This window comes from Bacillus sp. FSL M8-0277, assembly GCF_037975305.1.
Taxonomy (GTDB): domain Bacteria; phylum Bacillota; class Bacilli; order Bacillales; family Bacillaceae; genus Bacillus; species Bacillus pumilus.
In genome coordinates, this window is the sequence record NZ_CP150255.1 from 3220598 (window position 1) to 3451283 (window position 230686).

A 230686-nucleotide genomic window follows, 5' to 3' on the forward strand; every position below is an offset into this window, starting at 1 on the left:
TCATCATTGACGGGGTCAGATACGACCTTTTGTAATGGAAGGCGGTCACCCACTGGGGACACCGTACCGCTCATACCCGTCTCTTTTTTTAATGCAGCTGCACTTGCACTCGCTGCTGCTTGTGACTCATATCCTGAGGCAGTGAGCTGATAGGTCGACGTGTTTCCTGAGGTTTGATAAGTGGCTGTCCACTTTTTGTCCTTCTTCAATGTTTCCACTGCTTTTTTTACTTCTGATTCTGTTGTAAATACCTTTGAGGTGTTCATCGTATAAATGGATTGATCGACATAGGAGGCTGCTTGCACTTCTTTGCCCGTCTGTATTGTCATACCAAAGGCAGCTGCGAGTAACATAATCTTGATGGTTTTTTTCACGTTCACTGTCCCTCTCTTACTTTGCATAATAGTCTACTAATCTCTTTATCGACAAAAACAAGTACTCTTTCAAGTTATTTATGCAATAGAAAAATAGAGGACCCCTTCGAAGTCTTCTCAGCGTGTAGACAAACCCTCGCATTCGGTGTCAGGTCTGCGCTTCGGTGCTCACGAATGTCAAATTCGCTCCGCTCCGGTGCTCGTCCTTCCTAGACTTCAAAGGTTTTCTATCAAGCTGAAAAGAAGACAAAGGGCAAAAATAAAGGTCATTTTCGCCCTTTGTCAACAATCTGAGAGGACCCCTTCAAAGTCCTCTTTTTCTTTATATATGCGATACAATCAGCTCACAAGTTCCTTCAATTGAGAAGCTTCCTGTTTCAGCTGGCAGGATAAAATGAGCTCCTTTAGGCAGTGGATATGTATGTCCATCATGCGTTAGAGCCCCTTCCCCGCTAATTACACTGCACAGCAAAAATGAATAATCTTGCGAAAGCTCCACTGCTTGATCAATTTCCCATTTATACACAGAGAAATACTCTGCTTCAACAAACGTTCGAATGGTCAGCCCACGGCGTGTTTCAACTGATTCATCTGCATACCCGTCTACATGGGGAACCGTTGTGACATCAATGGCTTGCGCAAAATGAAGTTCACGTTCATTGCCATTCTGATCTTTTCGTTCATAATCATATACCCGATAGGTGGTATCTGAGCTTTGCTGCGTTTCGAGGACAAGCGTTCCTTCGCAAAGCGCATGAATGGTACCGCTTGGCACATAATAAAAATCACCAGGCTTAATCTTCACACGACGCAAAAGACCTTCCCAATCTCCACTGTTCATCATGGTCACAAGCTCAGTTCTTGTTCTTGCATTGTGCCCATAGATCATTTCTGCTCCTTCTTTGCAGTCAATGATATACCAGCACTCTGTCTTTCCAAGCTCGCCATTTTCATGTCTTTCCGCATAATCATCATCTGGATGAACTTGAACGGATAAGTCCTGGTTTGCATCTAATATTTTGGTTAACAGCGGGAATCGATCGCCTTCTATTCCCCCGAACAATTCTCTGTGATTGTCCCATAGTTCGATCAGCGTTTTCCCTTTATATGGACCGTCTTGCACGACACTTGGTCCGTTTGGATGAGCAGAAATTGCCCAGCATTCTCCCGTTTGATCAGAAGGAATATCATAGCCAAATTGATCTCTTAAGGCTGTACCTCCCCATATTCTCTCCTTCAATTCAGGCAGTAAAAAAATTGGTGACTGCTTCATTCAGGATGACTCCTCCCTTTGCTACCCTTTGATAATCCTTGCCAAGCTTGATGAAAACTAGCAAGTCTCAACTTTTATTATGACGCTATCTAAAGAGAAGTCAATCCTTTCAGTACACCAAATGAAAACGATAACACTAAAATGTTTCATCCTTTGACAGAGCCTGCGAGAAGCCCTTTGACAAAGTATTTTCCGAGCAGAATATAGACCAAGAGTGTCGGCAATGCGGCCAATATTGCCCCTGCCATTTGGACGTTCCATTGCACAATTTGACTGCCCGATAGATTTTGCAAGGCAACCATCACTGGCTGATGCTCCGCAGTGGTCATCGTGACTGCAAATAAGAACTCATTCCACACATTTGTGAACTGCCAAATGGCGACTACAACAAATCCTGTGATCGAAAGCGGAAGAATCATATGTCTGAAAATCCCGATAAACCCTGCACCGTCCATTTTTGCCGATTCAATCATTTCATCAGGAATGCTCACATAGAAGTTTCGAAACATGAGCGTTGTGATTGGGAGTCCATATACGACATGGACAAGCACCAAACCTGGAATCGAATTATACAATCCGACTTCACGTAAAAATTGAATGAGTGGAATGAGGATACTTTGATATGGAATAAACATTCCAAACAGCATCAGCGTAAAGACCACTTCTGATCCTTTGAAACGCCATTTTGATAGGACATAGCCATTCATCGCCCCTAAGACAGCTGACAATAAGGTAGCCGGAATGACTAGATAAAGAGAATTCATTAAATTGGGCGCTAGCTTTTCAAATGCGATTTGATAGCTTGAAAAATCGAGTGTTGACGGCAGCGCCCACATTTTCTCAAGGGTCACTTCACCTAATGGCTTCAAGCTTGTGACGAGCATGACATAGACTGGCATCAGAAAAAACAGACTGCACAAAATCAATAAAGCATAAAGGACTGGACGGACAAACCATCTAGCTGTCATGATGACGCCCCCTTCCGGCTCGACAGGAGATATGGCACGATAAAGACCGCAACAGAGACCAGCATCACAATCGCGATGGCGGCACCGCCTGCATAATGGTTTCCTCTAAAGGTCATTTCAAACATGTAAACGCCCGGAACATCTGTGACAAAGTTTGCACCCGGTCCTGTCATCGAGTAAATCAAATCGAAAATCTTTAATGAAATATGAGCCATGATGATAATGACACTTGCAGTTATCGGTTTTAATAAAGGAAAAATAATCTTTCGGTAAATCTGCCATTCGGTTGCGCCATCCATTCTTGCAGCCTCTCTTACTTCCTCTGGAATGCCTCTCAAACCCGCCAAATACATTGCTAGAGAAAATCCAGTCATCTGCCAAACAGCTGCAATTACGACTGCAATCATTGCCGCAGGGACACCAAACTCAATTTTCCCCCAGACAAATCCAGCTAAAATGTTCGTATCCGTGTACCACTTAGGCTGGATACCAAGCGTCTTTAAAAATAGATTCACCCCTGTGGACGGGTTTAAAATCCATTGCCAGACGACCCCTGTCACAACGAAGGAAAGGGCCATTGGAAAGAAAAATAAATTCCGAAATAGAGATTCACCCTTGATCTTCTGATCTAGTAAAATCGCAAGTGCGAGCCCAGAGGCAATAACGGCTCCAATAAAGAATAGAGTGAAAAAGACCGTGTTTCGAAGATCTGACTGAAAGCGGAAATCTTGAAACAGCATCATATAGTTTTGAAGACCTGCGAAAGAGAAATCAGGAACAAGCGAGGTCCAATTTGATAATGACACATACCCTGTCCAGCCAATAAAGCCGTAAACAAAGATGAATAATAAAACAGCCGACGGGGCTAAAAATAGAAGCGCAAGCAGCTGATCCCCACTCCATTTTTTCCGCACACGTTTGACTTTGGGTGTTGCTGCTTTTGTGATCGGCGATGTATCCATACGCATGAAGCTACACTCCTTTTTAAAAAAGAGGCGGTGCTTAGTCGCCGCCTCCTCGTCTTTATTTCATTGAATCTTTTAAAGATGAAACAAACTGGCTGCTGTCTTTTTGTGTGACGAAGATATTGACGGCTTGATTCGCTTTTGTCACAAACCCTTCTTCAGCAGCTGAACCATGTGCGAGAGACGGCGCCAGCTTTGATTCTTTAAATGCCTTCATCGCCGATTTTCCGTATTCATCATATTTAGAAACATCTGCATCCACACGTGCTGGAATCGATCCCTTCAGCGGATTAAATGCATCCTGTCCTTCCACAGATCCTAAGACAGATAAGAATTTTTTCACGTTTTCTGGCTGTTTCACGCCCTTCGGCAGTCCAAATGTATCGGTGATCACCATAAAGCTTCCCTCTGTGCCAGGAGTCGCCACGTATCCAAAGTCTTTATTCACCTTCAGATCCAGATCATTCACAAAGTACCCCTTCGCCCAGTCGCCCATGACATTCATTGCAGCTTCCCCTTTTGCTACGAGCTGCGAGGCATCCTGCCAGTTACGAGAGCTGTGATCATCATTGACGTATTCAAGCATACGCCCAAAAATATCTGCCGCTTCCTTCACTTTTGCGTCATCCATTTTCATGTCGCCAGCCCAAAGCTTTTGATATCCATCAGCGCCTAAAACGCCGAGCAGCACACTCTCAAACAAATGTGTTGCTGCCCAAGGCTCTTTATCCCCAAGTGCGAGCGGTGTAATGCCTTTTTTCTTTAATGCATCTGCTGTTTTGAAAAATTCATCAAAGGTCGTTGGTGGCTCTAAGCCTGCATCGTCAAATACCTTCTTGTTATACCAAAGCACATTGCCCCTGTGAATATTCACTGGTACTGAATAGATTTTCCCATCTTTGCTGACAAGGTCGATGAGTGATTCTGGAAATTTGTCCTTCCAGCCTTCTTTTTCATATAGATCATCCAGAGGCTCCATTTTGCCTGCTGTGACCCAGCTCTCATTCAGCTCCGCTCCGCCATGTACTTGGAATGTAGCTGGCGGGTCATTTCCTTGCATCCGGCTAGTCAGAACAGCCTTTGCATTTGTACCAGCACCACCTGCGACAGCTGCATTTTCAATTGGGATGTCTTTATTTTTCTCTTCAAACAATTGAATGAGTGCTTTCAGTCCGTCCTCCTCACCTGCTCCAGTCCACCAAGAGAAAATGTCGAGCTTCTCTGCTCCGCCCTCTTTTTTCGCATCTGAGCTCGTCGATGAACTACAGGCAGTGACGATAAGCATACAGAGTACTAACAGCGTAAAGCCTAATTTAACCTTCATGATTGATCCCCCATCCTCATTTTGTAAGCGTTATCATAATAAGTATAATGGCAGATCCTTTCTTTTTTTTAGGCAAACTTCTTCACTTTTTTATGAAATTCTTCATTTTTTTACGGTCTGTTTTCGATATTCCTTCGTTGAACAACCCACCATCTTCTTAAACACACGGCTGACGTAATTGGGGTCTGTATATCCTGCCTGATAGGTAATTTCTTTTAAACTAAGCGAGCTGTCTTTGAGAAGCTTTTTGATTTTATCCAGCCGGCAGGTCGTCACATACTCTTTAAATGTCAGCCCTGTCTCGTCTTTAAACCGTTTTGTGAAATAGGTTGGACTTAAATCAACATAGGCGGCAGTCTGCTCCAGCGTGATCTGTTCACAAAAATGCGTTTTGATGTAGCGCTTTGCCCGCTCGATATCATTCACAGTCTGGTTTCTTGCTTCGTACACGTCAAATAAATATTCACAGCACTGACGGCATTCAGCAGCGGTGCTGATCGTTAATATTGGCCAGTCTGTTCGGAGCCGTGATTTAAATAAAATCAGCAGCTCTTTTAGTTGTGACAGGGTCGCCCCCTCTAGCTCAAAGGCATCGAATAAAGCGAGCGCATCCTCTCTTCTCCCTTCTTCCATTGCCTGCATCATATCGTCTGCAAGCTCAGGCAGATGGATCAATGGATGAGACTGTTCTTCTGTTTGGTAAAAACCATAACGAACAACGCCGGGGCTCTTTTTCCGCTGATAATAGGCAAGCTTCGCCTCTGCTGCACTTTTCTGAAGATAAAGCGGATTTGAGACCGGGTGTCCTATGCCAACGATAGGTGAAGGCTGATCGCTTGTTGTGGCAGTTCGAATCGCCTGCAGGACATCTGCCTTTAACTGACCAGGCGCTTGGTGACGATAAATAAGACATGTAAACAGCTCACCACTCACCTGAATCGGCACTGTATGAAAAAGGGGAGATGTCTGTAAATCAATCAACAGCTGATCCCCGATTGTCCGCTGTACAGCGATGACAAGACCTGCTTCGAATTCATGAAACAGTTGTTGAAACTCCGTTGAGGTATAGGATTGACCGTTTATGACATGAGCTTCAAGCCAATTTGACTGCTGACCGGCCGCCATCGCCTGCCGCTGAGACGCCTCCTGCTGAATCTCTGCCGCAACCGTGCGAATGGCGGCGATGGTTTCATCTTTGTCAGCCGGTTTGACGAGGTATTGCTTCACCCCTTCCTGCATCGCTTGCTTGGCATAATCAAACGTATCGTAGGCTGTCAGCATAATAAATTTTGTATGAGGGCTGCTCGCTTTGATTTGCTTGATCGCTGTGAGTCCATCCATTCCCGGCATCTGAATATCCATGAGCACAAGATGAACGGGCTCAGTTCGCACGAATTCAACCGCTTTCTTTCCATTTTCAGCTTCTCCTGCGATATGACACTCTGGAAGCCAATCCGTCATGAACTTCCGCATCGCTAGCCGTTCTATTTTTTCATCATCCACAATCAGCACGTTCAGCATGATGGTCCCTCCTTCATCGGAATAGCCAATTGAATGGTGGTGCCTTCGTTTGGCTTTGAGTCAATTTGCAGGGCATCTTTTACCCCATAAAACAAATGCAGCCTTGACATCACATTGCGAAGACCGATCCCTGTCGAGTGCCCTTTACTCAAGATGTTTGGATCTTCCTCTTCTTTTTCTGATAGCAATCTCCTTTTCTCTTGTTCGTTGATTCCCATCCCATTGTCCCGAATCCGAATCATCACATAGCCGCCTTCTTGATAGATCGAGAGTTCGACAAGCCCGTTTTCCTCCTTTGGTTCGACGCCATGAATAAAGGCATTTTCAACAAGCGGCTGTAAGGTGAGACTTGGGATATGTACAGATAAACACGATTCATCTATGATCGTTTTGCATGTGATACGATCGGCAAATCTCGTTTCTTGTATATGAAAATATTCTTTGACCACTTTTACTTCTTGTTCGAGCGTAACGGATGCACTGAGAGCTGACAGCGAATAACGCATGAGAGTGGAAACAGATTGGATCAACCTCGATGTGGCATCCGCTGATTCTAAGTAAGCCATGCGTGAGACGATGTTTAAGGTATTAAATAAAAAATGTGGGTTCATTTGGTTTTGCAGCGTTTTCAGCTTCATGTCTTTGATTTTTTGATCTAAGGCTGCCTTTTGTTTCATCTCTTCAATCATCATTTTCATCTCTTGTCGCATTCGCTGAAAAGCCTCATTTAATACAGAAATTTCATCCTTTGAGGTGACATGCAAGTTCGCTCCATCAAAGTTTCCTTCTGATACTTCCTTTACGCTTCGAGAGAGATGGACGATCGGTCTTGATATCCCGCCAGCAATCATATACGCCATCCATAAGGCGACCCCAATGGACAGCGTAAACAAACATAAGGTAAAGAGCGCATAGGTTTGGTGTCTTTTTTGCAGAGATTGATAGAGTACTTGATACTCAGACAATTCATCATCAAGCAGGGTCATCGTTTGCTCTTGTATGTAGGAGGAGACGGTTCTTACTTCCTTCACACTTGCTGCATATTCTTTGATTTTCCCTTCTTTTACATGTGTCATGGTCGCATCACTTTCATTGATGAGCGTCCGCATCATATATTGGTATTTTTCGATAGAAGGAATGGCCGCATGAAGCCCGGCATCTTTTCGCAATGCCTGGTCGTAGGATTTCATTTTTTGTTTTGAAGCTAGATATTCTTTGGCAAACTGCTGATCCTTTTCAATCGCATACGCATTGACCTTTTCATACATCGTTTTTGCCTCTGTCGATATATCATTAAGCAGGAGAAAAGAACGAAAGCTTCTGCTATATTCTGATGTGATATTCGAGCTGCTCCAATAGACGAAAAAAGCGGCCACATTGCCAAGGAACACAAGGGTCAAAAATGCCAGTAGCAATTTACTTCGAATCCTTCTCACGGCTGCACCCCCTGCCTTCTGTCTGTTTGCTGCAGCGGCAGATCCTCGCGCCGAATCACACTCGTTCCTGTGTACTGAAGCGGTTCTTCTTTTTCACCTTTTTGCAAACGCACAAGCGATTCCACTGCTTGATAGCCCATTTCATAAGGGTGCTGAACAACGACGGCATCAATCTCTCCATCATCGAGCGCCTGAATCGTATCTGGCAACGTATCAAATGCGAGTACATAGATATCTGCGGACGATTGATATTGCGCTGTTGCTTGAATAATCCCTGCACCATCTAATGCACTCGTGCCGTAAAATGCGGTAAGCTTCGCATGATCGTTTAATAGTTTATACGCGGCACCGGAGGCCCCTGATTTGGTAATGGCTGATTCTTCTATTCCAGCAATATGAATGCGTTTTTCAGCGGCGACGGCATCTCGAAACCCTTTGACGCGCTGCTTTTGATGAACGGCATCAAGCCTGCCTGTGACAATTCCTACATACTGTTCGCCTTTTGTATCTGCGATGAGTGCCTGTCCTGCGATAAAGCCAGAATAATAATTGTCCGTGCCTACATACACTTGACGCTTACTCCCCTCTGCATCCGTATCAACGGTGACAACATCAATGCCCTTTTCCCTCGCCTTCTGAAAAAGCGGTTTGTATTTTTTCGCATCAAGTCCCTGTGTCATAATGCCATCGACATGCCCTGCGATTGCCATATCAATGGTTTTCAAATGGTCGTCTATATCGGCTTGCTTGGGACCCAAATATTCTAAATACACGTGATGAGCGGCTGCCGCATCAGCAGCTCCCTTTTGTACTAGCTGCCAATATTCGTTATCAAGCTCCTCCGGTACAAGGACAAAGTGATATTGATAAGTTGTTGACGCTTTTTCGGGAGCGCTCTCAATTTTAAATAAATCTTGACCTAATGATGTTAAAAAAATGACAGATACGACACAAAAAGTGAGAAAGGCGCCCACCACGATCCACTTTGAACCTTTCACCACATCCTCCCCCTTTCAAAATTGCGCATAAAAAAAGAGCTGCTTATAAGCATACTCTCTCAACCTCTATAATTCCTTTGTCATAAATAAACTGTTTGGATCTTCGTGATATGAACCGAAAGGCGGACAAATATAAAACCCAACACTCTCATATAGTTTTCTTGCTGGCTCGAAGAAAGACATCGCACCTGTCTCTAAGCTGATACGTGAATAGCCGCGCCTTTTTGCCTCTTGGAGAAGATGGTTCAGCATATACCTTGCTACACCTTTTCGCATATGGTGAGCTGCGGTCCTCATGGATTTGATTTCGCCGTGATCACTTGACAGCTCCTTTAACGCTCCGCAGCCAAGAAGCTTCTCTCCATCCCGCACACTCCACACTGTGACATCTTGCTTTTTCAAATCAGCTAACGGAAGGGCATGAATGCTTTCTGGCGGGGAATGCTCTTTCATTTCTTCTATATGAGCGGTAATCAGCTGCTCTATTTGTCCATCCGTGAGTGTATCTTGTTGAATGTACACATCTATCACTCCTTCACGATCATTGTACGTGAAGAGTCAGTATTCACCAGCAGTTATGTCAGATAAACGAACAAACAACCAGCATCCATCTGCCAGTTGTTCATTTGATAGCGCTTATTTATGAAGAAAGAACCGCTTGTAATTCTTCTGCTGTACTGCTCTCCAGCTGACTTCCGACCCCTACAGCCACTGCGCCTGCTTTCAGCCATTTTGGCACATCAGCTGGATGAATCCCACCCGTTGGAATAAATTCAATATCTGGAAATGGGCCTTGTAAGTTTTTCATATAGGATAAACCGAAGGAGCCGCTTGGAAAAAGCTTGAGCAAGCAGTATCCAGCTGCTTTTGCCTGCATGATTTCACTTGGGGTGAGGACACCTGGTACATAGAGTGTGTCGTGAAATGAGAGATGCTCTCCAATGACAGGAAGATATCCTGGACTGACAATAAATTGCGAGCCTGCGTCAATGGCTGATTGCGCCTGCTGAAGGGTGGTGATTGTGCCCGCTCCTACAATCAGATCTTGCTCATGCTGAAAGGATGCGATGATGCGTTCCGCATTGGGCGTGGTATACGTCACTTCAATGGCACGAACGCCCTTTTTCTTTAAACGCTCTATGATCTTAATGCCTTCTGCTTCGCTCCCCGCTCTCACCACTGCGATCAGCTTACAAGCCGCGAGACGTTCTTTAACGCTCAAACTTGCTGACTTTCCCATATCCTTCGTCCCCCTTCATATATTCCCGTCTCTGATATCGTTTGGCTTCTTTCATAAAGGCCTGAAGCTCTTCCCGAGTAGGCAGGCCGTCCTTATCGCCTGGAGACATCACCGCAAGAGCCCCTACAGCATTGGCTCTTATCACAGATTTTTCATATGATAAACCGTCCAGTAAACCGCTGATAACCCCCACGGCAAACCCATCACCGGCACCGACTGTATCCACGACATTTGGCACATAAAAGCCGCTCACAATCCCCTGACTGGCTGCACTTTTATAAAAGGCACCTTCTGCACCGAGCTTAATGACCACAAGCTTGACGCCTTTTTGCAAATAAACATCGGCAATCTCTTCCGGCTCATGACAGCCTGTGAGCCTTTGCCCTTCTGCAAGCCCCGGAAAAAACCAATCTACTTGAAAAGCGATCTGATTCACTGTATGGATCATATCTTCCTCCTCTTCCCATAGCTGCAGCCGAAGGTTTGGATCAAATGAAATGGTTTTGCCTGCTTCTTTCATCTTTTGAAGAGCATGAAAAGAAAACGCTCTCATTTCATTGGATAATGCAGGTGGAATACCTGTCATATGGAGATGTCCTGCCTGTTTGAAATAATTCGCGGGAAAGTCGCTAGGACTCATTGTGCTCGCAGCAGAGCCTTTGCGATAATACGTGACGTCAGGATCTCCATCCATCACTTTGGATTTAAGTAATATCCCTGTTTGAGCCCCATCATTTGATCGGATCACTGCACTTGTATCGACTCCTTCTTTTTGAAGCTCTTCTAAAATAAATGTGCCAAGTGAATCTGCTCCGACTTTGCTCATCCATCCCACATCAAAACCTAGCCTCGCCAAACCGACTGCCACGTTACTTTCGGCACCAGCAAGCGCCTTTTGAAATGTATGCACTTGATGAAGCTCTCCGGCTTCTTTTGCGTAAAACATCGCCATTGATTCCCCAAATGTGACCGCATCCAATGCTTTCACTCATTTCTCCCCTTTCTTGGTACCGGTTTCAAATTAGTTGAAAAAGAGAGAGCATTCACATATGTATACTCTTCTCTGTCTGTTTATAAGGATTTTCTTACGATGATTTCTCCATCAAGCTGAATGGTTTGGGGCGCACTTTCATCCCCTTCAAGCCGAGTCTTGATTTTTTGCATGGCGGCTTTCCCCATTTCATGAGATGGCTGGGCAACCGTTGTGATTCCAGGCCCAATCAGCTTATACCATTCTGTATCATCAAAGCCTGCGATGCCTATATCTTCTGGAATCTTTAACCCGAGTTCTACAAGCTCACTGATCAGCTTCAGCATAAGTAATCCATTGGCTGCTAAAATCGCTTTTTTCTGCTGGCTTGATTGTACAAAATGGACAAGCTCTTCTCGCAGTTGTTCCTTTTGTTTCAAATCAATTTCTGCAATGAGCGGCTTCTTATATTTACTCATGGCTGTCTGTTCATATGCTTCTTTTCGTTCTTCACGAGGACTGATTCCATCGACCGGTTCAGTAAAGAAGGCGATGTGCTCATAGCCTTTCTCATACATTTGTTGAAGCAACTGGATGGTGATATCACGGTTATTCGTTGTCACTGTGTCGACTTTTAGTTCAGGTAATTTCCGGTCAACAAGGACAATCGGCACACCGTTTTCCTTCAAATCCTGCAGAATGTCATTGTTCTGACCTGTCGTATTGATGATGAGCCCTTCAATATAATGTGCATTCAGCTTGAGGAGCATTTCTCGTTCTTTTTCTGGTCGGTTATCTGTGTTGCATACCATGATGCTGTATCCATATTCATCACAAATTTCTTCGACTCCGCGAAGTGTCGCTACAGAGAATGGGTTCGTAATGTCGGCTACAATGAACCCAATGACCTTGCTTTTTCTTACTTTCAAACCTTGTGCGAGCTGACTCGGACGATAATGCAGTTCCTCAATGGCTTTTTTAATTTTTTTGACCTTTTCAGTAGAAATTTCATTTGTTCTGCCATTGATATATCTGGATACAGTTGATTTTGAAACACCTGCATAAGCGGCCACTTCGTTGATGGTCACTTTCGTTTGCTTTTTCTCTTTCATTCAAAAAACTCCCACAATCAATGTCTTCTCATTTGTTTCGAAACCGATTTCAAATAACTTAAAAAGAGCATATCATAATTTCTTGAATTCCAGAAGATTTTTTTGCTTGGAGATGGCAAAAAAACATTTAAATAAACAAAAAGAAAGCGATTTCAAAATAACGGTTGACGGCATGCTCTTTTTCCTCTAAAATTTTCCTTGAAACCGATACCAAATAAAATACCCACACTTTGTTTCAGATGGAAAGGGAGGCTTATTTCAAATGGAAAATCGTTATGCTGTACATCCTGAGCAGGTCAAACGTTTTACAACAGAGGAACTTCGTCGTCATTTTCATATTCCTACACTATTCGTCAGCGGTGAATTAAAGCTCTACTATTCACATGAGGACCGCGTGGTGATTGGCGGAGTCATGCCATCTGCAGAGCCGCTCAAATTAGATGCCGGCGACTTTCTACGTACAGAATATTTCCTTGAAAGACGAGAAATCGGCATTGTAAATGTCGGCGGCCAAGGAACAGTCACTGTCGATGGTGAAGCCTTTGTACTGGAGCACAAAGATTTCTTATATATTGGGCTTGGACACGAAGATGTACAGTTTGCTAGTTCATCCGGCGAGGGAGCCAAGTTCTATCTTGTATCCGCCACGGCTCATCAAGCGTACCCTACGCAAAAAGCAGCCATCGCTGAATTAACACCGAATCACTTAGGGGAAGCGTCTGCTTCAAACGTACGAAACCTGTATCAAGTCATCCACGCAAACGGCATCCAAAGCTGTCAGCTCATGATGGGAATCACTCAGCTGGAAACCAATAACACGTGGAATACGATGCCCGCTCATATTCATGATCGGCGTATGGAAGTGTACTTATATCTTGATATCGAAGAAGATGCTCGTGTCTTTCATTTTATGGGGGAGCCATCTGAAACAAGACACCTCGTTGTGGCCAATGAGGAAGCGGTCATTTCTCCTGCCTGGTCTATTCATTCAGGCTCGGGTACAGCGAATTATTCATTTATTTGGGCGATGGCGGGCGAGAACTATACGTTTAAAGATATGGACTTTGTCCCAATGGACCAGCTGAGGTAATGTGATGACGACAGCATCCTATGTAGCGTCCCTCTTTTCTCTTGAAGGCAAAACAGCCCTTGTGACAGGCCCTGGAACCGGCATTGGGCAGGGCATTGCTGTGGCGCTTGCCAGGTCAGGCGCAAATATTATCGGCACATACCACCACACACCGCTTGAGGAAACGAAAGCGCTAGTCGAACAGGCGGGCCGCTCGTTTCATGCGGTTCAGGTTGACTTTTCCGACCCTCAAACTGCAAAGCAGGCTGTCGATGCCATGTTACAAAAGCATACGATCGATATTTTAATCAATAATGCTGGCACCATTAAAAGAGAGCAGGCCGCTCATTATTCAGAGGAAGATTGGCATACGGTCATGGATGTGAATATCAATAGTCTCTTTTTCCTCACCCAAAGGGTTGGGCGGCAGATGCTGAAAAATGGGCAAGGGAAAATCGTCAATATCGCCTCCCTTCTATCGTTTCAAGGCGGCGTCTTTGTCCCCGCTTATACAGCAAGTAAACACGCAGTCGCAGGGCTGACGAAGGCTTTTGCAAACGAATGGGCGAACCAGCATATACAAGTGAATGCGATCGCTCCTGGTTACATTTCGACCAATAACACGCAAGCCATTCGGGACGATGAGAATCGAAATGAAGAGATTCTCAAACGAATTCCTGCCGGGCGCTGGGGAAAGCCTGAGGATCTAGCCGGTGCGGCTGTTTTCCTTAGCTCACCAGCCTCTGATTATATGAATGGTCATATTTTAGCGGTTGATGGCGGCTGGCTTGCGAGATAACAGACGAGAGAATTCCTATTTGCAGGGATTCTCTTTTTTCTATTTGCATAATTCTCCACCATCCGAGTCACTATATAAAAAAACATGACATGAGGGTGAGGTATTATGAAAAGTCGTATTGAACAAGATATAGCGTCCGTCATCAAGCGCGTCAAAAGCTTTGCCGGGAAAAGTGATGATATCGTGTTCCACTCATTTTCATTTGGCCCTTCTGCTATCTCTGCATGTCTCATGTACGTTGAAGGACTCACAGAATTTGAGATGCTTTCCAAACAAATCATTTCACCCATGCAAAAGGAACTGGATATCACCGAGGTTGATTCTAGTACGCTTCCAGCCCTGTCTAAAACGTTCTTTGGCATCCAAAATGACGTGCTGGAGGATATGAACCTTGCCATCGAGCAGTTATATAACGGCAGGGCTATTTTATTTGTAGATGGCGCGGCTCAAGCACTTGCGCTCCAAACGAACCTTTTTCAATTTAGAGAAGTAGAAGAGCCGCAATCGGAAGTCCTTGTAAGAGGGCCTCGGATCGGCTTTATTGAAAATCTTGAAAAAAACACGGCTTTAATCCGTGAGCGGGCAAATGACCCAAACCTTGTCATTCAAAAGGTGAATGTAGGTACTCGCAATAAGAAGTCCGCAGCCCTTGTGTACGTTCGTGATATTGTTGACCCTAAATTAGTAGAAGATGTTTTATCACGCATGACCGAAATCAAAATGGATGACATCCCTGAAACCGGCTATATTGAACAACTGATTGAGGACAGCCACATCTCCATTTTCCCGCAGATTCAAAATACAGAACGTCCTGACCGGGTGATTGCATCTGTGCTTGAAGGAAAAGTGTCAATTTTACTCGATGGCACTCCTTTTGCGCTCATTTTACCGATGACCTTTACAGCCTTGATGCAATCACCTGAAGATTATTATCAGAGATGGACTAGCGCGACTCTTTTACGTTTACTCCGTTATATCGCCGTGTTGCTCACGATTTTTTTACCCGGGCTTTACATTGCACTTGTCTCTTATCATCCAGGCTTATTACCCACACGGATGGCACTCACCATCGCAGGCAGCCGACAGAATGTTCCGTTCCCTCCTGTTGTTGAGGCGATTCTTATGTCTTTTACGATAGAGCTGCTGCGGGAAGCTGGACTTCGGCTTCCTAGAGCCATCGGGCAGACAATTGGGCTCATTGGCGGCGTCATCATTGGTCAGGCGGCTGTCCAAGCCAATATTGTCAGTGCCTTAATGGTGATTATTGTGTCGCTGACTGCACTTGCTGACTTTACGGCACCATCCTATGACTTTAGTTTCCCGCTACGCATCTTGCGGTTTATGGCTATTTTCAGTTCAGCGATGTTTGGGTTATATGGCTTAATCATGTGTTATTTATTTGTGCTTTGTCACCTGATGCAATTAAAGACCTTTGGTTTTGACTATTTCACACCTGTTTTGTCTTCACCGTTTTCAGATTTAAAGGATACGTACGTACGTTTACCAATTGGGCTATTTAAATCGAGACCGAAAACAGCAAAAATAAAAAATCTCAAAAGACAAGGAGATTAAACGATGTACAGAGCTGAGAAGCTATCATTGTTACAAGTCACCATTCTGTGCAGCTCTACAATGATAGGCGCTGGAATTTTAACCATTCCTCGCAGTTCTGCCAATTCAGGATTCCCTGATGGCTGGATCATTGTATTAATACAGGGAGTCATCTTTGCTTTCGTTGCTTTTTTGTTAGGATGGATTGCTGAAAAAAATGCACCAGACACCATTTTTGAGTCAAATAGAAAAGGAGCAGGGGCAATCGTTGGCACGTTCTTTAATTTAATGCTGATTGCCTATTTACTAGGCATTGTCGGTTTTGAAGCGCGTGTACTCGGGGAAGTTGTCCAATTTTTCCTGCTGGAATCGACTCCCATGGCAGTGATTGTGATGATTTTTCTTCTCGTGGCGATCTATCATTTGAAAAGTGGTATCTTTCCAGTCGTCAAAATGGTCACGTACATTTATCCCATCGCCTTGATCATTTACATTGGGCTCATGCTGTTTTGTCTGAAAATATTTGATTTTGATTATTTACGTCCTGTCATGGCGCACGGGTTTAAAGATTTCAGTAATTTGTTCTCTCAAACATTTATTCAATTTACAGGCTTTGAGGTCATTTTGTTTGTTGTACCACTCATTTATAAAGACAAATGGTCGAAGGCGAAATGGGCCGCTGCCATTGGAGTTGGAATTACAACCCTCGTGTACTCGCTCACACTTTTTATTGTGATTGGCTCCATGACAGTGGGAGAAACGAAATCCCTCACCTGGCCCACTGTCTCACTCATTCAAGCACTAGAACTTGAAGGGGTCTTCATTGAAAGATTTGATATTTTTTTACTGACGATCTGGACGTGCCAGCAGTTTATTTGCATGCTTGGCTTTTTCCAATTTGCCATTAAAGGATGCCACACAGTCTTTAAGACGACCAATGTAACGAGACTGCTTTGGCTGCTGTTTTTGATTACCTCTGCCCTCTCTTTATTTCCGAAAAATATCAATGAAGTCTTTTACTACTCTACTTTACTCGGCTACGCATTGTTCGCGGTTTTAGCCATTCCTTTTATTACAGCTGTTCTGCTGATGATACGCAAAAAATGGGGAGGTCGTTCTGCATGAGAGGAAGGCGTGTACTGTTATTCTTTTTTTCCTGCTTCCTTTTTCTTCTATCAGCAGGATGCTGGGATTTAAAGGATATTGAAAAACTATCGTTTGTACGCGGTGTTGGTATTGATGAGGAAGACGAGGATGGCGTTAAGCTGACCTACCAAAACCTTGTACCGAAAACAGGCGGAACACAAGAAGCCGATTCTCCCAGCTATGTGAATGTTGTCTCGAAGGGAAAAAATGTGCTGGAGGCTGTCAGTAATGTCGCCTTGAAGGACCCGCCGATCTATAGTGATCACTTGAAAATCTTTTTGTTTGGTAAAACTCAGGCGGAGCATCACGATATTCAAGGAACACTCAATCATTTTATTCGAGATGATGAGGTTCGGCGCAGCAGCTATCTCCTCGTGACACGAGGAGATGCGTCAAAAGTCGTCAACCAAAAATTGAAATCACAGCAAAAGGTCCCAGTTGAGCATATCTTCGAAACATCTAAAAATCGAAGCTTTAACGGAAAGATCGTACCGCCAACACGTATTGGCCGGGCGTCTGATTACTTTCAGATGGGCGTTAGCTTCCTTGTGCAAAGTGTAGATGCGATAGACGGTGAACTTATTTATGATGGAGCAGGCATCATTCACGGAAAAACACGTAAGCTGATCGGTTTCATCCCTGCGAAGGATGTCCAATCTTTAAACTGGGTGATGGACCGAATTTCAGGCGGCGTTGTACCTGCCACCTACAAAGGTTATCCGATAACGTATGAAATCAAAAAAGCAAAAACGAAGGTCGAGCCCTATCTGAAAAATGGAAAGGTATCCTTTAAAATTAGCGTACAAACAAATGGAAAATTGTCTGAGGATCAATATCCTCCTGAAAACTCATTCGATGAGCAGTATATCGAACGATTTGAGCGGATTTTTGCTCATAAAATTAAAGAACGCATTCAAAAAGCGGTCCATCATGTGCAAAAAGAAGTGGGCGTTGATCCCATATTTTTTAACCAGCAGTTCCGTATGAAATATCCTGACTATTGGGATCAGCATGGTACCGAGTGGGATAGGCTCTTCCAAGAAGCAGCTATTGATTACGATGTCAAAGTCAGCATCTTGAACTTTGGTGCAGAAGGTGCAACAAAAAGCTTTAAATGGTAAAGCAAAAAGGCGGTTATCCCGAAGGGGAGCCGCCTTTTTTACGCACGACGATGAGAAGCTGATACAAGGTCACTTGATCAGTCAACGCTTTTGTTTGAAAGCCAAGTGACGCTCCTACTCTTGCCACCTCGTCAAAATACAATTGGACGTTTTGATCAATCGGAACATTGATCCTCTGCTCGATCACCCGTTCAAACAAATGATCTGGGAAAAGCGCACGCATTGTGTTTGGTGTGAAGAACCTCAGGTGACCTCGGTCTAAAATTCCTACATCTTGATACGTAAAATCCCCTGTCATTAACGGAAGAAGCACCTCCGCATGCATCATGTTGGGCAAGCAGCAAATGATCACACCGCCTGGCTTTAAAGATGCGTGCGCTTGTTCAATGATGTGCCAAGGATCTGACACATGCTCTAAAACATCCGAAAAAATGACCGCATCAAAAAAAGCCTCTTTCTCTAACCATGGGTACTCATCCGCTTTTGCCTCGATGACTTCTTTGTAATATGCCTTTGCGATGGCTGCTTTTAATGGATCAGCCTCTACTCCGTACATGTCAACAGACTGCCTATTCATTAGTTCAAGCCCTGTTGCTCCTGCGCCGCATCCCGCATCCAGTACACAAACAGCATCTTCAGGCAGCAGAGCCGCAAAGTACGGATGAGGGGTCATCAAATTAAGATCAATGCCCCATTTATCTAAAAACCGAAGCCTGTTCTCTGCAAACAATGTAGAGATGTTCGTTTCTTGATTCGCTCGAAAGGTTGCATGACCGTGATGATGCACAAATGAATCGTGAACGATTTGAAGCTGATATCCCTTCAGCAAGGATCTCAAACAAAGGTCGTCATCCTCAAAAGATCCATACACGAACCTCTCATCAAATAAACCCACCTCTTCAATGAGCTCTCTTTTCACAAGCAGACAAAATCCCACAAGCCGATGTACATAAGTTCTCTGACCTTTTTTTGCAGCCGTATAATTCTTCGCAAAGGCTGGCAGCTCTTTTACATCTGTATACGTTGGCTCGACCATTTGAGGACCGCTCACATAATTGGAGACTGGCCCTACCATCCCGATACGTTCTGATGCAAATAACGCCTCTTTTAATGGAGAAAGCCAGTTTTCCGTGACGATCGTGTCGTTATTTAAAAAGAGAATGCTATCCCCTGTCGCTTTTTTTGCCCCTTGATTACAGCCCTTTGCAAAGCCTCGATTTTCTGCATTTTCTATGAAAATCACATCTTTCAGCTCTCTCACATATTCCTTCGTCCCGTCGGTTGACGCATTATCAACGATGATGAGTTCATATTGGTCACTTCGGGTATGCTGCTTGATGCTGTCGATACATTTTTTCGTTAAATGCAGTTCATTGTATGTCAGGATGACAATGCTCGTTTTCCCTTTCATCTCATTTCCACCTTTCGCCCGTCTATTCCATATGTATGTCATATGCAGCACGTTCAGAAGATGAGAGATTGTCCTTTCTTGATTAAACGTTTGTTTAACAAAGAAAAACCAGCTGCATGCGGGCAGCCGGTCATTGTTCACACCGTTTTTCCTTCGTCACCTGTAACGGAACGGTTCCTCTTTTTTAAATCTTCTTCAATTTCTTCAAGACTTTTCCCTTTCGTTTCAGTCACCATATATTTCACAAACAAGAAGGCGCCTACGCCGATGACCGCGTAAATAAGGAAAAGATTACTGATACCCATCGCGCTTAGTAAAGTTGGGAATGTAAGCGAGATGATTAAATTCCCTGTATGAAGGAGGAAGGTAGAGACACCTGTACCAATTCCTCGGACATGTACCGGAAACAGCTCAGGAAGCATGACCCAAACGACAGGACCCCAGCTGACAGCAAAGATGACGATAAAGAGCCCTAAACAAATAATAGTCGTCCATCCCGCAGCTGTTGACCCCTCGAAAAATCGATTGACCACTGACAGGACTATCAAACTAAGGACCATGCCAGCATTCCCAAATAAGAGCAACGCTTTACGCCCTACACGGTCAATAATTTTAATCGCCACAAACGTCATGACAACATTCACTGCCCCAATTCCGACGGTTCCTAAAATGGCCGCTGAATTACCAAAACCAACGCTTGTGAATGTTTTTGGTGCATAGTAAATAATTGTATTGGTACCGATAAACTGCTGCAGAAAGGCAAGACCGACACCAGCGATTAATGCTGGGCGTACCCATGGCTCAAATAATTCCTTAAAACCGCCTTTTTCTTCACTTTCCGCCTGTTGAATGTCTGAAATTTCTTCTTCCACTTCTTGCTTACTTTTTCTGAGTTTAGATAATATCTCTTTCGCACGGTCTGCCTGTCCATGGACAAACAGCCAGCGGGGGCTTTCTGGCATAAACATAATCCCACATAATAAAAGCACAGAAGGCACGACCGCAATTCCAAGCATCAGGCGCCATGCCTCTGCATCCGCTAAAGAGTAATTCACAATATAGGCGAGAAGAATACCAAATGTGATCATGAGCTGGTTTAATGAGGACAGTGCACCTCTCGATTCCTTTGGAGCAAGTTCAGATAAATATAATGGAACAATCGTGGTCGAGCACCCGACAGCAAGTCCTAGCACAATTCGGAATAAGACCATCACTTCCGTATTCGGAGCAAGGGCTGTACCAAATCCGCCGATAATAAATAAAATCGCTGCGGCGATGATGGCTTTTTTCCGCCCAAATTGATCTGTCAGCTTTCCAGATAGAGAGGAACCGAGCATCGCTCCGATTAAAATCGAGCTGACAACAAGTCCCTCTGTAAATGCGTTTAACCCTAAATCCTCTTTCATAAATAAGATGGCGCCAGAAATGACACCTGTATCATAGCCATATAAGGCGCCGCCAAGTGCGCCGAAAAAATAAAGCCATCCATTCCGATTTTTCATGTTCATAACCCCTCTTTTGTTCTGTATGTACTGGATGTTTCTCTATGAAAAATCATTTTCCTCACTTTCTATCACTTCAAACATTTCGATGTTTTATGACAAATATATTTCATTTGCGTATCATTGAAACTTTTTACGATAAGGAAACGTCAATTAAGCGTTAGTGAAAAAAACGTCGCACTATATCCCGTTTTAAGGTATATTTGTTTTAGTTTGTAAGCAAAAAGAAGGACATCTTTACTATAAAAATCATAGCGAGGGTTTAAAATATATGGATCAATCAAGAAGCAAACGCAAAGGAAAAAAGCGTTTAAAACCATGGGTGAAAGTCACTCTATTTATAGTCGGTATCCTTTTACTGACAACCGCTTCTGTCACAGGCTATGCCTACTATAAAGTGACAAGCGCTGCAAAAAAAGCACAAGTATCTTTAGATCGCGGCGCACAATCTGTCAAACGGATTGAAGCATTCGATCCTGGGAAAGACAGCTTTTCTGTCTTGCTGCTTGGTATTGACAGCAGACCGGGCGAAACAGTGAAACAAGCACGAAGCGATGCGATGGTCTTAGCAACCGTCAATCGTACAAATAAAACCGTAAAATTATTAAGCATTCCAAGGGATTCATATGTGAATATTCCAGGGCATGGCTATGACAAAATTACACATGCACACGCATTTGGCGGTGCAGATTTAACCTTGAGTACAGTCGAAGATTTACTAGATATTCCGGTTGATTTTGTGATCCAAAGTAATTTCAAAGCATTTAAAGAGATCGTCAATGAACTAAACGGGGTCTCTATTAACGTCAAGGATGAATATGTGGTCAAACAGGTTCTAAAAGATACAAAGGGCAAGGTACAGCTTCAAACAGGAACCCATACACTAGACGGTGATCAAGCTCTCGCATATGTGAGAACAAGAAAAGCAGATAGTGATTTAATGCGCGGGCAGCGTCAAATGGAAGTATTAAAAGCCATTTTTGATAAATCAAAATCGTTAACATCTATTCCGTCATATGACAATATCATTGATACACTTGGTGATAATGTCGCGACCAACCTTTCAATGAAAGAGCTAGTCGGGCTTTTCCCGCTTCTGACGTCATTGAAATCGGTTGATACCATTCAGCTGAAAGGCTCTGATTACCAGCCAAACGGAGTTTATTATTACCAATTGGATCAAAACCAGCTAAACGAAGTGAAGACTGAATTGAAGAAGCAGCTTGAATTATCATAAACAGAAAGCGTCCCTAAGGGGCGCTTTTTTACTTGCTGACGATGATGCAGATTTTTCCCCTTTGGCTTATTTCCTTGATCATTCGATCATTTTTGTTTAGCCTTGATAGAGAGGACAAGCATCGTATTGCTCATGAGAATGAACGAAATCGTACATACTTTGAAGAGGCTATTGCATGCATGAAGGAGGATTTGACAGCGATGAAAAAAATGATTGCGATTGATTTAGACGGTACACTTTTAAATACAAAAAGTGAAATATCTGCTCAAAACAGGGAGGCATTGATCCGCGCGAAGGAAGCGGGATATATTGTCACCATCTGTACAGGGCGGGCGACTTTTGACGTGAAGGAACTGCTTGGCGATTTGGACATCCCTATTATTGCAGCAAACGGCGGAACCGTTCATACAGAAGGTTACGAACTTTTCAGCCGTATCACACTTGACCAAGAAGCAGGAAAACGAGCGGCTCAGGCATTAGTAGAACGAAACATTTACTTTGAGGTTTACACGGACGATGCGCTCCTCTCTCCTTTTGATGGAAAAGAGAAGCTGAAAGCAGAATTTGATGTGATCAAAAGCGCGAATCCAAATGAAGATATAGCTGATTTATGGGAAGGGGCAATGACTCAATTCAAACAATTCGGCATCAAACCAGTGGATGATATTCGTCAGATTTTTGGGTCGAATGAAGCGACCTATAAATTACTCTGCTTCTCATTTGATATGAACAAACTACAGGAAGCTCGCGATCTTCTCGCGGAAATGCCTGAGCTTTCATTGACCTCTTCTGGAAAACATATCATTGAGGTTCTTCCAAAAGAGTCTGGAAAAGGACATGCTCTCAAAAAGCTCGCAGCTCATTACGGCGTAGACCGCTCACATATTTATGCGATTGGCGACAGCCCCAACGATCTATCCATGTTTGAGGAAGCAGGCCACCGCATTGCAATGGGGAATGCCGTTGATGTCATTAAAGACAAGAGCACCTATATTACAAAAGGCAATCATGAAGACGGTGTTGCTTACTTTATTGATCTCCTTTTACAAAATCAATTCCACGAAAAAAAGACGCTTGTCTGATCAGCGCCTAAAGAGAAGTCTAAAAGTCCGATACGAGCGTGGATCGGGCTTTTTCTTTATTTTTTGATTCTAACAGCCGTCTCATACTTATCCTTCCAGTACGTACTTGTTTTCATATTCGTAAGCACGACACCATTTGAGACGGTCATGTGAATCACTTGATTTGATCCTGCATAAATGGCCGGTATCAATGACGTGCCACTAAAGAAAACGAGATCTCCCGGCTTCAGCTCCGACCGTTTCACAGGCGTACCTTCCTTGACTTGACCTGACGCATAACGAGGCAGCTCAATTCCAAGCACTTCACGATACACATACTGTGTGAACCCTGCTGTGTCAAAGCCTTGCTTTGGATTCGTCCCACCTTTGACATAAGGAACTTCACCAATATACGTAGCGGCTTTTGAGACAATCGGGTCTTCTTTTGCTAATTTCAGCTCTGTTAATCGTTTCGCACCTGTCCATTTTTCGCGCCAATACGATTCGGACAAATAAGAAATCGTGACACTTTCCGAACGGCTCGCATGAATAAAACGGTCGCCCCCAATATACATCCCTACATGAGAAATGCCTGGCTTATATGTGTTGCTAAAAAAGACAAAATCCCCAGGACGTATATCATCTAATGCCACTTTTTCTCCAACCATCCACTGCTGTTCAGCACTTCGAGGCAAATAAATCCCTAGTGATTTTTCAAATACATATTGTAAAAAGCCTGAACAATCAAAGCCAATCTTAGGGTCTGCTGCACCAAATACATAAGGAATACCTACATATTTCATCGCATCTTTCACAAGATGATTATCCGAGATTGACGGTGTGCCGGGAAGTCGTTTGACTGCATAAAATCGGTCCGTCCAGTATTTGCTTTTGCTGACGTTTGTTTTCACCACACCTTGACTAAGCGTGATGTGAATGACCTGATCGTTACCAGCGTAAAATCCTACATGTGTCGGGATATCCTTTGTTTCTTCAAGGCTTCGAAAATATACAAGATCACCTGGCTGGGCTTTGTCCCATGATACCTTTTTTCCAATCTGATACTGATCGATTACCTTCCGCGGCAAATCAAAAGCGCCTGATGTCTTGTACACATATTGCGTAAACCCTGATGCGTCAAAGCCCGTTTTTGGATCGGTTCCTCCTTTATGATAAGGTGCTCCAATCAACTTTTCCGCTTGCTGCAAAGGAGACGCTGTTTGAGCAACTGCTTCTGATTGAGTCATGAACATCAGCCCTACGAGCGCGCACCCACCAATCACTATTCCTTTCCACTTCATGACCTTTCCCCTCCTTTCTTCTATAGTTTCGGCATGACACCTAACCTTTTACACCTTTTTTCGACAAAAAAGAGCACGCAATGCGTGCCCTCTATGCTCGTTAGAGTTATTTACTTGCTTCCGTTTTTGACTGTTTTTGTTGTTCGATTTTCTGCATTTCAACCGAGATCTTTTGTTTTTCATGATCTGTGAGGCTGTCACTAAATTTAAAAGCAGACATAAAGACAAAGACTAAAATTAACGCAACAAACGGCCAGCTTGCTTTTAGAAATTTCATTTCTTCTCTTTCCCTCCGTTTTCTTTTAAGTGTTTAACTTTATCAGCGTGATCTACTTCAAAGAAAATGTGTCCGTCTTTTTCTTTCCAATCCGCATTCGTACCATTTGTCAGCATACGGATAATGGATTTTGATTCAAATGATCCTGCTTTAACCGGAGCAGGTGTTGCTTCTTTGATGTACATTGGGACCACTTCAAATGTCGCTTTTCCATCTCCATTCAGATGATACTGAACAAGTGCAGAATCACGTGTTCTTGACCAGCCTTGGTCAAAAATAAAGTTTCCTAAGCTATAGAAGATCGCCGTGCCGTTATAGACTTCCATTGGCTCAAGAACGTGCGGATGAGCACCGATAATGATATCAGCACCAGCCTTAGACATCGCTCTTGCCAATTCTCTTTGTCTATCGTTTACCTCATTGTTGTACTCCTGTCCCCAGTGAGCATGAACAACGACGACATCTGCCTTTTCAGCAGCCTGCGAAATCATCGGAATAAAGATAGATGGGTCGGCTGGCAAGATACCCGCCTGGCGATTCGTTGCTTTAAAATCTTTCCCATACACATCTGTAAAACCAAGTGTAGCGATTTTGACACCATTTACTTCTTTATACGAAATGTTCTGCTTCGCATCCTGAAGGTTAAGGCCTGCGCCTGTATAATCCATGTCAGCTTGTTTAAAGGCATCAATCGTTTTGTTCAGCCCTTTTTCACCATAGTCTGCCGCATGGTTATTCGCAAAGTTTAATACAGAGAAATTCAAATCCTTCAACGCTTTGACCGAATCCTCATCCGTTTTTAAATGAATATTCTTTTGCGCCGCTTGTTCCCGGTCTGATGCGACTGGATGCTCAAAGTTACCAGTCACATAATCTGACACATCGAAGTATGGCTTGGCATAGCGAAAGAGATGCTGTTTTCCATAGCGGTCGGTTACTTTCTCTACGTTTCTTCCAAACATAATGTCACCGACAAACGAAGCGGTCAGGATGTTTTCTGGATTCTTTTGTACAGTTGGCACTTTTGCTTGCCCGATAAACGTAAATAGAAATGTACAAGCAATGACGATCGGTAAAGCAATCAGCACGTGTTTATTCGTTTTTTTCTTTTGGTTCTTTGTGATTTTCAGCAGCTTTTCCTGAAAGCTCAATTTTTTATTCATCATTGGACACACCTTATCTTAAAATAGATAGTAAACATACATGATGGCAAATGTTGCACCACTTAGAAGTAACGTGCTTCCAAGGGTCATCGTAAGACCTTGCTTTTGAATCGTATTTGCAATCAATCCAGGAACGATAATACCGATTCCGCGGAATTCTGCTATTTCAAATGGGACCACTGGATAGAAGAAATCAAAGACTAGCTTTAAGGCAATCCCTGTAATCAGCATCGCAGCAAACTTTCTGCGTCCGTATAAAATCATAAATTTCGATAGACCAAAGCGAACGATGACATACGTAAGCAAGCTGACAGATAAGACAACTAAAATGAAGACTGGCTGGTTAAATACAAGCGCCAGATAACCTGGGACAACAAGTCCAGCTGGTACGATTCCTGTTTTTTCTGCAAAGATTAAACTAAGTAGAACACCTAAAATTAACGAGATATAAAGATCTGATCCGAACATTTTCTATATTTCCTCCTAGCTGACAAGCTGCTTAATTTTGTATTCTTGAATTTTTTCGATTAACGGTTCAGCGGCACCATGAATATTGCCGACTCCATAAACCACTCGATTATGAAGCTTTTTCTCAAGCATGTTCATAATTTCTTCTGTAGATTGATATTCAAGGTTGTGTAAGTGGTCAGCCGGAATTTTTCCATCCTCATATGCCTTTACAATTGGATCTGTTGTTTCACCAATTAAGACGAGATCACTTGCTTCAATATAAGGAAGTACATCCTCCGCAAACTGGATCGTTCGATCTACACGATCCGCACGGCAGTTCATGATAATAATCGGTTCATCTGTTGGATATCCAATTTCTTTCACACGCTTCCAAATGTTCAATGTAGATGATGCGTCATTTGCCGCAAAACCATTTACAAAGTGTCCAGGCGTTTTCGCATCCATTAATGGAAGAATTCTCATCGCTCCTGGATCAGGCGGCGCATTTAACATTCCTCGGAATGCCGTATCTTCATCAATTCCCAATGCCTGTGCAACACCAAGTGCAAGTGAGGCATTATCTGGGAAGACCATGTACTCAAATTTCCGTAAATACTCATCAGAAATCTTGGAATTATCTGCAACAATGACTTCTGTATTGCGTTTTTTCGCAATCTCTTTAAAGAAATCCGTATATTCACTATCCGTAATAACCAAGTGTCCATTGTAAGGAATTGTCGCTGTAAAGGCTTCTGCTATTTCATCAAGTGTCGGCCCCATAACGTCCATATGATCTTCAAGAACGTTTACGATCACGCCAATATTCGCTTGAAGCAGCTCTTCCTGAAAGATGATTTGGTAATCTGGATTTACCGCCATACATTCACTGACGATGGCATTTGCTCCTCTTTCAACGGTTTCTCTCATAACTTCCTTCTGCTCACCGATATTCGGTCCTTGCGGTTTCCTTTTAATCGGTTTCTCCTCTGGCGTATCCCAATAAATCATTCTTGCATCTGTTCCCGTTGTTTTGCCGACAGTTTTATAACCTGCCTCCATTAAGATACCGGTTGTCAATCTTGTAACGGTAGACTTTCCGCGAATACCATTAATATTGACGCGCACCGGTAGGGCATCGATATTTTTCTGGTGACGCTTCTTTTCAATAAAGCCAATCCCTAACATGATGACACAGGCTATAACGATTAACCACATCGCTTATCTACATCTCCTTTTTTTATGAGTGTGATATGTAAATTCAATCAACAGTATATAGGTTCAGCATAAAATCACAATCGGTATTATGTAACATAATCTTTCACTTCCTCGTATGCCAAATTCCTCTAATCAGAAGGTGTATTGACCTAGCTCCTCTTTAAATGAAAAGGTCAAAAGACGGACAAAAATCAGCCTGAATTTCGGCTTCAATCAAGAGTAAGCGTTACCATCAAGCATCGAAAAATCTTTTGTCCTTTTCTCCCTAAATTTTTTGACAATTGTTAAGATGTATTTTGAATCAATGTTTTAAAGCCCTTTAAACTCTATAACATCAGTCATATCAGCGCTTTAAATGAATAGTGCGTGTTTTGGAATGTTTTCGATTTTTGAAGGAACAGGTTAGAAAGTCATCCTCATCGGTTAGAACGCTACACGTTGACCTATGACAAAGGTCACCTCATAAAAAATCAAGTCATATGCTTATTTCAGGGTCACAAAAAATTGGGATAAGATGTAAATTATTGATCATTTCGAAATGCCTTCTCTTTACGATATTCGCTCCTTATGACCCACATAATGAAATATTATTCATTTGTTTTTATCAAGATTCATCATTTCTTAACATTTTTAATATGATTTTAGTTGAAAGTTGTCAATTCATGTCATGCTTTCCCCAAAGGCGACGAATAAAATCAGCTTCCCCGCTTACACTAAGGTTAAAAAATCTGTGAGAGGAGGCTAAAGATGCCAAACAGCAATGAGCAAACACGGTTGCATTTTTTATCAGGCAGCTTCGAGGAAAAAATCCGGATTCTGAAAAAAACATTTCAGCAAAGCGGCGATTTTGAATACCGAGAGTTAATGGTGAATGAAACGAAATCTGTCCTGTTTTTTATTAAAACAAGAATTGATGAAGGCAAACTGAACAACTTTATTATCGGTAACTTGTTAGGTCCTCCTGGAAAACAAGATTATACAAAGTCTCTTAGTACGCTTGAAACAGGCGACTTGACTCTGATCACTGACAGTATTATTGCAGGAAGCATTGCCTTTCTTGATGAAAATTCCTCGCAGATCAAATTATTTGCTGTCGGGCAGCCGCCGCTTCGCTCTATTTCTGAGCCTTCATCAGAAAGCATCATTGCGGGTGCTCATGATGGATTTGTGGAAAGTTTGGATACGAATATATATTTACTGCGTTCTCACTTAAATGATCGGAAGCTCGCCATTCAGTACCATAAGGTCGGTACAAAATCAGAAACAAAGCTTGCGATTGTTTATATTTCTGATGTAGCGAATCAGGAAAAGGTAGAAGAGGTAAACAGACGGATCTCTTCTATTAAAGTAGACACGCTGATTAGTCCTGGTTCTATTGTTGAGGCGATCGAAGATGATTCATTTTCTATTTTTCCGCAGCTGATTGATACAGAACGTCCTGATAAGGTGAGATCTGCCATTCTTGAAGGTCGTATTGTAGTGCTGATGGACGGGAGCCCTATGGCAATTATTCTTCCTGTCACCTTTTTTAGTTTCTTTCAATCACCAGATGATTATAATAGCCGCTGGATTCCAGCTACATTTATCCGTATTTTGCGTTATCTCGCCTGCATCATCGCAGTCATACTGCCATCTTTTTATATTGCGGTGATTGGATTTCATTATGAGGTGGTCCCTGATGAACTCGCCGTAACCATGAAGAATTCTATTATTGGGATTCCCTTCCCTCCTTTAATCGAAGCCATGCTGATGGAAATTACTATTGAACTCATACGGGAAGCCGGGGTGCGTCTGCCAAAACCAATTGGACAGACCATTGGGATCGTAGGCGGTTTGGTCATTGGGGATGCGGTAGTACAAGCAGGACTCATCTCGAATGTCCTTATCGTTGTCGTTGCCGTGACTGCCGTTGCTTCCTTTGTCCTTCCTTCATTTGAAATGACGTCTACCATCAGGATGCTGCGTTTTCCGCTCATGTTCATGGCGTCAATGTTTGGCTTTATCGGCATTTCATTTGGCCTGGCCATCGTCCTCATGAATTTATGCCGCCTAGAATCATTAGGTGTACCGTACTTATCACCTGTTACACCTTTTAACTGGCAGGATTTAAAGGACACCGTCATTCGACTACCTATGTGGATGTACAAACAGCGTCCTGTTTATTTAAATCCGCAAAGGAAAAAACAAATTGAAAATTTGAGAGGGTGGGAAAAGAAAAATGAAAAATAAAATATCTCCATCTCAAGCGATCTTTTTTCTCATCCAATCTCAAATTGGTGTTGGGATTTTAGCGCTTCCCCATTTGCTGATGAAAGACATGGGGCACGATGGCTGGATGGCGATTATCTTAGCCGGCGTATTTATTCAAATCATCAATACCATTTTCATTTATATCATTCAAAAATATCCTGACATATCGTTCTTCCAAGCATTAATCAAAGTCTATGGGAAATGGATAGGGCATATTTTAATCGGGCTTTATACAGTTTATTTTGCCTCGATCTGCATTGTTGTTCTCTCCATTTTCACCAGAATACTTGGTATATGGGTACTGCCGCTTACGCCAAACTGGGTCATTAATTTATTGCTGACGATCTCCATCATCTACATCGCAAAAGAAAAAATCACAGCGATCGTCAGGTTTAACTTTATCTTGACCCCCTTTTTGCTCATGTTGTCTTTACTCATGTTCTATTCGTTAAAAGGAACCAATATTGACTACCTCATGCCTTTCTTCCAGACGGATTTGTCTCAGTTCCAGCTTGGATTGAAAGATGTGGTGCTCTCGATGAACGGCTTTGAAATGATTCTCATCATCTCTCCATTCATGAAAGGTTCCATCAAAGAACGGTATAAGGTCATGACGATTTCAAATATATGCACGACGCTTTTCTACCTATTTATTACATTGATTTGTTTTATGTTCTTCAGCCCGATTGAGCTTGATATCATACCAAATCCTGTGCTTTATCTATTAAAGACCATTACATTCGGAATCATTGAACGAACAGATTTAATTTTTCTAAGTTTCTGGGTGTTTGTCATTCTTGCCACACTCAGCAATTACCTTCACTTCTGTGCCAATGGCCTAGCGAGCCTACTTAATAAAAAAGAGCATAAAAAATATGTCTATTATTTTGCCATTTTCATCTACGCGGCTTGCTGTTTTCTCGCAAACGATAACTTTAGAATACAGCGCTTTAACGACTTTACGACCATTGCTCAAATTTCAGTTATTTACACACTGCCGATCATTATGGCCATCATCATTTTTATCAAACATCTTAAAGGGAAGGTGAAATCGCATGCGTCATAAGTTTTCGCTGACGCTCCTCATGTGTATATCGCTTATCTTCATGCCTGGCTGCTGGGATCAAAACTTATTAAAAAATATCTCTCTTGTGTTAACGTCTACGGTTGATCAAGGAGAAGACGACAATGCGAAGTTCTCCATCACCTATCGTAAAGTACAGCAGTCTCAAAGCATGGCGCAAGGAAATACAGGCAGCTATTTAACCACTGTTCTTACAACTGAAGCTCCTACATTAAGAAAAGCAAGAACCAACTTCAGCCGAATTGTCGATCAAAAAATTGATATATCAAAAATGCGAGTCATGCTAATCGGTGATGAATTTGCTCAAAATAGCCTTCTCCCCTATTTAGATATGTTCTATCGAGATCCAAAAAGTCCTTTGCTCGCCAATCTTGCAGTGGTACAGGGGGGAACCTGTGTGGAATTAATCGACCAGCTCCTCAAGGAAAAGGTCATTGTGAGCGATTATTTAAATAACCTCATCACCACTGCATCTCAATCCTCCCAAGTAGCACCTAAAAACATGCAAAGCATTCGTTCCAAAATGCTGCAAACCGGAGAGGATTTCACACTGCCGTTACTCTACTATGATCAAGAGAAAAAACTAACGAGTGTAAAAGGCGTCGCCCTATTTGATAATGAGAAAAAGAAAGGTGAGCTGTACGGACAAGATGCCATTCTTCTCACTGTCATGGACGAGAATATGGGCAAATATGCGAACTTCACTAAAAAAGTAAGAAGTGATATGAAATCAAAGGAGAACAATTACATCACCATTCAAGTGACAGATTCAAAGAGAGACATCAACATTATCAATCCTGACCATCGAAACTTAACCTTTTCTCTTGAGTATGAATTCACGACCTCTGTCCTTGAATACCCGAAAGATAATCTAGACACAGATAAAAAAATTAAAATGCTCAACAAAAGGCTTTCCGCGATTTTGACAAAAGAAGCAGAAAAAGTCGTGGCCTCCCTGCAAGAAGCAAACTCTGACGTCCTTAGCCTAGGCAGAAAATATCGGGTAAGACACTATGATGAATTCATGAAGATGAACTGGGTTACGGATTATCCAAATGTAAAAATCATCCCAAAAATCAAAGTGAATATTACAGAAACAGGGATTATTAGTTAAGAAAAGGAAGAGTTCATCTTTCTTTTCTTTTTTTATTTTTTTAAGATTGTCATTTAAAAGCTTTCATGATAATCTATTTGTGTAAACGGTTACACATTCACGAAGGGAGGCACTCCATTGGCTACCATTAAAGATGTTGCAAAAGCTGCACAAGTGTCTGTTGCCACTGTGTCTCGCGTGCTTAACGATACTGGATATGTCCATACAGATACGAAAACCCGCGTGACACAAGCGATGCAGGAGCTGAACTACTTTCCCAATGAAGTGGCTAGATCCCTTTTCAAAAGAGAATCCCGCTTAATCGGTTTGATCTTGCCTGATATCACAAACCCCTTCTTTCCTCAGCTTGCTAGAGGCGTAGAGGATGAGATTCATGCGCAAGGTTTTCGGTTATTATTCGGAAACAGTGATGAAGATCGAGAAAAGGAATTGGCTTATTTACAAACCTTTAAACAAAATCAAGTGGTCGGTGTCATCGCTGTCACAAACGAACCTGAATCAGATATATACAATGATGATGAATTGCCGGTTGTGTTCTTAGATCGAACCGTCTCGCATGCACCTTCTGTATCTGCAGATACTGCAGCTGGCGGGAAAATGGCTGCAATGGAATTAATCAGGCGCGGCAGCCGGCAGATCACACTGCTGAAAGGACCTGCCCACCTTCAAACAGCGAGGCAGAGATTCAAGGGTGCACTCGATGTACTGACCGAAAAGGGTGTCGACTTCCATGTGATGTCTAATGCTTCATTTTCTTTTCAAGAAGCCCGTAAGAGTGCCAAGGCTCTTTTCCAGCTGTACCCTGAAACAGATGGCATCATTGCCAGTAATGACATTGTCGCAACAGCGGTCATACACGAAGCACTTCGGATCGGAAAAGCCGTTCCAGAGGATGTTCAAATCATTGGGTTTGACGATATTCCGCAAAGCGAGCTGCTCTTCCCTTCCCTATCGACAATTAGGCAGCCTGCCTATGAGATGGGAAAAGAAGCGGCGCAGCTGTTAATTAAAGCGATTCAGAAACAACCTATAGATCAACCAGTTATTCAAATGCCCGTCTCTTTTATTGAACGAGAGACCACAAGAAAGGTGGATTCACAATGAGTCATATTGTCGTAGTAGGAAGCTGTTCAATGGATTTAGTCGTCACTTCGGATAAACGGCCAAATGCCGGTGAAACAGTGTTAGGCGAATCATTTAAAACCGTCCCAGGCGGAAAAGGCGCCAATCAAGCAGTCGCCAGTGCCAGACTCGGTGCTGATGTATACATGGTCGGCCGGGTCGGTGATGACGCTTATGGTCAAGATATTCTCAGCAATCTACAAGACCAAGGGGTCCGCACCTCATATATGAAACCGGTTACCGAAATGGAAAGCGGCACGGCTCATATCATTTTAGCGGAAGGTGATAACAGCATTGTCGTGGTCAAAGGGGCAAATGACGAGGTCACTCCTGACTATGTAAGAGAAGCACTTTCTACAATAGATGATATTGGAATAGTGCTCATTCAGCAGGAGATACCTGAAGAAACGGTCGAAGCTGTCTGCGCCATTTGCAGCGGAAAAGAAATCCCTGTGATTTTAAACCCTGCACCTGCCCGCAAAGTGTCGCAGCAAGTTTTAGACCAGGCTGCCTACATTACACCGAATGAGCACGAGGCTGTTCTCATGTTTAACGGACTCCCAATTGAAGACGCCTTGCGTCAATATCCTAACAAATTACTGATTACAGAAGGGAAAAATGGGGTTCGATATTTTGACGGATTGAAAGAAGTGCTCGTCCCAGGATTTCCAGTCGAAGCAGTAGATACAACAGGAGCAGGCGATACCTTTAACGGAGCCTTGGCTGTTGCCTTAACAGAAGGCAAATCTCTCTATGACGCACTTGCATTCGCTAACCTTGCAGCATCAATGTCTGTCACCAAGTTCGGTGCACAAGGCGGCATGCCAACAAGAGAAGAACTGGAGAGAAAAAAATGAAAAAAAACGGCATCTTAAACAGTCATATCGCCAAGGTACTTGCTGACCTTGGTCATACAGATACAATCGTCATCGCAGACTGCGGCCTGCCGATTCCAGAAGGTCCAGTCAAAATCGACCTGGCACTATCAATCGGCACACCGTCCTTTCAGGAGGTCACCTCCCTCCTTCTTCAAGAAATGGCGGTTGAACACATTACTGTAGCTAGTGAAATCAAAGAAGCCAATGAGCGAGATCATCTATTTCTAAAGAAAGCGTTCTCACAGCCATTACATGATGTAGACCACGAGACGTTTAAAGATATGACCAAACAGGCAAAAGCAGTCATTCGCACGGGTGAAGCCACCCCATACGCAAACTGCATTCTTCATGCCGGTGTCATCTTTTAAAAGGAGGAGCCAGATATGAACATTGAGATGCATAACATCCATAAGGCCTTTGGAAAAAACACCGTTCTTTCCGGGGTCTCCTTTGACCTCGTCACAGGTGAGGTTCACGCGCTCATGGGTGAAAATGGCGCAGGAAAATCAACTTTAATGAACCTGCTCACAGGTCTTTATTCATTAGACCAGGGAACGATTCAAATCGACGGGAAAGAAACCGCTTTCAAAAATCCGAAGGAAGCGGAACAACACGGCATCGCCTTTATTCATCAAGAGCTCAACATATGGCCAGATATGACCGTCTTGGAAAACCTATTCATCGGGAAAGAAATCTATACGAAATTTGGATTGCTAGACACAAAGAAAATGAAGGTTCTTGCCCAAAGCCAGCTGGACCGATTGTCTGTGAACCTCTCGCTTGATCAAGAGGCAGGCAGCTGCTCTGTTGGACAAAAACAGATGATTGAGATTGCAAAGGCATTAATGACGGAAGCGAAGGTCATCATCATGGATGAGCCAACAGCAGCTCTTACAGACCGTGAGATTGAAAAGCTCTTTCAGGTCATTGAATCTCTCAAAAAGGAAGGCGTATCCATCGTCTATATTTCTCACCGTATGGAGGAAATTTTTGCGATCTGTGACCGGATTACCATCATGCGCGATGGGAAAACGGTCGATACGAAAGCCATACCTGAAACAAATTTCCATGAGGTCGTCAAAAAAATGGTCGGCCGCGAATTAACAGATCGATACCCTGAGAGAACGCCTTCTCTAGGAGATACTATCCTTGAGGTGAAGCAAGCGACAAGAAAAGGACAATTTCAAGATATCAATTTCTCCGTTAAAGCTGGAGAAATCGTCGGTGTTGCAGGCTTAATGGGCGCTGGCAGGACCGAAATGATGCGGTCACTGTTTGGTCTTGATCCTCTTGATCAAGGGGAAATCTGGGTTCATGGGAAAAAGGCTATCATTAAAAAACCAAGTGATGCCGTCAAGCTCGGCATCGGCTTTATCACAGAGGATCGCAAAGATGAAGGACTCATGCTGGATGCATCCATTCGAGAAAACATTGGTCTGCCAAACTTAGAAAGCTTCTCTCCAAAGGGACTGATCGATAAGAAAAACGAACAGGATTTTGTTGACCTGCTCATCAAAAGATTGACGATTAAAACGGCTTCCTCTGAAATCTCTGCTCGAAGTCTCTCTGGTGGAAATCAGCAAAAAGTCGTCATCGCCAAATGGATCGGCATCCAGCCGAAGGTCTTGATTTTAGATGAACCGACAAGAGGTGTCGACGTCGGAGCGAAACGAGAAATCTACCAGTTAATGAATGAACTGACTGATCGAGGTGTTGCCATTTTAATGGTCTCCTCTGAGCTCCCAGAAATTCTAGGGATGAGCGATCGAGTGCTTGTCATTCATGAAGGAACCATCAGCGGAGAATTAAATAAAGCAGACGCAACACAAGAACGAATTATGACACTAGCTACAGGAGGGAAGTAACATGAAACCACTTACTTCAAATGGACGATTTGACAACATCATGCAAAAGCTTGGGCCATTCTTAGGACTCATCATCCTTGTCGCCATTGTTTCTATTTTAAACCCGGCCTTTTTAGAGCCATTAAACATCTTAAACTTACTGAGACAAATCTCCATTAATGCCCTCATTGCCTTTGGAATGACGTTTGTTATTTTAACAGGAGGAATTGATTTGTCGGTCGGTGCCATTTTAGCACTTTCTAGTGCGCTGACTGCCGGATTTATCGTGTCTGGTATGGACCCGATTTTAGCTATTATCGTTGGCTGTATCATCGGCGCTATTCTTGGGATGGTCAACGGTCTTTTAATCACAAAAGGAAAAATGGCTCCTTTTATCGCAACACTTGCCACGATGACGATTTTCAGAGGATTAACACTTGTTTATACAGACGGAAACCCGATTACAGGACTCGGATCTAACTATGCCTTTCAGTTATTCGGACGCGGGTATTTCTTAGGCATTCCTGTTCCAGCGATCACGATGCTTCTCACCTTTATCGTGCTCTGGGTGCTGCTTCATAAAACGCCTTTCGGCAGAAGAACATATGCAATCGGTGGGAATGAAAAAGCTGCGCTCATTTCAGGAATCAAAGTACCGCGCGTAAAAATTATGATCTATTCATTAGCAGGGTTCATGTCTGCTCTAGCAGGTGCGATCTTAACATCTCGTCTAAACTCAGCCCAGCCAACAGCTGGTACGTCCTATGAGCTTGATGCAATTGCTGCCGTTGTACTTGGCGGGACAAGCCTTTCCGGCGGAAGAGGGCGAATTGTCGGCACACTGATCGGGGTGCTTATCATCGGTGTCCTGAACAACGGTATGAACTTACTTGGTGTATCATCATTCTATCAATCTGTTGTGAAAGGGATTGTCATCTTGATTGCAGTCCTACTAGACAGAAAGAAATCTGCTTAAGGAGGCAGCTGCTATGAAAAAATTTCTCATTCTCATTCTGACTCTCTCATTGTTCATGCTTTCTGCCTGCTCGCTAGAACCGCCAGAGTGGGCCAAATCAACAAAAGATGGGAAGAAAAAAGACATCAAAATCGGTCTCTCGATCTCGACCTTAAACAATCCATTCTTCGTTTCTCTTAAAAACGGGGTGACGAAAGAAGCGAAAAAGCTTGGCATCGAAGTTGTCATTGCAGATGCTCAAAATGATTCAGCAAAACAAACAAGTGACGTAGAAGATTTAATTCAGCAAGGGGTCGACGCATTGCTTATCAACCCAGCGGACTCGTCTGCCATCTCAACTGCTGTTGAATCAGCGAATGCTTCAGATATTCCTGTCATCACATTAGACCGTTCAGCTGAAAGCGGTAAAGTAGAAGCACTGGTTGCTTCAGATAACGTCAAAGGCGGCGAAATGGCAGCCAACTTTATTATCGACAAGGTTGGAAAAGGCGCTAAAGTCGCTGAATTAGAAGGTGTACCAGGCGCTTCCGCTACACGTGAACGCGGAAAAGGATTCCATCAAATAGCAGATAAAGATCTAAAAGTGACAGCAAAACAAGCAGCTGACTTCGACCGAACAAAAGGGTTGAACGTCATGGAAAACCTCCTTCAAGGAAACCCTGACATCAAAGCCGTTTTTGCCCACAATGATGAAATGGCGCTTGGCGCACTAGAGGCGATTCAAAGCTCTGGAAAAGACATTCTCGTCGTTGGCTTTGACGGAAACGAAGATGCACTCAACTCGATCAAAGCAGGAAAACTATCTGCCACAGTCGCCCAGCAGCCAGAGCTGATCGGAAAACTGGCAGTCGGTGCTGCAAGCGACGTCTTAAAAGGGAAAAAAGTACAAAAGAACATCGCAGCTCCACTGAAACTAGAACAGAAAAAATAAACACAAAACCCCCGACTTCCCTCGGGGGTACAGATGGTTGACAAAGGGCTTTAGTCCTTTGTCTTCTTTTCATTTCATTCTGGTCTTTTCAGCACATATGACGTCCCTAAATGGGCATAATCATTACCCGCTAAACGTGCGACTGGCTTCAATTCAGAAGTAGAAACATATCCTTTTTCCGCATCATACACAGCCTCATCTAAATGCGCACACACAACCCGGCCAATGATATGATCGACTGTGATCTCCCCTTCATCATTTTGAAAGGTAAGATGCTTTTCAAGCTTACATTCAAAGCGAATACGCGCTTCCTGAATGCCCGGCACTGACACGACATGACTCTTAACTTGATGAAGACCGGTTCGATCCAGCTCACTCTCATCCTGTGGCAGCGTAGCAGCTGTTTCATTAATATCTTCTATTATCGCTTCATCACTCACATGGACTACAAATTCTCCTCTGTCAATCATATGCTGCGCTGTGTCTTTCATCTGACCTTCGCGTCGTCCGATAGAAACTGCGAGGAGCGGCGGGTGTCCGCTGATGACATTAAAGAAACTAAATGGTGCGGCATTGACAACATCGTCTTTAGACAGACTTGTAATAAACGCAATCGGTCGTGGAACAATAGAGCCCGATAATAATTTATATGCTTCTTTTCTTGATAGCTGATCCATTTGCAACGTAATCAATTCAGACACGCCTCCTTTTGGTGTATCGACATCATACCATACCTCTTTTTCTATGCCTCTGATTCAGGCTCGGTGCGATGCAGGATATGGTGGACAAGATGAAATAAAGCAGGATTATGATTTTCTCGTCTATAGGAAATCGTCCATTCTGCCAGAAGCTGTTCACCTTCAATGGACCGATACACAACATCTAGATTAAATAAACGCCGGGCTGATTTCGGAATGACCGCAATGCCGATACCAGCTGTGACAAGGCCAATCACCATTTGATATTCAGCCGCTTCCTGCACAATATTCGGAGAAAACCCGTACTTTTCACATAGCAGGACAAAGTGTTGATAAAGGGACGGCCATGATTCCTGTGATAAAGAAATAATCGGCTCATGACGAATATCTTCGATCGTGACCGCCTCTTTTTTCGCCAGCGGATGATTTTTCGGAATCGCAAAAATACATTCACTTTGCTTCATCAAACGGCTGACCAGTTCTTCATGAGGAGATGTAGGATGTAAAAAACCGATATCAATCTCCCCATTTAAAAGCGCTCCTAGCTGCTGCGGAACAGAAAGCTGCTCCAGCTCAATACTGACAGAGGGATACAGCTCTCTGAATTCGCGTACAACTGGCGGCAGAATATCATACGTCGCTGTTCCAACAAACCCTATGATGATTTTTCCCAGCTCTCCTCTTGCTGTATGCCGGGCATGATCAACGGCTTTATCAAGCTGATGCAGCACACCACGCACCTCATGTAAAAAGACCTTTCCAGCAGCTGTTAGCTCCACCACTCGCTTCGACCGGTGAAACAAAGGAAACCCCAATTCTTCTTCAAACTGCTTAATTTGCTGACTAAGTGGCGGCTGTGTCATATTCAACCGTGCGGCTGCTCTGCCAAAATGCAGCTCCTCCGCTACTGTGACAAAGTACTGCAAATGTCTCAGTTCCATCCTTTCACTCCTCGCACACTTATTCGTGAAACATATTAAAACCACGTTAAACAGATATTGGAAATTTTCCATTTTGAAATGTATAGTAAATCATATCATGAAAATATATTTTCATAAAAAATTTTACTTGCCGAAAGGAGTGCGGGGTAAATGAATTCTCAAGCACAACCCCTAACAAGACGAGGAGCAGAATTGATTGTTGATACGCTGATTGCTCAAGGTGTGACCCATGTTTTTGCAATTCCAGGTGCCAAAATTGACGCCGTATTTGATGTATTAAAAGACAGAGGTCCAGAGCTTGTCCTATGCAGACACGAACAAAACGCCGCCTTTATGGCAGCTGCTGTCGGCCGCTTAACCGGCAAACCAGGTGTTTGTCTCGTCACATCAGGTCCTGGCGCATCTAATTTAGCAACAGGTCTATTAACAGCCAATACAGAAGGTGACCCTGTTGTCGCAATCGCGGGAAACGTCATTCGTGCAGATCGGCTAAAACGAACACATCAATCACTCGACAATGCGGCATTATTCAAACCAGTCACTAAATACAGTGTTGAAGTACAAGACGTTCATAATATACCCGAAGCCTTAACAAATGCTTTTCGCGCGGCACAAAAGGGGCAGGCTGGAGCAGCATTTATCAGCTTTCCACAAGATGTCGTGACAGAACACACCACACAAACACCAGTGTCTGCTCACCCTTCTCCAGAACTAGGTCCTGCACCGGATGCTCTCATCAGCTCGGCTATCGCCAAAATTCAAAACGCACACTTACCTGTTGCCATTGTGGGAATGAAAGCAAGTCGTCCAGCTGCTGCAAAGGCTACAAGAACATTATTGAAAACACTTGGAATTCCATTTGTCGAAACGTACCAAGGAGCCGGCGTTCTCTCAAGAGAGCTCGAGTCTCAATATGTAGGCAGAATCGGTTTATTCAGAAATCAGCCGGGGGATCTTCTCATTGAACAAGCAGATGTCCTTTTAACCATCGGCTTTGATCCAATTGAATATGATCCGAAGCATTGGAATATTCAGCCGAAGCAGCGACAGATCATCCATGTCGATGACATGCAGGCAGATATTGATCATTTTTATGAGCCAGCGCTTGAGCTTGTCGGCAATATAGCTGAAACCGTTAAACATCTAGCCCATGACAGTGTTCCACTTTCTCTATGCAAAGAACAAATTGAATTCGTCACTGAATTACAGGAGCTGTTAAGCGACATTGAAAAAGCACCAGAAAGAGAAAGTCATCTATCTCACCCGCTGGATGTCATTCATACATTAAGACGCCTGATTCCTGATAACACGAAGGTCACCTGTGATATCGGGTCTCACGCGATTTGGATGTCGCGTCACTTCCGCGTCTATGAGTCGAACACATTCCTTGTGAGCAACGGAATGCAAACATTAGGCGTCGCCTTACCATGGGCCATTGCGGCTTCCATATTGAATCCAGATGAAAAGATCATTTCGGTCTCTGGTGATGGCGGTTTTCTCTTCTCTGCAATGGAGCTAGAAACAGCCGTCCGCATGAAAACAAACCTCGTTCACCTTGTTTGGAATGACAGCACATACGACATGGTGGCATTTCAGCAGGAAATGAAATATGATCGCACATCCTGCGTTGAATTCGGACAGATCGACTTAGTGAAGTATGCGGAAAGCTTTGGAGCGACTGGATTACGGGTTAACTCACCTGAAGAGCTTTCAACTGTCCTTCAAAAGGGTATAAACATAGAAGGACCCGTTATTATTGATATTCCGATTGACTATCAAGACAACCCAGACCTCGCCAGTCAAAAATGGCCAGAAGTCTTTCGTGAAAATCGCACATTGAACGTCTGATACGATGTCCATACATTACACCAAAGGAGTGAGCGGATATGGGTATGATGCACCCAATGAATCAACACAGCGACACAAGACAACATGACAAACAGCAAGAGGTCTATCAAGTATCGACGATGACCTCTTTGCTGGAAGCCGTATATGATGGAGATTTCTCCCTTTCACAAATTCCCGAGCACGGTGATTTCGGTATTGGTACATTCAATCAATTAGATGGAGAGCTGATCGGCTTTGATGGCGCATTCTACCGACTGCGCTCGGATGGAACAGCGACACCGGTTACCAATCAAGACTATTCACCCTTCTGCTCTTTAGCATTCTTTGAAACAGATATCGTTCATCGAATTGATGCAGCCATGACGAGCAAAGAGCTAGAAGAAGAAATCGACCGCATTTTACCAAGTAAGAATGTGTTTTATGCAATCCGCATTGATGGATCATTCAAAAAGGTGCAAACACGTACGGTCGAAAAACAGGAAAAACCTTACGTTCCGATGGTGGAAGCAGTCAAGTCACAGCCCATCTTCGATTTCGAGGATATTCAAGGAACGATCGCCGGTTTCCGTACACCGCAGTACGCACATGGTATTGCAGTGAGTGGATATCATCTTCATTTCATTGATGACGATCGAAGTGTCGGCGGACACGTTTTTGATTACACTGTTGATCAAGTGACCATCCGAATTTCTCAAAAACGTCATATGAATTTACACTTGCCAAATACGCAGGAATTCTTCCAAGCAGACATTGATCGAGCTGACCTCGCACAACAAATTGCCAGTGCAGAAAGCAGTCCAGATCAATAAAATAAAGACATCCCGGTGATTCCGGGGTGTTTTTTTATGCAAAAAGAATACTTATCACTTCATTATATTTCATTTCGTTAGTAAATTTAAATTCACTCATTCTATTCGTAATGAAATATGCTAAAATATCAACAGAAGAAAGGTGGTCATACGGTGTCAAACGACTATAGCATTCCGAACTTAACATTAGATGAAAGAGATAAACAAATTTTATCCATATTACACGAGGACGGGCGTATGTCCTATACAGATCTCGGGAAACAAGTCGGTCTTTCACGTGTTGCTGTACAAGCCCGTATACAGCAGCTCATTGAAGCAGGCGTCATTGAACGATTCACAACGGTCATCAATCCTGCTAAGATCGGCATTCATGTTTCTGTCTTCTTTAATGTAGAAGTGGAGCCGAAATTTTTAGAAGCAGTCGCCCTTCAGCTTGAGCAGGAAACAGCTGTCACAAGCCTTTATCACATGACAGGGCCAAGCAAGCTGCATATGCATGGCATTTTTCAAAATGAACAGGAAATGGAGACATTCCTGACAAAAAAACTGTACCCGCTAGAAGGCGTCGTGAGTGTGGACTGCCAAATGCTCATTAAACGATACAAAAGCCGAATGGGCATGAAATTGTAGACAGGAGTTGAAGCACTTGCAATCATATATCGAACTCATCATCGCTATGGTGCGAACCGGTATTCTCGGTTTTGGCGGAGGTCCTTCCGTCATACCACTCATTCGCCATGAAGCGGTGGTGAAATATCAATGGGTCAATGATGACGAGTTTGGAGAAACACTCGCCATCGCCAACGCATTACCAGGTCCGATCGCGACCAAAATGTCAGCATATCTCGGCTATCGATTGAAGGGCGTATCCGGCGCAATTGTCGCAACAGCTGCCCATATTTTACCGACATGCCTCGCCATGGTGGCACTCGTCACACTTGTCAGCGTCTTAAGCTCCTCACAAATCATTCAAAATATGATTGGCGCCGTGACACCAGTTATTGCCGTCCTGCTCGGGATCATGGCATACGAGTTTGGACAAAAAACGCTGAAAGGCTTCGGAATGATCTTCGGGATCGCTCTGTTCCTTCTTGCCTTTATCGGGCTACAGGTGCTGTCCATTCATCCAGGAATCATTGTTATCACCTTTTTATGCTATGGCGCTTTTCATTTCAAACTGAAACAACGCTGGAATCGACCAAATAAAGAGAAAGGAGTGTCTTCATGATGCTGATTTTCTTTTTATTCTGGGCATTCTTCTTGTCCAATCTATTAGGATATGGCGGAGGACCTGCATCAATTCCGCTGAATTATGAAGAAATCGTCAACCATTTTCATTGGATGACGAACGAAGGATTTTCCAATATGCTTGCTTTAGCCAATGCACTGCCAGGACCAATTGCGACGAAAATCGCGGCATATGTCGGTTATGACGTCATGGGCTGGCCAGGCTTTATTGTGGCACTGCTTGCAACTGTACTGCCATCAGCCATTGGATTGATTTTATTGCTCAAGCTGATTGACCGTTTTCGCCAATCCCCTGTCGTCAAAGGCATGACCTTATCCGTCCAGCCTGTCATTGCGATGATGATGCTTTTATTAACATGGGAAATCGGCGGAGATGCAGTAAAAGCCATTGGCTGGGCGCAGTCGCTCGCCATTGCCGCGATCTCCTTTCTCTTTATGACTAAATTCAAAATGCACCCCGCCTTTCTCATTGTGGCTGCCTTTTTATATGGCGGATTCATCCTGCCGCATTAAAAAAACCGATAGCATGACCTGTTATCGGTTTTAGATTATTGACAAAGTGCTAAAATGATGTTTATTTTAGCACTTTGTCTTCTTTTCAGCGTGATAGAAAACCTTTGAAGTCTAGGAAGGGCAGCTACTTTTGCGGAGCGAATTTAATATTCGTGAGCACCAGCGCGCAGACCTGCGGGCGAATGCGAGGGTTTGTCTACACGCTGAAACCGATAACATGACCTGTTATCGGTTTTCTTTTACATATATATTGGAGAAACTGGTCTGCGCCCAATCGAATGATACTCGACTCCTGCTTGTTCTGCCGCTTCAAGCGTATGGCAGTTGCGTCCATCGAAAATAAGCGGCTGTCTCATCCATTCCTTATAGGACGTAAGCGGGAACGTCTGAATTTCTGTCCACTCTGTTAATATACAAGCTGCATGGACATCCTTTATCGCTTCTTCAATCGTATGAGCAAACACGACTTTTTCAGGTAGCTCACGAGCAGCATGGCGTGCGGCAACAGGATCATACGCCACAAGCTCCGCGCCTAATTGATGGAGTTCATGAGCAATTGGAACCGACGGCGCCTCCCTCATATCGTCTGTATTCGGTTTAAAAGCAAGGCCAAGAAGTGCAATTCGCTTTCCTTCAAGATTTGATCCCAGTCTCTCCTGAATACTTCGGATAAAACCGGCTCGCTGCTCATTGTTTACTTTGATAACAGCCTTTAGCAGCTCAAAATCATGCGACACATGCCCTGCGATTTGGACAAGTGCATTTGTATCCTTTGGAAAACAAGAACCTCCGTAGCCAATCCCCGCCTTGAGAAATGAAGAACCAATCCGCTGATCGAGCCCCATTCCCTGCGCCACCCATTCAACATCAGCACCTGTTTTTTCACAAATGGAGGCAATCTCATTCATAAAGCTGATTTTGGTCGCAAGGAAAGCATTTGATGCATACTTGATCATTTCTGCACTTTTTCGGTCTGTCTTAACCACTGGCAGGTGGAAATGAGCATACATCTCCTCGAGCCGGTCTAATACAGCTTTTGTTTCAGCCCCAATAACAAGCCGATCTGCCCTCAATGTATCTGAAATGGCAGAGCCTTCTCGTAAAAACTCTGGGTTAGATGCAATCGATAATGGCTCATTCCGTCCTAATTCTTGATGGATCATCTGTTCGATTTGATCCCCCGTTCCAACAGGCACCGTACTTTTCACCACAAGAACCGCACCTGATTTCGCTTTTGTACCGATCTCCTTTGCGGCTTGAAACACATATTGTAAATCAGCTTGGCCATCTGCCTGCTGCGGGGTGCCAACCGCAATCATTAACACATCTGCCCGCGAGTAGGCTGCCTCTCCATTTATGTGAAATTGAATTCGTCCTTGCTCAAGATTGCGTTTCAGCAGTTCTTTTAATCCTGGCTCATACATAGGTGGATGTCCCTGTTTCAGCTGCATGACTTTTCTCCGGTCAATATCAATACACGCCACATTGTGCCCTGCCTCCGCTAAACACACACCTGTGACCAGTCCCACATATCCACAGCCTGCAATTGCAATATTCATGACACCATCAGCTCCCCATACGCCTTATGCTTGTAATGACATCGTATGCCGGGAGCTTTCGTTCCATTCATAAAAGCATACAAAAACCCCCTGCCATCACCAGCAGGGGGTCACTTTTATGAAACAAGACCATTTCGAATATGAGCAATCAGATTTTCAAGCATTTCTTTTGTGGTGACATCATTTGAATTCTCACCAATATCATGAGCGTACATCAAAATTTTTAAAAACTCTTCTTGATTCAAACCCTTATTATCCATGTCTGTATCCTTTCGATTCCACTAATTTCATTATTATATGCTGTAAGGTTGGTTTATGCAATACTCTAATACATCATTCGACAGCTTTTGAAATTTATGACCATTTTCATGAAAAACTTTTTTATAAATCACCATTGAGCTATAATAAAAGAATTGGAATCTTTTACTTGGTTAGGAGCGGATCAAATGCTTCAGCACAACATCAACGAGGAAGAAATCAAACAAACAGCCGAACAGATCAAAGAACTTCTTCCTGCAACAGATGAAAACAAACAACTCATCAAAAAAGCATTGATTACTTATAGACAGGACAGTGTATATCGTCTCAAGCAAGAATCTGATACGGAATGGTCAGCTTATGTACATGATGTTGTGGCAGCAAGAGTCCATCTTCATGTGCTGTTTCCTGTGAGAAGCAGCTGCTCATGTCCGGCAGATGGACTTTGTAAACACATTCTCGCTGTCTTCTTTTCGCTATACGCTCAAGTGGAGAGTGTGACTGGATTTACAGAAAATTGGTCAGAAAAGGATGAATTACAGCGCAGCAAAGAATTGATTCGCCAGCACTTCCAAGTGAAGCGCCCAGACGAACAATCACTCCAAAGCTGGCTGAATTTTTTCCAAGAGGAATTTAACCTCTGGCTGAAACGGACACCAAAGCATCAGCAAACACCGCAGCATTTGTATTACGGCTATTTATCGATCCTAAAAAAACACGCACCTCATTCTCCTGAATTCAAGAGTTTGTATGCGATTCATACGTCAATCGATGTGTGGTTAAGGATTCATGAATTAATCGACCTTGGCCAGCTTGATGCCGAGAAGGACTTTTATTCCATGAATCCATATGTCGAACAGCTTATGAACACCATTTTCGATTCAGTGGATCACTTGAAGACATACGCCCTTTCCTTTTCCCTCGATCCGTTTCTTGAAAACACACCAACTGCCGTTCGGACACTTCTTCAAATAAACGGACCTTTCCAGCATGAACGAGTAGCGGTCTTTATGGAGATTTGGGGCACCATATTAAATAGAGGGAAATGGGTTAAAAAAGAAACAGAATTACTAAGAAACGCTCAGCAGCAAGAACAAACGGTTGAATGTACCATCGGATTGATGCACATGGATTATTTAATGAAAGAAGACGATAGCCTCTTTCAGCAATTAAAGCTGCTCAATGCAGATATGCTGCCAAATGTGCTCAATTGGCTGAAGGATCTGACAAACCGCAAGGACTGGAAGCGGCTCAAGCTCTGGTATCATGAGATCACCTATATTTTAGAGGAATATTGCCAGCTCGACCTTTCCTACAGAGAACTGCGAGGAGCCGTCAGTGATTTCTTCTTTTATTTAGACGCATATTTTAAGCAGACGAAGGATCATCATTTATATGAACGCTACCTCCAGATTTGCATGCCCTATGCGTTTACTGAATATAGTCAGCTATTATATGCACAACAGCGTTATGCAGAATGGATTGAGATTCACAGCCTTGTTGGTTTCTCCATCAGTGAACTGGAGAAGGATCTGATCAAACAAATTGCAAAAGAGGAGCCTGAAGCGCTCATTCCATCATATCACCGTGAAATCTCACAGCTTCTCGATCAAAAGAATCGAAGTGCTTACCGGGAATCTGTGAAAATGCTAAAAAAACTGCGCACGCTTTATCATAAAACGAAAAAAACTGCGATTTGGGAAAGATATGTAAAGCAGCTTCAGGATTCAACGAAACGGCTGCGTGCGTTCCAAGAGGAAATGAAGAAAGGAAAATTAATTGATGACACGCCATAAACAAATTGTCATTCATGCAGAACAAACAGAAGATTTCTCTTTCACCATTTCAGCGCAAGCAGAGGACGGACACCCTGTTCCGCTTAATGAAATGAAGAGGCAGCTTTTCCAATGGCACGAATCGTCTTTTTACGGAACATTTTTAGAAGATGTGAGCTTTATTGGCACACCTGCCTTCCTGCTAAGCCCTTGGATGACCGTCGAACTGCTAGGAAAAAATTCGTTTAATACCTTTAGTCATGTGACACTAACCGATGAAACGGAACCACTGATGAAGACCGCCTCCACCATTTATGAATTCATTGAGGATGAAGATTTCATTCCCGATTACGAGGCATGGACAAAAGGTGTGCTTCGTTTTAAAGACAAAGAAGGACTATTAGATGGCTATACGGCTGAGTGGTTCTCCTTTGCCGTACAGGATTATATTCAATTTGATAATGCCTTACAGCACAAATGGAACCGGATGACAGAACAATCGCCTGCGCTCTCATCCTTCCAAGGACATTTTTTAGATGAGCAGGATTTCTTGGAAACGATTGGCTGGATTGATGACGACACACCTTTCACTGTCGGCTTGCGTTTAAATGAACCGGATTTCGACGGAGATGATTGGAAAATCGAATTGTTTTTGCGTGATAAGAAAAACAGCGACCTTCACTTTTTTGAAGGCATCCGTTCATTGAAAAGGTCTTGGCATCCGTATCAAGATAAAATCTCAAGAGAGCTGGAGCGATTCGGTCAAATTGTCCCTTGGCTTTCTTTCACATCTGGCACCACGCTCATGTCAGAAGACGAAGCATGGCTTTTCCTATCTGAAGCAAGTGAAACACTTGTGAATATGGGCATTGAGATCCTGCTCCCATCGTGGTGGCAAATTGTCAAAGAAAGCACCATGATGCTAAAAGCAAGGATTTCCTCTACCCCGAGAGGCGAGTCGCATGTCGGAATGGATGCCTTGATGGACTTTAATTGGCGCTTCGCTACAAACGGCATCGAGCTGACAGAAGATGAGTTCAACGAGCTTGTCCAAAGTAAACGGCGCCTTGTCAATATTCGTGGACAATGGATCAAAATCGATCCAACCTTCATCCAGCAAATGAAAAAATGGATGGAGCGTGCCGAAAATGAAGGGCTGCACATGTCTGATATTTTGTCACGTGAACTGGCAGATCAAGAAGCATCCTCTGAATCGATTCCAGAGCTGCTAGACAGCTCAGCATTTGCACATATTCAATTTGAACTTTCGTCTCAATTAAGAGGGCTTGTTCATCAGTTAAATGATACGCATGAGCTGCCTTCCTACGAAATGAGTGAGTCCTTCAAAGGCACACTCAGGCCGTATCAGCAGCATGGTGTCAACTGGCTGTTATTCTTAAGATCTCATGGATTTGGGGCTTGTTTAGCAGATGATATGGGTCTTGGAAAAACGATTCAAATGATTGCGTATTTCACATATTTAAAGGAGCAGGAGCAAAATGCCGCTCCATCTCTTATCATTGCGCCGACCTCTGTTTTAGGAAACTGGCAGCGAGAGCTTGAAACCTTCGCACCACATTTGAATGTTGCCTTGCATTACGGGCCATCGCGTCCTCAAGGGGAACACTTTACAAAGGCATACGAGTCAACAGATATTGTCCTGACGTCTTATGGACTCTCACATTCTGATCGTGATGAATTAACGTCAGCAAAGTGGGATACGATTTGTTTAGACGAAGCCCAAAACATTAAGAATGCCCATACGAAACAATCGAGAGCGATCAGACAGCTCAAAGGGCAGCATCACATTGCCCTTAGCGGGACACCTATGGAAAACCGTTTGACAGAGCTTTGGTCCATTTTTGACTTCGTCAACAAAGGATATCTCGGCAGCCTGACGAGCTTTCATAAGAAATTCGTTCTGCCGATTGAAAAAGATCGTGATGAAAAAAGAATTGAACAGCTGCAGCAGCTGATTAAGCCTTTCCTATTAAGACGAACAAAGCAAGATGAAGAGGTTGCCCTGAACCTGCCTGAGAAACTCGAAGAAAAAGAATTCATTCCGCTATCTGCTGAGCAGGCTTCTTTATATGAACAGCTCGTGAAAGATACATTCGAACACATGGCTTCGTTAACAGGAATGCAGCGGAAAGCCATTATTTTAAGTATGCTCGGCAGACTCAAACAGATTTGCGATCACCCGGCTCTCTATTTAAAAGAGAGTGGAACCGATGTGAAACTGCTAAAACGTTCATTAAAAATGGATAAACTCGCAGAGCTGTTAAAAGCAATACATGAGCAAGGAGAAAGCTGCCTCATTTTTACGCAGTATATTGGAATGGGGAACATGATCAAGCAACTGGCGGAAAAAATGTTTGGAGAACCAGTTCAATTTTTAAATGGCAGTCTGTCCAAACAGGAACGGGATAAAATGGTGGACCGCTTCCAGAAGAAAGAATTCAACATCTTAATTCTCTCTTTAAAAGCAGGAGGAACAGGACTTAACCTAACCGCCGCAAACCATGTCATTCACTACGACAGATGGTGGAATCCTGCTGTGGAAAACCAAGCGACCGACCGTGCTTATCGGATCGGACAAAAACGATTTGTTCACGTCCATAAGATGATCACAACGGGCACGATTGAAGAAAAAATCGATCAAATGCTCGAAACAAAGCAAACGTTAAATGATCAAATTATCCAAAGTGAAAGCTGGATTACAGAGCTATCGACAAACGAACTAGAAGATTTATTCACATTAAGTGCCGCCGCTCAATCATCTTAATCCAAGCAAAAAGAGGACTTTTCTCAAACATGATGAAAAGTCCTCTTTTTTCATTTCATATGAACATAGGTTAAATGTGCAGTTTTTTCAATGCAGATTTCACGTTCATATACGTATTCAATTCACGGAAGTCTTCTCTCATTTCTCCCATTTTCATCGCAAGATTCGGTTTAATTCCTGTCACGATGAGTTCCGTACCTGTCATTAAAATCAAATCGTTCAGCTTAAAGATCGCATCTGCCACAAATGAATCGACTTCTAATAAACCAGACAGATCGACAATAAAATAATCGTCCTTGGATTGAGAGATATAGGTGGAGACTGTGGAGATAATCTTATCAAATCTTGGCGCTGTTAACGTACCAATGATCGGTAACACAGAAATACCATCTTTCACAGGAACAATGGGAACGGAAATGTTCAGCACTTCATCAATTGATTGCTCAAGAAGCTCCTGCTGTTCCTTCTCTTTCGTGACATCTTTTTGCAGACCAACGAAATAAAGACGTTTCCCTTCATTTTCGTCAATCCAAAGAGGAGCTACACTTAACTCATTCCAAAACATCTGTCCAGATTTTTTATAATTTTTCAGCTGAACAGTGACAGCCTCTTTGTTCTCAATAGCTGTTCTAATTTGTTGGAGAGCAATTTGCTCTGTTTCATTTCCTTGAAGGAAACGACAATTCTTCCCCAATACTTCGGGTTCTTGATAGCCTGTCATATCTAAAAAGCCCTTGTTCACATATATTAAAGGATTATCAGGTAAAGACGGGTCCGTCACCGTCAGGCCAACCTGAGTATAGTCTAAGGCTTCCTTGATTAAATGCAGATTTTCGGACTTATAAGATTCCAGCGCCATTCGTTTACTCTCCTTAATTTCCTTACAAGCGGGTTATGTTCATCATTAAATTATATGATGTTCCACATCATGTGTAAATAGAAGTAGTTCTGAATTACTCTTTTGTAGAATGCGCTTTATCCTATGTGATTTATACAACGACATCCGATGCATCTATTTCAACAGGTGTCGAATCATATACGCCACACCATGTTCATCATTTGTTAACGTGACATGATCAGCGATTTCTTTCATATCCTGTCTCGCATTGCCCATCGCAACCCCAACACCAGCTGCTCGAAGCATCGATTCGTCATTTAAACTGTCTCCTACAGCCGCTGTCTGGCTTAAAGGAACACCAAGTCGTTCTGCCAGCCTTGTTAATGCCTGGCCTTTAGATGCATCCTTTGAACCAATTTCAAAGTTATGATCGGCTGAACTGACCATTGTGACATCTGAATCATCACCAAACATATCCCATCCTGCCTTCAATCTGTCTTCAAAGAAAGAGAAACCTAAGATGTTGTAGAATGAAAGCTTTCGATCCTCACGAAACAACTCTTTATATGTATCAATATAAGAAAAACCTGACTGACTGTATTGCACTTCTGCCGCTTGTTTTAAAACACTCAGGTCCGCTTCTGGATTTGCACTTTTTAAGCGATCCATTTCAATCGCAAGAAGCTCTCTACCACGATTCGGTGTGAAAATGGCTTCGTTTGTAAAAACTTCATAATAATAATCACGTTCTTCAAGCCACGACAATATGCGTTTGGCCTTTTCTTCTTGTAAAGCAACTGAATGATATACTTGTCCAGCCGGATCATGAATCACAGCTCCATTGGCACTAATCACCCATGTATTCATCCCAAGCTCATCAAAAATAGACCTCACATCAAAATACGCTCTTCCTGTAGAAACGACAACTTCCAATCCATTCGCCGCTGCTTCCTTTAATGCCTGCTCATTTTCCTGACTCACTTTGTGTTCACTATTCAATAACGTTCCGTCTAAATCCGTTGCAATCAATTGAATGTTTGTCATCGTTCTCTCCTTTTTGTCTCCATTTTGGCTATCATACCGCTGATAAAATCCATCATCAAGAGGTGATCGGTTTATCATTGAATAAAAGGGTACCCGGCCACGCTACATGACCGGATACACACAAGGGGATTTAAGGGGACACATGACCTATACAAAGAAGCGATGGTTCTATTACGCAGTGTTCTTATGCTCAAGGCAGCGTCTATCAGCTTTAGCTAGAGGGGGCTGTCAGATGCTAGACGTTACCTTTTGATTCAGACCGTACCTCCTTTCCTTTCAACTGCCCTTAGTCTACCGAGAAAGGTTGTATATGACAAAACATGAAAATGACAAAATTCCCCCTCAAATTCTCTATTTCCTCTTTAATTTCTGCTTTTTACCGCTTGAGTATAAAACATCATCTTGTTTTGTTTGATGAAAAACTTATTTTTCATAAATTGATAAAAAACATCTGAATGAATCCAATTACTAGAAGGCATGTGAATATAATCAGATCCGTCCCACGCAAACCAATAAAAACAAAGCTGCCCGTCATGAATCGACAATTGAAATTCAAAGTAGTCCATTTGATCCTCGGTGACGTATTGAAACGTGAGTGACTCGCCTTCTTCCATGTACACATCACAAAATGAAAGAATGTCTCCCCACGAATAAACGCGCATTTTGCTCTTTGCCTTCTCCTCGCCAATATGTATGTTTCGCAATTGATAAGACTCCATAAAACATCTCCTTTCACTCATATGCAGCTCGCTTTAAGCAGGCAGCGGTTTCATTTATACAGATGTTGTATGCTATAATGTTACTTACGAATAATGAACGCTTGTGAGGTGCAAAAAATGAAAACCTTTAGGCTGATTGATTTAAAAATCGAACTTGATCCAAAGCAAGATAAAATGTCCAGCATTCCCCTTCGTGACGGTTTAATCATTAATAAAGAAGATGGTGAAAATCACTGGATGATCGAGGCACTCATTCCAAAGAAACATAGACAGGTGTTTGAGGTGCTCTTTCAGCAGCACACTGAAGTGAAGATTCTAGTAACGATCACAAAAGAAAACAACCGCCCTGTTCATCTATCTGTCCAAGTCAAAAACATTGTTGCTTTAGAAGAAAACATTTCTGTGCTGCTCGATGGTAAGATGATTACAAATCGTTACAGAACAGAAACCGAAGAAGTACTTAAAGACCTCGTCAAAGAGGGCCTTTCCGGAGAAAAACTGCTGGATGCATTTAAACAAAACACATAAAAAGAGCGGGATTAGCCGCTCTTAGATAGTTGACAAAGGGCTAAAATGAATCTTATTTTAGCCCTTTGTCTTCCTTTCAGCGTGATAGAAAACCTTTGCAGTCTAGAAAGGGCGAGCACCGGAGCACAGACCTGACAATGAATGCGAGGATTTGCCTACACGCTGAGAGCGGGGTTAGCCGCTCTTTTTCTATTGCACATCTTTCGATTGGCTTTGATGTTTCAAGAGATCTCTAATTTCAGTTAGTAAAACTTCCGTTTGATCCGGCGTTTCTACAACCTCTTCTTCCTCTACCTTTTTCCGTTTTAATTTATTCAAATAACGAATAAAGATAAAAATGGAAAACGAGATAATCAAGAAATCAATCACTGTTTGTATGAAGCTTCCATATAAAATTTGCGCAGATCCGATCTTAATAGATAGACCGCTAAAATCATGTCCGCCAATAATAATACCGACGAGCGGCATGATCAAATCATTCACAAGAGAAGTGACAATTTTGCCAAATGCTCCCCCAATGATGACACCTACAGCCAAGTCAATGACATTTCCCTTGACTGCAAATTCTCTAAATTCTTTCAGCATCTTTTATCACCTTCATCTTTTTTGTCTAATATGACGTTTTTTTGTCAAAAATGCAAGTCCTGATCCGTTCAGACTAGTTGTTTCCATATAAAAAGCGATTCATCCTTGATGAACCGCCAGGCAAATCATGATACTTTAGGACCGATAGAAAATGTAAGTTCTGCTTCACATGCCACTTCGCCGTCTACTGTGGCTACTGCTTTTCCTTTTGCAACTGGACCCTTGAGGCGCGTCACTTCTACCTCTAAACGAAGCTGATCGCCAGGCTTCACCTGTCTTTTGAAACGGCAGCCGTCAATTCCTGCAAATAAACCAATTTTCCCTTTGTTTTCTTCTTTGCCTAACATAATGACTCCAAACACCTGCGCAAGTGCTTCTACAATTAGCACACCCGGCATGACTGGGTATCCTGGGAAATGACCATTAAAAAATTCTTCGTTTACTGTGACATTTTTAATCCCAACTGCTCTTTTCTCTCCCTCAACCTCTAAAATACGGTCGACCAATAAGAATGGATAACGGTGTGGAATAATGTCTTGAATTTGCTGAGCATCAAGCATATCTTGATCTCTCCTTTTTTCTATATCGATGATCTTCATTTGATTCCTATAGAAGTATATTATGAATGCTCGTATTTTTCAACGTCCGCTCCACATATATGGTAAAAAATAGAATCTACTATTACCTATTGTCATCAAATATAATCCACACTACACTCATTGTTTTTTCACAAATATGGTAATATATATTACATCATTGATTGAATAAGAGGGTAAAAATGAATTTTATAAGTGATAAATCCATTAAAAAACTTCTCCATTCGTGGTATACAATGCTAAAGCATCGACATTTTTCGAAGGCTGAAGAAATCAAAACAACTCTATTAAAACATCAACGTAAAATATCAAAAAAACAGGAACTCTATTTACATTATCAGCTGATGCTTTTTCGCCAGCAGCTCTGGATGAATCAGACAGAGGACTTAGAAAAAATGAAACATGAATTGATGCAGCACAAAGATGATATGAACGAAGAACTGGCCTATTACTTTTACTTCTTTCTCGGACTTTACGAAGCTTTAAACAGCGATCAAAATGATGCGATCTACTATCTCGAAAAGGCGGAAGAACGACTGTCGTTCCTTAACGATGAGCTGGAGGAAGCAGAGTTCCATTTCCGTACAAGTGGTGTTTATTATAACAACCGCTATTCGTTGCTATCGATTCGTCATGTTCAAAAAGCCATGGATATCTTTGCAAAGCATGGGGATGACCACAGCCTCTATCGTTGTAAAATTGTGCTTGGTCTTAATTATAGCGATCAAAAAAAATATGAAGAAGCAGAAGCTCTTTTTATTGAGATCATCGAATACGTGAAAATCATTGATGATCAAGAACTGCTCGGTATCGTTTATTATGACGCTGGCTTTATTCAGTCGAGACAAAACCGTCACAAGAAAGCGCTGGAATACTTTAAAAAAGCACTTCGTCTCCCAGCATACCGGAAGTCCGCACACTCCTATGTATCGTGCCTCTACGAAACTGTGCGTTCCTGTTATAAAGAAAATTTAACCGATGAAGGTATGAAGTATATTCAAAAAGGATTAAAAGAAGCCGTTGCTTCACAATTTGATATATTAAGAATCAAGTTCCAAATCTTATTTCTTCTCTACAGCCAAACGCCAAAGGCAGATGAGCAGATTGCAAGGCTCGTCACATGCCTTGAACGAAAAGAAGCTTGGATTGATCTTGAGGATTTGCTTGCCGATGTCTCAGATTTTTATAAAAAAAAGGGCGACTTTGAGCGAGCCGCCTTTTTTATCATGAGAGGCTGATGTCAGCCTGCCCATTATCGAATTGTATTCACTAATCCAAGCATTTGATCACCCATCGTAATCGTTCTTGAGTTCATCTGATAGGAGCGCTGTGTTGTCATGAGATCTGTTAATTCTTTAGACATGTCCACATTCGACGTTTCAAGTGCACCTTGCTGAAGCTGAATCGCTTGGCGGTTTGCTCCATTCAGTGCTGTTAATGCACCTTGATAAGTACCGTCAACTGAGAACAAATTATCTCCTTCAGAGACAAGTGCTGAAGAGTTATTGACTTGTACAACACCTAGATTCACTTGCTGATTCGGTTGATTATCTCTTGAAATGGCTGTTAGACGTCCATTTTTATCAATTGAAATATCACGGAAATTCGCATTTAAGACGATTTCATTTCCGTTTTCATCAAGAATCGGATGGCCTTCGCTAGTGACAAGCTGCACTTGATTACGATTATTGCCTGGCTGTAAGTAAAGAGAACCGTCTCTTGTATAACGAATATTACCGCCGACATTGACCTGCATATACTGAGACGGCGCTCCAAATGCAACATCAAGATCACGACCTGTTTCTTTAATCGAGCCTTGCAGCGAGTTAATGGACGCATTCACCATCGTACCCGTACCAAGCCTTAGCCCATCAGGTGTCAGACGACTGTTTGCCACCTGCGCATTTTTTTCATCCACCTGGTTGAACTGTTGTCTGATCAGCTCTGAGAAACGGGTATTTTTCGCACGGTACCCTGTTGTTTCACTGTTCGCGATGTTATTACTGATAATATCAAGCTGCTTTTGTACTTCGTTCATTGATACAGCTGCATTGATCATTGTTCTAAGCATGAGAATCCTCCTTTCTTTTTCATTTCTTGATTAGTACACTCTGCCAATTTCATTCACTGCTTTTTCTAAGCTTTTATCATACGCCTGAACCACTTTTTGGTTTGTTTCAAATGCTCGATAGGCGGTTGTCATTTCTGTATATGATTTCGTCACATCCACGTTCGACAGCTCCGATACACCTTGACTTAACGTATAGGACATTTGACCGTTATTGACTGCGCTTGGCAGGGGCTGGTTATCAGTTGTACGGTATAAATCATTTCCTTCTCTCGCTAAGTTCCTTGTATCCATCGCAACACGCACATCAATTTGCCCGAGATTTTGTCCATTTTCACTCACAGTTCCATCTGCATTCACTTTGAAATTCTCACTCTGAACCGTAATTGGCTGACCTGTGACAGAAAGAAGGGCACGTCCATTGATAGTCAACTGATTTTGTGCGTTCATTGTAATTGAGCTGCTTTTCGTATAACGAACGCCTTCTGGTGTATTGACCGCATAAAAAAGCGCTGATTTCTGATTGGTCTCCGGGTTGATCGGCACATTATTTTCGACTAGTGCGACATCCGTTGTTTGATCTGTTGTTTTTAAAGTTCCTTGTGTAAATTGAGGAATCAGTTCCTGCATATATGTCCCCGTATTAATGCCGCCAATCGGCGTTTGCTGTGGAACACTAAAACCTTTGCCTGAGGAAGTTTGGAAACGTCCTGACTCCATTCGGCTTAGCAGCATTTCTGGAAATGCCCGCATGGTCCCCTCATCCGCTTTATATCCTGGCGTATTCGCATTTGCGATATTATTTGAAAGCATTTCTGTCCGCCGCTCTTGAGCGATCATGGCAGATGTTGCGGTATATAGTCCTTTTAACACGTGCTCACCTCATTAAAATTCTTTCACATGACCTAAACACAATCTTCTATGAAATATATCGGCATATTTGCAGGGTTCTTTAATAAAAATCCCCCATTCTTTCGAAAAAGAATGAGGGACATCATTAGCTGAGTTTACGCTTTGGCAGCTTGTCCATATTATCAAGCATGACGCCAGTACCAACAGCTACACAATCCATCGGATTCTCAGCCACGAAAACTGGTACTTTCAGCTCTTCTGCAAGCAATTGATCAAGCCCGTTTAGAAGAGCTCCGCCACCTGTAATGATGACGCCGCGATCAATAATATCAGCTGATAATTCAGGCGGTGTTCTCTCAAGAACTTGCTTCGCAGCCTGAACAATCGCAGATACAGATTCACGCAATGCTTCTTCTACTTCTTTGCTTGTGACGGTAATCGTTCTTGGTAATCCTGTCACCATGTCTCGTCCACGAATTGAAATCTCTTCATGACGTGCGTCTGGGAATACCGTTGCAACTTGGATCTTAATATCCTCAGCCGTGCGTTCACCGATCAACAGCTTGTACTCTTTTTTAATGTAGTTGAGAATTTCCAGATCAAATTTATCTCCAGCCATTTTAATAGAAGAGGCGGTTACAATGTCACCCATTGAGATGACAGCGATATCTGTCGTTCCGCCTCCAATATCTACGACCATGTTTCCACTTGGCTGAAAAATATCCATACCAGCACCAATAGCTGCTACTTTTGGCTCTTCTTCAAGAAATACATGCTTACCGCCGCTTTTTTCAGCAGCTTCTTTGATCGCCTTCTGCTCAACAGATGTAATGTTTGTTGGGCAGCAGATGAGCATACGCGGCTTAGAGAATAGCCCTTTCACATTTAATGAGTTAATAAAATGCTTGAGCATCGCTTCAGTTACTTCAAAATCAGCAATTACGCCATCTTTTAATGGACGAATCGCAACAATATTCCCAGGCGTACGTCCAACCATACGTCTAGCCTCTTCTCCAACAGCCAAAACTTTCCCGCTGTTTTTGTCAAGAGCTACAACAGATGGTTCATTTAACACAATTCCTTTTCCTTTGACATGAATCAGTACATTGGCAGTACCAAGATCAATTCCAATATCCCTAGCAAACATCTATATATATCCTCCTTGAAAATCTGTTTCCATAGCAAATACCACATTCTGCCCTAATTATATATTCTATCATAATTTGCAGAAAAAAAGATATTTCTTTACAAAAGTCTTTACAAAATTTGTGGTTAGAAACTACCGATATGAGGAAGATATATATATCATGTTTAAGAACAAAGAACTAATCTTATTGTTTCACAGGCTCGCCTTCTAAAATTTCTTCTTTTTTATACTTTAATTTAGTGGCTTCTCCCCCTCGCAAGTGGCGGATTGATTTATGATAATCCAGTATCTCCTTCACTTCATTAGCCAGATCTGGATTAATTTCTGGCAGTCTTTCTGTTAAATCCTTGTGTACAGTACTTTTAGAGACTCCAAATTCTTTCGCAATTACACGAACGGTTTTCTTTGTCTCCACGATATACTTTCCTATCTTGATTGTTCGCTCTTTGATGTAATCGTGCACACCACTCGACCTCCCTAAAATGGATGTGAGAAGTGTGAAATGAGATCCGTATCAATATTGTCCATTTTCAGCGGCGCTTGTTCGTCTTAATTCCTCATCCATTAGGTAGTAAATGCCAAACACGATCCCTCACCTCAAACACTCTCTTTGTCAGGTTTGTAACAGTGTATTAGCATTGCATAGGGAATATGCTAAAAATGAAGATGGGACAAGGGATTTATCAGAAAATGCAATCATTTCGAGTGGCGAAAATTTTCACTTTACAAGAATGGGTCGAGCACGTAAAATAGAAAAGGTGATTTTATTTACCTAGCTAAATATTGAATAAAGGTGATCATATGGATACGTTAAATAGAGAGTGTTTACATCAAATACACCAAAGCGCCAGGTTGCTGTCTAAAAAGGCGAACGAAGCGCTTGCTGCTTATGACTTGTACATGTCCCAATGGACTGTACTTTTTTGTTTGGATACATTCGGCCCGAAAACCCAAAAAGACATTTGGACATATTTGAACGTCGAAGCCCCAACCATTACCCGAACCGTAACCCGTCTAGAAGCAAATGGCTGGGTGAAACGTGTACAAGGAAAAGACAAACGTGAAAATCTGATCGTGATGACAGATGATGCTAAGGCCCGATTTGAAGAAATCAAACGTACGATGGAACAATTTGAAGAAGAATGTCTTTCAAATTTCACCCACGAAGAAAAACAACTCCTCCATACACTTTTACACAAATTATCAACTGAATAGGAAGTGACATACATCATGAACGAACGCATTTGGACGAGAGACTTTATCATGATTGTCCTGGTGAATTTATTTACGTTCACCTCTTTTTATGCCCTTTTAACCTTGCTACCTATTTACACAATGGATGAACTAAATGGAACAGAATCACAGGGCGGTCTCCTTGTGACGGTCTTCTTATTGTCTGCCATTGTGACAAGACCGTTTTCAGGAGCGATTATTGAGAAATTCGGTAAAAAACAGATGGCGATTTTCTCATCAACGGCTTTTGCCTTACTCACTTACTTATACATCCCAATTGATCAATTCCAAACGCTTCTCATGCTGCGTTTCGTGCAGGGCATCTTTTTTAGCATTTTGACGACAGTAACCAGTGCCATTGCGGCAGATATGATTCCAAAACATAAACGTGGGGAAGGACTAGGCTACTTTGTCATGTCCATGAACCTCGCTGTGGTCATCGGTCCATTTATCGCACTGAATCAAGTAGGAAAAGTAGGATTCCATTCCTTATTCCTTCTTTTTTCCATTATCGTTACCATTGGTGCCGCTTTTACGATGCTGATCAGACAGCCAGAGCTTGAAGATGGGGGTAGTGTCGTCTTCCGATTTACTTTTTCTCATCTGTTTGAAAAAGGTGCATTAAAAACAGCGGCAGTCGGCATCATTATTTCCTTCTGTTATTCGCCGATCATTTCATTTATTTCAGTCTATGCCAATTCCCTTGACTTGATGGGGGCAAGCAGTTATTTCTTTATTGTGTTTGCGGCAGCGATGCTTGGATCACGTCCATTTACAGGCAGACTTTTTGACCGAGTAGGACCTCACATTGTGATCTATCCTTCGATTGCTCTTTTTGCGATTGGTTTATGGATGCTGACAGCTACACATTCAGCTACAATGCTTCTTCTATCAGGTGGTGTCATTGGACTTGGCTATGGATCGCTAGTACCATGTTTACAAACACTTGCCATTCAGCACTCACCAGCTCACCGTACAGGCTATGCGACGGCTACTTTCTTTACCCTATATGATACGGGTATTGCTGCTGGCTCATTTGTATTTGGTCTTCTTGTCAGCTTCACAGACTTTTCAAACGTATATCTCATTGCAGGTATTGTTGTCTTGCTCAGTATGTTTGTTTTTTATTGGAGTGAACGAAAGCCCCAAGAAGCAAAAGCACAGAAGGTCTCCCTATCAGAATAGGATTCTATTTTAAACTTCAACGGAAACATGCTAAAATATAGGATGTTTCAAATAAACGATTATTTGAAAAATAGTTTGCATTAAGCGAAGGTATAGGTGATGTTTTGAATTACGAATTGTTTAAAGTGATACACGGGATGGCTCATCATTCTGAGTTTTTAGATCAGGCCATGATTTTTATTACGAAAAAGGCCATTCTTGTGTACGCCCTTGTCTTATTGATTTGCTGGTTTTTAGGTAATCACAAATTTAAGAAGCATGTCTTCTTTTCAGGTGTAACGGGCATCGCGGCACTTATCGTCAATTTTGCGATTACACTGGTTCATTATGAGGAGCGGCCGTTTGTGGCGCATAAAGTCGACACACTCATTCCGCACTCAGCAGATGCTTCCTTCCCAAGTGACCATACAACAGGTGCACTGGCTCTTTCACTTGCCATTCGATCTCGTAATAAAAAGCTCGGCAACATCTTGCTCGTCTTTGGATTACTCACAGGATTCTCCCGCATCTGGGTCGGTCACCATTATCCATTAGATGTTTTAGGCAGCTTGGTCGTATCGATTGTGGTCGTCTTTATCATGAATAAATTATGGAAATTCTTTGACTCTCCAATTGATCGCATCGTTACTTTCTATGAGACAATTGTAGGGAAAATATTTAGAAGGAAGCAAAAGGATCAGGGCTCTGACCTGTCTAACTCTTAAGCGGCTTGCGATAACGTGATGAAGAATCTTCTTCCACTTATCGCGCCGCTTTTTTTATTGTCTGTCCTCCTCTGACCTTGTTCGAAAAATAAAGACTGACACCGATGCCGATAAAGGAAATCATGATCAGCGTCCAGCCTAACTGCTCAAAATGAGGCCCAGCAATTTCATCACCAAACAGCATACCGAGAACAGCAGATGACAGAATGGAACCAAGGTAGCGACATGTTTGAAAAAGCCCAGAGGACGTGCCAATCATATGCCGAGGGCTTGCCTTGAGCATCGCAGCTTGCAGCGCAACATTTCCAATCCCGTAACTAAGTCCAAGCAGCGCTAGAACAAGCCCTTTTCCCCATAATGGTGCCGGAATAAAAAAGAAGGTCATCGCAGACGCCCCAGCCAGCATCAATACCGCACTGGCTAATACCGGATGGCGTTCATCCCCGCGGTCCACCCACTTACCCGTCAGTGGAGAGACAATGATGCTCACCCCAGACATGCAAAGCATAAAAAGACCCGTCATTTCCACACGCCAGCCTAATTCATCTTGGAAATAGCTCGGCAAACCAAAGAAAAGACAATAGAAAAAGATATTTAAAATGATAAATTGCACATACACGAGTGAAAGTCGCTGCTCCTGTCTGAACATCCGAATTTGAATAAACGGTTCATCCACCTGATACTCCCACCAAATAAAAGCGCCTGCACTCAAGAGACAAAGAATCCCCTGTACATATTGAATGCCATGACCTAGTGATAATAAAAACGAAAGCAGAAGGACAATACAAACTGTAAAAAGCAGCATCCCTGGCAGATCGAGCTTCCGTACCGTTTCACCTATACGCAGCTTTCTCTTTTTCTGCTCCTTTGGAAACAAAGATAGTCCAAGAAAGAAGCTGATTAAAATAAAAGGCAGATTCACTAAAAAGATAGCCGGCCAGCCGCCGATTGTCATTAAAAAGCCGCCAAGTGTCGGTCCAAGCGCCGTCATCGCTGAAGCAAAAATGGACAATACCGCTAACGCCGATGCCTGCTTGTCTTGAATATGATCCCGAATGAGTCCGACACCAGAAGGATAAATGGCACTGCTCCCAATTGCCTGCAATAGCCGGATCACAATCAGCACCGCAAACGTCGGGGCAAACGGCGCACAGATGGCTGAGACCGCGACAAGACCCAGTCCGAATAAAAATAATGTTCTCCGGCTCATCACATGATCCCCAATCCGGCCGCTCACCGGCTGCGTCACCGCACTAGCTAAATAAAAAGACGAAATAAGCCAAGATACAGTCGTAAATGACAAACCGAATTCATGCTGGATTTGATGCAAGGCCAAAGAAATCATTGAGGAATTTAACGGATTTAACATTGTCCCAAAGGCAATCGCAGTTAAAAAGACTTTTCGGTTGTCCCTCCACTTCTTCATACACCGACCCCCTCTTTGTGTTCTGACATGTTTCCTTCCGTTATTATGAGATTCATTTCCCTTTTTTACCCTGATCAATTCAAGTTCTCTCTTGGAAAAGCAAGACATACATTTTAAAAAGGGCGAGTGTTGGAAAAACACATATAAAATTGAGAATATGAGGAACAAATGGTAAGATGCTACACATATTTAAAAGCCTACTTTCTCCTTATATGGAGAAAGGCTGAAAAGGAGGAGAAGCTTATTATTAAGAAAAGACGGTTTTGGGTCCCAGCCCTTTTCTCGGTTGCAGTATTACTTCTGTCTTCGTGTGGTGCAAATGAAACAAATGGGAACGGAGATAAACGTAATTCTACAGCGAAAGGGTCGCCAATTTTGGAGGATGGAAAATTTATATTTGCAGCATCAGGTGAATTTCACCCGTTCAGTTACATGGATGGAAATCAGATGTCAGGCTTTGATATCGATGTAGGCAATGCGATTAGTGACAAACTAGGCCTCGAGCCTATACAGAAGAAATATAAATTCGCAGGCATCGTTGAAGGTGTGAAATCAGGAAAATTTGATGCGGCAGTTGCAAGTCATACCATCAATGAGGAACGAAAAAAACACGTCCTTCTTTCTAAGCCCTACTACTACTCTGGTCCGCAAATTTTCACAAGACCTGGAGCAGACATTCAACATGCTGATGATTTAAAAGGCAAAGAAATTGCTGTATCAAAAGGCTCGTCCTACGCTGATATTGCAAAGGAACATAGCGGGCAGGAACCAAAATATTACGACAGTGATGTCGTCGCTTTAGAAGCACTAGCCAACGGAAAACACGATGCAGTCGTGACGGATTTTGCGACAGGTGCAGAAGCCATGAAGAAAAAATTAAAGATCGAAGCGCAGGAAAGACTCGGACAAAGTGAGCAGGCAATTGCTGTATCTAAAGAAAATGAACAGCTCATAAAAGAGATCAACGATGCGATTGACGCATTAAAAAAGGATGGAACATTAAAACAAATTAGCGAGAAATACTTTGATGAAGACATCACAGTCAAACAAAATTAAAACCACGATTGTGCGCCTTTTTTAGGCGCACTTTCTTCAAATGGAGATGATTGTTTTGCCTACCCTATCACATTTTTTTCAGACGCTGATTGATTCAAGAGGTATTTTTTTAGAAGGAATGCTGCTCACCTTACAGCTCACTGTGATCAGCATCTTCATCGGCATGTTCATCGGGCTTTTCTTTGCTTTATTGAAAATATCACGCGTGGCTGTCTTTGGTTATATCGCCAACGCCTATATCTTCCTTGTACGCGGCACACCACTGATTGTTCAAATTTTCATCCTATATTTTGGACTGACAGAATTAAATATTCCCGACTTCTGGGCCGCTTCCATTGCGCTCGCCTTTCATAATGGAGCGTATATAGCAGAAATATTCAGAGGTGCCATCCAATCAATCGATCAAGGGCAAAAAGAGGCTGGACGCTCTCTTGGCATGGGGCGTTTTCTAACAATGAGACGTATTATTCTCCCGCAAGCGATGCGGCGTGCCCTCCCCCCTCTTGGCAACCAGTTCATTATTGGCTTAAAAGATTCATCACTCGCCGCCTTTATTAGCGTCAATGAACTATTTAACGTCGCCACCACCCAAGGCTCAAACAGCTTTGACAATATGACCTATTTACTTGTTGTAGCCGTCTATTACTTAGTTCTTGTCCTGCTGTTAACATTCGCTGTCCAAACCTTTGAGAAGAAACTATCAGTCAGTGACCATTAGGAGGAGAAACATGACAGAATCAAAGGAACTCATTCGTGTTGAAAAACTCAATAAACACTTCGGAGAACTGCATGTTTTAAAGGATATCGACCTCACTGTTTATGAAAATGATGTGGTCGTCTTAATTGGAGCCAGTGGCTCTGGAAAAAGCACCTTGCTCCGCTGTATGAACTTTTTAGAAATCAAAAATGATGGAGAAATCGTCATTGATGGCAGCCCTGTTCACCCAAAACGCGATCAATTAAACGAGATGCGGCAAAAAATAGGCATGGTGTTTCAGCATTTTAACCTCTTTCCGCATAAAACTGTGCTTGAAAACATCATCGAAGCGCCTGTTATGGTGAAAAAAACAAAAAAGGCTCAAGCTGTATCAGAAGCCAATGTCCTGTTAGAAAAGGTCGGACTTGCGGATAAAGCCAACGTATATCCTTCTAAGCTATCAGGCGGTCAAAAGCAGCGTGTGGCTATTGCAAGAGCTCTCGCCATGAAACCAGATGTCATGTTATTTGACGAACCTACGTCTGCCCTCGATCCAGAGCTTGTAGGCGAGGTACTGCAAACAATGAAAAGTCTCGCAAAAGAAGGCATGACGATGGTCATCGTCACACATGAAATGGGCTTTGCGAAAGAAGTCGCCGATCGTGTCGTCTATATGCACGAAGGCCGTATCGTCGAAGAAGGCACGCCATCAAAATTGTTCGATTCTCCTCAAGAGGAACGAACCAAGCTGTTTCTCAGCTCCATTTTATAGGTCAAACGCCCTTTATTTTTCGTGCTCAATGCACGTTTTTTCTCATATTTCACGAACTTTTCATCCATTTATATTGAATATAACCAAAAACCATGTAAGATTACCTTACATGAATATGTCATATATGACTTTTCTCTCTATAATGAAGAATTAAGAAATCAATTAATTCTGAATGATTCAGGGGGAATGCAGCATGCAAATGGGTGATACAGTATTTATGTTCTTCTGCGCACTACTCGTGTGGTTAATGACACCGGGTTTAGCCTTATTCTACGGAGGACTCGTGAGAAGTAAAAACGTCTTAAGTACAACCATGCACAGCTTAACTTCACTAGCGATCGTCTCTATCGTATGGATCATGTTTGGCTATTCCTTGGCTTTTGCGCCAGGCAATGCATGGATTGGAGGCTTAGACTGGATTGGATTAAAAGGCGTTGGCTTTGAACCCGGTCCCTACAGTGAGACCATCCCACATTCATTGTTCATGATGTTCCAAATGACCTTTGCCGTCTTAACAACAGCCATCATCTCAGGTGCCTTTGCTGAACGAATTCGCTACTCAGCGGTCGTTGTGTTTACACTCCTTTGGGTCACATTTGTATACGCGCCAGTCGCACACTGGGTATGGGGCGGCGGTTGGATTGGCGAAATGGGTGCGCTCGACTTCGCTGGAGGAAACGTGGTTCACATTTCATCAGGTGTTGCAGGTCTAGTCGTAGCGATTGTGCTCGGGAAGCGTAAAGAAGCAGCAAGCTCTTCTCCTCACAATTTGATTTATACTCTTCTTGGCGGAGCTGTCATTTGGTTTGGATGGTTTGGCTTTAACGTTGGAAGTGCCCTTACCTTAGACAGTGTCGCAATGTATGCCTTTATTAACACCAATACAGCTGCTGCTGCGGGAATCATCGGCTGGCTGTTAGTCGAGTGGATGATCAACAAAAAACCGACCATGCTCGGCGCGATTTCTGGAGCCATCGCAGGTCTTGTGGCAATTACACCTGCCGCCGGTTTTGTCACACCTTTTGCTTCTATCATCATCGGAATTATTGGCGGGATTGTGTGTTTCTGGGGAGTCTTCTCACTCAAAGCCAAATTTGGCTATGATGATGCACTAGATGCATTCGGTCTTCACGGAATTGGCGGGACTTGGGGAGGAATTGCAACCGGGCTTTTCGCAACAACCTCTGTCAATGACGGCGGAGCCAATGGATTATTCTACGGAGATCCCAGCTTACTTTGGAAGCAAGTCGTCGCTATTGTGGCCACTTATGCCTTTGTAGCTGTTGTGACATACGTAATCATCAAAGTGGTCAATCTCTTCTTTAAGATTCGCGCAACCGAAGAAGAAGAATCAGTGGGTCTTGATTTAACCATGCATGGGGAAAAAGCTTATCAAGATTAAAGAAAAAGGGGTGTCTCTATGAGCAAAATGTATAAAGTGGAGATTGTCACACGTCCAGCCAATTTTGAAACATTAAAGGTGGAGCTTGGAAAGATTGGCGTCACTTCCATTACCTTTTCGAATGTACACGGCTGCGGTTTACAAAAGGGACATACAGAGCTATACCGTGGCGTCAAAAAGGAAAGTAATGTGTACGAACGATTAAAGATTGAAATCGTCCTAAGCGAAGTACCTGTCGAACAGGTCGTTGAAACAGCTCAAAAGGTACTTCGTACAGGCGAACCAGGGGATGGGAAAATTTTTATATATGAGATAGAAAATACAATCAACATTCGGACAGGTGAAGAAGGACCTGCCGCTCTTTAAACCATCCTCCGCCGAGTGCGGGGGATTTTTTAAAGACAGAAAAAAACCTCTGCATGATTCATATACAGAGGTTTCAAGACTTAAGATTGTTTTGTTTCTTCAGATTGACTGCTGTCTTTAGAGGAATCAGAAGACTTTTCTTGATCAGAGGATTTGCCCTTCTCATCAGACTTTTCTTCAGATTTTTCTCCAGCAGGCTCTTTGGCCTTATCTTCAACAGCAGGTTCCTTCGTTTTTTCATCAGCTTTTGGCTGAGCAGGTTCTTTTGCTTCTTCCGTCACTTCTTGCGCGGCCTTTTCAATAGTTGAAACAGGCTTGTCAATGAAGCTAAGTGGATTAAGCGCTAAACCTTCCATACGAATTTCAAAATGCACATGGTTGCCGCTTTCAGCACCATAAAGATTTTTACCAGAAGCACCGATGACATCATTCTGCTTCACTTCATCGCCTTCTTTAACACTCACTTGTGACAACGATTGATAAACAGTCGATAATCCATCTTCATGTTCAATTTCAACGACATGACCGAGAACGGGATCTTTTTTCGCTTGAACCACTGTTCCACTAAGAGCAGCTGTGACATCAAACACTTTGCCATCTTTATCTGCAAGATCAATACCTTTGCTCAAGGTATAGGTGTTATTATAGTTTACAAGTGCTGCTTCTTTTTCTTTTTGATCAGCATCTGCTTCATAGAACTTTTTCACGACAGAAACATTATCAGAATTCTGGACTGGCATGGCAACATTTTCAATTGGCTTTCCAACTTCAACGGCATCATCACGCTGTTCTTGCCCTGTTTGATTTCCATCAGATAGTTGGTCTTTCACATCTTTTGATACAGCTTGATACCAAAGAACGGCTGTTAACACGACCGCTGCGCTGACCAAGTAAATTGCAGGGAATACCCAGCGCTTACGGAAAAATTGCTGAACTTTTGTGATTTTGGAAGTACGTTTCTTTTCTTCCTCTCTCATTTTTCATCACCTCAGCAACATTCTGAACACTTTTCAAAAAATATATACACACGAAATCATTTTTCTTTTTATTTTGCGCAATCGCATCAATAATATGTATGATGAATGAAAAAAAGATGGGGGACTTTTATGTGAAAACTTTCAACCGTATAGCAACAGAAGATGACCTCAAAGCAATCGTTGATATTTACAATTCGACTATTGCTTCAAGAGAAGTAACCGCCGATACAGAACCAGTTTCAGTTGAAGACCGCCGGCAATGGTTTTTGAATCATTCAGAGAAAAGACCTCTCTATGTGAAAACAGATGAGGATGGACATATTTACGGCTGGCTCAGCTTTGAAACGTTTTATGGAAGACCTGCATACAACGGGACCGTTGAAATGAGTATTTACTTAAACCAAGACGATCGAGGGAAAGGCTTAGGGTCACTTTTTTTACAAGAGGCCATTGAGTTGGCACCTTCACTAGGCATTCGAACATTACTCGCCTTTATTTTCGGGCACAACGAAGCCAGCATTCGATTATTTAAAAAGCATGGCTTTGAAACATGGGGTCACCTGCCACGCATCGCAGAAATGGACGGCAGCAGGTACGATTTAGACATTCTAGGAAAAGAATTATAAAATGAGCGTCTCTCCAACAAAGAGACGCTTCAGATTGTTGACAAAGGGCTAAAATGATCTTGATTTTAGCCCTTTGTCTTCTTTTCAGCGTGATAGAAAACCTTTGCAGTCAAGGAAGGAAGGACGAGTACTGGAGCGGAGCGAATTTGACATTCGTGAGCACCAGCACGCAGGACTGACAACGAATGCGAGGGTTTGTCTACATGCTGGAGCGTCTCTCCAACAAAGAGACGCTTTTTTATGATGCGTGTAACAGCTGTTCAAACTGTTTCGCATTTTGAACAGATTTTCTTTGGAGGATGATGCCATGTTCATCTATCAGAATCGCTTGCGGAACAACAGTTACCCCATACAGCTCCATGATTTGCGAAGAGCGCATATACACAGCTTGATCAGGCAGCAATTGAAGGAGCAATGCATCATCTCCTTGTTCATCTCCATTGATGAACATGAATTGAGTATCATCGCTAGAAATGTGCTGACGCATATCAGACAAAATGCTTTTGCATGTCATACAAGTGGTATTTACAAATAACAGCATCACGGCTCTTCCGTTCTGTAAATACTCCTTTAAAATAACCTTATCTCCTAAATGTGTATAGCTTCGAAATAACGGCGCACCATCACCAACATCCGCTTCCTTTAATTCAACCCCATCAAGGGATTTAATTTTACTCATAAATTTTCCGATAAAGCGGGCAAGCAAAAACACGACAGCCAGCTGAGCAATGACAATGAATAACACAATAATTAGTAGAATATCAGTCATTTCACTTGGTCTCCTTCTATAAACGATTCAAATTGATTCATCCATTTTCTTTTGAACATCATGATTGTTTTCCCAACCGCTATAATCAGACAGACAGCCACTGCAATCAGAAAACAAATAATATGAAGTGGCCACGGAATTGTTTCTACATAGGGATGGACATAAAACAACCCAATCACAAGAGCCAGCATCGACACATTACGAATCACAATTCCCCAGTGAAGATGGTCATTTTCAAGCAAACCTCCACAGCCGCATGAAATGTTACGATGTCCTCTCAATAAATTGAAGGTGACCGCTCCAGTATAGATACATAAAAGTGCTGTAAGACCAATCGCAGGTACAAGAGACATGTTCCACACGAATAATAAACCCGTACAAGCCAATTCAACAGTCAAAAACAAATAAAACATGGGCGCCGTGAGCGCAGGAGGCAGCAGGCGATAAGCATTCATCTGCTGAATATGCGCCGGTTGTTTTCTCACTTTATCAAGCCATGCACCTGCAAAGATGATTCCTAATAAATAGACACCTATAAAATAAAAGACACTCACCTTACGCCATCTCCTTTTGTTGAAATAGTTGGGATTGTGCCTCGTAAAGCCTTTTGTACTCTCCATCTAGCGCCATTAGCTCTTCATGGTTCCCCTCTTCAACGAAAGCACCATCTTTCATCACGATAATCCGGTCTGCTAAGCGGGCCGCTCCCATACGGTGTGTGATAAACAAGACCCCTTGATCCTGCGTATGATCGAATAGCTTTCGAATGAGTGAAATCTCCGATAGCGGATCGAGAGCAGAAGTCGGTTCATCTAAAATGATAAAATCACTTTCTCTAAAAAAGGTTCTCGCCATCGCAAGCTTTTGCCATTGTCCGCCAGACAGTTCATGACCTTCTTCAAAAAACCGGCCAAGCTGCGCATCGTATGTTTCTTCCATTTGATGAATTCTTTTCTCTATGCCGGCTTGCCGTGCAGCTGAGATCATGCGCTCTTTATCATCTATTTCGTCAATACGGCCAAATCCAATGTTTTCTTTCACAGTGAATTCGTACTTCATAAAATCTTGAAAAAGGACGGCCATTCTCGCATGATATGATTTTTTATAAATGGTCGAAATCGATTCACCATTGACCTTTTGCATATTCGGCTTATCTGGATCATATAAACCAGTCAAGCATTTAATCAAGGTCGTCTTACCTGATCCGTTATCCCCCACCAATGCAATGCGTTCACCTTTATCGATATGAAAATGTATATGTTCAATAGCAGGCGTTTTCATATTCGGATAGGTAAAAGAGAGATTTTCTAGCGTAATGGACTGAATACATTCAATCCTCCGAAGCGATGCCGCTTCCTCTGTCTGCTCACCAATTTCTTCTTCTCTCTTTTGAAAAGCTCTCATTTCATCAATATAGAGACTCGTTTCATATAAACTAGAACATTCCCTCGTCAAATCCTGAAAACCACTTTGAATATTTTGCACAGCTTGGAGCACAGCGACAAACGTACCCGCAGCTAATTTCTTTTGAAAGATAAGAAAGACAATAAAAAGACCGCAGCACACATAGGCAAATGTCATAAGCAATCCACCTGCCATCTCCCAGCGAACCTGACGTTTTAGTAATTTATATTTTTCATCTGCACTTTTTACATAATGGCCTTTCCATTTTTGAAGAAGGTAATTTCCTATTCCATATAAACGGATTTCCTTCAATGAATCTCGCTGCGCAACAAGATCAGACACATACATTTCTCTTCGATCATTTGCCGTTAACATGCGGTTTAATTGATACCGTGCGCCTCCAAAGAAAAGCTCAATCCACAAGACAGGCAGAGTACATAAGATCAGAATGACCGCCAAGCCCCAATGGATACCAATCATATAAATGAGAAGTGATACAACAGTAATCAATGCGCTCATGATTGTAAAAATACTTCTAACCATACTCAGAACATGCTGATGACTGTTCATCACACGTTGACTTTCATTATAAAAAGACGGGTGTTCAAATGTAATATATGGAAGCTTAATCGCTTTTTGAAGCAATTCACCCTTCAAATGCAAACCAATCAGATTTGTCGCTTTCTGCTGACTAAGCTGAAGAATGAATTGAAGCCCATATCCTAAAATCACAATGACCATTTGCAACCCAAATAACCTTAAGACCTTTTGAATATCTCCTGAAGAAGTCATGAATAAAATAATTTCATTAATCAATGTTTGAATAATCCAGACACTAGCCAAAGGCATAAAGCCAACGATCACTTGGATGAATAGAGTTAACAGAAGATATGATCGACTTCTTTTCCAAGTATAGGAGATTGCATATAAACAATGGTTCACTGTACTCATCAAACGCTCCACCTTACACCATTTAGTATAATTGACATATTTTTGATATTTATATTATGATAGCTCTGCGTAACTTCATTCTGAGAGGACGATATACGATGACTTCAATCTTACTTTTACAGCTAACTCTTATTCTTTGTAGCCTTTTATTGACGATCGGAATCATTATCTATTTAAAACACCAGATGGAATTAATCATCTTACCGATCCAGCATGTTGGACAAAAATTTGTTCATCCGCTACTCGAAAAACCATCACCTATTCAAATAAATGATCTACTGCAAACCAATCACAAGCAGCAGCTGCTTGTATTCACTGACACAGCATGTCCGCATTGCATCCCATCACTGGAACAATTCCTAGAAACGAAAAAGCAGCGTCAATTAGACATTTCTTTTAGTATTTTGCTAAAGAATGGGAAAGAAGAGGATCAAGAATTATATCGTGATAACCAAACCAACATGCGAATTATCTCAGTGGACGAACAAATGATAGGCGCCTTTCATATTGAAGAGTTTCCATATTACATCATGGTAGAAGAAGATGAAACAATCTCATATGCAGCCCCTTTTCCGGATGGTCTTTATTCAAGGTTTTCTGCAAAATAAACATAAATGAGGCATGTGAAGATAACAAACACACGCCTCATTTTTTTATTGGTTTGGATCTGCCTGTACATCCTGATCCTTTTCCCTTGCGGCGATTTCACTCGCTTCACTTGAAGCTGTGGCTTGTTCCTCAGCTTGTTCAAACTCACTGCGAGCCTCATTTGAAATATCTACTTGGTCACCATGCTGATTCACAGTAACGGACGAAGAAGACGATTCTTTTTGAACCTCTTTCTCTAGTTCCTTTAATTTAGACACATGAAGCTCTAAATCTTTTCCTTGCTGAACTAGAGTCAGTTGTTGAAATAATGCCTTTCTCTCTTCTGGAGAATGGTCGCCTTGAACAATTTTCGCTGCTTCGTTTAAAAAAGAATTGGATGTTTGACTCGCTTGACGACTGTTTGACGTCTGCATAGCATTTGTTAAGAATGAAATTGAAGATATGCTCATGCGTTCACATCCTATTAAATAAAATCCTTGAATTTAGCAGCCACATCTAATGCGTTCTTGGCTAGTACAAATCTCACCTGTATCACGATCCACGTAGTAACGGAAAGTTCCAACACCTTGAAGGAAACAAGTTGGCGCTGATTTGCATGAAGTGACTAATTTTTGCAAAATACATCTTGAAGCTGCAGGTTGAACATTGGTCATTTTGTTTAAGAAACGATCTAACATATGAATTCCACCTTCCAATTTTTAAGGTAATACAACACAATAATAACCAATTACAAGACAACTAACAACATATTTTGATAATTTTACTAATTATTTTTAACTACTAATCTTATTTATGACATAAATTGTCGTTAAAATTCATAGTAAATGTTACTTTTTTCTTATTCGAAGATAATTTATTTATCCATAAATAGTAAAGTGAAGATAGAAATTTTTAAAAATTGTTCTACATTCACTCTTCCTAAAGTACTACCTGCTCAAGTATGATAAAGAGTGAATACATAAAGGAGTGAACACCATTGCAACAAACTGAGAAAATCATTCAATCTCTTCATTCGATCACAAAGTGGGGAAAAGTTGGTAGTATATTTCTCTATATTTCAGGTGGCTTAGCTATTCTTATTGGTTTTTGGCTTGTTCTTCCTGCTGCCCTTGGCGTCTTCCTCATTATGATGGGAATCCATGTACAAAAATCTGTAAACGCAGCGGAACAATTAATTCAAGCTCCTGATACTTCTTATGAAGAGTTATTAGAACAATATGCTAAGATGATGAAAATGCAGACACTATTTGCCATATCAAGTATTGTCGCAGCCATTCTATCATTCATCGCCATTATCCTGATGCTGGTATTAGGCGGTCTAGCATTTCTTCAAGAAATTCCCAGTGACATTCGGCACTACGAAGGTGAATACGAAGAAGAGCTTGGTGACTTTTATTAATGGAGAGGGGGTATCAATGAACATTTGATACCCCTTTTCTTTGATATTTGGCATCGTTTTACCCTTCTAAGCTTGACATTCTATCTTGATCATTTTAAAATACAAATCGTAACCATTACGAATTAAAGGAGGTTCCTATTACCGATGCGTGTAAAAATTACCTTAGCCTGTACTGAAACTGGTGACAGAAACTATATCACAACAAAGAATAAAAGAACGAATCCGGACCGACTGGAGTTAAAAAAATATTCTCCTCGGTTAAAGAAATATACCCTTCATAGAGAAACAAAATAATTTTTTAGGTCACAAATCGTAATCATTACTTTTTAAGAGAGGCGGAAATGAACATGAGCATTGGCAAAGGGACAGAAGGAAATGAATAAGCGAATACCCGTTACAGTATTAAGTGGTTTTTTAGGAGCTGGAAAAACAACGATATTAAATCATGTACTACAAAATCGTAAAGGGTTAAAAGTAGCTGTTATTGTTAATGACATGAGCGAAATTAATATTGATGCAGAACTAATCAAACAAGGCGGTGAGCTCTCTCGATCAGATGAGAAGCTAGTTGAATTATCTAATGGTTGTATTTGCTGCACATTAAGAGAAGATTTGTTAATCGAAGTAGAGCGCCTATGTAAGACTGGTCATATTGATTATATTGTCATTGAGTCAACAGGTATTAGTGAACCTATTCCAGTCGCGCAAACTTTCTCTTATATTGATGAAGAAATGGGGATAGATTTGACGCGCTTTTGCCGGCTAGACACGATGGTCACTGTTGTAGATGCGAACCGTTTCTGGACCGACTTCCAGTCAGGAGAAAGTCTATTAGACCGTAAACAAGCCGTTTCCGATGATGACGAACGAGAAATTTCCGATTTACTGATTGATCAAATTGAATTTTGCGATGTGTTGATTATCAATAAGTGTGATCTAGTATCAAACTCAGAATTAGACCGACTTGAGCACGTGCTGACCACACTTCAACCAGAAGCATCTATCATCAGAACCTCAAAAGGGCAAGTAAAGCCAAGTGACATTTTAAATACTGGTTTATTCGATTTTGAAAAGTCCAGTGCTTCTGCTGGCTGGATTAAAGAAATCAACGCTGGGCATTCTCAGCATACGCCAGAAACAGAAGAATACCAAATCTCATCCTTTGTTTATGAAAGAAGACTTCCCTTCCATACTGGCAGGTTAAATAATTGGTTAGATCAGATGCCAGAGCAAATAGTTCGCGCTAAAGGATTTACATGGCTTGCCACACATCATGATTTAACCATTTTAATTTCACAGGCTGGAAAATCTGTTGCGATTGAACCAATTGCCTACTGGATTGCTGCCTTGCCTGAGCAAGAAAAAGCACAGATATTAAAGCAAGAACCAGAGCTTCTTGATGAGTGGGACGCAGAATTTGGTGACAGGCATACAAAACTTGTGTTTATTGGCGTAGATTTACCTAAAGCAGATATCATTCGCACACTTGATCAATGCTTACTCACACCTGAGGAATTTGATCAAGAATGGACTACGTTTGAAGACCCCTTTAAATGGAAAATCCAACATTAAGCCAGGAGGGTTTTAAGTGGCAAAGAAATCTAAAATTGCTAAAGAAAAAAAGCGGCAGCAGCTTGTATTGAAATATGCAGAATTAAGAAAAGAGTTGAAAGAAAAAGGTGAATATGAAGCTTTAAGGAAATTACCTAGAGACTCTTCCCCTACTCGCTTAAAAAACCGCTGTGAGTTAACCGGTCGTCCTAGAGGTTACTTACGAAAATTTAAAATGTCTAGAATTGCTTTTCGTGAGCTTGCCTATAAGGGCCAAATTCCAGGAGTGAAAAAATCGAGTTGGTAAAGATTGAGTTGATCTTATCACAGTTCCCATAAAAGTAAAGCAGTAAAAAATGTTGAAAAATCTATTTTCTAAGCATATCTCAACCTTTTTGAGCCACAAAATAACATTTTAAAAACCAGCAGAGTTTCTGCTGGTTTTTGATCATGACAGGATTCTAAGATGAATAGACCTATTTCTATAAAAGGATTTTCAACAATGATTATGACATTTTCTCTACTTTTCAAAAAATCATGATCATGATACTTTGTTGTCACTACCCACCGATGTATGACATTTCAACTTTTTTCTGATCTTTCTTCTGCTCTCTCTCAGCTGAATATTGATCATCTCTATTCGACCATAGTTCCTTCAATATGTTCTTTATATCTTCATTATCTTTTGTTGAGCGAATCACCCGCTTCAGATCAAAACCCGATGATGCAAAAAGACATGTAAACAATTCACCGCGAGCAGAAAGTCTCGCTCTATTACATGTTCCACAAAAGGCATCTGAAACAGAAGAAATAATGCCTATCTCTCCTGAGCCATCTTGGTAATAGAATCGGTTGGCTACTTCACCTGGATATTGAGGAGGTTCTGGTTTGATGGGAAATGTTGAATCAATTAGACCAATAATCTCTTTCTTTGTCATGACATGCTCTAGATTCCATTTGTTCGTATTTCCGACATCCATAAACTCGATAAATCTGAGAACATGTCCTTCTTTTTTAAAGTAAGCTGCCATTGGTAAGACATCCTGATCATTCACACCTTTTTGAACAACCATATTGATCTTAATAGCAAGTCCAGCTTTTTTTGCAGCCTCAATCCCATCAAACACTTTTTGGATAGAAATATTCCTTCCGTTCATTTGCTTAAAACGGTCAGGGTTTAATGAATCCAAACTAATGGTGACTCTTTGAAGACCTGCTTTCTTTAACTTTTCAGCATATACAGGTAAAAGCGTTCCATTGGTTGTCATAGCAATATCTTCGATTCCTGGAATTTTTGAGAGCTTTTCTATTAAGATAGGCAAATCTTTTCGCATTAAGGGTTCACCACCCGTGATGCGTATTTTCACCACACCTAGGTCCTTTGCAAAAAGGGTAGCAAGCTGTTCAATTTCTTCGAAACTAAGCAGTTCTTCTTTATTCAAAAAAGGATAATCTGGTCCAAAAATTTCAGCAGGCATACAGTACGTACATCTAAAGTTACAGCGATCTGTTACTGAGATTCTTAAATCGCGCAATGGTCGATGTCTCTTATCCAATATACTGTCCATACTTTGCCTCCTATTCTGTTATACGCTGATGGTGAGTGTATATATTAAAAGATTCTCCTCTGACAAATCCAACTGTCGTGATATTTAATTCTTCTGCCATATTAAGCGCCAGCTCAGTTGGTGCTGATTTTGAGATGACGATCGACACTCCTAGTTTTGCTGCCTTCAATAGAACTTCTGACGATATCCGGCCGCTAAACACAAGGATTTTATCTCTAAGCGGAATTCGATGAAGTAAACAGTATCCATAGATTTTATCTAAAGCATTATGTCTTCCAATATCAGTTCTAGTGATGAATAGTTTTTCTGTGTCACACAGTCCAGCATTATGCACACCACCAGTATGTTGAAACAATTGACTTTCTTCTTGTAAACATTTCATTAGACACATACAAGTTTCAGCAGAAATGTTGATTCGATCAATGGCTGTTTTTGCTGTTTTCACATCTTGGAGAAAATAAAAGTGTCTCCCTTTCCCGCAGCAAGAACCAATCACCCGCTTAGTAAAATCTGATGACTGAAATCCGCTTGAGTGAACTAAATCAACATAGGCAAAGCCCATACTTTCATCTATTGTAAACCTTTTAATCTCATTTTCAAATCGAATGACTCCTTCTGAAGCTAAAAAACCGATCACCAATTCTTTCAAATGATCTGGTGAACAAACAAGTGTTACAAATTCCTCTCCATTCACGATCACAGTTAAAGGAAATTCTTCTACAACTTCATCTGTTTTGCAAGTAAATTGACCTTCACGGTATTGGTGTATAACTCGTTTCTTTTTAACAGAAGGATTCATTGTATGATCTTCCTTTCAGCACAAATTTAGTTATATGAACCAATCGAATTGTGATATTATTTTAAAAAGTCATAAAAATGTAACATATTTCTATCTTATCAAACTTTTTGATTGCTTTATATGGGGGGGAACAAAATGAATAAATCGAAAAATCGCTGGCTAATCGCAACAAGTGCTGTAGGAATTCATTTATCTATTGGGTCTGTTTATGCTTGGAGTGTTTTTACGAATCCTTTACATCAGGCCTTTCAGTGGTCATTGACAGAAATAAGCCTGACCTTCAGTATTGCTATTTTATTTTTAGGATTATCTGCTGCTTTCATGGGGCATTTCGTTGAAAGATATGGCCCAAGGGCATCAGGGCTCTTCTCAGCCATTTTCTTCGGTATCGGGATGACAGGGTCAGGATTCGCTGTACACATGTCCTCACTCCCTCTCCTCTATTTATTTTATGGTGTACTCGCTGGGATAGGATTAGGGGTAGGCTACATTGCACCTGTATCAACTTTAGTGAAATGGTTTCCGGACCGAAGAGGACTTGCAACCGGCTTAGCTATTATGGGTTTTGGATTTGCGTCTCTTATTTGCAGCCCAATTATCCAATATCTCATTGAAAAAGTAGATATCGCAAATACCTTTTACATTCTTGGAATTTCCTATTTTATGATCATGGTGATTTCATCTCTTTATTTATCACCACCAACACCTGATGACGTCAAACAATTTGATGTGTTAAAAACAAATCAAAGAAAAATCCCTCAGGATTTATCACAGCTTACAGCAAATGAAGCGATCAAAACACGACGTTTTTATTATTTGTGGCTCATGCTCTTTATTAATATCACATGCGGAATTGCCATTATTTCAGTAGCATCGCCTCTTGCTCAAGAAAGTGTTGGATTCACTGCTGGTGCTGCAGCTACCCTTGTTGGCGTTTTAGGTGCTTTTAATGGTTTAGGACGGATTGGCTGGGCTTCCTTCTCAGATTATATCGGAAGGCCGAATACGTATACAATCTTCTTTAGTATCCAGCTCATTGCCTTTCCTTTACTTCCCTACTTAAAAGAACCGCTCGTCTTTTCAATCATGATGGCGATCATTTATACGTGCTATGGAGGAGGGTTTGCCTCAATTCCAGCCTATATTGGGGATTTATTTGGCACGAAACAACTTGGTGCCATACACGGTTATATTTTGACAGCCTGGGCAGCTGCTGGTTTAGCAGGACCTTTATTTTCATCCTTTATCCGGGATATAACAGGTAACTACACGCAGAGTCTGATGGTGTTCTCTGGCTTATTTTTCATCGCTTTTATCATATCTCTTCTCATACGGAAGGATATTCAGCAGCTTAGAGAAACAAACCTTACTGCTGATGCTTCTGTCTCATCCCGACCTTAATTTGAATTTGACAGAATCACAATCTAAAGGTAATTTTTAGATATGAAAACGCTTTATAAAGTAATAGGAGGGTGATGATATCATGGGGAAAACAAAACATAAGGGGCCTATTAAGCTTAATAAAAAACCCTCACCAAAGCTATGGGCCTCTTTTGCGCCTATGGGACTTGGAAAAGTAAAGCCGAAACACATTCGAGATACGATGAAAGTGGCTTGGGAGAACAAGGATAATCTCCCCTATGCATATCGCATTTTAACGCAAGGCGTGTGTGACGGCTGTGCCCTTGGTGTTTCAGGGCTATATGACCAAACGCTCGCAGGACCTCATATATGCACCACAAGACTAAATGTACTTCGTCTTAATACAATGCCAGCTATTGATCCAAAATGGTTTGAAGACATTCAACAGCTCAAACAAATGGACAGCACTACTCTCCGCAAACTTGGACGTATCCCTTATCCACTGATTCGAAAAAAAGGTGACAATGCCTTTACACGTATTTCCTGGGATGATGCATTAGATCAAATCGCAGCTAAAATCAAATCAATTGATAAACGGCAGCTCGCTTTCTATTTAACAGCTAGAGGAATTACAAATGAAGTCTACTATACCGCTGCGAAGGCAGCTCGCTTTATCGGGACAAATCATATTGATAATGCGTCTCGCATTTGTCATTCACCGAGCAAAACCGCTCTTAAGCGATCCCTTGGGATAGGAGCCTCCAGTTGTAATTACAACGATTGGATCGGAACAGATGTCTTAATTTTTTGGGGATCTGTCGCAGCAAACAATCAGCCCGTTTCCACTAAATATATGTATGCGGCGAAAAAGAAAGGAACCAAAATTATTGTCATCAATCCGTACAAAGAGCCTGCCATGGAAAAGTACTGGGTTCCCTCTATTCCAGAAAGTGCTTTATTCGGCACAAAAATCGCGGATGATTTCTATCAAGTCAATATAGGCGGCGATATTGCGTTTATGAATGGTGTCATCAAACATTGGTTTGACATGGAGCAGCACGCGCCCCATTCCGCTCTTGATCATGAATTTATTCAAGCCCATACTACCGGCATACAGGATTTACAGCAGCATGTCGCACAGTTGAAATGGGAAGACCTTGAAGCATCATCAGGCTTATCAAAAGAAAGAATGAAGGAATTTGCGATCCTTCTTGCCAATGCCAATTCAGGCGTTTTCATTTGGAGCATGGGTCTTACTCAGCACCGCTTTGCAACTGATAATATATCACAGGTTGCCAACCTTGCTATGTTACGTGGGTTTATTGGCAGGAAACATTGTGGTGTCATGCCAATTCGCGGGCATAGCGGTGTTCAAGGTTCTGGTGAAATGGGTGCTGACCCGTTTGTTTTGCCGGGCAGTGATTTTGATGAAGAGAATATTGAAAGAATCGAAAAGATTTGGGGGTTTGACATTCCGAAATGGCATGGTGACACCATTGGGCAATCATTTGAGAAAATGGCTCTCCCTAAAGAACATCCGCAAAAACTCAAAATGCTGTTTACGAGTGGCGGGAACTTTTTAGAAACGATGCCAAATCCAGATGCGATTGAAAAAGCTTTATCTGGGCTTGAACTTCGTGTCCATCAAGATATCATTTTGAATACCTCTACACTTGTAGAGGCAGAAGAGACGGTAATTATTCTCCCTGCTATGACAAGATATGAGCAGCCAGGAGGCGGTACTTCCACTAGTACGGAACGCATGGTATATTTCAGTCCAGAAATTGAAGGACCTCGGATTGAGGAAGCCAGAGCAGAATGGGATATTTATATGGATCTTGCAAAAAGAGTACGTCCACAAGATGCTGAGCTGATTCATTTCGAAACGGCTGAAGACATTCGCCGTGAGATTGCGATCGCAAATCGAAACTATGATGGCATCCAGCATTTACGTCATAAAGGAGACGTTTTCCAATGGGGAGGTGCCTGGCTATGTGAAGACGGAGAGTGTCCAACACCGGATGGCAAAGGACATCTTCTTCCTGCCCAGCTGCCTCAATATCGAAAAACCGAGGGACATTTTAATATTACAACAAGAAGAGGAAAGCAATTCAACTCTATGATCTATAGTGAAAAGGATGCCTTTAATGGTGGGAAGCGTCATTCTATCTTGATGAATGAAGAAGATGCTAAAGAGCTTTATGTCAAAGAAGGTGATCCAGTTGTTTTGTTTAATCAGTATGGATCCTACCAAGGAGTCGCTCAATTTGGGGAGTTGAAACGTGGCAATATCGCTGTTTACTGGCCTGAAGGGAACGTTTTAATTCCAAAGGGTGTGTATGAGAGCTACTCACAGATTCCCGAATATAATACGGCGGCCATATTAGAAAAAGCCGAAACCTTTCATGCAAGAAAAGACCAGCACTACGTGGAGAAACGAATTGATGAATTAGAAACCACCTTGAATTGATCTTCAACTAAAAAACAGCTGGGGAAAACAATCCCCAGCTCCCATTCATATCCTACTGACTAAAAGCGCTCGCTGCATTTTGTAGAATGTGATTCAATTCTTCTGCATTTGCAGCCGGTTGATATTGTCCACCACCCGCTTTTGCAACAGACTTTAGACTTTTTGCTTCTTTTTCATTCACGTCAAAGCCGATGATATTAACAATGGTGTCAATTCCACCTTCATGTAATTCCTTTGCTGCTTGTGAAGGGCTTCCTCCACAAGTTTCTTTACCATCGCTGACGACGTAGACAATATTTTTCCCTTCAGCCTGGTGATCTTCAAAATCTTGCTTCGTATCTGTTAATGCTTTTGCAAGTGGTGTCCATCCGGTTGGCTTATACACATTCAGCGCTTGCTGAAATGTTGATGACTCATATGAACCAAATCCATAAACGGCTTCAGAGCTTTCACAAGAAATTGCTTTTCCAGCATTTTTATTGGTTCCTTCATGACCAAACACACGAAGAAGAACTTGTGTATCATCTGATAAAATACTTGCGAAGCTTTGAATAGAACGTTTGGCAATATCGATTTTCTTTTCGCCTTCAACTGATTGCGCCATGCTGCCGCTTAGATCGAGTAATATCACCACATGAGCCGGCTCCTGTTTTTTTGTCACAGCATGAGCTGGTGAAGAAAGAAACAGGACAAGACTAGCCAAAATGGTTAATACGATATTGCGTTTCATTCATAAAAACCTCCCTTTTTACATTTGTACAGAAAAAGAGAAACGAAAGCATACATCAATCGTTTCCCTTTTGTTCAGCAAGTTATTCGTGTAGTTTTAATGATTCTGCTGACAGGATAGAACCCATTTCTTTACCAGTGCTTGCTTGGTAGTAATGCCCTTTACCAGCTTTTGCTACTTGCTTTAATTGACCTTCATAGCCATCATTAAAGTCTAATCCAATGACATTAACAACAGTCGAACCTTTTGAGTTATGCAATTCTTTTGCTACTTTTACTGGATCTCCGCCACAAGTTTCTTCGCCATCAGTGATGAGGTACACAATATGTTTTGTTCCATTATTAAGCTGCTCATCCGCTTGCTTTGCATGTTCAAGAGCACGAGCAATCGGTGTCCAGCCATTTGGTCCAAGTCCGTTTAAAGAGTTTTCAAAGCTTTCTTTTTCGTAAGGCTGTACGCCATAAACGCCTCTAATGACTTCACATGATTGAGCTTTACCTGAATTTTTGTTGTTTCCTTCAGAGCCAAACAAGCTCATACGAATTTTAGCGTCTTTTGGAAGTGACTGAGCAAATTTAAATACCTCTTGTTTTGCGAGGTCAAATTTGCGTTCTCCCTCTACTTTTCTTGCCATGCTTCCACTTGCATCAAGTAAGATGGTGACTCTTACATCTTTGTTATGTTTTTTGACTGTAGATGCTTTTGCAAATACAGGTGAAGAGATCGACATAGATAATGTCAATACAGCTAAGGTTACGAGTGTAAATACTTTTTTCAACATCATTTTTTCCTTCCTCCCTATGTATTAAATTGAAACATCTTAATCGTAAAATATTCTGTCTTGGAATGGTATAGGACTCGGTCCCTTTTTCTCTTTCATCAAAATCACTAAAAATCTGTCAGTTGTCTAGATACATTCACCCAACACATCATTTTTTCTCTTGTTTTCTCCTTCTTTCGAGGGGCTTTGTATCGGCCATCGGTTCTTGTCGGGACGTAAATGTTTAAGATTTCCTGAGGTGCGTCTTAAGTCGCAAATTGACACATTCTGTTCAAAACTCTTGGAACACACAAAAAAGATGCCCCTATTCTGGAGGCACCTTTGCTTTATTTTTTAGCCATATACGTGTTAAGAAAACGATCTGCTGATTCAATTTGAATCCCTTTATAATAATGTTTCACGATAGCATCTACTTTTTTGCCTGACTGTGCCATATAATGCGCACCGTACTGACTCATTCCAACACCATGGCCATACCCTTTTGTCGTAATGATAATTTGCTGGCCCTGTCGTTCCCATGTAAAGTCTGCTGAATGAAGTCCTAATGACTCTCGAATGTCTCTGCCTGTCAGTGTTTTACCGTTTATTACGGCTTTTGCTACTTGATTTCCTGGTGTCCGCTCTACTATCTGTCCTACCTGAGCCTGTTGAGTGAGCGTCACACCTAATTTTTGCTGAAATTCACTAACTGGGATGGTTTTCTTGTTTTGAAATTTTGGCGATTTTTCGTCCCATTTACTTGAAACACTTTTCAAATATGGAATTTCATTTTTCCAATAAGCTTCGGCATTTTCCGTTTTCCCATTACTTGTTGAAAAGAATGAGGCATCAATTGGTTTCTCGTCATAAGTGAGCACTTTTCCTTGTGTGCTGGCGACAGCTTCTGTGACTTTTTTTAACTTCCAATTGTACGCTTTTCCCCAAATTTTCTTGAGTTCCTGCTTGTTTTTATACACTTGGAACATTTGGGTATCATCTACAAGAGAGCCCTTTGGTGATTTGACGGTCTTATCGATGATCATTTGTCTGACGATATACGTTCTTGCGGCGAGTGCCTGTGCCTTGAGTGCTTCCATCTCAAAATCAGCTGGCATTTCAGATGCTACGACACCGATCACGTACTCTTCTAAGGGGATGTTTTCTACCTGCTGATGAGCTGAACGATAGACGGGGATAGCGACGGGTGATTGCTTCAATTTGACTGTACCCTTTACTTCTTTTTTAACTGATGGCTCCGCTGATACATGCTGGCTTGCCTCCGGTTTCCCTTGAAACGTCGGCAACACAAGTAAAGTTGGAATCATTAAAATAATGATGCATATTCCTGCGATTGTCCATATCATTGGTTTCATATTTGGCTGCCCCCATTTGTCATTGAATCTCTTTTATCCTATGGGCGGGGACAAGCTAATATGACAGCTTCTTTCATTCAGTGGACAAGTCTATTGATGAAGATAAGAGGCTCTTTATCAACTGATTTTACTGTTCGTCTTTATGAATAAAATTTAAGATGGTTGGATACACTAGTGATAAGCTTTTAAAATAAAGCATTCTATGATTCTAAAAAAAAATCAGCATGCCCCAATGGACACACTGATTTCTTTATGATTACGCGTTCAGATCTGATACAACTTGTTCTTGTGTCACATCTGCTGTTTCATCATTTACTCTTTCAATATCTGCACCGATTGCTGCAAGCTTCTGGTGGAAGTTCACATAACCACGATCGATATGCTTCAACTCAGTGACACGTGTATGACCTTCTGCTACTAATCCAGCAAGTACAAGTGCTGCTCCTGCTCTTAAATCAGTCGCTGACACTTCAGCACCTTGAAGTTGAACCGGCCCGTTGATAATGACAGAGCGACCCTCAATTTTAATATCACCATTCATACGGCGGAATTCTTCTGCATGCATAAAGCGGTTTTCAAATACCGTTTCTGTGATCATGCTTGTTCCGTTCGCACGAAGCAATAGCGCCATCATCTGAGATTGCATATCCGTTGGGAAACCAGGATGTGGCATTGTTTTTAGATCGATTGGCTTGAGCTCAGATGGTCCAATGACTCTTAAACCTTCTTCTTCTTCAATGATCTGAATACCCATTTCTTCCATTTTTGCTACAAGTGATGTCATGTGCTCCGGCACTGCACCTTTCACAAGAACATTTCCTTCTGTAATGGCTGCTGCCACCATGAAAGTACCTGCTTCAATTCTGTCAGGGATGATGTTGTGTTTTGCACCGTGAAGTGTTTCCACACCTTCGATTTTGATTGTACCAGTACCAGCTCCGCGAACCTTACCACCCATGGCATTGATGTAGTTTGCCAAATCAACAATTTCAGGTTCTTTTGCTACGTTTTCTAAAATCGTTGTTCCTTCAGCTAATGCTGCTGCCATAATGATGTTTTCAGTTGCGCCCACACTTGGGAAATCCAAATAGATTTTCGCACCTTTTAAACGGCCTTGAACTTCAGCCTCGATGAAACCATTTCCTACTTGAATTTTAGCTCCCATTGCTTCAAAGCCTTTTAAATGCTGGTCAATTGGTCTTGAACCAATCGCACAGCCTCCAGGTAATGCAACTCTTGCATGACCTGTTCTTGCTAAAAGTGGTCCCATGACGAGCACAGACGCTCGCATTTTACGGACATACTCAAACGGAGCCTCAGTTTCTAGTGCATGAGATGCATCCACTGATACTTCGTTATTTTCAAAATGTACTTCTGCTCCTAAATGACGTAACACTTCATTGATTGTATATACATCGGAGAGCGTAGGTACATCACAAATTACGCTTTTTTCTGTACTTGCTAACAAAGATGCAGCGATAACTGGTAAAACGGCATTTTTTGCTCCTTCTACTTTAACTGTGCCGTTTAACTTTTGACCGCCGCGGACGATGATTTTTTCCAAGGTCTTCCCCTCCGCGTCCCAAATTCTCTATATTAATATTCAGTCGTTACGATTGGTGTGCCAACCGTAATCGTATGATTTTCGTTCATTTCCGAACTTCTGATGGCAATTTGAACATTCATTTTATCATTTGAAGTCATAATGAACTGTTCCCACTTATCTGTGTAAGCGGAAAGCGACACAAAATTAGACTCAACGAGATACTCAACTGGTTTTGCTTGAAATTCATTTGCTAACATTTCAGCCTTTTTTTGCAAAACAACATCCATCATACCATTTACATGACCATCGAGACAAGTAAAAATTACAAATTTCTCTTGTAATATGCTTTTTGCATGACGTACGAACTGATCATATGTATGCTTCCAGGTATTCAGTGGGCGAGCACCTTTTTGCTCATATAATAAATACGACTTTTGATTGGATTTTGTGTCGGTCTTCACGAGTAAAATTTTCGATAATGTATCATTTTTTTCATCTTTGTAAATTCCTGTGACTTTGGTGACATGTTTTTCTTCTTTTTCGGTCCACTCATACTGTCGTAGTTCGTCTCTCAAACGTTTCACTTTTTTTGAAAATTGTTCGGATGAAATGTCTACATTTGTTTTGGCGTGAAGAGTCCATCCATCTACTTCAATTTGCTGGCTTTTCAAACCTTCTGCTATTTGGACGAGCGGAGAAGATTCTTCCGCACGAACACCTTGAATCATCAGAACAAAAAAAAGAATAAACGCAAATAATGGCCAACCTTTTACATACTTTCTCACTTGTCATTCCCCCTTGCTACAAGTGTTGCCGCAAGGAGGTCTATGCATACGTGGAAAAGTCATCAAAGGCCATACTTTTGACACTTCTTTTTACGTTCCCGCATAAGACAGTGACCAAACCTTTTATGTTAGAACATATAAGGTATTTGTTTGGAGAAATTTAAGTAATCAAGGAAGAAATTGCTGACTGCAGATGCAATAGCAATGGTAATGAGCATCATCAGCAATCTTGCCTGAATGATTTTCCCTTTTTTAATCAGTGGGTCAATATTAACGGCAAGCAATGCCCACCATGTAATCGCAATAAAAAACAGGTGGATCACAATACTAACAATTGCTTGTTGTCCTACGTCTTCCATACAGTTGAATCCTCCTTATATTTATTTCTGTAAAGGAAAACTCCCTTTCATTATATCCTCGAAAATCGGAAAGATGAATCATTTGGAAAAAAGAGCTACATTTAGAGTAAATCCCCTCTTATCCTGGTGCCAAGGAGATGATATACTGCGTGTGGAAGGAGCTGAACATATTGAAAGATTCTTTTCCTGACTTTGTTGATTTGTACGGAGAACTGGTTCCCTCATTTGATCATGAATGGGAGGCCATTGCTTTCTACTTTGATTATAGACAGACACAGCTAGAAGAATTAGCGCAATTGTGTCATTTTCATAACATTTCTTTGGATTACTCTGAGGAAAGCCTGTATCAGTTAGAATCACTTTACTTTGATGCATTTACCAAGCAGCTGTTTGCTGAGTGGAAAATGCCAATAGATGCATTAGAAGCGATGATGAGTGTGTATATGGGAGAGGTTGTCCTCCGACATCATTCAGATGCTGACTGGGTGGTACGGCCTTATATGGACTCTCCGCATCAATATACGCTGGGTTTGCGACGGCACAATAAAACGTGGCATAGTACGCAGTTTTGCGAGCACTTATATCTTGAAAAACAGGATTCTCACCCTTATGTGTCGATGTACCAATCCCTCATGTCATTCTAAAAAAAATCCTTCTTATCATTGTGATAAGAAGGATTTTCTGTTTTATTTCCCTGCTACATTTAAACGGTTTAACGCCCGTTTTAATGCGAGTTCCGCCCGGCGTATATCACTTTCATTCGGGTGGTTCAAATGCTCTTCAGCACGCTGTTTCGCTGATTTCGCACGATCGACATCAACTTTATCTGATGTTTCAGCGGCCTGAGCAAGAATGGTTACTTTTTCAGGGCGAACTTCAACAAATCCGCCACTGACTGCAACCAATTCAGTTGATCCACTATGTTTTAAGCGAACTGCACCGATTTTTAGCGGAGCAACCATTGGAACGTGGCCAGCTAAAATACCAAGCTCACCGCTTTCTGCTCTGACACTGACCATTTCCACATCCGCTTGATACACTGGGCCGTCGGGAGTAACGATATTGACTTGAACGGTCTTCATGCTTTTACCCTCCTAAGGACCAGATTAGGCCTCTACACCCATCTCTTTGGCTTTTTCAACCACTTCTTCAATGCGTCCAACTAAGCGGAATGCATCTTCTGGAAGGTGATCGTATTTACCAGATAAGATTTCCTTGAAGCCTTTAACAGTTTCCTTCAATGGCACGTAAGAACCTTTTTGGCCAGTGAACTGCTCTGCTACGTGGAAGTTTTGAGATAGGAAGAATTGAACACGACGCGCTCTGTGTACCACAAGCTTATCGTCCTCTGATAATTCATCCATACCTAAAATGGCAATGATATCTTGTAGTTCTTTATAACGCTGCAATGTTTGCTGCACTTCACGCGCAATGGCATAGTGCTCCTCGCCAACGACCTCAGGTGCAAGTGCACGAGATGTTGAAGCAAGAGGATCAACCGCTGGGTAAATACCCATTTCAGTCAGCTTACGCTCAAGGTTTGTCGTTGCATCAAGGTGAGCGAACGTTGTTGCTGGAGCTGGATCCGTATAGTCATCCGCAGGTACATAGATCGCTTGAATCGATGTAACCGATCCTACGTTTGTAGACGTGATACGCTCTTGCAGCTGACCCATTTCTGTTGCAAGTGTCGGCTGATAACCTACCGCTGAAGGCATACGTCCAAGAAGGGCTGATACTTCAGAACCTGCTTGTGTAAAACGATAGATGTTATCGATGAAGAACAATACGTCTTGACCTAGTTCATCACGGAAATGCTCTGCCATTGTCAAACCAGTTAGGGCAACACGCATACGTGCACCTGGTGGCTCGTTCATTTGACCGAAGACCATGGCTGTTTTTTCGATAACGCCAGAATCTTTCATTTCGTAGTAAAGGTCGTTTCCTTCACGTGTACGCTCTCCAACACCAGCGAATACAGAAATACCGCCGTGTTCTTGTGCGATGTTGTTGATCAATTCTTGAATCAGAACGGTTTTACCTACACCGGCTCCACCGAATAGACCGATCTTTCCGCCCTTGATGTAAGGAGCAAGAAGGTCAACAACTTTAATACCCGTTTCAAGAATTTCAACTTCTGTAGAAAGTTGATCAAAAGAAGGCGCTTGTCTGTGGATTGGATCTCTTTGAGCTTCCACACCAAGTGGCTCATCTAAGTCAATATTATCTCCCAGTACGTTGAATACGCGTCCAAGTGTTACGTTACCAACTGGTACTGAAATTGGTTTTCCAAGGTCTACAGCTTCCATACCGCGCTTCACACCATCTGTTGATGCCATTGCGATGGTTCTGACTGTATTATCACCTAAATGTAGTGCTACTTCTAAAGTTAAGTCGATCGTAACTTCACTTTCACTTTCCGCTTTATGCGAAACTCTGATCGCATTATAAATCTCAGGCAAGTGACCGTCTTCAAAATGAACGTCTACGACTGGTCCCATGATCTGACTGATGCGTCCTGTTTTCATTGCATTCCCTCCTGACAATTATTTCTATTCTAAGGCAGCTGCTCCGCCGACAATTTCTGTAATCTCTTGTGTAATCGCTGCTTGACGAGCACGGTTGTAAGAGAGTGTCAGGCCGTCGATCAATTCCTTTGCGTTGTCTGTTGCACTCTTCATTGCTGTCATCCTTGCAGCATGTTCACTTGCTTTGCTGTCAAGAAGCGCACCGAAAATCAAACTCTCTGCATATTGAGGAAGGAGAACTTCAAGAATTTCTTCTTCAGAAGGCTCAAACTCATAAGATGCGGAACGTTTATTCGGTGTCGCTGCGGCCGAAATGTCCGTTAGCGGCAATAATTTCTTCTCTGTTACTTCTTGTGAAATGGCACTGACAAAGTGGTTGTAGAACATGTAAAGTTCGTCAAACGCTTCATCAGAGAACATTTGAACTGTACTGCTTGCTAATTCTTTAATATCAGCAAACGCTACTTCGTCTCCAAGCCCTGTGACTTCAGAAATAACTGGAATACCGCGCTTTTTGAAGAAGTCGCGTCCGATTTTACCAATCACAATCACCGCATATTCATCAGCGGATTGATGACGAGATTGAATGGTTTGGTAAGCGGCACGCAAAATCGAGCTGTTAAAAGGTCCTGCAAGTCCTCGATCAGATGTAATGACGAGATACCCTGTTTTCTTGACAGGTCTTGAAAGAAGCATTGGGTGCTTAGCACTTGTTCCAGTTGCGATTGCAGCAACGACTTCCTGGATTTTTTCCATGTAAGGAACAAAAGACTTCGCATTGTTTTCAGCACGATTCAGTTTCGCAGCTGATACCATTTGCATCGCTTTTGTGATCTGACTCGATTTTTTCGTTGACGTGATCCTTGACTTTATATCGCGTAATGAGGCCAAAGATTTCACCACCTTTTTTCAGGAATCCGTGTTCATTTACGTGAAAAGAGAGAAAAAGAGAATCTTTTTCTCTCGGAAAGATTACTAATTAGTTGCTTGGTGCAAACGTACGTTTAAAGCTTTCGATTGCTGTATTCCACTCTTCATCAGCAGGCATGTTTCCTGTTTGAGAGATCGTGTCAAACAAGCCTTTATGGTTTTCTTCAATGTACATGAATAACTCAGCTTCGAAACGTTTGACATCAGCAATCGCGACATCGTCTAAATATCCTCTTGTAAGTGCATAAAGAATCGCTACTTGTTTTTCAACTTTAAGCGGTTTGTTCAAGTCTTGTTTTAAGACTTCAACTGTTCTAGCACCACGGTTTAATTTTGCTTGAGTCGCTTGGTCTAGATCAGATCCAAATTGAGCGAATGCTTCAAGCTCACGATAAGAAGCAAGATCCAGACGAAGTGTACCTGCTACCTTTTTCATCGCTTTGATTTGTGCAGAACCACCTACACGGGATACAGACAATCCTGCGTTTACTGCTGGACGTACGCCTGAGAAGAAGAGGTCAGATTGTAAGAAAATCTGTCCATCTGTGATTGAAATAACGTTTGTTGGGATATATGCAGAGATATCGCCAGCTTGCGTTTCTACGAAAGGCAATGCTGTGATAGAACCGCCACCCTTTTCGTCACTAAGCTTCGCTGCACGCTCTAATAAACGAGAGTGAAGATAGAAAACATCACCAGGGAATGCCTCACGACCTGGAGGACGACGAAGCAATAATGAAAGCTCACGGTAAGCTGCCGCTTGTTTAGAAAGGTCATCATATACAACAAGTACGTGCTTGCCGTTATACATGAATTCCTCACCCATCGTTACACCTGCATAAGGAGCAAGGTAAAGAAGTGGGGCTGGCTGTGATGCAGAAGCTGTGACTACAATTGTGTAATCAAGCGCACCATGCTTACGAAGTGTTTCAACAACACCACGAACCGTTGATTCCTTTTGTCCGATTGCTACATAAATACAGATCATGTCTTGATCTTTTTGGTTTAGGATCGTATCAATTGCAACAGATGTTTTACCTGTTTGACGGTCACCAATGATCAATTCACGCTGTCCGCGTCCGATTGGAATCAAGGCATCAATTGCTTTAATCCCTGTTTGAAGCGGCTCATGAACAGATTTACGATCCATAACGCCTGGTGCTTCACTTTCGATTGGACGAGTTTTGCTTGTTAAAATTGGACCTAGTCCATCAACAGGCTGACCAAGTGGGTTCACAATACGTCCGATTAACTCTTCACCAACTGGAACCTCCATGATACGACCTGTACGTTTTACATCGTCACCTTCGCGGATATCTTTGTAAGGTCCTAAAATAACGATACCTACGTTAGACTCCTCAAGGTTTTGAGCCATACCCATTACACCGTTAGAGAACTCAACCAGCTCTCCTGCCATAATGTTGTCAAGGCCATGTACACGCGCGATACCGTCCCCTACTTGGATGACTGTACCGACATCTTTTACTTCAATTTCAGATTGATAGTTTTGGATTTGCTGCTTTATCAGCGCGCTAATCTCTTCAGCTTTGATACTCACTAAGGTTTCACCCCTTCTAACGATTTTCGCCTGCAAGCTGACGTTCAATGCGGGAAAGCTTTCCGCTGACACTGCCGTCATAAATGCGGTTTCCGATACGGATTTTCACTCCGCCTATTAGATCCTTGTCAATCACATTTTCAACACGCAGTGATGTGACTCCGGCTTTTTTGGCAAATACTTCAGATAAAGATTGAATTTCAGCGCCGCTCAGCGGTTTCACTGAATACACGATCGCATCGTCTATTTGTTTCGTGCGGTTTGCCAGTTTCACAAACTCAGACGTCATTTCAGAGAAAATATTCGTGCGTCCGCGGTCAATCAATAAATACATTGTGTGCAATACATGTGTCGAAACACCTTTGAAAGCTTCTGCAATCAAATGTTTCTTTTTGTCTGCCGTAATCTTTGGATGAACAAGAAAGTCATTCAATTCTTGGTCAGCCTTTAGAACTTTTTTGATCTCATTCAGCTCTTTTTCAGTTTCGTCTACTGCCGAAGAAGCAAGAACGATGTCAAAAAGAGCAGAAGCGTAACGCTTAGAGACAATAGTCACGCTCATCGGCTTTCGCCTGCCTCTTTAAGATACTCTTGAATCAATTTCTCTTGTGCTTGCTCATCAAGTTCTCTTTCAATCACTTTAGATGCAATAAGTACAGATAGTGATGCAACCTGCTCGCGCAGTGCAGCCACAGCTTGTTCTTTTTCTTTCACGATTTCAGTTCTAGCAGACTCTTTCAAGCGCTCTGACTCTTGACGTGCTGCTTGAATGATCTCTTCTTTTTGTTTCTCACCAATCTTTTTCGCATTTTCGATGAGTGTATGTGATTCTTCGCGTGCTTCTTTCAATAAGACACGTTGTTCTTCAAGAAGCTTTTCAGCTTGAACGTGCTTTTGTTCAGCACTTGAAATTTCATTTCCTATATAATCTTCACGCTGTTTCATAATCCCTAATAAAGGCTTAAGCGCAAATTTCTTTAAAAGTGCAAGCAAGATGAGCATAGCGATCAGCTGGAATATCATATCCCCGGCGTTGAAACTTAAGCCACCTGCTCCTAAAACCACTGGTAACTGAGACATTTAGTACGGCAACTCCCTTCTTTAAATAATATGTTAAGAAACAAAACATAAAGGAATGGCGAAGTTTCGAACTAATCTGATCTTCGCCATTAAAATTCATATTAGAACGCTTCTCACATATTAACCAAAGAATGCCAAGAATGCGATAACGACAGCGATAATTGGAAGTGCCTCAACTAAAGCTACCCCGATGAACATAAGAGTTCTTAGTTCTCTACCAGCTTCTGGCTGACGAGCGATTCCTTCAACTGTTTTAGATACGATTAGACCGTTACCAATACCTGCTCCTAGTGCTCCCAAACCGATTGCAATTGCTGCTGCTATTAAATTCATTAAAAAGCTCCTCCTTTAAAATAACGTCCTTTTTGGACTCTCAATTTTTTAGTGTTCGTCGCTGACTTTATGAGAAATGTACACCATTGTCAGCATGGTGAAGATAAATGCTTGGATTGTTCCGACAAACAAACTAAATGCCTGCCATACAATCATCGGCACGATGGCACCTAATGTACCAACGATACCAAGCGCAATGTTTTGCGTGTAGAAATTGGTCGCAAGTCCTGCAAGCAAACCAAGAAGAATCTCTCCAGCAAAAATGTTTCCATAAAGACGCAAACCAAGTGTTAGCGTGTTTGCAAATTCTTCAATAAGTTTCAATGGTACTAAAAGTGGAATTGGTCTAAAGTAGTCTTTCGTATATTCCTTGACTCCTTTTGCCTTGACACCGTAGTAATGTGTCAATCCCATGACCATAATCGCTAGTGTCATTGTAATTGCAGGGTCTGCTGTTGGTGATTTCCACCACAAGTTGTGATCGACCGTAATCGAAAATGGCAGTCCAAGCATGTTTGAAACAAATATGTACATGAGTAATGTAACGCCAAGCGCTAGAAATGGGGCTCCTGTTTTCATGTCCATCGAACTACCTATGATATTTCGAACAAAATCAACAATCCATTCCATGAAGTTCTGCGCCTTTGTCGGACGAATAGACAGAACACGAGTAGTCAGCACCGCTATGAGAAGAACGATGATACTAGCAATCGTAATCATGAGAACATTGGATAAGTTGAACGTTAACCCTAAAAATTCTGTCGTTTTTGAACTGTGACCCAAAGAGTATTCACCTCTCTTCCATAGTAGAACGTTTAAGTTGAATGAAGGAATCTATCATAATGACAGGATATATTGTCATTAATCCTATAACAACACCTGCCAGATGAACTTCATTAGGGTAACGCCAAGCAATCGCTACTGCGAGAATTGCGTTGGCCCACCTGGCTGTACTTCCCATTGAACGAATGGATTTTCCTTTTTTAACCGCTCGATCAAAAGCGTGCATTCTCCGTATAAGTAGGAATAAATTAAAGAAAGCAAAAATTGTGCCGATAATCAAACCAAGAAACAGTGGTTTAAAACCAGGCATGGCATAGCCAAACACAAAAATTGCCAATAGATAGAACATGTATTTACTCTGTCTGCGGAAAATCGCGTTTGGATCGTTCATTCATCTGACTCCCGATGAAAAATATTGTAAAAAAGGTAATAAATGGTGATGAAAACTGCGTAGAAGACGCTTATGATAAGCAGTCCTGTTCGAAAAAAATCAATCACCCATCGGTCTAATTGCACAATCAGACTTGAAATCTAAAGATCTATGGGATGTTGCTTCATTCGCTGATACAAACCCTGATAATTAAAGGGTTCACAATGAGGATTAGTAGAGTGCTATAGGCTATGAAAACCTTACCATAATACCCTCGTTTAGCATACAATAGCGTCTATGATGTGTCAATCCGTTGAAAGTTAAAAAACTTTTCTATAATGATAGAGCACACAAAATGTTCACAATTTCATCAAACTTTAGGAGACACGTGACATTCATTGAAAAAAACAGCTAATGTTCAGTATACATTGATTTTTCTAAGAACGATATCAACCGTTTGTCATATATTTCAAAAAGCCCATATGCACGTTTGCATGTGGGCTTTTATTAAAACATGTTATTTCGTTCCATACATACGGTCACCAGCATCACCAAGACCTGGGATAATGTAGCCTTTTTCGTTCAATTTCTCATCTAATGCTGCAATGTAGATATCAACGTCAGGATGGTGCTTTTGCATTTCTTCTACACCTTCAGGAGCAGCAATCAGACACATGAAGCGAATGTTTTTCGCTCCGCGTTTTTTCAAGCTGTTCAATGCTTCGACTGCTGAACCGCCAGTTGCAAGCATTGGATCTACTACGATAAATTCACGCTCTTCCACATCAGATGGAAGCTTCACATAATATTCAACAGGCTTTAATGTTTTCGGATCACGGTATAAACCGACATGTCCCACTTTAGCAGCTGGAATGAGTTTCAAAATCCCGTCCACCATACCAAGACCTGCTCTTAAAATTGGCACAACACCGAGTTTCTTCCCTGAGATCACGTTTGATTTTGCTACTTGTACAGGTGTTTCTACATCTACCTCTTCAAGCGGTAAGTCTCTTGTGATTTCAAATGCCATTAATGTTGCGACTTCATCCACTAGCTCTCTAAATTCTTTTGTTCCTGTATGAACGTCACGAATATATGTAAGTTTGTGTTGAATAAGCGGGTGATCAAATACATAAACCTTTGCCATTGCTTGCTACAACTCCTTTTCTGTCATCTTCCGGTGAACTTTGCACACTTCCTACAATTCTACATAAAAAGACATCATCTTTCAATATGATTCGCAAATCCTACAAAAAAAACCCACATGCCAAAAATAGGCAAATGGGTCTGCTTTTTAATAATCTAATTCGTTATATAGAGGGAAGCGGGCAGTCAGATCAGATACACGCTTTTTCGCTTCTTCTAATTTCGCTTCATCTTCATGATGTTTTAGAGCAAGCGCAATAATGGAACCGACTTCTTTCATTGCCTCTTGATCGAAACCGCGGCTTGTCACTGCTGCTGTGCCAACACGTACACCACTTGTGACAAAAGGTTTTTCTGGATCATAAGGAATCGCATTTTTGTTCACTGTAATACCGATTTCATCAAGAACATTTTCTGCAATTTTTCCTGTGATACCAAGAGAACGCAAGTCGATGAGAACAAGATGGTTATCCGTTCCACCGGACACAAGCTGAATATCTTCAGATAAAAGGGTTTCAGCTAGCTGCTTTGCATTGTCAATGACGTTTTGTGCATATGTTTTGAAATCTCCGTTCAATACTTCACCGAAAGAAACAGCTTTTGCAGAGATGACATGCATCAGTGGTCCACCTTGAATACCAGGGAAGATCGATTTGTCGATCTTTTTACCAAACTCTTCACGGCATAGAATCATTCCGCCGCGAGGTCCACGCAATGTTTTGTGAGTCGTCGTTGTCACAAAATCTGCATAAGGAACTGGATTTGGATGAAGACCTACTGCAACAAGACCTGCAATGTGAGCCATGTCGACCATAAAGTAAGCACCGACTTCATCCGCAATCTCACGGAACTTTTTGAAATCAATTTGACGTGGGTATGCACTTGCACCCGCAACAATTAGCTTTGGCTTATGTTCACGTGCTTTTTCAAGTACATCTTGATAGTCGATATGCTGCGTTTCTTTATCAACACCATATTCTACAAAGTTGTACTGTACACCACTAAAGTTAACAGGGCTTCCGTGCGTTAAATGCCCGCCATGTGATAAGTTCATACCTAGCACTGTATCGCCATGCTCAAGAATGGTAAAGTATACGGCCATGTTCGCTTGAGCACCTGAGTGAGGCTGTACGTTCACATACTCAGCGCCAAAAATTTCTTTTGCGCGGTCACGTGCGATATCTTCTACAACGTCTACATGTTCACAACCGCCATAGTAGCGTTTACCAGGGTAACCCTCTGCATATTTGTTTGTTAATACAGAGCCCTGCGCTTCCATGACTGCTTCGCTTACAAAGTTTTCTGATGCAATTAATTCAATTTTGTCTTGCTGGCGTTTCCGCTCTAGTTGAATTGCCTTGAATACTTGTGCGTCTTGCTCAGGTAAATGTTTCATCAGCGAAATCCTCTCCAATCTATTTCCATTCGATGTTTTCACCATCTCATTGTACACGGTTTTTGAGTGAAATGTAAAAGTTTTTTTGGAAAATCGACTTCTTTTTTTACGAAAAACCGAATATTCAAGTGGTGAAGCGCCTTCATCATTCAACATTATATTAGAAATATATCTTAGCTAAGATTTTGTATAAACCGCTCGTTCTCCGCCAATCAGCTTCGGACGCGTTTTCGCAAACGTCACATGTGCATGTCCTAATTGATGACGACTAAGGCGAACAGGTACAGCGACTCTCTTTAGATGCATCCCAATGAATGTATCACCGATATCGATCCCAGCATGCGCCTCGATGGATTCAACTAACACAGGATGTTCCATGTGCTGATACGCATGAGCCGCCATCGAACCACCCGCCTTTCGGACAGGTACTGCCGCCACAATCTCTAGATTAAGCCGGAAAGCCACTTCTTCCTCCACAACAAGAGCACGATTCAAATGCTCACAGCACTGGAAAGCGACCTCAATGCCGGTCTCTCGTCTTAGCTGATCCAATTCTTGATAAATGGACGCAGCTATTTGCTCACTTCCTGCTGTCCCAATGTGCTCACCAGCCACTTCTGATGTACTGCAGCCGATCACTAAGATTTGCCCAGCACGCAGTTCGACCATTTGATGAAACTCTTTTAACATTTCAAGCCAATCTTGACCAATGTTCATGTTAAGCGCTCCTTATAGGTGCTTTTCTTCGTAATCAGCGATCTTACCAATCCGTACAGCATGTCGTCCTGCCGTAAATTCTGTTGTCAGCCAAATGTGTGCAATCTCACGTGCTAATCCAGGTCCAATGACTCGTTCTCCCATTGCAAGGACGTTTGTATCATTATGTTCTCTAGTCGCTTTCGCACTAAATGTATCATGTGCCAGCGCGCAGCGAATTCCTTTTACTTTGTTTGCTGAGATACTCATACCGATGCCTGTCCCGCAAATTAAAATGCCGCGGTCCACTTCTCCGTTTGCCACCATGTTAGCTACAGGAAAAGCATAATCTGGGTAGTCTACAGAACCTGATCCACATTCACAACCCATATCAATGTATTCAATCTTCAATTCATCCATCAGTTGTTTGATTTCTTCACGAATATTCGTTCCGCCGTGATCGGATGCAATAGCTACTTTCATCGGGCAATTCCTCCTAAGGGTGAGTTGATCTGTTATGCCTTACATTTATTCTTTATTTACAGTTATATTTTAACCTCTGCTTAGTCATTTGCAAACAAAAGCAGAAAAACCGTTGATGCAACGGTTTTACAGGTTGTCCATTATGAGGACGTCTAATCCTTTTTCAATTTCTCAGCCAGCTGCTGGAGCAATGCTTCAAGTTCATCACGTGTTTCCTGATAAACAGACAGGCTTCCTCCAAATGGATCGGAAACATCGCCTTCTGTCCCTGTTGCGAATTCCTTTAGAGTGAAGATCTTGTCTTTTGCATGTGCATATTGCTCCACAATCAACTGTTTATGCTGCATGGTCATGGTGAAGACGTAATCAGCTTCTCGCAGAAGATCCTCTGTCAGTTTTGCTGAAGAGTGATTCAGTGGAATGCTTTTCTCAAATAGTGCTTCGACCGCTTGAGGAGAAGCCTTCCCAGCATCTGAGGCAAAAATGCCCGCTGATTTAACAGTGACCTCTAAACCTTTCTCTTGTGCAATTGAAGCAAAAAGGGCTTGAGCCATCGGACTTCTGCATGTATTTCCCGTACAAACAAATAAGATTTTCATCTTTCGCCCTCCTTTTCTTCTATTATATAGCATTTCATTCTACATGTTATGTAAGGAGACTGACTAGAGCGGAAATAATAATTTGATACCAAAGGCTAGTAAAATGATTCCGCCAAGCGCTCCGCTATATGATCCCACCCATGAACGGACCTGTTTACCGAGTAATAATCCAAGCCATGTGAGGATCATACTAAAAAAACCAAACAATAAAATGGTCATCCATACGTGAGAACCGTAAATTCCGAGACTTAAACCAACGGAAAAACTATCTAAGCTGACACTTGTTGCAAAAAGAACAAGACCAGCGCCAACAGGTGCGATAAATGGTTTATCTTCTTTGCGAATAGACGCAATGATCATTTGCAGCCCGAGCACCAAAAGCAGCGCCCCGCCGATATAGGTGGCAAGGAGACCGAGCCAGCCTGATAGGAGCTGACCTGTTAGCATACCAAAAAGCGGCATAAACATATGAAATATCCCAATGACAAGTCCAATATAAATGATCTGGCAAAACCTCAGTTGAATCATTCCCATGCCAAGTCCAACCGAAAAAGCATCCATCCCCAGTGCAAAAGCCATGATGCTGAGCGTCAGCAATTCGCCAGCTAGTTCGTACATGTAAATCCCCCTTGGACACGCATTCTCCTTTAACCTATGTTTGTCCAAGAAGGGTTAGAACTATTTGAATGAAGAGAGAGTGCGCCCTCCTGCTGCTTTTTGCAGACGGTTCATAATTGCTGAACCAACCCCCTGCTCTGAAAAGGCTTCTGAAATAATGACATCTACATCTGTCTCATCAAATTGTCTTAGTACACGATATAAGTTTGCCGCTATCGTTTCAGGTTTTTCTCTCCACCCACAGCTGAAAACAACATCTGCCGCAAACAACGATTTCTTTTCTTCTGTTGTCAGCACGCCAACTTTGAAACCTTCCGCCTGGTATGTTTGAATGTGACGCTGCATCTCTTCATCACTTCCAAAAAAGAGATACATCTTAGCTTCAGGGGCGTAGTGTGTGTATTTCATCCCTGGCGATACAGGCGCTTCGTCCTTTTTTGTCAGCCCTGGGTCAATACTAACCGTTCCTACTACCTCTTCTAAAGCTTCTTTTGTAATCCCGCCCGGCCTTAGGATGACTGGAATCTCGTCGACACAGGATACAACCGTTGACTCAACGCCAATACCAGTTGAACCACCATCGACAATTCCAGCGATTCTTCCATCGAGATCACTCGCTACATGGTCAGCTTGTGTTGGTGATGGTTTGCCTGAACGGTTGGCACTTGGTGCGGCAATCGGCAGGCCAGCCGTTCGGATGAGCTCAAGCGCAATCGGATGGTCAGGCATTCTCACACCGACCGTGGATAAACCTGCCGTGACCTGCTTTGATAAAGTGCCCGGCTTACACGGAAGAACAATGGTTAATGCACCCGGCCAAAAGGCATCCATCAATGCCTTTGCTTTTTCGCTTTCTATTTGCGCAAATTCATGAAGCTGCTCAATTTCCGCAATGTGGACAATCAATGGATTATCACTTGGACGCCCTTTCGCTTCATATATTTTCATGACAGCTTCTGTCTCTTTCGCATTAGCCCCTAGTCCATACACCGTCTCTGTCGGAAAAGCGACCACTTCGTTTTGCTGCAATAACAACGCTGCCTGTTCAATTTGTGGATAGTATGTGGATAAATTCTTTTCTAAATCCACAGACCACCTTCTTGTATTTAACATCATACAAACTCCTTTTAAAAAAGATAAAACTGTTGATATATCTCAATTATCCTTTTGAAAGTATAAAAGATGATGATCAATAAAACAAGCGTTGTCCACAATTTGTGGATAACGCTTGTTTAACGGTGGATAAGTATGTGTATAAGTTCAATATATTGTGATTAACTGGCTTTTTTTTGAAGAACCACTGCCTGTTCTTTCGCTAAGATCTCTTTTGCATGTGCAGATACCCACATGCTTTCTGGAATATCCTCTAAAGCCGTGAAGCCCATCAATGCCAAAAAGTCATGTGAGGAGGAGTGGTTGGTGACGACATAAAACGTATCCACACCTATTTTCCCTCCGAGCGTTTGAACACTTTGGAACAAAGATACGATGTGTCCCTGACCTAGTTTATCTGATATGACAAGAGACCGCAGCAGGCCCTCTTGTTCACTAAGCTGTTCAAGACCTAAACACCCTGCCAGCTGACCTTCTGCATCTTCCATGACAACAAATGTCGTACGCTCTGCAAGCGTGACGCCGCCTTTCGCTTGTCCTTTTTCAAGAAAAGCATTGATCGCTGGGGCATCTTCTTCTGTGGCTATTCTTAATTGATAAAACATGCTTTCACCTCTTTTTGATCTCTTACTTCAACTCTATGAGGCAAAAACAGATTTATACCTTTTTTAGGAGAAAAGACTAGAAACCCATTCGAATAAAAAGAATTTCACTTCACCCGTCTCTTCTTTCTCTTCTTTGACCACTTCATTCACAGACTCATCTGTTTGCTGTGCTGTCACTTCGGAATCCTCATCCCCCTCTGGCGACGCGATGGCTTCTCCATTTGAAAAATCGATAAAGCAGAGCGGCGGGAATAACACACACCACCAATTGGCTCCATCCCCTTCTCCAAGCGTAATTAAAATGGCTTCATATTTCCCTGCAGGATAGACGAAATTTCCATAGAGCTTTGTTGGAAATGAGGCTTTTTGAAAACTGACTGATACGGATTGATCAATGTGCTGCTCCTTCAATTTCGCTTTGGCAATGCGATTGATTTCTGGCAGCTTGGACCGAATCACACGTCTTGCTTCTTCAATGGATGTAAGGTCTTTGACCCATTCTGTCATATTGGCATTGACTTCGTCTCGAATGCTTCTTTTCACATCCTGATCTGCTGAACGATCACTATTTGCTAAAATGCGTAATCGAATGGCTTCCTCTGGTATCACAACAGGCTGATTTGCAGAAGCAGCCGCTGTCTCCTCTCTGCCAAGGTTTGCAAAAGCACCGCATAATAATAGAAACATATAAAGACAAATCATCATTTTACTTTTAAACATGATGTGTTCCCCCCACTTTTTCTCTTCGCTACAAACATTGTGTCCAGGAAACCCATCTCATAAACAGGAAAAATGATTTTTTTAATAGATTATAAGTCAAATGAAAAAAACCGTTCCATTAAGAACGGCTTTGGAGTGAGGATTGGTAATCGGAAGGGTACAGTCTTCCATCCCAATCTCGGCTGATTTTTAACCCTGCATCTGTTTTGATGACAGTCATTGCTCCTTTTTTCTTGATTTCTTTTTTGACTTTTCCGTTCTGATTAATAAATTGAATCATCATTTCATAGTTAAATTCAATTCTGTCATCGCTTTCATCTGAAGGCGTAAACGTAATTTTCTTCAGCTTAATTTGACAATCTTGATCCTTTGCTGCTTCTAACACGCTCGGGAACATGCTGTCTTGTGTATATTCTTGATATTCATGCTCGGTTAAATAAGACTTCAGCTTCTCCTTCATGTCAGTTAGGTCATCTGTTCGATTCACTGTGTATTGTGCTTTTTTATAGCTTTCTCCAAATGCTGCTGCTTCTTTTTTAAAGCTCGGTTTGCCACAAGCACTCACAATCAATAGTACACTGACGATGACCAACACCATCGCATACCTTCTGTTCACACCATTCGCTCCTTCAAAACAAATTTATGTAAAAAAATCATGATCAGAATGTTCATTCTTCTATATATACGTTTCTCTTTTACCATAAGTTTCATCTTTACATAATAAAATAGTCCGACTTTATTCAGCCGGACTTTCCGTTTTGAATGTGTGCGCAAACAGCTCGGTCTTTCTCGTTAATATCCTTGACGATGCGGACATCTGCCGCGGGAAATGACTGCAAGAGAAGTGCTTTTACATCTTGCCCTTGCGTATGTCCAATTTCAAAGACAACGACCGCCTGCTTATGAAGTACATGGTGAAGATCACGAATGAGACGCTTATAAAACCACAGACCATCACGTCCATCTGTCAGCGCATTTACTGGCTCATGCTTCGTAACCACCTCTGACAAGCTGTCCATTTCTTCTGCCGCAATATAAGGTGGATTGGAAATAAACAGATCCACTTTGATGCCCTGATCCTTGATAGGTTCGAGTAAGTCCCCTTGTAAAAAATGGACGTCTGCACCTAGCGCTTGCTGATTCCGCTTTGCTACCGCAAGTGCTTCATGTGAAATATCCGTTGCTGTGACAGATAGTGTTTCTTTTTCAAGAGCGAGCGTAATCGCAATTGCCCCGCTTCCGGTGCCAACGTCTACTGCTTGAAGCGGCTGATCGTGCGGGAAGATGTCACTCATCAAATTCAGTGCCGCCAAAACGACCTCTTCCGTTTCAGGGCGAGGAATGAGAACATGTTTGTTCACCTCGAAGGGACGGCCGTAAAAAAATTCAATACCTGTTAGATGCTGAACAGGCACGCCTTTCTTGTGCTGCGTGACAAACTCGCTGAATAACCGATCTTGCTCCTCTGGCAGCTGATCATGAAAACGTGCAAGAAGTTCACTTCTGCTTAAGTCCAGTACATGCATCAAAAGGAGCTCTGCTGCGTTTTGGTCTCTACCGGCTTCCGTTAACAAAGAAGAAGCCCATTTAAGGGCTTCAAAGTTGGTACGCTGATTATTTTGCATTTTGAAGCTTTCTTGCTTGGTCTTCCATAATTAATGCATCTATGACCTCGTCAAGTTTTCCTTCTAAAATTTGATCAAGCTTTTGAATCGTTAATCCGATGCGGTGGTCTGTTACACGGTTTTGTGGGAAGTTGTACGTACGGATACGCTCTGAACGATCCCCTGTTCCAACAGCAGATTTACGCGTTTGATCATATTCAGCCTGTGCTTCACGCTGGAATTTATCATAAATTCTCGCACGTAATACTTTCATGGCTTTTTCTTTGTTTTTGATTTGTGATTTCTCATCCTGACAGGAAACAACCACACCTGTTGGAAGGTGAGTTAATCGAACAGCAGACATGGTTGTGTTAACACTTTGTCCGCCAGGCCCGCTTGATGTGAAAGTATCTACACGGATGTCTTTTTCGTGGATATCAATTTCAACTTCTTCAGCCTCGGGCAAGACAGCAACTGTCGCTGTTGATGTATGAATCCGTCCGCCTGATTCCGTTTCCGGAACACGCTGCACGCGGTGTGCACCGTTTTCAAACTTTAGTTTGGAATATGCGCCTTTCCCGCTAATCATAAAGATAATCTCTTTATAACCGCCAGTTCCAGTCACATTCGCTTCCATTACTTCTGTTTTCCAGCCCTGCATTTCAGCATAACGGCTGTACATACGGTAAAGGTTTCCAGCAAAAAGCGCGGCCTCTTCTCCTCCTGCTGCACCACGAACCTCCACAATAACGTTTTTGTTGTCATTCGGATCTTTCGGGATCAGCAAGATTTTCAGCTCGTCTTCTAAACGTTCCGTTTCCTCTGTGAGCTCTGAAATTTCTTCTTTGACCATGTCGCGCATCTCGGCATCCAGCTTTTCTTCCAGCATTGCTTTCGCTTCGCTCAACTGGTCGTATGCCGCACGATATTGTCTATATACCTCAACAGTTTCTTGAATATCAGATTGTTCCTTCGAATATTCACGAAGCTTCTTAGGGTCGTTCACCACTTCAGGGTCACTTAAATATTCATTTAGCTTTTCATAGCGTTCTTCAATTGATTTTAAACGGTCTAACATGGTCTTCACCTCTGTTTTGTGCGTAACAGTCTAATTATAGTATAGCGGGGTATGACAGTCAAAAAAATTTCCAAAACAATTGATTTTCTGCAATTTTCCGCTAGAAAACACGATCTTTGGCGATTGGTTACTTGTTTTGTCTAACGTGAAGGAACAGTTCCTTCTTGAAGAGAATGGTACTTATAATTGAAAAAAGGGAGGGCATTTGGTTTGAATACAAATGAGGTTGCAAAAGAAATTGGCGTTTCTTCAAAAACGATTCAGCGTTGGGTTAAACAGCTCAACATCCCTGTCGCCCGGAATGAACTTGGACATTATGAATTTCATGAAGATATTGTACAGCTTCTCAAAGAAGTCAAACACCAAATGAGTGAAGGTGTGATCCTTCAAGACATTCGACTGCCAATCCACACGGAAACCGTTCAACAGTTATCGCCTGCTGCAGAAACTGATGCCTCCACAAAACGGATCGAAGCATTGGAAAAGCAGGTGAATCAGCTCATTCAGCAGCAATTGCACAGCACTGATGTAGAAAAACGACTGCAAGAACTCGAACGGAAACTGGCTAAAAAAGCAGATGAAGGTGTATCCTATCAGCTGCTCCAGCACCGTAGGGAAATTGAAGATCTCACCACTAAACTTGAGCGTCTTGCTGCGAGCTTGAAACAACCCTCTCAAATAGAAGAAAAAAAGGAAATCACGCACACTGACATCAAAAAAAAGCGTGCGCTCTTCCCTCTGTTTCATTCATTTCGCTAAGAAAGGCTGCCTCATGAGGCAGCCTTTCTACTTTATTATGAGGTAAGCGCAATAATGATCGGTAATGAAATTAATGACATGATTGCACTGATCACAAATGCGGATGCAGTTTCTGCTTCTTGTTTTTCAAATCGGGTTGCGATCATGGCTGCAACAGCTGAACCTGGGAAGGCAACAAGTAATACAGCTTTTGTAATTTCATCAGCCGAAAGACCCATGAAAATGGCGATAAAATACATAAGCAATGGTTGTACAGCTACTTTTAGCAATGCGATACTGAATGCTGGTAGGCTTAATTTAATTTTACGGATACCAACAGTGACACCGACTGCAAATAGCGCAACCCCTGACGTAACACTTCCAATTTCCTCTAGCATTTCATGTCCAATTTCAGGCAGTTTAAATCCTAAAAGAACAAGAATGATACTTGCTAGTGGTGCAAGTGCAAGCGGCTCTGATAAACCGTGCAAAATAGCTTTCGTCGTCATTTTAAGGAAACTTTCGCCGTCTTTGGCTTTTCCTTTTGTTTTTTCACCGACAGTTGACACAATAATCGCAATTGGATCAAGCATTGCATTTACAACTATTCCGGTAATTGCAATCGGAATTGCAACTTCTTGAGCCCCAAATAAACTGCCTAGGACTGGAATCCCCATAAATGCAAAGGTCGGTTGAGCTGAGTTTAACGAGAAAATAGATGAATTTGTTAAATCGTATTTAAAAGCAAATTTCGTAACAAGAAGGATAATGATATAAAAACCTACGATTCCTAAAATCAATGCAACGAAAAATGGAATTTGACTATAGAATTTATCTTTTGGTGTTGACAGAATGCTGGCGATAAAGTGCGCTGGCAAAGCATACTTTGTCACAAGTGTACTTACACCTTTTGCAGATTTAGCGTCATAGCTACCGAAGTGTCCTGCGAACCAACCCAGCGCGATAACGAAAAAAATCGGTGCTAGGAGGATCAAAATATTTAAAAAGTCCACCTTACTCTTCCTCCTTAAATCCTTACAAGTTTCTATTTATTGCGGCATTGTTTAAATTACCCTAAACAATGCCGCGTTACACAATTTATTATGCTCTTACAATTTTTTTATATTCAGGAATCCACATTGCATCTTTCACAGCTTGTTCGATGTCGTCAGGCGTTCTTCTTGCGACACCATCTTTAATTGCTGCTTTTGCCACTTCAATGGCCACTTTGATAGAAACTTCTTGCAATTTATCAATGCTTGGAAGAAGACCAGCACCTGGTTTATCATGATCAACCATTTCAGCAATCGCATCCGCAGAAGCAACGAACATGCCTTTTGTGATGATTTTAGATTCCGTTACGATTGAGCCAAGACCAAGTCCAGGGAAAACGAACGCATTGTTTGATTGTCCAATTTCATGTTCAATTCCGTTATACTCAACGTTTTCGAACGGGCTTCCTGTCGCAACAAGTGCACGGCCGTCTGTCCATTTGAATAGATCTTCTGGAACAGCTTCCGCAAGTGGTGTTGGGTTAGACATTGGCATGATCACTGGACGCTCTGTATGTGCTGCGATTTCTTTAATGATTTCTTCAGTGAATGCACCGCCTTGACCTGATGTACCAATTAGAATCGTTGGCTTCACCCTGCGAACAGTTTCAGCAAATGAGATTTGCCCTTTTTCATCACGTGCCCAGCCTTCTACTTCATCAGAAGAACGAAGGTATGGTTTTTGGAAATCAAACACTTCATCTTCGAATTGATCTGTCAGTAATCCTCTGTAGTCTAAAGTCCAGAAAGCATTGTTTGCTTCTTCTTCACTTAGACCCTCAAGAACCATTGTGTCACGCATTTGATCTGCGATTCCGATTCCAGCTGATCCAGCTCCGAAGATCATCACACGGTGATCTTTCAATTGAGTACCAGTTTTCTTGACAGCTGCAAGAACACCCGCTAAAGTAATGGCACCAGTACCTTGAATATCATCATTGAATGTTAAGATGTTATCATTGTATTTTTTCATGATGTTACGCGCATTTTTGTTTCCAAGGTCTTCCCAGTGAAGTAAGGCTTTCGGGAAGAATTTAAGCGCTGCTTTTACATATGCATCAATGAATTCTTCGTATTTTTCACCTTGTACACGTTTGTGATGGTTTCCGATGTATAATGGATCATTCAATAATTTTTCATTGTTTGTTCCAACATCTAATACGACTGGAATCACGCGGCTTGGATCAATACCTGCAGCAGCCGTGTAAACAGCTAATTTACCAATTGCGATGTTGATACCACCAACACCCCAGTCACCAATTCCAAGAATGCTCTCAGAGTCAGTTGCTACGATCAGGTCGATATCTCCTGCTGTTGCATGTAAGTTTTCAAATGCTTTCTCAATGCCGTCAATGTTCTCGATTGAAAGATAGACACCATGAGGTCTTCTGTATTCATGGCTGTATTCTTGAATCGCTTCACCAACAGTTGGTGTGTACACAACAGGAAGCATTTCACGAAGCTTGTCTGATATAAGCTTATAGAACAATACTTCGTTACGGTTTTGCAAATCACTTAAGTATACGTTTTGACGAAGACGATCTGGCTGTGCTAGGAATTGCTTGTACGCTCTCTCCGCTTGTTGTTCTAAAGTGAGAACAGTTGGAGGAAGTAAGCCTTCTAGTCCAAGCTCTTGTCTTTCTTCTTCAGAAAAAGCAACGCCTTTGTTCAACGTTGGAATCGATAATACATCTTTACCTGTCAAAGTGGTTTCGAGGTACCCTTCTTTTGTTTTCTTCACGTTGTTCATCAAAAACTACCCTCTTTCTAAAATATAAATAAAGTGAACTATTAATTTAAAGAACGATTAAGGAGAATAATCCTTAATCAAAAAAATTATGACAAGAAATCGAACTTTTCGTTAAATTGCTTTACACTACAGTTAGTCATTTTATGCCTGCTTATACTAAAACGCAAGCGTTGAAAATTAGATAATTTTTTCGTAGCGTTATTTAATTTATTTAAGTACAAATGATGGGTGTTCAGCCAAAATCTCAAAAAACGAAACACAGCGGCATTTGCTATTTTTTTAATTGTCAAGTGTTGTACCAACGTCAAGTCTTGGTACTTCATGGTGATGTCTGCATCGTGCTTCGTATGATTCCTGCGCACCTACTAAAATAATGGGATCATCATAGGATGCGGGTTTACCGTCGATCAAGCGTTGTGTTCTACTCGCTGGGGAGCCGCATACCGAACAAACTGCTTGAAGTTTTGTTACAAGCTCTGCACATGCCATTAAATGCGGAACAACACCAAATGGCTCTCCTCTGAAGTCTTGATCAAGGCCTGCAACAATGACTCGGTAACCTTTATCAGCCAATTGAGTGACAATGTCAATGATTGTCTCATCAAAAAATTGCACCTCATCTATGCCAATGACATCGGTTCTTTCTGATATGTGCGTTATTATGTCTTTTGGTGAGGCTACTGCAATCCCATCGACCGATGAACCGTTATGTGAAACAACTGAGCTTGTACTATATCGGTTATCAATCGCTGGTTTGAATATTTTTACTTCTTGTTTGGCAAAGGTGGCCCTTTTGGCTCTCCGAATCAATTCTTCCGACTTTCCAGAAAACATACTTCCGCAGATGACTTCAAGCCAACCGCTTTGTTTCATCACATACATAAGGTCTTCTCCCCCGTTTTAAAGTTCCATCAATCCACGTAAAAAAACAGGCAAGAACGGATTCCTGCCTGTTTATTGTATCTATTATTACTTAAGACCGTATTTTTTGTTAAAGCGGTCAACACGTCCATCAGCAGAAGCGAATTTTTGACGGCCTGTATAGAAAGGATGGCACTCAGAGCAAATCTCGATGCGTACCTCTTCTTTTACTGATCCAGTTTCAAACTCATTTCCACAAGCGCATTTGACTGTAGCTTTTTTGTAGTTAGGATGAATTCCTGTTTTCATCTACTGTCATCTCCTTCCGCCCTGAATCCAATTCGGAAACAGAGTTAATATCTCAGAATAAATTCTGAAACGCACATGATGAAATTATAACAGTGTGAGTCTATGATTGCAAATGTATTTTTTCAACAAGCTATCTTCTTGATGCAGACATGTTCGCTTGTTTCCATTCTTGCGTTAAAATATCGAAAAATTCTTGGTTTGTCTTTGTTTTTCTCATTTTGCGCATGAACTTCTCAGCAAAGTCAGGTGTATCTGACATCGATTTTCTCATCGCCCATAAACGATCAAGATGCTCTTTTGGTACAAGCAGTTCTTCTTTTCTCGTACCAGAACGACGAATGTCGATTGCTGGGAAAATTCTTCTTTCTGCAAGAGAGCGGTCCAAATGAAGCTCCATGTTCCCCGTTCCCTTAAATTCCTCATAAATCACATCATCCATACGTGATCCCGTATCAACGAGCGCAGTGGCTAAAATCGTCAAGCTTCCGCCTTCTTCAATGTTACGCGCAGCACCAAAGAAGCGTTTTGGACGGTGGAAAGCCGCTGGATCAATACCGCCGGAAAGCGTTCGGCCGCTTGGCGGGATGACAAGGTTGTACGCACGAGCAAGCCTTGTGATGCTGTCCATTAAGATGATGACATCTTTCTTATGTTCGACAAGACGCATGGCACGCTCTAATACAAGCTCTGCTACTTTAATGTGGTTTTCCGGTACTTCGTCAAAGGTTGAACTAACAACATCCCCTGCAACAGAACGTTCGATATCTGTTACTTCCTCTGGGCGTTCGTCAATTAAAAGGACAATCAGCTCTGACTCTGGATGATTTTCAGAAATGCTGTTGGCAATTTCTTTGAGCAAAATGGTTTTCCCAGCCTTAGGCGGTGCAACAATTAAACCACGCTGCCCAAACCCAACTGGCGCCATCATATCCATAATTCTAGTAGACAGGTGATTAGGCTGTGTTTCAAGAATCATTTGACGATCAGGGAATAGCGGCGTGAGTGCAGGAAAGTGAACACGTTCCTTAGCTGATTCTGGGTCGTCCCCATTTACCGCTTCGACATGAAGGAGGCCATAGTAGCGTTCATTCTCTTTTGGAGGTCGTACCTTTCCAGACACCTTATCTCCGTTTCGTAAATCAAAGCGTCTGATTTGTGAAGCTGAAATATAAATGTCTTCAGAACTTGGGGAGTAGTTAATTGGTCTTAAGAAACCAAATCCCTCAGACTGAATAATTTCAAGAACCCCTTCCATAAATAAGAGATCCTCTTGCTCAGCGTTCGCCTTTAAGATGGCAAAGATTAATTCTTTTTTTGTTAGTTTGCTGTAATAAGAGATTTTGTACTTTTTTGCTAGCTCATACAGCTCTTTTAATTTCATATTTTCCAAAGATGAAATCGAAACATCTTTCAATATGGACACCACACTTTTCTAGTCAATGTATTTCATTACAAATGCATGACCATTGTATTTGATTAGCTTTTAATTCCGTTTTTGTTGGAATGACCTCGCTCTCATGGTAACGCTCCCACTCGTTTTATCGTAAAGATAGGAACAATGTGAACTCGAGCTTTGTCAACATAGAGAAGGATAATGAGTATATCGTCATGATGCGGCAGTATTTAAACTTGTTGAAGCTTAAAAGAAGTAAATTCGCAGAAAATTTCGCAGCACTCTTTAGTTTTACCTCATTTGCAGAGAATATTCAACTTTAAAAAGAAAATGATATACATTTGACACCTATATGAAAAGCGGGTAATAAATACCCGCTTTCAGATTACGGACGAATGACAAGATTCGGTTTTTTCTTTAAGCTATGTCTGCCGTCTACGAAACGAACTGTACCTGATTTCGCACGCATGACAACGCTATGTGTTGTTCCAACAGAGCCTTTGAATTGAACACCTTTTAATAGCTCACCGTCTGTTACACCAGTCGCTGCAAAAATGGCGTCGTCGCCTTTCACGAGGTCTTCCATTCTTAGGACTTTGCCAACATCTAGCCCCATTTTCTCACAGCGTCTTAGTTCTTCTTCACTTTGAGGAAGAAGCCTTCCGTGGATTTCACCACCAAGTGCCTTTAACGCAACAGCAGAAAGGACACCTTCGGGCGCTCCGCCTGAACCAAATAGAATATCAACACCTGTATGATCAAATGCTGTATTAATGGCTCCTGCAACGTCACCATCATCGATCAGTTTGATTCTTGCTCCTGCTTCTCTCAGTTCAGCAATGATTTTCTCATGTCGATCTCTGTTTAAAATCGTTGCAACCACATCTTCAATATCTTTGTTTTTTGCTTTTGCTACAGCGCGAAGATTGTCAATGACAGGCGCTTCAATGTCGATGCAGCCTACCGCTTCTGGACCTACTGCGATCTTATCCATGTACATATCAGGTGCATTCAGCAAGTTGCCATGATCTGCAACTGCAATAACAGCTAAGGCATTCCAGCCGCCACTTGCCACAATATTTGTTCCTTCTAATGGATCAACAGCTACATCCACGCGAGGTCCGTATCCGTTCCCAAGCTTTTCCCCAATATAAAGCATTGGTGCTTCGTCCATTTCCCCCTCGCCAATGACCACTGTTCCTTTCATCGGAATGGTATCAAATACATCACGCATTGCACTTGTTGCAGCATCATCCGCTTCGTCTTTTAATCCTCTTCCCATCCAACGAGCAGATTTTAATGCGGCTGCTTCTGTCACCCGTACTAGTTCCATCGATAAACTTCTTTCCATTTTTGTCCAAATCTCCTCTCACAGTCAAAGCCTTATGAATTTTGAAGTTCTTCTATTTCTTGGTCACTCAGCTTTTCACGCCAGATGGTTGCACCCAAGCCTTCAAGCTTCTTCTCAAGCAAACTATATCCTCTGTCTATATGTTCAAGCCCTGTGATTTCGGTCACACCGTCTGCCATTAGCCCTGCAACAACGAGACAAGCACCTGCACGCAGGTCACTTGCTTTCACCTTTGCTCCTTGAAGCTGCGTTTGTCCAGTGATAATGGCAGATCTTCCTTCGACCTTCATGTTTGCACCCATTCGACGCAATTCGTCAATGTGCTTAAAGCGGGCTGAGTAGATCGTATCTGTGACCACACTCGTGCCTTTCGCCTTTGTTAACAGCGCCGTCATCGGCTGCTGAAGGTCCGTCGGAAAGCCCGGATACACAAGGGTTTTGATATCGACAGGCTTGAGCCCTTCGTTTCTGCCAACGATCAGCATTTGATCGTTGCTCGTTTCAATGGTGAACCCCATCTCTCTAAGTTTCGCCGTAATTGATTCTAAATGAGTTGGGATCACATTATCAAGTACAACTTCATCTCCCATCGCAGCACCAGCAATTAAAAATGTGCCTGCTTCTATACGGTCAGGGATGATGGAATGCTTACAGCCATGAAGAGATTCTACACCTTCGATTCGAATCACATCAGTACCCGCACCTTTGATTTTGGCTCCCATGCTTGCAAGCAGTGTCGCTACATCAATAATTTCGGGTTCTTTTGCGGCATTTTCAATGACCGTTTTTCCTTCAGCCAGTACGGCTGCCAGCATGATATTGATGGTCGCACCTACACTGACCACATCAAGGTAAATACGGGCTCCGACTAATTTTTCAGCGCGCAAATAAATGGCACCCTGCTCGTTTGTCACCTCGGCTCCGAGTGCTTCAAAGCCTTTGATATGCTGATCGATCGGCCTAGGTCCTAAGTGGCACCCTCCTGGCAGCCCAATGACAGCCTGCTTGAATCTTCCCAGCATAGCGCCCATTAAATAATAAGACGCACGCAGTTTCTTCACTTTCCCATTAGGAAGAGGCATACTGATCATGGAAGCAGGATTGACAACCATTTCACCTTTTTCAAACGTGACCTTTCCGCCAATCTCTTCTAACAGATCTCGTAATGTGTCAATATCTGAAATATGCGGAAGGCCCTCAATCGTTACTGGAGAATCAGCGAGAATCGTGGCAGGAATCAGTGCCACTGCACTATTTTTCGCACCACTAATATGTACGGTCCCGCGTAAGGGGTCACCGCCGGCAATGTTTAACTTTTCCATATTTGTCTCCCTTCTTAAAGAAGATCACTGTTGGAGTTATACTGTTTGTGGATGTCGCGCTTTAAAAGGTCTTGTCCAAAATTTAGCCAATATCAAGAGAAAGAATACAGGTTAAACGAAATTTGTCGGAAGAAAAATAATCGAAGCTTTGCGAGGCTGTGATGTTCTCTTCTTTGCACAAAACATTTCTTAGCGTTTTTAAGGAAAACTGCGGCAAACAGGAGACAATCCCGCCTGCCACAATCACTTATTTATTCCAATCTGCTAAAAATTGCTCAATGCCCGCATCCGTTAATGGGTGTTTCGTCAGCTGCTTGATGACTTTCAGCGGCATTGTGCCGATATGAGCACCTCTAAGTGCAGCTTCTGTCACGTGCTGCGGATGACGAATGGATGCAGCAATGATTTGTGTATCTAAGCCATGAACATCAAAAATGGTTTTCACTTCGCTGATGAGATCGAGACCATTTTGGCCAATGTCATCTAAGCGGCCGAGGAATGGAGAGACATACGTCGCACCAGCTCTAGCTGCAAGAAGTGCCTGGTTTGCACTAAAAATCAAAGTAACGTTTGTTTTGATTCCAAGGTCTGTTAACGCTTTGACAGCTTTAAGACCATCTGTTGTCATTGGGATTTTAACCGTGATATTTGGTGCAATGGCAGCAAGCTCTTTTCCTTCTTCAATCATTTCTTCTGCTTTGAGGGAAATGACTTCCGCACTGACAGAACCTGATACCACGTCAGTGATTTCGCGAAGACGGTCGTGGAATGATACGTCCTTTTCTTTCGCTACTAAACTAGGGTTTGTTGTGACGCCTGCTAAAATGCCAAGCTCGTGCGCCTCTTTGATGTCTGCGATATTCGCTGTATCTACGAAAAATAACATAACCGTGCCACTCTCCTATCAATAAATTGTCTGAAATGTAAATTTTGATTGCGCTTTCTCAAGATATGGAGAAAACCGCCTGTGACTCAGGCGGCTTTCGGTTCTCATCAAATTATGCTTGGTTAGAAGAACCAAATTCACGCATTTTGCCGATAACAGTCGCTTTAATTGCGTCACGAGCTGGTCCAAGATATTTACGTGGATCATACTCTTCTGTTTTTGCAGCAAGTGTTTCGCGTACTGCTTTCGCAGAAGCAATTTGGTTTTCAGTGTTTACATTGATTTTAGCTGTACCAAGTGAAATTGAGCGCTTGATGTCAGCAGTTGGGATACCTGTTCCGCCATGAAGAACAAGTGGAAGACCTGTCATTTTACCAATTTCTTCCATTTCAGTGAAACCAAGGTTTGGTTCACCTTTGTATGGACCATGTACTGAACCTAATGCAGGTGCAAGGCAGTCAATACCAGTGCGTTCTACAAGCTCTTGGCACTCTTTTGGATCAGCATAAATAACGCCCTCAGCGATGACGTCGTCTTCTTGTCCGCCAACAGTTCCAAGCTCAGCTTCTACAGATACACCGTGGAAATGAGCAAGCTCAACTACTTTCGCAGTTGTTGCTACGTTCTCATCGAATGGATGGTGAGAAGCGTCGATCATGACAGAAGTAAATCCTGCATGGATTGCTTTTGCACAAGATTCAAAGCTTGAACCGTGATCTAAATGAATCGCAACAGGAACTGTTACATTATATTCTTCGATTAACGCTTTAACCATTGCGACAACTGTTTTGAAGCCGCCCATGTAGCGTCCTGCTCCTTCAGATACTCCTAAGATAACTGGAGATTTCTCTTCTTCAGCAGCTTGTAAAATCGCTTGCGTGAATTCTAAATTATTTAAGTTAAACTGTCCAACAGCGTAACCTTTTTCCTTTGCGTCTTTCAACATTTCTGTCATTGAAACTAAAGGCATGATGAAAAATCCTCCCTATGTAGCTAATTTGCTTACTAAAAAAAGCTCTCCACCCTAGCATGACCAGAATTTCTCGCCATATGTAAACTTTCAAAGTCAGATCGCTTTCTTCTTCTTATCTAGGATACCAATTATTCGACAAATCGGCAACAGAATGACTCGATTCAATCATTTCCATCTAACCGTTTGTTTCGAGCGGTAAGTATTCTTTGACAGCGTCTCGGATCTCATCAATATCAAAAGGTTTTGCAAAGTGTGTCAAAGCACCGAGTTCTTTGGATTCTTGGATCATGTCTAATTCGCCATAGGCTGTCATAATGATGACACGGATGTCTTCATCAATTAATTTCATGCGTTTTAAAATTTCAATTCCATCCATTCCGGGAATCTTCATATCAAGCAGCACAAGGTTTGGTCTATGATTTTTCACAATATCTAACGCCTGAAGTCCATTCGCTGCTTGGAAGGTTTGATAGCCTTCTTTATGAAACACTTCATTCAATAATATTCTAATACCATATTGATCATCGACAATTAAAATTTTCTCATTCATCTGTTACACCCCATTGCTTTCATTTTTCGCCATAAAAAGAGCTGTTGTTAAATAATTCTGTTTGATTTTCACATTTCCTTTATTTATAATAGTTTACTTTACGACATTTTCTGAGCATTTTTCCTAATATTCTCTTTATATTCTATTATAAAATGATCTGACCGAAGGAGGAAATCAGTCTTGTTAAAAATTTTCACGACCCAGTTATCAGGTATTTTTTCACGTATTGGAGAAAAGCAGGCTGAAGCGATCGAGGATGGTGCACGCCTTCTTGCACAAGCCATTGTCAGTGGACATGCTGTTTATTTTCACGGGAAGAATGAACTGGCTGCTGTAGCCCTAGAGGCAACTGAAAGCAAGGAGCCATTTCCAGGTGCGAAAGTGCTGCCACTTGATCAAATGGAGCGCAGCTTGCTTCATCCAAGCGATAGAGTGCTGCTATTTTATTCAGACCCAGAAGACGAGGAGATTCAATCTCTTGTAAAAGAACTGCACGCGCAAGGGACGCCCGTTGTTGGTGTCGGGCCGGCACAAAAGGAGCCGTCCATGATTGAAGAGCTTTGTGATGTCCATATTGATTTTCAGCTCAAGAAACCGCTTGTGCCCGCTGATGACGGAACAAGGTTCGGTTATCCTGCTTTAATGACATGCTTATACGTCTACCACGCTCTATCGTTTACTGTGAAAGAAATCGTTGAGGAATATGAATAAAAAAACTGCCGAGAAGATGATATTCTCGGCAGTTTTTTTGTTTTATTTTGATTCAGATGCTTGCAGTGAAGCACCAACGAAATCTCTAAATAATGGCTGAGGTCTTGTCGGTCTTGAGACGAATTCTGGGTGGAATTGAGAAGCAAGGAACCAAGGATGATCCTTCAGCTCGATAATTTCAACAAGACGTCCGTCTGGGCTTGTACCAGAGAAGACAAATCCTGCAGCTTCCATTTGCTGTCTGAATTCATTATTAAACTCATAGCGATGGCGGTGGCGTTCGTAGACCACTTCATCGTTGTATGCAGCAAATGCTTTGGAGTCTTCATTTAATTTACATGGATACAGACCAAGACGAAGTGTTCCGCCTAAATCATCTACATCCTTCTGTTCTGGAAGAAGGTCAATAATTGGGAATGCTGTTTCAGGATCAATTTCCGCTGAATGAGCTCCTTCAAGGCCAAGTACGTTTCGTGCATATTCGATTGACGCAACTTGCATTCCTAAGCAAATTCCGAAGAATGGCACTTTGTTTTCACGGGCATATTGTGTAGCAATAATTTTCCCTTCCACTCCGCGGTCTCCGAAGCCTCCAGGAACGATGATGCCATCGACATCTTGTGCGAAATCAGCCATATTTTCTGCTGTCACTTCTTCTGCATTGATCCATTTGATTTGAACGTCTGCATCAAATGCATAACCAGCATGGCGAAGTGATTCAACGACAGAAATGTATGCATCTTGCAATTCAACATATTTTCCTACTAGACCAATTGTGACTTGTTTTGAGAGGTTTTGCACTTTATCGACTAGCGCTGTCCACTCCGTCATATCTGCATCTTGGCAATCAAGTTTCATATGTTCACATACAAGCTTGTCTAGTCCTTGTTTTTGTAAATCAAGCGGAATAGAGTACAGCGTGTCTGCATCCTGACATTCGATAACAGCTTTTGTATCAATATCACAGAATAACGCAATTTTGTCCTTCATGTCCTGGGTCATTGGCATTTCAGTTCTGACCACAATAACGTTTGGCTGAATACCAAGGCTGCGAAGTTCTTTTACACTATGCTGTGTCGGTTTTGTTTTCAGTTCACCTGCTGCCCGAATGTAAGGAACAAGGGTACAATGAATGTACATGACGTTTTCACGGCCAATGTCACTCTTCATTTGACGAATCGCTTCTAGGAATGGAAGGGATTCGATGTCTCCTACTGTTCCGCCGATTTCTGTGATGACCACATCTGCACCTGTTTCTTTTCCGGCACGGTACACGCGATCTTTAATTTCATTTGTAATATGGGGAATAACCTGTACAGTTCCGCCTAAATAGTCACCGCGGCGCTCTTTCTTCAGAACAGTAGAGTAGATTTTACCTGTTGTGACGTTGCTGTACTTATTTAAGTTAATATCAATGAAGCGCTCATAGTGACCTAAATCAAGGTCTGTTTCAGCACCGTCATCTGTGACGAAAACCTCACCGTGCTGATATGGACTCATCGTCCCTGGGTCTACGTTGATATATGGATCGAATTTTTGAATGGTGACATCCATCCCTCTATTTTTCAGAAGGCGGCCTAACGAGGCAGCCGTGATCCCTTTTCCAAGTGAGGAAACAACTCCTCCTGTTACAAAAATATACTTTGTCATTTCGTATGCTCCTCTCTTTTTTACCCTTGCATGACTAGACATGCACAGCTTCATCCTTTTTAGAGTGTATCCCTAAATCTCTTGAAAAATAAGAAAGCTCCCTTTCAAATAAATGAAAGGGAGCGTAAATGAACGTATCTTTACGTACTCTTTTTAGAGAGCCCAAAATACATACTACATAGTTCGCTCTCGAAAGTCAAGACGGTTTTGTCCTGTTTTGAGGACCGGTTTATGAGGGTTATTTCTCTTCCTCTTTATCGTCTAAATCGTCTTCGTCAATTTCTGTTAAGCCGTCATCATCTTCGTCATCATCTTCGTCGAATTCTTCTATATCTTCCTCAATTTCCTCATCATCGTCTAGGTCGAGATCATCGTCGTCTTCAACAAGATCAAGGTCTTCTTCAAGCTCTTCGATTTCCTCTTCCTCTTCAATTTCATCGAAGTCTTCTTCAACGACAGCTGCTTTTGTTTTTTTCTTTTTCGCTTTTGTTTTCACAGCTGGCTGAACTTCTTCTTCGATTTGATCAACTGGATACCAGCTGCGAAGTCCCCATCTCTGATCACCTAACGAAATAAAGCGGCCATCTATATTTAAGTCTGTATAAAATTGAGCAAGGCGATCATCAAGATCAGATTTTTGTATTCCTTGTAAACGGACCATTTCATCTATTAACTCGGAAAACGTAATCGGTGTTTTGCTGTCTCTGAAAATTTCATAAGCAAGTTCAACTAAAGACATGTGCTTGAGCTGTTCCTGTGAGTATTCTTTCAAACTCAAGGTCAGACACTCCCTTTCTATTACATGTATGTATCCATTTATCAGTGAAATAATAAGTGTTTATCCCTTATTTTTACGACAAACCATACCTCTCATTATAAACAAATTAGGGGAGTTTATGCCACCTTTAATCATGTTAATTTTTGATTTTTTCTCAAGGGGCTCATCATCTGCATGAAATGGGTCTGGCTTTTGTGTATGGTATGCTTTTTGTCTTTTAGTTTGTTCATCTCTATTTTAAAACGGGATTCTCTGAATGAATAAGATCACGATAGCAATCGTACATACCATTCCCGCAGGCATGAGGACAAATAGTTTTCTGCGGCTGTTTTCTTTTTCTTCCTTCTTTTTTGGAGACTTTGAAAGCTCTGTGGAGACCATAATCCAAATGATCATTGTGACTAATCCTAAAATACCCATAAATGTTGTGTTCATCATGAAAACCTCCATATTGATACTTTTGCCAATTTTATCATAATGATAAGGTGGCATGGGACAATTTTGGAAATAATTTAACATTTGAGGACTAATTTTCGCACCAAAACAGACCACCTCACATCAGGTGGTCTTTGCTTTGTTTCTACATATCTAGCAGTTTGCGCGAGATGACTAGGCGCTGGATTTCCTGTGTACCTTCATAAATTTGGGTGATTTTCGCATCACGCATGTATCGTTCGACTGGGTAATCCTTTGTATAGCCGTAGCCGCCGAAGATTTGGACGGCTTCTGTTGTTACCTTCATAGCTGTATCTCCAGCAAAGAGCTTGGACATAGCTGATTCCTTTCCATACGGGAGCCCTTTCGTTTCGAGCCATGCTGCCTGATAAGTGAGCAGCCTGGAGGCTTCAATTGCGGTTGCCATATCTGCGAGCTTAAACGCGATTCCTTGCTGCTGAATGATTGGTTTGCCGAATTGCTTGCGCTCCTTCGCATAATCGACTGCCGCATCAAGAGCGCCTTGTGCAATCCCAACAGCCTGTGCAGCAATACCGTTTCTGCCGCCATCGAGGGTCATCATCGCTATTTTAAAGCCTTCTCCTTCTTGTCCGAGCCGGTTCCTTTCATGAATCCGGCAATCTTCAAATCGAATTTCGGTCGTTGGCGATGAGCGAATGCCCAGTTTGCTTTCCTTTTTGCCAACAGAGAAGCCCGGTGTCTCTTTTTCTACAATAAAGGCAGTCGTATTTCGAGATGTAGCTTCTTGATCAGTCACAGCAAACACAATATAATAATCCGCAATGCCTCCATTTGTAATAAAGATTTTCGCACCGTTCAGGACGTATTCATTGCCTGCCTTTACTGCCGTTGTCTTCATTCCGCCGGCATCTGAACCCGAACCGCTCTCAGTGAGTGCATATGCCCCTACCTTCTGTCCTTCTGCAAGCGGCTTTAAATAGGTCTCTTTTTGTTCATCTGTTCCGAAAGTATAGATGGGCCACGAGGCGAGAGAGGTGTGGGCGGAGAGGGTGACGCCTGTAGAGGCGCACACTCTTGAAAGCTCCTCCACTGCGATGACGTAGGCTAAATAATTACTACCGATCCCGCCTACCTCTTCCGGCCAAGGAATGCCCGTTAAACCGAGCTCCGCCATTTGGCGAAAAATAGTTGGATCATACGTTTCTGCCTCGTCCCGCTCTGCTGCTGTTGGCTCTACTTCATTTTTCGCAAAATCCCTCACCATTTTTTGAATCATTTCATGTTCATCACTTAATTGAAACTGCATCATGAGCCACCTCGTTTCATATTAGCTGTTTACAAATGACCAGCCTTTGAATTTCACTTGTTCCTTCATAGATTTCACAAACTTTCGCATCACGAAAGTAACGTTGTGCTTGATAGCGATTCGAATAACCATCCATGCCGAGCAAATGGATCACTTCTGTACTGATCTCAACTGCCGTTCTTGAGGCAAATAGCTTTGCCATGGATGCTTCCTTTGTGACCGGACGATTCGCCTCTTTATAAGAAGCCGCTTGATAGACTAATAGTTTGGCTGCTTCAAGCTTCGCTGCCAAATCACCCAGCCGAATGGTCGTTTCTAGACCTGCCGGGTGCTGCTTTAAATAAGTCACTGCCTCAGTTAATGCGGCTTCTGCAATGCCGAGGCTTTGAGCCGCGATACCGATTCTCCCCGCATTTAAACTAGACATGGCTATGTGAAAGCCCTCTCCTTCTGCACCGAGCAGCTGCTGTTTTGGAATCCGCACAGCATCAAAATGAAGCGTAACGGTTTTTGACCCGTGCAGTCCCATCTTTTTCTCATCTTTTCCGATCGTAAATCCTGGTGTATCTTTCTCGACAATGAATGCCGATATATTTTTTTTCGCAGAAGCAGGATCTGTCACGGCAAAGACAAGATACAGTTCTGCTTCCCCGCCGCTTGTGATAAACATTTTTGTACCATTTAACACATAATGGTCGTCTGCCCGCTTTGCCCTTAGCTGAATACTGGAGGCATCTGAGCCTGCCTTCGGTTCAGTCAGGCAAAATGCTCCCAGTTTCTGCCCAGATGCAAGCAGCGGAACATAGGATTCTTTTTGCTCATTCGTTCCAAAAGCCAAAATAGGCATCGTCACAACAGATGTATGAACGGACACAATGACACCGATGGTCGCACTCACTTTGGATAATTCATGAATGGCGATGATATACGTTGTAAAATCTGCTCCTAAGCCTTGAAACGAAGCTGGTATTGGAATCCCCAGAAAGCCTTTTCGTCCCATTTCTGCTAAAAGTGTTCTTGGGAACTGACCTTGTTCCATGGCCTCCACTTCAGGGAATATACGCTGTCTTGCAAATTCTGCTGCCTGTTCTCTCCAGAGTCGCTGTTGATCCGTAAGCAAAACATCCATTTTGACTCCCCCTATGAGTGGTCGTGGTATGTGTAAAAACCTCTCTTTGTCTTTTTGCCCAGCCAGCCTGCATTCACGTATTTTTTCAAAAGAGGACAAGGTCGATATTTGCTATCCCCAAGTCCCTCATGAAGGGTATTCATAATAAATAAACATGTATCTAGTCCGATGAAATCAGCGAGACGAAGTGGCCCCATTGGGTGATTCATTCCAAGCGTCATGACACCGTCAATGCTTTCTGCATCTGCCACGCCTTCATAAAGGGTGTAAATGGCTTCATTGATCATTGGCATCAATATGCGGTTTGATACAAACCCTGGGAAGTCTTCCACTTCAATTGGGGTTTTGTTTAATGTCTTTGCTGTTTCACAAACGAGTTGATACGTGTCGTCACTCGTTTGCAGCGCTCGAATGACCTCAACGAGTTTCATGACAGGCACCGGATTCATAAAATGCATGCCAATCACTTGCTCCGGTCTACTCGTAACAGCTGCTAATTCTGTGATCGACAAGGAGGATGTGTTTGTTGCAAATATCGTCTTCGCCTCTGCAAATTGATCAAGTGTCTCAAAGATTTGTTTTTTCACACTCATTTGTTCAGATGCAGCTTCAATCACTAAACGTGCCTGCTGCACGTCCTTTAAATCTGTAGATACGGCAAGCCGCTGCGTAATATCTCGAACTGCCTGATGGGCTAGCTTTCCTTTTTCTGCTCGTTTCGTCAGTTGTTTGGTCATGGAGGAAATGGCTCGATGAATCTGCTTTTCAGATGCATCATGCAGCAGGACTGTGTAGCCAGACTGAGCAAAAACTTGGGCAATGCCTGATCCCATTTGACCAGCTCCAACGACCATGACGGTTTCTTCTGTACTCATGACGATGAACGCCTCCCTTTTAATCTACCTTTATCATGATGGCATCTCCTTGACCGCCTCCACTGCAAATCGCCGCAATGCCAATACCGCCGCCTCTTTGTTTTAATGCATGAATCAAGGTCAATATGATCCGTGTTCCGCTTGCTCCAATGGGATGACCAAGCGCCACTGCACCACCGTTGATATTCATTTTCCGCCGGTCCAGCCCGATTATTTTTTCACATGCCAGCGCCACAGCTGAGAAGGCCTCATTGATTTCAAATAGATCGATATCCTCTAGACGCTTGCCTGTTTTCTGTAAAATTTTCTCGATAGCAAAGGCTGGTGTTTTCGGAAAATCCTTTGCCTCTACAGCTACCTGCGTATGACCAAGCACGATTGCCAATGGCTTGACGTCATGCTGCTTTGCATATGTGTCTTTCATTAAAAGAAGCGCACTTGCTCCATCATTGACACCTGGTGCATTTCCAGCGGTAATGGTACCCGTTTGATCAAAAACAGGCATGAGCTTTGACAGCCGTTCATATGACGTATCACGACGCGGGGATTCATCTTCTGTCATCAGCCGCTCTCCCGTTTTCGTCTTGACGGTGACGGGAGTGATTTCATGCTGAAAAAAGCCGTTTTTCTGCGCTTCGATCGCTCGTTCATGACTTCTTAATGCCCAAAGGTCTTGCTCTTCCCGCGTGATACCGAACTCCTTCGCAGCCATGCTCCCATACTCACCCATATGAACGCCTGTAAACGAACAGGTTAATCCATCTAAAATCATCGCATCTTGTAGCGCACCATCTCCCATTTTGTAGCCCCATCGCGCTTTTTTTAGCAAATAAGGGGCGTGTGACATGGATTCCATACCGCCCGCTACGATGACCTCCGCATCTCCAGCTCGGATGATTTGATCTGCTGTGCTCACACTGCGCATTCCTGATGCACAGACTTTATTGATGGTTTGCGTCGGAACGGACCACGGAAGATCAGCATATCTTGCTGCTTGCCTTGAAGGAATCTGACCTTGTCCTCCCTGCAAAACACTTCCCATGATGACCTCATCCACATGATGTGATCCCTGCACTCTTTCCAGCGCAGCCTTGATGGCCCTTCCGCCTAGTTTTGCGGCAGTCAACCCACTGAAAGCACCGCCTAGTTTTCCAAATGGTGTTCTTGCTCCAGATACAATGACCGTCTTACTCATGTATGTCCCCTCCAGTTTGTTACCGTTTACATATTGTCTAAACAGCAGATGTACAGCGCCATGTATAAGCCGATGAACATTCTATTCATCGGCCTGTTTTGTTTACGAAACCTGCTTTCCAGCCTCGCCAAACACTGATTTTTCAAGAAGCTCTGCGACATCAAATGTACCTACCTGATCCTCTACTTCCTTTGCCTTCGTGCCATCTCCCAGCATCGTTAAGCAATAAGGACACCCTGAGCTAATGATGGACGGCTGCACCTGTAACGCCTGCTCCGTTCGGGCAGTGTTAATTCGGGTACCTGTCTCTTCTTCCATCCACATTAAGCCCCCGCCTGCACCGCAGCACATACCAGTTTCACGATGACGTTCCATTTCTCTCAGCGTCACACCAGGGATGGCTTTTAAAATGTCTCTCGGTGGATCATACACTTCGTTATATCTGCCTAGGTAGCAAGAGTCGTGGAAGGTGATGACCTCATTCACTTCATGTACAGGCGTTAGCTTCCCTTCTTTCACTAGCTCTGCCAGTAATTCTGTATGATGGTACACTTCTGCCTCAAGCCCGAAGTCTGGATACTCATTTTTAAATAAATTATAGGCGTGCGGATCAACCGTAACGATCTTTGTGACACCGTTTTTCTGGAATTCTTCAATGTTTTTCGCAGCAAGCTCTTGGAATAAAAATTCGTTTCCAAGCCTTCTTGGTGTATCGCCAGAGTTTTTCTCCTTATTTCCTAGAATGGCAAAGGAGACTCCTGCTTCGTTGAGAAGCTTTGCAAAGGCAAGCGCAATCTTTTGGCTTCGATTGTCATATGCTCCCATTGAACCAACCCAGAATAAATAATCGAAGGTTTGATCTGCTTTTTTCAGCTCTTTTACTGTCGGCACGTGCACATCTTCTCTCAGTTCACGCCAATTTTCTCTTTCTTTCCGGTTCAATCCCCACGGGTTCCCTTGGCGCTCTATACTTGTCATGGCACGCTGTGCATCTGCATCCATTTTCCCTTCGGTCAGCACAAGATATCTGCGCATATCAATAATCTTGTCGACGTGTTCATTCATGACAGGGCATTGGTCTTCACAGTTTCGGCACGTCGTACATGCCCAAATTTCTTCCTCTGTAATGACTTCACCAATAAGAGAAGGATGATACATCGAGCTGGCAGCCGATTCCTCTGCACCTGCTCCTCTCGCCTGAAGCGCCAGCTGATTTCCTGTTGTCTGCCTGAAGGCAAGCTGCGGAACCCAAGGCGTCTTCGATGTAATGGCGGCCCCTTTATTGGTTAAATGATCTCTTAACCTTAAAATCAAATCCATAGGAGACAGCATTTTCCCTGTACCTGTTGCTGGGCACATATTTGTGCAGCGCCCGCATTCCACACAGGCGTAAAGGTCGATCAGCTGTGACTGACGGAAGTCTTCAATTTTTCCCACACCGAAGGTCTCTTGTGTCTCATCTTCAAAATCAATTTTTTGCAGCTTGCCTGGCGGGTCTAATCTACTGGCAAATACATTCACCGGCCCTGCAATGAGGTGAGCATGCTTTGACTGCGGGACATACACTAAGAATGTCAGCAAAATCAGGAGATGCACCCACCATGCGACATAAAAAACGACTGTTGCCGCAAGAGGTGAAATACCGCCCAGCAAGAAAGCAACACTGGATGCGATTGGCTCAGTTGGTGATAAAGAGTGTCCATGCCAGATGATATTCATCCCGTTCCCAAGTAAAACGGTCAGCATCAAGCCGCCAATAAATAAAAGCACTAGACCGGATTTAAAGCCACGCTTTAAACGGACAAGCTTCTCCACATACCTTCTATGGAACGCCCAAACAACAGCTACTAAAATGAGAAGTGTGACTACCTCTTGGAAAAAGGTAAAGACACCGTAAAGCGGACCTAAAGGGAGTCCGCTATCTGGAACGAGTCCCTTCATAATAAAATCAAGGGCTCCGAACTGTACAAGGATAAATCCGTAGAAAAACAGCACATGAATGATGCCGCTCTTCTTGTCCTTTAACAGCTTCTTTTGCCCAAATACATTGACCCAAACACGCTCTAAGCGTTTTTTCATGTCTTGTTGGAACTCTTCTTTTTTGCCAAGACGAATGTACGCTGCTCGTGTTCGAATGAGATAAATAAACAAATACACAGCGTAAGCGGTCACCGCCGCAAATGCGATCATGTTCATGATTAAAAGGCTATTCATCTTGCTCCCCCTTTCATTCCCCAAAACCCACTTTGTTCCGTTTCTATGTTGTACCTCTATCATAAATAATGAATGAGTATTCAGTCAATATTTTTTACACGTTTGGGTACACTATTGAAATATGCCAAAAAGGAGGAAGCAACATGATCGCATTGATCATCCTACTCGTACTCATTGTCATCGTTTGTCTCATATTGTTAGACCTTTATATGGGAAAGAAATATTTTTCTACCCGCGCTTTTGAACGATCTTTTGATCAAACAAGCGGTGATGCCGCCTTTTATCATGATGGCGAACCACTCTTTGATCAGCTGCTCACCGATATTCAGCACGCTTCTTCTTCTATTCATATGATGTTCTTTATTGTAAAGAACGACAAGATTGGTCAAAGGGTGTTACAAGCTTTGAAAACAAAAGCGGAACAAGGGGTTTCAGTCTTTTTACTGACCGATCGATTAGGGTCTTATTCGTTTGATCAAAAGTCCATTGACATGCTGGAGAAAAGCGGCATCCAATTTTACTTTTTAAATAAGCCTCGTTTCCCTTTTTTGATTTATCGGTTAAACATGAGAAATCATCGTAAAATCACAGTGATTGATGGAAAGATTGGCTATATTGGCGGGTTTAATATTGGCGATGAATATGTTGGGAAAAAGGGTCGGTTTGGCATTTGGAAGGATTATCATTTGCGCATGACGGGGCAAGTTGTCGCAGATCTCCAGCATGTGTTTTTGAATGATTTATACCGGACATCTGGTATTCATCAGCTGCAATATGAGGTTTTTCCTGCTTTGGAACCGGGAACACTACAATGCACAACACGCGCGACTGCTGGTTTTTCTTTAGAAGCTTTGTTCCTCAAAGATATTCAGCAGGCGAGGAAACAGATCATCATCTGTACACCTTACTTTATTCCATCTGCTCCTCTTCTGAGTGCACTGCTTGATGCACGAAATCGAGGCGTCACGGTTGAAATCATCATCCCAATGAAAGCAGATCATCCACTCGTCAAAGAGGCTGGATTTCATTATTTGAAGGACCTCATTGCCTCCGGCTGCCTTGTTTATCGTTTTTATAAAGGATTTTATCATGCGAAAGCCATTCTAATTGACCAGAGACGCTGTATGATCAGTACGGCAAACTTTGATAAACGCAGCTTGTTTTTAAACGAGGAAGTAGACGTCGCCATTGATGATACCGACTTTACTGCCCACGTAGAGGAAAAGATTCGCGAGCACATAGAAGTGTCTGAGCTTATGACAGAAGAGAAATTGGCACAGCTTCCGCTTCTGTCACGTCCGCTGGAATGGGTTGCCGCCATGTTCTCTTATTTTTTATAAAGGAGATGACCTATGCGTTATCGATTCGGTTATGTATCCAATGCCGTCACCTTGTGGGAGGCTTCTCCTGCCAAGTCGCTGACCTTTGCAAGATACAGCAAGCTCTCAAAGGAAGAAGGAAAAGAGGCGTTATTACGAACAACAAAGGCCAATCTCGTGAATACATTAAGAACGCTTTATTTCGCCATTGCTCATGATATCCCGCTTTACCGTTTTTCGAGTTCGATCGTCCCGCTTGCGACCCATCCCGAGGTACGCTGGGACTTTGTGACACCTTTTCAAAAGGAGTTTCTTGAAATTGGCGAGTTGGTGAAACGGCATGAACTGCGTGTGAGCTTTCACCCCAATCAATTCACCTTGTTTACTAGCCCCAAGCCTTCAATCACAGAAAATGCCGTGATTGATATGACGTACCATTATCAAATGCTTGAGGCGATGAAGCTCGAAAAGGAAGGCTATATGAACATTCATGTGGGCGGTGCGTACGGTGATAAAGAATCGGCGCTTCAACGTTTTGATGACAATATCAAACAGCTTTCGGCGCATATCAAGGCAAGAATGACGCTTGAGAATGATGACAAAACGTATACGTCGTTAGAAACCCTTGGTGTATGTGAAAAGCACGGTATTCCCTTTGTTTTTGATTACCATCATCACGTGGCCAATAAAGATGATGATGCCGTGCTTGAAGACATCCTGCCAAGAATGTTCGACACTTGGACGAGCACTGGCATTCCGCCTAAAATCCATTTATCCTCACCGAAATCAGAAAAAGCCATACGCAGTCATGCAGATGGTGTAGATATGTCCTTTGTCTTACCGCTTTTTCATGCATTAAAACCGTATGGGCGTGATGTAGATTTTATGATTGAGGCGAAGTCAAAGGATCAGGCCCTTCTTAGACTCGTCGAAGAACTATCTGCGATAAGAGGCAACAAGCGAACCGGCGGAGGAACCATTGAGTGGAAATCATAGAGAAAGGTTTATCTCTGTGCAAACAGGGGTAACAAAGCTATTGTGAGAAAGTAATCAACAGGAGGATATGAAGATGTCTCAGATCTATTCAATCCAAATCGCTGCGAAAGCATTAAATTTACATAAGCTTATTTCTCTTTATGAAAAATGCCACCAGGCTCAACATCGTCTATATGTGTATTCTAAAAAAACAATGTGTAACATCAAGAACATCGTAGAGCTTGAAACCTTCAGGCTCACTCATTTAGAATCTGACTACTTAATTGTCGTAGAGGGAAAAAAAGCGCAAGATCTCTTGCAGCCATTTGAAAAAGAGAAGGTTTCATAAAAAAGAGCAGCCATCAGGCCGCTCTTTTGTTATATCCACTCTTTCGTTAACCACACTTGTTTTGAAGCTGCATCCATTTTCACTTGTGCCCCAATTGGCATCGTAAGCATCGGGTGTGTATGGGCACAGTCAAAATCTGCGATGAGCGGTTTCTTTGTCTCTCCAAGCACCTCAAGTAAAATCTTGTAAGGTTCTTTGCCCGTTCCCTCATCATCAAACAGCTCATGTTTCCCCAAAAGAATCCCTGATACCCGCTCAAACACTCCATTTACTTTCAATAAAGAGAAGTTTTTTTCTACAACTGAAGCGGTTTTCATGCAATCTTCAATGAGGAGAATGTCTCCTATTTCGATCGCTGGCATGAATTCACTGCCCCATATGCCGTACATTGCATTCAGGTTTCCGCCAATCAACCTGCCTTCTACCTGTCCTTCTATGACGCACAGCCAATCGTTCGGACGCTGCCCTTTATCACGTGTCTTTTCTTCCCAATTGATTCGTTCATCCGTCCAAAAGGGTGGTTTTTTGATCTGATAAGGAATGGATTGAGGCTGCATCAGGATGTCTTCGAACGACTGATATGTATAAGCAACGAACGGTTCAAACTCCCCAAAAGATGGAACAAGCGCCGGTCCGTAGAATACAGGCAGTCCCGTTTTTTCGTAAGCGGCTAAAAGAATCGCTGTCGCATCTGAATAACCGATCATGATTTTCGGATGTTGTTTCAGCAGCTCAAAATCAAGATAAGGCAGCAAACTATTTGAATTTGTCCCGCCAATCATTGACATGACGCACGCCAAGTCCTCTCGAGCCATTAGCTCATTCAACTCATTGGCTCGTTCTTGAATTGTACCTGAACGGTAGTGATCCTCTTTCCCTGTTAATGATCCTGGTACCACAATGAATCCTTTTTGCTCAAGCCACTCCTTCGCCCGCTCATACCTAAGAGGCGAGGTCGCTGATGCAGGACTTGAAGGTGAAAAAATACCGATCTTATCGCCTTTTTGTAATCGCCGAAGCCCCTTCATTCCATCAGATCCTTCCTACACGAGTTTTTTCTATCCTAACAAAAAAAGACCCTTATCAAAAGGGCTTTATCTTTCTTTTTAATGACCAAACTGCGCTTCGTGCAGTCTGCTATATACGCCGCCCATTTGAATTAAATCTTGGTGGCGGCCTTGTTCTTCAATACCTTCCTCTGTCACGACAATGATACGATCGGCGTGTTTAATTGTTGCAAGGCGGTGGGCAATGACGAGTGTCGTCCTGCCGACAGCTAGTTCGCTCAGTGCATCCTGTATGGCTTTTTCTGTTTCTGTATCAAGTGCTGATGTGGCTTCATCTAGAATGAGAATGGACGGGTTTTTCAGGAACATCCGTGCAATTGATAGACGCTGCTTTTGACCGCCTGACAGTTTGACGCCGCGCTCACCTATCACGGTATTTAACCCTTCTGGGAAACGCTGAACGAGTTCCTCTAAATGCGCACTTCTTACAGCCTCCCAAATCTCTGCATCGCTGGCTTCTAAGTTCCCGTACGCAATGTTTTCACGAATGGTGCCTGAGAATAAAAAGACATCCTGCTGCACAATACCGATCTGCTGCCTTAAAGAAGACAATGTCATCGACTTTGTGCTTATACCATCAATCGTGATCTCCCCTTCATCCACATCATAAAAACGAGGCAGCAGACTGCAAATTGTTGATTTCCCCGCTCCTGAAGGGCCGACAAACGCAACCGTCTCTCCTTGTTTGATCTTTAAATCGATATTCTTTAACACATGACTGTGTTCATCGTAGCCAAATGTTACGTTTCGATATTCAATTTCACCTTTCAATCCGTGTACATCACGTGCTCCCTCTGTATCCTTCACATCCGGCTCTGTGTCTAGCAAATCGACATAGCTTTTAAAGCCCGCAATGCCTTTCGGATACATTTCAATGACCGTGTTGATTTTATCAATCGGTCTAAATAAAACATTTGTGATCAGAACAAATGCGATAAAGCCACCTGCCGTTAATTGACCTTGCAGGACAAACCATGTACCTGCGAGAAGGACAAACAGTGTCACAAGACGTGTGAGAATATAGCTAATCGATCCATTGACCGACATAATTTTATAAGAAAGAAGCTTCGCCTTACGAAAACGGTTGTTGTTTTCCGCAAAACGCTTTTTCTCGAAATGTTCATTGGCAAAGGCTTGAACAAGACGAATGCCCCCAATATTGTTTTCAACCCTCGCATGAAAGTCTCCAATGTCATTGTTGAGCTGTGTAATCGCCTTCGTCATCTTTTTATTAAAATGTAGGGCGAGCCAAATGATGACAGGCATGATGAGGAAGGTTAAAATGGCCAGCTGCCAGTTAATCATCAGCATGACTGCAAAGGCACCAAGAATCGTCATAATCGCTATAAACAAATCTTCAGGACCGTGATGCGCCACTTCTCCAATGTACATGAGGTCGTTTGTCATCCGTGACATGAGCTTCCCCGTTTTGTTGTTGTCAAAGAATTTAAAGGATAGTCGCTGAAAGTGATCAAACAGCTTTTTCCTCATATCTGTTTCAATATTGATGCCAAGCATATGCCCCCAATACGACACAATAAATTGCATAACCGAGCTGAGGGCATAAATGACAAACAGCGCAAGTGCCGTCCAGACAATGACTGTCCAGTTCCCTGTTGGCAACAATGTATCAATGAAGTAGTTCACGATAAGCGGGAAACCCAGTTCCATCAATCCAACGGCGACAGCGCAAAAGAAATCTAAAAAGAACAGACCTCGATAGGGCCTGTAATAGGCGAAAAAGCGTTTTAACATATGTAAAAGAACCTCATTTCCTCTATAATTGATAATCATTTTCAATTATAGAGGAATCCTCTTCAAAATACTAGATTAGGAAATGATTTCTTTGACTAGAAATCCTCATAGAACGCCAGAAAACAACCGAGCAAATGATTCCTTTAATCGCTCTTTTAAGCCTCTTTTATAAAAATGAACAGGTCCCATTTGCTCACATTCTTTCATATCTTCTTCATAATGTGCCATCAGCTGCTCAATGGGCTTTTTCGCGGCCGTAAAGACATTGACCTCAAAATTGAGCTGAAAGCTTCTCATATCCACATTTGCGGTACCGACAGAGGCAAGTTCTCCATCTGCAATCATCACTTTTTGATGCATGAAGCCCTTTTGGTAGTGATACACCTTGATGCCCTCTTTTAGGAGCTCAGAAAAATAGGACCGTGTGGCGTATTGTGTGAGAAAGCCATCATTGATCTCCGGAACCATCACCCGGACATCCACCCCTCTTGTCGCAGCAATTTTCAATGCCGTACGAAGGGATTCATTTGGGACAAAATAAGGTGTCGCAATCCAGACAAATTGTTTCGCATTTGAGATGAGTGCATCATATAAATCACTCATACTTTCTTTCATATCGGGTCCAGTTGGTACAACCTGAATGACATCCTCTCCCGTCACAGGATGCGGAGTATGATATTTCGGATCATCAATTAATACTTCATCTGAAACATACTCCCAGTCGAGCATAAACACAGAGTGAAGGGTTTGGACAGCCTCACCCTTTAACATCGTATGCGTATCACGCCAAAAACCGATATTTTCATCACGTCCGACATATTCTTTTCCGACATTTAACCCGCCGACAAATCCTGTCTTCCCATCAATGATCACGATTTTTCGGTGATTGCGGAAATTGATTTTTTGATTAAAGAAACCATATTTTAAAGGCAGAAAAGGAGCGACCTTGACTCCTGCCTGCTTCAAGCGTTTAATATCTTTTCGGGAGAAGCGAATGCTGCCAGCCGCATCATAGATGAAGCGAACCTCTACCCCTTCTTTCACTTTTTCTATCAAAATCTCCATCATCCGGTGCCCGAGGAAATCCGATTTGAACATGTAGTATTCTATATGGATGAACGATTTTGCCTTTTTTAATTCTTCAAAAATACGGGGAAACGTCTCCTCCCCATTTTTTAAAATGTCCATATCACTATTTGTGTTCACATGCATGCCTGTTGCTTTTTCTGTGTAATGAAAAAAAGTCCGCTGATTTTCGGTTAGACTTGATTCATCCGGCTTGCTCTCAAGCTCAGATATTCTGCGTAGTTTTTCACGGTTGTACATTCTCTTTGATTTGAATAAATGACCTTTCACATAGAGCTGTCCCGAGAACAAATAAAACATATAGCCAATGATTGGGAAAAAGATTAGCACATACATCCATAAGAGTGTGTGCTGTGATGTACGGTTCTCTAGCATAAGCGAGATGATACTAAATAAAATAATGGCGAGATAAACTGCTGCGTACAGCTGAACACTCCACGCTGGAACCGGCCACCAATACACCACATATGCCCCGAATATCATAAAATATAAAAATAAAAATTCCAGTCTCCTCTTTTTCACATTCTTCGCCCTCATTCGTTTCTGTCTTTTCTCTTCCATACCCTTTGCACAGCTTGTATGAAACGCACGGTCCACTTCTTTCTTCTAGCTTTTACAGACTTGGACCATTTGATCCGATATAATGGATAAATATGTGATGGAAAGGAAGATTTGTTTATGCATACACCACCTCCTTTAAAAAAAGGCAGTCATCTTCGTGTCATTGCCCCAAGCCGAAGTGCCAGCATTTTATCAAAAGAAGGAATCGCTCAAGCAAAAAAGCGTTTAGAGATGTTAGGCTTCACTGTCTCCTTTGGACAGCACACGTTTGAATGTGACCTTCACTCCTCTTCATCTATTGAGCACCGCTTGTCTGATCTGCATGAGGCGTTCATGGATGATGAAGTTGACGGTATTTTGACAGCAATCGGAGGCTTCAATTGCAATGAGCTCTTGCCTTATATTGATTACGACTTGATTCGTCAGCACCCAAAAGTTCTTTGCGGCTACAGTGATATTACCGCACTCGCAAGTGCTATTACTGCCAAATGTGAGATGGTGACATACTCTGGACCCCATTTCTCCAGCTTTCAAATGGAACAGGGACAAGAGGAGCAGACCGCTATGTTTCAAGCCTGCTTGATGAATGGTAGTGAGTCTTTTAATGTGAATCCTTCGACAAAGTGGAGTGATGATGCGTGGTATCTTGATCAAGCGAACAGACAGTTTCATCCGACGAAATGGGGAATATATCAAAAGGGAACAGCCGAAGGTACCTTGTATGGCGGTAACCTTTGTACACTGAACTTACTGCAAGGGACATCGTTTATGCCTCATATTAAGGATGCCATCTTATTTGTGGAGGATGATGATTTGGTTTTCCCTGAAATGTTCGCCAGAGACCTCACATCCCTCTTACAGCATGCAGAATCCATTAAAGGGCTGATCATCGGACGCTTTCAGAAGAAATCCAAGATGACAGAGGAACATTTGAGATTTATCCTAGATAAGCACCCAATGCTCAAACACATTCCAGTGTTCTACGATGTCGATATCGGACATACACAGCCGGTCTTCACCTTACCGATTGGCGGAAACGTTCAGCTAGCGTGTGAAAATGGAGACGTGAAGCTGCGTATTCATTCATAACTAATAAAAGCCAAAAAGCACCCGAATATGTGGTGCTTTTTTCTATGCCACCAACTTTTTTAAAAATTTTTTAGAAAAAGTGATCCAACCCTCCATCCCCTTCGTTAAGTAGATGTAAAAAGAAAAGAGAGGAGGCAAAAACATGTTCTCTGATGTACTTAACCAATTATTCGATTCTATCTCTAACATTATTAATACACTTGGATAATTCTAATTAACGCACACATACTACATGCTTACCGAAGGGAGGATGCACTCTATGTTTTCTGATGTACTTAGTCAATTATTCGATTCTATTTCTAACATTATTAATACGCTTGGGTAATGTTCAACATCCGCTGTCTCTAGTAGATAGCGGATGTTTTTATTTAACAGATTCTGAATGGAATCAATTTAAATAACTATAAGGAACCTTGTTTGATTATCATCAATTCAAAAGACCTTTTATGAACTTGTTTCTACAAATCCAATTGGATGTTATGATCTATTAAAGGAATATATTAACTATATGAAGGAGATATAATGATAAAACGTTTGATTGGTTTGCTTTTTATTACCCTTTGTATTGTTGGATTAAGCTTCACTTCAAAAACTCTCACCCTTTCTGAAGAGGAATTAGATGAAAAGGTCATCCACGTATTGGACTCATTATGGGAAGAGCATGCATTGTTTAACTATCAAATTATCAAGACAGATCCCACAATTTCCATCGGCATCGATACTTCAAAAGATATGGCAAGTTTGCAATCTGTCTTAGAAAAGAAACTTCCTAAACAAGCATTAGAGGATTATGAAATTGAGATTTTTCAGAGAAATAAAAGTGATCTAAAAGCTGATTGATGAAAAACACGAAGAAACCCACTCTCGTTCCGAGCGGGTTTCTTCGTGTTCTTACATCTTTTCCGGTGCCGATACGCCAATGAGTTTTAATGCATTCGCCAGCGTAATTTGTGTTGCTTTCATGAGTGAAAGACGTGCTGTTGTTTTTGTTTCGTTTTCTACATCAATGACCTTCTCGGCATTGTAGAAGCTGTGAAGGGCTGATGCAAGGTCATAAATATAGTTCGTCACGCGGTGCGGAATACGCTTTTCAGCTGCTTCTGCTACAACTTCTGGGAAGCTACCAATGATTTTGAGAAGATCGTATTCTTTTTCCGATTGAATGTGAGAGAAATCTGCTTTTTCAAGGTTTGGCTCGTAGCCTTTTTCTTCCCCTTGACGCAGCATGCTGCAAATTCTCGCATGGGCATATTGTGCGTAGTACACAGGGTTTTCGTTAGACGTAGAAATCGCTAAGTCTAGGTCAAAGTCCATATGTGTCGCCGCACTTCTCATCGCGAAGAAATAACGAGTGGCATCTAGGCCTACTTCTTCAATCAGATCACGCATGGTGACGGCTTTTCCTGTACGTTTACTCATCTTCATCTTTTCACCGTTTTTGTATAGGTGAACGAGCTGAATGATTTCTACTTCAAGCTTGCCAGCAGGATATCCAAGTGCTTGAATCGCCGCTTTCATTCGAGGGATATAGCCGTGATGGTCCGCTCCCCAAATGTTAATGAGCTGATCAAAGCCTCTGTCTAATTTGTCTTTATGATATGCGATATCTGGAAGCAAGTAAGTGAAGCTGCCGTCTTTTTTAATGAGCACGCGGTCCTTGTCATCGCCAAAATCAGTTGAACGCAGCCACGTTGCGCCGTCTTCTTCAAAGACATAGCCTTTAGCGCGAAGTGTTTCCAGCGCTGGTTCGATTTTACCGTTTTCATATAAAGAGGTTTCTGAATACCATACATCAAATGGGACACGGAAATTCTCAAGGTCTACACGTAATTTCTCTAACTCATATTTTAAGCCGTATTCACGGAAGAACATCATACGCTCTTCTTCTGGCTCATGCACGAAACGGTCACCAAATTCATCTGCCAGCTTTTGCCCGATGCCTTTGATGTCTTCTCCTCTATAGCCGTCTTCAGGCATCTCTTTTTCAAGACCGAGCGCCTCAAAGTAACGTACCTCTACAGATAAAGCGAGGTTATTGATCTGATTGCCTGCATCGTTGATATAGTATTCACGGCTCACCTCGAACCCTGCTTTATCAAGGATGTTGCAAAGAGAATCACCTACAGCTGCTCCGCGGGCATGTCCAAGGTGAAGGTCACCTGTTGGGTTGGCTGAGACGAATTCAACTTGCACCTTTTGGCCGCCGCCTGTATTCGTTTCACCATATGCCTCTTTTGCTTCAAGGACAGCTGGGATCAGCTTTGTTAAATACTGATTGTTCATATAAATATTAATGAACCCTGGACCTGCGATATCCAGTTTTTCAATAGAAGCTTTCCCTTTATCAAACGCTTTGACAATGTCCTCTGCGATTTGACGAGGTGCTTTTTTTGCAATGCGGGCAAGCTGCATCGCCATGTTGGTGGAGTAATCACCGTGAGTTTTATCTTTCGGCACTTCTAAAAGGACATCTGGTACCTGGCTTTCATCAGCAAGTCCTGCTTTGACGACTGCCGCAATAATTTCTTCCTTTAACGCATCTTTGACCTGTTCTGCGATATTCATGAACGTAAATCCTCCTTATACGAAATCGATAATGTATGTAAATGCTTTTGATCTTCCCCTGTCAGCATATCGTACGTAATGTGCAGCAGTCCCTTGTCCACATCGAGATCAATGCCATGTGTGTGTACATCAAGCTGTAGTGTACCGAATGGCATCGTGTAATGTGTGACGGTCGTTTCTCCAATGAGAAAGCGCTGCTTCATTTGAATGGCCCCTGATCTCATGACAAAAATTTCTTTTTCACTCATTTTCACAACGGTTTTTACTTGACCCATTTCATGTTCTTCATGGTAAGTGAGATACGTTTTGTCATTCTTTTCTTGATACGTTCCAGTCGTGCGGAATTCGATCGTTTCAGCCGGCTCCGTCTCTGGTTTCATCACTGACTTTACATGAATTGAAATTTGGTTTTGTGTCATTTTGCACTTCCTTTGCTAAGACCCGTTTAACTAAAATAGTATACCATATTCATGATCGCCTATCATACCATCATTTCTCTTCTTCACTGCGATTAAACTTCGTTTTTGATCTTACACCATCCCTTTAGAAAAAAAGAAACAGGAAACTCACTAATACCACCAATCCAGCCTTTACGCCCATGTCTTTTCTTTTGATTAAATAAAAAAGAGCTTGTACGCCTGAACTTGCCAAAAATGCCTGAAAAAAATCAAATGGCACGATCTGTGCTCGCTTAAATACCACCTGCATGAATAACGCAATGGCCGTCAGATAGAAAAAGCCTCGATCTTGAAACAACCCCAACATCTCTTCCTTTGCTACCTTTTTCGAAGCAAAAACGGGCGGCGCAGCTGCGAGCTCTCGTTTCAGAGTGAGAAAACCCGCCGCTAACACACAAAAGGCGAGAAGCACCATCAATATAGAAGAAAACATGAACTGCCTCCTTTATTTTTTGATCCATGTAAAAAAAGAGCTTGTCCACATGAGATGACAAGCTCCTCTATCAAGGTGTTATTTCACAAATCCAAGCAGCATTTCGCGTAAAAGCTTGCTCGCTGTATTCGCTGTTTGGTCGGAATGATCGTATACAGGTGCTACCTCTACAAGGTCTGCACCGACTACTTGAACCTCAGATCCTGCAATGGCATGAATGGATGCAAGCAGCTCTTTTGATGTAATACCGCCAGCATCCACCGTGCCTGTACCAGGTGCATGAGCTGGGTCGAGTACATCAATGTCGATCGTCACATAAACTGGACGCCCCTTCAGCTTTGGCAATACTTGCTTCAACGGCTCCAGCACTTCAAATTTAGAAATGTGCATGCCCGCTTCTTTTGCCCATTCAAATTCTTCCTTCATCCCAGAACGAATCCCAAAAGAGAACACATTCTCAGGTCCAATGAGTCCTGCTACTTTACGAATCGGGGTAGAATGAGACAGAGGCTCACCCTCGTATTCCTCACGAAGATCCGTATGTGCGTCCATATGGATAATCGCCAAATCAGGATATTTCTTATGCATCGCGCGGAAAACCGGCCAAGACACAAGATGCTCGCCGCCCATTCCTAATGGAAACTTCCCTTTTTCTAAAATGCTGTCGACATACTCTTCAATTAAGTCCAAGCTTTTCTGAGCATTTCCAAAAGGAAGCGGAATGTCACCGGCATCAAAGAATGGTACTTCGTGCAGCTCACGATCTAAATAAGGACTGTATTCTTCTAATCCAATCGAAACTTCACGAATACGGTTTGGACCAAAACGTGAGCCTGGTCTATAACTGACGGTCCAATCCATCGGCATACCGTATAAAATGACTTTTGCATCTTCCCATGTCGGATGACTTCCAATAAACACTTTTCCTGAATAAGCCTCGTCGAATCTCATGCAAGATTCCTCCTTTTACGCTTCAAAAAATGCGCAAACTGTTATTTGCGCATTTCCTCTTCGCTTCATTTATTTGATTAAGTCGCTCACAAATTTCGGCAGAACGAATGCTGCTTTGTGCAATTCTTTTGTGTAATATTTCGTGTCAATATCAAAGAAACGGCTGTCTTCTACAGCAAGTGGATCATATTTTTTTGAACCGATGGTAAATGTCCAAAGACCACTTGGATACGTTGGAATATTTGCTGTGTAAAGCTTCGTGATTGGGAAAATCTCTTTCACATCACGCTGTACATTTGTAATCAGCTCAGGTGTGAACCAAGGGTTGTCCGTTTGTGCCACGAAAATACCGTCTTCTTTGAGTGCTTTTGAAATTCCTGCGTAAAATCCTTTAGAGAACAGGTTCACAGCTGGTCCAACTGGTTCAGTTGAGTCCACCATGATAACATCGTACTCATTGTCAGCTTCAGCAATATGCATAAAGCCGTCTCCAACTTTGACATCTACACGAGGATCGTCTAGTTTCCTAGCAATCGAAGGAAGAAATTTTTTCGAGTATTCGATGACTTTGCCATCAATATCAACAAGTGTCGCTTTTTTCACACTTGGATGCTTCAGGATTTCACGAATGACACCGCCGTCTCCTCCACCTACGACAAGAACATTTTCCGGGTTTGGATGAGTGAAAAGAGGAACATGTGCCACCATTTCGTGGTATACAAACTCATCTTTCTCAGACGTCATCACCATACCGTCTAAAAACAGCATATTGCCAAACTCTTCTGTTTCCACCATTTCTAAATGCTGAAAATCTGTTTGTTCTGTGTGAAGGGTTTTGTTCACCTTCAAAGTAATACCAAAATTCTTCGTTTGCTTCTCTGTATACCAAAGTTCGCTCATTGTCCATCTTCCTCTCATCCAATAATAAACAAACATCTATTGTTAGCGCCTTTAACGGCTATGACTATATCGATTGTCCAAGAAAAAAGTATAGTGGATTCATATCAAATTGTAAAGAACCGCATGAGTTCTCTTCAATTTTAATGCACGCTCTTGCAATCATTTGTTTAAAACGGTTTTCTTTGTTCCATACTGATAAAAAACCGTCAAAATGGGGGCTTTGCATGGACACAATCATGAGTAATAAAAAAATCCGCATGACCGTGAAAACGATTCGAGCCTGTTTTTTTATTGGCTTGCTCGCTTTTCTATTTGCAGGCACTGTCTTTTTGACGATTCTTTTAATAGCCAAATGGCAAGGCGCCCCTTCTGTTCAAGTTCCCCAATCTACGACGATTTATGCAGCCGATGGTTCAAAGCTTGGAGAATCCAGCTTTGGAGAAAAGAGATATTGGGTGCCCTTAAAGGACATGTCCCCTCATATCAGGCAGGCAGCTGTAGCTGTTGAGGATAAAACCTTTTATGAGCATCATGGCTTTGATGTGAAACGGATGGCGGGTGCTGCAGTGGCTGATATTCGTGCCATGGCTAAGGTACAAGGCGCAAGCACGATCACCCAGCAATATGCACGAAATCTGTATTTAGATCATGATAAAACGTGGAAGCGAAAATGGAATGAAGCCTTTTACACGATTCGCTTAGAGCAAAACTATACAAAAGATGAGATTTTAGAAGGATACTTGAACACCATTTATTATGGTCATGGAGCTTATGGCGTAGAAGCGGCGTCCCGTCTGTATTTCGGGAAAAAAGCGAAGAATTTAACCCTCGCTGAATCTGCCTTACTTGCCGGTATCCCAAAGGGCCCTTCTCTCTACTCCCCTTATGTGAATGAAGAGAAAGCCGGCGCAAGAAAGAATATGATTCTGAGGCACATGCAAGAGGACGGCATGATTACGAAAAAGGCAGCCGCTGAAGCCGCGAAAGAAAAACTGTCCTATCGCCCTTTGCAAAAGAAGCAGCTGCAAGCAAAGCAAGCTCCGTATTTTTATGATGATGTGATTCGTGAGTTGAAACAAAGCTTGGGGTTAACTGAGGAGCAGATCGAAACCTATGGCCTTCATATCCAAACGACTTTAAATCCAGAATTACAGAAAATGGCTGAGAAGACGTTGAAAAGCACAATCTATTCGAAATCAGATATCCAAATCGGCTTTACTGCTATCCATCCCCAAACAGGTCATGTACTCGCCCTCATCGGGGGAAGAGATTATGAGAAAAGTCCATTCAACCGAGTGACACAAGCGAAAAGACAGCCCGGTTCAACAATGAAGCCTCTTCTTTATTACATTGCCTTGCAAAACGGGTTTACACCAGCAACCGTCATGCGCAGTGAAGAAACGGTTTTTGAGCTCGATGATCAAGGAAGCGGTGCTGCTTATTCACCAAGCAATTACCATGGCTATTACGCAAATGATGGCATTACGATGCTTCAAGCCTTGGCGCTGTCTGATAATATTTATGCCGTGAAAACCCATCTATTTTTAGGAATGAAACAGCTTGTACGTGCGGGCAAAACATTTGGCATCAACGAAAAACTAGATCAGGTGCCATCACTTGCCCTAGGCACGTCTCCTGTCAAACCAATTGAAATGACCAATGCTTACGCAATGCTTGTCAATGGCGGAAAACGAGTCAAACCCACCTTTATTACAAAAGTAACGGATGCTAAAGGCAACGTGCTTTTTGAAGAAAAACAAAAACGAGAGCAAGTCCTAGATGAAAAGGCAGCCTTTGTCACCACCGACATGATGTCAGGAATGTTCAATGATCAGTTAAACGGCTATACGAGTGTCACAGGCCGCACCATTATGAAGGATCTCACGCGAACATACGGAGGAAAATCGGGAACGACAGGAGCCGACAGCTGGATGATCGGCTTCTCTCCCCAGCTCGTCACAGGTGTGTGGACAGGCTATGATAAAGGGCGTACCATTGACTCGGTCGAAGAAACAGCCTATGCAAAAAAGATATGGGCATCCTTTATGGAATCAGCCCTCTCCAAACAGCCAGCCTCCTCCTTCATGCCGCCAGACGGCGTAAAAGGTGTGTATATCAATCCAAAAACCGGCGATCTCGCAGGCCCAGGATGTGAATCAAAGGTATTCACCTATTTTATAGAAGGAACGGAGCCGACAGGTGTGTGCTACGGTGCTGAGGATAAATCATCTGAGCAAGATCCAGTTCAAGATCAAAAACCAAAGAAATGGTGGGAAAAGTGGCTGAAACGTTAAAAAAAGACATGAAAAACCCCGAGATTTACATCTCGGGATTCTCCATGTCCTAGCTTTAACACCAGTTTACTCAAAAACCAGCTGGAATTGGTAATGATTCGCCATTCTTCACAAAAAATTCACAATTATACAGAGACAGACAATCCTTCTTTTAATTCATCTGTGGATGCTTCCCATAGTGCTTCATTATGACTCTTCAAGAAATCAGCCAGCACCTTTTTCGATACATCATCCATATGACTGACGACGATATTTCGCTTCATTGATTTATCCATGAAATTCACATGCTCTGGAAGCGACTTATACCCGCGGCGGATTGAACGGTCGACGGTCATTTCGCAAGCCGTCACACCCGCATAATAAGGACCTTCTTCTCTGCGGTCAATGGTCACCCATACGAGCCAATACGGCTTTCCGTTCGGTACCTCTTCTTTGCTTTTCAAGAATTTAATTCCTTTTTCCACGGCACTTCTTGCATGCATCGCACCAATATCAATGACAGCTTCCTTTTCCTCTACGTCAATGATCACCGGCGAAATGTTATCTAGGCTGAGCGCACCAGCTCCAAATCCTCCGTGTCCGTCGGTTGCATCTGTTTTTTTAATGATGTTAAAACCAATTGGTTTCTTCTTTTTACCTTCCATTCATTAAACCTCCTAAAGCAGCGGCTTCAAAATAAGATTAAACCATTGAATGATTTGATCCCGCATTCCGATCAATGGACCAAAAATAAATTGTCCTAGCGGCGTGATCACGAATATGAGAAAAATAATGATCCCATATTGTTCGAATTGCGTCATTTTCGCACGGATACGGGGGCTGACGACGTCCTCAATAATACGATACCCATCCAGCGGCGGAAGTGGCAATAAGTTAAATAGGAACAAAATGACGTTCAAGTTAATAAATATCCGGAAGAAATGATCAACTCCCGGCTCAAAGCGCATGAGCGACTCCCCGCCAAACTTCTGAAGAAGCACGTACACGAAAAAGCCTAGAAACGCCAACACTAAGTTACTTAAAGGGCCAGCAATCGAGACGCAGATTCCTGCTAAGCGCGGGTTTTTAAAATGGTAACGATTGACCGGTACAGGTCTCGCCCAGCCAAACCCGGCGACAAAGATCAAAATCGTCCCAAATACATCGAGATGCTTCAGTGGATTTAATGTGAGTCTCCCTTGGTTCTTAGCTGTCGGGTCGCCGAAACGATACGCAACATATGCATGCGCCAGCTCGTGCATCGTAAATGCAACAACAAGCGTAATGGCGACATATGGAATGAGTTCTAATGGATACACAAGAAATTGGTTCAAAGGCATGAATCCCTCTTTCTTTCTATACAATGATTTACTTCATTCAGTATACTATAAGAAGTCCCTTAAACTAAAGGGAAGCGTAGCATGAAAGGAAAAAGGAGGTTTTCGCATTGCCGATTGTCACCGTACAAATGCTTGAAGGAAGAACAGACGAGCAGAAACGAGCGCTTGTGGAGAAAGTCACTGATGCTGTTGTTGAAACAACAGGCGCAGGTGTAGAAAAAGTCTCTGTCATTATTGAAGAAATGAAAAAAGAACACTATGCCGTAGCAGGAAAACGCATCAGCGACCTGTAAGCATAAAAAAAGGACAAGCACATAGATGTTTGTCCTTTTTTCTCTTATTTTATCTGTACCACGCTTTGTTACGGTTCACCTGATTTTTATGAGCCGCATCGAAGAAATCGACTGTGTAGGAATAATCATAATTCATTAAGCAGACAATGCCGCTTCCTTGAGGGTCGTGCGGTAAGCCAAAGTTATGGCCGTATTCATGCGTAGCCGCTTTTGCTGTATTCGCTGTTCCTTGGTCAAGGTTAACGGCGAATGCACTTCCGCTTGGTGCACTATTGTAGACATAAGCGATTCCGCCAGCATCAAAGTTTGGATTTGCTGTAAATCCAGTGACAAAATCGTATCCTCTGCCATCAAAGCTGCGCGCAAGGTTAGACAAAATTTGCTCTGCATTTGATCCCGAAGACGTCCAAGATCCTACTGCTTGTACGACAAAGTCGACATCATGATCACGGTTAAACGTGACATCTGCTTGCTCGATGATGCTGACAATCCGTGTTTGCCAGTCACTATATTTCGCACGATACTGCGCATCAGCAACCGCATAGACAGTGACCTTCTGACTGCCTGTACTTGCCTTTGTTGAAATAGAATCTCCTGTATTCGCCTTAAAGGTTCTAGAGCCCACCTGCTTACCAGACTCATCTAATACCTTTGTTGTCACATCTCGTTCAATTGGAGGTGCTTTCGTCAAATCTTTAAAATCGTTTGCCTTTGGCAATCCCTCACTAATATGTGTTTCGAACGGCGCATGACCATGATCATGCCCATGACCAGCACTCGCGACTGGTGCTGAAGCTGAACTTACTCCCGGTAACAAACTACCTACCAATAAAAATGACAAAAAGACTGAACGCTTTTTCATTCCTATCCCTCCTTTGATTTTCACAAAGTTATATATTCACTGAAAATTCACCACTTTCCTTCTATTCAGTCAAAAACAGGGAATTAGATACACAGGAAGAAAGTCGAAATACGTCATATTCACTAATTTTTCGGATATTCCGACACAGATTTCATCGAAAAATAGCGCTTTTGGTCTGGGTCATTTACTTAATAAACTCCCATGGTTTTAAGAAATGATGTCATGGACTCAATGACACATCTGAAAGAAACAAAAAATGATATTAGAAAAGATAAAGTCATACTTTACTGATACCAATTATACTTCTTTACGATTCTACCTTATGATGAAAAACATAAAACATGGCTATTTCAAAACAGAAGGGACGATCCGCATGTCTGAAAAAAAGCACATACAATTTGGATTAATGTTACATGGTCCGGGAGGTCACATGAATGCGTGGAAGGATGAATCAGTTCCAGCAGATGCAAGTGTTAATATTGATTACTATCAAGCGATGACAAAAAAGGCAGAAGCAGCGGGTTTCCGTTTTGTCTTTGTCGCAGATGGCTTATATATTCATGAACATTCGATTCCTCATTTCTTGAACCGATTTGAACCATTAACCATCTTATCCGCTCTTGCTGCAGTCACCAAACAAATTGGACTTGTGGGGACCGTATCCACTTCCTACAGTGAGCCCTTTACCATTGCCAGACAATTTGCCTCCTTGGATAAGTTAAGCAGAGGCCGGGCAGGATGGAATGTTGTGACTTCACCGTTAGAAGGTTCTGCTGAAAATCACATCATCCGTTCTCATCCTAGCCACTCCCTTCGATACGAAATTGCAGAAGAGTATTTACATGTAGTGAATGGGCTTTGGAATTCATGGGAAGAAGATGCTTTTATAAGAGATCGTTCAACAGGTGTCTTCTTCGATCGAGATAAACTGCACACATTAAACCATCATGGGAAACACTTTTCTGTCAAAGGTCCTTTAAATATTGAACGATCTGAACAAGGGCAGCCCGTGATTTTCCAAGCAGGTGCTTCAGAGGCAGGAAAAGATCTAGCCGCAAAAGAAGCAGACGCTGTATTTACAAATGCCGATTCACTTGAAAAGGCAAAAGCCTATTACCGTGACGTGAAAAATAGAGCCGAAGCGCTTGGTCGAAAACCATCCGATATCAAAATATTCCCTGGCATCCACCCGATTACAGGGAAAACAGTCGAAGAAGCAGAAGAAAAATATGAAGCCATTAAACATCTAGTCTCTATTGAAGAAGCCCTGCATTACCTCGGCAGATTCTTTGATCATTTGGACTTTAGTCAATTCCCGCTTGATGAACCTTTTCCTGATATAGGTGACGCTGGTTCAAACAGCTTTCAATCTACAACAGAATCCATTAAAAAAATGGCCAAAGAACAAAATTTGTCCTTAAGAGAAGTCGCTTTACAAGTGACCACTCCAAAAAGTGCCTTTTTCGGCACTTACGAACAAGTGGCTGACAAATTGATTCAATGGATCGAAGAAGATGCCGCAGATGGATTTATTTTTGGCGCTCCGATTCTAGCTAGTGGTTTATCCGAATGGACAGAGCATGTGATCCCGGTTTTGATAGAAAGAGGATATTATGATCCAAATTATCAAGCTCATACCCTTCGCGAAAATTTGGGTCTGCCTATTAAGAAGAATCAGTTTCTTAAACAAACCGTAAAATAAACATGAAAGAGGGTTCAGCGCAAAGGCTAACCCCTTTTTCATGTTGTTCGATGCAATCGATTTTCAATGAGATCAATAAACTGGAGTACAGCTCTTCCAGGCGCATCATTTGTTTTCCTCAATAGACCAACTGGCGGGGACACTTGAATGCCCTTTATTTCTAATACCTTTGTACCGGGGAGTGTAAAAGAATGGGCGGTTCGAGTAAAAAGAGACACTCCTAATCCAGCCTGAACATAGTGTTTATGGGACATGCTGCTCGTAATCTCTAACTTATTGTAATTGCTCCCAATGACGTTAACGATTTGTTGTTCAATTTGGATGCGGATGGGGCAATTGTGAGGTGTGAATAATATGGTTTCATTTTCTAAATCTGTTACCTCCGCTGCATCTTTTTCCGCCAATCGATGGGAAGACGGAACCAACAAAACAATATCATCTTGAAAAAGCGGCTTATAGCTATTTTCCATCGAAGCTTCTGGTGCGCCGCAAATTGCAAAATCAATCTCATCATGGGAAAGCAAGGAACTCAGTGTATTTGCATCTGCTACTTGCACAGAAAATTCTACATTCGGAAACCTTTCCTTGAATTCTGCAAGAAGCGATGGGAACTCTAAGCTGGCTGTGGGCTCAGAAACACCGATGCGAATGAACCCCGCAATGCCTACCTCTAAATCTTGGAGCGTTTTCGTCAGTTTCTCATATTCATTGAGTAAAGAATTGGCTCTTTCATAAAAAAGCTGTCCTGATGCTGTTAACTTTAAGGTCTTCCCTCTTTCTAGAAGCTTCTCTCCAATTTCCTCTTCTAAATGTTTGATGTGCAAAGTAATGGTTGGCTGAGAATAATTCAGCGCTGCTGCTGCTTTTAAAAAATTTCCGTATTTCACGATGGTGGCAAAAGTGCGTATCGCTCGAATCTCCATGAAAACCCCTCTTCTCCCTGTATTTTAAATATCTGAATCGTGGATTTATGATTACTAATTATACTTTTCTATTGGTTTGCCTTATTATAATTTATATTATCAACTATTCCAAGTTGTTTAGACGGAATTATAAGAAATGGAGGAGACGAATTGACGAAAGTAACGATTATAGCAGGAGGTCATTCCGTCCAATCTCGATTAACGGGTGTCCTGCAGCATATTCAGCAGCAGTTAACATTCAATGGAATAGATGTACATACCATTCAAGTTCACCAGCTGCCTAGCAGCGCACTAATAGGAGCAGACTTTTCAAACGAAGAGATTGTCAAGGCCATTGAACTCGTGAATGAGAGTGACGGTGTCATTGTGTTAACGCCTGTCTACAAAGCGTCATTTTCCGGTATTTTAAAAACGTTTTTAGATTTACTTCCCCAAAAAGCATTACAAGGAAAACCCGTCCTTCCGTTCGTTTTAGGAGGAACCTATGGTCATCTGCTCGTCATTGAATATGCTCTTAAACCGATTATTCACCAACTTGGTGCAACAGTTGTTCAATCTGGTGTGTATGTCGTGGATCAACAGGTCAAAAAGCAGGGTTCAGATAATTATTTAATTGATTCAGATGCCATAAACAGGTTAAACCTCGCATTATCTCAATATCAAAGTCTGATAGGAGGAACAGCCAATGTCGATCACCCTTAGTATTCTTGATCAAAGCCTTGTCGGTGAAAACGAGAACGCAGAGGCGGGCATTCAGCATACTGTCAGATTAGCTGAAGCAGCGGATCAGCTTGGCTATCACAGGTTTTGGGTGTCTGAACATCACAATAACCCTCAAGTAGCAGGTTCATCCCCTGAAGCCCTTGCCGGCTATCTATTAGCAAAAACGAGCAATTTGCGAATTGGTTCTGGAGGTGTCATGCTACAGCATTATAGCCCATTTAAAGTAGCTGAAACATTTCATGTACTGGCATCACTAGCGCCTGGCAGAGTCGATTTAGGCGTTGGGAAAGCACCAGGAGGGCTGAACCTCTCGACACAAGCACTTCAGGAGGATTATCAAGCGTCACGGAAAGATTTTTCTCAAAAATTAGTAGATCTCAAAACCTACCTTACGGAACAATCAAATGAATTGAATGCTCAGCCCATCCCACGTTTGTCACCCGACATCTTCCTTTTAGGGGGAAGTACGGAGAGCGCTAAATTCGCAGCAAAACTCGGAATCTCCTTTGTATTTGCCTTCTTTATTAATGGAGATGAATCATTATTAAAAGAAGCAAGGGAGACCTTCCAAACATATCAAAAAGCGGGCACTCGCCAGCAGTTCCTTCTCGCCATCACCGTTTCCGCAGCCGAAGATCATGAACAAGCACTCTTGCACATCAAACAAAAGGAAACAGTAAAGGTCTCCTTTTCCGATGGAAGAAAGCTCAATGTCACATCAATAGAGGATGCAGAAAAGCTAGTGAAAGGAACGAAAAAAGAACACTACAGCATTCACGTACAAAAAACCGGCTATACCGCTGGCACAAAAGAAACTGTTCATCACCGGCTGACTGAGCTGGCCGAGACATACGATATCAATGAATTCATCGTACTAACTCCGATCGTAGACATTGAGGCAAGAATTGCGTCTGTCACATTGTTAAAAGAAGCGTTTAACCATGAACAAACAGCAGCTAAAAAAATAAATCACGAGGTGAACGTCTAATGTCAAACAGTCAAAAAATCATTTTATGGAGCAAAAATGGATGCAGTTATTGCAAGGACATTCAATCCTATTTCAACGAACAGCAGATCCCTTATTCAACGATTGATGTCACTGAACATGATGATTACAGAAACATTTTAGAGGAAAAATACGGCGTCCGCTATGTGCCTGTAGTTGAGATCAGTCATGACCCCCACGTGTATCAAGCATTGTTGAATCCAGATATCGAGACTTTAAGAAAAGCAATAATCTGACATTACATTTTGAATGGAGGTTTGTCATGAGTCGAGATATTTTTCGTATCGCTACCGAAGAAGATGCGCCAGCCTTTTTAGAATTGCTGTCCAGTGCATTTAAACCACTTGGGGAAATGGGCATTGATTGGCCATCCACGAACGCCACACTTGAAATGGTCATAGAAAACATTACACAGTCCGCTGCCGTTGTTTTAGAACGAGACGGGCGGCTCATATCAACCATCACCATCCGTTTTCCTTGGGAGAGTACGCAACCGGTCTCAGGATATCCATTTGTTTGGTGGTTTGCGACAGCTCCTGATTTAGCAGGGCAAGGGATTGGAAACAAGCTGCTCGATTATGTGGAAAACACCTTGCTCCGCCAAACATATAAAGCGCCTGCGTATACACTGGGCACTTCTGGCCGGAAACACCCTTGGCTTTTAGACATGTACGAACGAAAAGGATACACAAAATATATTGAACGTGAAGCCGAAAATGGTGACTTAGGTATCTTGATGTATAAAGTACTTATCCCAGAACGGTTCGATGCTGCCATATTAGGCGCGCCACCCGCAGAAGAAAAAGTCGAAACGACTTCTACATAGGAGGTGATTCAACATGGGTGAGTTTTTCAAATGGGAGTATGTGGTCACACTCTTCCCTAAAGTATTATCAGCCCTTCCGACCACCTTGCTGATCGTTTTATTTGCCACTTTGATTGGCAGCTTTCTTGGATTCATCCTTGCTTATTTCCGAATTGAGCGCATTCCTGTCCTGCATCAGCTCAGTGCAATCTATGTCTCATTTATTCGCGGAACACCTATCCTTGTTCAAATGTTTATTGTCTTTTATGGCCTGCCAGGTGTGCTCGCAACAATTGGCCTTGATATCTCCATGTGGAACAAATTGATCTTTCTTTATATTACATATGGACTCAATACTGCTGCCTACTTTTCAGAAATATTCCGATCAGCCTTATCAAGTGTCCCAGCATCTCAATATGAAGCGGCTGCCTCGATTGGGCTGACAAAATGGCAGATTTATAGAAGGACACTCATTCCTCAAGCAGGAAAAATCGCACTACCGAATATTGGTGTGGCCATCGTCAACTTATTACAAAATACCTCTCTCGCCTTTACACTGGGCGTAATGGATATTATTGGAAAGGTTCAAACATTAGGGGCATTATACTACCGCGTATTAGAAGGATACTTTATTGCTGCCGTCATTTTTATAATGTTAAGTCTGCTGCTAGAAAAAGCGTTTGACCTATTGGAAAAGTGGATCAATACACCGAAAACAAGAAAACAGCGTCAAGCAACGTTCGTTTCCTTAAAAAGAGCGGAAACGGCCTTTACAGTCGAAAAGCGTGCGAAGTAAAACGAGGAGGATTTCACATGAAAAATAACAAACAATTCAAAAAACATTCCATCATCGGTCTGCTTACACTTGGCTCATTGCTGCTTGCTGCCTGCGGAAATACGGAACAATCGAATGAAGTCAAAGCAGAAGCAACGAATAATGATCCAGATGCGAAAGAAATCATCGTTGGCACAGGGAACGCTTACCAGCCTTTCGTTTACTTAGATGAAAACGGCAAATTAACAGGCTATGAGAAGGCTGTATTAGACGAAGTCGATCAGCTGCTTCCACAATATCAGTTTAAATATGAATCCTTTGAATTTAAAAATATTCTGCCCGCTTTAGATGCTGGTAAAGTAGATCTCGCTGCCCATCAATATGAAATCAATGATGAGCGCCAGAAGAAATATCTATTTGGAAAAGTTGGCTACACAGACTATACAAGCTATGTGGTTGTTGATAAAGCATCCGGTCATGATTTTCAAAGCCTGGATGATTTGGCAGGACACAAGGTACATACTTCTACAGGGAGTAATTTCGCTTATCTGCTAGAACAATATAACGAAAAGCACGATCGGAAAATTGACATTGTCTACGGAGATGGCGGGAACGAAATTCTAGTCAAAAACCTTCAGAATGGCACAGTCGATGCAGCCTTGCTCACAAAGTATGACGTCAATAAGCTAAACAAACAGTTCAATGCCAATCTTGTGACATCTGGAAAGCCTGTAAATGTATCTAAAACGTACTATCTTTATCAAAAAAACAATACAAAACTTCAAAAAGACATTGATCAAGCATTACAAAAGCTGATCGATAACGGCAAGCTCGCTGAATTGTCTAAAAAAATATTGGGCGGAGACTTTACTACATCATAAGAAAGGAGCGATCTGAGTGGATTTTGATGTTGCCTTTATGCTGCAGGCCTTTCTAGCTGCACTTCATTATTTGCCAACAACTCTGCTGTTAGGCTTTCTACCGCTAATATTTGGCTCTGTCTTTGGATTTGGTATTGCCCTTATCCGTTTTTATCAGGTGCCTGTATTATCTCAATTGTTCAAATGGTTTGTGGCTATTTTTAAAGCTATTCCTGTTGTTCTAATTTTGCTCGTATCTTATCTTCTTTTTTCAGACTCGCTGGATCATTTGGCTGCATCTCTTTCTCTTCAGATTCGTTTCAGTGATTTGGACAGACGATGGATTGCCATTTTCGCCCTTACTTTATATGCCGTAAGCGGGTTATCCGAAATATTTCGAAGCTCTCTTGCATCTATTCCAAAGGGTCAATTCGATGCCGCATTATCCGTTGGTTTCACCAGCAAGCAGGTCTTAAGAAGGGTCATCATTCCACAAGTCTTTCCCATCTCCCTTCCTCTTCTGAACAACATGCTGATCAGTTTAATCAAAGCCTCTTCTCTCGTCTCTATGGTGTCTGTGGTCGATATTTTAAACGGCGCTTTAATCAAAGCCAATGTGAACTATCGTTATCTTGAAGCATACATCGCCGTTGCCCTGATTTACTGGGCACTGTGCGCCTCTATTGAAGCCATCACAGCCGGATATGAGAAATATGGACACAAAAACAAAAGGAGACGATTGGCATGATTAACATAAAACAGGTGCATAAAGCGTTCGGCAAGAACGAGATTCTAAAAGGAATTGATTTATCAGTGGAAAAAGGCGAAGTGGTTGTCATATTAGGTCCGAGCGGTTCTGGGAAATCAACCTTTCTGCGTTGCTTGAATTTTCTTGAGCGTGCGGATCAAGGAGAAATTAGCATTGATGACACGACTGTCAAGTTCAATCAAGCCAAGCCTAAAGCCATTCTCGCACTTCGAAGAAAAACCGCCATGGTCTTTCAGCAATACGATCTATTTCTTCATAAAACAGCACTTGAAAACGTCATGGAAGGTTTAGTCATTGCCCGTAAACATCCGAAAGATCAAGCCTATGACACAGCTCTTCAATTGCTTACAAAGGTTGGATTGCTAGAGAAAAAGGATGCTTATCCGCATCAATTATCTGGCGGACAGCAGCAGCGAGTTGGCATTGCACGGGCACTGGCTTTAAATCCAGAAGTCATTTTGTTCGACGAACCGACCTCTGCATTAGATCCTGAGCTTGTAGGAGAAACGCTTGATGTCATTAAACAGGTAGCGCAAACCGGGGTCACCATGATCATCGTCACGCACGAGATGAGCTTTGCCTATGATATTGCCGACAAGGTGATTTTCATGGAAGATGGGGTCATCGTCGAATCAGGTACGCCGGAAGAAGTCTTTGAACAGACGAAAGAAGAACGTACAAAACAATTTTTAGCGAGATTCTCTTATCACCATTCATAAAATACAAGTCGATCCATGCGGTCGACTTGTTTCTGCGCAAAATAAAAACCAGTCTGTTCTAGCCATTAGCCATCACACACTGGTTCTTCTCGTTAGTTCAATTCCTTCAACTGATCAATATAAGCAAGAGCATCCTCAAATTCTTCGTCCGTATAGCGCTGCTTGCTTTTAATGGTGAAGACCTTTTCCTTTACCTCATCTTGTGGCAGATCATCAAAGTATAAAATCGTAGAGACGAGCTCTAGGAAACGAGACGACTGCTCGTTCATCTGCTGCGTCAGCACTTTGAGGTCAGGCATGTCCACTTCACACTGATCGAGAAACTCTTTCCCATTGTCCGTCAGCGAATAGCGATATTGATAGTATCCGCCTTTTTTTTCCTTCATTTCATCCAAGAATCCAAGGTTGCACAGCTCTTCAATTCTGAGCGTCAACTCCTCTGAATAGGGGCCATAAAAGTGAAAATCGTATTTCTCGTAAAAAGGCAAATCTAGCTTTTTTGCTATGTAAATCATCTTTTGCAGCTTCTTCCGTCCAACGATTTCCCCGGATTCAGAGAATACCTTCATCAACTTTGCATGCTCTTTCAACAAATTCCCGACATCTCCTTTTTCAGTACTTCCTTATCCCAATCCAAGCAGCTTCATGATCGCCTTCTTTTCTTCAGCTTTTTCCGACATATCTACAATTAAGTCCATCGGGAAATAAAGTTTATGATCGGTTCTTCGTTTACCGGAAATGGCATCAACAATATCTGACTGTCTCGACAGCTCTTTAATATGACCGCTTTGCGTCAAAAGGTGGATCGGCAGTCTCTCTTCTTCCTCCCCTGGTCTGTAGAAGTCGTATGGCAAGTCAGAGGAAGAGTCGACGACTAAATAATAGTCAGGATCAATGCCTGCCTCCTTGAACAAGGCGGTCAGCTTGAAATATTTTGTCATTTCTTCATTCGGATTAAACTCTGTATATTGGAACAATCGGCGGTTCATAAAACGGCGGCACAAATCAGCCAGCACGTGATCTTCTTCATCTTCCCACGCCTGAAAATAAAATAAGACAATGGATTCATCCAGTTTAATATAGTCCTCTGTGGTGACATTCCCTTCAAAAATCGAATAAAAATGAACAGGGGCATGTGTGAAAATATAGCCCGTTTCATGCAGCTCTTTTGCACGATGGAGAATTTTCGTTAAGATGACTTCTGCACTGCGTGTCACCGGGTGGAAATAGACTTGCCAATACATTTGATAGCGGCTCATAATATAATCCTCGACCGCATGCATCCCGCTCTGCTTCATCACAATCTGATCTTCTCTCGGACGCATCACGCGCAAAATACGCTCCATATCAAAATGGCCATAGCTGACGCCTGTATAGTAGGCATCACGCTGCAAATAGTCCATACGGTCGGCATCAATTTGACTTGAGATCAAACTGACCACCTGTTTGTTTTGATACGTTTTGGCAATGACTTCAGCCACATGCTTCGGGAAATCATCACTCACCCGGCGAAGCACTTCATTGACTTCGGTTTGCCCTAAAATAATATCTCTTGTAAACGATTCATGATCTAAGTGGAAGACCTTTTCAAAGGAATGAGAAAATGGTCCATGTCCGAGGTCATGAAGCAAGGCCGCACTCAGGACAAGCTCGCGTTCTCCCTCATCCCATTCCGGCCGTCCTTTGAATACATCATCCACAATCCGTCTCACAATCTCATATACACCGAGTGAATGATTGAAACGGCTGTGTTCTGCACCATGAAACGTCAAATAAGTGGTTCCTAGCTGTTTAATTCGGCGCAGGCGCTGAAATTCTCTTGTTCCTATTAAGTCCCATATTAATGCGTCCCGTACATGAACATAACGGTGCACAGGATCTTTAAATACCTTTTCCTCAGATAATTTCCCTTTTGGATACGCCATCGTTTCGTCCCTCTTTTTTTAAGACGTGTTTCTATTATATCGGGTAACTTTTCCCGAAAACATCCTTGAATTTGCTCGTGAATGTGTTCTCAACGATTGCATGGACGTAAAAAGCCCGACCTGACAGGGACGGACCTCTTTTTAGGTCGACTGAACACATTCAGTGACATTTATTTGACTTTCTTTTGAACCTTTTCGAGTAACTCATCTTCTGTTGGTGCGGATAATGGGCGATTGTTCACAAACGCAAAAGCCTTTTTTCGTCCTGGACCACAATAGGATTGACAGCCAATTTCAATTTTTGCATCAGGGTCAACCGATTTGAGTCGAGGCAGCAACGTCTTTAGGTTCGTCGCATCGCAATCGTCACATACGCGAAACTCATTAGCCATGGTCTTACGCTTCCTTTCAATGATGAACTTCATTTTATATGAAACAGTTGGACAACCAAGAGTCATAATATACCACCCAACATTGTACATCGAAGCGGCTAGACTTGCAAGACGCATGATAATCGCTGAGACGTGCTCATATAAAAGCTAGTATTTTCCACTATCCTTTTAGCAAACTTGTATAAACCTTCTTGAACTTGGCTAATCTAATACCATCAAATCATATGGGGGTTTAAACATGTCAAAACAAAGACAAGATGCTTGGTCAGAGGAAGACGATCTCCTTTTGGCAGAAACCGTCTTACGTCACGTCAGAGAGGGCAGCACACAGCTGAATGCGTTTGAAGAAGTAGGAGACAAGCTAAATCGCACCTCAGCGGCATGCGGTTTTAGATGGAATGCTGTTGTGAGGCATCAATATGAAAAAGCTTTAGCCCTTGCCAAAAAGCAGCGGAAACAACGGATGCGCGCACTCGGCAATGGTCAGCCTGCAAAGAAACGATTACTCTATCAGCCGCAAGTAGAAGAAACGGTCATGCAAGAGGAATTCTCACAGGAGCTGGAACCAGCGCAGGAAGAAACGTTTGCACCAGCATCTGAAACAGCCGAGCAGCTCCAGTTTGTAGACCAAAGCTACAATGAAGAGTTAGCTAGTTTATCACATTTATTGTCACAGGCTTCTCATGTCGCAGAGAAAAAGCCAGAAGCCAATCCTTTTAGGCAGCAACAGGATTTAACCATCGAAGATGTCATTGATTTCTTGCGCCGCTATGAAGGCGATGGACAGCAATCCTCTGCCTTACGCATGGAAAACAGCCGGTTAAAACGAGAAAATAACGAACTTTCACATAAAGTCACACAGCTAGAAGCAGAAGTGAAAAAGCTTGAAAAGGATCAGCTCACGATTCAAGAAGATTATGAAACACTCGTCAAAATCATGAACCGTGCAAGAAAACTAGTTTTGTTTGAAGAGGACGACACTGCCGCTCCAACCTTTAAAATGGACCGAAACGGCAACCTCGAAAAAATGGCAGAATAACAAAAAGTGCTCCCCATCTGCGGGAAGCACTTTTTTAAATGCCTAAAAATAGCATCACACTAAAAAGAACATTAATCAAAAAGACGAACATAAAAATATACCTGACTTGTCTCACCTGAAAATCACCAAATATAAAAAGATAAAGACCTGCGATACCAAGTGTCAGGACAGGCTGAAGAAATGGCACTAAAAGCGAAATGCCGTAGCCGGCTCCCATGAGGACAGGAAGCCATAGTAAATAGAGGTAACCGCCGTTTTTTGATTTCAAGAAACCACTCCCTCTCTTTCTTCTACTTCTATCTGCTTGATTTCAGGTTGAATAAACTTGAGTCCGACAATTGTGCGGCCGCGCCTTTTTGAAGTCCAAACGGCAATTGCCGGCTGATCTGTCAGAGATTCTGCGTCAATGGTGATCAGCACTTTCTCATTTAATTCAATTGAAGCTTCAGACTCGATTTTGCATCCAGATAAACTAATATCATGTATGTTCACCGGCACCTTCTCTTCTAATCGGCCCTCATAGGACAGCGTGCCTGCCACACCTTGCAAAGGCCTTCTCATCCATTTTCGCTGCAAGGCCTTTGGTACCTTCTTCGTTTCTCTTACAAAGCGGAGAAATGTCCGAACAGCATAGGATTTTTTCTCACGATCCGTTATCGATACATGCTCTCGTGTGAATAGGAAGCGGATCAGTGATAGATACTCTGATTTTTGTGTGTCAGTAAAAGCAACACCAACCATCAGCTTGTCTCCCTCTGGATGGCTCCAAACCACATCACACGCCACACTTTCATCCTCTGAAAAGAACAATTGCGTTTGTCCTTGATAAAGAGAAGAAGCTTGATCCAATGGAATGGATAGACGCGCACCTGAATCACTCATATCTAGTAGAAAACAAGCAATCGACTCATCTTGATGATCAGAATGAAGCTGTCCCTCTTTTTCAATGACAAACCGCTCTGATTTTCGATAACGCGGACGGTCAAACGCCACAAGCAGTGCCATGAATAGACCTGCACCGTTATACATCACCCAAAATATATTAATCAACATGAGATCAGCATTCATCGTCCCATTTACCTTCACATCGTATCCTATTTTCACTAGGACAAGCAATGAGAGCAGCAAAAAGATCAAATGGGGAATCATCGTTTTCAAATGAAAGTGTCTTTTGTCCGTTTGAATTCCCTTTGGTGTGACAAGAAATTCCACTCTCTTTTTGAAAAACAGCTCACTTAAAGCCACACCAGCCAGGTGGAATGCCATAGAGCTTTCATAAATATGACTCCAAAACATGCTTCTTTTTTGATTCGACACTAGTTTAAATGCTAAATAGGAACTAAAGAACGCCGGTAGCCAGAACATGAAAATGGACTGGAAATCTGCCCAGAAACTTTGAATACCAAACAATAAAAACAAAATCGGCGTGAGAATGTAAATCATTTTAAACAAACCGTTAAACCAATACACAATACCATCTAAATAAAGAACTCGCTGCATCAGCGTTAAGCCACGAACCTTCAAAGGATTAAACTTACGGGCACACTGAATGTTCCCTCTCGACCACCGATCTCTCTGCTTTAACAGATCCAGCCAGCTTTCAGGTGCCAGACCGACGGCTAATACTTCTCCGACAGACACAGATTTGAACTTTCCTTGGAGTAGCATTCCTGTCGCCATGTCTTCTGTAATCACCCCAGTAGCAAATCCGCCAATTTCATCTAAGGCGATTCTTCTAAAGACAGTATTACTACCGACATACATCACAGCATTAAACCGATCCTTCCCAGCTTGGAGGGTTTGCATGAAGAAGTCCTGCTCATTTGGAATTCGATCCTTCGAGAACATATTATATTGGAAAGGATCTTCGTTATAAAACGCCTGTGGAACTTGAACAAACGCCGTCGCTCCATCATGAAAGTAAGGCACTGTTTTTTCTAAAAACGAAGGAAGGGGGACCATATCCGCATCAAGTGTGAGAATCAGCTCCCCATTCGTTTGAGACATCGCATGGTTTAAGTTACCCGCCTTCGCATACTTGTTATCTGTTCTTGTCAGATAATGAACACCAAACTCAGAAGCAAGCTGCTCTACAGACGCCCGCTTGCCATCATCACATAAATAAATGTGGACTTTGTTCTTTGGATAAGAGAGATTCACACAACCTGCAACAGTGCGTTTCAGCACTTCAATTGGTTCATTATATGTAGCTATGAAAATATCAACTGTTGGCAGCCTGTCAAGATCACTGATCATGACTTGTTTCCGATTGGATGGCTTCCAAACAAGTGTATAAAACACAAGCAGCTGTAAAAACCCAATGCATTCACAGGCAACAAGCAAAATACCCATCACAATATTAAAAATACCTTCATGCGGCAGTGTAAAGAAAAGACGCCAGCAAATATAGGCGGCATTTGTTAACACACAGAGCACAATGATGATTTTTTTAACAGTAGTGGCCACCGGCTGAATACGATACATTACATACAGCACAGATAAAACACAAAGCATAAACAGCGGGTAATACGTGGTGAATAATGACAATACATTTTCCTTCTTTCTTATGCCATAAATGACTATTACATATAAAATTTCATAACAAAGGAGGGGGTTTTTTCATAACATTGCCCCTCCAATTCTATTCAAGTAGCCAAATCAACTATTATTTCCATAACCTATCTAACTGATTTGAATAAAAATCAATCGCCTTTCGATAACTTAAAATAGCAGGATCCTTTGTCGTTTCAGTTAAACAGTTCAGTAATATTTCCATCGCTTTGCTATGTTCCTTTAAATTATACAAAGTCATGGCATAGAACGTTTGAATGGCTTTGTTGTCTGGATAAGTTTCCATCCCTTTTAGGAATATCTGTTTTGACTTTTCATATTCTCCCAAAGTTCTGTATGTACTTCCTAACCCTAGTAAAGCGTCTTCTAGTTCTTCTGAAGACAATCCTAACTCAATGGCTCTTTCATAAAAAAAGACAGCTTGCCTTTCCTCTCCTAACAAGTCATAACTCCAGGCACATTGATAATGAATAGAGGCATCGTCTGGATACTTCTCTACAAGATAAGAGAGCATTTCATTTGATTCTTGAAGGTGTCCACTTTTTCGAAGTTCAATGGCTTTCTCAAGCTTCGTTTCCATCACTTCACCTCTATGCTTTTCAAGATTTTTAAGAGAACACCTTTTCATTCCGCTCAATCATCCGCGTCATGTTTTTTTCAAATTCAAGCTGTTCTTCTGCGTTCAGTCCTGAGGCTGTCAGCTGATCACTTAACGTTTGAAGCTCTTCTAGTAAAAAGCGCATAAGAAGCGCACAATCAATTGGTTCTCCAGTTAATTCTGATAAAGACGCCATCGTATCTGGCTGTATATCAGGAAATACTGCCTTCACTTCTTCTCGTTTGTCCTTTAAAGCGGCGTCATAAAAACGGCGGATCAAGTCGGCACGTTCCCGCCCGCTTCCATCTGCACACAAATAAATTTGCACAGCGACTCCACCGCGTAATCTACGCTGAGAAATGCCTGCAAATTTCTTTCCATTGATGCTTAGATCATAACTGCCCGGACAATAAGAGCCGACAATCTCATAAGCTTCAATGTCCACCTCATACTTAGACAGCATCCGGCGGACCAATTCCACCATCGCATCATACCCGCGGTCAATATCAATGCCCTTCTTTTGTTCCGCAAAGATTAACGACAAATTTAAGACACCTTCATCCAGCACCACAGCAAGACCGCCTGAGTTACGTACAATGACGCGATACCCCTCTTCCTCAAGCAGTTTCACACCATCTTGGAGAAATGGAAGTCTTGTATCCTGAATCCCAAGCACAATTGTATTGTGATGCACCCAAGAACGCGCAGTCGCTGGTGAGAGTCCTTTCCCGACTGACGCACAAAGCGTATCATCCATCGCAAAGGATTGCTTCGGGTCCACATAGAGACCTAGGCTCGATTGATCTATGATTCGCCATTTCGGCTGTGTCAGTAACTCAATAGGTTCATTTTTCATGTCCTGCATATCCTCTCGTTCATAAACTGTGTTTATTATAACATGGGATGAATGGAGGGAGAATCCGGAGTGATATTATCAAAAAAGCTCCATGACATTTGCGTCACAGAGCGTTTCAGTTGGATGATTTGTTTTTACTTTTCAGTGATTCATGCATTCTAGGCAATATAATCATTCAACGATACATCCCTCACTCACCCATTTCAGCAAGTTTTCAGTCATCAACTCTGCATGCTGAGGGTCCATTACACCAGCATCCACAATCCACACCTTTTTCTCCTCTTCGGCCTGACGCATGAGAAATACTCGCCCGCCGCCATCGTCGCCAATCGCCACATAGCCGCTTGCATATTGCTGAACCTCCCATGTTGCATTGCGTTCCGCCATGTCCTCAGTGCCGTATAGTAGGACATCGCCGCCAATGGAACATCCATTTGTCTGTTTCAGCAAGTTTTTATAAGCATCGGGTAGCACCATGTTTAGTTGGGATTCTGCCTTTTTGATGTTTATATCAGTTTCTGGATTGTTGATGATTAGGCCTGGGATTTGGGATAAATCGACCATTTGGATCCTCCTAGATAAGTGCTATGTTTATGAAGTTTTGCTTTATCTTTAGATTTACTTAACAGGTCACTCAATCCACAATTATATTCCAATTTATGAATTTCCCCTTGTCCAATTCTCATATATTAATTGATCAATGGCAAAGTAAATCTTGAAAGGCTTTTAATAGTCTACTAGTAAATCTAGATAATATTTATCATCCTCTTGGATATTGGTTAAAAACTCCTCTAAAGAATTAGCGATTTGGATATCATAATAGTATATTGCGCTTCTATCCTTTTCATTCAATTCAATTGACATTAAAGCTGTCTCATTTGCTTCAAAAAATATTAATTTGTTATTCTCAAATTCATCATAGATTTCAATGTCTGGATAGAATTCAAAATCATTAGCCCTTAATCGAAAGTCTCTTACAGAATAAGGGTCCATAATACGATTAATGTTAAACTCAGACCCATTAATAAAACCGTAACCTACCTCTATATAAAAATTAATTAACTCCTTGGGAAACTTTAAATCAAGTTCCTTTTCAACATCTATTATTTCTTTTTCAGTTACTAAAAAAAAACTATTTTCTTCGTTTTTCTTAATAAACTCATATCTCATTATTTTTTAACTCCTTTAAATAATGTATTTGCTGGTGAACCTGCACCATGTATACCAGCTTGATGCTCATTTGGAAATTTTGCAGGATGCATATTCCACCATTCATGCTCCCCTCCAAAAGTATTTTCAATTATATGGTGAGCATCATACTTATCTCCTTTTTTTCTAATTACTTTACCGGTTTTTTCCGAAATAATATTTTCATTATACACTGGCCACTTTTGTCCAGTATTTCTTTCCCAATCTTTGATTACTTTATTTTTCAAACTATCAAATTTCGCCCGATGCTTAGCCGTTTCTATGGGTGACATTTTGTTATACTCTTTATTTCTTAATGCTGCTTTCAAATTATCTATTTGGTTTTTAGGTAGCTCTCTTCCTGTTCGTCCTTCTATATCCCTAACATATTTTCTTATTGTGTTAGAATCTATCTTGCTCCCTGTACTAATAGTAACCCTTTTCACCGCATTCTTCCCTTGATCCATCTTAAAAACATATTTCCCTACCTTCACTATTTTAGCGATTGGGATAATTGAAGCTACGGACAGAACTTGGTCTGTTCTGCTGATGTTTTGGCTGGTTTCTGGGTCTTTGCCAGTAACGGCTCGATATCCGTCGTAGATGCCGCTGTATTCTAGGATGATGTTTTCGGCTGTTGAGACGACTTCACCGTCTAATATGCGTTTCGCGTTTCCTCGGCTGCGGCTTTCTGGGATTTTGTCTACTTCTTCTATTCTTACTTCACCGTTCGCGATATACGTTCGGATGATTTGTTTATTGGCGTAAACGGTGTATCGGCCGCCAATAAAATCAATATCGGATGAATCGGTGACGACTTCATCTGCGATATCGAATTCTTTTAATTTTTTAATGCCTTTGACGTTGTATAGTTTACCATTTATGACCCTGATGTCTCTATGAATCTTGTTTTTCCCGTTCACGGCTTCCCCTTGCAATGTCGTAAGGGATGGGTCGTTGACTGTGACTTGTTTGTTGATGTGTTTATGTGTGTCATCCAGAACAACCGTCTCCACATTCGTCCGTTCTTTCTCTCTCAGCTTCTTCAGCATGATCATCATCGGGTTGTCTTTCGGGTTGTCTATTTTGTCATTCAATCCACTGATGGTGCTGCTTATTTTTTCTTCTTTTTCATTTTTGAAAATAGACCCTTTTTGATAGCTCGTGATGTCGATTTTTGGGCCGGTGAACATGGTGCTTAACGTGTTGATGTATTGCTTCATTGTTTGAAGGGAGCTTTTTGTTTCTTGTAAAGCGCTTGTTTGCTCTCTGTCAAATGCATGAAGCAGACCAACGGTTCTTGAGGTCTCGAGCCATGCTTTTTGATAGTTTTGCTGAAAAGCTGATTCGTCTACATTTGGCAAATGAACAATATGACCAATTCTGCCGATGGCATGGTTTACATCCGTTACAATCTCAGATATCGTGCGCTCCGCTTTTTTTAGTCCTTGATCTAGTTCGTGTTCAATAAATGATTGTGAGATCAAGCCGTGCTGATTTGATTCAAGTGCATGAAGCGCCTGTTTTGTGCTTTTCAGCGCAGTGCTGTATTCCTCAATGACGACCTGAAAGAATTGCAGGAAGGGAATATGACATTCTGTATAAAAGGAGCGGATGGCTTGTCCCGCCTCTCCCTTTAGTGCGCCATCAAGTGAAATGATGTGATGGATTTGTTTTTCTATGGAGCTGATTTGTTGTGATTGCTGCTTTAATGTATTCAGCGTTTGGTCAATTCCGTTTATTAGCGCAAAGGCGTCAAGGGTTTTCATTGCGTTCTCCTTTATTTTCTTTTATTGCTGGAGGCAAGCGCCTTGTCCGTTTCGATCATGGTGTTCACCGCTTGTTCTGTTTGTACAAGCTGTTTCTGAAGAATGCCTATGTAGGATGTACTTAATTCGTTCAACTGTTGATTGATTCTTTCTAATGTATCTGCTGCTAGGAGCTGGTTTCTCCCTTTGATGGTTGTTGGAAGTTTTGTATTCATTTGAGCGCCTGATTGTTTGGTATGTTGTAAAACTCGTTTGATTTCACTGGCATCTATTTTGATTTCTCTACTCATGTGACTTCCCTCTTTTTTCTTCCAATTGTTTCTGCTTTTCTCTCTCTATTTTTCTTTCAACGGAATGGATCTCATGTTCTAACGAATGGATTTCCGATTTTAGGTCACTGATTTTCTCATCAATTCGATTCACTAGATTGGTCAGCTGTACACCTTTAATCTCTTGACTGGCGGATGCCATCTCGTCTCGAATGTCATCAAACGTATCTGCAAGATGGCCAAACCATGTATGTGATGTCAGATCTGGATGAGTGATTTTTTTACCAGCATCTGCCAGAGTCGATTTTGCTTCTTTTATTTCTTTTCGACACATGCTCAGTTCTATGATTTGTTCTTTTTTTATGGATATGTCTGCCTTTAACGAATACAAGGCTGTTGTATAACCGATGATAGCTCCAGACATCGTCAAACACCTCTATTCCTTAAATAGTCCTCCGTTATGTTACCATTTCCTAGCACAAGAGGCATATGATTGAAAACGAATTCAACGAAAAATGAATCGTACGTATTGGGTTTTTATACCTATTTCTCACGCGCAAAAAAAGCTGAATTCACCAACTGAATCCAGCTTTTGACGCTTATTTGATCGAATCACCAGCTGATGCTGATGGTTGATCGCTAAATGACGTGTCTTTCTTTTCAGAAATATAATGAAGAGAGAAACCAACAAGACTAAAAAAAGCGCTTAACACTAGTGTGGGATTTTTGAATAGGTTCGTACTTGCTATGATCAAATCTCCATTCTGCAAGAGAATCCCTAGTATTTGACCGAATACCAACAGGGTACCTGACGTTAAGAAAAGGACAAGCAACACTTTAAATAAAAATTCCATCAATGCTCTCATGTGTTTCTCCTTTCTATACTGGAAGTATGCCCATTCCGATGAGCCAGCCAATTCCTACAATCGGCAGCATATAGTAAAGAATGAGCGGTATAAATGTTTTCTCCGGCCGGGCTCCTGCAAGACCAGAAGCGATGAAAATTGACCCAGATGCCGGCGGGGAAGCGCCTTCTGTTGATGAAAAAGCAAGAATGGCGACAACAGCGACAACAGGGTCTACTCCGACTGAGATTAAAGCTGAAAATGAGACAAGCCCAACAGCTGTTAATGTGGCAGTTGAAGATAATGGTCCAGCCACCAGCGTTACAAGAACACCAACAATGAGCACCATGAGCCACTTCGGAATGGCAAGTACTGACGTGATTTGCGTCAAATCTTCTGCGAGTCCTAATTCAGCAAGCACCTGACTAGCAGCAACAGCAAACAGCATCAAGGCACCGATCGTTGTAAACTTAGGGATGGCCGACTTGAAAAACTGAGACCAATCTAAAGCAGACGCTTTTTTTCTTCCAATTGTTAAGCTAATCAGCATCATGAGAATCGGAATCCACGTAATTAAAGAAATTTGATCCATTGCCTCTGGTCCAATGTTTGGATTACTTTTTAAGTAGTTTGCCAGCGGACCAATTGTGATGATGATAGGGATCAAGGCACCGAAAAAAATAAAAATCGATTTCCATCCCTGTTTCACAGCTTCTCTAAAGGGAACAATATCATCTGGCGGCATCGCTTGGATTTTATTCTTTTTCACCAGAATATACACCAAAATAAACCGGTATACGACTTGATACAGTCCTCCTATTAAAAGAGCAATATATAAATCACCTTCAGAGACAAGGGCTGCAACTGGTGCAAAGCCCAGCATGATAAACATGGAAGAGTTTGGCGGTAGCGCGGCTCCAAGTCCGCCATTCCCAGCTAGAATCGTGGCCGTATGGGTTCGGCTCCATCCTGATTTAATCATCCAAGAAGCCGTAATAGAGCCAGTGGCAGCTGTGTTTGCAGAATTTGAACCTGAAAGAGCACCTAAGACTGCTGAACCTAACGTACTCATATAAGCCGCTCCCCCAGGAAGCTTGCCGACAACCGAATTCAGGATGCGCAAGAGTGCGTGAATTAATTCCAGCTTTTCGATTAAATAGGCCATGAACACAAACGCAACGGCTGCATAAAGCACCTCATATGTGGATGCAAATTTTAAACCATCCCAGAACAGTCTAAGCGCATCCATTCCGCCAAACAAAGTGGTTGCAATAAAGCCTAACAGCATGGCTTCTCCCATATTTCGTTTCACGACGACATTCCATATAATGATGACGGCTATGAATACAATCAATGCAATAAAACCCATGTCGTTTCTTCGCCTCCCCTTTCTTAAATAAAACGCTTACAAAAATCACCCTTGCTGCATCACGTCAATGACCTCTTTCCAGCTGACCGGCTTTTTCCCATTAAACCGTTCAACGAATTGAAAGTCTGCTAATCTCTCTAGCTTCTGTTGTGCTGCCCGGGACATGCTCGCATCAATATGAGCTGAATCCAGCATTTCAATAGAGCCAAGTAATTCGACCGCTCGTCTTTTTGCATGTAATGCACTCCCTGTCACAAGACGATTCATCGTCTCTTCAAAACTTTTGCTGTCCAGCGTTTCGCTTAGTGAAGAAATCACTTGATCTTCGACATTATATTTTTTAGAAATTTCCAAAAATTCAACAAGTAAACCGACGATCCCTTTCATATAAATGCTTCTTATTAGCTTTAAGGCTGAAGCATCTCCAGGCTGATCACTGATTTTTGTAATATTCATACCGTATTCTTTCGTTAATTCAATGAATCGATCTGTTCCACTTCCGCTAGCAGTGATTGGAACCTTGTGTTTGTTAACCGGAAGAGATCCTAGCATGGCGGCATCTACAAATAGAGCTTCTTGCTTTTTAATTTCGTCTGCCACTTGTTTTTTAATATCTGGAGTTGATGCCGACACATCCACATATACTTGATTTTTTTTCAAACTTCCTAATACGGATTGAGCCACTTCTAGGGTTTTATTCGCTGGCACAGCCGCAATGACAATGTCAGATTTTGCAATGACTTCACTCACATTACTTGTTAATTCGACGCCTGTGCGGGCTGCTTTTTCTTTCATTGGTCCAGCAAGTTTCTCATTCTGTAATAGTACATCATACGCATAAAAATGATCTAATCCTTCTGTTTTCAATCCCGTTGACAGCTCATATGCAGCTTCTCCATAACCGATAAAGCCTATCTTCATCACAGATTCCCCTATCTCTGGAATTTTTTCATTCTGCCCTCTAGCCATGCAGGCGCTAAGAGACTGATATCCTGCTTTCCTTCGCTCATATAATGTTGAATGGTTTTTAATCTTTGATGTTCATATGCTTGTTTCTCTTCAGCCAACGACAGCATCTCTTCTGCTTTCTCCTTCGGAACAATCACCACTCCATCATCATCTGCAACGACTAAGTCACCTGGTGATACTTTGACCCCTCCACACGAGATGATTCCATTCAATTCACCAGGCCCATCCTTAAAAGGTCCATTCGGCGTGAATCCCTTACTATAGATTGGAAAAGCTAATTCCTCTAAAGCGACTTTATCGCGGACAAGACCGTCGATCACGATTCCTTCTATTCCAACAGCTTTTGCTGAACCGGCCATCAATTCTCCTAAATATGCGTGACCCCTATGATCTTTCCCATCAACGATGAGTACATCGCCTACTTGTGCAGAATAAATCGCTTGGTGAAGAAACAGATTATCTCCTGGCCGTAAGCTCACGGTAAAAGCTGTGCCGACTACATTCATGCCTCTCGCAACTGGTTTGATTTGATGATCCATCGCGCCGGTGCATCCCATCACGTCTGACAACAAGGTTGAGTTAAGCTTTCTTGCCCTAGCTATAAGATCATTTGACACGAAATGAACAGTACTCATTGTTTCCATCATCCCCTTCGAGTTATATTTATTACATTTAATTCATTTAAAGTAATATATATTACTTTCGTGATATGATCATACCATCTCATTTTTAATTAGTAAAGCGCTTTCAAAAAAATAAAAAATGAGTTATCACACGACTATTGTGTTGTGTGATAACTCATTTTCGTTAACATATGATTGATTTGATCTAAACGTGGTTTTGTTCTTTCTGGATCATTCATCGCTAATGCACTTAAGATGAAATCGACGATAAAGATAGCAGATACGACAGAGTTATGAGAGCCTACACTTGCTGAGGAACACGGTAATACATATTGTGCATATTTAGTTAGTGGAGAGCTGTAGCTGTCTGTAATTAAAAGGACTTCCACCCCATAAGACTTTGCTGCTTCCATCAAATCCTTCATACGCTTTGCATAACGCGGATAGCTGACCGCTATAATGAAATCACTCGAGTTGAAATGAACCAAATCATCCACCCAGTCACTTTGATCTGCATCAATATACTGGCAATTCCCCAATAGCCGATTGATTCCTAACGACATGTATTCGCCAACAGGTCTTCCACTTCGGACACTTGTACACAAAACGTGGCGCGCATTGGCTATTTTCCCAACAATTTGCTGAAAGGTTTCTTCCGTGATATTGTCCAATGCGTACTGGATATTTTGAAATTGCAATTCTACATGGTTATGCAGGAGCTTACTCTTATTTGAATGCTTGAGATTCGCCTCAAGTCTTGTTTGAGGGTCGGCTTTATGCTTCATCGCTGATTGGAGCTCTTTTTGAAACTCAGAAAAACCAGAATACCCCACAGCAGCAGAGAAGCGCATGATGGTTGCTGTACTCGTCCCGACTTTTGACGCCAATTTATCGACAGTTAAAAAAGCGACCTCCATTGGATGTTGTACGATATAATCTGCAATTCTCCTCTGTGCATCGGTTAAAAAAGCGACCTTATGCTGAAGCTTATGTATTAAATCCTCCATTTTAGCACCTGCCCATCCTATCGGCTTTATCTACGATCAGATTGTTTTCTTTCTATATTGTACACATTTGTCCAAAATAAAAAAACAGCCAGCACGAATCTATCGCGCTGACTGCTTTAGCCGAGATGCTATTTTATAGTGCTTGAGCTGCTGTGATAAGTGCAAGATTGTAAACGTCTTCAGCATTACAGCCTCTTGAAAGGTCGTTTACTGGTTGGTTTAAGCCTTGCAAGATTGGACCTACAGCTTCAAAGTTACCTAAGCGCTGTGCAATTTTGTAGCCGATGTTTCCAGCTTCTAGACTAGGGAAAACAAATACGCTAGCATCGCCTTTAATGACGGAATCTGGTGCTTTTTTCGCTGCTACTGAAGGAACGAAAGCTGCATCGAATTGGAATTCTCCATCAAGTACAAGCTCAGGTGCCTTTTCTTTTGCAATGCGAACTGCTTCAGAAACTTTTTCTGTTTCGTCTGATTTTGCTGAGCCTTTAGTAGAGAAGCTAAGCATTGCCACACGTGGTTCGATGTCGAACATTTTGGCTGTGTTTGCACTTTCGATCGCAATTTCAGCTAGATCTTGGCTATCTGGTGCAATGTTGATTGCACAATCAGCAAACACATATTGCTCTTCACCACGAGCCATGATGAAGACGCCAGATGTTTTCTTTACGCCTTCTTTTGTTTTAATGATTTGAAGTGCTGGGCGTACTGTGTCAGCAGTTGAGTGTGCTGCACCGCTCACAAGTCCGTCTGCAAGACCTTTGTACACAAGCATCGTACCGAAGTAGTTTTCATCTAGTAATGCTTTTCTTGCTTGCTCTTCTGTTGCTTTGCCTTTACGTCTTTCTACGAAAGCTTGTACAAGCTCTTCAAAACCTTCATATGTATGAGGATCATACACGTCAACACCATCAAGTGTAAGACCTAATTCTTTTGCTTTTGCTTCAACTTCTTGTGTTTTACCTACAACAATTGGCTGCAAGACTTTGCCATCTGCTAGTTTTTGAACGGCTGTTAGAATGCGTTCGTCCATTCCCTCAGGAAAAACGATCTTTACTCCTTTACCTGCAACCTTTTCCTGAACTGTTGAAAAAATATCTGCCACTTATATACCCTCCTTGATTTTACAAAAAAAGCGTTCTCTTTCAAGCATACTCTTCTTCTACATAAATTCAAACTACCAACTTACATTATAGCGCTTACAAATTAAATTCTTATTTTTCAAACTAATTTAATCAATTTCCATAAAAGCTGACTTCGTCGTTCAAGTTTTGATCACATCTCCATTTGGACAAACTATGTTATAGTTGGAACAGATGGAAAACTGTAAATAGGAGTGAAATAAATGAGCGAACAACATACAACCAATGAAGCAGCTCAAACACTAGACGGCTGGTATGCACTTCATGATTTTAGAACCTTTGACTGGACAGCTTGGAAGCTGCTGACAAGTGATGAGCGCCAAGCGATTCTTCATGAGTTCACAGGTCTATTAGAAAAATGGAAAACAGCTGAGCACGATAAGGCTGGAAGCCAAACAATCTATAGTATTGTCGGCCAAAAAGCAGATATTATGCTCATGATTTTGCGTCCAACCATGGAAGAACTGGGTGAAATTGAACTTGAATTCAACAAGACACGACTAGCAGAGTTTACGATCCCAGCTTATTCGTACGTTTCAGTTGTTGAACTTAGCAACTACTTAGCAGGAGGCGGAGATGGCGGAGATCCTTACGAGAACCCGCATGTACGTGCACGTCTATACCCAGAGCTCCCTTCTTCTCAATACGTGTGCTTCTATCCAATGGATAAAAGACGTTCCGGCAATGACAACTGGTACATGCTCTCTATGGATGAGCGTAAATCACTCATGAGAAGCCACGGTTTAATCGGCCGCAGCTATGCTGGTAAAGTAAAGCAGATCATTACAGGCTCCGTCGGTTTTGATGATTATGAGTGGGGCGTCACTCTTTTCTCTGACGATGTGCTTCAATTCAAAAAATTGGTTTATGAAATGCGCTTTGATGAAGTCAGTGCACGCTACGGCGAATTTGGTTCCTTCTTTGTCGGAAACCGATTAGCAAACGAGCAGCTGGCATCTTATTTTCATGTATGATAAACTCTTAAGGCTTCGGATCTTTCCGAAGCCTTTTTATGTATTTTTTTAGAAGGGTGATCACATCATGAAAAACTTCCCCATCGCTATTTTTGCATTAACGCTCGGTACGTTTTCAATTGGCATGACTGAATTTGTCATTATGGGACTTTTGCCAAACGTCGCAAACGACCTTCATGTATCTATCTCTGCTTCAGGGCAGCTGATTACTGGATATGCACTTGGTGTGGCAGTTGGCGGCCACATTGGTTAATCCCCCCTTCTCGTAGAGATGGGGGTTTTCATTTGAATAGCAACAGACATTGATACTCATGAAGTCAGAAAGAAAATTCACAGGATTGGCTTTGTATGTGAGCATTTGGGATACGTTGTGCAACCATAAAACGAACGGCCAGAATGTCTATTTTTTTTACGGACCATTTGAGCTCCACAAACACACTTGATCGGCCTTGCCTTTACTTTCTGTTTGAATTCACCAGCTGTCATGCTTACTGATAAATTGAGTGCTGTCATTAGTTCAATGAGTTTGTATCTATCCAAAAGCTTAACATCATTGCTTTCAGCCAGTTCTCGCGCATCTTTTGTATAAAAGTTGTTCGTGATCACCCAAGACTCTTCAGCCTTATAGTGATTTTTGGCGGTCTCTATTTCCTGAATCGCTTTTATACCGACCTTAGCTTTTTGACGCTTTGCTTGCACTACGATCTTTGCGCCTGATTTTTTTATGATGAGATCAGCCCCAAAATCCTTTCTTTCAGGTGTCACCTGAACCTTATAATCATTGGTCCTAAACATATATGCTAGGTATTGCTCAAACTGAAAACCATCCATATAGTCAATATCCTTAATGCTAGACTTTACGAATTTGCTCTTGTTTTTGTTTTTTGAAAGAAAGCTTGCAACAAGATAACAAACACCTATCATTACGATTACGGCAAATACAATAAACAAGACATTCCAGGTGTTAGGTAGTTTCAATAAGATATTTGTCCTCACCAAAATTGACTCCTCCTATTGTAAAGAAAGAAAAAACCTCCTAAATAGGAGGCTATCTTTGCTCAGCAAATTCCACTCTTTTATTTTCAAGACCATCGATTGGCTCCAAGCTTTACCCTTGCTTGACTTTAGTTTCATTTTTACAGTATCCATTGAGTAATTTGGCCGTTTCCTTTGGCGTGACTTTTTTCTCCCCCAATTTCTCCAAATTTTTCTTAAACAAAAACTATAAGCCTTAGAATTTTCAAGAATAGGTTTCCCGCACTGTTTACCAGTTGCTATTAATTCTCGTTCAAATTTATTGTCTTAATGTTGTTCTTAATGTCAGTACAAGTTTTATTGATAAAAAGCCTCAATTCCATGTAAAAGTCTTATTTCGTCATTTTGCATGCTTCAACTTCCAACAGCAATAACTCTAGATATACTGTTGCATGCATTTTAGTAAGAAGATAATCATCCGGCATCATTTGAATTTATGTTCTTCCCAGCTACGTTGAAATTAACTTGTTGTCTTTACGTTCAATGTAACCACGTTTGATTAGTAGCTCAATGATAGAATCGCGCGTTGCCACCGTACCGATTCCTTCAGCACGTTTCCATGTTTTCTTCTCTTCATCATCTAATAGCCCCTTTATATTCAATTTTTGGTGCAGCTGCATACGCCGTATTTTTCTTGAAAAGATTGAATAAAAATGACAGTTCAAATTCATTACTTTCAATCTGTTCTTCAAAAACTAATTCTTAAAATTTTTTTCAACATGATTAATCAATTTTTCTTTCCCATCCATTTCTAAACAGCCCTCATTATTAATCCCAAATGTTTCTATCCCCTTGGCTGTATAATTAGTGGTTAGGGTATCATTTGTGGAAAGCATTAAAGAAGCTATAACAATTAAACTTAAAACAATCAATAAACGCCTTAATAATAATTTCTTATACATATCCTCACCCTTTTTAATAAAAAAAGAGTATTCCTTTTTAAGAAATACTCTTTTTTCTTGCTATTTATTTAGTTCATCTCATGGCACGTCAAGTTAGAATGAATGCCGTAATAAAAGACTGTAGATGCTACAATTAAATATGGAAACCAACTTAAAATACATTATATGGTACAAGAAATGTAACTTCCATATTTATTCGTATTATCTCTTTTTATAATGTTGGTTTTTGGCATGTACCAACAACCTTGGATTTCCTATCATAAATAGAAAACCTCAGTCACGAATTGGATCACAAGTGGATTTTAAGCTTCTCCCCACTAACTAGATTAGTCGTATAGTTAACTTGGTTGGTGATCTTCGACCAAGCACCACGCATAATTTTTTTAAAAAGAACATTTTAATAACAATTACAGTTTAACTTGCTCTCTATAACTAACTGATCTTGACCTACCAACCTTAACCAGTTCACTATTTCTATTCTTGCGTTTAGCAAGAACTTTGCCTTCTATTGTTCTTACTGTTCTTATATCATAATAAATTTCATGCAATCTTAAGACTTGATTATTATGGACATTTTGAACAAATAAACTTGATTTCAGAACATAAATCTCTTTATTAAAGGTCTTAATCGTCACTGTATTAGCAAGATCAACAAATTCAAATCTTACCATTTTTTCTTCTGACATTTTTTGCACCTGTCTCATATGTAATGTTGCACCACCGTTTATAAATTTTCTGTTAAATCCTCTGTCTTTATTCCTAATGTTTGCGCGATTTTCATCATCACAGCAAGAGAGGATTTATTATAGTCACCATTCTCAATCTTAGAGATGGTTGCTTGTGAAACCCCGGATACTGCTGCCAACTGAAACTGGGTCCACCCTTTTTCTTTTCTCTTTTCTTTAACGATGTTCTTTATTGTTTTCAACTCCTTAAGGTATTTTTCAAAACTTTTATTCCTTCAGGAATATTCATCAGAAATTAAAATATCTCACCTTTTTCTGCTATTATTAAATTAATAACAAACATTGGTGCGTGGATCTTATGAACGAATTACAAAATGAAATAGGAAGAAGAATTCTCAAACGCAGGCAAGCATTAAAGATATCATCTACTGAATTCTCTCGCCTTTCAGGAGTCTCCCAATCCTCTATAAGTAAAATTGAAATGGGGACTTCCTCACCCAAACATCGAGACACTGATTAAAATTTGCAATGCTTTAAATATTTTATGAAGTTCTGCCTAAATCTCTCTTCCCTGAAATTGATGATAGTGCTCAGATTAATGAAAAGCTTATGCATGTACTTAATAAATGTCAGGTGGCGAAATAGAGTTTATTCAATCATTTTTATCAACTACTGTTCTTTCACATATGAACAATATTGCCCCCTCATACAATCCTTCAACGAATTAAGTGATAAGGAACGTGACTTATTGAGGGCATTTTTAAATTCGATTACGAATATTACTTTACAAGATGATAAAACAAAAAGGGAGGGTTAATTTTATACCCCCCCTTTATTTAAGTTTCTCCTTTATCGTCTTCAACTGTTTTTTTATTGTTTCGACCGATTTAAACAAATGTTCCGCGATCTGCACTCTTGTTAACCCTTTTTCTTTTAATTTATAAACCTCTCTTTCGGCCGGAGTTAATATGCTAGCTTTTCTCTCCATACGCAGTTCATTAATCAACAGGCTTGAAACATCAGCATTTAATGTAACCTTATCTATAAAAGCTTCTCTAATAAATTTTGGGATATCTTTGTACGATGACTTGTTAATGTAATTCATGGCCCCTTGATCAAATGACTCTAGAATGATTGCAGGCTCTTCCCAGGAAGTAAGCATGATGATCTTCTGGAAACCTCTTTCAACCAACTCTTTTGATAAATCTAAACCGCCTAATTCCTCATCTTCAGATAAAGTTAAATCCATAAGTATAATATCAATTTCATGATTCTCCAGCTGCAAGGCTTCACTTTTTGTGAAAGCTTTTTTTACAACAACCATATCTTTTTCTTTCGAAATTAAGTCGCTAATACCCTTCATCCACACTGGATCATCCTCAACAATCATTACCTTGATCCTATTATCCATAGCTTTCACCAACAATTTCTTTTTTCGAACTTGATTTTAAGTTGCTAACTCTGTTTCTAGGAATAGTTAAGGTTATAGTTGTTCCCTCTCCTAGTTGGCTATTTACTTTTATGCTGCCGTTATGTTTTGTCATGACGTTATAACAATATGTTAAGCCAAGACCAAAATTTCCAACCTTCTTTTTTGTAGAGAAAAACGGGTCTAACATTTTAGCCTGCATTTCTTTATTAACGCCCTTTCCATTATCAGCGACATCAATATGTAATTTACGACGCACCTGGTAGACTCTGATCTTTATCTGTTTATTATCCTTCATTGCTTCCATCGCGTTTTCCATTAAATTTAATAACGTTTCTTGCAAGTGAATAGGATCTGCATAGATATTCGCATCCACTTCAAATAATTTCTTTAATTGTACAGTGCTGATCTGTGGCTGAAGTAGTTCAACACTTGAATTAACAAGGTCTATAATATTAAATTCTGTTTCCTTTAATTCCATAATATCTAGTTTACTTTGAATACGGCTCGACAACTCAAACAAGTGAGTGGCTGATTTAAGAATCATATCAACTGATTCCTGGTTTTCCCCAAATTTTGACTCTTTGAGGTCATTTGCAAGAAGATCTATTTTTGCTACTTCATTTTTTATTGAATGATTTAATAAGGCAGTACCAGATGTTACTGCCTTCATGGTTAAGTCTCTTCTTTGTTTTTCAAACTTTATTTGTACTCCCAGGAAGCCATATTTGATTATAAAATAAACAAATAATACAAAAGCAATAGCTATTACCCAAGGGTTTAGCATCCACACACCAAATATTCCAAAGGCTTCTAAAATTATATTGGTGAATACCGCGAATAAGAGTGTTGGTACAATAACTAGACAAGTATAAATTTTTTGTCTTTTGCTTGTTATACTCTTATCTGTATATGCTGCATAAACCATCAATCCTAAAGAAATAAAGACGTATGGTACGACCCATAATGAAAGAACTACATGATGTGTTTGCCATAGAGGGAATTCCGTAAAGTAAATTTGCATAATGATTACGGGTATGAACAAAATTATTTTCCAAATGAAACTTTGCTTTTTACTTTTGATTATTTCTGAAAACACAAGGCCGAAAATCATGATTGCATATGCTGTTCCATAGTGTCCAATAGATGATGTAATGTAATGGATTAGCTGTAGATGGCTAGATGAACCATCCAAGTAATACGACAAAATTACACTTAAACCACCAAAACCACCAAAAAATCCAATAAAGCTACCCCATCTTGTTTTTTCATTTTCAGGATAAGTAAGAAACAAAACTAAACTCATGGCCCACAACAATGCAGTTAGGATGAACATCATTTTATTTCCTTAGCCTACTTTCAATAAATTGAAGTGTGTCAGCTGCTATTCTATTTCTAGATAGAACAATTCCAGCATGCCCACAACTGTATACGTGCCTTTTAGGTTGATTCCAGCTATTCCACAGAGTATCAGCATCGTTTATGTCGATATACATGTCATATTTTCCTGATATTAAGAGTACATTTTCTTTGTCTACGAGAAGTTTTGCTTTACTAGGGTTGATAATATCCCAAGCTTTGTCGAGTTCTTCATACGTTGTCCCATGTTCCTCCAGATCTCTTCGTATATACTTCCCAGGAAGAGTGTTCCAGATGGAATGCGCAATATTATTCGCATAAAAAGCTGATACAACAATATTCACGTCTTTCTCGACTGTTGCTAATAAGTTTGTTAGCCACCCTCCTAAACTAATACCAACTACGATTATTTCCCCACCTTCATTTTCCTTGATCCATTTAATCAGCCCTCTAAGTTCAACAATAGCTTGCTGGGAGGATTGCACTGTTCGACTTATATTGGCGCTAATCATGTGTTCACCAGAATATGTTGAATTTTGCGGTTCCCTATCGAAATGATAAGGCAACGTGTAGTAATACATATTCCAATCATAACTTTTAACGATCTTATCGTGATAAATCTTCTTGATTCTGTCGTATGAATCCATACGCCATCCATGTACGAAGATTACATTGGGCTTGTATTTTGACTCTTTTCGTAAAAACACTTCCCCAGAAACCTTGTCATTCTTATCTACACCAGATTTGATGCTTGAATTAAAAGAAAATATTCCACTTTTTAAGTTTGTTGTATGGTTATCGATGTGAAATTCTAAATCAATTGGCTGAGTACTAAAAAAACGACCCCTATTACCTACGTCAATAGGCAGGTTATTATAGTGACTTTCTTTGCTTCTTGTTCTGTGCATATCCATTAATGCTGCGTAATCTATTACTTTTAAAAGCTTCAAAAGAATTAACTCCTTTAAACCCAAATTATTACTATACGAATATTTTAGCATAAAAAGGTTATTTTTTTGGAAACAAATTAAATAAATAAATTGATAAATGAAAGCTTATTAGTAAGCCAATAATGTGTAATTAACAAGATAGATTAAAGTAACCATTAATATAAAAATACACAATAAAAAGACAAAAAATATAAGGGAAATCATAAAAGACCTTGTCGATGCATATATATCAATAGGTTGAGAGACTTTAAAGATTAATATAAATCCACATCAACAAACTCACATCAGCCATAATACCTTATTAACAATTCACATTTTTATAAATACATTTAGTCTGTTTAAGATATCTTGAAATACAGAATTTTATTTTCTATATATGCCCTCAGCCATTCTGCCTTTAATATAGGGAATGCCGGCGGTGCAGCGCTTGGCGGTCTTGCTATCGAAAACACATTTACAGCTTGTTTCGTTATTTGCTGCAGCTGTGACATTTATTGGTCTTATCATTACGATTATGAGCTATCAGTCAGATAAACGAATAAAAAGGACCTGAGACAGGTCCTTTCAGCGTGTAGACAAACCCTCGCATTCGTTGTCAGTCCTGCGCTCCAATGCTCACGAATGTCAAATTCGCTCCGCTCCGGCGCTCGCCCTTCCTAGACTTCAAAGGTTTTCTATCACGCTGAGCTGAAAAGAAGACACAGGGCTAAAATAAAGATCATTTTAGCCCTGTGTCAACAATCTGAAACTTTTTATTTCACCACGGTCACTTCTGGCTCTTCTATTGGTTTCACACGTTCCTGAATGGGATGAGAAAAAGAGTGCCCTGATAAGACGATATGAGATACTGTTTTGGTAAACCCAGACACTGCCTGAATAAAGGCTTCAATTTCTTCAAGGGAAGCGACAGACAGCTTAATGAAAAAGCATGACTGCCCTGCCACTCGATAAGCAAAAAAAGCGCGTGGGTGCTGATTCATAAAAGCCACAAAACGTTGATACTCCCCGTTTAGCACTGTGACTTCCAGCAGGCAGTCAATCATAAGCCCTAATTTTTTATAGTTAACCTGAACCGAATACCCTTCGATAATCCCTGCATCTTCTAATTTACGCACTCTTTCTGCTACCGCAGGTGCGGATAAATTGACCCGCTTGGACAATTCCCTCATAGATAAGCGGGCATCTTCTTTCAATTCATTTAAAATATGCACATCAACATCGGTGATTTTCATTCGTACCTCTCCTATCCAAAAATCGTTCCATTTGAAAAGTATTTTATGATAATACTTATGATGCGAAATGTAAAATAAAACTAAATAATGGTAGAATTTATTTTAACGGAATTGAATGAAAAAGCAAGTTTGGAGGGATCACCTGATGAAAGAATCTTTAGACAGCCAGGCTTCTAAAACATTTCCCATCACACTTGCCATTGCGCTCACACTTGGCGTCTTTGCGGCGGGATCGGAAGAACTGGTGATTTCACCACTGCTGCCTGATTTATCAAACTCTTTTCAGCACTCTCTTGATATTCTCGCCCTTTCCATCAGCATTTATGGGTTAGCTGTGCTGGTTGGAGCCCCGCTGCTTGTTCCTTTAGGGGACCGGTATTCAAGGGAGCTATGCCTGATTATCGGGCTTTCTTTCTTTTTGATTGGCACCGTAATGTGTGCGGCTGCCCCGAATCTGGCCGTATTTTTTGCAGGCCGTGCTATTTCTGGGCTGGCGACCGGTGTATTTGTGCCAACAGCCTATGCGCTTGTGGGTGACCGGGTTCCTTATGAATATCGAGGCAAAGTGATGGGGCTCATTGTGTCGAGTTGGTCTCTTTCTCTTGTCCTTGGTGTACCAATTGGCGCCTTCATCGGGCAGAGTTTAAACTGGCGATGGACCTTTTGGATTTTCGCCATCATGAGTCTCATTGTCCTGCTGCTCGTCATCCTTGAATCTCGTAAACAAACCGCCACAGCGAATACAGGAACACCTCAAGCTAGGGAGAAAGCTGGCTCTTTATGGGGAGCTTTGAAAATTGATCGTGTCCCCGCCTATTTGACCGTGACATTTTGTAATATGCTTGGATTTTATGGCATGTACTCGTTTTTAGGAGCGTATCTACAAAGTTTGTTTTCTGGAGGGCAATCGACGGCAGGACTTCTGATCATGGCTTACGGTGTCGGTTTTTCCATGAGTGTATTTACAGGGAAATTAGCAGACTGGTTTGGCAAAACTCGTTCTCTTTTCTTTGTGCTGGGCGGCATTACGCTCGTTCTCGCCTTACTTCCTTATGCTCCTTTCTCATGGACATTGCTGATTTTTGCCCTATTTATTTGGGGTGCCATGCAAAGTTTATCTGTCACGCTTTTGAGCACTGTTCTAAGTGACTGCTCCCAAACCCACCGAGGCAAAGTGATGGCTTTTTACAGCCTTGCGTCCAATCTTGCCGTTATGCTTGGTTCCGCTCTTATGGGACCTGTCTATGTCCATTTCGGCTATCATACGGTAGGGCTTGTATGTGCTCTCGTTACGCTTGTTGGTTTTCTTATTAGCTTCGTCAGCTATAAACGTGAACGAACCTTACAGCAGAAACATAAAAACACATTTGAAACGTAAGTTCAATTCACTGCACATCTAGGTATGTGCAGTTTTTTAGATCAATTTTTAATATCATCATAAAATACATTTTTTATAAATTTTGTTGACAATTGCCAATTTTATTTTTTATAATCTAGTAAAAATTTGAAAAAGATTGGATGGTAAACATGATCTTAAAGAATGATGTTTTTCATTTCAAAGAAGAGCCCATCGTTTCACCTAAGATGTTTACAGTCAATACACTAGGCCCTAAGGGGACAAGCAGTGAATACGCAGCAAAACACTTCATCTCTCATTCCACCACCACTCTCGGCACTCATACGAAACTATCCCTTTATGACACATTCGAAACTTGCATTGAACATACTCTCTCTCACGCACTCCAATACACTCTCGTTCCACACGCATACGAAGGAATCAAACACTTCTACATGAGACCTGACCTGCAGCTCTTACAAATTTTCAGATGTGACACACCCATGTATGGCTTGGCTGTCAGACCAGATTTTCCATTTCAAGAACAAATGCTTCACCATTTAAAAATTGTCTCTCACCCTGCACCTGTCAATTTGATTCAATATTTCATTCACCAAAATGCTGAATTTGAGCTAGTCAATTCGACAAGTACTGCCGCACAAAAAGTAAGAGACGGCGAATTTGATTTCGCTTTAACCAATGAGGTAGCCAGAGCCACATATGGCCTCACCTTCGTTCGAACGTTTAAAAGTATTCCTATGAGCTGGTCCATATTCGGAAAAGGAGAGATATAATATGCAAACTGAACAAAAAACGCAAGAACGATATTTTCCACAAGCCAAAAAAATAGAATGGGAGAATGGTGTCACACAATATTCCACGGTCAGAGGTGATACGGAAGTGCTCATCTCATACGTCCCTCCTCACACGATCATTAAACCTCACGAGCATCCCGAAGCACAAATCGGCATCGTATTAAAAGGCGAGCTTCAAATGACAGTCGGCCCATCGACCCAATTGCTTACCCCTTTAGAATCAGCGTATATCGCACCACCTTTTGTCCCTCACGGCGCTTCTAACCTGACAGATGAAGAAGTGATTGCTATTGATATTAAGAGATTAAAAGATGGCGAGGAATACACGGCGCCTCCTACTTATTTCTTAGACATTTTCAAAACACGAGATTTACTTCCTGGCATGGAAGTGACCTTTTTTGTTGAGGATTGGATGGAGCTCATGATAGCCAACATTCCTGGAAATGGCGGAGAAATGCCTTTTCACAAACACCGGAATGAACAAATCGGCATTTGCATTAGCGGAGGTTATGATATGACGATTGAAGGCTTTACAGAGAAAATGGAATTTGGTACTACCTACTTTTGTGACCCTAGGGAAGACCACGGTGCGATAAATCCAAAGCTGGAAGCATCAAAGTCTATTAATCTCTTCTTCCCTCCCCGCTATAATCGGTTGAAGCCAAAAGCGTCTAAGGTGAAGAAATGAACCTCGATGGAAAAGTCGTCCTGATTACAGGAGGTGCATCGGGAATTGGGCTTGCTGCAGTCAAGCTTTTCCTTGAGCACGGAGCAAAAGTCGCAGTGGCTGACATCAATGAAAAAAGCGGCAAACAGCTCGTCGAATCATTGGCGCACGAGCATGTTGCGTTTTTCAAAACAGATATTACGAATGAGTCTGACTGTCAAAAAACCGTTCAGTCTGTGCTGACCCAGTTTGGGACAATCGATGTGCTGATTAACAATGCAGGCATTGAAATTGTCTCTCCCGTTCACGAGATGACACTAGAGGATTGGAACCACATTGTACAGGTCAACCTGACGGGTGTATTTCTCATGAGTAAGCATGCTTTGCCGCATATGCTTGAAAAAAAAAGCGGAAGTATTATCAATACCGGATCTGTCGGGGGTCTTGTCGGCTGGCCTGACATCCCTGCCTATAACGCAACAAAGGGCGGTGTCATCCAGCTGACCAAATCGATGGCGGTCGACTATGCCGCCCATCAAATCAGAGTGAACTGTATCGCCCCAGGCATTATTGATACACCATTAAATGAAAAATCCTTTTCAGACAATCATTCAGAAAGCCTTGAGGTTGTTAAAAAGGAAAAAGCAAAGGTGAACCCATTACTTCGTCTCGGAAAACCCGAAGAAATTGCGGGCGTCATGCTGTTTCTCGCCTCTGATCTATCCAGCTATATGACTGGAAGTGTTGTCACAGCAGATGGCGGTTACACCGCTAGATAAAAAGGAGTGCTTTCATTGAGTAAAAAAACCGTACTTGTCATTGCTGATCTAGGAGGATGCCCGCCCCATATGTTTTACGAAAGCGTGGCTGCATCGTATCATATCGTTTCTTATATCCCGAGACCTTTTGCTATTACAAAGGGACACGCTGAGCTAATCGAAAAATACTCTATTGCGGTCATCAAAGATCGAGATTATTTTGACAAAAACCCTTCTTTTGAACACCCAGATTCGATTTACTGGGCACATGATGATTATCTAAAATCCGAGGAAGAGGTGGTGGACGACCTAGTTCGCGTCGCTTCCTTTTTCAAAGCGGATGCGATCACCACCAATAATGAATTATTCATTGCACCAATGGCAAAAGCCGCTGAGCGACTTGGGCTGCGCGGCGCTGGGGTAAAGGCAGCTGAATTAGCGCGTGATAAAAGCCAAATGAGGGCTGCATTCAACGCAGCTGGGGTCAAAGCAGTAAAAACTCAGCCTGTCACGACTTTAGCTGATTTTCAGCAAGCCATTGAACATATTGGTACACCGCTTATTTTAAAGCCTACATATTTAGCAAGCTCCATTGGCGTGACCCTTTTTCATGACCGATCCGGCAGTGATGATCTCTTTTTAAACGTACAATCCTATTTGCAAACCATTCCCGTTCCAAACGCTGTGACGTATGAAGCACCGTTTGTCGCTGAAACGTACTTAGAGGGGGCTTACGAGGATTGGTATCAAGACGACGGCTATTCTGATTATGTCAGTGTAGAAGGATTAGTTGTTGAGGGTGAATATATCCCTTTTGTCATTCATGATAAGACACCTCAAATCGGCTTTACAGAAACGGCTCATATCACTCCGTCGATCCTAGACAATGAAGCCCAGCAAATCATCATTGAGGCAGCGAGGAAAGCAAATGAAGGATTAGGTCTTGAAAACTGTGCCACTCATACAGAAATCAAGCTTATGAAACATCGAGAAACCGGACTGATCGAATCAGCAGCTAGATTTGCTGGCTGGAATATGATTCCGAATATCAAAAAGGTCTTTGGGGTGGATATGGCTAAGTTGCTGATTGATGTATTAGTCGATGGAAAAAAAGCTAATTTGCCAAAAGAACTACTTTCTGGACATACGCATTATGTAGCAGACTGTCATTTATACCCTCAGCATTTCAAAGAGAGCGGACACATTCCGCCTGAGGCCACACACATCACCATTGATCATGTGCATATTCCGCAGGACACTTTAGTTGGAGATACTGTCATCATCAGCGAATCTGTCCCACCTAAAGGAACCTTTGTAGATCTATCTTTATTTGAAGCATTTAATGGCATCGTGTCTCTTGAATTAAAAGGGTCGTCTTCTCAGGATGTTGCCGCCTCCATCCGTAACATTCAAAAGCAGGCAGCCATTCAGTTAATGGATGAATTAGTGAAGGGATAAGAAAGAGAGGATTTCGTGGTGAAGATCTTACCATCTTACATGATTGAACGGCTGCCAGAACAAAAATTTGGAACCGTATTTGAGAAAATTGCGCATAAAACACAACACGGAGCGAACATTGTGAACCTTGGTCAGGGAAATCCTGATCTTCCTACTCCGGCGCACATTGTGAATGCCCTTCAAGAGGCAGCAGGCTCTTTGCAATTTCAGCAATATGCACCTTTTAGAGGCTTTGACTTTTTCAAGCAAGCCATTGCAGATTTCTACAGAAAGGAATTCGGCATTGAGGTTGACCCGAAGAAGGAAATTGCCCTTTTCAATGGAGGAAAAACAGGCCTTTATGTGATGAGTCAGTGCCTGCTTGATCCAGGGAACATTGCCCTCGTCCCCGATCCGGGATACCCAGAATATCATTCAGGTATCTTGATGGCGGACGCAAAGCCACATTGCATCCAGCTTGAAAAGAAAAATGGCTATTTGCCGAATTTCTCTTCAATTGATCCAGACGTGTTAAAAAAGGCAAAGGTGCTTTTCTTAAATTATCCGAATAACCCAACTGGTGCTGTGGCGAATGAAGCTTTTTTTGAAGAGGCTGCAGAATTTGCGTCCGCTCACGATCTGCATGTGATTCATGATTTTGCTTATGGTTCCTTTCATTATGAGCAAAAACCAGTGAGCTTTCTAAAGGCTCCTCTTGGGAAAAACGTAGGAGTGGAATTATATTCTTTATCCAAAACATTCAATATGGCAGGATGGAGAGTCGCTTTTGCTGTAGGCAATGAGGACATCATTCATGCCATTAACGCCTTCCAGGATCATGTGTTTGTCAGTATGTATGGTGGATTTCAGCATGCCGCCACCGTCGCTTTACAAAGTGATGACTGTCATATTCAATCATTGAAAGAAGTCTACATTGAACGAATGGCTTTCTTCATCCGTCAAGCGGAGAAGCAGCTTGGCTGGACCATTGAACGTCCAGCCGGCGCCTTTTATTTGTGGGCACCGATTCCTGATGATTTCGAGGATTCTCATGCATTTGCCGACTATTTACTCGAGCATGCAGATGTCGTCGTGACGCCTGGGGGTGTGTTTGGAACACATGGAAGACATCATGTCCGCATCTCAATGGTGGCGCCAATTGAACAGCTTGCCCTTTTTATCGATCGGCTGCATATACTGCCGATTCGTTTTCAACAAAAAACCCGCATATAGCGGGTTTTTCATATTTATATACTTTTCATCGAACCACCATCGACAGATATTTGCTGTCCGGTGAGATACGAGGCTTCCTCTGAAGCAATAAATGCCGCCAATGAAGCCATTTCACTCGCTGAACCTACTCTTTGCATCGGGATTCCTGACGCAACAGCCTGTACAGCTTCTTCGCGTGATAATGACTGCTCACGCATCATGTTTTCGATAAACTGTTCATATCGATCTGTAGCAATAAATCCTGGGTTTAAACAATTCACTGTGATCCCTGAAGGCGCAAGCTGTGTGGCTGCATTTTTACTAGCATTGATAATCGCTGCATTCATCATACTGTTCGTAAACATTTGATCACCAGGTTCCTTCCAAAGGTTCCCGACAATTTGAATGATCCGGCCATATTCATGTCTTTTCATCATCGCTGCCGCACGTTTCATCATATCAATGTACGCTAGGGCTTTCTGAGAAAATGCTGCCAGCATCTGCTCACTTTCACATGAATTAAAAGTATCTGGCTTCCCTCCTGGAATGTTATTAATCAACACATCCAGTCTGCCAAACTCTTGATCTATTGCCGCAAAGGCCTCAGCTCGCACTCCTTCATGCGACATATCACCACAGAAAAGAGACACCGGCTCCTTTGTTTCTGCCATACGCTCAATATGCTGCCGCGCATCTTCTAGTAAGGATTGATTTCTAGAATTGATGATGACCTTTACATGGTCCTGGGCGGCAAGCTTTATGGCGATTGCCTTTCCAATCCCTGTACTTGCCCCTGTTACAAATGCAATTCTTTTAGACAAACTCATCCACATCCCTTTTCTGCTTAACTTAGAAAAATACATAAAATGACACTTATAGAATGTATTTCAACAAAAAAAGACCTTTCTCCTGCGAAAGGCCTTTGTTCTTTATTTAAATGTCGTTTCCCAATCAAATCCGATTGTCTCGTCATTCCAAGCGATTCTCTTTTCATCTGGGTTTTTCGGGTCATAGGATTCTGTCGTGAAATAGACAATTTGCAGCGGCGTCTCGCCTAGTACCCGGTAGCCATGTGCGACACCCTTTGGGATGAGGAGGAGCATTGGATTGTCTTCCCCCATATAATACACATCGGTTTGACCCTTTGTAGGAGAGTCCTCACGCAAATCGTATAAAACGACCTGAGCATGACCTGCTGGGAAAAACCAAACGTCATCTTGCTTTTCATGATAATGAAAGGCTTTGATCACACCTGGAAAGCTTTTCGACCACGATGCCTGCCCAAAACGTTGCAGCATGGGCTCATCATCTCGAATGAGCTCTGCAAAAAAGCCGCGATCATCACAATGTTTCATGAGTTTTTTCGTTTGTACACCATCAATCATGCTGATGCCATCTCCCTTCTTTCTGCAAAAATTCGTGAAGCGCATCCTTCCAATGTCTCGGCTTCCAGCCTGTGGCTTCAATCGCTTGAAGGTCTAACACAGAATAGGCTGGACGAGGTGTTTGGAAGCCGTACTCTTCTGTGGAAATTGGCTCAATGGTCGTAGACAGGCCGCTTTTTGTCACAATTTCTGACGCAAAGTCAAACCAGGAACAGCTTTCTCGGTTACTGACATGATAAATTCCTGCCTGTTGATCAAATAAATGAATGATGGCCTCTGCGACATCCTTTGTATAAGTAGGTGAGCCTATTTGGTCATTCACGATGCGCAAATGATCCTTTGTTTCTGCGAGCCGAAGGATGGTATTCACAAAATTATGTCCCTCATGTCCGTATAGCCACGATGTACGGATAATTTTCACTTCGTCTGATACAAGATGAAGCAATTCCTCACCAAGCTTTTTACTTTTTCCATAAATGGTGTGAGGATCTGGCTGTGCATCGACTTGGTAAGGCGTGTCTGCTTGCCCGTCAAACACATAATCTGTACTGACATGTAGCACATCAGCCCCTATGTTCTTAGCCTCCAGCGCTGTATAGTAGGCGCCAATGCCATTAACAAGATACGCCTTTTCCGTTTCTGTTTCACACTGATCTACAGAGGTATATGCTGCTGCACTGACAACAATATTAGGGCGAAAGTGTCTCATCGCGTGTCTGACTGCTTGCTGGTCTGCGATATTGAGCATGCTCCTCGTTAAGGCAATGACGGTGATGTCTTTCTCCTTGAGCTGTCTGCTCAATTCTTTCCCTAGTTGCCCGCCTGCACCGGTGATTAAAACTTTCATCCGTCACCCTTCTTCGCTCTGATCATATTTGGCATGATACCAATTGATCGTTTTTTCAATACCTGCTTCAAATGATGTCTCCTGCGTCCAGCCAAGCTCCCGTTTTAGCTTACTGGCGTCAATCGCATACCGTCTGTCATGTCCTTTACGGTCTTCAACAAACGCAATACGGTCATGACTGATCCCGAGCTGCGTCAGAATGGTTTTGGTTAAATCGAGATTCGTTTTCTCGTTGCCGCCGCCAATATTGTACACTTGCCCAGCTGTTCCGTTTTCAAGGACCTGCTTTACAGCTCTCGCATGATCCTCTACATACAGCCAATCGCGAATCTGCTGGCCGTCCCCATAAATCGGGATCTTTTCTCCATTGATTGCTTTTCTAATAATCGTCGGTATTAATTTCTCTTCATGCTGATGCGGTCCATAGTTGTTGCTACATCTTGTGATCATTGCGGGTAATTGGTGAGTGTGGATATAAGATTTTACAAGCAGGTCTGAGCTTGCCTTGCTTGCTGAATAAGGATTATTCGGTGAAAGTGGTGTTTGTTCTGTGAAAGCAGGATCATCTGGCTCTAAATCTCCATATACTTCGTCTGTTGAAATATGAATAAGCTTTTTCGCCTTTCCTTTTAAGACCGCTTCAAGCATACGATAGGTACCGAGGACATTTGTTTGAATAAAAGGCTCTGCCGATTCAATACTGCGATCAACATGGGATTCCGCTGCAAAATGAATGATGGCATCATAGACTTCATCAAACGCTTGATCTAGCTCATGTTGAAGAGCGATATCCCCTTGAATAAAACGAAAATGAGACAGCTTTAATAATTCCTCCATCTCCTCTGGATGACTGGCATATGTTAACTTGTCAAAAACAGTGAGCCGGACATCTGTTTCCTGAAGCAACAGCTTCACAAAATTCAGTCCAATAAATCCAGCTCCGCCTGTAATTAAATAAGACTTCGTCATTCGTATCCCTCTTTTTTCTTCATCGTTTCAAACATTTTCGTCGATGCTTGGTGGAGAGATTCATGTGTTCCTGCATCAATCCACCACCCTTTTAACATATCATAGGTCAGCTGGCTATTTGAGATATAGAGATTGTTTACATCTGTAATCTCTAATTCGCCTCGATCTGACGGCGAGATTTTCTCAATATATTGAAAGACTTCTTGATCATAAAAATAGATACCCGTGACGCAGTAGGATGAACGCGGATGCTCCGGTTTTTCCTCAATTGATAAAATTCGGTGGTGGGTGGCATCAATTTCTGCAATACCAAACCGCTTTGGATCTGCCACTTCTTTCAACAGAACCTTCGCTCCGCTTTCTTGCTGCTGAAAGGCTTCAACAAAAGGGGTTAGCGATTCCTCAAATACATTATCACCAAGCATTAGCACAAACTTTTCCCCTTCTACAAAGGGCTTTGCGTAGGATAAGCCGTCCGAAATTCCAGAAGCTTCAGGCTGGACCTGATACACAATGTTCATCCCTAGTTCCTGATCGCCTTCAAGTAGCTTTTGAAACAGCGGGATTTGTTCTGCTTGTGATATGACCATTACATCCAATATTCCCGCTTCTTTCAATTTGAACAATGACCAATAAATCATCGGATATGGGCCAACCGGCAATAAATGCTTATTGAAAATCTTTGTTAAAGGTGCCAGTCGTGATCCCTTTCCTCCTGCTAAAATAACTCCCTTCACATCTACACATCCTTATGTTCTTTTTGGTGATGATTCATGAGGTGTATAAGAATGTTTTTCACTCGTTCGGTTCCTTTTCCATCAATGAGTGACCGTCCATTGAGATGGATGCTCCTGCGGAGAAAGTAGCTGCCGGATAGTCTGCGAGTAGCACGCCATATATCCTTTTCATCCACAAGGCGACCTAATCCAAGATGGTGACAGGCTCCCTTTTGTGCAAAACGAGTCGCTGTTACTGCTTGGTGGTCTACTTGCGAAAGGACAATGCTGGGCACTCCGATACAAACGGCCTCATATAACGTCATCCCGCCAGCAACAATCGCTAGATCGGCTTCTGCAAGACGGGCAGGTAATTGATCCGTATGACGAATGAATTGAATATGTGTAGCCTCGATTTCTTCTTCGATGCGAGAGGCTTTTCCTGTAACCGCTAGAATGTGTAAATGGCAAGCTTCGAGAAGTGCTGATACAGCCTTTGTTAATAATCCGCTTGGATCACTGCCTCCAAGGCTGATCACCACCTTCTTACATTCTTTGCGAACCTCATATGTGTCTTTTAATTTGCTGATCTCGTGATCTAACAATAAATAAGGTGTTCCATAAAAGTAGTCCGTTCCATTTACTTGCAGGTGCTTTTCATCCAGTCCACCATAAATGCCGTTTACGACAGCATCAGCAAGCTGGCAAGCTTCTGTTCTTTCTTCTTCAAATAAGACCAGTTTTGCATTTCTGGAGGACGCTTTGATCGATCGAAGGAACTGAAGGTCACAATCAAGGACATCGATTAGCAGAAGATTAGGATTTAGCTCTTTTATGTCCTGCTCCATTTGAAGGAATACGTTTGATTCCTGCACCAAATGAACGTGCCATGCTGGATGCGAGAGCATTTCTACACAAATCTGTTCATTTGTATAAAAATATAAGTCGTTTCCTTCTTGAATCAGTTCCTTTGCCAGCCGTTTCATTCTAACGACATGCCCCATCCCTCTTAAAAAACCACCGTACACAACAATCATGATTTTTTTATTCATTCAGCATCCTTCTGTCTCACAAATTGATTCAACCGAACAATATTAGGGTCTTGTTCACAAATGGCGATAAGCTCAGCCGTAGGCACAGTAATAGATCCACCGGCTTTCTCAAGTAAACGGGTAGCAAATACATAATCTTCTTCTGTATCAATCGTGAATCGATAAGCAGGATATGCGAGTTCTTTGGGCGGTGTGAATAATTGCAGTTGAAATCGATCAGGATGCTTTCGGATATACAGCGTGACATGCTCACGCTCCGGCTGCGTAAGGGGAAAATTGTCGATTTCACGTAAAATGGATGCGTCGATCATTTCCCCGGAAATACCGAGTGGCGTTCCAGTCGTATACGTATAATCAGCCTTCTTCCGTCTATGTTCTTCAAGCATTTTCGACAAAAGCGCCGGATCTATAAATGGATTATCTCCCGTTAAACGTACAATGGTTTGTGGTTCAAAATGTTGAGCTATCTTTGCGAATCGCTGCAATACATCCATCTCACTGCCACGAAATACCTTATAGCCCTTTGATAAACAATAATGAGCCAATAGATCATCTTCTGCTTCGACTGTTGTGGCGATCATGAGGTTCTGCGTTTTGTGATTGTAATGATCTGATTGCTTTACCCGTTCAACGATGAAATCGATCAATGCCATACCTCCGATCGGCTTCATCACCTTTTTTGGCAGTCTTGTTGAGCCCATTCTAGCCTGTATGACAAAGAGCACATCATTGATCATTTATAGACTCCTGCATGAGCACATCTTTCCACGAAACCCCTGTATGGGCTGGAATGTCTCTGACAGCCTTGACGCCAAGTAAAATTTCCATGTACCGCGGATGCAGACCTTGGCTTTTTTGTCCTGGACGTAATACGGCTAGATTTTCTTCGGTCAATGTCTCGCCCTTTGCAATCCCTTTTGTCGTAAAAATCCCTCGATACGCAAATTCACGAATCTGCCCTTCAATGGCTGTTGTCGTTTTAAAAGAACTGCCAAGGAGCTCCTCTGACACAGAATGAGCGTCTGTTTCTGATTGATTTCGGTCCTTTTCTGCCGCTCGAATATGCTGAACCATTTCCTTTAATTCTTCGGGATCGAGTGCAAAGGAATGATCGGCGCCAGGCAGCGTCTTATCTATCGTAAAATGCTTTTCAATCATGGCTGCCCCAAGCTTCACAGCAGCAACAGGGGCTTCAGTAGGATGCTCACTATGATCGGAAAAGCCGATGACTGCCTCAGGAAAAGCGGCGGCTAAGGTTTGGAGCACACGAAGATTCGTATAAGCTCTAGGTGCTGGATACTTTGCGACGCAATGCATGATGGCGACCTGATCGTTTTGCACGCTTGTAACCGCCTCATATGCTTCATGAACATCTGCAATAGTGGCTCCGGCAGTTGAGAAAATGATGGGCTTTTGAAAAGAAGCTGTGTGACGCAAAAGAGGCAAATGATTGATTTCATAGGATGCGAGTTTGAAAGCTGGTGGATCGGTTTGATTTAATAAATCCGCAGATTCTTCGTCACACACTGTGCTTAAAAATATTAGCCCTTTTTCCTCACAGCGGGTTAATAACACCGGCAGCCATTCTGGCGGCAGCTCCATTTGTTCGACTAAGGAAAAAATGGACACCTCTTCTCCCTTGGCTGTTTCGTATAAACCCGGTTCCTTTTGATACATCCGATCAGCTTGGAACATTTGAAACTTCACTGCATCGGCACCTGCTTCTTTTGCCACATCAATTAAAGCAAGCGCCTGATCCAGCTTTCCATCATGGTTAATGCCTGCCTCTGCAATGATAAAGACAGGCGCGCCATCCCCCACTTTGCGATCTCCAATGTAGAAATGCGCCATCTTATCTCTCTCCTTTTTTCGGCCATACATGGTAATACAAGAAGGCATTTGTTGTTCTAAATCCCATCTTTTCATACAGCTGAATGGCGGTTGTGTTATGCAGCTGTGTTCCGGCAGAAATAAAACGATGCCCTCTCTCATAAGAGACCTTCATCATCTCAATAAACAGCTTTTTCCCGATCCCTTTTCCTTGTACATCCGGTCTAATCGCAAACAGCTCAAGCGCCAGCTCATCGCCCTTGGTCATCCCTTGTATCAAGCCCACGACTTCATCGTTCACCTTTGCTACGATATTGATATCTGCACGTCCGAGCACATTATTTCTCATCCACTCTTGATAGAAATGCTGGACGACATTCTGGTCTAAAAATGGATCGAGGGCATACCGGCTTTTGACAAATGCCTGATAAGCGAGTGACACCGCCTCATCGTATTCCTTTTCATCCGGCAGACTGATGACCACATCTTCACCTGTTGATGGCATTTCCATGTGAACAGGTGGCGCTTCAAGACGAGTGAGACCGCCCACATAGTACACATGTGACAGCCTTTGGACGATGCGGTTTTTTTCAACATCCGCCGCTTCAAGACGTAAAAAGAAAAAATCGCATTTTTCTGTTCTCATCCAATTGATGAAGCGCTCCATCAATTCCTGAAAAGCAGATGCTGACTCAGCTTCCGCAAACTTCACATGAAAAATATGCTGATCAAATATGCCGCTTTCCCATTTTGACCAGTCGTATAACAGCACTGCTTTCAGCTGGGCGCCACTGACAAGACCAAACTGTTTGAAGCCTTTCATTTGTTCAATTTGTTGACCGTATTTCTCAATCCAAGCGGACAGCACCTGATCGTCTATTGCATGAACGGCCTTCATGAAGATGCCTTCTGTTCTTTTAAAATAGACAGCACCGCAGTGATGACATCCTGCACATCTTCATCTGTCATACTTGGATAAAGAGGCAGTGAGAGAGTCCGCTTGTAGTACGCGAGTGACTCAGGGAAATCCTCTGGTGAATAGTGATAGGTTTGTTGATAGTATGGATGCAAATGAACAGGGATAAAGTGAACACTCGTGCCGATTTTATAGTCCTTTTGCAGCTGATCAATCAGCTCATTGCGTGTGATGAATGCTTCTTTCGGGTCCACTTGCAGTACATATAAATGCCATGCATGTCTTCCCTCATGATGGACTGGCGGCAGGATCAGCCCTGCTTCCTTTTGAAATGCTTGATTGTATGCTTTCGCAATTTGTTCTCTCCGTGCCTGCATATCATCTAAACGGCTTAGCTGAACAAGCCCTAACGATGCCTGCACATCAAACATGTTCATTTTATAGCCAGGTTCCTCGACCTCGTAGTACCACGTTCCTTTTTCTCCATAACGATTCCATGCTCCCTTGCTCATCCCATGGAGTGCTAGTCTTCTGATCCGAGCGGCAAGTGCATCATCATTCGTCGTCAGCATGCCGCCTTCTCCGGTCGCTATATTTTTCGTCGCATAAAAACTAAAGGCAGTCGCATCACCAATCGAACCAACGGGCTGACCGTGGTACGTTGTGTAAAGAGCATGAGCGGCATCCTCAAGCACAAATAGATCGTACTTTTTGGCAATGGTTAAAATCCGGTCCATATCGCACGATTGACCAGCAAAATGAACAGGGACAATCGCTTTTGTGTGTGGTGTAATCGCCGCTTCTAGTTTCTCTGCATCGAGGTTGAGTGTCGCTGGGTCAATATCGACAAATACAGGAGCTGCCCCTGTATGAATGATCGTATTGGCTGTTGCGCAGAATGTCAGAGGCGTTGTAATCACCTCATCCCCATTCCCAATCCCTCTTGCTTTTAAGGCTAAAAATAAAGCAGCTGTACATGAATTGACAGCGATCGCATGTTTTGCACCGGTCAGCTGCCGGAACTCTTCTTCAAACTGTCTGACTTTTGGTCCGGTTGACAGCCAGCCGGATTTTAATGTTCCAATGACTTCGTCAATTTCTTCCTGCTCAATCAACGGCAGGGCATAAGGAAGAAATTGTTCTCTCTTTTTTTCCATATCGCTTGCACACCCCTATCCTCATCTCTGAAAATCCACACCTGTTTTTGTTTGAAGCAGAGAAAGCAGAACATCGGTCGATCGCGCATGCGGATAATGTTGTTTAATGAACTCAGCTCCTTGCCTCTTTGCCAGCTTCATTTCTTGATCATCCGACAAAATACGAATGGCTTTCTCAGCCAGTTCAACAGGGTTTTCCATATGATAGCTGCCAAGCGACTCGTAATAAGGGTATCTTCTGCCTTCTGTCATTTTCCCGATCAGCACACTCTTTTCAAAGAGCATCGCTTCAAGACCGACGGTTGATGTGAGCGTAATGACCATATCCATATAAGGCAATAGGTCATACAAGTCGATTTCTTTTTTAATCAATCTCACATGATTTCCTGCTCGTTCAATGGACACATACTCATTTAATCGGTTTCGGGCAATTTCCCACGGATGCGGCTTCATGATCAACTGAATGTCTTTCCGTTTTGCAATCGTTTTAAGCACATCACCATAGAAGGCTTCTGAAAACGGCTGCGTTGCCACAAGCACGGTCTTTTTGGCAGGATTGAAGTTCAATTTTCGAAAGACCATTTCCTGTTGAAGCGGCGTTCGATCCTTCACCAAGTCAAACCTCGGATGACCTGTGATCTCCACCTGTTCCGGCTGACAGCCTTTGTGTACATACCAGTCTTTTTCATACTTTCCAAACACCCCGTGACACGTCGTGAAAATCGGCAAAAAGGCTTCGTCTCCCATCAGTGCGCCGTGCTGAAGACAGATACTCGTGAGCTGGCGTTTCACAGTTTGCAGTGCAAGTACGCGGCTGTAAGCATCCTCCGTTGTCCCCACAATAATGGCTGCAATTGGCTCCATCTGAAATAGCACTTCTGTCTGGTCAATCACATCAATAAATTGCACAATGTCCTTCCGAAGCTTTTCTCTAAAAAAGACATTGCCAAAGACGGGGTGCTTTGCGTAAGGTTTAAGGAGAGCATTTGCTTTCTCAATATATTCAGCATGGGCTTCTTTATTAACCTCTCCCGCTAATTCCGGCTTGCTGATGACCGGTAAACCGAAATAGTCTGCCTTCTTCCAGCGAGCAAGCACCACCGTTTGACTCGGATGGAACCGCGTGTAATTTTGTTCAGTAAAACGCAGATGTTCAAAGTGAAGCAAGACCTTTCCATTCGCCGGACGATAAGCAATACGCTTGATCTGCTGCTTATGTTGATCAAAAAATGGCTGAATCTCTTCCGGCAATGGACAATCGGTTGTCAATTCATGACCGAATGCTTCATCCTCCATACGTTCCCTCACTTCAGGACTGATATATTGATAGAAATTGCTGATCAACCCAAGAGGAATTTGTTGATAGGACAAATCCTTCATGAGATTTACATACTCAAAATACACCTGCCAATAATGATGAATATAGTGCGACACTTTAGGTCACCTCCCATGTCTTTGCTTTAATATATGGCGGAGCTCCCAGCAGGTAGACTGCTCAGGAAGTGCTTGAATAAAGGCACTTTTCTCTTCTTCCGCCAATTGATAGTGAATCGACTGTTCTGTGATGTAATTTGTATCTAACACTTCATCATAGGGATAGAACGGATAAAAATGATTTAATCGAAAAAAGAACCGGGCATCCCCTATTCGATAAAAATGCGGACTCTCGTCCCAGTAAGACCCAAATTCAGCATGAATTTTTGTTAAAATAGAAGCACGATGAACGACCGAGCAATGATCTATGGCACAAGGTGCATTCCATTGCACCGTTTGCGCAGGTCGAATCGTTTCCTTTACTGGCTCTTTATTGCTATTTAAATAGATTACTTTCGATGCAGAATAGACAATATCTTCACCTGGTCGAGCATCTAGATAATGTGTGAGCTTTTCTAAACGGTCCAGGGCATAGACATTGTCATCTGTGGCATAGGAAATATACTCGCCCTTTGCTAGTTCTAAAGCTTGATTAATGAGGACGGCGTATCGGGTTTTCGCTGTTCTCTCCTCCAGCGATTTGACACCGCTTTGGATAAAATGAACACGGGGATCTTTGCGAAAGGGCTCAATCGCGTCAAGGGTTTTTTCATTTGAACCATCGTCCATGATAAATAGTTCAAAGTCTGACAGCGTCTGCTGCAAAACCGCTTCAATCGATCTGCCGACGTAAGCCGCCTTGTTGTAGCTCGTCATAATGACAGTTACTTTTGTCAAAGTTTTCACCTCGGTCTCTTTCAAACTATGTTTATCATATGTGTCTCCTCTTAAAGAGACTGTAGAGTGACCTATTTTTTATAAAATTGTATTTTTTTAATGATCTATCTTTGAAAAACGCGAACTTTTTGGTAATATAAGTAATCATTTATGTGTATTAAAGGAGTAAAGAACATTGGAAGCTATGAAGAATGATCACTCCCAACAAGAGGAAGTAAAAGGTTTTTTTCGATTTTTCAAAATTTTTGTCGCAACAAAAACGATTATTCGCTCATATCAACATTCCTATATTCCCATTTGGCTGATGATGCTCCTTGCAAGTATCGCTGGTACAGGCTGGGTCTACGAAGGGTATTTTAGCGAGTATATGGGCAATCATATTCCATTTCCTTTTATTTTGTTACAAGGTGCGGGATATGGTATTCTCGCAGGCAATCTCGGTCTATTTTTCGGTGTACTCATCCTAAAGTGGTTAGGGCGTCTTTTTTTCGGCAGTCAAACGGCATATCGAGATGTACTCAAAGCCTTCACGCTGACGACCTTTTTCCCTTCCGCTTTATTTGCACTCAGTTGGATTTGCACGATTGGAATGCTTGGTCCGTATACGTTTGTCAAAATCTCACCCTATTTAGATCAGCATTTTGAGGTATGGTATTATCTCGATCTTTTGACACTGATTGATGCTTATGCAAAGACGTGGATATTTGGAATGACTGTTTTAGGCATTGTCGCTGTGATGAAGCTGAAATTATGGCAAGCCTTCCTCATCGTGATCACACCGCTTGCGGCATGTTTTCTTATCATTACTCTTTTATTTGGTGTCCAGCGCGCTGTAAATTGGATGATGTAAGGCCTGACAAAGAATGCGAGGGTTTGCCCGCGCCTAAGGAACTGCACCACAGTTCCTTTTTTTCGTTCAATGTACATATTCTCCCCTCCTGTCTCATAGTGTGAAAGAGAGAAAGAATGCTATGGAAACAACAGGTGCTCAAGCGCCTTCTGTTTAGAACACCATGAGGAAAGAGGAGGAACGTTATGAAATTGAAAAATCAATTTGGGCAAGGTTCGGGTTTCGAAGGTCAAGATTTTCGCCAGCAACAATATGGAGCAAATCCGTATCCTGCGCAGCAGATGGGTTATTCAGTCCCTCCCCAAACGCAGGGTCAAATGCAAGGACAAATGCAGCAGGGATTTTCACCAATGCCGTCTACTGGTTCTTCACCAGGGGGGCAGGGCACGCAGAGCGGCGGGCAGCCTTATCAAATTCCTTCTGGACCGATTTATCAGCAGAACGTCACTGGTCAGCTGCCAATCGAGCAGTCCTATATTGAAAATATTTTACGATTGAACCGCGGCAAGGTAGCCACGATTTATATGACGTTTGAGGCAAGTAAGGAATGGAACTCGAAGATTTTCAGAGGCGTCATTGAAGCTGCAGGACGTGACCACATTATCATTAGTGATAACAAGACAGGAACACGATACTTACTATTAACGATCTATCTTGATTACATTACGTTTGATGGGGAAATTCAATACGACTATCCATACTCTATGTCCACGTATTCTCCGAGGTAGATAACGCCACATATCGCAAAAGCAAGGAGCAGGCGCCCTTGCTTTTTTCTTTTGATTAGGTTTTTGTCACACCTCTAGGGCGCTCGTCATAAGATGCCTAGTAGTTTTTATCAAACGCCTAGAGGTGACATCAATGACTGTTGAGCTGGATTATACATCACCAAATGTTAAATATTCATACGATCTGAATCAAAGCCCCCTTGTGAAATACGATCAGCATAACCTGATTAACGTTTTAGGAAAAAAACAATTAAATTCGTTGGATCAAGTATCTCTGCTGGATATATATTTGAGTAAAAGCAAAGTCGTAGAGCCTCATTATCATCAAAATGCCGCAGAGCTTGTTTATTGTATAGCCGGTTCTGCTGCCGTCTCGATGCTGAATCCATTTACAAAAAAACTGCACACCTATACCATCACCCCAGGACAGGTAGCAAACGTACCTCAAGGCTGGTGGCACTATGAAGTTGCCCTTCAAGACAGAACTCATTTGTTAGCCATTTTCAACGCATCTACGCCAGAAGTGATCCTAGGCTCAGACCTTCTCACCCTCACCCCTGCTCACATCATGGCACATACGTATTGTATGAACGAAACACAGTGGAAACAGGCGACTCAGCCTGTGAAGCCAAGTGCGTTTATCGGACCATTTTGCCACAGAGAAGAGGAAGCACAAACGAACCCTGTCCCTCCGTCTCACTACATCCCTTATTATCAAGCACCGCCAAACTACGCCCCTTACTGGAATTAAGAAAAAAACCGATGCCCCTCTCAGAGCATCGGTTTTTTAGCTTATAAATTTTTTGCTGCTGCAATGACAAGCATGATCCAAGAAGCAATAAACGCCACTCCGCCAATTGGGGTAATGGCACCTAGAATCTTCACCTGAGTCAATGCCAGGACATAAAGGCTTCCTGAGAAGAAAAGGATACCTGCAAGCATCACCCAGCCAGCGGTTGGGACTAGAGAAACACCTGACAGCTTATCTGCAAGAAAGGCAACAATAAATAGTCCAATCGCATGGAACATCTGATATTGAACCCCTTTGTTCCAAATCTCTATATACTTTTCAGGGATTTTCCCTTCAAGACCGTGCGCACCGAAGGCTCCGAGTCCAACAGCTAGCATCGCATTAATCGCACCTAAAATGAAAAATAGTTTCATTCGTCATTCTCCTTATCTCGTCAATTATATTTATCATAGCGCGGGTGACAGACGATATTCAACTTTCCCTTTACGTTGACACGAGATTGTCGGATTTCTTTTTCTTTCGTAACAGAACTTGATCGACCGCGATCGCAATGAGTGTACCTAGAACAAGTCCATTGCTTAATAATGAAATGAGCACAGGATGCATGCCTTTCAAGGCTTCCTGCGGTACAAACATCGCCCCTACACCTGCTAAAACGGCAATCCCTAGGACAAAGCGAATCCGCGGAATTTCTTCTTTCTCATACTGATCAAACTCAGACATCGCAATCCCAATCATCGAGGAGAACACCACAAAGTTTACAGCAAGCCCCACAGGTGATGGCAATGCGGAGAAAAAGCTCATGAGCAGCGGGAATAAACTAATGAGTACAATGAGCAGACTTCCTATGAAAAATGGCTTTCTCGATGGAATTTTCGTTGTCTGGATAAATCCTGCTGCCCCGGAAATAGGTACAGGCGCAATCGCTCCGATCAATCCGCTCAGTAAGTGACCAAATGCTGCGACAAAACCAGCCGGACGAGCTCTCTTCCGCTCACGCAGTTCACCAAATGCCTTCACTGAACTTTCCACAATTCGAATACTTGCCAGCATGTTCACAATGAGTAATATCGTAATGAAAAAGGACGTGACAAGCAATCCACTGTCAAAGACTGGCATGCCGAATGGGAAAAGCTTCGGAAACTCGATGATTTTTTCTGGAATTCGAACCGGCTTTGCCAACCCGAGTAGAGCGAATAACAACCAGCCTCCTGCAAGGGCAAACAACACAGAAAACTGTCTTAAGTAATGCCATTTTGAGCGGCTGATCATGAAGGTCAGGATAATAATGAAGATTGATAAGCAAAAGACAAGCCCATCCACCTGATTTCCCCGATAGCCGATGCCCATCAGCCCTTTCATGATCGGCTGACTTAACTGGACAACTAATAATAGCAAGTAAATGCCTGTGACGACTGGCGTAAATAAAGACGCGAGCCAATTAATGATTTTAAATAAACTAAAAATAAAAAAGAAAGCGGCACTAAAAATTAAAGCCCCTTGTAGTGCTTGCAGAGTTTCAGGATACGTCGCAAAGATGGTTCCTGTCATACCTGCATAAAGGGTATACACACCCCACCAAAGCCCCGCTGGACTTTCATTGATCGGCAGCATATGGCCGCATAAACACTGAACCATCGCCACAAGACCAAGTGAAAAGAATGTGCTTTGAATCAGCTCCGCTGACTGCACTTGGTTCAATTCAAATGCTTGTGCAATCGCAATTGGTACAGCAATAGAAGCTGCGATAAAAAATGCCATCCACTGAATGGCGCCCAAAAATAGTTTCAAACCGATCACCTTCCCTTTGTCGTGACAAGACCATTAAAAATCAAAGATAGAGTCGCCGTTCCCATCCTTCTCTTTTTGCCCCTCTTCTTGATGCTGAAATTTCTTCGCACCACTCGCACCCATCAGTTTCTCAAGCATGGCTTGATCTGAGGATACGGGCGGCGCGGGCGGTGTCTGTATCGAAGAAGGTGGCGAGATAACCGGCGTTTGCGGCATTTGCACCTGTGATGGTGCATCGAGAATGACATCACATAGTGAAGAAATCGCCGCCACTTGGCGTTTCACCTCTTCATCATTTTCACTTTGTTTCGCCTTTTGAACCGCTTCCTCCATTTTTTGAAGCAGGCTTGATATATGAATATTCAAGGGTAGACCCTCCAATCTAAAAAAGTCTCTTTTCAACATTATTTTACCAAATGAACAAACGAAATGGGTTCATTTTTTCAAAGCAGTCTGCTCCCGCCTCTCTTATTTGACCCGACATAGCCCTTCACACATAATAAAGGAAACAACATCGTTTATGAAAGGATTGAATAATGGACAAACTCACTACTCTTTTTCAGAAACAAAAAGTCTTTCAAAAGCCGCCGGTGGAAGAACGCATCCGTCTTCTTAAAGACTTAAAAGCAGCCATCAAACAGCATGAGAAGGATATTTTACAAGCCTTGGCCCATGATTTACATAAATCCGAACAGGAGGCCTACACAACAGAGATCGGGATGGTGTATGAGGAAATCAATCATACCATCAAGCACCTCCACAAATGGGCAAAACCAACACGCGTGAAAACGCCCCTCACTCATATCGGGTCGAAAAGTATGATTATGAAGGAACCTTATGGCAGTGTGCTCATCATTGCCCCTTGGAACTATCCTTTCCAATTGGCCCTTTCTCCATTAGTTGGTGCCATTGCTGCGGGTAATGCCGTTATTTTAAAACCGTCTGAGCTGACGCCGCAAGTCTCAGAAGTAATCAGTGCAATGGTCGAACCTGTATTTCAAGAAGACCATGCAGCTATCGTAGAAGGCGGTGTAGATGTGAGTACAGAGCTGTTGAAACTGCCCTTTGATTATATCTTCTTTACAGGAAGTGTGGCAGTTGGCAAAGTCGTCATGGAAGCCGCCGCAAAGCATTTGACCCCTGTCACACTTGAGCTTGGCGGAAAAAGCCCTTGCATCGTCACGCCTGATGCAGATATCAAATTAGCAGCAAAGCGAATCACGTTCGGCAAATTTACCAATGCTGGCCAAACGTGTATTGCACCAGACTATTTGCTTGTTCATGAATCCATTAAAGACGATCTTTTACGGGAAATGACAGCCTGTATCCGTGACTTTTATGGCGACCAGCCTGAAACAAATCCGCACTTTGGGAAAAATGTCAGCCAGCGTCATTTTGACAGGCTCTCACAATTTCTCTCAAATGGAACGATCGTTACAGGTGGACAGCGCAACGAAGACGAGCTCAAAATTGCACCAACCATATTAGACCACATCACATGGGAAGATCCTGTCATGCAGGAGGAAATTTTCGGACCGATTCTGCCTGTCATGACCTTCGATTCTCTGCACGAGGCAGCTCATATGATCAAAACAAGACCGAAGCCGCTTGCGCTTTACTTATTTACAACAAGTAAAGAAACAGAAGCCTATATTCTAGACCATCTCTCATTTGGCGGAGGATGTATCAATGACACGCTCATGCATGTCGCTACTCCTTACCTGCCATTCGGAGGCGTGGGTGAAAGCGGCATGGGACGATATCACGGGAAAGAAAGCTTCTTTACGTTTACGCATGAAAAAAGCGTCCTGCGCCAAACCAATCGCTTCGATTTTTCCTTCCGTTATCCAAATGCGAAAAACGGACTCGACTTGGTTCGTAAATTTTTAAAATAAACAGGACGAAGGGTCTCTCCCCTCGTCCTCTTTTTACTCAATATCTTGGATACACCAGTTGATTTCTTCAATCCCCATTTGCTTTAAATACGCGTTTACCTTTGAAAACGGACGACTGCCAAAAAAGCCGTTTCTTGCAGAAAAAGGACTTGGATGAGGTGACTCAATGATGTAATGCTTGTTTTGATCAATGCGTTCTTTCTTATTTTGAGCATGTCTTCCCCACAGCACAAAAACGACGGGCTGATCACGTTCATTCAGCACATCAATCACGCGGTCTGTCACACGTTCCCAGCCCTTGCCTTTATGCGAGTTCGCCTCGCCCTTTCTCACGGTTAGCACAGTGTTTAAGAGCAGCACACCTTGCTCTGCCCAGCTCACAAGTGAGCCGTGATTTGGAACAGGACAGCCAAGATCATCCTTTAGCTCCTGAAAAATATTTCTCAATGATGGCGGATGCTTCACACCAGGCTGAACAGAAAAGCTTAATCCATGTGCCTGACATGGGCCATGATAAGGGTCTTGTCCCAAAATCACCACTTTGACCTCTTCATATGACGTCAAATGAAGCGCACGATAAACGTCATCTGGTTTCGGAAAAACGGTCTGCGTGCGATATTCTTCCTTCATCCATTCACGTAATTCGTGATAATATGGCTGTTCAAATTCACTTTTCATCACAGCCCACCAGCTATCATTTAAAAATGGCTTCATTGGGGTTCTCCTCCTTGTGTCTGCTGCGTTAGTCTTGAGATCATCGGTTTTCCATCCCACACAATCTCACTCTCTGATTCTCGTTTTTTCATTGCTGGTTCTTCTAATAAGACAGCAAAGTTCGCTGTCGGAAGGTCACCCAGCCCATGCTTTTCACTTAGATCATCTAAGTAGTTCTTCCTTGTCTCACCAAGATCACTAGACTGATTCCCTCCGCCGTCAAAAAACGCATAGATCACGCTGGCAGCTGGCACTCGTTTGATCCGGGCATGCTGTGATACACGCAAAAAGAAGTCCCAGTCCCAATAATGATGCATCGCTGGATCAAAATAGCCAATCTCATCGTGTATACAGCGTTTATACATACTGCCGGAAGGAACATATGTAGAAAAGACACGCATATCCTCAATAGCAGCTGTATACGCAAACAAACGTCTTGACACCGGGAAGCGGGTCGCGCCTTTTTCTTCAAATGACACAATTTCTGCATCAGAAAAGACAAAATCGGCGTCCTCCAGCGCCTTACTCATACGTTCAATATGACAAGGTGTAAAGTAATCATCGTCGTCACTCAGCATGATCACATCGCCAGTCAGCTCCCGCACCCCCACGTTTCTAGCATTCACATGCTGGACGTTCTCATCTAAATGGATCAAGCGGATCGGAAGTTCGGGGTAGAGTTCCTGAATGATCTCGACGCGCTCTCCTGCATCATTCACAACCACAATTTCAAAAGGCTGTACGGTTTGTCTCGTAATAGATTCAAGCAGCTCACACAGTGCGCTGAGCCGGTTATGTGTCACAATTAATAAGGAAATCTTCATATTCAGCTAACTCCTTTAATAGATTCGTCTTTTTCCATTAAAACATAAAATGACGTTCTTCTCATGATATAAAAGGCGGTTTGATGTGACGGGAAAATGGGAATTTTCGATGGAAAGGAGTGATCACGATGGAATATTTCACAGTAGAAAATAGCAAAGAAGCGAAGCAGACCATTGAACAAATACGCTCAGCAAAGGATGATATTTTTGTTTTTGCATACGATCCAGAACGCTCTGATACCGTCACAGAGCATACGAATGCCAAAAGCATGACAGCGGTCGATCAAGGGATTTTAGATCAAATTGCCAATGTCATCCGCACTCGGGATGACGAGCTCATGGCCAAAATGATGTCAGTTGGCGCCGATCAGGAATTAGCTTTAACTCTTTTAGACGAACTGAAAAAGGGGAAATTAGTGATTTTTAAAAGGTAAGGGGTAAGGCGTTCCTCCTAGAGTGGAACGCTTTTTTATGCCGTTTCATTGTGATAAATGGAAAAGCTGATTATAATAAGGATAGAACAGTAACTGTTACACATCACATTGGAGGTTCAGCAACTATGTCTATGAATAAAGCACTCACCATCGCAGGCTCGGATTCAAGCGGCGGTGCAGGTATCCAAGCAGATTTAAAAACGTTTCAAGAAAAAAACGTCTACGGGATGACAGCTTTAACCGTTGTCGTTGCAATGGACCCTCATAACCATTGGGATCATCAGGTGTTTCCAATTGATACGGCGACGATTCGTGCGCAGCTCTCTACCATTGTAGAAGGTATTGGGGTAGATGCGCTGAAAACGGGTATGCTTCCAACAGTCGACGTGATCGAACTTGCAGCGGACACCATCAAAACATACGACCTAAAAAATGTCGTCATTGATCCTGTTATGGTTTGTAAGGGTGCGAACGAAGTCCTTTATCCAGAGCACGCGGAAGCACTGCGCGAAAAGCTTACGCCACTGGCAACAGTCATCACGCCTAACCTTTTCGAAGCAGGTCAATTAAGCGGAATCGGTGAGATCAAAACGATCGAACAAATGGAAGAAGCAGCAAAACGCATTCACGAACTTGGTGCCAAGTATGTGGTCATCACTGGAGGCGGTAAGCTAAGCCCAGATAAAGCGATTGATTTGCTTTATGATGGACAAACCTTCGAACGACTTGAAACAGAGAAGATCGACACAGAATACACACACGGCGCAGGCTGCACATTCTCAGCAGCAGTCACAGCTGAACTAGCAAACGGCTCAGACGTGAAAGAAGCCATTTATGCAGCAAAAGAATTCATCACAGCTGCCATCAAAGGCTCTTTCCAACTAAACGAATACATCGGACCAACAAAGCATTCTGCTCATCGTTTTGACAAATAAAACAGAAAAAACCCGATTCGCCTTGTTAGAAGGTGAATCGGGTTTTGTTTATCGAAAGCTGCGTCTCTGTGCAAACAGCCAATCTGTTAAGCCTGGTGTCTCATAAGCAGGCGTCCATGATGCATGGTCATATCCATACTTGCTTGCGTACTCCGTATAAAGCGGCTGGCCACCAGCTTTTTGAATAGCTTGAATTGTATTTCTCGCATAGCTGATAGGGATAATGGAATCATCTTCTGCATGAAATGCCCATATCGGCTTGTGCGCTAAAATTCCTACCTTGCTTGGATCTGCACCCCCCGCAATAGGAATCATCGCTGCAAACAAACGAGGATATGTGATGTTCAACTGGTACGTCCCAAATCCACCTTGTGATAAACCCGTCGCATAAATTCTTCTCTGATCAATCTGATAAGAAGTTAACACATGCTGAAGGACATCATAAGCTTTGTGTAAATCTGGTGAAAATTGAAACACGTTTGTCAGATCGATTTCATTTTGCAAATTTCTTGTTAATGCAAATCCTCCATCGACAGCATTTCGCGCCTGAGGTGCTAGTACGTACGAAGGATGTTTCTTTTGGAGTTCAGGGGAAGCCCATAAAACTGCACCATCATTCGCAAGTAACTGCTTTTGATTGTCTGTTCCCCTCTCCCCGCCTCCATGTAAGAACAGGACTAGAGGATAGGCTTTACCCCTCTTACGGTTTTTTGGAATATACAGCCGATAAGGCATTCCTTGGTATTCGAAAGATAAAAAAGATGATGCAATGTCCTCTCGTGTGACAAAGCGATAATTGTACGTAGACGTGGAAAGGCGATGGTTTTTATTGTAAGCGCTTACTTTTAAAGTCGTATCAGTTTCTATATGAATGGGCTTTTTGTATAACTGACTTTGAGTTGTCGGCTGGCTGCCATCTGTTGTGTAATAAAGAGAAGCTTTTTGAACGTGAGAATGCAGAGCTACCTCTTGTGAACGATAATATTGACCAGATGGGACTGAAGCAGTTGATGCAAAATACGACGTATGATTTCGGGCAGAAGAAACGGAAGGAAAAAGAAAACTCATAGAAAATAGGACAATGATAAAGGTGATCAGGCATTTCTTGGTTGTATGGTTCATATCGTTCCTCCTGTACATGCTCAGATGAATTTTTATTTATTATTTATCATGACAATAGAAATGTCAACGCTTTCATTTTAATTTCTGAATCATCTGACCGAAATAAAAGAGTGCACTCGCACGCAAGTACACTCTTTTATCCATAAATGAATACCTACTTTTGCTGATCAGATTCTTTCGCCATTTTTCGAATAAAGGCTTCAATGGATTCAACAAATAAGGCATATTCTTTCATTTGTTTATACGTATCTGACAGCTTCTCTTTTAATTCTTCCTGCTCTAGAGAAGGTTCACCGAGAATAGATTGGACTTGAATGAGCAATTCTTTATATTCTTCACGTTTATCTTCAACATGATCTGCCATTGTCTCCAAGCGTTTTCTAGTCGTCGGCTGCTGTTTTGAATTCAAATAAACAACCCCTTTTTGTCCTACCGCATTTGGATAAACGTCAGCCTCAGCTGTATATATTTTAAAATGATACCATAATGCCACTTGATATCATATATGCAAAACGTCATCAAACCGCTTCCAGCCAACCTTGTATATACATGATATAGCTCCTTAGATACAGGCTGAATTCACTAGAAAAAAGCAGATCATTGACCTGCTTCTCTTTGTAAATGCCATGTTTTCAGTTTCAGCATTGTTTCATTTCTACCACTGATCGAGATTGATTTATTTCCCGGGGAAGGAAAGTAACGAGCAGTCAATACTTCCCGGCCTCCGTTTACAAAAATCTCAATCGACGATGCATCGATAAAGATGTGAAGATCTTGTAATTCCTCTATTGCTACTTCTCGAACTTCTTTTGATCGATCTTCAAATCGATCTCGCTCTAGTGTCAGTTTGCCCTCATCTTTATCATAAATGATACGGGCTGCCGCTCGAATACAGCATTCAAACCCTTTTTGTGTATCAATTTGATCAATGAATAACTCTGCGCTCGTAATATCATCTACAGGAATCGATTGAACGGAGCGTTTGATATGGAAAATATGCTCTTGTTCGTTGGTTCTCATCGCCTGAAGCTCAGTGACTGGCTTTTGAATCAGATGTCCGTCATCATCTAAACGCAGCTCTCTCGGAATGGTGAGGCAGTGTATCCATTGATACGAAATCGTTGGGTGATGCTCTTCTCCTTGATCAGGCACTCCCATCCATCCGATTAAAAGACGTCTGCCTGATTCGTCTAGAAAGGTTTGCTGCGCATAGAAGTCAAAGCCTCGGTCCAGCTCCTCAAATGCTCCGTGCGTATATTGATAAGTATGGTCATCCAATCTCCCAACAAAATAGCCTGATTGATGTGTATTATGATATTTTAAGCCATCTGGCTTGAGCCCCTGCGGCGACACAATCAATACATCCCGGCCATCTAATTCAAATAGATCTGGACATTCCCACATATAGCCGAAATCCTCTAATCCATTTTTCCCACTGCCTGCAATGATGCCTTGAAACGTCCAATTATCTAAAGTATCAGAGGTAAACAAGACGAGATTCCCTTTCAGGTTCAGGCTTTGTGCACCTAGAACCATGTACCACTGGCCATTTCGCTTCCATACTTTCGGATCACGAAAATGGGCGGTGAATCCATCTGGCAGCGTCGCCACGACTCCTTTTTTCTGAAAATGAATGCCATCCTCTGAAACAGCTAAACATTGATACGTCTCGCGGTTCCCTTGTTCATCGCGAACGTTGCCAGTGTACATCACATACATATGTCCATCGTCAATGACTGCACTGCCAGAATAACAGCCGTTTTGATCAAACCAATCACTTGGCGCAAGGGCGGCTTCCTCGTGCTGCCAATTTACTAGATCTGTCGATGTGTAATGGCCCCAAAATTTTGCGCCGTGACCCGTTTCGAATGGCTGCCACTGATAAAAAACGTGGTAAACGCCTTTCCACTGAATCAACCCATTCGGGTCATTTAAAAGACCTACTGGCGGCATTAAATGAAAATGCTGGCGGTACACATCTTTTTTCACCAAATGCTCGTAGTTTCGAATACGTTCTGCTACCTTTTGACGAAGTACTGCGTCAGTTGTTGTCATGACTGTGACCACTCCTTGATTATTTTTCGACTTCTTTTACTTTAAAGATGATGGTGAGAGTAAATGAAACAGCAACAGCGATTAACATACCAATCACATAATTCACCACATTTTGCACACCGAATGGCGCTGCAATTGCAATCATCGGAATCCCCGTTAAACCATAGGCGTTGGCGGCTACCTTTGTGAAGACAACAAATGCCCCGCCTAATGCGCCTCCGATCATCGCGGCAATAAACGGTTTACGATAGCGGAGGTTGACACCGAATATAACAGGCTCGGTAATCCCTAGGAAAGCTGAGAAGGCTGCAGGAAGTGCAATTTCTTTTGTTTTCGCGCGTTTCGCTAAGAAAAAGACTGCCAAGCCTGCCCCGCCTTGCGCTACGTTGGACATCGCCCAAATTGGCAGCAAATAGTTCCGCCCAATATCATTCAGCAGTCCTGCTTCAATCGCATGGAAGCTATGATGAACCCCTGTGAGCACAATGAGAGAGTAGGCTCCTCCGAAAATAAGTCCTGCTAAGAACCCTGCGTGATCATAAATAAATGTCAGTGCATTCGAAATTCCTGTACCGAGCATTCTTCCAAGCGGTCCAACAGCAATAAACGTCACAAATCCAGTCACAATCACCGTCACAAATGGGGTCACAAGTAAATCAATACTGTTCGGAACCACTTTTCTTAAATACTTTTCAACAAGGCACATGATGTACACAGTCAATAACACTGGAATGACTGTTCCTTGGTAACCAAGAAGAGCAATATCAAAATTGAATAAATGCATATACTCTGGTTTCGCATCCGTCAGTCCCCACGGGTTGAGCAGGTTCGGGTGAATCATAATCCCCCCAATAACGGCTCCTAAATACGGATTTCCACCAAACTCTTTCGCTGCACTGACACCAATTAAAATCGGTAAAATGATAAAGGCTGCACTTGAGAACATATCAAGCATTTGGAAGATCGCGGAGCTTGGGTCAGCCCATTTGAAGGCTTTCATCATGCCTAAAAGCCCCATTAATAAACCGCTTGCAACAATGGCTGGAATGATCGGTACAAAAATATTTGACAACGTCTTTGCAAAACGTGCAAGTGGATTCATTTTTTGTTTCACTGCTTCATCATGGCTGACAGGTTTTTCTTTCTCGTCGTCTGTCTCAAGGCCGGTCTCACGAGCAAATGGTTCATATACTTTGTTGACCGCTCCCGTTCCAAAAATGATTTGGAATTGCCCCGAGCTTGAGAAAGCCCCCTTTACCCCTTCAAGTTCCTCAATGGCATCTTTGTCAATCAGTTCCTCATCTTTCATCACCAATCTGAGTCTTGTTGCACAATGCGTGGCACTGATGACATTTTTCTTGCCGCCTAATAGTTCTGTTAATTCTTTGGCTGTTTTTTGATAATCCATGTTGTCTCCTCCTTTTTTAAAACAAAAAAGACCTAAAATTCACTAACGATAAAAGGACATACACGTCCCCTCGTTACGCAAATTTTAGGTCTTGCCTGCCTGACAGTCACAATCCCACGATATCAAGTTTTGATTACGCTTTCATCATAGTATAAGAGCGTGACGTGCGTCAACCTCTTTTTTCGAATCTATTGACCCATATACACTATTTAAAGTAGTGTGCATAAAAAAAAGCCTGCATGCAGGCACAACCACTAAACCAATTCGGCATCCTGCAGACGCTGGACATGCAGCGTGATGTAGCCGATCTCCGATTCAGGGAGATGAAGTTCATATTCATTTTTTAACAATTCAGCGAGTCCACGTGCACACTGGTAAGCCAAATCATACTTTGTTTGGATAAAACTCAGCATGTCATCGTCCATGATTTGAAATGCCTCATTTGATTCCAACCTGCCTAATGCATACCTCAAATGTGTCACAAGTCGCTGATAGGAAATACTATCCTCATCAATTGAATGCTGAAAATAGCTTTCTATATGCTCGATCATTTCTTTGATCATCGTTGTATATTTCACAGTTTTTTTCATAGACTCCGTATTCATTTTGGCCGTATGAATATGGAGTGCCACATACCCTGCCTCATCGTCCGGCAGTTCAACCCCAAGCCGATCCTTTACATAACGAATGGCATACTTTCCAATTTCATATTCCTGCTTATATAAGACTTTGATCTCACCAAGCAATTTATTATATAGCACAATGCCCTTTTGAATGCGCTCAATGGCAAAGGATAAATGGTCAGTCAGTGATATGTGGATATGATCACTAAGCGGCATCATCAGTTCACCCTCTGCATAACTGATGATATGCTCTGCCACCTCAATATGCGCTTCGGGCAATGTCGCAAGAATTTGTTTGAATTTCTCATTTTCTTCACGCACAACAAAGATTTTCTCTATTTTTTGAACGGGAATGACGTCATTTTTCCCCTTCTGAAAAGCAATTCCGGGCCCCATCACAATTTTCTCCTGATCACCCTCCTTTACAATCACCGCATTGTTATTCAATATCTTATATATCTTCAAGGGGTATCCTCTCCCACTAGATAACGTTTCTTATGTGGGATTTTACCCTGTTTCATCTCCCATGTAAAGGTAAGAGCGGACCAGCACGCGCCTCTCTCGTCGTCTTCTCATCAAGCATCATCAGACTTTGCTTAAACGGTTTCTCTGACCTGCGCTTCTTGTTCTTTTCTTCTGCCAGCTTCTCTAGCTCTCTCTCGTTCACGACTTGAAAGAAACGATCATCCACCGCAGCCGCCTGAAAACGTTGCTGCTTCATCATCACACCAGGATTCACAAGCACATTCATCATGAAACCAAACCATACACTCAACCAGTTTCTGAATTTCCTCACCGAACATCCCTCCGCTTTTCTTAGAATCTAGCAGTTCTAGCAAAACAACTGCTCCTATCATATCCCGAGAAAAAAGAGAGGTTTGTCACAATCTGGGTGAAAAAACAAACTAGTTTTCAGAAGTTTTGTTGAAAAGTGCAGAAAATCATCATGTACGAGGGTGTTTGAATAAAAATTTTATACACACTATATCCAAAAGATAAGCACACCTTATCAACAGGGTTTATCCACATATCAACACCCCCATACTAGATTTTGTGTATGGGATTTTTTTATTTTCCATATATATATCTAAATAATTGAGTTATCAACAGAAGTTTGTGTATAAGTGAGACTTTATAAACAAAATAGTACTTTATGACTATGTAAAATAAGACCATTTTAGTAAAGGAATTGTTTTCATCGTATTGAATACTTAATAACGGGCAGTGAATCTTTCCTATTTATCCACAAAAAGAAAGGCTATCTCCCTAAAAACACAGCTAGAAAGGGGAAAATTAATGAAAAAGGTTATTTCTCGTTCTTCTATTCTATTGTTCTCCACTATTTTTATTTTATCCACATTCTTTACAGGTCAACAGGCTAGTGCCGCTCCATCGAACAAACAGGTGGAACTGGAAAAAGCAGAAATCTTCGGTGAAATCAATGTCAAATCTAGAAAACATACCACTGTCATTGTTGAATTAAAGGAAAAATCCTTAGTTGAAGCTAAGCAAGAAGGCAAAGCTCAAACAAAGGCCTCCCTCAAAAAATCTCGAACAAAAATAAAAAATGCAGCACTCAAAGAAGTTGATAAAGCGAGTGTTCGTCAAGAATATGAAAAAGTCTTCTCTGGTTTCTCTATGAAACTTCCTGCAAACGAAATTCCGAAGCTGCTCGCAGTTGACGGAGTAAAAGCCGTTTATCCGGATGTTACATATCAAACAGATGAAGTGAAAAAGGAAAGCATTCAGCTTCCAAATGAAGATGTTTCCCCTCTTATGGATAAAAGCGCTCCATTTATCGGTGCAACAAAAGCTTGGGATGCCGGCTACTCTGGAAAAGGGGTAAAAGTCGCTGTTATTGATACTGGTGTAGACTATACCCACCCTGATTTAAAAGGAAACTTTGGTTTATACAAAGGCTATGATTTTGTTGATAACGATTATTCTCCGCAAGAGACACCTAAAGGAGACCCTAGAGGTGAATCGACAGACCATGGCACACACGTCGCAGGAACAATTGCTGCCAATGGACAAATTAAAGGTGTCGCAAAGGATGCCTCACTTCTTGCGTACCGTGTACTTGGACCAGGCGGTTCTGGGACGACTGAAAACGTCCTTGCAGGCATCGACCGTGCTGTTACTGATGGAGCAGATGTCATGAACCTCTCTCTCGGAAATAGTGTGAATAATCCTGATTATGCTACAAGCATCGCACTCGATTGGGCCATGTCTGAAGGCGTTGTCGCTGTCACATCAAATGGAAACAGCGGTCCGAACAGCTGGACAGTCGGATCTCCCGGCACGTCAAGAGATGCAATATCTGTCGGAGCAACTCAGCTTCCTTACAGCCTTTACAATGTGAAATTCCCGAACTATTCTACTGCAAAAGTGATGGGCTACTACCAAGAGAGTGATTTAAAAGCACTTGACCAAAAACAAGTCACACTCGTCCATGCAGGTATCGGTGACGAAAAAGCATTTGAAGACATCGATGTGAAAGGAAAGGTTGCCGTGATCGAACGAGGAGCCATTGCCTTTGTTGATAAAGTCGACAATGCAAAAGCTGCTGGTGCAATCGGCGTTGTGATGTATAACAACACCGATGGAGAAATTCCAGTCGATGTACCGGGTCTTGCTCTTCCTACGATTAAGCTTTCAAAAGCTGAAGGAACGGCGCTTGTCAAAGCCATTGAGGCTGGAAACAATACAACGACTTTCTCCATTCAATTTGTCAAAGAACTTAGTGAGCAAGTCGCTGACTTCTCCTCTCGTGGACCAGTTGTGGATACGTGGATGATTAAACCTGATTTATCAGCGCCAGGCGTCAGCATTGTGAGTACAATCCCAACGCATGATCCTTCTCAGCCTTACGGATATGGCTCAAAGCAAGGGACAAGCATGGCTTCACCGCATGTGGCAGGGGTTGCAGCGATCATGAAGCAAGCAAAACCATCTTACTCAACAGAACAAATCAAAGCATTACTCATGAATACAGCAGAAAAACTATTTGACGCAAACGGCAGCCCATTCCCTCACAACACACAAGGGACAGGCAGTGTTCGAATCATTGAATCACTCCAAGCGTCATCTATCGTTTCTGATGCGAGTTATTCTTACGGCACTTTCTTGAAAGAAAAAGGCGTTCAAATCAAAACAAAGAAATTCAAGGTAGAAAACCTTTCAAAAGCACCGAAAACGTATACCATTGATTACAAATTCGATGGCAGCGGCATCAGCACAAACGGAACGAAAAAAATCACTGTCAAAGGGAATTCCACTGGGTCCTTTACTTCCGCGGTACAAGTGAAATATGGTAAAACGAAAAAAGGAACGTACCAAGGCAGCATTACCCTTCGCGAAAATGGCAGAAAGGTCACAGAGATTCCGACTTTATTGATTGTAAAAGAGCCTGATTATCCTCGCGTCACTTCGGTTTCTGTAGAGCCGGATAACCGTGCTGGAAGCTATGTCATTAGCAGCTATCTGCCTGGCGGAGCTGAAAACCTTGCATTCCTCGTCTACTCGACAGATGGAGAGTATTTAGGTGAAGCAGGTGTTTATCAACATGTTGATAAAGGAGAACACCGCGTAAAATGGAATGGCACAATTAATCAAGGTCAAAAGCTCGAATCTGGTGAGTATACAATGCTTGCGTATGCAAGTTTGAAAGGGAAGTCCGACACGGTTCAAACGAAGGAACCTTTCGATATTTATCCTGAATAAATGTGAATCACAAGAAAAGCCTTGTATGAGTGGATCGCTCATCAAGGCTTTTCGATCATATATGGAGGAAAGAGAGATTGATGTTGATATTGCTATGGATCGTTTCTTTTTTTATTGCTTTTTTTCTAACGATCACCTTGGTGTATTTTTTCACCCTTTTATATGCGAACCATCCTCGTCCTTTTCATCAAGCATGCGAGCTGACGGTCTATGTGTCCTTCATTTACCCGCTTAGTTTGCTGGTGACAGCCGCGTTTATTTTCATCATGATGCTCCTCTTCCCTATCTACCGGCTGCGTGGACGGTAAACAGACATACATACGTTATGCATCAAAGGCTTCTTTTAATAAACGATAAGATGTGAGCCGGTCTTGCATGCGGTGAGTGATGGTCACGGCGATCACTTCATCTGTACGATAAGCCTTCGTTAGTGCCGTCAGCTGTTTTTTCACAGAAGATGGCGTTCCAACCACCATCCTTTGACGATTGGCAGCCACTCGTTTTTGTTCATATGGACTATAGGAATAAGCCTGTGCCTTTTCATATGAAGGAAAGCCCCCGAGGTTTTGCCCCTGTTCATTGGCAAGTAAGGATAAATCTAAGCTGACTGCCAGTTTTTCTGCCTGTTCCTCTGTTTCAGCACATAAAACGAAGACCGCCAGACTAACGCGCGGCTCATCACCGAATGCTGAAGGTTCGAACCGGTTGATATATTGCTCCACAGAATCTTCTCCGCCTTCGCCATTGATAAATAGAGCAAACGTATAGCCTGCACCTGCTTTCGCCGCAAGTCTTGCACTTCCTCCAGAGGAACCAAGCATCCATACTTCTGGTGCAGTCTCTGTCTTCGGAGAAGCAGTTAAATGAGGCAGTGGATAAAATTCATCTGCTAGGTCGTGTAAATAGACCTTCAGCTCTTCTACCTGCTCAGGATATTGATCACCTAGACGTTTTCGTTCACCATGATGAAGAGCTATGGAGGAAATGGGCATACCACCAGGAGCACGTCCAATCCCAAGATCGATTCTGCCAGGAGCGAGGGCTTCAAGAACCCTGAAGTTCTCTGCTACTTTATAGGCACTGTAGTGGGGCAGCATCACACCGCCTGAGCCAATACGTATGTTTGACGTAACGGCTGATAAATGACCGAGAAGCACCTCTGGACTTGATCCTGCAAGCCGGTTTGAAAAATGATGCTCTGATACCCAAAAACGGTGATAGCCCCACTTCTCTGCCTGCTTTGCCAATTCAACCGTTTGCTTTAAGGCTTCAGCAGGTGTTGCATCTCCAATCAAAGGAGATTGATCCAGTATACTTAATTTCATCTTACTGCACCTCTTACAGAAATCCCCCTCTCTCAATCGAAAGGGGGATTTCTTATTTATTTTCGATTAAAGCCCTTCTCTTTCACAAATTCCCCAAGGAAGGCACGCTTTGGCTGACTAAAGCCGCGAAGCATCTGCTTAGACCAAGTATCGGTTCTCTCTCCGTTTGTTCGTTCTTCATAATATGATGAAATACGGTCATCGTATTCTTTTAAATAACGATCCACATGCGCTTCATCTTGCTGATATGAATTTTCATGATAAATGAGTTCAACTGGCAGTCGTTCCTTTTGTGACGATTGACTCGCTGGATGTCCGACAACCAGACCAAATAACGGCAGCACATATGATGGCGTTTCAAGCAAATCAGAGACTTCTCTCAGTTGATTACGCAGACCGCCTATATAGCAGATCCCAAGTCCCATTGATTCTGCGGCTATACTCATATTTTGCGCAGCGAGCGCCGTATCAATGACGCTAATGAGAAAGGCTTCTGTATTCTCAAGCGCCTCCTGATGATTCTCCCCTGCCTTTTTTGCAATATCATCATGGCGTTTCAAGTCTGCACAGAAGACAAAGAAATGCCCATTCTTCTCAACGTATGGCTGATTCCCAGCCAGTTCAGCAAGCTTGGCCTTCTTCTCCTGATCTGTCACCCCAATAATACTATACGCCTGTACATAGCTTGATGTCGAAGCAGCCTGTGCACTTTTAATAAGTGTCAGCACCTCTTCTTCGGACAAACGCTCGTCTGTAAACGAACGGATGGACCGATGATTTAATATCGTTTCTATCGTTTTGTTCAATTCGAAGACCTCCTTCACTTCTACTATCATAAGGCAAAGCCATATGGCTTTTCAAAAATTAAAACTCGAATGAAAAAAGACAGTCTATGCTTAGACTGCCCTTACCCGTTTTATTTAAATAAATAACTTTGGTATTTCGTTAATTGAACACTTGCATTATAAGCAATCCCGAATCCAATGAGAACAGATAAAACAGAGCTTCCTCCGAAGCTGATAAATAGGAGCGGAATTCCTGTTACAGGCATCACGCCTATGTTCATCCCAATGTTCTGGAACGTATGGATCACAATAAGTGCTGTATATCCCACACAGAAGAATGACGCGAATCGGCTATAAGGATGGATACGGTCAATCAGCACGACAAGCCGGTAGATCAAGAAGAAGAACATGATCACAACAAACGCACAGCCGATAAAGCCAAAGGCTTCTCCTATAATGGAGAAAATCATATCTGTTTGTGCTTCTGGGACATAGACCTTTAAGTTTTTAACCCCATTCCCAAAAATCTGTCCAGCACCAATAGCCATAATGGCCTGGTCTACTTGGTATTTATCAGACCCCGAGGCATCCTGAGTCTGCGCTTGGTTGGCTGACGTTGAACTATCAGGTAGCCAAGCGGTAATCCGGTTAATCTGATACTGCTGAATACCAATTGTTTTCGCAACATCAGGGAAAAGTATGATCACGGCTAACACAGCGGCAACTAAAAGCACAACAACGGAACCGATGAGAGAAATCAGCTTCCAATTGACCCCTGATAAAAACACCATCACAACGACAATAAACATACAGACAGCTGCCGTACCTGCATCCTGTAAGAAAATCAGTCCAACTGGAACAGCTGCCACCCCGGCAATTTTTAATAGAAGGAAGATATCATCTTCTAATGTCCGTTTTCCTCTAGGGCTTGACTTGCCAATAACAGATGCGAGCATCATAATCAAACCAATTTTCATGAACTCTGAGGGCTGAAGTGTTCCAACCCCCGGTATCACAAACCAGCTTTTTGCACCATTTTTAATTGGAGCAAAATCATGACCTCCGATTTGTGCAGGAGCGACTTTCAGAAAGAGTAACAACAGGATGCCGCCTATAAAAATATAGAGACTGAGCTTCTCTAATTGCTCCAAATCAAAGTAATTTATGGCTACGATACATATAACTCCGACCATGTAATAAATAATCTGTCTGGTCCATGCATTAGATCCATACTGCCCAAATTGACCCGCAGCATAAATCGCAATGACACTGATGGCAAAGAAGGCTAAAAATATAAAAATTAAATCCCCTTGATAGTACGGAGATGTATTCTGCTTGTTCATGAACTAACCACCCTTATTACAAAACATAAAAGCCCTTATTTATATTAGATTGAAATTTTCACAAAAGCAACTCACCTTAAATATGACGGAAGATACATCCGAAAGGTTCCAATCATTTTTCAAAAAATGAAATACTTTTCATCCTAATAATAGGAAAAAATTCCTCTATACTCTTTCCATTCAACCGATCACGAGTCCTTTAAAAAGATTATTTTACAGATATTAAGGGGAAAATTCAATGACCTATGTGGCGATATGACAAGCAATTATCAAGTCAGTATAAGTTTTATGGAGAGAAAAGGAAAAAGCTACTTTCTACGGAATAAGGCCCATTTTCCAATTATTGAGTTTACTTCAAAGTCAATTGTGGTATAATACTTGTAACAAAATGTTCACAATATCTCCTAAAAACAGACACAATTGCATCCTGACCTCTCATTTGAATTGAACATCAACTTACAAAGGAGTTGGATACGATGGATATGTTCTTTGCGTACCTATGTATTGCAACGGCTACACCCCTGTTTTTATGGCTTGAAAACAGAAAAATTGCGCTAGCTTCAATTCCACCCATTATGATTATGTGGATTTTCTTTGGTCTTTACATGACAAGCAGTTTATCTCCAGCAGGACATACCTTCATGATCGCATTCTTTGCCATTAACGTCATTTTGGCACATATTGCAGCGTTCCTCATTTATGGACTTCCATTCATTCGCAAAAGATTCAGTAGCACCAGATAAATAACGCACCACTTATTGGAGACGTTATCAACATCATGATAAAAACCACTCACCTTTGAGAGATGAGTGGTTTTTTATTATTTCTCTGAATGCTCCGATTGCTTTGGCGCAGAAGGTGAATAACCGTCTTTGCTGTTCTCTCCGTGGCTGTAGTGAGCCGCAAAGATCCAAACAGATCCGATAACGAAGATAATCGCACAAAACAGACCAAACAATGTATTTCCGACTTGAACAGTTCCGTTCTCGCTTTCTGTCATGTGCATAAACATGAATAGCTGCAAGAACGCTTGAATGAAGGCAAAACCAAAGATAATCCAAAGTTTTGCAGAACTGCCAATTTCAGCTCCAATGGCAATCCAGAATGCTAAGATCGTTAGCACGATGGATAGGATGAAGCCAACTACGTGTTTCCAAGGGAAGTGTTCGTGCTCTGCTGAGGAATTTGTTTTTCCAGCCATATCACAAAAGCCCCCCTAATCCGATCAAGTAAACAGCTGTGAAGATGAAAATCCATACTACATCAAGGAAATGCCAGTATAGACTTGAGATAAAAATCTTCGATGCTGTTTGTGGAGTTAATCCACGTTTTTTAATTTGGAACAAGACCCCGGTAATCCAGAAGATACCGATGGATACGTGTAGTCCGTGAGTTCCTAAGAGTACAAAGAATGCAGACCAATACGCACTTGTATGAATGCTCGCGCCCTCATGTACATAATGGAAGAACTCGAAAATCTCAAAGCCAACGAAGCCTGCACCTAGAAGCAGTGTCAGAATCGTCCAAATGACAACCCCTTTTGTACTTCCACGGCGCATTTCATGAACGGCAATCCCACATGTAAATGAACTAACCAATAGCAGGAATGTCATGATCAATACAAGCTTCATATCAAACAGCTCAGCTGGTAAAACGCCGCCAGCTGTTCTGCCATGAAGAACAAAGTAGGTCGCAAAAAGTGTTGAGAATAACACGATTTCCGCGCCAAGGAATATCCAGAAACCAAGGATGTTTAAACGTCCCGTTTCAGACTGATATTCAAGCGGTGCATTTGCATAGCTGCTATCATTATGTCCCATTACTTCTGCGCCTCCTTATTCTTTTTCTCTGTTTCAATCACTTCTTCAACAGGAATATAGTAGCCATCGTCATATTCAAATGAGCGTAAAATCATTGTTGCGAATACACCGATTAAGCCAATAACGCCAATCCAGTACCATTCAAATACAAGACCGAATGCACCAAGTCCGAAGAATGCAGACATGATAAGCGGTCTGCCTGAATTGTGCGGCATGTGAATTTTCTTGAATTCTTTTTCAGGATGAACGTCTACATTGTTTTGCTTCCAGTGATGGAATGCATCTGGTGTTGTCACTTCTGGAAGTGCTGCAAAGTTATAATGCGGCGGAATTGCAGAAGATGTCGCCCAGTCAAGAGTACGTCCCTCTCCCCAGCTGTCTCCAGACACTTCACGCTTCGCGTGTCTCCAGCTGTAGTAAATGTTGTAGCAAAGGATGATGAATCCGACACCCATCATAAATGCACCAATTGTTGAGATAAAGTTTAGTGCAGTCCAGCCATCTTCTGGTCCATACGTATAAATACGTCTTGGCATTCCTTGCAGTCCTAAGAAGTACTGCGGGAAGAAACAGATGTTAAATCCGATCATGAATACCCAGAAGAACCATTTGCCGATTCTTTCGTTTAACTTGTAACCAAACATTTTTGGATACCAGAAAACAAGACCAGCAAAACAAGCAAAAACAGTACCTGCGATTAATACATAGTGGAAGTGGGATACAAGGAAGTACGTGTTATGGTACTGGTAATCCGCAGCTGCCATCGCAAGCATAACCCCAGTGACACCACCGATAACGAAGTTCGGGATGAAACCAAGTGCCCAAAGCATTGGTGAAGTAAAGCTGATACGGCCTCGATACATCGTAAAGAGCCAGTTAAAGATTTTCACACCTGTTGGTACAGAAATTGCCATTGTTGTAATCGAGAAGAATGAGTTAACCGCTGCACTGTTCCCCATTGTAAAGAAGTGGTGAACCCACACAAGGAAACTAAGCACAGAGATTGCCACAATCGATACAACCATCGCTTTGTAACCAAACAACTGTTTTCTTGAGAACGTCGCAAAGATTTCTGAGAAAATACCGAAAGCCGGCAGGATCACGATATATACCTCAGGATGTCCCCAAATCCAGAAAAGGTTCGCCCAAAGCATTGGCATACCGCCTGCTTCGAGTGTAAAGAATGCAGAACCGAATAAACGATCAAATGTCATAAGTGCTAAAGCAACTGTTAGTACAGGGAATGCGAATACGATGATGACAGACGTGATCAATGTTGTCCATGTAAACATTGGCATACGCATAAGCGTCATACCTTTTGTACGCATTTTTAAAATGGTCACCATGAAGTTAATACCAGTCATAAGTGTACCAATACCTGCAATTTGGAGCCCGAGCAAGTAATAGTTCTGTCCAGGTCCTGGTGAGAAATCATTTCCGGCGAGCGGCATGTAACTCGTCCAGCCTGCACTTGGTGATCCTCCAATGACGAAGGAAATGTTGAACAGCATCGCTCCGACCATAAATGTCCAGAAGCTCAGGTTGTTCAAATAAGGGAATGCAACGTCACGTGCACCAATTTGAAGAGGTACAACGACGTTGATTAAACCAATTAAAAATGGCATCGCCATGAATAGAATCATGATCGTACCATGCGTTGTGAAAATTTCATTATAGTGGTTGGAATCTAAAAACGTATTATTAGGAAGCGCCAGCTGTGCGCGCATCATCAGTCCGTCTACCCCACCGCGGAAGAACATAATCACAGCAGCAAGGATATACATGATCCCAAGCTTTTTATGATCAACTGATGTTAGCCATTCTTTCCAAAGCCATTTCCACTTTTTAAAGTAGGTTAAAACAAACACGATAGCAATGGAAGTAAGAGCGATAGAAATTTGCGCACCAAGAATTAATGGGTCTCCAGTTACAAAAAACTCATCCCATTTCAAATGCATAACGGCCTCCTCCTTTCCTTAGTCAGTTTATTCATTATCTAGTTTTCTTTTATAGTTCTTCACATTCTCGAAAGGATCTGTTTTGGAATGCGGAGAAACTGATTGGTAACCTAAACGTTTGCGTGCTTGGAGTGCGTATTCAGAATCCTCTCCATGCTTCGCAAAGGATAAATGTGTTGATGAGAATGTCTGCACATCTGCAGCATCAGGAAGCATCAAGTAGTCATACGTTTTCTTCGTTAACTTTGGTGCTTCTTTTTTCGTTTTGCTTACCCATTTATCATAGTCAGACTGCTTCATCGCATTGACTTTGAATTTTTGCTGAGCAAAGCCCTCGCCTGTGAAGTTGGCGTTTCTTCCTTCATATGTGCCAACTTGATCAGCTTGAAGATATTGTTCCATCTCCATTCCAGCCATCGCATACTTCTCCCCGCCTAGCTGAGGAATCCATAGTGATGCCATTGTATCAGCAGAAGTGATTTTGAATAAAACCGGCTGATCTTTTGGAATGTTTAAGTAGTTCACTGTCTCAATATTTTCCTCTGGATAGCTAAAGATCCATTTCCAATCAACAGCTGTAGCATAAACGACAAGAGGATCTTTATGGCTTGTTGCTTGAGGTGCCTCTTCCAAAGAGTAAATTGTTTTTACAGTTGGAACTGAAAGGGCAGCAACGATTAATATTGGGATCACTGTCCAGATAACTTCTAGAAGCGTATTCCCGTGTAGTTCTGGATTATAAGAGGCGTTTCCAACGTCCTTACGCTCACGGTATTTTACCAAAATGATGGTAAACAGTACAAATACCGCACCAACGATAAAGAGCATGAATCCGATGGATAAAAGGATTAAGTCTTTTTGTTGTGCTGCGACAGGTCCTTTAGGATCTAAAACAGCGATATTGCTGCAACCTCCTAATAAAAAAACACTCACGAGCATCGCTAATAAAAGCATAGGTTTAATGGCTCTGAACAAGAAGATCACCATCCTTCCTTAGATAATGTATATATTGCTGAATAATTGTGAAAAGCCATCTGCCTTCGAAAACTTTTCTTCCCTTTGTAATGCTATCAAAATCTGTTAGAGTTAGCTTCCCTTTTTTCAAAAGTTCATTTATTTTTCAACAGATTTCTATTAAAATGTCATAAATTCGACATAAATTTATATTATTGCACACACAATAAATTTCTAGGATTTTGAAAAGTTGAGAGTTGAAGGCAAAGGACAAACAATCAAGAACTTTGTCAAATTTAGGTTTACCACAATAAAAAAGTTTGGTCAAATTTCAATTTAACTTAATGAAATTTTATCTAGGTAAACAATTTCAAAATAGGTATCCCCACATTTAACAAAAACCTTACTCATTTTAACGCAAGTTCACAAGAAAAGAAAGTATCGATCCTCTGTGTATACGCTGTAAGAATTGGTAATGATGCTGAATTAGTGGAATCTCGCTAAAGACTTCCAACAAAAAACCGGCTCAGCGCCGGCACTCTGCATTTATTCATCTCTCACTAAGATGTCAGGTCGTCTATAGATCTTCCCTTCATGTTCAATGTCCATGTACGTCCACTTGCCTGTATACGTTAAAAAGCGGTTTCCCTCTTTTTCTACAACAATCGTATCCTCTGATTTCAGTCCAGGCAATGAAGGGTTCCATGTAAACACTTGATGAAGCTGAATTTCTTCCTTCGATGAGGGAACAGCAATGATTTCCCTAGATACAAATCCCGTCTTTCCCCCTTGATGAAGCTTTTTCCAGCTATCAGGGAAGCCCTCTTTTTCGTACTGAGCAATACCTGCTTTCAGAACATCACCTAATGTTTCCCCAGGACGTGTAGCGGCATTCATGACCGTGTCAATTCGTGCTAGCCGCTCTTTGTTCTCTTCAAGCTCCTTCGGAAGCTGACCAAAGTAAACAGACCTTGTAACATTTGCAACGAGCCCGTGCCGCTCCGCGCAGAGAACAACAAGCGCGTGCTTTTGAAGAGCTTTATCTGTTGGAATCGGGTGACGGTATTGATGGATCCGGTCATCCGTTGCCACAAGCAGGACTTCTATCGTCATCCCTTGCGCAATGGCTCTTTGAGCAACAAGCGAAGCAATCTCGTGCTCGGTCTGCCCTGGAACGATTTCTTGACAGACACTTTCTACAATGACCGCTGTTTCATGACAGAGCGTTTCATATTGTCTGAGCTGTGAGGCAGTTAGAATCGAGCGAATATTCGACAAATCCGGTTCGATCCATTCGAATCCATCCATTTGAATGTCCGTCCCAATTCGTTTACCTTTTGTGAGTTCTTGAATGTATGGGGTCTCATCCTCATACCAATCCATTGTGACCACTTGAAACGGATGATCGACGTACGCCATTTCCTCTTCAATGATCCGCTTTTCTTCCATTTGATTCACAATGAGAACGAGGTCGTCTTTTAAGACGAGCAGCTGGCACACGCCCTCTGGCGTATTTAACACAATATGATTCCTTCTTCCGCATGTCAGCCAGGAGAAGTTATTTCGCTTTTGAATCAAAACACCTTCAAGCTGCTTTACTTCCATTAGTTCTCTTACTTGTTCAATCATCTAATCACCTGCCTGTTTGAAGTGTTTGAATGAAACGGTTAAAAGCTATTTTCCCTTGCTCAGTTCTTTTAAACACACCTGCCTGCGAGAGAATTCGAGAAAAAATAAAGCCAATTTCTTTTTGTAAAATGGTTTCGGTATTGTTCTCTGTAAAAGAATTCTCTTCAAGCAGCCGCTTCGCCCAAGCCTCGTGCTTCATGATAGCAGGACGGGCTTTGATTTCTTCAAGTGGATTTTCGGATAGCAAAGCCTCTTTTAATTGGCTTATTTCCTCTGCTAATCTACCAGGAAGCACAGCAAGGCCCATGACTTCAATTAATCCGATATTCTCTTTTTTAATATGGTGGACTTCTTCGTGCGGATGGAAAATGCCGTCCGGGTGCTGCTTGTTTGTACGGTTATTACGAAGCACTAAATCTAATTCATAGTCATCCCCGTGGCGCCTCGCAATAGGTGTAATGGTGTTGTGAGGTGTCTCTCCTGTATGAGCGATGACCCCCACCTCTTCATCTGAATACAGTTTCCACTCCTGTAAGATAAAGTCTGCTGCGTCTGCGAGCGACTGCCGCTCACTGCTTCGAAGGCGGATCACAGACATCGGCCATTTCACAATACCAGCTCGCACACCTGGAAAGGCATTGAGAGAAAAGACCTCTTCCATCTCTGCTTTTGCCATCGGAAATTCATGTGCACCGCCCTGAAAATGGTCATGACTTAATATACTGCCTCCGACAATCGGAAGGTCGGCGTTCGACCCGATGAAATAGTGCGGGTATATAGATATGAAGGAAAGCAGTCGTTCAAAGGTCTTTTTGGTGATGCTCATTGGCTCATGTGTGCCTTTGAACACTATACAGTGCTCGTTGTAATACACATAAGGTGAAAATTGCAGAAACCACGATTCACCTGAGAGTGACACAGGAATAATCCGATGATTCTGTCTCGCTGGATGGTTAATCCGTCCCTCGAACCCAACGTTTTCTTTACAAAGGAGACAAAGAGGATATTGCTTTTGACTGAGCTTCTTGGCTTCAGCGATGGCTTTGGGGTCCTTTTCCGGCTTCGATAGATTAATGGTGATCTCTAGCACACCATCGTCTGTTCGTGTAAACCACTGTACATTTTTGGCGATCCTGCCTGTATGAATGTAGTGTGCATGCTGCTGCATCTCATAGAACCAGCTCGTAGCTGCCTTCGGTCCTCCCTGCTGACGTTTTTCCTCAAACTTCGCATAGATGACACTTGGAGGTGCCACCAAGCAGCCCATGATTTTCGCATCTAGTAAATCACGATACGTATCCGTCCCCTCAGGAATAAGTTCTGTTTCTACTGCCCAATCGAGCATCGGCATTAAGATGTCTTCAAGGTCTTCTTCTCCTGAGACTGTTCTTGCTTCCGCTTCATCGAGTCTGAGCACCTCAAGCAGTCGATTTCTCGTATATTCGATATCTAGTGATGTTATCAGCTCTTTATTGATCCCGTATTGAATCAGCTGTTCCAGCTTTTCAAAAATATCAATCGCCATTCCCTCTGTCCCCTCTCTTGCCTGCCTTTACGTTTTATTCACTTTGGTAGCCATCTGGATGCTTCTGAAACCAATCCCACGCACTCTGAATGATCGTGTGAAGGTCAGCATATTGAGGTGTCCATCCCAATTCTTGCAGTGCTTTTTCAGAAGAAGCAATCAGCTTTGCTGGATCTCCCGCGCGCCTTTTTGCCACTTGTGCAGGGATGGCATGCCCGGTGACTTTTCTGACGGCTTCTACGACCTGCTTCACAGAGAACCCTGTTCCATTCCCTAAATTGTAGGTCGCACTTCCTTTTCCAGCACGCAGCCGGTCAACAGCTAAGATGTGTGCCTCTACTAAATCCATCACATGAATGTAATCTCTAATACACGTGCCATCCTCTGTCTCATAATCATCACCGTAAATCATGATTTGATCCCGTTTTCCTAAAGCAACTTGCAGAATAATTGGAATGAGATGCGTCTCAGGCTGATGATCCTCTCCGACAAGTCCTTCTGTATGGGCACCAGCTACATTAAAGTAGCGAAGTACTACGTGTTCTATTCCATACGCTTGCTCAGACCACTTCAGCATTTTTTCAATGGCTAGTTTCGTTTCTCCATAAGGATTCGTTGGGTTCGTTTCATCCGTTTCATCGATCGGCACCCGCTTCGGTTCACCGTATGCAGCAGCAGTGGAAGAAAAGACGATGTGTTTCACATCAAATTCATTCATGACTTGTAGTAAAGCAGTTGCTCCGCCGACGTTGTTGTTATAGTACTTAAGCGGGTCTGTTACACTCTCCCCAACAAGTGAATCTGCCGCAAAATGCATGACCGCTTCTATTTGATGCGTTTTGAACACCTGTCTTAAAAAGGCGTGATCTCGTAAATCACCCTCCTCTAAGACAGCTCCTTCCAAAACAGCTTCTTTGTGGCCTGTCTGCAAATTATCCACTACCACTACTCGTTCGCCTTTCGCTAAAAGAGCCGCCACCGCATGACTGCCTATGTACCCTGCTCCTCCACAAACTAAAATTGTCATCACACTTCCCCCTTTGTGAGTTCTCTTGCGCCGCCTCCAATTCCAGCTGTGTAAAAAGAGGCTTGAATCCCTGTTTTCTCTTGATATATCGCACCAGTTTCTTCTATAAATGAATCTAGCAGCTCTTCTTTCACGATGCTGATCGTACATCCGCCAAAGCCTGCACCTGTCATACGGGAGCCAATCGTCCCCGGGTGCCGCCAAGCTGCTTCAGCCAGTGCATCTAGTTCAAGTCCTGTTACTTCATAATCATTCTTTAAAGAAAGATGAGAAGCCTTCATGAGCCCACCTAGTTCTTCCATTTTATCATCTTTCAGAAAATTTACTGCTTTCATCGTCCGCTCGTTTTCCGTCACGACATGTCTTGCTCGTTTGCGGCAGACGTCATCTTCAATCAAGTGGGCAACCCTCGCAAATTCATCCGCAGTGAGCTCACATAAGTGGGCAATGTCGTTTTCTTTCTGAAGATCATTTAAAGCGGATTGACACTCTGCCCGGCGCTCATTGTATTTGGAATCAGCCAGTGTCCGTTTTTTGTTTGTATTGGCGATGACAAGCGCAAGTCCCTCTTGCCGAAACGGACTATATTCAAAGGCAAGGGTGTCACAATTGAGCAAAATGGCGTGATCTTCTTTTCCAAGGGCAATCGAAAACTGATCCATGATCCCGCAATTGACACCAATAAATTCATTCTCTGCACGCTGTGAAAGGAGGGCAAGTTGGACATTTGAAACGCTGAATGAATGCCATTCATTGATGAGAACAGCGGTAACAAGCTCAATGGAGGCAGAGGAAGACAGGCCTGCACCATTTGGAATATTGCCACTGTACACAATGTCAAAGCCTTCTTCTATCTTCATTCCTGCTTCTATAAACTGTTTGAACACACCCTTCGGATAATTTGCCCAGCCGTCCGATTCTACGTAAGCGATTTCAAAAAGATTGAATTCTTTCACACCATCGCGATCAAAGTTCAAGGAATACATTCTCACGCGGCCATCTGACCGCTTCGCACAAGCAGCATATGTCCCTAGAGTAAGCGCGCATGGAAATACATGTCCTCCATTGTAATCTGTATGTTCACCAATCAAGTTCACTCTTCCTGGGGCAAAAAAGTAGCGAAGTTCTTCTCTATCTCCAAATTGCTGGTGAAATGCCGCGCGTAACGTATCGATCATATCCATTCCCCTTTTCTCTTCTGATACTTTTTATTTTAGTTGTCCCAGCAGCATCAGTTCAATGGTAAAAAAATCGTTAAAAAATACCCTTTTTTTGCTGTGAATGGTACGATGTGATATGAGGTGTAACATGATTCTAAATAGAAAAAGGTTGTTTTTTGCTGTGAAGGAGGGTTTCCAATTTGAAGAAAGAAGCATTTGCATTTCGTTTTCACCATTCTGATGTGACATTGCCAGCACAAATCTGGTCTGTTGGCTGGGAAGTTCAATCTTCTTCGTTATATAGCTGGAATGGCGTGGAGCGGAAGGATCAGGGCAAGTGCATCTTTCAGCTCACACTGTCTGGACATGGCATGATTGAAATCGGAGAGAAACGTTTCAAAGTATTGCCGGGTCAGGCCTTTCTCGTGAAAAGCCCAAGTGCCTACCAATATTATTTTCCAGAAGACAGTGAGCATTGGGAATTTCTTTATTTAACGCTTTACGGGGAAGCCTGCGATCTTTGCTTTGACCAATTTATTGACCAAGGAAAGCAGGTCATGCGTTTTCATCCGAATTCCAGACCTATCCGCCTGCTCAAGACCATTTATGATGAAGCCAGTGAAAGACGGATTACCAATCCATTTGAGGGGTCTAGCCTTGCTTATCAATTTGTCATGGAACTGTATTCATATTTGCCAAAGCTTGAGGGACAAATGGAGAAATGGCCCGAGCCTATCGTTCAAGCGGCATTGTTTGCCAGCCATCATTTTCACGAGGAAATTGGCCCGGACGATATGGCAGCTGCGGCACGTTTATCCAAAAGTCATTTTACGAGGGAATTCAAAAAGGCCACTGGCTTCACACCTATTCACTATCTAACCAATATTCGGTTAGAAAAGGCGGAAACGTTACTGAAAACAACAAAATACTCGATTGAAGAAATCGCCATACAGTGCGGCTACAGAAATGCGAATTACTTGAATAAAGTCTTTCGAAAGAAAATCGGCATGTCTCCAAAGCAACTGCGGGAAACAAGCGATGCATAATAAAAAGCAGCCGCTTTCACAATTGGCTGCTTCTTTTACGCTTTCGTCAGGTCAACATGAATTCTCCCTTGTCTTAAAACAATGGTCATTTGCGTGTCAGGTGTCATTAAGTTTTCCAAAATGTCCGTTGCTGTTTGAAGCGCAATGTCCATTCGGTTGATCTTTTCCTTTTCTTGTTCCGAAAACGCTTCTGGATGTGCGGTCATTTCTTTGACTAGCCTCAGCACTTGTTCATGCTGCTTTTCTGTTTGCTGATATATGACATCATATAATTCGTCTGGCCTGCTGCTCATTTCATATCACCTATCTTTTTTCATGTGTTAAATCGCATCTTCTTTTGTTTTCTTGAAGACGAACCATTTACTGGCGACATAATTCACGACCACAATCACAAAGTTGACAAGAATTTTTGCGACAGTTTCATTGAGCGCCATTTGGGTCACAAATAAAATCATCAGCCCTAGATCTACACCTAGAGACATGAGACGAACACTAAAAAATGAAGAAAGCTCACGCATAAGGCTTTTCGTATCACGGGCTTTTTGCTTGAAGACATACTTCTTATTGGTGATATAAGCAAAGAGAACAGCAAATACCCATGAAACAACTGTAGCTGTTTTATAATCCATGGAAAACATCTCAACGAATAAGTAGAAGCTGACTATGTTGACGATGGTTGTACACACACCCATCACAAGATACATGACAACTTCTTGATACTTTTGAAAAAGGCTATACATGTCTTTCTTCATTCCTTCTTGGTGGTTTCTGTTTCTTTTAGAATACCATCTTGAGAAGAACTTCCCAAACGAACAATATGTACGTCCTGCACAGATGAAATTTGTTCTACTCGATGGCATATGTCACCTAATTGGTTTATATAAGCCAAATGTTTTAGGTCTTTTTCATTATTTTAATTTATAATCTTTTAACTGACTTTACAATTGTTTATTATTAGAAGTAAGAAATCAATATTTATGGGTTTTTTAGTCATTTTTTTAGGAACGTGGTAGGTGATAGATTTTACAAAATAGGTTAAATGTCATCATTTTTCGACAAAATCTATTTTGCGCTGTTTTCATCCACACGTACAGTTACTAGACGGTTTGTTCAAGTCATTGGTTGCAGATGAATATGTCTTATTGAACTGGAGGATATTATGGATACGCAAGTGAAAAGAAGAGTTGACGAAGAGTGGGTTTATTTGATTCAGGAAGCGAAAAAAATTGGACTAGCCATCGAAGAAATACAAGCTTTTTTAACATCCAACGGTGATCAGAAGATGATAAACAAACCGTAAATCAACGCCGTTATCCTTTGTCTTTCAGACTGCTTTGGCTAAAAGTTCTGACTTGTCAATTGACCTTTTAAAAATCCTTTCATGACGATACGCTACAGTAGAACACCCCTTCATACCAATCCCTTTCACTCATGGGGTTCTGTCTTTCTATATTAGGAGGACAGTCCGTTTCCCGTTCTTTATATGATCCCTTTTTAGCCGCCATTCATAAAAATTGTTCTTCTCTCGTTATAAAACCAAGCTCCCCACCCATATATTAAGCATGAAAACAATGAGAAAGCAGAAAGGTGGGTAGAGCGTGAGTTCAGATTCCCTTTCCTATTATCACCAAAAAAAGGATCAGTATTATCATGGCGTGAACCCGGTCATTGTCAGCCGTATTCGTGAGGAATGGACGTCTTTATTGGATATCGGATGCGGCACAGGCAAGCTTGGAAAAGTCCTGAAACAAAAGGGCCGGACCATTTATGGAATTGAATCGTTTGAGAATGCAGCAAAAGAGGCTGAGCAAGAGCTAGATCATGTGTTATGCGGAAATATTGAACAGATGACGCTCCCTTACGAACAGGAACAATTTGACTGCATTATATTCGGAGATGTCCTTGAACATTTATTGGACCCGTGGGCCGTTTTAAAGAAGGTCAAACCTTTCCTTAAAAAAGAAGGAGCCATCCTGTCATCCATTCCAAATATCGGTCACATATCAACCGTTTTAGAATTATTAGCCGGCAGATTCACTTATACAGATGCAGGATTAATGGATCAAACTCATTTACGTTTCTTCACTCTTCATGAAATTCATGCACTGTTTCATTCAGCAGGCTTTCGTATTCGCGAACTCGAAACCATTCGCGTACAGCATCCTTCCTACGCGAGCGTGATGAATGATTTACATGAATTACTCATGAAGCATGGCATTCGTTCAGATTTTCATGAGGCCGCTACCGCCTATCAGTATGTGGTTGAGGCGGTTCAGCTTCATGAGTAACCCCACCATCCTGTTTGTTTTATGTGTAAATGATGAGTCTATGTTTCAGGCTTGCTTTCGGCAGCTCGCTTCACTTCCTGCTCCCCATGGATATCATGTGGAGGTTTTGCCGATTAGACATGCATCCAGTATGACCTCTGCTTATAATGAAGCCATCACTCATCCAGCTCAGTTTAAAATTTATCTTCATCAAGACACCTTGATTGTCAAACAGCATATGCTGCTTGAGTTGATCCCGCTTTTTTTACAGCATCCATCACTTGGGATGATTGGGGTCATAGGTGCAGAAAGCGTGCCTGACAATGGGATCTGGTGGGAAAGTTCTGATTGCAGGGGGAAAGTCATTGAATATCGTCACGACACCTATCAGTTGCTTTCGTTTGAAAGTGGTCGTCAACAGGCAGAAACGCAAGATTATATGAACGCTTCGGCGATTGATGGTCTTTTCATGGCGACGCAATATGATGTGAAGTGGCGTGAGGACCTCTTTGATGGCTTTCATTTT

General features: G+C 42.2%; 242 protein-coding genes and 1 pseudogene (2 of these 243 cut by a window edge). 83 read left to right on the top strand and 160 right to left on the bottom strand.

Features of this window, described 5'->3' with window-relative positions:
- From MKZ05_RS16325 to MKZ05_RS16380, 12 genes are all read right to left on the bottom strand, one after another.
- Positions 1–374, bottom strand: partial view of a glucosaminidase domain-containing protein gene (locus tag MKZ05_RS16325; protein ID WP_327839576.1) — the 5' end (the start) only. The gene continues 2257 nt to the left of window position 1, outside the view; only the first 374 of its 2631 coding nucleotides appear in the window; its start codon is at positions 372–374; its stop codon lies beyond the left edge, outside the window.
- A gap of 322 nt (positions 375–696) precedes the next feature.
- A complete protein-coding gene (manA, locus tag MKZ05_RS16330) occupies positions 697–1647 on the bottom strand; it encodes a mannose-6-phosphate isomerase, class I (protein ID WP_003212875.1) in 951 nt (316 codons plus the stop codon).
- A gap of 146 nt (positions 1648–1793) precedes the next feature.
- On the bottom strand, positions 1794–2615 hold the full coding sequence (locus MKZ05_RS16335) for a carbohydrate ABC transporter permease (RefSeq protein ID WP_050944374.1): 822 nt from the start codon (positions 2613–2615) through the stop codon (positions 1794–1796).
- Positions 2612–3583: a sugar ABC transporter permease gene (locus tag MKZ05_RS16340; protein ID WP_339160573.1), complete on the bottom strand. Its 972-nt coding sequence runs from the start codon at positions 3581–3583 to the stop codon at positions 2612–2614. Before MKZ05_RS16340 ends, MKZ05_RS16335 begins: the two co-directional genes overlap by 4 nt.
- Before the next feature lie 55 nt (positions 3584–3638).
- A complete protein-coding gene (locus tag MKZ05_RS16345) occupies positions 3639–4904 on the bottom strand; it encodes an ABC transporter substrate-binding protein (protein ID WP_253622104.1) in 1266 nt (421 codons plus the stop codon).
- Positions 4905–5006: 102 nt separating this feature from the next.
- Entirely contained in the window at positions 5007–6425 is a 1419-nt protein-coding gene (locus MKZ05_RS16350) for a response regulator (RefSeq protein ID WP_339160574.1), read from the bottom strand.
- Positions 6419–7861 carry a histidine kinase gene (locus MKZ05_RS16355; protein ID WP_310025561.1) on the bottom strand — a complete coding sequence of 481 codons (1443 nt, stop codon included), beginning with the start codon at positions 7859–7861 and terminating at the stop codon, positions 6419–6421. Before MKZ05_RS16355 ends, MKZ05_RS16350 begins: the two co-directional genes overlap by 7 nt.
- Positions 7858–8859, bottom strand: a complete 1002-nt coding sequence (locus MKZ05_RS16360; RefSeq protein ID WP_339160575.1) for a sugar-binding protein — start codon at positions 8857–8859, stop codon at positions 7858–7860. Before MKZ05_RS16360 ends, MKZ05_RS16355 begins: the two co-directional genes overlap by 4 nt.
- 66 nt (positions 8860–8925) lie before the next feature.
- Positions 8926–9381, bottom strand: coding sequence for a GNAT family N-acetyltransferase (locus tag MKZ05_RS16365; RefSeq protein ID WP_339160576.1), 456 nt, complete (start codon positions 9379–9381; stop codon positions 8926–8928).
- 118 nt (positions 9382–9499) lie between these two features.
- Positions 9500–10099 carry a bifunctional 4-hydroxy-2-oxoglutarate aldolase/2-dehydro-3-deoxy-phosphogluconate aldolase gene (locus MKZ05_RS16370; protein WP_050944381.1) on the bottom strand — a complete coding sequence of 200 codons (600 nt, stop codon included), beginning with the start codon at positions 10097–10099 and terminating at the stop codon, positions 9500–9502.
- On the bottom strand, positions 10071–11087 hold the full coding sequence (locus MKZ05_RS16375; RefSeq protein ID WP_339160578.1) for a sugar kinase: 1017 nt from the start codon (positions 11085–11087) through the stop codon (positions 10071–10073). Before MKZ05_RS16375 ends, MKZ05_RS16370 begins: the two co-directional genes overlap by 29 nt.
- A gap of 83 nt (positions 11088–11170) precedes the next feature.
- Positions 11171–12181, bottom strand: coding sequence for a LacI family DNA-binding transcriptional regulator (locus MKZ05_RS16380; protein WP_050944382.1), 1011 nt, complete (start codon positions 12179–12181; stop codon positions 11171–11173).
- Between the two features lie 262 nt (positions 12182–12443).
- Between MKZ05_RS16380 and kduI the strand changes: the two genes are divergently transcribed.
- The 5 genes from kduI (at position 12444) to MKZ05_RS16405 (ending at position 17867) form a co-directional block, all read left to right on the top strand.
- Positions 12444–13271 carry a 5-dehydro-4-deoxy-D-glucuronate isomerase gene (kduI, locus tag MKZ05_RS16385; RefSeq protein WP_003212793.1) on the top strand — a complete coding sequence of 276 codons (828 nt, stop codon included), beginning with the start codon at positions 12444–12446 and terminating at the stop codon, positions 13269–13271.
- Between the two features lie 4 nt (positions 13272–13275).
- A complete protein-coding gene (gene kduD / locus MKZ05_RS16390) occupies positions 13276–14049 on the top strand; it encodes a 2-dehydro-3-deoxy-D-gluconate 5-dehydrogenase KduD (protein WP_339160580.1) in 774 nt (257 codons plus the stop codon).
- Positions 14050–14154: 105 nt separating this feature from the next.
- A complete protein-coding gene (locus MKZ05_RS16395; RefSeq protein ID WP_251190732.1) occupies positions 14155–15621 on the top strand; it encodes a spore germination protein in 1467 nt (488 codons plus the stop codon).
- A 3-nt stretch (positions 15622–15624) separates the two neighbouring features.
- On the top strand, positions 15625–16725 hold the full coding sequence (locus MKZ05_RS16400; RefSeq protein ID WP_339160581.1) for a GerAB/ArcD/ProY family transporter: 1101 nt from the start codon (positions 15625–15627) through the stop codon (positions 16723–16725).
- A complete protein-coding gene (locus MKZ05_RS16405) occupies positions 16722–17867 on the top strand; it encodes a Ger(x)C family spore germination protein (protein WP_339160583.1) in 1146 nt (381 codons plus the stop codon). The genes MKZ05_RS16400 and MKZ05_RS16405 overlap by 4 nt, the downstream gene beginning before the upstream one ends.
- A 13-nt stretch (positions 17868–17880) precedes the next feature.
- Here MKZ05_RS16405 and MKZ05_RS16410 read toward each other — a convergent pair whose 3' ends face one another.
- Both MKZ05_RS16410 and MKZ05_RS16415 read right to left on the bottom strand, forming a co-directional pair.
- Positions 17881–19278: a bifunctional glycosyltransferase family 2 protein/class I SAM-dependent methyltransferase gene (locus MKZ05_RS16410; RefSeq protein ID WP_339160584.1), complete on the bottom strand. Its 1398-nt coding sequence runs from the start codon at positions 19276–19278 to the stop codon at positions 17881–17883.
- 137 nt (positions 19279–19415) lie between these two features.
- Positions 19416–20780 (bottom strand): sugar porter family MFS transporter, encoded by a 1365-nt coding sequence (locus tag MKZ05_RS16415; RefSeq protein ID WP_106035676.1) that lies wholly within the window; start codon positions 20778–20780, stop codon positions 19416–19418.
- Between the two features lie 271 nt (positions 20781–21051).
- On the opposite strand from MKZ05_RS16415, the gene MKZ05_RS16420 reads away from it, so the two are divergent.
- Both MKZ05_RS16420 and MKZ05_RS16425 read left to right on the top strand, forming a co-directional pair.
- Positions 21052–22017 carry an LCP family protein gene (locus MKZ05_RS16420; RefSeq protein WP_003212964.1) on the top strand — a complete coding sequence of 322 codons (966 nt, stop codon included), beginning with the start codon at positions 21052–21054 and terminating at the stop codon, positions 22015–22017.
- A gap of 200 nt (positions 22018–22217) precedes the next feature.
- Positions 22218–23099, top strand: a complete 882-nt coding sequence (locus MKZ05_RS16425; protein ID WP_253622095.1) for a Cof-type HAD-IIB family hydrolase — start codon at positions 22218–22220, stop codon at positions 23097–23099.
- A 56-nt stretch (positions 23100–23155) separates the two neighbouring features.
- Here the strand turns inward: MKZ05_RS16425 and MKZ05_RS16430 are convergent, their stop codons facing one another.
- The 5 genes from MKZ05_RS16430 to pgsB form a co-directional block, all read right to left on the bottom strand.
- A complete protein-coding gene (locus MKZ05_RS16430; RefSeq protein ID WP_339160586.1) occupies positions 23156–24379 on the bottom strand; it encodes a C40 family peptidase in 1224 nt (407 codons plus the stop codon).
- Positions 24380–24485: 106 nt separating this feature from the next.
- Complete coding sequence (locus tag MKZ05_RS16435) at positions 24486–24656, bottom strand: hypothetical protein (protein WP_003213661.1); 171 nt, start codon at positions 24654–24656, stop codon at positions 24486–24488.
- Positions 24653–25819, bottom strand: coding sequence for a CapA family protein (locus MKZ05_RS16440; RefSeq protein WP_327839558.1), 1167 nt, complete (start codon positions 25817–25819; stop codon positions 24653–24655). The genes MKZ05_RS16435 and MKZ05_RS16440 overlap by 4 nt, the downstream gene beginning before the upstream one ends.
- An 18-nt stretch (positions 25820–25837) precedes the next feature.
- The gene (pgsC, locus tag MKZ05_RS16445) at positions 25838–26287 is read right to left on the bottom strand and encodes a poly-gamma-glutamate biosynthesis protein PgsC (protein WP_003213696.1); all 450 of its coding nucleotides are present in this window, start codon (positions 26285–26287) and stop codon (positions 25838–25840) included.
- Positions 26288–26302: 15 nt separating this feature from the next.
- A complete protein-coding gene (gene pgsB / locus MKZ05_RS16450) occupies positions 26303–27484 on the bottom strand; it encodes a poly-gamma-glutamate synthase PgsB (RefSeq protein ID WP_012011489.1) in 1182 nt (393 codons plus the stop codon).
- A 747-nt stretch (positions 27485–28231) separates the two neighbouring features.
- Here pgsB and MKZ05_RS16455 point away from each other — a divergent pair.
- The 9 genes from MKZ05_RS16455 to rbsB all read left to right on the top strand — a co-directional run bounded on the left by MKZ05_RS16455 (position 28232) and on the right by rbsB (position 37683).
- Positions 28232–29713, top strand: a complete 1482-nt coding sequence (locus MKZ05_RS16455) for a spore germination protein (RefSeq protein WP_284907400.1) — start codon at positions 28232–28234, stop codon at positions 29711–29713.
- Positions 29703–30800 (top strand): endospore germination permease, encoded by a 1098-nt coding sequence (locus MKZ05_RS16460; protein WP_284907401.1) that lies wholly within the window; start codon positions 29703–29705, stop codon positions 30798–30800. Before MKZ05_RS16455 ends, MKZ05_RS16460 begins: the two co-directional genes overlap by 11 nt.
- Positions 30790–31932 carry a Ger(x)C family spore germination protein gene (locus MKZ05_RS16465; RefSeq protein ID WP_284907402.1) on the top strand — a complete coding sequence of 381 codons (1143 nt, stop codon included), beginning with the start codon at positions 30790–30792 and terminating at the stop codon, positions 31930–31932. The genes MKZ05_RS16460 and MKZ05_RS16465 overlap by 11 nt, the downstream gene beginning before the upstream one ends.
- 117 nt (positions 31933–32049) lie before the next feature.
- Positions 32050–33036, top strand: a complete 987-nt coding sequence (locus tag MKZ05_RS16470) for a LacI family DNA-binding transcriptional regulator (protein ID WP_003215185.1) — start codon at positions 32050–32052, stop codon at positions 33034–33036.
- A complete protein-coding gene (rbsK, locus tag MKZ05_RS16475; protein WP_268459192.1) occupies positions 33033–33911 on the top strand; it encodes a ribokinase in 879 nt (292 codons plus the stop codon). The genes MKZ05_RS16470 and rbsK overlap by 4 nt, the downstream gene beginning before the upstream one ends.
- Entirely contained in the window at positions 33908–34300 is a 393-nt protein-coding gene (rbsD, locus tag MKZ05_RS16480; RefSeq protein ID WP_251190719.1) for a D-ribose pyranase, read from the top strand. Before rbsK ends, rbsD begins: the two co-directional genes overlap by 4 nt.
- A gap of 15 nt (positions 34301–34315) precedes the next feature.
- Positions 34316–35797, top strand: coding sequence for a sugar ABC transporter ATP-binding protein (locus MKZ05_RS16485; protein ID WP_050944406.1), 1482 nt, complete (start codon positions 34316–34318; stop codon positions 35795–35797).
- A 1-nt stretch (position 35798) separates the two neighbouring features.
- Positions 35799–36752, top strand: a complete 954-nt coding sequence (gene rbsC, locus MKZ05_RS16490) for a ribose ABC transporter permease RbsC (RefSeq protein ID WP_003215300.1) — start codon at positions 35799–35801, stop codon at positions 36750–36752.
- A 13-nt stretch (positions 36753–36765) separates the two neighbouring features.
- Positions 36766–37683, top strand: a complete 918-nt coding sequence (gene rbsB / locus MKZ05_RS16495; protein ID WP_327839553.1) for a ribose ABC transporter substrate-binding protein RbsB — start codon at positions 36766–36768, stop codon at positions 37681–37683.
- A gap of 74 nt (positions 37684–37757) precedes the next feature.
- Here the strand turns inward: rbsB and MKZ05_RS16500 are convergent, their stop codons facing one another.
- Both MKZ05_RS16500 and alsR read right to left on the bottom strand, forming a co-directional pair.
- Positions 37758–38375, bottom strand: coding sequence for a flavin reductase family protein (locus MKZ05_RS16500; protein WP_137054509.1), 618 nt, complete (start codon positions 38373–38375; stop codon positions 37758–37760).
- A gap of 50 nt (positions 38376–38425) precedes the next feature.
- Positions 38426–39322 carry an acetoin biosynthesis transcriptional regulator AlsR gene (alsR, locus tag MKZ05_RS16505; protein ID WP_065097893.1) on the bottom strand — a complete coding sequence of 299 codons (897 nt, stop codon included), beginning with the start codon at positions 39320–39322 and terminating at the stop codon, positions 38426–38428.
- A gap of 150 nt (positions 39323–39472) precedes the next feature.
- On the opposite strand from alsR, the gene alsS reads away from it, so the two are divergent.
- The 5 genes from alsS (at position 39473) to MKZ05_RS16530 (ending at position 43740) form a co-directional block, all read left to right on the top strand.
- Complete coding sequence (gene alsS, locus MKZ05_RS16510) at positions 39473–41170, top strand: acetolactate synthase AlsS (protein WP_327839550.1); 1698 nt, start codon at positions 39473–39475, stop codon at positions 41168–41170.
- 38 nt (positions 41171–41208) lie between these two features.
- Complete coding sequence (gene budA, locus MKZ05_RS16515) at positions 41209–41979, top strand: acetolactate decarboxylase (protein ID WP_106030112.1); 771 nt, start codon at positions 41209–41211, stop codon at positions 41977–41979.
- A gap of 153 nt (positions 41980–42132) precedes the next feature.
- Positions 42133–42609, top strand: coding sequence for an Lrp/AsnC family transcriptional regulator (locus MKZ05_RS16520; RefSeq protein ID WP_003214832.1), 477 nt, complete (start codon positions 42133–42135; stop codon positions 42607–42609).
- A 7-nt stretch (positions 42610–42616) separates the two neighbouring features.
- Positions 42617–43207, top strand: a complete 591-nt coding sequence (locus MKZ05_RS16525; RefSeq protein ID WP_327839548.1) for a chromate transporter — start codon at positions 42617–42619, stop codon at positions 43205–43207.
- On the top strand, positions 43207–43740 hold the full coding sequence (locus tag MKZ05_RS16530; RefSeq protein WP_327839546.1) for a chromate transporter: 534 nt from the start codon (positions 43207–43209) through the stop codon (positions 43738–43740). The genes MKZ05_RS16525 and MKZ05_RS16530 overlap by 1 nt, the downstream gene beginning before the upstream one ends.
- Positions 43741–43979: 239 nt before the next feature.
- Here the strand turns inward: MKZ05_RS16530 and MKZ05_RS16535 are convergent, their stop codons facing one another.
- Together MKZ05_RS16535 and MKZ05_RS16540 are read right to left on the bottom strand one after the other, a co-directional pair.
- Positions 43980–45299, bottom strand: coding sequence for a UDP-glucose/GDP-mannose dehydrogenase family protein (locus tag MKZ05_RS16535; protein WP_212045618.1), 1320 nt, complete (start codon positions 45297–45299; stop codon positions 43980–43982).
- Between the two features lie 116 nt (positions 45300–45415).
- On the bottom strand, positions 45416–45559 hold the full coding sequence (locus tag MKZ05_RS16540) for a hypothetical protein (RefSeq protein WP_003214884.1): 144 nt from the start codon (positions 45557–45559) through the stop codon (positions 45416–45418).
- Positions 45560–45745: 186 nt separating this feature from the next.
- On the opposite strand from MKZ05_RS16540, the gene MKZ05_RS16545 reads away from it, so the two are divergent.
- Both MKZ05_RS16545 and MKZ05_RS16550 read left to right on the top strand, forming a co-directional pair.
- Positions 45746–47353 (top strand): SWIM zinc finger family protein, encoded by a 1608-nt coding sequence (locus MKZ05_RS16545; protein ID WP_226804244.1) that lies wholly within the window; start codon positions 45746–45748, stop codon positions 47351–47353.
- Positions 47340–50117, top strand: a complete 2778-nt coding sequence (locus MKZ05_RS16550; protein ID WP_106035685.1) for a DEAD/DEAH box helicase — start codon at positions 47340–47342, stop codon at positions 50115–50117. Before MKZ05_RS16545 ends, MKZ05_RS16550 begins: the two co-directional genes overlap by 14 nt.
- Positions 50118–50187: 70 nt before the next feature.
- Here the strand turns inward: MKZ05_RS16550 and MKZ05_RS16555 are convergent, their stop codons facing one another.
- The 3 genes from MKZ05_RS16555 to MKZ05_RS16565 all read right to left on the bottom strand — a co-directional run bounded on the left by MKZ05_RS16555 (position 50188) and on the right by MKZ05_RS16565 (position 52718).
- On the bottom strand, positions 50188–50976 hold the full coding sequence (locus tag MKZ05_RS16555) for an STAS domain-containing protein (RefSeq protein ID WP_003214597.1): 789 nt from the start codon (positions 50974–50976) through the stop codon (positions 50188–50190).
- Positions 50977–51129: 153 nt separating this feature from the next.
- Positions 51130–51990 carry a Cof-type HAD-IIB family hydrolase gene (locus tag MKZ05_RS16560; RefSeq protein WP_339162435.1) on the bottom strand — a complete coding sequence of 287 codons (861 nt, stop codon included), beginning with the start codon at positions 51988–51990 and terminating at the stop codon, positions 51130–51132.
- A 371-nt stretch (positions 51991–52361) separates the two neighbouring features.
- Positions 52362–52718 carry a hypothetical protein gene (locus MKZ05_RS16565; protein ID WP_050944417.1) on the bottom strand — a complete coding sequence of 119 codons (357 nt, stop codon included), beginning with the start codon at positions 52716–52718 and terminating at the stop codon, positions 52362–52364.
- Between the two features lie 117 nt (positions 52719–52835).
- Here MKZ05_RS16565 and MKZ05_RS16570 point away from each other — a divergent pair, with 117 nt between their 5' ends.
- Positions 52836–53246 (top strand): YwpF-like family protein, encoded by a 411-nt coding sequence (locus MKZ05_RS16570; protein ID WP_003215215.1) that lies wholly within the window; start codon positions 52836–52838, stop codon positions 53244–53246.
- Positions 53247–53435: 189 nt separating this feature from the next.
- On the opposite strand, the gene mscL is transcribed toward MKZ05_RS16570, so the two are convergent.
- Together mscL and fabZ are read right to left on the bottom strand one after the other, a co-directional pair.
- Positions 53436–53831: a large conductance mechanosensitive channel protein MscL gene (gene mscL / locus MKZ05_RS16575; RefSeq protein ID WP_003215139.1), complete on the bottom strand. Its 396-nt coding sequence runs from the start codon at positions 53829–53831 to the stop codon at positions 53436–53438.
- Between the two features lie 125 nt (positions 53832–53956).
- The gene (gene fabZ, locus MKZ05_RS16580) at positions 53957–54391 is read right to left on the bottom strand and encodes a 3-hydroxyacyl-ACP dehydratase FabZ (RefSeq protein ID WP_034620258.1); all 435 of its coding nucleotides are present in this window, start codon (positions 54389–54391) and stop codon (positions 53957–53959) included.
- A gap of 218 nt (positions 54392–54609) precedes the next feature.
- On the opposite strand from fabZ, the gene MKZ05_RS16585 reads away from it, so the two are divergent.
- Complete coding sequence (locus MKZ05_RS16585; protein WP_050944418.1) at positions 54610–55665, top strand: tetratricopeptide repeat protein; 1056 nt, start codon at positions 54610–54612, stop codon at positions 55663–55665.
- Between the two features lie 14 nt (positions 55666–55679).
- Here the strand turns inward: MKZ05_RS16585 and MKZ05_RS16590 are convergent, their stop codons facing one another.
- The 4 genes from MKZ05_RS16590 to spoIIID form a co-directional block, all read right to left on the bottom strand.
- Positions 55680–56498 carry a flagellar hook-basal body protein gene (locus MKZ05_RS16590; RefSeq protein ID WP_003215031.1) on the bottom strand — a complete coding sequence of 273 codons (819 nt, stop codon included), beginning with the start codon at positions 56496–56498 and terminating at the stop codon, positions 55680–55682.
- A gap of 30 nt (positions 56499–56528) precedes the next feature.
- Complete coding sequence (locus MKZ05_RS16595) at positions 56529–57368, bottom strand: flagellar hook-basal body protein (protein ID WP_339160596.1); 840 nt, start codon at positions 57366–57368, stop codon at positions 56529–56531.
- 124 nt (positions 57369–57492) lie between these two features.
- Positions 57493–58494 carry a cell shape-determining protein Mbl gene (gene mbl / locus MKZ05_RS16600; RefSeq protein WP_012011515.1) on the bottom strand — a complete coding sequence of 334 codons (1002 nt, stop codon included), beginning with the start codon at positions 58492–58494 and terminating at the stop codon, positions 57493–57495.
- A 184-nt stretch (positions 58495–58678) separates the two neighbouring features.
- On the bottom strand, positions 58679–58957 hold the full coding sequence (gene spoIIID / locus MKZ05_RS16605) for a sporulation transcriptional regulator SpoIIID (protein ID WP_008343327.1): 279 nt from the start codon (positions 58955–58957) through the stop codon (positions 58679–58681).
- A gap of 338 nt (positions 58958–59295) precedes the next feature.
- Here spoIIID and MKZ05_RS16610 point away from each other — a divergent pair, with 338 nt between their 5' ends.
- The 3 genes from MKZ05_RS16610 to MKZ05_RS16620 all read left to right on the top strand — a co-directional run bounded on the left by MKZ05_RS16610 (position 59296) and on the right by MKZ05_RS16620 (position 61616).
- The gene (locus MKZ05_RS16610) at positions 59296–59709 is read left to right on the top strand and encodes a MarR family transcriptional regulator (protein WP_003214738.1); all 414 of its coding nucleotides are present in this window, start codon (positions 59296–59298) and stop codon (positions 59707–59709) included.
- A 15-nt stretch (positions 59710–59724) separates the two neighbouring features.
- Positions 59725–60912 carry an MFS transporter gene (locus MKZ05_RS16615; RefSeq protein ID WP_253622083.1) on the top strand — a complete coding sequence of 396 codons (1188 nt, stop codon included), beginning with the start codon at positions 59725–59727 and terminating at the stop codon, positions 60910–60912.
- 104 nt (positions 60913–61016) lie between these two features.
- Positions 61017–61616 carry an undecaprenyl-diphosphatase gene (locus MKZ05_RS16620; RefSeq protein ID WP_137054296.1) on the top strand — a complete coding sequence of 200 codons (600 nt, stop codon included), beginning with the start codon at positions 61017–61019 and terminating at the stop codon, positions 61614–61616.
- A 37-nt stretch (positions 61617–61653) separates the two neighbouring features.
- Here MKZ05_RS16620 and MKZ05_RS16625 read toward each other — a convergent pair whose 3' ends face one another.
- Positions 61654–63042 carry an MFS transporter gene (locus MKZ05_RS16625; RefSeq protein WP_339160599.1) on the bottom strand — a complete coding sequence of 463 codons (1389 nt, stop codon included), beginning with the start codon at positions 63040–63042 and terminating at the stop codon, positions 61654–61656.
- 168 nt (positions 63043–63210) lie between these two features.
- Between MKZ05_RS16625 and MKZ05_RS16630 the strand changes: the two genes are divergently transcribed.
- The 5 genes from MKZ05_RS16630 to MKZ05_RS16650 all read left to right on the top strand — a co-directional run bounded on the left by MKZ05_RS16630 (position 63211) and on the right by MKZ05_RS16650 (position 67335).
- Complete coding sequence (locus MKZ05_RS16630) at positions 63211–64098, top strand: transporter substrate-binding domain-containing protein (RefSeq protein ID WP_050944421.1); 888 nt, start codon at positions 63211–63213, stop codon at positions 64096–64098.
- A gap of 40 nt (positions 64099–64138) precedes the next feature.
- A complete protein-coding gene (locus MKZ05_RS16635; RefSeq protein WP_078061638.1) occupies positions 64139–64816 on the top strand; it encodes an amino acid ABC transporter permease in 678 nt (225 codons plus the stop codon).
- 10 nt (positions 64817–64826) lie between these two features.
- Positions 64827–65567, top strand: coding sequence for an amino acid ABC transporter ATP-binding protein (locus tag MKZ05_RS16640; protein ID WP_050944422.1), 741 nt, complete (start codon positions 64827–64829; stop codon positions 65565–65567).
- A 193-nt stretch (positions 65568–65760) separates the two neighbouring features.
- Positions 65761–66969 carry an ammonium transporter gene (locus MKZ05_RS16645; RefSeq protein ID WP_003215412.1) on the top strand — a complete coding sequence of 403 codons (1209 nt, stop codon included), beginning with the start codon at positions 65761–65763 and terminating at the stop codon, positions 66967–66969.
- An 18-nt stretch (positions 66970–66987) separates the two neighbouring features.
- Positions 66988–67335, top strand: a complete 348-nt coding sequence (locus tag MKZ05_RS16650) for a P-II family nitrogen regulator (RefSeq protein ID WP_003214763.1) — start codon at positions 66988–66990, stop codon at positions 67333–67335.
- Positions 67336–67415: 80 nt separating this feature from the next.
- Here the strand turns inward: MKZ05_RS16650 and MKZ05_RS16655 are convergent, their stop codons facing one another.
- Entirely contained in the window at positions 67416–68312 is an 897-nt protein-coding gene (locus MKZ05_RS16655; protein ID WP_339160600.1) for a peptidoglycan DD-metalloendopeptidase family protein, read from the bottom strand.
- A 116-nt stretch (positions 68313–68428) separates the two neighbouring features.
- On the opposite strand from MKZ05_RS16655, the gene MKZ05_RS16660 reads away from it, so the two are divergent.
- On the top strand, positions 68429–68938 hold the full coding sequence (locus MKZ05_RS16660) for a GNAT family N-acetyltransferase (RefSeq protein ID WP_226804255.1): 510 nt from the start codon (positions 68429–68431) through the stop codon (positions 68936–68938).
- 238 nt (positions 68939–69176) lie between these two features.
- On the opposite strand, the gene MKZ05_RS16665 is transcribed toward MKZ05_RS16660, so the two are convergent.
- The 3 genes from MKZ05_RS16665 to MKZ05_RS16675 are packed head-to-tail and all read right to left on the bottom strand — an operon-like array spanning position 69177 to position 72062.
- Positions 69177–69707 carry a thioredoxin fold domain-containing protein gene (locus tag MKZ05_RS16665; protein WP_309216027.1) on the bottom strand — a complete coding sequence of 177 codons (531 nt, stop codon included), beginning with the start codon at positions 69705–69707 and terminating at the stop codon, positions 69177–69179.
- Positions 69704–70261: a MauE/DoxX family redox-associated membrane protein gene (locus MKZ05_RS16670; RefSeq protein ID WP_226804263.1), complete on the bottom strand. Its 558-nt coding sequence runs from the start codon at positions 70259–70261 to the stop codon at positions 69704–69706. Before MKZ05_RS16670 ends, MKZ05_RS16665 begins: the two co-directional genes overlap by 4 nt.
- A 1-nt stretch (position 70262) precedes the next feature.
- On the bottom strand, positions 70263–72062 hold the full coding sequence (locus tag MKZ05_RS16675; protein WP_339160604.1) for an ABC transporter ATP-binding protein: 1800 nt from the start codon (positions 72060–72062) through the stop codon (positions 70263–70265).
- A 98-nt stretch (positions 72063–72160) separates the two neighbouring features.
- On the opposite strand from MKZ05_RS16675, the gene MKZ05_RS16680 reads away from it, so the two are divergent.
- On the top strand, positions 72161–72670 hold the full coding sequence (locus MKZ05_RS16680) for a hypothetical protein (RefSeq protein WP_034620262.1): 510 nt from the start codon (positions 72161–72163) through the stop codon (positions 72668–72670).
- Positions 72671–72715: 45 nt separating this feature from the next.
- On the opposite strand, the gene MKZ05_RS16685 is transcribed toward MKZ05_RS16680, so the two are convergent.
- Positions 72716–73120: a hypothetical protein gene (locus MKZ05_RS16685; protein ID WP_050944428.1), complete on the bottom strand. Its 405-nt coding sequence runs from the start codon at positions 73118–73120 to the stop codon at positions 72716–72718.
- Between the two features lie 527 nt (positions 73121–73647).
- Between MKZ05_RS16685 and MKZ05_RS16690 the strand changes: the two genes are divergently transcribed.
- The 4 genes from MKZ05_RS16690 (at position 73648) to rpsN (ending at position 75928) form a co-directional block, all read left to right on the top strand.
- Positions 73648–74070, top strand: a complete 423-nt coding sequence (locus MKZ05_RS16690) for a DUF5362 family protein (RefSeq protein WP_339160607.1) — start codon at positions 73648–73650, stop codon at positions 74068–74070.
- 144 nt (positions 74071–74214) lie between these two features.
- Positions 74215–74364, top strand: coding sequence for a 50S ribosomal protein L33 (gene rpmG, locus MKZ05_RS16695; protein ID WP_003214771.1), 150 nt, complete (start codon positions 74215–74217; stop codon positions 74362–74364).
- An 81-nt stretch (positions 74365–74445) separates the two neighbouring features.
- On the top strand, positions 74446–75642 hold the full coding sequence (locus MKZ05_RS16700) for a GTP-binding protein (RefSeq protein ID WP_310025639.1): 1197 nt from the start codon (positions 74446–74448) through the stop codon (positions 75640–75642).
- Between the two features lie 16 nt (positions 75643–75658).
- Positions 75659–75928 carry a 30S ribosomal protein S14 gene (rpsN, locus tag MKZ05_RS16705; protein WP_003215208.1) on the top strand — a complete coding sequence of 90 codons (270 nt, stop codon included), beginning with the start codon at positions 75659–75661 and terminating at the stop codon, positions 75926–75928.
- A 253-nt stretch (positions 75929–76181) separates the two neighbouring features.
- On the opposite strand, the gene moaA is transcribed toward rpsN, so the two are convergent.
- Together moaA and fdhD are read right to left on the bottom strand one after the other, a co-directional pair.
- Positions 76182–77189, bottom strand: a complete 1008-nt coding sequence (moaA, locus tag MKZ05_RS16710) for a GTP 3',8-cyclase MoaA (protein ID WP_050944432.1) — start codon at positions 77187–77189, stop codon at positions 76182–76184.
- Between the two features lie 10 nt (positions 77190–77199).
- Positions 77200–77988 carry a formate dehydrogenase accessory sulfurtransferase FdhD gene (gene fdhD / locus MKZ05_RS16715; protein WP_251190700.1) on the bottom strand — a complete coding sequence of 263 codons (789 nt, stop codon included), beginning with the start codon at positions 77986–77988 and terminating at the stop codon, positions 77200–77202.
- Positions 77989–78123: 135 nt separating this feature from the next.
- On the opposite strand from fdhD, the gene MKZ05_RS16720 reads away from it, so the two are divergent.
- Positions 78124–79389, top strand: coding sequence for an OFA family MFS transporter (locus MKZ05_RS16720; protein WP_339160610.1), 1266 nt, complete (start codon positions 78124–78126; stop codon positions 79387–79389).
- Positions 79390–79471: 82 nt separating this feature from the next.
- Positions 79472–81820: an FdhF/YdeP family oxidoreductase gene (locus MKZ05_RS16725; protein ID WP_050944434.1), complete on the top strand. Its 2349-nt coding sequence runs from the start codon at positions 79472–79474 to the stop codon at positions 81818–81820.
- 52 nt (positions 81821–81872) lie between these two features.
- Here the strand turns inward: MKZ05_RS16725 and MKZ05_RS16730 are convergent, their stop codons facing one another.
- The 6 genes from MKZ05_RS16730 to MKZ05_RS16755 all read right to left on the bottom strand — a co-directional run bounded on the left by MKZ05_RS16730 (position 81873) and on the right by MKZ05_RS16755 (position 87373).
- The gene (locus tag MKZ05_RS16730; protein ID WP_339160612.1) at positions 81873–82550 is read right to left on the bottom strand and encodes a VWA domain-containing protein; all 678 of its coding nucleotides are present in this window, start codon (positions 82548–82550) and stop codon (positions 81873–81875) included.
- Between the two features lie 82 nt (positions 82551–82632).
- Positions 82633–83331, bottom strand: coding sequence for a VWA domain-containing protein (locus MKZ05_RS16735; RefSeq protein ID WP_080984771.1), 699 nt, complete (start codon positions 83329–83331; stop codon positions 82633–82635).
- 326 nt (positions 83332–83657) lie between these two features.
- Positions 83658–84683, bottom strand: a complete 1026-nt coding sequence (gene spoIID / locus MKZ05_RS16740) for a stage II sporulation protein D (protein ID WP_044140138.1) — start codon at positions 84681–84683, stop codon at positions 83658–83660.
- Between the two features lie 256 nt (positions 84684–84939).
- Positions 84940–86247 carry a UDP-N-acetylglucosamine 1-carboxyvinyltransferase gene (gene murA / locus MKZ05_RS16745; RefSeq protein ID WP_003214862.1) on the bottom strand — a complete coding sequence of 436 codons (1308 nt, stop codon included), beginning with the start codon at positions 86245–86247 and terminating at the stop codon, positions 84940–84942.
- 32 nt (positions 86248–86279) lie between these two features.
- Positions 86280–87014, bottom strand: coding sequence for a YwmB family TATA-box binding protein (locus tag MKZ05_RS16750; RefSeq protein ID WP_050944436.1), 735 nt, complete (start codon positions 87012–87014; stop codon positions 86280–86282).
- 128 nt (positions 87015–87142) lie between these two features.
- The gene (locus MKZ05_RS16755; RefSeq protein ID WP_003214947.1) at positions 87143–87373 is read right to left on the bottom strand and encodes a DUF1146 family protein; all 231 of its coding nucleotides are present in this window, start codon (positions 87371–87373) and stop codon (positions 87143–87145) included.
- A gap of 170 nt (positions 87374–87543) precedes the next feature.
- On the opposite strand from MKZ05_RS16755, the gene MKZ05_RS16760 reads away from it, so the two are divergent.
- Entirely contained in the window at positions 87544–88017 is a 474-nt protein-coding gene (locus MKZ05_RS16760) for a hypothetical protein (RefSeq protein ID WP_034660281.1), read from the top strand.
- Positions 88018–88059: 42 nt separating this feature from the next.
- Here MKZ05_RS16760 and MKZ05_RS16765 read toward each other — a convergent pair whose 3' ends face one another.
- The 21 genes from MKZ05_RS16765 to prfA all read right to left on the bottom strand — a co-directional run bounded on the left by MKZ05_RS16765 (position 88060) and on the right by prfA (position 105013).
- Positions 88060–88455: a F0F1 ATP synthase subunit epsilon gene (locus tag MKZ05_RS16765; RefSeq protein WP_339160614.1), complete on the bottom strand. Its 396-nt coding sequence runs from the start codon at positions 88453–88455 to the stop codon at positions 88060–88062.
- A gap of 24 nt (positions 88456–88479) precedes the next feature.
- Positions 88480–89901: a F0F1 ATP synthase subunit beta gene (gene atpD / locus MKZ05_RS16770; protein WP_044140143.1), complete on the bottom strand. Its 1422-nt coding sequence runs from the start codon at positions 89899–89901 to the stop codon at positions 88480–88482.
- 24 nt (positions 89902–89925) lie between these two features.
- Positions 89926–90792 carry a F0F1 ATP synthase subunit gamma gene (locus tag MKZ05_RS16775; RefSeq protein ID WP_003214656.1) on the bottom strand — a complete coding sequence of 289 codons (867 nt, stop codon included), beginning with the start codon at positions 90790–90792 and terminating at the stop codon, positions 89926–89928.
- 88 nt (positions 90793–90880) lie between these two features.
- On the bottom strand, positions 90881–92389 hold the full coding sequence (gene atpA / locus MKZ05_RS16780) for a F0F1 ATP synthase subunit alpha (RefSeq protein WP_339160615.1): 1509 nt from the start codon (positions 92387–92389) through the stop codon (positions 90881–90883).
- A gap of 16 nt (positions 92390–92405) precedes the next feature.
- On the bottom strand, positions 92406–92951 hold the full coding sequence (locus MKZ05_RS16785; RefSeq protein ID WP_012011549.1) for a F0F1 ATP synthase subunit delta: 546 nt from the start codon (positions 92949–92951) through the stop codon (positions 92406–92408).
- On the bottom strand, positions 92948–93469 hold the full coding sequence (atpF, locus tag MKZ05_RS16790) for a F0F1 ATP synthase subunit B (protein ID WP_003214532.1): 522 nt from the start codon (positions 93467–93469) through the stop codon (positions 92948–92950). The genes MKZ05_RS16785 and atpF overlap by 4 nt, the downstream gene beginning before the upstream one ends.
- A 120-nt stretch (positions 93470–93589) precedes the next feature.
- Positions 93590–93802 (bottom strand): F0F1 ATP synthase subunit C, encoded by a 213-nt coding sequence (gene atpE, locus MKZ05_RS16795; protein WP_003214968.1) that lies wholly within the window; start codon positions 93800–93802, stop codon positions 93590–93592.
- A 48-nt stretch (positions 93803–93850) separates the two neighbouring features.
- Positions 93851–94585, bottom strand: coding sequence for a F0F1 ATP synthase subunit A (atpB, locus tag MKZ05_RS16800; RefSeq protein WP_003215198.1), 735 nt, complete (start codon positions 94583–94585; stop codon positions 93851–93853).
- Between the two features lie 7 nt (positions 94586–94592).
- On the bottom strand, positions 94593–94976 hold the full coding sequence (locus MKZ05_RS16805; protein ID WP_003215321.1) for an ATP synthase subunit I: 384 nt from the start codon (positions 94974–94976) through the stop codon (positions 94593–94595).
- 496 nt (positions 94977–95472) lie between these two features.
- The gene (gene upp, locus MKZ05_RS16810) at positions 95473–96102 is read right to left on the bottom strand and encodes a uracil phosphoribosyltransferase (protein WP_003214553.1); all 630 of its coding nucleotides are present in this window, start codon (positions 96100–96102) and stop codon (positions 95473–95475) included.
- A 147-nt stretch (positions 96103–96249) separates the two neighbouring features.
- Positions 96250–97497 carry a serine hydroxymethyltransferase gene (glyA, locus tag MKZ05_RS16815; protein WP_012011552.1) on the bottom strand — a complete coding sequence of 416 codons (1248 nt, stop codon included), beginning with the start codon at positions 97495–97497 and terminating at the stop codon, positions 96250–96252.
- Between the two features lie 177 nt (positions 97498–97674).
- Complete coding sequence (locus MKZ05_RS16820; RefSeq protein WP_003214786.1) at positions 97675–98214, bottom strand: TIGR01440 family protein; 540 nt, start codon at positions 98212–98214, stop codon at positions 97675–97677.
- Between the two features lie 12 nt (positions 98215–98226).
- Positions 98227–98676: a ribose 5-phosphate isomerase B gene (rpiB, locus tag MKZ05_RS16825; RefSeq protein ID WP_003214714.1), complete on the bottom strand. Its 450-nt coding sequence runs from the start codon at positions 98674–98676 to the stop codon at positions 98227–98229.
- A 152-nt stretch (positions 98677–98828) separates the two neighbouring features.
- Positions 98829–99275 carry a low molecular weight protein arginine phosphatase gene (locus tag MKZ05_RS16830; protein WP_106029538.1) on the bottom strand — a complete coding sequence of 149 codons (447 nt, stop codon included), beginning with the start codon at positions 99273–99275 and terminating at the stop codon, positions 98829–98831.
- 63 nt (positions 99276–99338) lie between these two features.
- Positions 99339–99893: a manganese efflux pump MntP family protein gene (locus tag MKZ05_RS16835; protein ID WP_003214826.1), complete on the bottom strand. Its 555-nt coding sequence runs from the start codon at positions 99891–99893 to the stop codon at positions 99339–99341.
- Positions 99894–99953: 60 nt separating this feature from the next.
- Positions 99954–101006 carry an L-threonylcarbamoyladenylate synthase gene (locus tag MKZ05_RS16840; protein WP_003214759.1) on the bottom strand — a complete coding sequence of 351 codons (1053 nt, stop codon included), beginning with the start codon at positions 101004–101006 and terminating at the stop codon, positions 99954–99956.
- A gap of 161 nt (positions 101007–101167) precedes the next feature.
- The gene (locus MKZ05_RS16845) at positions 101168–101611 is read right to left on the bottom strand and encodes a general stress acyl- n-acyltransferase (protein WP_284907429.1); all 444 of its coding nucleotides are present in this window, start codon (positions 101609–101611) and stop codon (positions 101168–101170) included.
- A gap of 63 nt (positions 101612–101674) precedes the next feature.
- Complete coding sequence (gene spoIIR, locus MKZ05_RS16850) at positions 101675–102331, bottom strand: stage II sporulation protein R (protein WP_185107716.1); 657 nt, start codon at positions 102329–102331, stop codon at positions 101675–101677.
- Between the two features lie 118 nt (positions 102332–102449).
- Positions 102450–102929, bottom strand: coding sequence for a hypothetical protein (locus tag MKZ05_RS16855; protein ID WP_003214608.1), 480 nt, complete (start codon positions 102927–102929; stop codon positions 102450–102452).
- Positions 102930–103071: 142 nt separating this feature from the next.
- Positions 103072–103956, bottom strand: coding sequence for a peptide chain release factor N(5)-glutamine methyltransferase (gene prmC / locus MKZ05_RS16860; RefSeq protein WP_212045634.1), 885 nt, complete (start codon positions 103954–103956; stop codon positions 103072–103074).
- Positions 103946–105013 (bottom strand): peptide chain release factor 1, encoded by a 1068-nt coding sequence (gene prfA / locus MKZ05_RS16865; protein WP_050944445.1) that lies wholly within the window; start codon positions 105011–105013, stop codon positions 103946–103948. The genes prmC and prfA overlap by 11 nt, the downstream gene beginning before the upstream one ends.
- A gap of 210 nt (positions 105014–105223) precedes the next feature.
- On the opposite strand from prfA, the gene racA reads away from it, so the two are divergent.
- Positions 105224–105772, top strand: a complete 549-nt coding sequence (gene racA / locus MKZ05_RS16870; RefSeq protein WP_339160622.1) for a chromosome-anchoring protein RacA — start codon at positions 105224–105226, stop codon at positions 105770–105772.
- Positions 105773–105807: 35 nt separating this feature from the next.
- Here the strand turns inward: racA and MKZ05_RS16875 are convergent, their stop codons facing one another.
- The 10 genes from MKZ05_RS16875 to MKZ05_RS16920 all read right to left on the bottom strand — a co-directional run bounded on the left by MKZ05_RS16875 (position 105808) and on the right by MKZ05_RS16920 (position 116198).
- Positions 105808–106764, bottom strand: coding sequence for an AEC family transporter (locus tag MKZ05_RS16875; RefSeq protein WP_003214757.1), 957 nt, complete (start codon positions 106762–106764; stop codon positions 105808–105810).
- An 88-nt stretch (positions 106765–106852) separates the two neighbouring features.
- Complete coding sequence (gene malS / locus MKZ05_RS16880; protein WP_003215037.1) at positions 106853–108553, bottom strand: oxaloacetate-decarboxylating malate dehydrogenase; 1701 nt, start codon at positions 108551–108553, stop codon at positions 106853–106855.
- 279 nt (positions 108554–108832) lie between these two features.
- Entirely contained in the window at positions 108833–109435 is a 603-nt protein-coding gene (locus MKZ05_RS16885; RefSeq protein WP_003214626.1) for a thymidine kinase, read from the bottom strand.
- Between the two features lie 87 nt (positions 109436–109522).
- Positions 109523–109723, bottom strand: coding sequence for a 50S ribosomal protein L31 (gene rpmE, locus MKZ05_RS16890; RefSeq protein ID WP_003215407.1), 201 nt, complete (start codon positions 109721–109723; stop codon positions 109523–109525).
- A gap of 130 nt (positions 109724–109853) precedes the next feature.
- Positions 109854–111137 carry a transcription termination factor Rho gene (rho, locus tag MKZ05_RS16895; protein ID WP_003215202.1) on the bottom strand — a complete coding sequence of 428 codons (1284 nt, stop codon included), beginning with the start codon at positions 111135–111137 and terminating at the stop codon, positions 109854–109856.
- Positions 111138–111501: 364 nt separating this feature from the next.
- A complete protein-coding gene (glpX, locus tag MKZ05_RS16900; RefSeq protein WP_003214904.1) occupies positions 111502–112467 on the bottom strand; it encodes a class II fructose-bisphosphatase in 966 nt (321 codons plus the stop codon).
- Positions 112468–112499: 32 nt separating this feature from the next.
- Entirely contained in the window at positions 112500–113789 is a 1290-nt protein-coding gene (locus MKZ05_RS16905) for a UDP-N-acetylglucosamine 1-carboxyvinyltransferase (protein WP_003214820.1), read from the bottom strand.
- Positions 113790–114036: 247 nt separating this feature from the next.
- The gene (gene fsa, locus MKZ05_RS16910; protein ID WP_003215343.1) at positions 114037–114675 is read right to left on the bottom strand and encodes a fructose-6-phosphate aldolase; all 639 of its coding nucleotides are present in this window, start codon (positions 114673–114675) and stop codon (positions 114037–114039) included.
- Positions 114676–114787: 112 nt separating this feature from the next.
- Positions 114788–115645, bottom strand: a complete 858-nt coding sequence (locus tag MKZ05_RS16915; RefSeq protein ID WP_003214879.1) for a class II fructose-bisphosphate aldolase — start codon at positions 115643–115645, stop codon at positions 114788–114790.
- Positions 115646–115823: 178 nt separating this feature from the next.
- Positions 115824–116198: a response regulator gene (locus MKZ05_RS16920; RefSeq protein ID WP_003214681.1), complete on the bottom strand. Its 375-nt coding sequence runs from the start codon at positions 116196–116198 to the stop codon at positions 115824–115826.
- Between the two features lie 180 nt (positions 116199–116378).
- On the opposite strand from MKZ05_RS16920, the gene MKZ05_RS16925 reads away from it, so the two are divergent.
- Complete coding sequence (locus tag MKZ05_RS16925; RefSeq protein ID WP_050944447.1) at positions 116379–116909, top strand: DUF2529 domain-containing protein; 531 nt, start codon at positions 116379–116381, stop codon at positions 116907–116909.
- Between the two features lie 42 nt (positions 116910–116951).
- Here MKZ05_RS16925 and pyrG read toward each other — a convergent pair whose 3' ends face one another.
- The 8 genes from pyrG to MKZ05_RS16965 form a co-directional block, all read right to left on the bottom strand.
- Positions 116952–118559, bottom strand: coding sequence for a CTP synthase (glutamine hydrolyzing) (gene pyrG / locus MKZ05_RS16930; RefSeq protein WP_003215143.1), 1608 nt, complete (start codon positions 118557–118559; stop codon positions 116952–116954).
- 238 nt (positions 118560–118797) lie between these two features.
- Positions 118798–119337 carry a DNA-directed RNA polymerase subunit delta gene (rpoE, locus tag MKZ05_RS16935; protein WP_003214586.1) on the bottom strand — a complete coding sequence of 180 codons (540 nt, stop codon included), beginning with the start codon at positions 119335–119337 and terminating at the stop codon, positions 118798–118800.
- 237 nt (positions 119338–119574) lie between these two features.
- The gene (locus MKZ05_RS16940; protein WP_050944448.1) at positions 119575–119772 is read right to left on the bottom strand and encodes a hypothetical protein; all 198 of its coding nucleotides are present in this window, start codon (positions 119770–119772) and stop codon (positions 119575–119577) included.
- A 145-nt stretch (positions 119773–119917) separates the two neighbouring features.
- Positions 119918–121060 (bottom strand): acyl-CoA dehydrogenase, encoded by a 1143-nt coding sequence (locus MKZ05_RS16945; RefSeq protein WP_339160625.1) that lies wholly within the window; start codon positions 121058–121060, stop codon positions 119918–119920.
- 16 nt (positions 121061–121076) lie between these two features.
- Complete coding sequence (locus MKZ05_RS16950) at positions 121077–122189, bottom strand: acyl-CoA dehydrogenase family protein (RefSeq protein ID WP_339160626.1); 1113 nt, start codon at positions 122187–122189, stop codon at positions 121077–121079.
- Positions 122190–122200: 11 nt separating this feature from the next.
- Positions 122201–123064 carry a 3-hydroxybutyryl-CoA dehydrogenase gene (locus MKZ05_RS16955; RefSeq protein ID WP_003214728.1) on the bottom strand — a complete coding sequence of 288 codons (864 nt, stop codon included), beginning with the start codon at positions 123062–123064 and terminating at the stop codon, positions 122201–122203.
- Between the two features lie 19 nt (positions 123065–123083).
- Positions 123084–124259 (bottom strand): acetyl-CoA C-acetyltransferase, encoded by a 1176-nt coding sequence (locus MKZ05_RS16960; protein ID WP_339160629.1) that lies wholly within the window; start codon positions 124257–124259, stop codon positions 123084–123086.
- 102 nt (positions 124260–124361) lie between these two features.
- Positions 124362–126473: a heterodisulfide reductase-related iron-sulfur binding cluster gene (locus MKZ05_RS16965; RefSeq protein WP_268459168.1), complete on the bottom strand. Its 2112-nt coding sequence runs from the start codon at positions 126471–126473 to the stop codon at positions 124362–124364.
- 143 nt (positions 126474–126616) lie between these two features.
- On the opposite strand from MKZ05_RS16965, the gene cls (MKZ05_RS16970) reads away from it, so the two are divergent.
- From cls (MKZ05_RS16970) to MKZ05_RS16980, 3 genes are all read left to right on the top strand, one after another.
- Positions 126617–127813: a cardiolipin synthase gene (gene cls / locus MKZ05_RS16970; RefSeq protein ID WP_339160631.1), complete on the top strand. Its 1197-nt coding sequence runs from the start codon at positions 126617–126619 to the stop codon at positions 127811–127813.
- Positions 127814–127825: 12 nt separating this feature from the next.
- Positions 127826–128788: a UV DNA damage repair endonuclease UvsE gene (uvsE, locus tag MKZ05_RS16975; RefSeq protein WP_339160634.1), complete on the top strand. Its 963-nt coding sequence runs from the start codon at positions 127826–127828 to the stop codon at positions 128786–128788.
- A 73-nt stretch (positions 128789–128861) separates the two neighbouring features.
- The gene (locus tag MKZ05_RS16980; protein WP_003215306.1) at positions 128862–129116 is read left to right on the top strand and encodes a hypothetical protein; all 255 of its coding nucleotides are present in this window, start codon (positions 128862–128864) and stop codon (positions 129114–129116) included.
- A 29-nt stretch (positions 129117–129145) separates the two neighbouring features.
- Here the strand turns inward: MKZ05_RS16980 and MKZ05_RS16985 are convergent, their stop codons facing one another.
- From MKZ05_RS16985 to cls (MKZ05_RS16995), 3 genes are all read right to left on the bottom strand, one after another.
- On the bottom strand, positions 129146–130144 hold the full coding sequence (locus MKZ05_RS16985) for a S66 peptidase family protein (RefSeq protein WP_339160636.1): 999 nt from the start codon (positions 130142–130144) through the stop codon (positions 129146–129148).
- A gap of 78 nt (positions 130145–130222) precedes the next feature.
- Positions 130223–131938, bottom strand: a complete 1716-nt coding sequence (locus MKZ05_RS16990) for an ABC transporter ATP-binding protein (protein WP_050944708.1) — start codon at positions 131936–131938, stop codon at positions 130223–130225.
- A gap of 105 nt (positions 131939–132043) precedes the next feature.
- The gene (cls, locus tag MKZ05_RS16995) at positions 132044–133546 is read right to left on the bottom strand and encodes a cardiolipin synthase (protein ID WP_284907440.1); all 1503 of its coding nucleotides are present in this window, start codon (positions 133544–133546) and stop codon (positions 132044–132046) included.
- 156 nt (positions 133547–133702) lie between these two features.
- Here cls (MKZ05_RS16995) and MKZ05_RS17000 point away from each other — a divergent pair, with 156 nt between their 5' ends.
- Positions 133703–134674, top strand: a complete 972-nt coding sequence (locus tag MKZ05_RS17000) for a S66 peptidase family protein (RefSeq protein ID WP_339160637.1) — start codon at positions 133703–133705, stop codon at positions 134672–134674.
- Between the two features lie 522 nt (positions 134675–135196).
- On the top strand, positions 135197–135514 hold the full coding sequence (locus MKZ05_RS17005; RefSeq protein WP_106066072.1) for a hypothetical protein: 318 nt from the start codon (positions 135197–135199) through the stop codon (positions 135512–135514).
- Between the two features lie 51 nt (positions 135515–135565).
- On the opposite strand, the gene argS is transcribed toward MKZ05_RS17005, so the two are convergent.
- The 5 genes from argS to speE form a co-directional block, all read right to left on the bottom strand.
- Positions 135566–137239, bottom strand: coding sequence for an arginine--tRNA ligase (argS, locus tag MKZ05_RS17010; RefSeq protein WP_050944459.1), 1674 nt, complete (start codon positions 137237–137239; stop codon positions 135566–135568).
- Positions 137236–137658: a DUF1934 family protein gene (locus tag MKZ05_RS17015; protein WP_003215400.1), complete on the bottom strand. Its 423-nt coding sequence runs from the start codon at positions 137656–137658 to the stop codon at positions 137236–137238. Before MKZ05_RS17015 ends, argS begins: the two co-directional genes overlap by 4 nt.
- Positions 137659–137782: 124 nt before the next feature.
- A complete protein-coding gene (locus MKZ05_RS17020) occupies positions 137783–138130 on the bottom strand; it encodes a hypothetical protein (protein WP_050944460.1) in 348 nt (115 codons plus the stop codon).
- Between the two features lie 78 nt (positions 138131–138208).
- Complete coding sequence (gene speB / locus MKZ05_RS17025; protein WP_003214818.1) at positions 138209–139081, bottom strand: agmatinase; 873 nt, start codon at positions 139079–139081, stop codon at positions 138209–138211.
- 69 nt (positions 139082–139150) lie between these two features.
- Entirely contained in the window at positions 139151–139981 is an 831-nt protein-coding gene (gene speE, locus MKZ05_RS17030; protein ID WP_339160639.1) for a spermidine synthase, read from the bottom strand.
- A gap of 224 nt (positions 139982–140205) precedes the next feature.
- On the opposite strand from speE, the gene MKZ05_RS17035 reads away from it, so the two are divergent.
- A complete protein-coding gene (locus MKZ05_RS17035; RefSeq protein ID WP_339160642.1) occupies positions 140206–142275 on the top strand; it encodes a transglycosylase domain-containing protein in 2070 nt (689 codons plus the stop codon).
- Positions 142276–142400: 125 nt separating this feature from the next.
- On the opposite strand, the gene MKZ05_RS17040 is transcribed toward MKZ05_RS17035, so the two are convergent.
- The gene (locus MKZ05_RS17040) at positions 142401–142919 is read right to left on the bottom strand and encodes a YwhD family protein (RefSeq protein WP_050944462.1); all 519 of its coding nucleotides are present in this window, start codon (positions 142917–142919) and stop codon (positions 142401–142403) included.
- Positions 142920–142931: 12 nt separating this feature from the next.
- Entirely contained in the window at positions 142932–143594 is a 663-nt protein-coding gene (locus MKZ05_RS17045; protein WP_226804304.1) for a site-2 protease family protein, read from the bottom strand.
- A gap of 107 nt (positions 143595–143701) precedes the next feature.
- On the opposite strand from MKZ05_RS17045, the gene MKZ05_RS17050 reads away from it, so the two are divergent.
- Positions 143702–143887 carry a 2-hydroxymuconate tautomerase gene (locus MKZ05_RS17050; RefSeq protein ID WP_050944463.1) on the top strand — a complete coding sequence of 62 codons (186 nt, stop codon included), beginning with the start codon at positions 143702–143704 and terminating at the stop codon, positions 143885–143887.
- 49 nt (positions 143888–143936) lie between these two features.
- Here the strand turns inward: MKZ05_RS17050 and MKZ05_RS17055 are convergent, their stop codons facing one another.
- Positions 143937–144749 (bottom strand): zinc-dependent metalloprotease, encoded by an 813-nt coding sequence (locus MKZ05_RS17055; protein ID WP_050944464.1) that lies wholly within the window; start codon positions 144747–144749, stop codon positions 143937–143939.
- 373 nt (positions 144750–145122) lie between these two features.
- On the opposite strand from MKZ05_RS17055, the gene MKZ05_RS17060 reads away from it, so the two are divergent.
- Positions 145123–146451 carry an LLM class flavin-dependent oxidoreductase gene (locus MKZ05_RS17060; RefSeq protein WP_339160646.1) on the top strand — a complete coding sequence of 443 codons (1329 nt, stop codon included), beginning with the start codon at positions 145123–145125 and terminating at the stop codon, positions 146449–146451.
- Between the two features lie 38 nt (positions 146452–146489).
- Here MKZ05_RS17060 and MKZ05_RS17065 read toward each other — a convergent pair whose 3' ends face one another.
- A complete protein-coding gene (locus MKZ05_RS17065; RefSeq protein WP_003214906.1) occupies positions 146490–147374 on the bottom strand; it encodes a LysR family transcriptional regulator in 885 nt (294 codons plus the stop codon).
- A gap of 150 nt (positions 147375–147524) precedes the next feature.
- Here MKZ05_RS17065 and ssuE point away from each other — a divergent pair, with 150 nt between their 5' ends.
- From ssuE to MKZ05_RS17105, 8 genes are read left to right on the top strand one after another with little or no spacing between them, the layout of a single operon-like run.
- Positions 147525–148076 (top strand): NADPH-dependent FMN reductase, encoded by a 552-nt coding sequence (ssuE, locus tag MKZ05_RS17070; protein WP_050944466.1) that lies wholly within the window; start codon positions 147525–147527, stop codon positions 148074–148076.
- Positions 148060–149085, top strand: coding sequence for an LLM class flavin-dependent oxidoreductase (locus MKZ05_RS17075; RefSeq protein ID WP_003215315.1), 1026 nt, complete (start codon positions 148060–148062; stop codon positions 149083–149085). Before ssuE ends, MKZ05_RS17075 begins: the two co-directional genes overlap by 17 nt.
- A complete protein-coding gene (locus MKZ05_RS17080) occupies positions 149085–149339 on the top strand; it encodes a glutaredoxin family protein (protein WP_003215313.1) in 255 nt (84 codons plus the stop codon). Before MKZ05_RS17075 ends, MKZ05_RS17080 begins: the two co-directional genes overlap by 1 nt.
- 26 nt (positions 149340–149365) lie before the next feature.
- Positions 149366–149929, top strand: a complete 564-nt coding sequence (locus MKZ05_RS17085) for a GNAT family N-acetyltransferase (RefSeq protein WP_003215102.1) — start codon at positions 149366–149368, stop codon at positions 149927–149929.
- Between the two features lie 13 nt (positions 149930–149942).
- Complete coding sequence (locus tag MKZ05_RS17090) at positions 149943–150704, top strand: amino acid ABC transporter permease (RefSeq protein ID WP_003215084.1); 762 nt, start codon at positions 149943–149945, stop codon at positions 150702–150704.
- A gap of 17 nt (positions 150705–150721) precedes the next feature.
- Positions 150722–151564, top strand: a complete 843-nt coding sequence (locus tag MKZ05_RS17095; protein WP_003215163.1) for a transporter substrate-binding domain-containing protein — start codon at positions 150722–150724, stop codon at positions 151562–151564.
- Positions 151565–151580: 16 nt separating this feature from the next.
- The gene (locus tag MKZ05_RS17100) at positions 151581–152291 is read left to right on the top strand and encodes an ABC transporter permease subunit (RefSeq protein WP_106029514.1); all 711 of its coding nucleotides are present in this window, start codon (positions 151581–151583) and stop codon (positions 152289–152291) included.
- A complete protein-coding gene (locus MKZ05_RS17105; RefSeq protein WP_003215167.1) occupies positions 152288–153031 on the top strand; it encodes an amino acid ABC transporter ATP-binding protein in 744 nt (247 codons plus the stop codon). The genes MKZ05_RS17100 and MKZ05_RS17105 overlap by 4 nt, the downstream gene beginning before the upstream one ends.
- Before the next feature lie 92 nt (positions 153032–153123).
- Here MKZ05_RS17105 and MKZ05_RS17110 read toward each other — a convergent pair whose 3' ends face one another.
- The 3 genes from MKZ05_RS17110 to MKZ05_RS17120 form a co-directional block, all read right to left on the bottom strand.
- Positions 153124–153624, bottom strand: a complete 501-nt coding sequence (locus tag MKZ05_RS17110) for a YwgA family protein (protein WP_050944468.1) — start codon at positions 153622–153624, stop codon at positions 153124–153126.
- Positions 153625–153654: 30 nt separating this feature from the next.
- Complete coding sequence (locus MKZ05_RS17115; RefSeq protein WP_007497716.1) at positions 153655–154956, bottom strand: HD domain-containing protein; 1302 nt, start codon at positions 154954–154956, stop codon at positions 153655–153657.
- A gap of 170 nt (positions 154957–155126) precedes the next feature.
- Positions 155127–155348 (bottom strand): DUF1450 domain-containing protein, encoded by a 222-nt coding sequence (locus MKZ05_RS17120; protein WP_003215259.1) that lies wholly within the window; start codon positions 155346–155348, stop codon positions 155127–155129.
- A gap of 238 nt (positions 155349–155586) precedes the next feature.
- On the opposite strand from MKZ05_RS17120, the gene MKZ05_RS17125 reads away from it, so the two are divergent.
- Positions 155587–156387 (top strand): RsfA family transcriptional regulator, encoded by an 801-nt coding sequence (locus tag MKZ05_RS17125; protein ID WP_044140194.1) that lies wholly within the window; start codon positions 155587–155589, stop codon positions 156385–156387.
- Positions 156388–156421: 34 nt separating this feature from the next.
- Here MKZ05_RS17125 and MKZ05_RS17130 read toward each other — a convergent pair whose 3' ends face one another.
- From MKZ05_RS17130 to pta, 15 genes are all read right to left on the bottom strand, one after another.
- Positions 156422–156655, bottom strand: a complete 234-nt coding sequence (locus tag MKZ05_RS17130; protein ID WP_106029512.1) for a DUF5970 family protein — start codon at positions 156653–156655, stop codon at positions 156422–156424.
- On the bottom strand, positions 156652–158934 hold the full coding sequence (locus tag MKZ05_RS17135; protein ID WP_339160652.1) for a glycosyltransferase: 2283 nt from the start codon (positions 158932–158934) through the stop codon (positions 156652–156654). Before MKZ05_RS17135 ends, MKZ05_RS17130 begins: the two co-directional genes overlap by 4 nt.
- Positions 158935–159052: 118 nt before the next feature.
- A complete protein-coding gene (locus MKZ05_RS17140; protein ID WP_212045657.1) occupies positions 159053–159538 on the bottom strand; it encodes a tetratricopeptide repeat protein in 486 nt (161 codons plus the stop codon).
- 28 nt (positions 159539–159566) lie between these two features.
- Positions 159567–160412 carry a lipoate--protein ligase family protein gene (locus tag MKZ05_RS17145; RefSeq protein ID WP_339160653.1) on the bottom strand — a complete coding sequence of 282 codons (846 nt, stop codon included), beginning with the start codon at positions 160410–160412 and terminating at the stop codon, positions 159567–159569.
- A 171-nt stretch (positions 160413–160583) separates the two neighbouring features.
- Entirely contained in the window at positions 160584–160976 is a 393-nt protein-coding gene (locus MKZ05_RS17150; protein WP_253622056.1) for an SMI1/KNR4 family protein, read from the bottom strand.
- A gap of 162 nt (positions 160977–161138) precedes the next feature.
- Positions 161139–161582, bottom strand: coding sequence for an SMI1/KNR4 family protein (locus MKZ05_RS17155; protein WP_050944474.1), 444 nt, complete (start codon positions 161580–161582; stop codon positions 161139–161141).
- Positions 161582–163369, bottom strand: a complete 1788-nt coding sequence (locus tag MKZ05_RS17160) for a T7SS effector LXG polymorphic toxin (protein WP_339160655.1) — start codon at positions 163367–163369, stop codon at positions 161582–161584. Before MKZ05_RS17160 ends, MKZ05_RS17155 begins: the two co-directional genes overlap by 1 nt.
- An 11-nt stretch (positions 163370–163380) precedes the next feature.
- Positions 163381–163659 carry a YwqI/YxiC family protein gene (locus MKZ05_RS17165; RefSeq protein WP_050944476.1) on the bottom strand — a complete coding sequence of 93 codons (279 nt, stop codon included), beginning with the start codon at positions 163657–163659 and terminating at the stop codon, positions 163381–163383.
- The gene (locus tag MKZ05_RS17170; RefSeq protein ID WP_251190673.1) at positions 163652–164062 is read right to left on the bottom strand and encodes a DUF5082 family protein; all 411 of its coding nucleotides are present in this window, start codon (positions 164060–164062) and stop codon (positions 163652–163654) included. The genes MKZ05_RS17165 and MKZ05_RS17170 overlap by 8 nt, the downstream gene beginning before the upstream one ends.
- A gap of 175 nt (positions 164063–164237) precedes the next feature.
- Positions 164238–164504 (bottom strand): hypothetical protein, encoded by a 267-nt coding sequence (locus MKZ05_RS17175; protein ID WP_003215032.1) that lies wholly within the window; start codon positions 164502–164504, stop codon positions 164238–164240.
- 13 nt (positions 164505–164517) lie between these two features.
- The gene (locus tag MKZ05_RS17180; RefSeq protein WP_003214816.1) at positions 164518–165852 is read right to left on the bottom strand and encodes a TRAP transporter large permease subunit; all 1335 of its coding nucleotides are present in this window, start codon (positions 165850–165852) and stop codon (positions 164518–164520) included.
- Positions 165853–165897: 45 nt separating this feature from the next.
- Complete coding sequence (locus tag MKZ05_RS17185; protein WP_050944478.1) at positions 165898–166773, bottom strand: prephenate dehydrogenase/arogenate dehydrogenase family protein; 876 nt, start codon at positions 166771–166773, stop codon at positions 165898–165900.
- Positions 166774–166784: 11 nt separating this feature from the next.
- Positions 166785–167456: an RraA family protein gene (locus MKZ05_RS17190; RefSeq protein WP_137054240.1), complete on the bottom strand. Its 672-nt coding sequence runs from the start codon at positions 167454–167456 to the stop codon at positions 166785–166787.
- A 143-nt stretch (positions 167457–167599) separates the two neighbouring features.
- Positions 167600–168451, bottom strand: a complete 852-nt coding sequence (locus MKZ05_RS17195) for a MurR/RpiR family transcriptional regulator (RefSeq protein ID WP_113767832.1) — start codon at positions 168449–168451, stop codon at positions 167600–167602.
- Between the two features lie 133 nt (positions 168452–168584).
- On the bottom strand, positions 168585–169556 hold the full coding sequence (gene pta / locus MKZ05_RS17200) for a phosphate acetyltransferase (protein WP_003215086.1): 972 nt from the start codon (positions 169554–169556) through the stop codon (positions 168585–168587).
- Between the two features lie 240 nt (positions 169557–169796).
- Here pta and hemQ point away from each other — a divergent pair, with 240 nt between their 5' ends.
- Positions 169797–170567, top strand: coding sequence for a hydrogen peroxide-dependent heme synthase (gene hemQ / locus MKZ05_RS17205; RefSeq protein WP_003215092.1), 771 nt, complete (start codon positions 169797–169799; stop codon positions 170565–170567).
- Positions 170568–170634: 67 nt separating this feature from the next.
- Positions 170635–170808, top strand: a pseudogene (locus MKZ05_RS17210) (MFS transporter); the annotation flags it as partial.
- Positions 170809–170897: 89 nt separating this feature from the next.
- On the opposite strand, the gene MKZ05_RS17215 reads toward MKZ05_RS17210, so the two are convergent.
- From MKZ05_RS17215 to MKZ05_RS17250, 8 genes are all read right to left on the bottom strand, one after another.
- Positions 170898–171563, bottom strand: a complete 666-nt coding sequence (locus tag MKZ05_RS17215) for a restriction endonuclease (protein WP_339160660.1) — start codon at positions 171561–171563, stop codon at positions 170898–170900.
- A gap of 488 nt (positions 171564–172051) precedes the next feature.
- Entirely contained in the window at positions 172052–172222 is a 171-nt protein-coding gene (locus tag MKZ05_RS17220; protein ID WP_268453521.1) for a hypothetical protein, read from the bottom strand.
- A 75-nt stretch (positions 172223–172297) separates the two neighbouring features.
- Positions 172298–172504: a hypothetical protein gene (locus MKZ05_RS17225; protein WP_339160664.1), complete on the bottom strand. Its 207-nt coding sequence runs from the start codon at positions 172502–172504 to the stop codon at positions 172298–172300.
- A gap of 407 nt (positions 172505–172911) precedes the next feature.
- Positions 172912–173190 carry a hypothetical protein gene (locus MKZ05_RS17230; protein ID WP_226804342.1) on the bottom strand — a complete coding sequence of 93 codons (279 nt, stop codon included), beginning with the start codon at positions 173188–173190 and terminating at the stop codon, positions 172912–172914.
- 38 nt (positions 173191–173228) lie between these two features.
- Positions 173229–173432 carry a helix-turn-helix transcriptional regulator gene (locus MKZ05_RS17235; RefSeq protein WP_226804344.1) on the bottom strand — a complete coding sequence of 68 codons (204 nt, stop codon included), beginning with the start codon at positions 173430–173432 and terminating at the stop codon, positions 173229–173231.
- A gap of 590 nt (positions 173433–174022) precedes the next feature.
- Positions 174023–174580, bottom strand: coding sequence for a response regulator transcription factor (locus MKZ05_RS17240; protein WP_229200331.1), 558 nt, complete (start codon positions 174578–174580; stop codon positions 174023–174025).
- A gap of 13 nt (positions 174581–174593) precedes the next feature.
- On the bottom strand, positions 174594–175955 hold the full coding sequence (locus MKZ05_RS17245; protein WP_268453518.1) for a HAMP domain-containing sensor histidine kinase: 1362 nt from the start codon (positions 175953–175955) through the stop codon (positions 174594–174596).
- A 4-nt stretch (positions 175956–175959) separates the two neighbouring features.
- Positions 175960–176928: an alpha/beta hydrolase family protein gene (locus MKZ05_RS17250; RefSeq protein WP_226804352.1), complete on the bottom strand. Its 969-nt coding sequence runs from the start codon at positions 176926–176928 to the stop codon at positions 175960–175962.
- Positions 176929–177346: 418 nt separating this feature from the next.
- On the opposite strand from MKZ05_RS17250, the gene MKZ05_RS17255 reads away from it, so the two are divergent.
- Complete coding sequence (locus MKZ05_RS17255; protein ID WP_260406807.1) at positions 177347–177481, top strand: hypothetical protein; 135 nt, start codon at positions 177347–177349, stop codon at positions 177479–177481.
- A 199-nt stretch (positions 177482–177680) separates the two neighbouring features.
- On the opposite strand, the gene MKZ05_RS17260 is transcribed toward MKZ05_RS17255, so the two are convergent.
- Complete coding sequence (locus MKZ05_RS17260) at positions 177681–178160, bottom strand: Lrp/AsnC family transcriptional regulator (RefSeq protein ID WP_137054239.1); 480 nt, start codon at positions 178158–178160, stop codon at positions 177681–177683.
- 145 nt (positions 178161–178305) lie between these two features.
- On the opposite strand from MKZ05_RS17260, the gene MKZ05_RS17265 reads away from it, so the two are divergent.
- The 6 genes from MKZ05_RS17265 (at position 178306) to MKZ05_RS17290 (ending at position 184406) form a co-directional block, all read left to right on the top strand.
- Complete coding sequence (locus tag MKZ05_RS17265) at positions 178306–179538, top strand: MFS transporter (RefSeq protein WP_050944482.1); 1233 nt, start codon at positions 178306–178308, stop codon at positions 179536–179538.
- Positions 179539–179687: 149 nt separating this feature from the next.
- Positions 179688–180290 carry a hypothetical protein gene (locus tag MKZ05_RS17270; RefSeq protein ID WP_003215386.1) on the top strand — a complete coding sequence of 201 codons (603 nt, stop codon included), beginning with the start codon at positions 179688–179690 and terminating at the stop codon, positions 180288–180290.
- Position 180291: 1 nt separating this feature from the next.
- The gene (locus tag MKZ05_RS17275; protein ID WP_050944483.1) at positions 180292–180999 is read left to right on the top strand and encodes a cupin domain-containing protein; all 708 of its coding nucleotides are present in this window, start codon (positions 180292–180294) and stop codon (positions 180997–180999) included.
- Positions 180996–181757 carry a glucose 1-dehydrogenase gene (locus MKZ05_RS17280; RefSeq protein WP_137054238.1) on the top strand — a complete coding sequence of 254 codons (762 nt, stop codon included), beginning with the start codon at positions 180996–180998 and terminating at the stop codon, positions 181755–181757. The genes MKZ05_RS17275 and MKZ05_RS17280 overlap by 4 nt, the downstream gene beginning before the upstream one ends.
- A gap of 15 nt (positions 181758–181772) precedes the next feature.
- Entirely contained in the window at positions 181773–183194 is a 1422-nt protein-coding gene (locus MKZ05_RS17285; protein ID WP_137054237.1) for an ATP-grasp domain-containing protein, read from the top strand.
- Positions 183195–183212: 18 nt separating this feature from the next.
- A complete protein-coding gene (locus MKZ05_RS17290) occupies positions 183213–184406 on the top strand; it encodes an aminotransferase class I/II-fold pyridoxal phosphate-dependent enzyme (RefSeq protein WP_212045670.1) in 1194 nt (397 codons plus the stop codon).
- 14 nt (positions 184407–184420) lie between these two features.
- Here MKZ05_RS17290 and MKZ05_RS17295 read toward each other — a convergent pair whose 3' ends face one another.
- The 12 genes from MKZ05_RS17295 to MKZ05_RS17350 form a co-directional block, all read right to left on the bottom strand.
- Positions 184421–185212 (bottom strand): SDR family oxidoreductase, encoded by a 792-nt coding sequence (locus tag MKZ05_RS17295; protein WP_276606902.1) that lies wholly within the window; start codon positions 185210–185212, stop codon positions 184421–184423.
- A 102-nt stretch (positions 185213–185314) separates the two neighbouring features.
- The gene (locus MKZ05_RS17300; protein ID WP_003215275.1) at positions 185315–185770 is read right to left on the bottom strand and encodes a dTDP-4-dehydrorhamnose 3,5-epimerase family protein; all 456 of its coding nucleotides are present in this window, start codon (positions 185768–185770) and stop codon (positions 185315–185317) included.
- Entirely contained in the window at positions 185763–186617 is an 855-nt protein-coding gene (rfbD, locus tag MKZ05_RS17305; RefSeq protein WP_003214612.1) for a dTDP-4-dehydrorhamnose reductase, read from the bottom strand. Before rfbD ends, MKZ05_RS17300 begins: the two co-directional genes overlap by 8 nt.
- Positions 186618–186620: 3 nt before the next feature.
- Positions 186621–187586, bottom strand: coding sequence for a dTDP-glucose 4,6-dehydratase (gene rfbB, locus MKZ05_RS17310; protein ID WP_106032080.1), 966 nt, complete (start codon positions 187584–187586; stop codon positions 186621–186623).
- Positions 187583–188323 carry a sugar phosphate nucleotidyltransferase gene (locus tag MKZ05_RS17315; RefSeq protein ID WP_212045672.1) on the bottom strand — a complete coding sequence of 247 codons (741 nt, stop codon included), beginning with the start codon at positions 188321–188323 and terminating at the stop codon, positions 187583–187585. The genes rfbB and MKZ05_RS17315 overlap by 4 nt, the downstream gene beginning before the upstream one ends.
- 2 nt (positions 188324–188325) lie before the next feature.
- Positions 188326–189354, bottom strand: a complete 1029-nt coding sequence (locus tag MKZ05_RS17320; RefSeq protein WP_050944490.1) for a glycosyltransferase — start codon at positions 189352–189354, stop codon at positions 188326–188328.
- On the bottom strand, positions 189351–190091 hold the full coding sequence (locus MKZ05_RS17325) for a glycosyltransferase family protein (RefSeq protein WP_212045673.1): 741 nt from the start codon (positions 190089–190091) through the stop codon (positions 189351–189353). The genes MKZ05_RS17320 and MKZ05_RS17325 overlap by 4 nt, the downstream gene beginning before the upstream one ends.
- A complete protein-coding gene (locus tag MKZ05_RS17330) occupies positions 190081–191205 on the bottom strand; it encodes an N-acetylneuraminate synthase family protein (RefSeq protein ID WP_339160673.1) in 1125 nt (374 codons plus the stop codon). Before MKZ05_RS17330 ends, MKZ05_RS17325 begins: the two co-directional genes overlap by 11 nt.
- A 1-nt stretch (position 191206) precedes the next feature.
- Entirely contained in the window at positions 191207–192082 is an 876-nt protein-coding gene (locus tag MKZ05_RS17335; RefSeq protein ID WP_050944493.1) for a GNAT family N-acetyltransferase, read from the bottom strand.
- Positions 192079–193257 carry a DegT/DnrJ/EryC1/StrS family aminotransferase gene (locus MKZ05_RS17340; RefSeq protein ID WP_095117909.1) on the bottom strand — a complete coding sequence of 393 codons (1179 nt, stop codon included), beginning with the start codon at positions 193255–193257 and terminating at the stop codon, positions 192079–192081. Before MKZ05_RS17340 ends, MKZ05_RS17335 begins: the two co-directional genes overlap by 4 nt.
- Positions 193258–193278: 21 nt before the next feature.
- The gene (locus MKZ05_RS17345) at positions 193279–194691 is read right to left on the bottom strand and encodes a spore coat protein (protein ID WP_003214910.1); all 1413 of its coding nucleotides are present in this window, start codon (positions 194689–194691) and stop codon (positions 193279–193281) included.
- Positions 194692–194697: 6 nt separating this feature from the next.
- Positions 194698–195468 (bottom strand): glycosyltransferase family 2 protein, encoded by a 771-nt coding sequence (locus MKZ05_RS17350; protein WP_309216068.1) that lies wholly within the window; start codon positions 195466–195468, stop codon positions 194698–194700.
- Positions 195469–195652: 184 nt separating this feature from the next.
- On the opposite strand from MKZ05_RS17350, the gene MKZ05_RS17355 reads away from it, so the two are divergent.
- From MKZ05_RS17355 to MKZ05_RS17365, 3 genes are all read left to right on the top strand, one after another.
- Positions 195653–196318, top strand: a complete 666-nt coding sequence (locus MKZ05_RS17355) for a YIP1 family protein (RefSeq protein WP_223251281.1) — start codon at positions 195653–195655, stop codon at positions 196316–196318.
- 185 nt (positions 196319–196503) lie between these two features.
- Complete coding sequence (gerQ, locus tag MKZ05_RS17360) at positions 196504–197046, top strand: spore coat protein GerQ (protein ID WP_003215192.1); 543 nt, start codon at positions 196504–196506, stop codon at positions 197044–197046.
- Positions 197047–197179: 133 nt separating this feature from the next.
- Positions 197180–197797 (top strand): cupin domain-containing protein, encoded by a 618-nt coding sequence (locus MKZ05_RS17365; protein WP_044140224.1) that lies wholly within the window; start codon positions 197180–197182, stop codon positions 197795–197797.
- A gap of 41 nt (positions 197798–197838) precedes the next feature.
- Here the strand turns inward: MKZ05_RS17365 and MKZ05_RS17370 are convergent, their stop codons facing one another.
- The 3 genes from MKZ05_RS17370 to MKZ05_RS17380 form a co-directional block, all read right to left on the bottom strand.
- Entirely contained in the window at positions 197839–198210 is a 372-nt protein-coding gene (locus MKZ05_RS17370) for a DUF423 domain-containing protein (RefSeq protein ID WP_003215282.1), read from the bottom strand.
- 70 nt (positions 198211–198280) lie between these two features.
- Positions 198281–199588, bottom strand: a complete 1308-nt coding sequence (locus tag MKZ05_RS17375; RefSeq protein ID WP_003214905.1) for a purine/pyrimidine permease — start codon at positions 199586–199588, stop codon at positions 198281–198283.
- Between the two features lie 33 nt (positions 199589–199621).
- Positions 199622–199954, bottom strand: coding sequence for a YwdI family protein (locus tag MKZ05_RS17380; protein ID WP_137054229.1), 333 nt, complete (start codon positions 199952–199954; stop codon positions 199622–199624).
- A gap of 170 nt (positions 199955–200124) precedes the next feature.
- Here MKZ05_RS17380 and MKZ05_RS17385 point away from each other — a divergent pair, with 170 nt between their 5' ends.
- Positions 200125–201483 (top strand): aldehyde dehydrogenase, encoded by a 1359-nt coding sequence (locus tag MKZ05_RS17385; RefSeq protein WP_212045677.1) that lies wholly within the window; start codon positions 200125–200127, stop codon positions 201481–201483.
- Positions 201484–201516: 33 nt separating this feature from the next.
- On the opposite strand, the gene MKZ05_RS17390 is transcribed toward MKZ05_RS17385, so the two are convergent.
- Complete coding sequence (locus tag MKZ05_RS17390) at positions 201517–202197, bottom strand: uracil-DNA glycosylase (RefSeq protein ID WP_212045678.1); 681 nt, start codon at positions 202195–202197, stop codon at positions 201517–201519.
- Entirely contained in the window at positions 202194–203021 is an 828-nt protein-coding gene (locus tag MKZ05_RS17395; RefSeq protein WP_003214726.1) for a glycosyltransferase family 2 protein, read from the bottom strand. The genes MKZ05_RS17390 and MKZ05_RS17395 overlap by 4 nt, the downstream gene beginning before the upstream one ends.
- Before the next feature lie 128 nt (positions 203022–203149).
- Here MKZ05_RS17395 and MKZ05_RS17400 point away from each other — a divergent pair, with 128 nt between their 5' ends.
- Complete coding sequence (locus MKZ05_RS17400) at positions 203150–203455, top strand: general stress protein (RefSeq protein ID WP_137054226.1); 306 nt, start codon at positions 203150–203152, stop codon at positions 203453–203455.
- A 125-nt stretch (positions 203456–203580) separates the two neighbouring features.
- On the top strand, positions 203581–204390 hold the full coding sequence (locus MKZ05_RS17405) for a bifunctional hydroxymethylpyrimidine kinase/phosphomethylpyrimidine kinase (RefSeq protein ID WP_044140232.1): 810 nt from the start codon (positions 203581–203583) through the stop codon (positions 204388–204390).
- A 48-nt stretch (positions 204391–204438) separates the two neighbouring features.
- Here the strand turns inward: MKZ05_RS17405 and MKZ05_RS17410 are convergent, their stop codons facing one another.
- The 6 genes from MKZ05_RS17410 to MKZ05_RS17435 all read right to left on the bottom strand — a co-directional run bounded on the left by MKZ05_RS17410 (position 204439) and on the right by MKZ05_RS17435 (position 210394).
- The gene (locus tag MKZ05_RS17410) at positions 204439–205512 is read right to left on the bottom strand and encodes a chitobiase/beta-hexosaminidase C-terminal domain-containing protein (protein ID WP_335355791.1); all 1074 of its coding nucleotides are present in this window, start codon (positions 205510–205512) and stop codon (positions 204439–204441) included.
- A 154-nt stretch (positions 205513–205666) separates the two neighbouring features.
- Positions 205667–205921, bottom strand: coding sequence for a hypothetical protein (locus MKZ05_RS17415; protein ID WP_008359596.1), 255 nt, complete (start codon positions 205919–205921; stop codon positions 205667–205669).
- Between the two features lie 188 nt (positions 205922–206109).
- Positions 206110–207567, bottom strand: coding sequence for a sucrose-6-phosphate hydrolase (locus tag MKZ05_RS17420; RefSeq protein WP_339160684.1), 1458 nt, complete (start codon positions 207565–207567; stop codon positions 206110–206112).
- A gap of 19 nt (positions 207568–207586) precedes the next feature.
- The gene (locus MKZ05_RS17425; RefSeq protein ID WP_212045684.1) at positions 207587–208975 is read right to left on the bottom strand and encodes a sucrose-specific PTS transporter subunit IIBC; all 1389 of its coding nucleotides are present in this window, start codon (positions 208973–208975) and stop codon (positions 207587–207589) included.
- A 254-nt stretch (positions 208976–209229) separates the two neighbouring features.
- Positions 209230–210063, bottom strand: coding sequence for a PRD domain-containing protein (locus MKZ05_RS17430; protein ID WP_050944508.1), 834 nt, complete (start codon positions 210061–210063; stop codon positions 209230–209232).
- Positions 210064–210115: 52 nt separating this feature from the next.
- Positions 210116–210394: a hypothetical protein gene (locus MKZ05_RS17435; RefSeq protein WP_050944509.1), complete on the bottom strand. Its 279-nt coding sequence runs from the start codon at positions 210392–210394 to the stop codon at positions 210116–210118.
- Positions 210395–210894: 500 nt separating this feature from the next.
- Here MKZ05_RS17435 and MKZ05_RS17440 point away from each other — a divergent pair, with 500 nt between their 5' ends.
- Together MKZ05_RS17440 and MKZ05_RS17445 are read left to right on the top strand one after the other, a co-directional pair.
- Positions 210895–213321 carry a S8 family serine peptidase gene (locus MKZ05_RS17440; protein ID WP_253622045.1) on the top strand — a complete coding sequence of 809 codons (2427 nt, stop codon included), beginning with the start codon at positions 210895–210897 and terminating at the stop codon, positions 213319–213321.
- Positions 213322–213401: 80 nt separating this feature from the next.
- Positions 213402–213629: a hypothetical protein gene (locus tag MKZ05_RS17445; RefSeq protein WP_003214732.1), complete on the top strand. Its 228-nt coding sequence runs from the start codon at positions 213402–213404 to the stop codon at positions 213627–213629.
- A gap of 15 nt (positions 213630–213644) precedes the next feature.
- Here the strand turns inward: MKZ05_RS17445 and MKZ05_RS17450 are convergent, their stop codons facing one another.
- From MKZ05_RS17450 to MKZ05_RS17460, 3 genes are all read right to left on the bottom strand, one after another.
- A complete protein-coding gene (locus MKZ05_RS17450; RefSeq protein WP_339160686.1) occupies positions 213645–214646 on the bottom strand; it encodes an LLM class flavin-dependent oxidoreductase in 1002 nt (333 codons plus the stop codon).
- 56 nt (positions 214647–214702) lie between these two features.
- Complete coding sequence (gene nfsA / locus MKZ05_RS17455) at positions 214703–215452, bottom strand: oxygen-insensitive NADPH nitroreductase (protein ID WP_335355892.1); 750 nt, start codon at positions 215450–215452, stop codon at positions 214703–214705.
- Positions 215453–215562: 110 nt separating this feature from the next.
- Complete coding sequence (locus tag MKZ05_RS17460) at positions 215563–216774, bottom strand: FtsW/RodA/SpoVE family cell cycle protein (RefSeq protein ID WP_106066982.1); 1212 nt, start codon at positions 216772–216774, stop codon at positions 215563–215565.
- 476 nt (positions 216775–217250) lie between these two features.
- On the opposite strand from MKZ05_RS17460, the gene MKZ05_RS17465 reads away from it, so the two are divergent.
- On the top strand, positions 217251–217517 hold the full coding sequence (locus tag MKZ05_RS17465; protein WP_003215279.1) for a spore morphogenesis/germination protein YwcE: 267 nt from the start codon (positions 217251–217253) through the stop codon (positions 217515–217517).
- Between the two features lie 77 nt (positions 217518–217594).
- Here the strand turns inward: MKZ05_RS17465 and qoxD are convergent, their stop codons facing one another.
- The 8 genes from qoxD to MKZ05_RS17505 form a co-directional block, all read right to left on the bottom strand.
- Positions 217595–217975 carry a cytochrome aa3 quinol oxidase subunit IV gene (gene qoxD / locus MKZ05_RS17470; protein ID WP_003215204.1) on the bottom strand — a complete coding sequence of 127 codons (381 nt, stop codon included), beginning with the start codon at positions 217973–217975 and terminating at the stop codon, positions 217595–217597.
- Between the two features lies 1 nt (position 217976).
- Positions 217977–218594, bottom strand: coding sequence for a cytochrome aa3 quinol oxidase subunit III (gene qoxC, locus MKZ05_RS17475; protein ID WP_003214975.1), 618 nt, complete (start codon positions 218592–218594; stop codon positions 217977–217979).
- Positions 218594–220552, bottom strand: a complete 1959-nt coding sequence (gene qoxB, locus MKZ05_RS17480) for a cytochrome aa3 quinol oxidase subunit I (RefSeq protein ID WP_003215069.1) — start codon at positions 220550–220552, stop codon at positions 218594–218596. Before qoxB ends, qoxC begins: the two co-directional genes overlap by 1 nt.
- 27 nt (positions 220553–220579) lie before the next feature.
- A complete protein-coding gene (qoxA, locus tag MKZ05_RS17485; protein WP_095117964.1) occupies positions 220580–221536 on the bottom strand; it encodes a cytochrome aa3 quinol oxidase subunit II in 957 nt (318 codons plus the stop codon).
- 516 nt (positions 221537–222052) lie between these two features.
- The gene (locus MKZ05_RS17490) at positions 222053–223135 is read right to left on the bottom strand and encodes an aminopeptidase P family protein (protein WP_339160692.1); all 1083 of its coding nucleotides are present in this window, start codon (positions 223133–223135) and stop codon (positions 222053–222055) included.
- 4 nt (positions 223136–223139) lie between these two features.
- Positions 223140–224660 (bottom strand): UDP-glucose--hexose-1-phosphate uridylyltransferase, encoded by a 1521-nt coding sequence (galT, locus tag MKZ05_RS17495; RefSeq protein ID WP_339160695.1) that lies wholly within the window; start codon positions 224658–224660, stop codon positions 223140–223142.
- A 34-nt stretch (positions 224661–224694) separates the two neighbouring features.
- Positions 224695–225687, bottom strand: coding sequence for a UDP-glucose 4-epimerase GalE (galE, locus tag MKZ05_RS17500; RefSeq protein ID WP_339160698.1), 993 nt, complete (start codon positions 225685–225687; stop codon positions 224695–224697).
- On the bottom strand, positions 225687–226871 hold the full coding sequence (locus MKZ05_RS17505) for a galactokinase (protein ID WP_137054213.1): 1185 nt from the start codon (positions 226869–226871) through the stop codon (positions 225687–225689). The genes galE and MKZ05_RS17505 overlap by 1 nt, the downstream gene beginning before the upstream one ends.
- 176 nt (positions 226872–227047) lie before the next feature.
- Here MKZ05_RS17505 and MKZ05_RS17510 point away from each other — a divergent pair, with 176 nt between their 5' ends.
- The gene (locus tag MKZ05_RS17510; protein WP_003214606.1) at positions 227048–227893 is read left to right on the top strand and encodes an AraC family transcriptional regulator; all 846 of its coding nucleotides are present in this window, start codon (positions 227048–227050) and stop codon (positions 227891–227893) included.
- Between the two features lie 35 nt (positions 227894–227928).
- Here the strand turns inward: MKZ05_RS17510 and MKZ05_RS17515 are convergent, their stop codons facing one another.
- The gene (locus MKZ05_RS17515) at positions 227929–228186 is read right to left on the bottom strand and encodes a hypothetical protein (protein ID WP_003215318.1); all 258 of its coding nucleotides are present in this window, start codon (positions 228184–228186) and stop codon (positions 227929–227931) included.
- Between the two features lie 27 nt (positions 228187–228213).
- Positions 228214–228597, bottom strand: a complete 384-nt coding sequence (locus MKZ05_RS17520; protein ID WP_034620336.1) for a GtrA family protein — start codon at positions 228595–228597, stop codon at positions 228214–228216.
- A gap of 455 nt (positions 228598–229052) precedes the next feature.
- On the opposite strand from MKZ05_RS17520, the gene MKZ05_RS17525 reads away from it, so the two are divergent.
- The 3 genes from MKZ05_RS17525 to MKZ05_RS17535 all read left to right on the top strand — a co-directional run.
- On the top strand, positions 229053–229193 hold the full coding sequence (locus MKZ05_RS17525) for an anti-repressor SinI family protein (protein ID WP_003215413.1): 141 nt from the start codon (positions 229053–229055) through the stop codon (positions 229191–229193).
- A gap of 298 nt (positions 229194–229491) precedes the next feature.
- Positions 229492–230181, top strand: a complete 690-nt coding sequence (locus tag MKZ05_RS17530) for a class I SAM-dependent methyltransferase (RefSeq protein ID WP_137054212.1) — start codon at positions 229492–229494, stop codon at positions 230179–230181.
- Positions 230174–230686, top strand: the 5' portion of a protein-coding gene (locus tag MKZ05_RS17535; protein ID WP_106029470.1) for a glycosyltransferase family protein. Its footprint extends 156 nt past the window's final position; the window shows 513 of its 669 coding nt (coding positions 1–513); it begins with the start codon at positions 230174–230176; the stop codon falls past the right edge of the window. The genes MKZ05_RS17530 and MKZ05_RS17535 overlap by 8 nt, the downstream gene beginning before the upstream one ends.

Bases quoted from the DNA above. Each gene is read 5' to 3' on its own strand.
- manA (WP_003212875.1), bottom strand. From the start codon at position 1,647: ATGAAGCAGTCACCAATTTTTTTACTGCCTGAATTGAAGGAGAGAATA.
- MKZ05_RS16335 (WP_050944374.1), bottom strand. From the start codon at position 2,615: ATGACAGCTAGATGGTTTGTCCGTCCAGTCCTTTATGCTTTATTGATT.
- MKZ05_RS16340 (WP_339160573.1), bottom strand. From the start codon at position 3,583: ATGCGTATGGATACATCGCCGATCACAAAAGCAGCAACACCCAAAGTC.
- MKZ05_RS16345 (WP_253622104.1), bottom strand. From the start codon at position 4,904: ATGAAGGTTAAATTAGGCTTTACGCTGTTAGTACTCTGTATGCTTATC.
- MKZ05_RS16350 (WP_339160574.1), bottom strand. From the start codon at position 6,425: ATGCTGAACGTGCTGATTGTGGATGATGAAAAAATAGAACGGCTAGCG.
- MKZ05_RS16370 (WP_050944381.1), bottom strand. From the start codon at position 10,099: ATGGGAAAGTCAGCAAGTTTGAGCGTTAAAGAACGTCTCGCGGCTTGT.
- MKZ05_RS16380 (WP_050944382.1), bottom strand. From the start codon at position 12,181: ATGAAAGAGAAAAAGCAAACGAAAGTGACCATCAACGAAGTGGCCGCT.
- kduI (WP_003212793.1), top strand. From the start codon at position 12,444: ATGGAAAATCGTTATGCTGTACATCCTGAGCAGGTCAAACGTTTTACA.
- kduD (WP_339160580.1), top strand. From the start codon at position 13,276: ATGACGACAGCATCCTATGTAGCGTCCCTCTTTTCTCTTGAAGGCAAA.
- MKZ05_RS16395 (WP_251190732.1), top strand. From the start codon at position 14,155: ATGAAAAGTCGTATTGAACAAGATATAGCGTCCGTCATCAAGCGCGTC.
- MKZ05_RS16400 (WP_339160581.1), top strand. From the start codon at position 15,625: ATGTACAGAGCTGAGAAGCTATCATTGTTACAAGTCACCATTCTGTGC.
- MKZ05_RS16405 (WP_339160583.1), top strand. From the start codon at position 16,722: ATGAGAGGAAGGCGTGTACTGTTATTCTTTTTTTCCTGCTTCCTTTTT.
- MKZ05_RS16410 (WP_339160584.1), bottom strand. From the start codon at position 19,278: ATGAAAGGGAAAACGAGCATTGTCATCCTGACATACAATGAACTGCAT.
- MKZ05_RS16415 (WP_106035676.1), bottom strand. From the start codon at position 20,780: ATGAAAAATCGGAATGGATGGCTTTATTTTTTCGGCGCACTTGGCGGC.
- MKZ05_RS16420 (WP_003212964.1), top strand. From the start codon at position 21,052: ATGGATCAATCAAGAAGCAAACGCAAAGGAAAAAAGCGTTTAAAACCA.
- MKZ05_RS16425 (WP_253622095.1), top strand. From the start codon at position 22,218: ATGAAAAAAATGATTGCGATTGATTTAGACGGTACACTTTTAAATACA.
- MKZ05_RS16430 (WP_339160586.1), bottom strand. From the start codon at position 24,379: ATGAAGTGGAAAGGAATAGTGATTGGTGGGTGCGCGCTCGTAGGGCTG.
- MKZ05_RS16435 (WP_003213661.1), bottom strand. From the start codon at position 24,656: ATGAAATTTCTAAAAGCAAGCTGGCCGTTTGTTGCGTTAATTTTAGTC.
- MKZ05_RS16440 (WP_327839558.1), bottom strand. From the start codon at position 25,819: ATGAATAAAAAATTGAGCTTTCAGGAAAAGCTGCTGAAAATCACAAAG.
- pgsC (WP_003213696.1), bottom strand. From the start codon at position 26,287: ATGTTCGGATCAGATCTTTATATCTCGTTAATTTTAGGTGTTCTACTT.
- pgsB (WP_012011489.1), bottom strand. From the start codon at position 27,484: ATGTGGTTAATCGTTATAGCCTGTGTCATCATGTTAGGGATTGGCTTT.
- MKZ05_RS16455 (WP_284907400.1), top strand. From the start codon at position 28,232: ATGCCAAACAGCAATGAGCAAACACGGTTGCATTTTTTATCAGGCAGC.
- MKZ05_RS16460 (WP_284907401.1), top strand. From the start codon at position 29,703: ATGAAAAATAAAATATCTCCATCTCAAGCGATCTTTTTTCTCATCCAA.
- MKZ05_RS16465 (WP_284907402.1), top strand. From the start codon at position 30,790: ATGCGTCATAAGTTTTCGCTGACGCTCCTCATGTGTATATCGCTTATC.
- rbsK (WP_268459192.1), top strand. From the start codon at position 33,033: ATGAGTCATATTGTCGTAGTAGGAAGCTGTTCAATGGATTTAGTCGTC.
- rbsD (WP_251190719.1), top strand. From the start codon at position 33,908: ATGAAAAAAAACGGCATCTTAAACAGTCATATCGCCAAGGTACTTGCT.
- MKZ05_RS16485 (WP_050944406.1), top strand. From the start codon at position 34,316: ATGAACATTGAGATGCATAACATCCATAAGGCCTTTGGAAAAAACACC.
- rbsC (WP_003215300.1), top strand. From the start codon at position 35,799: ATGAAACCACTTACTTCAAATGGACGATTTGACAACATCATGCAAAAG.
- rbsB (WP_327839553.1), top strand. From the start codon at position 36,766: ATGAAAAAATTTCTCATTCTCATTCTGACTCTCTCATTGTTCATGCTT.
- alsR (WP_065097893.1), bottom strand. From the start codon at position 39,322: ATGGAACTGAGACATTTGCAGTACTTTGTCACAGTAGCGGAGGAGCTG.
- alsS (WP_327839550.1), top strand. From the start codon at position 39,473: ATGAATTCTCAAGCACAACCCCTAACAAGACGAGGAGCAGAATTGATT.
- budA (WP_106030112.1), top strand. From the start codon at position 41,209: ATGGGTATGATGCACCCAATGAATCAACACAGCGACACAAGACAACAT.
- MKZ05_RS16530 (WP_327839546.1), top strand. From the start codon at position 43,207: ATGCTGATTTTCTTTTTATTCTGGGCATTCTTCTTGTCCAATCTATTA.
- MKZ05_RS16535 (WP_212045618.1), bottom strand. From the start codon at position 45,299: ATGAATATTGCAATTGCAGGCTGTGGATATGTGGGACTGGTCACAGGT.
- MKZ05_RS16540 (WP_003214884.1), bottom strand. From the start codon at position 45,559: ATGGATAATAAGGGTTTGAATCAAGAAGAGTTTTTAAAAATTTTGATG.
- MKZ05_RS16545 (WP_226804244.1), top strand. From the start codon at position 45,746: ATGCTTCAGCACAACATCAACGAGGAAGAAATCAAACAAACAGCCGAA.
- MKZ05_RS16550 (WP_106035685.1), top strand. From the start codon at position 47,340: ATGACACGCCATAAACAAATTGTCATTCATGCAGAACAAACAGAAGAT.
- MKZ05_RS16555 (WP_003214597.1), bottom strand. From the start codon at position 50,976: ATGGCGCTGGAATCTTATAAGTCCGAAAATCTGCATTTAATCAAGGAA.
- MKZ05_RS16565 (WP_050944417.1), bottom strand. From the start codon at position 52,718: ATGGAGTCTTATCAATTGCGAAACATACATATTGGCGAGGAGAAGGCA.
- MKZ05_RS16570 (WP_003215215.1), top strand. From the start codon at position 52,836: ATGAAAACCTTTAGGCTGATTGATTTAAAAATCGAACTTGATCCAAAG.
- mscL (WP_003215139.1), bottom strand. From the start codon at position 53,831: ATGCTGAAAGAATTTAGAGAATTTGCAGTCAAGGGAAATGTCATTGAC.
- fabZ (WP_034620258.1), bottom strand. From the start codon at position 54,391: ATGCTTGATGCTCAGCAAATTCAAGACATTATTCCACACCGTTATCCA.
- MKZ05_RS16585 (WP_050944418.1), top strand. From the start codon at position 54,610: ATGAATTTTATAAGTGATAAATCCATTAAAAAACTTCTCCATTCGTGG.
- MKZ05_RS16590 (WP_003215031.1), bottom strand. From the start codon at position 56,498: ATGCTTAGAACAATGATCAATGCAGCTGTATCAATGAACGAAGTACAA.
- mbl (WP_012011515.1), bottom strand. From the start codon at position 58,494: ATGTTTGCTAGGGATATTGGAATTGATCTTGGTACTGCCAATGTACTG.
- MKZ05_RS16610 (WP_003214738.1), top strand. From the start codon at position 59,296: ATGGATACGTTAAATAGAGAGTGTTTACATCAAATACACCAAAGCGCC.
- MKZ05_RS16615 (WP_253622083.1), top strand. From the start codon at position 59,725: ATGAACGAACGCATTTGGACGAGAGACTTTATCATGATTGTCCTGGTG.
- MKZ05_RS16625 (WP_339160599.1), bottom strand. From the start codon at position 63,042: ATGAAGAAGTGGAGGGACAACCGAAAAGTCTTTTTAACTGCGATTGCC.
- MKZ05_RS16630 (WP_050944421.1), top strand. From the start codon at position 63,211: ATGGTAAGATGCTACACATATTTAAAAGCCTACTTTCTCCTTATATGG.
- MKZ05_RS16635 (WP_078061638.1), top strand. From the start codon at position 64,139: ATGGAGATGATTGTTTTGCCTACCCTATCACATTTTTTTCAGACGCTG.
- MKZ05_RS16640 (WP_050944422.1), top strand. From the start codon at position 64,827: ATGACAGAATCAAAGGAACTCATTCGTGTTGAAAAACTCAATAAACAC.
- MKZ05_RS16645 (WP_003215412.1), top strand. From the start codon at position 65,761: ATGCAAATGGGTGATACAGTATTTATGTTCTTCTGCGCACTACTCGTG.
- MKZ05_RS16650 (WP_003214763.1), top strand. From the start codon at position 66,988: ATGAGCAAAATGTATAAAGTGGAGATTGTCACACGTCCAGCCAATTTT.
- MKZ05_RS16655 (WP_339160600.1), bottom strand. From the start codon at position 68,312: ATGAGAGAGGAAGAAAAGAAACGTACTTCCAAAATCACAAAAGTTCAG.
- MKZ05_RS16660 (WP_226804255.1), top strand. From the start codon at position 68,429: ATGGGGGACTTTTATGTGAAAACTTTCAACCGTATAGCAACAGAAGAT.
- MKZ05_RS16665 (WP_309216027.1), bottom strand. From the start codon at position 69,707: ATGACTGATATTCTACTAATTATTGTGTTATTCATTGTCATTGCTCAG.
- MKZ05_RS16675 (WP_339160604.1), bottom strand. From the start codon at position 72,062: ATGAGTACAGTGAACCATTGTTTATATGCAATCTCCTATACTTGGAAA.
- MKZ05_RS16680 (WP_034620262.1), top strand. From the start codon at position 72,161: ATGACTTCAATCTTACTTTTACAGCTAACTCTTATTCTTTGTAGCCTT.
- MKZ05_RS16685 (WP_050944428.1), bottom strand. From the start codon at position 73,120: ATGAGCATATCTTCAATTTCATTCTTAACAAATGCTATGCAGACGTCA.
- rpmG (WP_003214771.1), top strand. From the start codon at position 74,215: ATGCGTGTAAAAATTACCTTAGCCTGTACTGAAACTGGTGACAGAAAC.
- MKZ05_RS16700 (WP_310025639.1), top strand. From the start codon at position 74,446: ATGAATAAGCGAATACCCGTTACAGTATTAAGTGGTTTTTTAGGAGCT.
- moaA (WP_050944432.1), bottom strand. From the start codon at position 77,189: ATGGACAGTATATTGGATAAGAGACATCGACCATTGCGCGATTTAAGA.
- fdhD (WP_251190700.1), bottom strand. From the start codon at position 77,988: ATGAATCCTTCTGTTAAAAAGAAACGAGTTATACACCAATACCGTGAA.
- MKZ05_RS16720 (WP_339160610.1), top strand. From the start codon at position 78,124: ATGAATAAATCGAAAAATCGCTGGCTAATCGCAACAAGTGCTGTAGGA.
- MKZ05_RS16725 (WP_050944434.1), top strand. From the start codon at position 79,472: ATGGGGAAAACAAAACATAAGGGGCCTATTAAGCTTAATAAAAAACCC.
- MKZ05_RS16730 (WP_339160612.1), bottom strand. From the start codon at position 82,550: ATGAAACGCAATATCGTATTAACCATTTTGGCTAGTCTTGTCCTGTTT.
- MKZ05_RS16735 (WP_080984771.1), bottom strand. From the start codon at position 83,331: ATGTTGAAAAAAGTATTTACACTCGTAACCTTAGCTGTATTGACATTA.
- spoIID (WP_044140138.1), bottom strand. From the start codon at position 84,683: ATGAAACCAATGATATGGACAATCGCAGGAATATGCATCATTATTTTA.
- MKZ05_RS16755 (WP_003214947.1), bottom strand. From the start codon at position 87,373: ATGGAAGACGTAGGACAACAAGCAATTGTTAGTATTGTGATCCACCTG.
- MKZ05_RS16765 (WP_339160614.1), bottom strand. From the start codon at position 88,455: ATGAAGACCGTTCAAGTCAATATCGTTACTCCCGACGGCCCAGTGTAT.
- atpD (WP_044140143.1), bottom strand. From the start codon at position 89,901: ATGAAAACAGGACGCATCAGTCAGATCATGGGACCAGTCGTAGACGTT.
- MKZ05_RS16785 (WP_012011549.1), bottom strand. From the start codon at position 92,951: ATGAGCGTGACTATTGTCTCTAAGCGTTACGCTTCTGCTCTTTTTGAC.
- atpF (WP_003214532.1), bottom strand. From the start codon at position 93,469: ATGTCTCAGTTACCAGTGGTTTTAGGAGCAGGTGGCTTAAGTTTCAAC.
- atpE (WP_003214968.1), bottom strand. From the start codon at position 93,802: ATGAATTTAATAGCAGCAGCAATTGCAATCGGTTTGGGAGCACTAGGA.
- MKZ05_RS16805 (WP_003215321.1), bottom strand. From the start codon at position 94,976: ATGAACGATCCAAACGCGATTTTCCGCAGACAGAGTAAATACATGTTC.
- upp (WP_003214553.1), bottom strand. From the start codon at position 96,102: ATGGCAAAGGTTTATGTATTTGATCACCCGCTTATTCAACACAAACTT.
- glyA (WP_012011552.1), bottom strand. From the start codon at position 97,497: ATGAAACATTTACCTGAGCAAGACGCACAAGTATTCAAGGCAATTCAA.
- MKZ05_RS16820 (WP_003214786.1), bottom strand. From the start codon at position 98,214: ATGAACATTGGTCAAGATTGGCTTGAAATGTTAAAAGAGTTTCATCAA.
- rpiB (WP_003214714.1), bottom strand. From the start codon at position 98,676: ATGAAAGTAGCTATTGCATCCGATCACGGCGGAACGAATATTCGTGAA.
- MKZ05_RS16830 (WP_106029538.1), bottom strand. From the start codon at position 99,275: ATGAAAATCTTATTTGTTTGTACGGGAAATACATGCAGAAGTCCGATG.
- MKZ05_RS16835 (WP_003214826.1), bottom strand. From the start codon at position 99,893: ATGTACGAACTAGCTGGCGAATTGCTGACGCTCAGCATCATGGCTTTT.
- MKZ05_RS16840 (WP_003214759.1), bottom strand. From the start codon at position 101,006: ATGTTAAATACAAGAAGGTGGTCTGTGGATTTAGAAAAGAATTTATCC.
- MKZ05_RS16845 (WP_284907429.1), bottom strand. From the start codon at position 101,611: ATGTTTTATCAATTAAGAATAGCCACAGAAGAAGATGCCCCAGCGATC.
- spoIIR (WP_185107716.1), bottom strand. From the start codon at position 102,331: ATGTTTAAAAGTAAAATGATGATTTGTCTTTATATGTTTCTATTATTA.
- MKZ05_RS16855 (WP_003214608.1), bottom strand. From the start codon at position 102,929: ATGGTGTTGGTCATCGTCAGTGTACTATTGATTGTGAGTGCTTGTGGC.
- prmC (WP_212045634.1), bottom strand. From the start codon at position 103,956: ATGCAAAATAATCAGCGTACCAACTTTGAAGCCCTTAAATGGGCTTCT.
- prfA (WP_050944445.1), bottom strand. From the start codon at position 105,013: ATGTTAGACCGTTTAAAATCAATTGAAGAACGCTATGAAAAGCTAAAT.
- malS (WP_003215037.1), bottom strand. From the start codon at position 108,553: ATGAACAACGTGAAGAAAACAAAAGAAGGGTACCTCGAAACCACTTTG.
- MKZ05_RS16885 (WP_003214626.1), bottom strand. From the start codon at position 109,435: ATGTATGTGATGAAACAAAGCGGTTGGCTTGAAGTCATCTGCGGAAGT.
- rpmE (WP_003215407.1), bottom strand. From the start codon at position 109,723: ATGAAAACAGGAATTCATCCTAACTACAAAAAAGCTACAGTCAAATGC.
- glpX (WP_003214904.1), bottom strand. From the start codon at position 112,467: ATGGAAAGAAGTTTATCGATGGAACTAGTACGGGTGACAGAAGCAGCC.
- MKZ05_RS16905 (WP_003214820.1), bottom strand. From the start codon at position 113,789: ATGGAAAAGTTAAACATTGCCGGCGGTGACCCCTTACGCGGGACCGTA.
- fsa (WP_003215343.1), bottom strand. From the start codon at position 114,675: ATGTTATTTTTCGTAGATACAGCGAATATCGCAGACATCAAAGAGGCG.
- MKZ05_RS16915 (WP_003214879.1), bottom strand. From the start codon at position 115,645: ATGCCTTTAGTTTCAATGACAGAAATGTTGAAAGACGCAAAGGAAAAA.
- MKZ05_RS16920 (WP_003214681.1), bottom strand. From the start codon at position 116,198: ATGAATGAGAAAATTTTAATTGTCGATGATCAATATGGTATTAGAATA.
- pyrG (WP_003215143.1), bottom strand. From the start codon at position 118,559: ATGACAAAGTATATTTTTGTAACAGGAGGAGTTGTTTCCTCACTTGGA.
- MKZ05_RS16940 (WP_050944448.1), bottom strand. From the start codon at position 119,772: ATGAACACAACATTTATGGGTATTTTAGGATTAGTCACAATGATCATT.
- MKZ05_RS16945 (WP_339160625.1), bottom strand. From the start codon at position 121,060: ATGCAGTTTCAATTAAGTGATGAACATGAAATGATTCAAAAAATGGTG.
- MKZ05_RS16950 (WP_339160626.1), bottom strand. From the start codon at position 122,189: ATGGATGTTTTGCTTACGGATCAACAGCGACTCTGGAGAGAACAGGCA.
- MKZ05_RS16955 (WP_003214728.1), bottom strand. From the start codon at position 123,064: ATGAGTACAGAAGAAACCGTCATGGTCGTTGGAGCTGGTCAAATGGGA.
- MKZ05_RS16960 (WP_339160629.1), bottom strand. From the start codon at position 124,259: ATGAGTAAGACGGTCATTGTATCTGGAGCAAGAACACCATTTGGAAAA.
- MKZ05_RS16965 (WP_268459168.1), bottom strand. From the start codon at position 126,473: ATGAATAGCCTTTTAATCATGAACATGATCGCATTTGCGGCGGTGACC.
- cls (WP_339160631.1), top strand. From the start codon at position 126,617: ATGATCGCATTGATCATCCTACTCGTACTCATTGTCATCGTTTGTCTC.
- uvsE (WP_339160634.1), top strand. From the start codon at position 127,826: ATGCGTTATCGATTCGGTTATGTATCCAATGCCGTCACCTTGTGGGAG.
- MKZ05_RS16980 (WP_003215306.1), top strand. From the start codon at position 128,862: ATGTCTCAGATCTATTCAATCCAAATCGCTGCGAAAGCATTAAATTTA.
- MKZ05_RS16985 (WP_339160636.1), bottom strand. From the start codon at position 130,144: ATGAAGGGGCTTCGGCGATTACAAAAAGGCGATAAGATCGGTATTTTT.
- MKZ05_RS16990 (WP_050944708.1), bottom strand. From the start codon at position 131,938: ATGTTAAAACGCTTTTTCGCCTATTACAGGCCCTATCGAGGTCTGTTC.
- MKZ05_RS17000 (WP_339160637.1), top strand. From the start codon at position 133,703: ATGCATACACCACCTCCTTTAAAAAAAGGCAGTCATCTTCGTGTCATT.
- MKZ05_RS17005 (WP_106066072.1), top strand. From the start codon at position 135,197: ATGATAAAACGTTTGATTGGTTTGCTTTTTATTACCCTTTGTATTGTT.
- argS (WP_050944459.1), bottom strand. From the start codon at position 137,239: ATGAATATCGCAGAACAGGTCAAAGATGCGTTAAAGGAAGAAATTATT.
- MKZ05_RS17015 (WP_003215400.1), bottom strand. From the start codon at position 137,658: ATGACACAAAACCAAATTTCAATTCATGTAAAGTCAGTGATGAAACCA.
- MKZ05_RS17020 (WP_050944460.1), bottom strand. From the start codon at position 138,130: ATGTTTTCTTCTATATTGATGGTGCTTCTCGCCTTTTGTGTGTTAGCG.
- speB (WP_003214818.1), bottom strand. From the start codon at position 139,081: ATGAGATTCGACGAGGCTTATTCAGGAAAAGTGTTTATTGGAAGTCAT.
- speE (WP_339160639.1), bottom strand. From the start codon at position 139,981: ATGAGCGAACTTTGGTATACAGAGAAGCAAACGAAGAATTTTGGTATT.
- MKZ05_RS17035 (WP_339160642.1), top strand. From the start codon at position 140,206: ATGGACACAATCATGAGTAATAAAAAAATCCGCATGACCGTGAAAACG.
- MKZ05_RS17040 (WP_050944462.1), bottom strand. From the start codon at position 142,919: ATGGAAGGTAAAAAGAAGAAACCAATTGGTTTTAACATCATTAAAAAA.
- MKZ05_RS17045 (WP_226804304.1), bottom strand. From the start codon at position 143,594: ATGCCTTTGAACCAATTTCTTGTGTATCCATTAGAACTCATTCCATAT.
- MKZ05_RS17055 (WP_050944464.1), bottom strand. From the start codon at position 144,749: ATGAAAAAGCGTTCAGTCTTTTTGTCATTTTTATTGGTAGGTAGTTTG.
- MKZ05_RS17060 (WP_339160646.1), top strand. From the start codon at position 145,123: ATGTCTGAAAAAAAGCACATACAATTTGGATTAATGTTACATGGTCCG.
- MKZ05_RS17065 (WP_003214906.1), bottom strand. From the start codon at position 147,374: ATGGAGATTCGAGCGATACGCACTTTTGCCACCATCGTGAAATACGGA.
- MKZ05_RS17075 (WP_003215315.1), top strand. From the start codon at position 148,060: ATGTCGATCACCCTTAGTATTCTTGATCAAAGCCTTGTCGGTGAAAAC.
- MKZ05_RS17080 (WP_003215313.1), top strand. From the start codon at position 149,085: ATGTCAAACAGTCAAAAAATCATTTTATGGAGCAAAAATGGATGCAGT.
- MKZ05_RS17085 (WP_003215102.1), top strand. From the start codon at position 149,366: ATGAGTCGAGATATTTTTCGTATCGCTACCGAAGAAGATGCGCCAGCC.
- MKZ05_RS17090 (WP_003215084.1), top strand. From the start codon at position 149,943: ATGGGTGAGTTTTTCAAATGGGAGTATGTGGTCACACTCTTCCCTAAA.
- MKZ05_RS17095 (WP_003215163.1), top strand. From the start codon at position 150,722: ATGAAAAATAACAAACAATTCAAAAAACATTCCATCATCGGTCTGCTT.
- MKZ05_RS17105 (WP_003215167.1), top strand. From the start codon at position 152,288: ATGATTAACATAAAACAGGTGCATAAAGCGTTCGGCAAGAACGAGATT.
- MKZ05_RS17115 (WP_007497716.1), bottom strand. From the start codon at position 154,956: ATGGCGTATCCAAAAGGGAAATTATCTGAGGAAAAGGTATTTAAAGAT.
- MKZ05_RS17120 (WP_003215259.1), bottom strand. From the start codon at position 155,348: ATGGCTAATGAGTTTCGCGTATGTGACGATTGCGATGCGACGAACCTA.
- MKZ05_RS17125 (WP_044140194.1), top strand. From the start codon at position 155,587: ATGTCAAAACAAAGACAAGATGCTTGGTCAGAGGAAGACGATCTCCTT.
- MKZ05_RS17140 (WP_212045657.1), bottom strand. From the start codon at position 159,538: ATGGAAACGAAGCTTGAGAAAGCCATTGAACTTCGAAAAAGTGGACAC.
- MKZ05_RS17145 (WP_339160653.1), bottom strand. From the start codon at position 160,412: ATGAAAAATGAACCTATTGAGTTACTGACACAGCCGAAATGGCGAATC.
- MKZ05_RS17150 (WP_253622056.1), bottom strand. From the start codon at position 160,976: ATGGTCGATTTATCCCAAATCCCAGGCCTAATCATCAACAATCCAGAA.
- MKZ05_RS17155 (WP_050944474.1), bottom strand. From the start codon at position 161,582: ATGAGATATGAGTTTATTAAGAAAAACGAAGAAAATAGTTTTTTTTTA.
- MKZ05_RS17160 (WP_339160655.1), bottom strand. From the start codon at position 163,369: ATGAAAACCCTTGACGCCTTTGCGCTAATAAACGGAATTGACCAAACG.
- MKZ05_RS17165 (WP_050944476.1), bottom strand. From the start codon at position 163,659: ATGAGTAGAGAAATCAAAATAGATGCCAGTGAAATCAAACGAGTTTTA.
- MKZ05_RS17170 (WP_251190673.1), bottom strand. From the start codon at position 164,062: ATGTCTGGAGCTATCATCGGTTATACAACAGCCTTGTATTCGTTAAAG.
- MKZ05_RS17175 (WP_003215032.1), bottom strand. From the start codon at position 164,504: ATGAGAGCATTGATGGAATTTTTATTTAAAGTGTTGCTTGTCCTTTTC.
- MKZ05_RS17180 (WP_003214816.1), bottom strand. From the start codon at position 165,852: ATGGGTTTTATTGCATTGATTGTATTCATAGCCGTCATCATTATATGG.
- MKZ05_RS17185 (WP_050944478.1), bottom strand. From the start codon at position 166,773: ATGAAGATAGGCTTTATCGGTTATGGAGAAGCTGCATATGAGCTGTCA.
- MKZ05_RS17190 (WP_137054240.1), bottom strand. From the start codon at position 167,456: ATGAGTACTGTTCATTTCGTGTCAAATGATCTTATAGCTAGGGCAAGA.
- MKZ05_RS17195 (WP_113767832.1), bottom strand. From the start codon at position 168,451: ATGGAGGATTTAATACATAAGCTTCAGCATAAGGTCGCTTTTTTAACC.
- hemQ (WP_003215092.1), top strand. From the start codon at position 169,797: ATGAGCGAACAACATACAACCAATGAAGCAGCTCAAACACTAGACGGC.
- MKZ05_RS17220 (WP_268453521.1), bottom strand. From the start codon at position 172,222: ATGCAGCTGCACCAAAAATTGAATATAAAGGGGCTATTAGATGATGAA.
- MKZ05_RS17225 (WP_339160664.1), bottom strand. From the start codon at position 172,504: ATGTATAAGAAATTATTATTAAGGCGTTTATTGATTGTTTTAAGTTTA.
- MKZ05_RS17230 (WP_226804342.1), bottom strand. From the start codon at position 173,190: ATGTCAGAAGAAAAAATGGTAAGATTTGAATTTGTTGATCTTGCTAAT.
- MKZ05_RS17240 (WP_229200331.1), bottom strand. From the start codon at position 174,580: ATGATTGTTGAGGATGATCCAGTGTGGATGAAGGGTATTAGCGACTTA.
- MKZ05_RS17245 (WP_268453518.1), bottom strand. From the start codon at position 175,955: ATGTTCATCCTAACTGCATTGTTGTGGGCCATGAGTTTAGTTTTGTTT.
- MKZ05_RS17260 (WP_137054239.1), bottom strand. From the start codon at position 178,160: ATGAAAATCACCGATGTTGATGTGCATATTTTAAATGAATTGAAAGAA.
- MKZ05_RS17265 (WP_050944482.1), top strand. From the start codon at position 178,306: ATGAAAGAATCTTTAGACAGCCAGGCTTCTAAAACATTTCCCATCACA.
- MKZ05_RS17270 (WP_003215386.1), top strand. From the start codon at position 179,688: ATGATCTTAAAGAATGATGTTTTTCATTTCAAAGAAGAGCCCATCGTT.
- MKZ05_RS17275 (WP_050944483.1), top strand. From the start codon at position 180,292: ATGCAAACTGAACAAAAAACGCAAGAACGATATTTTCCACAAGCCAAA.
- MKZ05_RS17280 (WP_137054238.1), top strand. From the start codon at position 180,996: ATGAACCTCGATGGAAAAGTCGTCCTGATTACAGGAGGTGCATCGGGA.
- MKZ05_RS17295 (WP_276606902.1), bottom strand. From the start codon at position 185,212: ATGAGTTTGTCTAAAAGAATTGCATTTGTAACAGGGGCAAGTACAGGG.
- MKZ05_RS17300 (WP_003215275.1), bottom strand. From the start codon at position 185,770: ATGATTGATGGTGTACAAACGAAAAAACTCATGAAACATTGTGATGAT.
- rfbD (WP_003214612.1), bottom strand. From the start codon at position 186,617: ATGAAAGTTTTAATCACCGGTGCAGGCGGGCAACTAGGGAAAGAATTG.
- rfbB (WP_106032080.1), bottom strand. From the start codon at position 187,586: ATGACGAAGTCTTATTTAATTACAGGCGGAGCTGGATTTATTGGACTG.
- MKZ05_RS17320 (WP_050944490.1), bottom strand. From the start codon at position 189,354: ATGAATAAAAAAATCATGATTGTTGTGTACGGTGGTTTTTTAAGAGGG.
- MKZ05_RS17325 (WP_212045673.1), bottom strand. From the start codon at position 190,091: ATGATCAATGATGTGCTCTTTGTCATACAGGCTAGAATGGGCTCAACA.
- MKZ05_RS17330 (WP_339160673.1), bottom strand. From the start codon at position 191,205: ATGGCGCATTTCTACATTGGAGATCGCAAAGTGGGGGATGGCGCGCCT.
- MKZ05_RS17335 (WP_050944493.1), bottom strand. From the start codon at position 192,082: ATGAAGGCCGTTCATGCAATAGACGATCAGGTGCTGTCCGCTTGGATT.
- MKZ05_RS17340 (WP_095117909.1), bottom strand. From the start codon at position 193,257: ATGGAAAAAAAGAGAGAACAATTTCTTCCTTATGCCCTGCCGTTGATT.
- MKZ05_RS17355 (WP_223251281.1), top strand. From the start codon at position 195,653: ATGAAGAATGATCACTCCCAACAAGAGGAAGTAAAAGGTTTTTTTCGA.
- gerQ (WP_003215192.1), top strand. From the start codon at position 196,504: ATGAAATTGAAAAATCAATTTGGGCAAGGTTCGGGTTTCGAAGGTCAA.
- MKZ05_RS17365 (WP_044140224.1), top strand. From the start codon at position 197,180: ATGACTGTTGAGCTGGATTATACATCACCAAATGTTAAATATTCATAC.
- MKZ05_RS17370 (WP_003215282.1), bottom strand. From the start codon at position 198,210: ATGAAACTATTTTTCATTTTAGGTGCGATTAATGCGATGCTAGCTGTT.
- MKZ05_RS17385 (WP_212045677.1), top strand. From the start codon at position 200,125: ATGGACAAACTCACTACTCTTTTTCAGAAACAAAAAGTCTTTCAAAAG.
- MKZ05_RS17390 (WP_212045678.1), bottom strand. From the start codon at position 202,197: ATGAAGCCATTTTTAAATGATAGCTGGTGGGCTGTGATGAAAAGTGAA.
- MKZ05_RS17395 (WP_003214726.1), bottom strand. From the start codon at position 203,021: ATGAAGATTTCCTTATTAATTGTGACACATAACCGGCTCAGCGCACTG.
- MKZ05_RS17400 (WP_137054226.1), top strand. From the start codon at position 203,150: ATGGAATATTTCACAGTAGAAAATAGCAAAGAAGCGAAGCAGACCATT.
- MKZ05_RS17405 (WP_044140232.1), top strand. From the start codon at position 203,581: ATGTCTATGAATAAAGCACTCACCATCGCAGGCTCGGATTCAAGCGGC.
- MKZ05_RS17410 (WP_335355791.1), bottom strand. From the start codon at position 205,512: ATGAACCATACAACCAAGAAATGCCTGATCACCTTTATCATTGTCCTA.
- MKZ05_RS17420 (WP_339160684.1), bottom strand. From the start codon at position 207,567: ATGACAACAACTGACGCAGTACTTCGTCAAAAGGTAGCAGAACGTATT.
- MKZ05_RS17425 (WP_212045684.1), bottom strand. From the start codon at position 208,975: ATGGATTATCAAAAAACAGCCAAAGAATTAACAGAACTATTAGGCGGC.
- MKZ05_RS17440 (WP_253622045.1), top strand. From the start codon at position 210,895: ATGAAAAAGGTTATTTCTCGTTCTTCTATTCTATTGTTCTCCACTATT.
- MKZ05_RS17445 (WP_003214732.1), top strand. From the start codon at position 213,402: ATGTTGATATTGCTATGGATCGTTTCTTTTTTTATTGCTTTTTTTCTA.
- MKZ05_RS17450 (WP_339160686.1), bottom strand. From the start codon at position 214,646: ATGAAATTAAGTATACTGGATCAATCTCCTTTGATTGGAGATGCAACA.
- MKZ05_RS17460 (WP_106066982.1), bottom strand. From the start codon at position 216,774: ATGAACAAGCAGAATACATCTCCGTACTATCAAGGGGATTTAATTTTT.
- MKZ05_RS17465 (WP_003215279.1), top strand. From the start codon at position 217,251: ATGGATATGTTCTTTGCGTACCTATGTATTGCAACGGCTACACCCCTG.
- qoxD (WP_003215204.1), bottom strand. From the start codon at position 217,975: ATGGCTGGAAAAACAAATTCCTCAGCAGAGCACGAACACTTCCCTTGG.
- qoxC (WP_003214975.1), bottom strand. From the start codon at position 218,594: ATGGGACATAATGATAGCAGCTATGCAAATGCACCGCTTGAATATCAG.
- qoxB (WP_003215069.1), bottom strand. From the start codon at position 220,552: ATGCATTTGAAATGGGATGAGTTTTTTGTAACTGGAGACCCATTAATT.
- MKZ05_RS17490 (WP_339160692.1), bottom strand. From the start codon at position 223,135: ATGATTGAACAAGTAAGAGAACTAATGGAAGTAAAGCAGCTTGAAGGT.
- galT (WP_339160695.1), bottom strand. From the start codon at position 224,660: ATGGCGATTGATATTTTTGAAAAGCTGGAACAGCTGATTCAATACGGG.
- galE (WP_339160698.1), bottom strand. From the start codon at position 225,687: ATGACAATTTTAGTTTGTGGAGGAGCAGGGTACATAGGCAGTCATGCG.
- MKZ05_RS17505 (WP_137054213.1), bottom strand. From the start codon at position 226,871: ATGGATATGATCGATACGTTACGCGCGGCATTTCACCAGCAATTTGGA.
- MKZ05_RS17515 (WP_003215318.1), bottom strand. From the start codon at position 228,186: ATGAGCAGCAGGCCAGACGAATTATATGATGTCATATATCAGCAAACA.
- MKZ05_RS17520 (WP_034620336.1), bottom strand. From the start codon at position 228,597: ATGTATCTTGTGATGGGTGTGTGTACAACCATCGTCAACATAGTCAGC.
- MKZ05_RS17525 (WP_003215413.1), top strand. From the start codon at position 229,053: ATGGATACGCAAGTGAAAAGAAGAGTTGACGAAGAGTGGGTTTATTTG.